Origin of the sequence: Ruegeria sp. HKCCA0370, from assembly GCF_013033705.1 — a bacterium.
Taxonomy (GTDB): Bacteria; Pseudomonadota; Alphaproteobacteria; order Rhodobacterales; family Rhodobacteraceae; genus Ruegeria.
In genome coordinates this window covers 283,995-511,663 of record NZ_WQEP01000001.1, presented here as the reverse complement: position 1 = coordinate 511,663, position 227,669 = coordinate 283,995, and the positions used below count along the sequence as shown (strand labels likewise).

227 protein-coding genes, 1 tRNA gene and 2 pseudogenes (2 of these 230 cut by a window edge) are annotated in these 227,669 nt (G+C 57.7%); 103 read left to right on the top strand and 127 right to left on the bottom strand.

Going from position 1 to position 227,669, the window contains the following annotated elements:
* Window positions 1–1,804, bottom strand: the 5' portion of a protein-coding gene (locus GOW31_RS02580) for a DUF3971 domain-containing protein (protein ID WP_371813696.1). 1,583 nt of this gene lie to the left of the window's left edge; the window shows 1,804 of its 3,387 coding nt (coding positions 1–1,804); it begins with the start codon at window positions 1,802–1,804; its stop codon lies beyond the left edge, outside the window.
* Window positions 1,805–1,872: 68 nt separating this feature from the next.
* Between GOW31_RS02580 and GOW31_RS02575 the strand changes: the two genes are divergently transcribed.
* From GOW31_RS02575 to aqpZ, 6 genes are all read left to right on the top strand, one after another.
* A complete protein-coding gene (locus tag GOW31_RS02575) occupies window positions 1,873–2,334 on the top strand; it encodes a peroxiredoxin (RefSeq protein WP_171115431.1) in 462 nt (153 codons plus the stop codon).
* A gap of 84 nt (window positions 2,335–2,418) precedes the next feature.
* Window positions 2,419–3,237 (top strand): ferritin-like domain-containing protein, encoded by an 819-nt coding sequence (locus tag GOW31_RS02570; RefSeq protein WP_371813713.1) that lies wholly within the window; start codon window positions 2,419–2,421, stop codon window positions 3,235–3,237.
* 174 nt (window positions 3,238–3,411) lie between these two features.
* Window positions 3,412–4,743, top strand: coding sequence for a M23 family metallopeptidase (locus GOW31_RS02565; protein ID WP_171167673.1), 1,332 nt, complete (start codon window positions 3,412–3,414; stop codon window positions 4,741–4,743).
* Window positions 4,733–5,233, top strand: coding sequence for a polymer-forming cytoskeletal protein (locus GOW31_RS02560; RefSeq protein ID WP_117868644.1), 501 nt, complete (start codon window positions 4,733–4,735; stop codon window positions 5,231–5,233). The genes GOW31_RS02565 and GOW31_RS02560 overlap by 11 nt, the downstream gene beginning before the upstream one ends.
* Before the next feature lie 121 nt (window positions 5,234–5,354).
* Window positions 5,355–6,164 (top strand): zinc-dependent peptidase, encoded by an 810-nt coding sequence (locus tag GOW31_RS02555; RefSeq protein ID WP_171167671.1) that lies wholly within the window; start codon window positions 5,355–5,357, stop codon window positions 6,162–6,164.
* A 113-nt stretch (window positions 6,165–6,277) separates the two neighbouring features.
* On the top strand, window positions 6,278–6,967 hold the full coding sequence (gene aqpZ, locus GOW31_RS02550) for an aquaporin Z (protein WP_171167669.1): 690 nt from the start codon (window positions 6,278–6,280) through the stop codon (window positions 6,965–6,967).
* A 62-nt stretch (window positions 6,968–7,029) separates the two neighbouring features.
* On the opposite strand, the gene GOW31_RS02545 is transcribed toward aqpZ, so the two are convergent.
* The gene (locus GOW31_RS02545; RefSeq protein ID WP_152458297.1) at window positions 7,030–7,587 is read right to left on the bottom strand and encodes a peptidylprolyl isomerase; all 558 of its coding nucleotides are present in this window, start codon (window positions 7,585–7,587) and stop codon (window positions 7,030–7,032) included.
* Window positions 7,580–8,086, bottom strand: coding sequence for a peptidylprolyl isomerase (locus GOW31_RS02540; RefSeq protein WP_152458298.1), 507 nt, complete (start codon window positions 8,084–8,086; stop codon window positions 7,580–7,582). The genes GOW31_RS02545 and GOW31_RS02540 overlap by 8 nt, the downstream gene beginning before the upstream one ends.
* 133 nt (window positions 8,087–8,219) lie before the next feature.
* Between GOW31_RS02540 and pgk the strand changes: the two genes are divergently transcribed.
* The 7 genes from pgk to GOW31_RS02505 all read left to right on the top strand — a co-directional run bounded on the left by pgk (window position 8,220) and on the right by GOW31_RS02505 (window position 14,576).
* Window positions 8,220–9,410, top strand: coding sequence for a phosphoglycerate kinase (gene pgk, locus GOW31_RS02535; RefSeq protein ID WP_171115424.1), 1,191 nt, complete (start codon window positions 8,220–8,222; stop codon window positions 9,408–9,410).
* A 101-nt stretch (window positions 9,411–9,511) separates the two neighbouring features.
* Window positions 9,512–9,826 carry a lysozyme inhibitor LprI family protein gene (locus GOW31_RS02530; protein WP_171167667.1) on the top strand — a complete coding sequence of 105 codons (315 nt, stop codon included), beginning with the start codon at window positions 9,512–9,514 and terminating at the stop codon, window positions 9,824–9,826.
* Window positions 9,827–9,966: 140 nt separating this feature from the next.
* Window positions 9,967–10,266: a septum formation initiator family protein gene (locus tag GOW31_RS02525; protein WP_171167665.1), complete on the top strand. Its 300-nt coding sequence runs from the start codon at window positions 9,967–9,969 to the stop codon at window positions 10,264–10,266.
* 171 nt (window positions 10,267–10,437) lie between these two features.
* Window positions 10,438–11,427, top strand: a complete 990-nt coding sequence (gene pdhA / locus GOW31_RS02520) for a pyruvate dehydrogenase (acetyl-transferring) E1 component subunit alpha (RefSeq protein WP_171115415.1) — start codon at window positions 10,438–10,440, stop codon at window positions 11,425–11,427.
* 15 nt (window positions 11,428–11,442) lie between these two features.
* A complete protein-coding gene (locus tag GOW31_RS02515) occupies window positions 11,443–12,816 on the top strand; it encodes a pyruvate dehydrogenase complex E1 component subunit beta (protein ID WP_171167663.1) in 1,374 nt (457 codons plus the stop codon).
* 14 nt (window positions 12,817–12,830) lie between these two features.
* The gene (locus GOW31_RS02510) at window positions 12,831–14,168 is read left to right on the top strand and encodes a pyruvate dehydrogenase complex dihydrolipoamide acetyltransferase (protein ID WP_171167661.1); all 1,338 of its coding nucleotides are present in this window, start codon (window positions 12,831–12,833) and stop codon (window positions 14,166–14,168) included.
* Between the two features lie 225 nt (window positions 14,169–14,393).
* Complete coding sequence (locus tag GOW31_RS02505; protein ID WP_171167658.1) at window positions 14,394–14,576, top strand: hypothetical protein; 183 nt, start codon at window positions 14,394–14,396, stop codon at window positions 14,574–14,576.
* Here GOW31_RS02505 and cysE read toward each other — a convergent pair.
* The gene (cysE, locus tag GOW31_RS02500) at window positions 14,570–15,379 is read right to left on the bottom strand and encodes a serine O-acetyltransferase (protein WP_171167656.1); all 810 of its coding nucleotides are present in this window, start codon (window positions 15,377–15,379) and stop codon (window positions 14,570–14,572) included. The genes GOW31_RS02505 and cysE overlap by 7 nt on opposite strands.
* Window positions 15,380–15,462: 83 nt before the next feature.
* Between cysE and GOW31_RS02495 the strand changes: the two genes are divergently transcribed.
* Window positions 15,463–15,801 carry a TraR/DksA C4-type zinc finger protein gene (locus GOW31_RS02495; protein WP_171167654.1) on the top strand — a complete coding sequence of 113 codons (339 nt, stop codon included), beginning with the start codon at window positions 15,463–15,465 and terminating at the stop codon, window positions 15,799–15,801.
* Here GOW31_RS02495 and GOW31_RS02490 read toward each other — a convergent pair.
* The 16 genes from GOW31_RS02490 to GOW31_RS02410 form a co-directional block, all read right to left on the bottom strand.
* Window positions 15,782–16,078, bottom strand: a complete 297-nt coding sequence (locus tag GOW31_RS02490; RefSeq protein WP_171167653.1) for a hypothetical protein — start codon at window positions 16,076–16,078, stop codon at window positions 15,782–15,784. The genes GOW31_RS02495 and GOW31_RS02490 overlap by 20 nt on opposite strands.
* Entirely contained in the window at window positions 16,078–20,193 is a 4,116-nt protein-coding gene (locus GOW31_RS21950) for a glycoside hydrolase/phage tail family protein (protein WP_254441624.1), read from the bottom strand. The genes GOW31_RS02490 and GOW31_RS21950 overlap by 1 nt, the downstream gene beginning before the upstream one ends.
* Complete coding sequence (locus GOW31_RS02475; protein ID WP_171167650.1) at window positions 20,193–20,639, bottom strand: NlpC/P60 family protein; 447 nt, start codon at window positions 20,637–20,639, stop codon at window positions 20,193–20,195. The genes GOW31_RS21950 and GOW31_RS02475 overlap by 1 nt, the downstream gene beginning before the upstream one ends.
* Window positions 20,636–21,523, bottom strand: coding sequence for a DUF2163 domain-containing protein (locus GOW31_RS02470; RefSeq protein WP_171167648.1), 888 nt, complete (start codon window positions 21,521–21,523; stop codon window positions 20,636–20,638). The genes GOW31_RS02475 and GOW31_RS02470 overlap by 4 nt, the downstream gene beginning before the upstream one ends.
* Window positions 21,523–22,155, bottom strand: a complete 633-nt coding sequence (locus tag GOW31_RS02465) for a DUF2460 domain-containing protein (RefSeq protein ID WP_171167646.1) — start codon at window positions 22,153–22,155, stop codon at window positions 21,523–21,525. The genes GOW31_RS02470 and GOW31_RS02465 overlap by 1 nt, the downstream gene beginning before the upstream one ends.
* 15 nt (window positions 22,156–22,170) lie before the next feature.
* Window positions 22,171–22,833: a phage tail tape measure protein gene (locus GOW31_RS02460; RefSeq protein ID WP_171167644.1), complete on the bottom strand. Its 663-nt coding sequence runs from the start codon at window positions 22,831–22,833 to the stop codon at window positions 22,171–22,173.
* On the bottom strand, window positions 22,820–23,029 hold the full coding sequence (locus tag GOW31_RS02455; RefSeq protein ID WP_152458311.1) for a rcc01693 family protein: 210 nt from the start codon (window positions 23,027–23,029) through the stop codon (window positions 22,820–22,822). Before GOW31_RS02455 ends, GOW31_RS02460 begins: the two co-directional genes overlap by 14 nt.
* Window positions 23,026–23,346 (bottom strand): gene transfer agent family protein, encoded by a 321-nt coding sequence (locus GOW31_RS02450; protein ID WP_171167642.1) that lies wholly within the window; start codon window positions 23,344–23,346, stop codon window positions 23,026–23,028. Before GOW31_RS02450 ends, GOW31_RS02455 begins: the two co-directional genes overlap by 4 nt.
* A gap of 4 nt (window positions 23,347–23,350) precedes the next feature.
* Window positions 23,351–23,764, bottom strand: coding sequence for a phage major tail protein, TP901-1 family (locus GOW31_RS02445; protein WP_170343937.1), 414 nt, complete (start codon window positions 23,762–23,764; stop codon window positions 23,351–23,353).
* Between the two features lie 20 nt (window positions 23,765–23,784).
* Window positions 23,785–24,198, bottom strand: a complete 414-nt coding sequence (locus tag GOW31_RS02440) for a DUF3168 domain-containing protein (RefSeq protein WP_152458314.1) — start codon at window positions 24,196–24,198, stop codon at window positions 23,785–23,787.
* Entirely contained in the window at window positions 24,195–24,533 is a 339-nt protein-coding gene (locus tag GOW31_RS02435) for a phage head closure protein (RefSeq protein WP_171115397.1), read from the bottom strand. The genes GOW31_RS02440 and GOW31_RS02435 overlap by 4 nt, the downstream gene beginning before the upstream one ends.
* Complete coding sequence (locus GOW31_RS02430) at window positions 24,530–25,129, bottom strand: head-tail connector protein (RefSeq protein ID WP_171115395.1); 600 nt, start codon at window positions 25,127–25,129, stop codon at window positions 24,530–24,532. Before GOW31_RS02430 ends, GOW31_RS02435 begins: the two co-directional genes overlap by 4 nt.
* Before the next feature lie 169 nt (window positions 25,130–25,298).
* Entirely contained in the window at window positions 25,299–26,477 is a 1,179-nt protein-coding gene (locus GOW31_RS02425) for a phage major capsid protein (protein ID WP_171167640.1), read from the bottom strand.
* A gap of 34 nt (window positions 26,478–26,511) precedes the next feature.
* Window positions 26,512–27,057 (bottom strand): HK97 family phage prohead protease, encoded by a 546-nt coding sequence (locus tag GOW31_RS02420; RefSeq protein WP_171167639.1) that lies wholly within the window; start codon window positions 27,055–27,057, stop codon window positions 26,512–26,514.
* A gap of 26 nt (window positions 27,058–27,083) precedes the next feature.
* Entirely contained in the window at window positions 27,084–27,302 is a 219-nt protein-coding gene (locus GOW31_RS02415; protein ID WP_152458319.1) for a hypothetical protein, read from the bottom strand.
* On the bottom strand, window positions 27,295–28,455 hold the full coding sequence (locus GOW31_RS02410; protein WP_171167636.1) for a phage portal protein: 1,161 nt from the start codon (window positions 28,453–28,455) through the stop codon (window positions 27,295–27,297). The genes GOW31_RS02415 and GOW31_RS02410 overlap by 8 nt, the downstream gene beginning before the upstream one ends.
* Window positions 28,456–28,694: 239 nt before the next feature.
* Here GOW31_RS02410 and GOW31_RS02405 point away from each other — a divergent pair, with 239 nt between their 5' ends.
* A complete protein-coding gene (locus GOW31_RS02405) occupies window positions 28,695–29,240 on the top strand; it encodes a hypothetical protein (RefSeq protein ID WP_171167634.1) in 546 nt (181 codons plus the stop codon).
* A 63-nt stretch (window positions 29,241–29,303) separates the two neighbouring features.
* On the opposite strand, the gene GOW31_RS02400 is transcribed toward GOW31_RS02405, so the two are convergent.
* Both GOW31_RS02400 and GOW31_RS02395 read right to left on the bottom strand, forming a co-directional pair.
* Window positions 29,304–30,530 (bottom strand): DNA-packaging protein, encoded by a 1,227-nt coding sequence (locus GOW31_RS02400; protein ID WP_171168641.1) that lies wholly within the window; start codon window positions 30,528–30,530, stop codon window positions 29,304–29,306.
* A gap of 596 nt (window positions 30,531–31,126) precedes the next feature.
* Window positions 31,127–31,504: a VOC family protein gene (locus GOW31_RS02395; protein ID WP_171167632.1), complete on the bottom strand. Its 378-nt coding sequence runs from the start codon at window positions 31,502–31,504 to the stop codon at window positions 31,127–31,129.
* A 39-nt stretch (window positions 31,505–31,543) separates the two neighbouring features.
* Here GOW31_RS02395 and GOW31_RS02390 point away from each other — a divergent pair, with 39 nt between their 5' ends.
* Window positions 31,544–32,080 carry a winged helix-turn-helix transcriptional regulator gene (locus GOW31_RS02390; protein WP_171167630.1) on the top strand — a complete coding sequence of 179 codons (537 nt, stop codon included), beginning with the start codon at window positions 31,544–31,546 and terminating at the stop codon, window positions 32,078–32,080.
* A gap of 326 nt (window positions 32,081–32,406) precedes the next feature.
* On the top strand, window positions 32,407–33,672 hold the full coding sequence (locus tag GOW31_RS02385; RefSeq protein ID WP_171167628.1) for a DEAD/DEAH box helicase: 1,266 nt from the start codon (window positions 32,407–32,409) through the stop codon (window positions 33,670–33,672).
* Between the two features lie 81 nt (window positions 33,673–33,753).
* Here GOW31_RS02385 and mltG read toward each other — a convergent pair whose 3' ends face one another.
* From mltG to fabD, 7 genes are all read right to left on the bottom strand, one after another.
* The gene (gene mltG, locus GOW31_RS02380; RefSeq protein WP_171167626.1) at window positions 33,754–34,911 is read right to left on the bottom strand and encodes an endolytic transglycosylase MltG; all 1,158 of its coding nucleotides are present in this window, start codon (window positions 34,909–34,911) and stop codon (window positions 33,754–33,756) included.
* The gene (gene fabF, locus GOW31_RS02375) at window positions 34,912–36,177 is read right to left on the bottom strand and encodes a beta-ketoacyl-ACP synthase II (protein ID WP_171115377.1); all 1,266 of its coding nucleotides are present in this window, start codon (window positions 36,175–36,177) and stop codon (window positions 34,912–34,914) included.
* 183 nt (window positions 36,178–36,360) lie between these two features.
* Entirely contained in the window at window positions 36,361–37,104 is a 744-nt protein-coding gene (locus tag GOW31_RS02370) for a HisA/HisF-related TIM barrel protein (protein WP_171167624.1), read from the bottom strand.
* Between the two features lie 123 nt (window positions 37,105–37,227).
* On the bottom strand, window positions 37,228–37,767 hold the full coding sequence (locus GOW31_RS02365; protein WP_171167622.1) for a GNAT family N-acetyltransferase: 540 nt from the start codon (window positions 37,765–37,767) through the stop codon (window positions 37,228–37,230).
* 138 nt (window positions 37,768–37,905) lie between these two features.
* Window positions 37,906–38,139: an acyl carrier protein gene (locus tag GOW31_RS02360; protein ID WP_008756330.1), complete on the bottom strand. Its 234-nt coding sequence runs from the start codon at window positions 38,137–38,139 to the stop codon at window positions 37,906–37,908.
* A gap of 206 nt (window positions 38,140–38,345) precedes the next feature.
* Entirely contained in the window at window positions 38,346–39,083 is a 738-nt protein-coding gene (gene fabG, locus GOW31_RS02355; RefSeq protein WP_171115373.1) for a 3-oxoacyl-[acyl-carrier-protein] reductase, read from the bottom strand.
* A gap of 42 nt (window positions 39,084–39,125) precedes the next feature.
* On the bottom strand, window positions 39,126–40,064 hold the full coding sequence (gene fabD, locus GOW31_RS02350) for an ACP S-malonyltransferase (protein ID WP_171167620.1): 939 nt from the start codon (window positions 40,062–40,064) through the stop codon (window positions 39,126–39,128).
* A 174-nt stretch (window positions 40,065–40,238) separates the two neighbouring features.
* Here fabD and GOW31_RS02345 point away from each other — a divergent pair, with 174 nt between their 5' ends.
* Window positions 40,239–41,465, top strand: coding sequence for a cytochrome b/b6 domain-containing protein (locus GOW31_RS02345; protein ID WP_171167618.1), 1,227 nt, complete (start codon window positions 40,239–40,241; stop codon window positions 41,463–41,465).
* 60 nt (window positions 41,466–41,525) lie between these two features.
* On the opposite strand, the gene GOW31_RS02340 is transcribed toward GOW31_RS02345, so the two are convergent.
* Both GOW31_RS02340 and GOW31_RS02335 read right to left on the bottom strand, forming a co-directional pair.
* Window positions 41,526–42,098 (bottom strand): YceI family protein, encoded by a 573-nt coding sequence (locus GOW31_RS02340; protein WP_171167617.1) that lies wholly within the window; start codon window positions 42,096–42,098, stop codon window positions 41,526–41,528.
* Between the two features lie 126 nt (window positions 42,099–42,224).
* A complete protein-coding gene (locus GOW31_RS02335; RefSeq protein WP_171167615.1) occupies window positions 42,225–42,743 on the bottom strand; it encodes a hypothetical protein in 519 nt (172 codons plus the stop codon).
* Window positions 42,744–43,026: 283 nt separating this feature from the next.
* On the opposite strand from GOW31_RS02335, the gene rpsF reads away from it, so the two are divergent.
* The 6 genes from rpsF (at window position 43,027) to GOW31_RS02305 (ending at window position 46,811) form a co-directional block, all read left to right on the top strand.
* The gene (rpsF, locus tag GOW31_RS02330; RefSeq protein ID WP_152458335.1) at window positions 43,027–43,380 is read left to right on the top strand and encodes a 30S ribosomal protein S6; all 354 of its coding nucleotides are present in this window, start codon (window positions 43,027–43,029) and stop codon (window positions 43,378–43,380) included.
* Between the two features lie 28 nt (window positions 43,381–43,408).
* A complete protein-coding gene (gene rpsR / locus GOW31_RS02325; protein WP_005608650.1) occupies window positions 43,409–43,636 on the top strand; it encodes a 30S ribosomal protein S18 in 228 nt (75 codons plus the stop codon).
* A gap of 12 nt (window positions 43,637–43,648) precedes the next feature.
* Complete coding sequence (rplI, locus tag GOW31_RS02320; protein ID WP_171167613.1) at window positions 43,649–44,269, top strand: 50S ribosomal protein L9; 621 nt, start codon at window positions 43,649–43,651, stop codon at window positions 44,267–44,269.
* A gap of 156 nt (window positions 44,270–44,425) precedes the next feature.
* Complete coding sequence (locus GOW31_RS02315; protein ID WP_171167611.1) at window positions 44,426–44,911, top strand: lytic transglycosylase domain-containing protein; 486 nt, start codon at window positions 44,426–44,428, stop codon at window positions 44,909–44,911.
* Window positions 44,912–45,147: 236 nt separating this feature from the next.
* Window positions 45,148–45,849: an autoinducer binding domain-containing protein gene (locus GOW31_RS02310; protein ID WP_152458337.1), complete on the top strand. Its 702-nt coding sequence runs from the start codon at window positions 45,148–45,150 to the stop codon at window positions 45,847–45,849.
* A 107-nt stretch (window positions 45,850–45,956) separates the two neighbouring features.
* Window positions 45,957–46,811, top strand: a complete 855-nt coding sequence (locus GOW31_RS02305) for an acyl-homoserine-lactone synthase (protein ID WP_171115359.1) — start codon at window positions 45,957–45,959, stop codon at window positions 46,809–46,811.
* 100 nt (window positions 46,812–46,911) lie between these two features.
* Here GOW31_RS02305 and tig read toward each other — a convergent pair whose 3' ends face one another.
* The 3 genes from tig to GOW31_RS02290 all read right to left on the bottom strand — a co-directional run bounded on the left by tig (window position 46,912) and on the right by GOW31_RS02290 (window position 51,461).
* On the bottom strand, window positions 46,912–48,243 hold the full coding sequence (tig, locus tag GOW31_RS02300) for a trigger factor (RefSeq protein WP_171168639.1): 1,332 nt from the start codon (window positions 48,241–48,243) through the stop codon (window positions 46,912–46,914).
* Between the two features lie 184 nt (window positions 48,244–48,427).
* The gene (locus GOW31_RS02295) at window positions 48,428–49,552 is read right to left on the bottom strand and encodes a porin (protein ID WP_171115355.1); all 1,125 of its coding nucleotides are present in this window, start codon (window positions 49,550–49,552) and stop codon (window positions 48,428–48,430) included.
* Window positions 49,553–49,859: 307 nt separating this feature from the next.
* Window positions 49,860–51,461 carry an NAD(P)H-hydrate dehydratase gene (locus tag GOW31_RS02290; RefSeq protein ID WP_171167609.1) on the bottom strand — a complete coding sequence of 534 codons (1,602 nt, stop codon included), beginning with the start codon at window positions 51,459–51,461 and terminating at the stop codon, window positions 49,860–49,862.
* A 171-nt stretch (window positions 51,462–51,632) separates the two neighbouring features.
* Between GOW31_RS02290 and GOW31_RS02285 the strand changes: the two genes are divergently transcribed.
* From GOW31_RS02285 to GOW31_RS02265, 5 genes are all read left to right on the top strand, one after another.
* Window positions 51,633–51,971 (top strand): P-II family nitrogen regulator, encoded by a 339-nt coding sequence (locus tag GOW31_RS02285; RefSeq protein WP_152458342.1) that lies wholly within the window; start codon window positions 51,633–51,635, stop codon window positions 51,969–51,971.
* A gap of 41 nt (window positions 51,972–52,012) precedes the next feature.
* Window positions 52,013–53,419 carry a type I glutamate--ammonia ligase gene (gene glnA / locus GOW31_RS02280; RefSeq protein ID WP_152458343.1) on the top strand — a complete coding sequence of 469 codons (1,407 nt, stop codon included), beginning with the start codon at window positions 52,013–52,015 and terminating at the stop codon, window positions 53,417–53,419.
* A 126-nt stretch (window positions 53,420–53,545) separates the two neighbouring features.
* On the top strand, window positions 53,546–54,193 hold the full coding sequence (locus GOW31_RS02275; RefSeq protein ID WP_171167607.1) for an MSMEG_1061 family FMN-dependent PPOX-type flavoprotein: 648 nt from the start codon (window positions 53,546–53,548) through the stop codon (window positions 54,191–54,193).
* A 66-nt stretch (window positions 54,194–54,259) separates the two neighbouring features.
* Window positions 54,260–55,048 carry a lytic transglycosylase domain-containing protein gene (locus GOW31_RS02270; RefSeq protein WP_171167604.1) on the top strand — a complete coding sequence of 263 codons (789 nt, stop codon included), beginning with the start codon at window positions 54,260–54,262 and terminating at the stop codon, window positions 55,046–55,048.
* A gap of 197 nt (window positions 55,049–55,245) precedes the next feature.
* The gene (locus GOW31_RS02265; protein ID WP_171167602.1) at window positions 55,246–56,157 is read left to right on the top strand and encodes a hypothetical protein; all 912 of its coding nucleotides are present in this window, start codon (window positions 55,246–55,248) and stop codon (window positions 56,155–56,157) included.
* Between the two features lie 36 nt (window positions 56,158–56,193).
* On the opposite strand, the gene GOW31_RS02260 is transcribed toward GOW31_RS02265, so the two are convergent.
* Complete coding sequence (locus GOW31_RS02260; RefSeq protein ID WP_171167600.1) at window positions 56,194–56,937, bottom strand: DUF3445 domain-containing protein; 744 nt, start codon at window positions 56,935–56,937, stop codon at window positions 56,194–56,196.
* Window positions 56,938–57,060: 123 nt separating this feature from the next.
* Between GOW31_RS02260 and dddP the strand changes: the two genes are divergently transcribed.
* Entirely contained in the window at window positions 57,061–58,404 is a 1,344-nt protein-coding gene (gene dddP, locus GOW31_RS02255; protein ID WP_171167597.1) for a dimethylsulfonioproprionate lyase DddP, read from the top strand.
* A gap of 10 nt (window positions 58,405–58,414) precedes the next feature.
* On the opposite strand, the gene GOW31_RS02250 is transcribed toward dddP, so the two are convergent.
* Window positions 58,415–58,609, bottom strand: coding sequence for a hypothetical protein (locus GOW31_RS02250; RefSeq protein WP_171115340.1), 195 nt, complete (start codon window positions 58,607–58,609; stop codon window positions 58,415–58,417).
* Window positions 58,610–58,883: 274 nt separating this feature from the next.
* On the opposite strand from GOW31_RS02250, the gene GOW31_RS02245 reads away from it, so the two are divergent.
* On the top strand, window positions 58,884–60,098 hold the full coding sequence (locus tag GOW31_RS02245) for a bifunctional alpha/beta hydrolase/OsmC family protein (RefSeq protein ID WP_171167595.1): 1,215 nt from the start codon (window positions 58,884–58,886) through the stop codon (window positions 60,096–60,098).
* 30 nt (window positions 60,099–60,128) lie between these two features.
* Here the strand turns inward: GOW31_RS02245 and GOW31_RS02240 are convergent, their stop codons facing one another.
* The 3 genes from GOW31_RS02240 to GOW31_RS02230 all read right to left on the bottom strand — a co-directional run bounded on the left by GOW31_RS02240 (window position 60,129) and on the right by GOW31_RS02230 (window position 61,535).
* Window positions 60,129–60,458 carry a hypothetical protein gene (locus GOW31_RS02240; protein ID WP_171167593.1) on the bottom strand — a complete coding sequence of 110 codons (330 nt, stop codon included), beginning with the start codon at window positions 60,456–60,458 and terminating at the stop codon, window positions 60,129–60,131.
* A 10-nt stretch (window positions 60,459–60,468) separates the two neighbouring features.
* Window positions 60,469–61,029, bottom strand: coding sequence for a hypothetical protein (locus tag GOW31_RS02235; RefSeq protein ID WP_171167591.1), 561 nt, complete (start codon window positions 61,027–61,029; stop codon window positions 60,469–60,471).
* Between the two features lie 173 nt (window positions 61,030–61,202).
* Window positions 61,203–61,535, bottom strand: a complete 333-nt coding sequence (locus tag GOW31_RS02230) for a hypothetical protein (RefSeq protein WP_171167589.1) — start codon at window positions 61,533–61,535, stop codon at window positions 61,203–61,205.
* An 88-nt stretch (window positions 61,536–61,623) separates the two neighbouring features.
* Between GOW31_RS02230 and purB the strand changes: the two genes are divergently transcribed.
* From purB to GOW31_RS02210, 4 genes are all read left to right on the top strand, one after another.
* Entirely contained in the window at window positions 61,624–62,928 is a 1,305-nt protein-coding gene (gene purB, locus GOW31_RS02225; protein ID WP_171167587.1) for an adenylosuccinate lyase, read from the top strand.
* A gap of 374 nt (window positions 62,929–63,302) precedes the next feature.
* Window positions 63,303–63,845: a tetratricopeptide repeat protein gene (locus GOW31_RS02220; RefSeq protein ID WP_171167585.1), complete on the top strand. Its 543-nt coding sequence runs from the start codon at window positions 63,303–63,305 to the stop codon at window positions 63,843–63,845.
* Window positions 63,846–63,941: 96 nt separating this feature from the next.
* Window positions 63,942–65,015: a flagellar motor switch protein FliG gene (locus GOW31_RS02215; RefSeq protein ID WP_371813712.1), complete on the top strand. Its 1,074-nt coding sequence runs from the start codon at window positions 63,942–63,944 to the stop codon at window positions 65,013–65,015.
* Window positions 65,016–65,153: 138 nt separating this feature from the next.
* Entirely contained in the window at window positions 65,154–66,077 is a 924-nt protein-coding gene (locus GOW31_RS02210) for a lysophospholipid acyltransferase family protein (RefSeq protein WP_171167581.1), read from the top strand.
* On the opposite strand, the gene GOW31_RS02205 is transcribed toward GOW31_RS02210, so the two are convergent.
* Window positions 66,078–66,779, bottom strand: a complete 702-nt coding sequence (locus GOW31_RS02205) for a thioredoxin family protein (protein ID WP_171167579.1) — start codon at window positions 66,777–66,779, stop codon at window positions 66,078–66,080. It abuts the gene before it with no gap.
* A 224-nt stretch (window positions 66,780–67,003) separates the two neighbouring features.
* Here GOW31_RS02205 and acnA point away from each other — a divergent pair, with 224 nt between their 5' ends.
* From acnA to GOW31_RS02190, 3 genes are all read left to right on the top strand, one after another.
* Window positions 67,004–69,694 (top strand): aconitate hydratase AcnA, encoded by a 2,691-nt coding sequence (gene acnA, locus GOW31_RS02200; RefSeq protein ID WP_171167577.1) that lies wholly within the window; start codon window positions 67,004–67,006, stop codon window positions 69,692–69,694.
* A gap of 119 nt (window positions 69,695–69,813) precedes the next feature.
* Window positions 69,814–71,316 (top strand): BCCT family transporter, encoded by a 1,503-nt coding sequence (locus tag GOW31_RS02195; protein WP_171167575.1) that lies wholly within the window; start codon window positions 69,814–69,816, stop codon window positions 71,314–71,316.
* Window positions 71,317–71,455: 139 nt separating this feature from the next.
* Window positions 71,456–72,157 carry an SDR family NAD(P)-dependent oxidoreductase gene (locus GOW31_RS02190; RefSeq protein WP_171167573.1) on the top strand — a complete coding sequence of 234 codons (702 nt, stop codon included), beginning with the start codon at window positions 71,456–71,458 and terminating at the stop codon, window positions 72,155–72,157.
* Window positions 72,158–72,186: 29 nt separating this feature from the next.
* On the opposite strand, the gene GOW31_RS02185 is transcribed toward GOW31_RS02190, so the two are convergent.
* The 10 genes from GOW31_RS02185 to yajC form a co-directional block, all read right to left on the bottom strand.
* Entirely contained in the window at window positions 72,187–72,726 is a 540-nt protein-coding gene (locus tag GOW31_RS02185) for a DsbE family thiol:disulfide interchange protein (RefSeq protein WP_171167570.1), read from the bottom strand.
* Window positions 72,719–72,877 (bottom strand): heme exporter protein CcmD, encoded by a 159-nt coding sequence (gene ccmD, locus GOW31_RS02180; RefSeq protein WP_171115312.1) that lies wholly within the window; start codon window positions 72,875–72,877, stop codon window positions 72,719–72,721. The genes GOW31_RS02185 and ccmD overlap by 8 nt, the downstream gene beginning before the upstream one ends.
* Window positions 72,874–73,647 (bottom strand): heme ABC transporter permease, encoded by a 774-nt coding sequence (locus GOW31_RS02175; RefSeq protein ID WP_152458361.1) that lies wholly within the window; start codon window positions 73,645–73,647, stop codon window positions 72,874–72,876. Before GOW31_RS02175 ends, ccmD begins: the two co-directional genes overlap by 4 nt.
* A gap of 61 nt (window positions 73,648–73,708) precedes the next feature.
* Window positions 73,709–74,365, bottom strand: coding sequence for a heme exporter protein CcmB (ccmB, locus tag GOW31_RS02170; protein ID WP_171167568.1), 657 nt, complete (start codon window positions 74,363–74,365; stop codon window positions 73,709–73,711).
* On the bottom strand, window positions 74,362–74,976 hold the full coding sequence (ccmA, locus tag GOW31_RS02165; RefSeq protein ID WP_152458363.1) for a heme ABC exporter ATP-binding protein CcmA: 615 nt from the start codon (window positions 74,974–74,976) through the stop codon (window positions 74,362–74,364). Before ccmA ends, ccmB begins: the two co-directional genes overlap by 4 nt.
* Window positions 74,977–75,120: 144 nt before the next feature.
* Window positions 75,121–75,474, bottom strand: a complete 354-nt coding sequence (locus GOW31_RS02160) for an Mth938-like domain-containing protein (RefSeq protein WP_152458364.1) — start codon at window positions 75,472–75,474, stop codon at window positions 75,121–75,123.
* 12 nt (window positions 75,475–75,486) lie between these two features.
* A complete protein-coding gene (locus GOW31_RS02155; RefSeq protein ID WP_171167565.1) occupies window positions 75,487–76,239 on the bottom strand; it encodes a sulfite exporter TauE/SafE family protein in 753 nt (250 codons plus the stop codon).
* On the bottom strand, window positions 76,232–77,200 hold the full coding sequence (gene secF, locus GOW31_RS02150) for a protein translocase subunit SecF (RefSeq protein ID WP_171115306.1): 969 nt from the start codon (window positions 77,198–77,200) through the stop codon (window positions 76,232–76,234). The genes GOW31_RS02155 and secF overlap by 8 nt, the downstream gene beginning before the upstream one ends.
* A gap of 1 nt (window position 77,201) precedes the next feature.
* Window positions 77,202–78,863 (bottom strand): protein translocase subunit SecD, encoded by a 1,662-nt coding sequence (gene secD, locus GOW31_RS02145; protein ID WP_171167563.1) that lies wholly within the window; start codon window positions 78,861–78,863, stop codon window positions 77,202–77,204.
* 33 nt (window positions 78,864–78,896) lie between these two features.
* Window positions 78,897–79,184, bottom strand: coding sequence for a preprotein translocase subunit YajC (yajC, locus tag GOW31_RS02140; protein WP_152458368.1), 288 nt, complete (start codon window positions 79,182–79,184; stop codon window positions 78,897–78,899).
* Between the two features lie 201 nt (window positions 79,185–79,385).
* Here yajC and GOW31_RS02135 point away from each other — a divergent pair, with 201 nt between their 5' ends.
* Window positions 79,386–81,050 carry a mechanosensitive ion channel family protein gene (locus tag GOW31_RS02135; protein ID WP_171167561.1) on the top strand — a complete coding sequence of 555 codons (1,665 nt, stop codon included), beginning with the start codon at window positions 79,386–79,388 and terminating at the stop codon, window positions 81,048–81,050.
* A 72-nt stretch (window positions 81,051–81,122) separates the two neighbouring features.
* Window positions 81,123–82,415 (top strand): serine--tRNA ligase, encoded by a 1,293-nt coding sequence (gene serS, locus GOW31_RS02130; RefSeq protein ID WP_171167558.1) that lies wholly within the window; start codon window positions 81,123–81,125, stop codon window positions 82,413–82,415.
* Window positions 82,416–82,472: 57 nt separating this feature from the next.
* Here serS and GOW31_RS02125 read toward each other — a convergent pair whose 3' ends face one another.
* Window positions 82,473–83,135: a helix-hairpin-helix domain-containing protein gene (locus GOW31_RS02125; protein ID WP_171167556.1), complete on the bottom strand. Its 663-nt coding sequence runs from the start codon at window positions 83,133–83,135 to the stop codon at window positions 82,473–82,475.
* A 93-nt stretch (window positions 83,136–83,228) separates the two neighbouring features.
* Window positions 83,229–84,212 carry a fatty acid desaturase gene (locus GOW31_RS02120; protein WP_171167554.1) on the bottom strand — a complete coding sequence of 328 codons (984 nt, stop codon included), beginning with the start codon at window positions 84,210–84,212 and terminating at the stop codon, window positions 83,229–83,231.
* Window positions 84,213–84,669: 457 nt separating this feature from the next.
* Between GOW31_RS02120 and GOW31_RS02115 the strand changes: the two genes are divergently transcribed.
* A complete protein-coding gene (locus GOW31_RS02115) occupies window positions 84,670–85,092 on the top strand; it encodes a hypothetical protein (RefSeq protein ID WP_171167552.1) in 423 nt (140 codons plus the stop codon).
* A gap of 44 nt (window positions 85,093–85,136) precedes the next feature.
* Here the strand turns inward: GOW31_RS02115 and der are convergent, their stop codons facing one another.
* Genes der through GOW31_RS02100 form a run of 3 tightly spaced genes read right to left on the bottom strand, consistent with a single transcriptional unit; the run spans window position 85,137 to window position 88,688 of the window.
* Window positions 85,137–86,600, bottom strand: a complete 1,464-nt coding sequence (gene der / locus GOW31_RS02110; protein WP_171167550.1) for a ribosome biogenesis GTPase Der — start codon at window positions 86,598–86,600, stop codon at window positions 85,137–85,139.
* Window positions 86,601–86,649: 49 nt separating this feature from the next.
* Window positions 86,650–87,972, bottom strand: coding sequence for a PQQ-like beta-propeller repeat protein (locus GOW31_RS02105; protein WP_171167548.1), 1,323 nt, complete (start codon window positions 87,970–87,972; stop codon window positions 86,650–86,652).
* A gap of 44 nt (window positions 87,973–88,016) precedes the next feature.
* Entirely contained in the window at window positions 88,017–88,688 is a 672-nt protein-coding gene (locus GOW31_RS02100) for a hypothetical protein (protein ID WP_171167546.1), read from the bottom strand.
* 225 nt (window positions 88,689–88,913) lie between these two features.
* Here GOW31_RS02100 and GOW31_RS02095 point away from each other — a divergent pair, with 225 nt between their 5' ends.
* Together GOW31_RS02095 and GOW31_RS02090 are read left to right on the top strand one after the other, a co-directional pair.
* Window positions 88,914–90,140 (top strand): efflux RND transporter periplasmic adaptor subunit, encoded by a 1,227-nt coding sequence (locus GOW31_RS02095; protein WP_171167544.1) that lies wholly within the window; start codon window positions 88,914–88,916, stop codon window positions 90,138–90,140.
* Window positions 90,137–93,925: an efflux RND transporter permease subunit gene (locus tag GOW31_RS02090; RefSeq protein ID WP_171167542.1), complete on the top strand. Its 3,789-nt coding sequence runs from the start codon at window positions 90,137–90,139 to the stop codon at window positions 93,923–93,925. The genes GOW31_RS02095 and GOW31_RS02090 overlap by 4 nt, the downstream gene beginning before the upstream one ends.
* A 44-nt stretch (window positions 93,926–93,969) precedes the next feature.
* Here the strand turns inward: GOW31_RS02090 and GOW31_RS02085 are convergent, their stop codons facing one another.
* The 3 genes from GOW31_RS02085 to GOW31_RS02075 form a co-directional block, all read right to left on the bottom strand.
* Window positions 93,970–94,368 carry a DUF2147 domain-containing protein gene (locus GOW31_RS02085; protein WP_171115282.1) on the bottom strand — a complete coding sequence of 133 codons (399 nt, stop codon included), beginning with the start codon at window positions 94,366–94,368 and terminating at the stop codon, window positions 93,970–93,972.
* A gap of 57 nt (window positions 94,369–94,425) precedes the next feature.
* Window positions 94,426–96,231 (bottom strand): ABC transporter ATP-binding protein/permease, encoded by a 1,806-nt coding sequence (locus tag GOW31_RS02080; RefSeq protein ID WP_171167540.1) that lies wholly within the window; start codon window positions 96,229–96,231, stop codon window positions 94,426–94,428.
* Between the two features lie 76 nt (window positions 96,232–96,307).
* Window positions 96,308–97,681 carry a LysM peptidoglycan-binding domain-containing protein gene (locus GOW31_RS02075; protein ID WP_171167538.1) on the bottom strand — a complete coding sequence of 458 codons (1,374 nt, stop codon included), beginning with the start codon at window positions 97,679–97,681 and terminating at the stop codon, window positions 96,308–96,310.
* 127 nt (window positions 97,682–97,808) lie between these two features.
* On the opposite strand from GOW31_RS02075, the gene GOW31_RS02070 reads away from it, so the two are divergent.
* Window positions 97,809–98,360 carry a TIGR00730 family Rossman fold protein gene (locus GOW31_RS02070; RefSeq protein WP_171167536.1) on the top strand — a complete coding sequence of 184 codons (552 nt, stop codon included), beginning with the start codon at window positions 97,809–97,811 and terminating at the stop codon, window positions 98,358–98,360.
* A gap of 43 nt (window positions 98,361–98,403) precedes the next feature.
* On the opposite strand, the gene GOW31_RS02065 is transcribed toward GOW31_RS02070, so the two are convergent.
* From GOW31_RS02065 to GOW31_RS02055, 3 genes are all read right to left on the bottom strand, one after another.
* Window positions 98,404–98,865, bottom strand: a complete 462-nt coding sequence (locus GOW31_RS02065; protein ID WP_152458383.1) for a host attachment protein — start codon at window positions 98,863–98,865, stop codon at window positions 98,404–98,406.
* A gap of 219 nt (window positions 98,866–99,084) precedes the next feature.
* Window positions 99,085–99,927, bottom strand: coding sequence for a metallophosphoesterase (locus GOW31_RS02060; RefSeq protein ID WP_371813693.1), 843 nt, complete (start codon window positions 99,925–99,927; stop codon window positions 99,085–99,087).
* Window positions 99,928–99,967: 40 nt separating this feature from the next.
* On the bottom strand, window positions 99,968–100,567 hold the full coding sequence (locus tag GOW31_RS02055) for a superoxide dismutase (protein WP_152458385.1): 600 nt from the start codon (window positions 100,565–100,567) through the stop codon (window positions 99,968–99,970).
* A 43-nt stretch (window positions 100,568–100,610) separates the two neighbouring features.
* Between GOW31_RS02055 and GOW31_RS02050 the strand changes: the two genes are divergently transcribed.
* Complete coding sequence (locus GOW31_RS02050) at window positions 100,611–101,429, top strand: FkbM family methyltransferase (protein ID WP_254441623.1); 819 nt, start codon at window positions 100,611–100,613, stop codon at window positions 101,427–101,429.
* A 102-nt stretch (window positions 101,430–101,531) separates the two neighbouring features.
* Window positions 101,532–101,924 carry a hypothetical protein gene (locus GOW31_RS02045; RefSeq protein ID WP_171167531.1) on the top strand — a complete coding sequence of 131 codons (393 nt, stop codon included), beginning with the start codon at window positions 101,532–101,534 and terminating at the stop codon, window positions 101,922–101,924.
* Between the two features lie 33 nt (window positions 101,925–101,957).
* Here the strand turns inward: GOW31_RS02045 and GOW31_RS02040 are convergent, their stop codons facing one another.
* The 4 genes from GOW31_RS02040 to GOW31_RS02025 all read right to left on the bottom strand — a co-directional run bounded on the left by GOW31_RS02040 (window position 101,958) and on the right by GOW31_RS02025 (window position 107,248).
* Window positions 101,958–102,524 (bottom strand): sarcosine oxidase subunit gamma, encoded by a 567-nt coding sequence (locus tag GOW31_RS02040; RefSeq protein WP_171167529.1) that lies wholly within the window; start codon window positions 102,522–102,524, stop codon window positions 101,958–101,960.
* Complete coding sequence (locus GOW31_RS02035; protein WP_171167527.1) at window positions 102,517–105,531, bottom strand: sarcosine oxidase subunit alpha family protein; 3,015 nt, start codon at window positions 105,529–105,531, stop codon at window positions 102,517–102,519. Before GOW31_RS02035 ends, GOW31_RS02040 begins: the two co-directional genes overlap by 8 nt.
* Window positions 105,532–105,598: 67 nt before the next feature.
* A complete protein-coding gene (locus tag GOW31_RS02030) occupies window positions 105,599–105,928 on the bottom strand; it encodes a sarcosine oxidase subunit delta (RefSeq protein WP_152458389.1) in 330 nt (109 codons plus the stop codon).
* Between the two features lie 75 nt (window positions 105,929–106,003).
* Window positions 106,004–107,248 carry a sarcosine oxidase subunit beta family protein gene (locus tag GOW31_RS02025; protein WP_152458390.1) on the bottom strand — a complete coding sequence of 415 codons (1,245 nt, stop codon included), beginning with the start codon at window positions 107,246–107,248 and terminating at the stop codon, window positions 106,004–106,006.
* Window positions 107,249–107,424: 176 nt separating this feature from the next.
* Here GOW31_RS02025 and ccmI point away from each other — a divergent pair, with 176 nt between their 5' ends.
* From ccmI to GOW31_RS02010, 3 genes are read left to right on the top strand one after another with little or no spacing between them, the layout of a single operon-like run.
* Window positions 107,425–108,645 (top strand): c-type cytochrome biogenesis protein CcmI, encoded by a 1,221-nt coding sequence (ccmI, locus tag GOW31_RS02020; protein WP_171167525.1) that lies wholly within the window; start codon window positions 107,425–107,427, stop codon window positions 108,643–108,645.
* Entirely contained in the window at window positions 108,642–109,106 is a 465-nt protein-coding gene (ruvX, locus tag GOW31_RS02015) for a Holliday junction resolvase RuvX (protein WP_152458392.1), read from the top strand. The genes ccmI and ruvX overlap by 4 nt, the downstream gene beginning before the upstream one ends.
* A gap of 17 nt (window positions 109,107–109,123) precedes the next feature.
* Window positions 109,124–109,357, top strand: a complete 234-nt coding sequence (locus GOW31_RS02010; RefSeq protein WP_171167523.1) for a DUF1289 domain-containing protein — start codon at window positions 109,124–109,126, stop codon at window positions 109,355–109,357.
* Window positions 109,358–110,010: 653 nt separating this feature from the next.
* Here GOW31_RS02010 and GOW31_RS02005 read toward each other — a convergent pair.
* Genes GOW31_RS02005 through dusA form a run of 4 tightly spaced genes read right to left on the bottom strand, consistent with a single transcriptional unit; the run spans window position 110,011 to window position 113,408 of the window.
* Window positions 110,011–110,739, bottom strand: coding sequence for an STAS/SEC14 domain-containing protein (locus GOW31_RS02005; protein WP_171167520.1), 729 nt, complete (start codon window positions 110,737–110,739; stop codon window positions 110,011–110,013).
* Between the two features lie 36 nt (window positions 110,740–110,775).
* Window positions 110,776–111,531: a hypothetical protein gene (locus GOW31_RS02000; protein ID WP_371813692.1), complete on the bottom strand. Its 756-nt coding sequence runs from the start codon at window positions 111,529–111,531 to the stop codon at window positions 110,776–110,778.
* Between the two features lie 23 nt (window positions 111,532–111,554).
* Window positions 111,555–112,379, bottom strand: a complete 825-nt coding sequence (locus tag GOW31_RS01995; RefSeq protein ID WP_171167517.1) for a sulfite exporter TauE/SafE family protein — start codon at window positions 112,377–112,379, stop codon at window positions 111,555–111,557.
* A 15-nt stretch (window positions 112,380–112,394) separates the two neighbouring features.
* Entirely contained in the window at window positions 112,395–113,408 is a 1,014-nt protein-coding gene (gene dusA, locus GOW31_RS01990; protein WP_171167514.1) for a tRNA dihydrouridine(20/20a) synthase DusA, read from the bottom strand.
* A gap of 258 nt (window positions 113,409–113,666) precedes the next feature.
* Here dusA and GOW31_RS01985 point away from each other — a divergent pair, with 258 nt between their 5' ends.
* From GOW31_RS01985 to GOW31_RS01970, 4 genes are all read left to right on the top strand, one after another.
* Window positions 113,667–114,965, top strand: a complete 1,299-nt coding sequence (locus GOW31_RS01985; protein ID WP_254441621.1) for a site-specific integrase — start codon at window positions 113,667–113,669, stop codon at window positions 114,963–114,965.
* On the top strand, window positions 114,962–115,339 hold the full coding sequence (locus GOW31_RS01980) for a carboxymuconolactone decarboxylase family protein (RefSeq protein ID WP_171167512.1): 378 nt from the start codon (window positions 114,962–114,964) through the stop codon (window positions 115,337–115,339). Before GOW31_RS01985 ends, GOW31_RS01980 begins: the two co-directional genes overlap by 4 nt.
* Window positions 115,340–115,717: 378 nt before the next feature.
* Window positions 115,718–115,924 carry a cold-shock protein gene (locus GOW31_RS01975; RefSeq protein ID WP_171115248.1) on the top strand — a complete coding sequence of 69 codons (207 nt, stop codon included), beginning with the start codon at window positions 115,718–115,720 and terminating at the stop codon, window positions 115,922–115,924.
* Window positions 115,925–115,996: 72 nt separating this feature from the next.
* The gene (locus GOW31_RS01970; protein WP_171167511.1) at window positions 115,997–117,010 is read left to right on the top strand and encodes a fatty acid desaturase; all 1,014 of its coding nucleotides are present in this window, start codon (window positions 115,997–115,999) and stop codon (window positions 117,008–117,010) included.
* Here GOW31_RS01970 and GOW31_RS01965 read toward each other — a convergent pair.
* From GOW31_RS01965 to GOW31_RS01945, 5 genes are all read right to left on the bottom strand, one after another.
* Window positions 117,002–117,250: a ParB N-terminal domain-containing protein gene (locus GOW31_RS01965; protein ID WP_171167509.1), complete on the bottom strand. Its 249-nt coding sequence runs from the start codon at window positions 117,248–117,250 to the stop codon at window positions 117,002–117,004. The two genes, GOW31_RS01970 and GOW31_RS01965, sit on opposite strands and share 9 nt — an antisense overlap.
* Window positions 117,251–117,324: 74 nt before the next feature.
* Window positions 117,325–118,014: a hypothetical protein gene (locus tag GOW31_RS01960; RefSeq protein ID WP_171115244.1), complete on the bottom strand. Its 690-nt coding sequence runs from the start codon at window positions 118,012–118,014 to the stop codon at window positions 117,325–117,327.
* Window positions 118,015–119,563: 1,549 nt separating this feature from the next.
* Entirely contained in the window at window positions 119,564–119,773 is a 210-nt protein-coding gene (locus GOW31_RS01955; protein ID WP_170329064.1) for a cold-shock protein, read from the bottom strand.
* A gap of 59 nt (window positions 119,774–119,832) precedes the next feature.
* Entirely contained in the window at window positions 119,833–121,182 is a 1,350-nt protein-coding gene (locus GOW31_RS01950; RefSeq protein WP_216598223.1) for a DEAD/DEAH box helicase, read from the bottom strand.
* 1,022 nt (window positions 121,183–122,204) lie between these two features.
* On the bottom strand, window positions 122,205–122,807 hold the full coding sequence (locus GOW31_RS01945) for a TetR/AcrR family transcriptional regulator (RefSeq protein WP_171167507.1): 603 nt from the start codon (window positions 122,805–122,807) through the stop codon (window positions 122,205–122,207).
* Window positions 122,808–122,948: 141 nt separating this feature from the next.
* Between GOW31_RS01945 and GOW31_RS01940 the strand changes: the two genes are divergently transcribed.
* From GOW31_RS01940 to GOW31_RS01910, 7 genes are all read left to right on the top strand, one after another.
* On the top strand, window positions 122,949–123,413 hold the full coding sequence (locus tag GOW31_RS01940; RefSeq protein WP_171167506.1) for a (2Fe-2S)-binding protein: 465 nt from the start codon (window positions 122,949–122,951) through the stop codon (window positions 123,411–123,413).
* A 3-nt stretch (window positions 123,414–123,416) separates the two neighbouring features.
* Window positions 123,417–125,603, top strand: a complete 2,187-nt coding sequence (locus GOW31_RS01935; protein WP_171167503.1) for a xanthine dehydrogenase family protein molybdopterin-binding subunit — start codon at window positions 123,417–123,419, stop codon at window positions 125,601–125,603.
* Window positions 125,604–125,735: 132 nt separating this feature from the next.
* The gene (locus GOW31_RS01930) at window positions 125,736–127,055 is read left to right on the top strand and encodes a glutamine synthetase family protein (protein WP_171167501.1); all 1,320 of its coding nucleotides are present in this window, start codon (window positions 125,736–125,738) and stop codon (window positions 127,053–127,055) included.
* 58 nt (window positions 127,056–127,113) lie between these two features.
* Window positions 127,114–127,794, top strand: a complete 681-nt coding sequence (locus tag GOW31_RS01925) for a type 1 glutamine amidotransferase (protein WP_171115235.1) — start codon at window positions 127,114–127,116, stop codon at window positions 127,792–127,794.
* Window positions 127,794–129,152: a glutamine synthetase family protein gene (locus tag GOW31_RS01920; protein WP_152458471.1), complete on the top strand. Its 1,359-nt coding sequence runs from the start codon at window positions 127,794–127,796 to the stop codon at window positions 129,150–129,152. Before GOW31_RS01925 ends, GOW31_RS01920 begins: the two co-directional genes overlap by 1 nt.
* 8 nt (window positions 129,153–129,160) lie before the next feature.
* Complete coding sequence (locus tag GOW31_RS01915; RefSeq protein WP_171167499.1) at window positions 129,161–130,465, top strand: FAD-binding oxidoreductase; 1,305 nt, start codon at window positions 129,161–129,163, stop codon at window positions 130,463–130,465.
* A 113-nt stretch (window positions 130,466–130,578) separates the two neighbouring features.
* On the top strand, window positions 130,579–131,793 hold the full coding sequence (locus GOW31_RS01910) for a DegT/DnrJ/EryC1/StrS aminotransferase family protein (RefSeq protein WP_171167498.1): 1,215 nt from the start codon (window positions 130,579–130,581) through the stop codon (window positions 131,791–131,793).
* A 64-nt stretch (window positions 131,794–131,857) separates the two neighbouring features.
* On the opposite strand, the gene phaR is transcribed toward GOW31_RS01910, so the two are convergent.
* The 3 genes from phaR to GOW31_RS01895 all read right to left on the bottom strand — a co-directional run bounded on the left by phaR (window position 131,858) and on the right by GOW31_RS01895 (window position 134,924).
* Window positions 131,858–132,409, bottom strand: a complete 552-nt coding sequence (phaR, locus tag GOW31_RS01905) for a polyhydroxyalkanoate synthesis repressor PhaR (protein ID WP_171115229.1) — start codon at window positions 132,407–132,409, stop codon at window positions 131,858–131,860.
* Between the two features lie 135 nt (window positions 132,410–132,544).
* A complete protein-coding gene (locus tag GOW31_RS01900; RefSeq protein WP_152458475.1) occupies window positions 132,545–132,991 on the bottom strand; it encodes a phasin family protein in 447 nt (148 codons plus the stop codon).
* 130 nt (window positions 132,992–133,121) lie between these two features.
* Complete coding sequence (locus tag GOW31_RS01895; protein ID WP_171167495.1) at window positions 133,122–134,924, bottom strand: alpha/beta hydrolase; 1,803 nt, start codon at window positions 134,922–134,924, stop codon at window positions 133,122–133,124.
* Window positions 134,925–135,035: 111 nt separating this feature from the next.
* On the opposite strand from GOW31_RS01895, the gene phaZ reads away from it, so the two are divergent.
* Together phaZ and GOW31_RS01885 are read left to right on the top strand one after the other, a co-directional pair.
* On the top strand, window positions 135,036–136,307 hold the full coding sequence (gene phaZ / locus GOW31_RS01890) for a polyhydroxyalkanoate depolymerase (RefSeq protein WP_171115225.1): 1,272 nt from the start codon (window positions 135,036–135,038) through the stop codon (window positions 136,305–136,307).
* Complete coding sequence (locus tag GOW31_RS01885) at window positions 136,307–136,900, top strand: DUF6151 family protein (RefSeq protein WP_371813691.1); 594 nt, start codon at window positions 136,307–136,309, stop codon at window positions 136,898–136,900. Before phaZ ends, GOW31_RS01885 begins: the two co-directional genes overlap by 1 nt.
* Here GOW31_RS01885 and GOW31_RS01880 read toward each other — a convergent pair.
* The 4 genes from GOW31_RS01880 to GOW31_RS01865 all read right to left on the bottom strand — a co-directional run bounded on the left by GOW31_RS01880 (window position 136,897) and on the right by GOW31_RS01865 (window position 140,097).
* Window positions 136,897–137,607 (bottom strand): alpha/beta fold hydrolase, encoded by a 711-nt coding sequence (locus GOW31_RS01880; protein WP_171167493.1) that lies wholly within the window; start codon window positions 137,605–137,607, stop codon window positions 136,897–136,899. The genes GOW31_RS01885 and GOW31_RS01880 overlap by 4 nt on opposite strands.
* Window positions 137,608–137,691: 84 nt before the next feature.
* On the bottom strand, window positions 137,692–138,306 hold the full coding sequence (locus GOW31_RS01875) for a hypothetical protein (protein ID WP_171116493.1): 615 nt from the start codon (window positions 138,304–138,306) through the stop codon (window positions 137,692–137,694).
* Between the two features lie 49 nt (window positions 138,307–138,355).
* Window positions 138,356–139,348, bottom strand: coding sequence for a carboxylesterase (locus GOW31_RS01870; protein WP_171167491.1), 993 nt, complete (start codon window positions 139,346–139,348; stop codon window positions 138,356–138,358).
* Window positions 139,348–140,097 carry an alpha/beta fold hydrolase gene (locus GOW31_RS01865; RefSeq protein WP_171168628.1) on the bottom strand — a complete coding sequence of 250 codons (750 nt, stop codon included), beginning with the start codon at window positions 140,095–140,097 and terminating at the stop codon, window positions 139,348–139,350. The genes GOW31_RS01870 and GOW31_RS01865 overlap by 1 nt, the downstream gene beginning before the upstream one ends.
* A 193-nt stretch (window positions 140,098–140,290) precedes the next feature.
* Between GOW31_RS01865 and thrS the strand changes: the two genes are divergently transcribed.
* The 5 genes from thrS (at window position 140,291) to GOW31_RS01840 (ending at window position 144,976) form a co-directional block, all read left to right on the top strand.
* Complete coding sequence (gene thrS, locus GOW31_RS01860) at window positions 140,291–142,249, top strand: threonine--tRNA ligase (RefSeq protein ID WP_171167489.1); 1,959 nt, start codon at window positions 140,291–140,293, stop codon at window positions 142,247–142,249.
* Window positions 142,250–142,470: 221 nt separating this feature from the next.
* Window positions 142,471–142,773: a DUF2282 domain-containing protein gene (locus tag GOW31_RS01855; RefSeq protein ID WP_170343841.1), complete on the top strand. Its 303-nt coding sequence runs from the start codon at window positions 142,471–142,473 to the stop codon at window positions 142,771–142,773.
* 72 nt (window positions 142,774–142,845) lie between these two features.
* Complete coding sequence (locus GOW31_RS01850) at window positions 142,846–143,703, top strand: DUF692 family multinuclear iron-containing protein (protein WP_171167487.1); 858 nt, start codon at window positions 142,846–142,848, stop codon at window positions 143,701–143,703.
* Window positions 143,700–144,461: a DNA-binding domain-containing protein gene (locus GOW31_RS01845; RefSeq protein ID WP_171167485.1), complete on the top strand. Its 762-nt coding sequence runs from the start codon at window positions 143,700–143,702 to the stop codon at window positions 144,459–144,461. The genes GOW31_RS01850 and GOW31_RS01845 overlap by 4 nt, the downstream gene beginning before the upstream one ends.
* On the top strand, window positions 144,458–144,976 hold the full coding sequence (locus tag GOW31_RS01840) for a DoxX family protein (protein ID WP_171167483.1): 519 nt from the start codon (window positions 144,458–144,460) through the stop codon (window positions 144,974–144,976). The genes GOW31_RS01845 and GOW31_RS01840 overlap by 4 nt, the downstream gene beginning before the upstream one ends.
* 1 nt (window position 144,977) lies before the next feature.
* On the opposite strand, the gene GOW31_RS01835 is transcribed toward GOW31_RS01840, so the two are convergent.
* Together GOW31_RS01835 and GOW31_RS01830 are read right to left on the bottom strand one after the other, a co-directional pair.
* Complete coding sequence (locus tag GOW31_RS01835) at window positions 144,978–145,346, bottom strand: hypothetical protein (protein WP_171167480.1); 369 nt, start codon at window positions 145,344–145,346, stop codon at window positions 144,978–144,980.
* 40 nt (window positions 145,347–145,386) lie between these two features.
* Window positions 145,387–145,704 carry an ArsC/Spx/MgsR family protein gene (locus GOW31_RS01830; RefSeq protein ID WP_171167478.1) on the bottom strand — a complete coding sequence of 106 codons (318 nt, stop codon included), beginning with the start codon at window positions 145,702–145,704 and terminating at the stop codon, window positions 145,387–145,389.
* Window positions 145,705–145,918: 214 nt separating this feature from the next.
* Between GOW31_RS01830 and GOW31_RS01825 the strand changes: the two genes are divergently transcribed.
* A complete protein-coding gene (locus GOW31_RS01825) occupies window positions 145,919–146,125 on the top strand; it encodes a cold-shock protein (protein WP_152458488.1) in 207 nt (68 codons plus the stop codon).
* Between the two features lie 363 nt (window positions 146,126–146,488).
* Here the strand turns inward: GOW31_RS01825 and thyX are convergent, their stop codons facing one another.
* Entirely contained in the window at window positions 146,489–147,397 is a 909-nt protein-coding gene (gene thyX, locus GOW31_RS01820) for an FAD-dependent thymidylate synthase (RefSeq protein WP_152458489.1), read from the bottom strand.
* Window positions 147,398–147,572: 175 nt separating this feature from the next.
* Here thyX and GOW31_RS01815 point away from each other — a divergent pair, with 175 nt between their 5' ends.
* Complete coding sequence (locus GOW31_RS01815; protein WP_171167477.1) at window positions 147,573–148,001, top strand: VOC family protein; 429 nt, start codon at window positions 147,573–147,575, stop codon at window positions 147,999–148,001.
* Window positions 147,998–148,699, top strand: coding sequence for a DUF1194 domain-containing protein (locus GOW31_RS01810; RefSeq protein WP_171167475.1), 702 nt, complete (start codon window positions 147,998–148,000; stop codon window positions 148,697–148,699). Before GOW31_RS01815 ends, GOW31_RS01810 begins: the two co-directional genes overlap by 4 nt.
* A 117-nt stretch (window positions 148,700–148,816) precedes the next feature.
* Here the strand turns inward: GOW31_RS01810 and GOW31_RS01805 are convergent, their stop codons facing one another.
* The 3 genes from GOW31_RS01805 to GOW31_RS01795 all read right to left on the bottom strand — a co-directional run bounded on the left by GOW31_RS01805 (window position 148,817) and on the right by GOW31_RS01795 (window position 150,038).
* Window positions 148,817–149,314 carry a MarR family winged helix-turn-helix transcriptional regulator gene (locus GOW31_RS01805; protein ID WP_371813689.1) on the bottom strand — a complete coding sequence of 166 codons (498 nt, stop codon included), beginning with the start codon at window positions 149,312–149,314 and terminating at the stop codon, window positions 148,817–148,819.
* Window positions 149,315–149,391: 77 nt separating this feature from the next.
* Window positions 149,392–149,616: a succinate dehydrogenase assembly factor 2 gene (locus GOW31_RS01800; RefSeq protein ID WP_170344713.1), complete on the bottom strand. Its 225-nt coding sequence runs from the start codon at window positions 149,614–149,616 to the stop codon at window positions 149,392–149,394.
* A 29-nt stretch (window positions 149,617–149,645) separates the two neighbouring features.
* Entirely contained in the window at window positions 149,646–150,038 is a 393-nt protein-coding gene (locus tag GOW31_RS01795; RefSeq protein ID WP_171115209.1) for a helix-turn-helix domain-containing protein, read from the bottom strand.
* A 92-nt stretch (window positions 150,039–150,130) separates the two neighbouring features.
* On the opposite strand from GOW31_RS01795, the gene GOW31_RS01790 reads away from it, so the two are divergent.
* Both GOW31_RS01790 and GOW31_RS01785 read left to right on the top strand, forming a co-directional pair.
* The gene (locus tag GOW31_RS01790; RefSeq protein WP_171167473.1) at window positions 150,131–151,333 is read left to right on the top strand and encodes a pyridoxal phosphate-dependent aminotransferase; all 1,203 of its coding nucleotides are present in this window, start codon (window positions 150,131–150,133) and stop codon (window positions 151,331–151,333) included.
* A gap of 2 nt (window positions 151,334–151,335) precedes the next feature.
* Entirely contained in the window at window positions 151,336–151,737 is a 402-nt protein-coding gene (locus tag GOW31_RS01785) for a hypothetical protein (protein ID WP_170343830.1), read from the top strand.
* On the opposite strand, the gene GOW31_RS01780 is transcribed toward GOW31_RS01785, so the two are convergent.
* From GOW31_RS01780 to GOW31_RS01760, 5 genes are all read right to left on the bottom strand, one after another.
* Complete coding sequence (locus GOW31_RS01780) at window positions 151,734–153,104, bottom strand: MATE family efflux transporter (RefSeq protein ID WP_171167471.1); 1,371 nt, start codon at window positions 153,102–153,104, stop codon at window positions 151,734–151,736. The genes GOW31_RS01785 and GOW31_RS01780 overlap by 4 nt on opposite strands.
* 107 nt (window positions 153,105–153,211) lie before the next feature.
* Window positions 153,212–154,135, bottom strand: a complete 924-nt coding sequence (gene ppk2, locus GOW31_RS01775; RefSeq protein ID WP_171167470.1) for a polyphosphate kinase 2 — start codon at window positions 154,133–154,135, stop codon at window positions 153,212–153,214.
* Between the two features lie 263 nt (window positions 154,136–154,398).
* Window positions 154,399–155,007, bottom strand: a complete 609-nt coding sequence (locus GOW31_RS01770) for a carboxymuconolactone decarboxylase family protein (RefSeq protein ID WP_171167468.1) — start codon at window positions 155,005–155,007, stop codon at window positions 154,399–154,401.
* A gap of 222 nt (window positions 155,008–155,229) precedes the next feature.
* On the bottom strand, window positions 155,230–156,201 hold the full coding sequence (locus GOW31_RS01765) for a LysR family transcriptional regulator (protein WP_152458498.1): 972 nt from the start codon (window positions 156,199–156,201) through the stop codon (window positions 155,230–155,232).
* 90 nt (window positions 156,202–156,291) lie between these two features.
* Window positions 156,292–158,727 carry an FAD-dependent oxidoreductase gene (locus GOW31_RS01760; protein ID WP_171167466.1) on the bottom strand — a complete coding sequence of 812 codons (2,436 nt, stop codon included), beginning with the start codon at window positions 158,725–158,727 and terminating at the stop codon, window positions 156,292–156,294.
* 181 nt (window positions 158,728–158,908) lie between these two features.
* On the opposite strand from GOW31_RS01760, the gene GOW31_RS01755 reads away from it, so the two are divergent.
* Together GOW31_RS01755 and GOW31_RS01750 are read left to right on the top strand one after the other, a co-directional pair.
* A complete protein-coding gene (locus tag GOW31_RS01755) occupies window positions 158,909–160,429 on the top strand; it encodes a trimethylamine methyltransferase family protein (RefSeq protein WP_171167464.1) in 1,521 nt (506 codons plus the stop codon).
* A 73-nt stretch (window positions 160,430–160,502) separates the two neighbouring features.
* Window positions 160,503–161,471, top strand: coding sequence for an agmatinase (locus GOW31_RS01750; protein ID WP_171167462.1), 969 nt, complete (start codon window positions 160,503–160,505; stop codon window positions 161,469–161,471).
* On the opposite strand, the gene GOW31_RS01745 is transcribed toward GOW31_RS01750, so the two are convergent.
* The 5 genes from GOW31_RS01745 to GOW31_RS01725 form a co-directional block, all read right to left on the bottom strand.
* Window positions 161,468–162,448, bottom strand: a complete 981-nt coding sequence (locus tag GOW31_RS01745; protein ID WP_171167459.1) for an arginase family protein — start codon at window positions 162,446–162,448, stop codon at window positions 161,468–161,470. The two genes, GOW31_RS01750 and GOW31_RS01745, sit on opposite strands and share 4 nt — an antisense overlap.
* A gap of 54 nt (window positions 162,449–162,502) precedes the next feature.
* Window positions 162,503–164,092 (bottom strand): proline/glycine betaine ABC transporter permease, encoded by a 1,590-nt coding sequence (locus GOW31_RS01740; RefSeq protein ID WP_171167457.1) that lies wholly within the window; start codon window positions 164,090–164,092, stop codon window positions 162,503–162,505.
* Entirely contained in the window at window positions 164,085–165,122 is a 1,038-nt protein-coding gene (locus tag GOW31_RS01735) for a glycine betaine/L-proline ABC transporter ATP-binding protein (protein ID WP_171167455.1), read from the bottom strand. Before GOW31_RS01735 ends, GOW31_RS01740 begins: the two co-directional genes overlap by 8 nt.
* 78 nt (window positions 165,123–165,200) lie before the next feature.
* Window positions 165,201–166,151, bottom strand: a complete 951-nt coding sequence (locus tag GOW31_RS01730; RefSeq protein ID WP_152458505.1) for a glycine betaine ABC transporter substrate-binding protein — start codon at window positions 166,149–166,151, stop codon at window positions 165,201–165,203.
* A gap of 206 nt (window positions 166,152–166,357) precedes the next feature.
* Window positions 166,358–166,561 (bottom strand): hypothetical protein, encoded by a 204-nt coding sequence (locus GOW31_RS01725; RefSeq protein ID WP_171167453.1) that lies wholly within the window; start codon window positions 166,559–166,561, stop codon window positions 166,358–166,360.
* Between the two features lie 193 nt (window positions 166,562–166,754).
* Here GOW31_RS01725 and GOW31_RS01720 point away from each other — a divergent pair, with 193 nt between their 5' ends.
* Genes GOW31_RS01720 through GOW31_RS01705 form a run of 4 tightly spaced genes read left to right on the top strand, consistent with a single transcriptional unit; the run spans window position 166,755 to window position 169,766 of the window.
* Complete coding sequence (locus GOW31_RS01720; RefSeq protein ID WP_171167451.1) at window positions 166,755–167,423, top strand: cupin domain-containing protein; 669 nt, start codon at window positions 166,755–166,757, stop codon at window positions 167,421–167,423.
* A 3-nt stretch (window positions 167,424–167,426) separates the two neighbouring features.
* Window positions 167,427–168,110 carry an SDR family NAD(P)-dependent oxidoreductase gene (locus tag GOW31_RS01715; protein ID WP_171167449.1) on the top strand — a complete coding sequence of 228 codons (684 nt, stop codon included), beginning with the start codon at window positions 167,427–167,429 and terminating at the stop codon, window positions 168,108–168,110.
* Window positions 168,111–168,113: 3 nt separating this feature from the next.
* Complete coding sequence (locus tag GOW31_RS01710; protein ID WP_171167447.1) at window positions 168,114–169,187, top strand: NAD(P)/FAD-dependent oxidoreductase; 1,074 nt, start codon at window positions 168,114–168,116, stop codon at window positions 169,185–169,187.
* A 12-nt stretch (window positions 169,188–169,199) separates the two neighbouring features.
* Window positions 169,200–169,766, top strand: a complete 567-nt coding sequence (locus GOW31_RS01705; RefSeq protein ID WP_171167445.1) for a TetR/AcrR family transcriptional regulator — start codon at window positions 169,200–169,202, stop codon at window positions 169,764–169,766.
* Window positions 169,767–169,878: 112 nt separating this feature from the next.
* Here the strand turns inward: GOW31_RS01705 and GOW31_RS01700 are convergent, their stop codons facing one another.
* From GOW31_RS01700 to GOW31_RS01655, 10 genes are all read right to left on the bottom strand, one after another.
* Window positions 169,879–171,033, bottom strand: coding sequence for a Gfo/Idh/MocA family protein (locus GOW31_RS01700; RefSeq protein ID WP_171167443.1), 1,155 nt, complete (start codon window positions 171,031–171,033; stop codon window positions 169,879–169,881).
* On the bottom strand, window positions 171,033–172,088 hold the full coding sequence (locus GOW31_RS01695; protein ID WP_171167441.1) for a sugar phosphate isomerase/epimerase: 1,056 nt from the start codon (window positions 172,086–172,088) through the stop codon (window positions 171,033–171,035). Before GOW31_RS01695 ends, GOW31_RS01700 begins: the two co-directional genes overlap by 1 nt.
* 27 nt (window positions 172,089–172,115) lie before the next feature.
* Window positions 172,116–173,144 carry a LacI family DNA-binding transcriptional regulator gene (locus tag GOW31_RS01690; RefSeq protein WP_367397080.1) on the bottom strand — a complete coding sequence of 343 codons (1,029 nt, stop codon included), beginning with the start codon at window positions 173,142–173,144 and terminating at the stop codon, window positions 172,116–172,118.
* A gap of 37 nt (window positions 173,145–173,181) precedes the next feature.
* Window positions 173,182–174,804 carry a dihydroxyacetone kinase subunit DhaK gene (locus tag GOW31_RS01685; protein WP_152458513.1) on the bottom strand — a complete coding sequence of 541 codons (1,623 nt, stop codon included), beginning with the start codon at window positions 174,802–174,804 and terminating at the stop codon, window positions 173,182–173,184.
* An 11-nt stretch (window positions 174,805–174,815) separates the two neighbouring features.
* Window positions 174,816–175,808 (bottom strand): ABC transporter ATP-binding protein, encoded by a 993-nt coding sequence (locus tag GOW31_RS01680; RefSeq protein WP_171167437.1) that lies wholly within the window; start codon window positions 175,806–175,808, stop codon window positions 174,816–174,818.
* Entirely contained in the window at window positions 175,801–176,898 is a 1,098-nt protein-coding gene (locus GOW31_RS01675; RefSeq protein WP_152458515.1) for an ABC transporter ATP-binding protein, read from the bottom strand. Before GOW31_RS01675 ends, GOW31_RS01680 begins: the two co-directional genes overlap by 8 nt.
* Before the next feature lie 2 nt (window positions 176,899–176,900).
* Entirely contained in the window at window positions 176,901–177,089 is a 189-nt protein-coding gene (locus GOW31_RS01670) for a hypothetical protein (protein ID WP_058274732.1), read from the bottom strand.
* On the bottom strand, window positions 177,086–178,024 hold the full coding sequence (locus GOW31_RS01665) for a carbohydrate ABC transporter permease (RefSeq protein WP_171115165.1): 939 nt from the start codon (window positions 178,022–178,024) through the stop codon (window positions 177,086–177,088). Before GOW31_RS01665 ends, GOW31_RS01670 begins: the two co-directional genes overlap by 4 nt.
* Complete coding sequence (locus tag GOW31_RS01660; protein ID WP_171115163.1) at window positions 178,021–178,968, bottom strand: carbohydrate ABC transporter permease; 948 nt, start codon at window positions 178,966–178,968, stop codon at window positions 178,021–178,023. Before GOW31_RS01660 ends, GOW31_RS01665 begins: the two co-directional genes overlap by 4 nt.
* A gap of 80 nt (window positions 178,969–179,048) precedes the next feature.
* Window positions 179,049–180,368 (bottom strand): ABC transporter substrate-binding protein, encoded by a 1,320-nt coding sequence (locus GOW31_RS01655; RefSeq protein ID WP_171167435.1) that lies wholly within the window; start codon window positions 180,366–180,368, stop codon window positions 179,049–179,051.
* 400 nt (window positions 180,369–180,768) lie between these two features.
* Here GOW31_RS01655 and GOW31_RS01650 point away from each other — a divergent pair, with 400 nt between their 5' ends.
* The gene (locus GOW31_RS01650) at window positions 180,769–181,551 is read left to right on the top strand and encodes an MOSC domain-containing protein (protein ID WP_171167434.1); all 783 of its coding nucleotides are present in this window, start codon (window positions 180,769–180,771) and stop codon (window positions 181,549–181,551) included.
* Window positions 181,552–181,746: 195 nt separating this feature from the next.
* On the opposite strand, the pseudogene GOW31_RS01645 reads toward GOW31_RS01650, so the two are convergent.
* The 3 genes and pseudogenes from GOW31_RS01645 to GOW31_RS01635 all read right to left on the bottom strand — a co-directional run bounded on the left by GOW31_RS01645 (window position 181,747) and on the right by GOW31_RS01635 (window position 184,334).
* Window positions 181,747–182,325: pseudogene (locus GOW31_RS01645) on the bottom strand (IS6 family transposase).
* A gap of 136 nt (window positions 182,326–182,461) precedes the next feature.
* Window positions 182,462–183,283 (bottom strand): phytanoyl-CoA dioxygenase family protein, encoded by an 822-nt coding sequence (locus GOW31_RS01640; RefSeq protein ID WP_254441620.1) that lies wholly within the window; start codon window positions 183,281–183,283, stop codon window positions 182,462–182,464.
* Window positions 183,276–184,334, bottom strand: coding sequence for an L-idonate 5-dehydrogenase (locus GOW31_RS01635; RefSeq protein ID WP_171167430.1), 1,059 nt, complete (start codon window positions 184,332–184,334; stop codon window positions 183,276–183,278). Before GOW31_RS01635 ends, GOW31_RS01640 begins: the two co-directional genes overlap by 8 nt.
* Before the next feature lie 69 nt (window positions 184,335–184,403).
* Here GOW31_RS01635 and GOW31_RS01630 point away from each other — a divergent pair, with 69 nt between their 5' ends.
* Window positions 184,404–185,171 (top strand): SDR family oxidoreductase, encoded by a 768-nt coding sequence (locus GOW31_RS01630; protein ID WP_171167428.1) that lies wholly within the window; start codon window positions 184,404–184,406, stop codon window positions 185,169–185,171.
* 48 nt (window positions 185,172–185,219) lie between these two features.
* Here the strand turns inward: GOW31_RS01630 and GOW31_RS01625 are convergent, their stop codons facing one another.
* Genes GOW31_RS01625 through GOW31_RS01605 form a run of 5 tightly spaced genes read right to left on the bottom strand, consistent with a single transcriptional unit; the run spans window position 185,220 to window position 190,154 of the window.
* Entirely contained in the window at window positions 185,220–185,810 is a 591-nt protein-coding gene (locus GOW31_RS01625; protein WP_171167426.1) for a LysE family translocator, read from the bottom strand.
* 16 nt (window positions 185,811–185,826) lie between these two features.
* Window positions 185,827–186,750 carry a 2-hydroxyacid dehydrogenase gene (locus tag GOW31_RS01620; RefSeq protein WP_171167424.1) on the bottom strand — a complete coding sequence of 308 codons (924 nt, stop codon included), beginning with the start codon at window positions 186,748–186,750 and terminating at the stop codon, window positions 185,827–185,829.
* Window positions 186,743–187,591, bottom strand: coding sequence for a fumarylacetoacetate hydrolase family protein (locus GOW31_RS01615; RefSeq protein WP_171167422.1), 849 nt, complete (start codon window positions 187,589–187,591; stop codon window positions 186,743–186,745). Before GOW31_RS01615 ends, GOW31_RS01620 begins: the two co-directional genes overlap by 8 nt.
* Before the next feature lie 11 nt (window positions 187,592–187,602).
* Window positions 187,603–189,399, bottom strand: coding sequence for an IlvD/Edd family dehydratase (locus GOW31_RS01610; RefSeq protein WP_171167419.1), 1,797 nt, complete (start codon window positions 189,397–189,399; stop codon window positions 187,603–187,605).
* The gene (locus tag GOW31_RS01605; RefSeq protein WP_171167417.1) at window positions 189,396–190,154 is read right to left on the bottom strand and encodes an SDR family oxidoreductase; all 759 of its coding nucleotides are present in this window, start codon (window positions 190,152–190,154) and stop codon (window positions 189,396–189,398) included. The genes GOW31_RS01610 and GOW31_RS01605 overlap by 4 nt, the downstream gene beginning before the upstream one ends.
* Window positions 190,155–190,260: 106 nt before the next feature.
* Between GOW31_RS01605 and GOW31_RS01600 the strand changes: the two genes are divergently transcribed.
* Both GOW31_RS01600 and denD read left to right on the top strand, forming a co-directional pair.
* Entirely contained in the window at window positions 190,261–191,229 is a 969-nt protein-coding gene (locus GOW31_RS01600; RefSeq protein WP_371813688.1) for an NAD(P)-dependent oxidoreductase, read from the top strand.
* The gene (gene denD / locus GOW31_RS01595; RefSeq protein WP_171167415.1) at window positions 191,226–192,194 is read left to right on the top strand and encodes a D-erythronate dehydrogenase; all 969 of its coding nucleotides are present in this window, start codon (window positions 191,226–191,228) and stop codon (window positions 192,192–192,194) included. Before GOW31_RS01600 ends, denD begins: the two co-directional genes overlap by 4 nt.
* Here denD and GOW31_RS01590 read toward each other — a convergent pair.
* A complete protein-coding gene (locus GOW31_RS01590) occupies window positions 192,191–192,841 on the bottom strand; it encodes a GntR family transcriptional regulator (protein WP_171115139.1) in 651 nt (216 codons plus the stop codon). The genes denD and GOW31_RS01590 overlap by 4 nt on opposite strands.
* Before the next feature lie 198 nt (window positions 192,842–193,039).
* Here GOW31_RS01590 and GOW31_RS01585 point away from each other — a divergent pair, with 198 nt between their 5' ends.
* From GOW31_RS01585 to GOW31_RS01540, 10 genes and pseudogenes are all read left to right on the top strand, one after another.
* On the top strand, window positions 193,040–194,053 hold the full coding sequence (locus GOW31_RS01585) for a TRAP transporter substrate-binding protein (protein ID WP_171167414.1): 1,014 nt from the start codon (window positions 193,040–193,042) through the stop codon (window positions 194,051–194,053).
* Window positions 194,054–194,132: 79 nt separating this feature from the next.
* Window positions 194,133–195,302, top strand: coding sequence for a mandelate racemase/muconate lactonizing enzyme family protein (locus GOW31_RS01580; protein ID WP_171167412.1), 1,170 nt, complete (start codon window positions 194,133–194,135; stop codon window positions 195,300–195,302).
* A 58-nt stretch (window positions 195,303–195,360) separates the two neighbouring features.
* Window positions 195,361–196,161 (top strand): TRAP transporter small permease subunit, encoded by an 801-nt coding sequence (locus GOW31_RS01575; RefSeq protein ID WP_253286096.1) that lies wholly within the window; start codon window positions 195,361–195,363, stop codon window positions 196,159–196,161.
* Window positions 196,161–197,783 (top strand): TRAP transporter large permease subunit, encoded by a 1,623-nt coding sequence (locus tag GOW31_RS01570; RefSeq protein ID WP_171167410.1) that lies wholly within the window; start codon window positions 196,161–196,163, stop codon window positions 197,781–197,783. The genes GOW31_RS01575 and GOW31_RS01570 overlap by 1 nt, the downstream gene beginning before the upstream one ends.
* Before the next feature lie 10 nt (window positions 197,784–197,793).
* A complete protein-coding gene (locus GOW31_RS01565) occupies window positions 197,794–198,744 on the top strand; it encodes a phytanoyl-CoA dioxygenase family protein (protein WP_171167407.1) in 951 nt (316 codons plus the stop codon).
* Window positions 198,745–198,768: 24 nt separating this feature from the next.
* The gene (locus GOW31_RS01560) at window positions 198,769–200,271 is read left to right on the top strand and encodes a UxaA family hydrolase (RefSeq protein WP_171167405.1); all 1,503 of its coding nucleotides are present in this window, start codon (window positions 198,769–198,771) and stop codon (window positions 200,269–200,271) included.
* Window positions 200,268–201,272: a Gfo/Idh/MocA family protein gene (locus GOW31_RS01555; RefSeq protein WP_171167404.1), complete on the top strand. Its 1,005-nt coding sequence runs from the start codon at window positions 200,268–200,270 to the stop codon at window positions 201,270–201,272. The genes GOW31_RS01560 and GOW31_RS01555 overlap by 4 nt, the downstream gene beginning before the upstream one ends.
* 101 nt (window positions 201,273–201,373) lie before the next feature.
* Window positions 201,374–202,297, top strand: a pseudogene (locus GOW31_RS01550) (NAD(P)-dependent oxidoreductase); the annotation flags it as partial.
* Window positions 202,298–202,300: 3 nt separating this feature from the next.
* On the top strand, window positions 202,301–203,182 hold the full coding sequence (locus GOW31_RS01545) for a DMT family transporter (protein ID WP_171115125.1): 882 nt from the start codon (window positions 202,301–202,303) through the stop codon (window positions 203,180–203,182).
* A complete protein-coding gene (locus tag GOW31_RS01540; protein WP_171167400.1) occupies window positions 203,179–204,042 on the top strand; it encodes a sugar kinase in 864 nt (287 codons plus the stop codon). Before GOW31_RS01545 ends, GOW31_RS01540 begins: the two co-directional genes overlap by 4 nt.
* Here GOW31_RS01540 and GOW31_RS01535 read toward each other — a convergent pair.
* Window positions 204,029–205,225, bottom strand: a complete 1,197-nt coding sequence (locus GOW31_RS01535) for a mannitol dehydrogenase family protein (protein WP_171167398.1) — start codon at window positions 205,223–205,225, stop codon at window positions 204,029–204,031. The genes GOW31_RS01540 and GOW31_RS01535 overlap by 14 nt on opposite strands.
* Window positions 205,226–206,569, bottom strand: a complete 1,344-nt coding sequence (gene uxaC, locus GOW31_RS01530; protein WP_171168622.1) for a glucuronate isomerase — start codon at window positions 206,567–206,569, stop codon at window positions 205,226–205,228. It abuts the gene before it with no gap.
* 123 nt (window positions 206,570–206,692) lie between these two features.
* Between uxaC and GOW31_RS01525 the strand changes: the two genes are divergently transcribed.
* The 7 genes from GOW31_RS01525 (at window position 206,693) to GOW31_RS01495 (ending at window position 213,458) form a co-directional block, all read left to right on the top strand.
* Entirely contained in the window at window positions 206,693–207,709 is a 1,017-nt protein-coding gene (locus GOW31_RS01525; RefSeq protein ID WP_171167396.1) for a Gfo/Idh/MocA family protein, read from the top strand.
* Window positions 207,706–208,707 carry a Gfo/Idh/MocA family protein gene (locus tag GOW31_RS01520; RefSeq protein WP_171167394.1) on the top strand — a complete coding sequence of 334 codons (1,002 nt, stop codon included), beginning with the start codon at window positions 207,706–207,708 and terminating at the stop codon, window positions 208,705–208,707. Before GOW31_RS01525 ends, GOW31_RS01520 begins: the two co-directional genes overlap by 4 nt.
* Window positions 208,704–209,756 carry a Gfo/Idh/MocA family protein gene (locus tag GOW31_RS01515; protein WP_171167392.1) on the top strand — a complete coding sequence of 351 codons (1,053 nt, stop codon included), beginning with the start codon at window positions 208,704–208,706 and terminating at the stop codon, window positions 209,754–209,756. Before GOW31_RS01520 ends, GOW31_RS01515 begins: the two co-directional genes overlap by 4 nt.
* Window positions 209,753–210,934, top strand: a complete 1,182-nt coding sequence (gene uxuA, locus GOW31_RS01510; RefSeq protein WP_171167391.1) for a mannonate dehydratase — start codon at window positions 209,753–209,755, stop codon at window positions 210,932–210,934. The genes GOW31_RS01515 and uxuA overlap by 4 nt, the downstream gene beginning before the upstream one ends.
* 227 nt (window positions 210,935–211,161) lie before the next feature.
* A complete protein-coding gene (locus GOW31_RS01505; RefSeq protein WP_171167389.1) occupies window positions 211,162–212,052 on the top strand; it encodes an NAD(P)-dependent oxidoreductase in 891 nt (296 codons plus the stop codon).
* An 11-nt stretch (window positions 212,053–212,063) separates the two neighbouring features.
* The gene (locus tag GOW31_RS01500) at window positions 212,064–212,927 is read left to right on the top strand and encodes a sugar phosphate isomerase/epimerase (RefSeq protein WP_171167386.1); all 864 of its coding nucleotides are present in this window, start codon (window positions 212,064–212,066) and stop codon (window positions 212,925–212,927) included.
* 111 nt (window positions 212,928–213,038) lie between these two features.
* Window positions 213,039–213,458: a secondary thiamine-phosphate synthase enzyme YjbQ gene (locus GOW31_RS01495; protein ID WP_171167384.1), complete on the top strand. Its 420-nt coding sequence runs from the start codon at window positions 213,039–213,041 to the stop codon at window positions 213,456–213,458.
* A 30-nt stretch (window positions 213,459–213,488) separates the two neighbouring features.
* Here GOW31_RS01495 and GOW31_RS01490 read toward each other — a convergent pair whose 3' ends face one another.
* The 8 genes from GOW31_RS01490 to GOW31_RS01455 all read right to left on the bottom strand — a co-directional run bounded on the left by GOW31_RS01490 (window position 213,489) and on the right by GOW31_RS01455 (window position 222,453).
* A complete protein-coding gene (locus GOW31_RS01490; RefSeq protein WP_171167382.1) occupies window positions 213,489–214,259 on the bottom strand; it encodes an SDR family oxidoreductase in 771 nt (256 codons plus the stop codon).
* A complete protein-coding gene (locus tag GOW31_RS01485; RefSeq protein ID WP_171167380.1) occupies window positions 214,256–215,296 on the bottom strand; it encodes a zinc-binding dehydrogenase in 1,041 nt (346 codons plus the stop codon). Before GOW31_RS01485 ends, GOW31_RS01490 begins: the two co-directional genes overlap by 4 nt.
* Window positions 215,293–216,393, bottom strand: a complete 1,101-nt coding sequence (locus GOW31_RS01480; protein ID WP_171167378.1) for a mandelate racemase/muconate lactonizing enzyme family protein — start codon at window positions 216,391–216,393, stop codon at window positions 215,293–215,295. The genes GOW31_RS01485 and GOW31_RS01480 overlap by 4 nt, the downstream gene beginning before the upstream one ends.
* Window positions 216,390–217,388 carry an ABC transporter permease gene (locus GOW31_RS01475; protein WP_171167376.1) on the bottom strand — a complete coding sequence of 333 codons (999 nt, stop codon included), beginning with the start codon at window positions 217,386–217,388 and terminating at the stop codon, window positions 216,390–216,392. The genes GOW31_RS01480 and GOW31_RS01475 overlap by 4 nt, the downstream gene beginning before the upstream one ends.
* A 3-nt stretch (window positions 217,389–217,391) precedes the next feature.
* Window positions 217,392–218,369 carry an ABC transporter permease gene (locus GOW31_RS01470; RefSeq protein ID WP_152458550.1) on the bottom strand — a complete coding sequence of 326 codons (978 nt, stop codon included), beginning with the start codon at window positions 218,367–218,369 and terminating at the stop codon, window positions 217,392–217,394.
* The gene (locus GOW31_RS01465) at window positions 218,354–219,889 is read right to left on the bottom strand and encodes a sugar ABC transporter ATP-binding protein (RefSeq protein WP_254441618.1); all 1,536 of its coding nucleotides are present in this window, start codon (window positions 219,887–219,889) and stop codon (window positions 218,354–218,356) included. The genes GOW31_RS01470 and GOW31_RS01465 overlap by 16 nt, the downstream gene beginning before the upstream one ends.
* Before the next feature lie 67 nt (window positions 219,890–219,956).
* Window positions 219,957–220,931 (bottom strand): ABC transporter substrate-binding protein, encoded by a 975-nt coding sequence (locus tag GOW31_RS01460; protein ID WP_171167374.1) that lies wholly within the window; start codon window positions 220,929–220,931, stop codon window positions 219,957–219,959.
* Between the two features lie 55 nt (window positions 220,932–220,986).
* Window positions 220,987–222,453: an aldehyde dehydrogenase family protein gene (locus tag GOW31_RS01455; protein WP_217356598.1), complete on the bottom strand. Its 1,467-nt coding sequence runs from the start codon at window positions 222,451–222,453 to the stop codon at window positions 220,987–220,989.
* 238 nt (window positions 222,454–222,691) lie between these two features.
* Between GOW31_RS01455 and GOW31_RS01450 the strand changes: the two genes are divergently transcribed.
* Window positions 222,692–223,720, top strand: a complete 1,029-nt coding sequence (locus GOW31_RS01450) for a LacI family DNA-binding transcriptional regulator (RefSeq protein WP_171167372.1) — start codon at window positions 222,692–222,694, stop codon at window positions 223,718–223,720.
* A 10-nt stretch (window positions 223,721–223,730) separates the two neighbouring features.
* A complete protein-coding gene (locus GOW31_RS01445; protein WP_171167370.1) occupies window positions 223,731–225,368 on the top strand; it encodes a GMC family oxidoreductase in 1,638 nt (545 codons plus the stop codon).
* Window positions 225,369–225,793: 425 nt separating this feature from the next.
* Here GOW31_RS01445 and GOW31_RS01440 read toward each other — a convergent pair.
* A tRNA-Ser gene (locus GOW31_RS01440) sits at window positions 225,794–225,883 on the bottom strand.
* Window positions 225,884–225,968: 85 nt separating this feature from the next.
* Between GOW31_RS01440 and GOW31_RS22225 the strand changes: the two genes are divergently transcribed.
* Window positions 225,969–227,384: an SPOR domain-containing protein gene (locus GOW31_RS22225; protein WP_371813686.1), complete on the top strand. Its 1,416-nt coding sequence runs from the start codon at window positions 225,969–225,971 to the stop codon at window positions 227,382–227,384.
* A 16-nt stretch (window positions 227,385–227,400) separates the two neighbouring features.
* Window positions 227,401–227,669 carry the start of a D-alanyl-D-alanine carboxypeptidase family protein gene (locus GOW31_RS01430; protein WP_171115085.1) on the top strand. The gene runs 898 nt beyond the window's last position, so only the first 269 of its 1,167 coding nucleotides appear in the window; the start codon lies at window positions 227,401–227,403; its stop codon lies beyond the right edge, outside the window.

Genomic DNA, 227,669 nt, shown 5'->3' with positions numbered 1-227,669 from the left:
GCAACCCCGCCTTGCTGAGCAATTCCAGCGGAGGCCTGTCCAACAACGACAACGCGGCCGTCACGCTGCCTTTGGCCTGAATGCGCGCAATCGCAGGCGCGGATTTCTTGATATCCGTGTCGGGTATGATGAAGGACGTCCCCGACGCATCAACAGCACCGCCGTCATCCGCAATCACAACACCCTGCTGTGCAGTGACCGTGAACCTGCTGTTGATCAGGCTGGCCTGACCCTGCGCCTTTTCGATCGGCGGCAGCGTTTTGACAAACCGAATCTTCGCCTTTTCAAATCCGAAATCCAGATATAGATCCGGTTTCGATCCGGGCAGCAGGCGCAGGGCAAAGTCCATATCCGACAGAACCCCTTCGTACAGGTTTTCGGTCACCCACTCTCGCGGTTTCGGGGCCAGACGTTCGGGCCAGTATCCCAGAACCTTGTCCGACGTCATTTGATCCAAGTGTGCGTCCAGCTTGACGGCCCAGCCATCCGGCCGCCCGGTCAGGACGCCAAAGGCACGCACCGTGTGACCCGGATCTTCAATGGTCATCTGACCCAGATGCAGCTGGAACGGGTTGAGGACCATCTTGAAATCCAGGCTGGCCCGCGAAAGCTGAATAGGTTGCGGGAACAGGTTTGCCGGGTTCACGTTGATACCGGACAGCCGCAACTGTGCAGACAGGCTGTCCAGCACGCCATCTTCTGCACCTTCCAGATACGCCTTTCCGTCAGCCTGAACCTCACCCCAGGCCGAGACCACCGAAACTTCGTTGAAATCCAGAATCTGACCTTTGGGATCATAGGTGAAATAGGTGCGCGCGGATTCGAAGGGAACCGGGCGTGTTTCCGGGTTTGGCTGCACCGCCCCCGCCCCCAGATTCAGCGTGGCGTACAAAGTTCCGATCGCTCCGTTTTCGTCGACACCACCCCGCAAGGCACCCGAAATCGGGGCCCGCAGAACCTGCAACCAGGCAAGGGCGGGCGTTTGGCCCGCGATGTCCTCGGCTGGCAGGTCAGTGACCGAGATCCCGAATTGTGCGGCAGGTGTACCCAGAACGCTTGTATAATTGGCCTCGATGGCACTGACATAGTCACGCCCCGCCAGAACCGAAAACCCGGTTGCCAAGCGCACTTCGTTGCCGCTTCGGTTGGCTTGAATATGCCCACCGTCCAGAATCCAGGACCGCCCCTGCCGAAGATCGCGATAATCCAGTGTGATCGCATCAAGCTCGACCGAGGTCAGCGCCGATAGCGCCGGAGACAGGAAAACCTGATCCGAGGCTTCGATAAGCTGTGCCAGGTTCGGGGCCTCCTGCACCGGTGCGCTGCCGGACCCGACCGTAAGGCTCAGCGCCCCGTCCTTGTCCCGGGTCACGGCGATCTGCGCACCCCTCAGAATTATTCTTTTGGGGCGAACGTGCCCCCGCAACAAGGGGCGCATGGCCAGACTGGCGCGCATGTCGGACACCTGCGCAATTTGCCGACCCTCAGCGTCGCTGATGGCCACATCGGTCAGACGCAGACGGGGTCGCCATCCCTCGTGAATGATAAAACTGACATCGCCAAACCGGATTTGCAGCCCGCCCAACGCCTGTTCAAGCCGCGCCTCGACCCTGTCCCGCAGCCAGACGGGGGCGTGCATTCTTTGCCCGACAACCATGAAACCGGTGAACAGCGCCAGCAACATCAGCACGAAAGTGCCGCGCATGGCCCACAGACCAGCGGCCCGGCGGCGAGACCGACGGCGCGCGGGCTTATCCGGCTGTGCTCCGTCACCGTCTTCGTGCTGCTTCAAATTGCTATCCACGCCTTCCAACCCGCACGCGTTGCCCTATGATATCAGGCAGCCTTTAAAAACCTTTAGCGGAGTTTCCAATGCCCGACGTTTCAGACATCGCCCCTGACTTCACTTTGCCGCGCGACGGCGGCGGCGAGGTGACGCTTTCGGCGTTGCGCGGTAGCACCGTGGTTCTGTTTTTCTACCCCCGCGATGATACGCCGGGCTGCACCAAGGAATCCATCGGTTTCTCGGAACAACTTCAGGCCTTTGCCGATGCGGGCGCACAAGTTTTCGGCATCTCGCGCGACAGCGTCGCCAAACATGACAAATTCGTCGCCAAGCATGGGCTGACCACACCGCTGTTGTCGGATGAGAGCTCGACCGTCTGTGAAGACTACGGCGTGTGGGTCGAAAAGAACATGTATGGGCGCAAGTCGATGGGGATTGAGCGTTCGACTTTCATCATCGATCCCGAAGGCAAAATTGCCCGCGTTTGGCGCAAGGTCAAAGTTCCCGGTCACGTAGACGAGGTGCTGGAAGCCGTGCGCGCGCTGTAACGCCCTCGACCACGGTCGCCATCCGGTTTAAGAGCCACAGGATCAACCAGGCGGAGAATAATGGTGTCCAAATCGCTGACTCAGATGGCGACCGAAGTTCTTGCAACGGCGGAAGGTCGGGAAAAGACCGCCCTGTCCAAACAGCACGCCGCCGCGTGGTTTGCGTCGCGCAAGGGCGACGCGCCCCCGATCGAGATCGGGACGGCGTCACCCCCGCTGCGACCCGCGCGCCCGGAACGGCCAGAACTCCTGTCTCCGCGCGAGGTACCAAAGCGCAAACCGGGCACCGAGGCGGGCCGCATCGCCCTTTTGCACGCCGTGGCGCATATCGAACTGAACGCCGTCGATCTGCATTGGGATATCATTGCCCGCTTTGGCCATGTGCCGATGCCGATCGGGTTTTATGACGATTGGGTAAAATGCGCCGAAGAGGAATCGCGCCATTTCGAGATGGTCTGCGATTGTCTGGAACAAATGGGCAGCGATTATGGCGCCTTGCCCGCCCATGCGGGAATGTGGCGCGCGGCCGAGGACACTGCAGACGACCTGATGGGACGGCTTGCGGTCGTGCCGATGGTTCTCGAAGCGCGTGGTCTGGATGTGACCCCCGGCATGATCGAGATTTTTCGCAAGGCCAAGTCTGAGCAGGCCATCACGGCACTTGAGGTGATCTATGCCGAAGAAGTCGGCCATGTCGCTTATGGGTCCAAGTGGTTTCACTTCCTGTGCGGCCGGGAAAACACGGACCCCAAGGATGTGTTTCACGCATTGGTACGCCGGTATTTCCACGGCGTCCTCAAACCACCCTTCAACGAGGAAAAACGGGCTGAGGCCGGGTTGCCGCCCGATTTCTACTGGCCGCTGACCGAAGACCTACCCGCGCCCGGCGATATCACCAACTGACGCCTCAACATGCTTTTCGGCAATTTCCCGCCGATCTTTGGGGGGATTTCTACGCAGTTGGCGCCAGACTGATCAACAAACTTGCCCGAACGCTGCCTGCCCTTTATGCAGTCGGCCCAAGGAGCGGCCGGCACTCACAACCGGTCCCGATCTTGGGGATGAGAGGTAGGACGCGTGCGAACACGTCTGGCAATAAAAATACACTCCGCATTTGAACGGTACTTTCCGGAACGCCGGGTTTTTCTGAAGTCTGACAAAGATACACGTTTTATCCGTCTCAGCTCGGAAACGCAGGTGGTCGCGGTGGCCGGTGTTGCCGTCATGGTCGGATGGACCGCGGTCGCAACTGCCATTCTGCTTATGGACAGCATCGGTTCGGGCAACTTCCGGGAACAGGCGAAACGCGACCAGGCAACCTATCAGGAACGATTGAATGTCCTGTCCGCAGAACGCGACGCCCGTGCGCAGGAAGCCCTCGCCGCTCAGGATCGTTTCAACGCCGCACTGGAACAGATATCCGCCATGCAGTCCGAACTGCTGGCCTCGGAAAACCGCCGTCGCGAACTTGAGACGGGGATCGAAGTCATTCAGACCACGCTGCGCACAACCATGAAACAGCGGGAAGATGCGCGGAAGGAACTGGCGGCGCTGAAGCAGGAAAACAGCAATACAGACATGTACGTAACGGCCTCCAGCGCGCCGGTACAGATGGCCTTCATGACGGACGCTCTGGCGCGTACGGCCGAGGAACGCGATCAGATCGCCGCCGACGCCCGGCAAGCACTGGACCAGCGCGATGATCTTGAGCTGGAAATCCGCCTGATGCAGGAACGCAGCGACGAGATTTTCCGGCAGCTGGAAGAGGCCATGGTGATCTCGGTCGAGCCGCTGGACAAGATGTTCCGTCAGGCGGGAATGCCAACAGACCGTATCATCGAAGAGGTCCGGCGCGGATACAGCGGTATGGGCGGTCCGCTGACCCCTTTATCCCTTAGCACGCGCGGTGAGGTGGACGAGTTGTCCGCCGAGGAAGCCCGCGCGAATACATTGCTGAAACAGATGGATCAGCTGAACCTTTACCGACTTGCGGCGGAAAAGGCCCCCTTTGCCAATCCTGTACATTCGGCCGTGCGTTTCACCAGCGGCTATGGCAGCCGGCGCGACCCCAAAACCGGTGGTCGCCGGATGCATAACGGGGTCGATTTCGCAGGGCCGCAAGGCACGGATATCTTTGCGACCGCAGACGGCGTCGTTACCCATGCAGGCTGGCAATCCGGTTTCGGACGGCTTGTGAAAATCAAGCACGCATTCGGAATTGAGACACTTTACGCTCATAACACCAAGATCAACGTGAAGGTTGGTCAAAGGGTCTCGCGCGGGGATCATATTGCTGATATGGGTAGCACCGGACGGTCGACCGGCACGCATCTGCACTATGAGGTGCGCGTGAACGGAAAACCCGTAAACCCAATGACTTACATCAAGGCTGCGAGAAATGTTTTCTAAAAGCAAAATCAACGAGCCCGCATCCAAGGCACCCGAGGCGGCCAAACCAGCCGCTCCGGCGACCCCAGCGGCCCCTGCACCGACCGAGTCGAAACCTGCCACCGCACCCAAGCCCAAGCCGCCTGCGTCGGTTCTGTCTTCGGATCTGCACATCACTGGCAATATCAAAACCTCTGGTGACATACAGGTGGAAGGCACAGTCGAAGGCGACATCCGCGCTCACCTTCTGACAATTGGTGAATCGGCAACGATCAAAGGTGAAGTCACCGCAGATGACGTCGTGATCAACGGACGTATCGTGGGTCGCGTACGTGGCCTCAAGGTGCGTCTGACATCGACCGCACGTGTCGAAGGCGACATCATCCACAAGACCATCGCCATCGAAAGCGGCGCGCATTTCGAAGGGTCTGTACAGCGACAGGACGATCCGCTGAATCCGGGCCGCAGCGCCAAAGCCGGATCGAACCCGGCAGCAGACGTCAAACAGTAATTCGACCCATCAGGTCAGATCGGAAACGCCGCTGGGAGACCAGCGGCGTTTCTTTCTTGCACCGCAGCCTATACCCGGGAAACTTGTTTTGATCCCGCCGGGATCACGTTAGGGTCGGGCCATGTTGATTTTTCTGACACTTATTGCGGTGATCGCCGCAGGTCTGGCCTTTTATTTCTGGTCCAAACGACAGGCGCGCCACGCCCTGTTGGCCGCGCCGTTGACTGACAAACAACGGCAGCTTGTCGACGCTCAGGTCCCGATTTTGCGGAAACTGCCACAAAGCCTGCGCGCAAAGCTGGAGGGCAAGATCAACCTGTTCCTGGATCAGGTTGAATTCATCGGGTGCGACGGTCTGGACGTTACCGAAGACATGCAACTGTCCATCGCCGCGCAAGCCTGCCTGCTGGTAGTGAATACCGATCTCTGGTATGACAATCTGACCACCATCCTGATCTATCCCAGCGCATTCAAATCCAGACAGAGCCGTCACAGCGGCTATGTCGTCACCGAGAAGGAAATCGTGCGCACAGGGGAAAGCTGGAACCGCGGCCCGGTGATCCTGTCCTGGGCGCATAGCCAGCGCGGGGCCATGAACGATCATGACGGCCAAAATGTTGTATTTCATGAATTTGCCCACCAGATCGACGATCTGACAGGGTCGGCCAACGGGGTGCCCGTACTCAGCGACGACCAAAGCTTTTCTGAATGGGAAGCCGCATTCCTGACAGCCTATGACGCGCATGTACGCGCCGTTGAATCCGGGCAGCCAACCGTAATCGACCCCTATGGCGCGGAAGGGCACGAGGAGTTTTTCGCCGTTTCGGTTGAAGTGTTCTTTGAGCGACCAAAGGCCCTGCGCAGGTCGGACCCGGAGGTTTACAAGCAACTCTCCAAGCTGTTTCACCTGGATCCTGCTCAATGGCACTAAGGGCTTTGCGACCCCTGGTGCGAGGGTGCCGAGAAAATTCCCCGTTCTGCACAATTTAACAAAAGTTAATTTATGAACTACACTTAAGCTCATTGCATTGTGGAGGAAATTTCATGTCATCAAAACTACTGGCCGAGTTCTTCGGCACCTTCTGGCTGGTTCTCGGAGGTTGCGGCAGTGCCGTATTGGCAGCGGGCGTTGCAGATGTCGGCATTGGGTGGCTTGGCGTTTCCTTCGCCTTCGGCCTGACGGTTCTGACAATGGCTTACACGGTTGGCCATATCTCGGGCGGGCACTTCAATCCGGCGGTCAGCCTGGGCCTTATGATCGGCGGGCGGTTTCCGGCAAAGGATCTGCTGCCCTACTGGATCGCTCAGGTCATCGGCGCCATCGCCGCCGCAGTGGTTCTGTATCTGATCGTCAGCGGTGCGCCCGACTTCGCCGGCGTCGGGGGATTTGCGTCCAACGGATATGGTGAGGCCTCACCCGGCGGATACTCTCTGATGTCCGCTCTGGTGATCGAGATCGTGATGACCGCTTTCTTCATTCTGATCATCCTGGGCGCAACCTCGGACAAGGCGCCGGCCGGTTTCGCCCCCATCGCAATTGGTCTGGCCTTGACCCTGATCCACCTGGTATCAATTCCGGTCACCAACACTTCGGTCAACCCGGCCCGGTCCACAGGCGTCGCCCTGTTTGCCGACGGCCCTGCCCTGTCACAGCTGTGGCTGTTCTGGGTGGCCCCGCTGATCGGCGGCGCGATCGGTGCGGTCATCTGGAAAGCGATGTCACAAGACGATTGAGTTTCGCTCAATCGACCATAAGAAACAGCCCGGCGCTCTTTGAAACGCCGGGCTGTTTCGGTTCATTCGGTGACAGTGACTTTTTTCATCACGTCGGGCTGTCCCGTAACCGCTCCGGTCTGGGAGTGCCCCCGTTTGATCGCATCCACCACGTCCATACCGTCGGTCACCTGACCGACCACGGTGTACTGGCCGTCCAGAAACGGGCCGGGTTCGAACATGATAAAGAACTGCGAATTGGCTGAATCCGGGTTCTGCGACCGGGCCATGCCGACCACGCCACGATCAAAGGTCAGATCAGAAAACTCAGCCGGCAGATCCGGGCGGTCTGACCCGCCACGCCCGGCATACCGCATGTCAAAGCCGTTCGCGGTGGAATTGCCGTATTGAACATCGCCGGTCTGGGCCATGAAACCTTCGATCACGCGGTGGAACACCACACCATCATACTTGCCGTCCGCAGCCAGTACCGTGATCTGTTCCACGTGCTTCGGCGCGACATCTTCGAACAGATCGATGGAGATCGTGCCATTGGCCCCTTCCCCTTCGACCTCGATCTGCAAACCGCTGGCCAGCGCCGGGCTTGCCAGCAAGGCAAAGGTGGCGGCAAGCTTATACATCTGCGGCCACCTTGACGCTGATCATGCGGTCGGGGTTCGCAGGCGGCTCGCCACGAACGATCGCGTCCACATGCTCCATGCCTTCGATGACGCGGCCATAAACGGTGTACTGACCGTTCAGGAAGTGGTTGTCCTTGAAGTTGATGAAGAACTGAGAGTTGGCCGAATCCGGGTTCTGCGACCGGGCCGCGCCCAGCGTACCGCGATCATGGGGCAACTTGGAGAACTCTGCCGGTACGTTCGGCAGCGACGAACCGCCGGTCCCCGCCATACGCAGGTTGAACCCATCTTCCATGTCGCCATGCTGCACGTCACCGGTTTGGGCCATGAAGCCGTCGATCACTCGGTGAAAGGCCACGTTGTCGTATTCTCCGCTGCGGGCCAGTTCTTTCATCCGCGCGCTGTGCAAAGGCGCCACATCCGGCAGCAGCTCGATGACGACATTGCCGTCTTTCAGCTCGATGATGATCGTGTTTTCGGGATCCTTGATCTCGGCCATGAGGCCCTCCTGTCGTTTATCTTGCGCAAATACCTATGACGCACGCGTACGAATGCCAAGTGACGCATTGACCTGAGGGCAAATTGCAGGAAAAGAACCGCCTAAATCATTTGCCAATGACAAGGATCGCACAATGGGCTGGAAAACACTGGACGATATGGACCTGAACGGCAAACGCGTACTTGTGCGTGTGGATATCAACGTGCCCGTGGTTGACGGTGTTGTGACCGACGCCACCCGCATCCAGAGAATCGTGCCGACGGTGCGCGATATTCTGGCCGCAGGCGGCAAACCGATCCTTCTGGCCCATTTCGGTCGCCCCGGAGGAGAGCGGCGCGAGAACCTGTCGCTCAAGCAACTGGTTCCGACCCTCGAAAGCGCTTTTGACGCCAAAGTCCTGTTTGCCGCCGACTGTGTCGGAACCGAGGCCGAACTGGCGGCACAGGCGTTGCAGCCCGGCCAGGTTCTGTTGCTCGAGAACACGCGTTTTCACGCGGCCGAAACCAAGAACGATGCTGATCTGGCCGCAGGTATGGCCAGGCTGGGTGACGTGTACTGCAACGACGCGTTTTCAGCGGCGCACCGGGCCCACAGCTCGACCGAGGCCATCGCGCGCCTGCTGCCCGCCTGTGCCGGTCGTTTGATGCAGGCCGAGTTGCAGGCACTGGAAAGCGCGTTGGGCGCGCCCGAACGCCCCGTAACAGCGGTTGTGGGCGGGGCCAAGGTTTCGACCAAGCTGGAACTGCTGGGCAATCTGATCGACAAGGTCGATTATCTGGTGATCGGTGGCGGCATGGCCAATACGTTCCTTGTCGCGCAAGGTGTCAGTGTCGGAAAATCGCTGGCCGAAACTGCGATGAAAGACACCGCAGCCGAAATTCTGGCCAAGGCCGAAAGCACCGGCTGTCGGATCGTTCTGCCGCGTGACGTCGTGGTGGCCGAAACGTTTGAAGCCAATGCCCCGCATCAAGTTTTGCCCGCGGATCAATGCCCCGACGATGGCATGATCCTGGACGCTGGCCCCGAAAGCGTGGCCGCGATCATTGAGATATTCGAAAAAAGCAAAACCCTGATCTGGAACGGACCGCTGGGCGCATTCGAACTGGAACCGTTCGACGCCGCCACCAATGCCGCTGCCTTGAAGGCGGCCGCGCTCAGCCGTTCGGGCCAGCTGATCTCGGTCGCCGGAGGTGGAGACACGGTTGCTGCCCTGAACGCCTCGGGTGCCGCCAAGGACTTCACCTATATCTCGACCGCGGGTGGCGCGTTTTTGGAATGGATGGAAGGCAAAACGCTGCCCGGTGTCGCAGCGCTGGATCAGTAAGCACCACTTGCCGCCTTTGATCGCCTGACATGGTCCATGGTAGTATCCCCTTTTGAACGGGGGATATTGCCGTGAAGCCAATTTACCTTCTTGTCCTAATAATGCTGCCCTGCTCTGCCGCTGCTCAATCCAGTTGCGGCGGCCAAACCCAGCTTGACGCCAATTTCTGCGCCAAGGAACAATGGGAGGCCGCAGATCGTGAACTCAACCGGCTGTGGGCTCAGATCAAGCCCGCAGCTGATGCGCGCGGCGACGGTGATGCCCTTCTGACCGAACAACGTGCCTGGTTGAAGGCCCGAGACGTAACCTGTGACAAGGAATTGTCGGGCGGCGGCAGCGCTGCGCCGATGTTCTACTGGACCTGCATGAAAGAACAGACCGTCGCGCGAAATCAGGCGCTAGAATCATGGCGCTGACGCGGATCAGGACGCGCTTAAATTACTGATGAAAAAATCGAAACAGGGGATTCACAACCCGAATCACCTGTGACATAGTGTGTCCAGATGCTCGCAAAGGGCACGTTTTTGAGGCTGGTTTTCATACGGCGGTAAACAGAGTGTCCCGTTCCCATCGGCCCGGTTTGGGCTCAATCGTCTTCTTCTCGGTGGCTTTCATGCTTGGTGTGTATTTCACCTTTGCCGCCGTACAAGGTGACTATGGCCTGTTTCGGCGGGTCGAAATTGCTGCGGAACGGGACGCCCTGTCACAGGACCTGGAAAAGCTGAATGCCCAAATCGCCGAATTGGAAAACCTGACCCGGCGCCTGTCCGACACCTATCTGGATCTTGACCTGCTCGATCAGCAGGCGCGTTCGGTTCTTGGCATGATCCGGGCGGATGAGATCGTGATCCGCTGATCCTTTTTTGGGTTGCCGGACGCCTTCGGACCATCGTCGCACCGCTTTGCCTGTCGGCTGCGCCACGCCCGCGCGGACGCTGCGTCACATTTCCCCTCGCCAGAAAGCCACAAATGCTTTATGAGATAGTTTAACGCTAAACTATCTTGCCGAAAGGGGGAGATCGCCACTATGGCTGCGCGAAAAACCACAAAGAAACCAAATGTTTCTGCGGAAGAACTCAAGACATATTACCGCGAGATGCTTTTGATCCGTCGATTCGAAGAAAAGGCGGGTCAGCTTTATGGCATGGGCCTGATCGGCGGATTCTGCCACCTGTACATCGGTCAAGAGGCGGTTGTTGTCGGGCTCGAAGCGGCAGCACAGGACGGCGACAAGCGGATCACATCGTATCGTGACCACGGCCATATGCTGGCCTGTGGCATGGACCCGGGCGGCGTGATGGCCGAACTGACCGGGCGCGAAGGCGGCCTGTCCAAGGGCAAGGGCGGCTCGATGCACATGTTCTCAAAAGAAAAGCACTTCTATGGGGGCCATGGCATCGTCGGCGCGCAGGTGCCTTTGGGTGCCGGTCTGGCTTTTGCCGACAAGTACAAGGAAAATGGCGGCGTGACCTTTACCTATTTCGGCGACGGTGCCGCAAACCAGGGTCAGGTCTATGAGACGTTCAACATGGCCGCCCTGTGGGATCTTCCCGTGGTTTTCGTGATCGAGAACAACCAATACGCCATGGGCACAGCGCAGGCGCGTTCGACCTCGTCACCCGATATCTATGTGCGCGGCGAAGCCTTCGGCATCCCCGGCGAGATCGTCAACGGAATGGATGTGCTGGCCGTCAAAGCCGCTGGTGAAAAGGCCGTTGCCCACTGCCGCGCCGGCAAGGGCCCTTACATTCTTGAGGTAAAGACCTACCGCTATCGCGGCCACTCGATGTCTGACCCGGCCAAGTACCGCACCCGCGAAGAGGTTCAGAAAGTCCGCGAACAAAGCGACCCGATCGAACATGTGCGCGAGTTGCTGCTGACCGGCAAACACGCGACCGAGGATGACCTGAAGGCGATCGACAAGGAAATCAAAGAGATCGTGAACCAAGCCGCCGAATTCTCGAAAGAAAGCCCCGAGCCCGCCGTTGAAGAGCTCTGGACCGACATTTACGCCTGAGAGGACGAATAAGACATGGCAACCGAAATTCTCATGCCCGCCCTTTCACCCACGATGGAAGAGGGCACGCTGGCCAAATGGCTGGTCAAGGAAGGCGACACCGTCTCCAGCGGTGACATCCTGGCCGAAATCGAGACCGACAAGGCGACAATGGAATTTGAAGCTGTCGACGAGGGCATCGTCGGCAAGATCCTGATCGCCGAAGGCACCGAAGGGGTCAAAGTGAACACCCCGATTGCGGTTCTGGTCGAGGAAGGCGAAGACGCCTCGGCCGTGACCGCGGCTGCACCCGCAGCCGCAGCGGTGGCCGAAGCCGCCCCGGCGGCGGTCGAGGCACCCGCTCCTGCCGCTGCGGCCCCGGCCGCTCCGGTGGTGGATCTTTCGCCCGACTGGCCCGCAGATGCCGAGATGAAATCCGAAACCGTTCGCGAAGCGCTGCGTGACGCGATGGCCGAAGAAATGCGCAACGACGAAGACGTCTATCTGATGGGCGAGGAAGTCGCCGAGTATCAGGGCGCCTACAAGATTTCCCAGGGTCTGCTGGACGAATTCGGCCCCAAGCGCGTGATCGATACACCAATCACCGAACATGGTTTCGCCGGTATCGCCGTCGGGTCGGCCTTTGGCGGGCTGAAACCGATCGTCGAGTTCATGACGTTCAACTTCGCGATGCAGGCGATCGACCAGATCATCAACTCGGCCGCCAAGACGCTGTACATGTCCGGCGGTCAGATGGGTTGTCCGATCGTCTTCCGCGGCCCCAACGGCGCCGCCGCGCGCGTGGCTGCCCAGCACAGCCAGGACTATGCCGCCTGGTACATGCAGATCCCCGGCCTGAAGGTGGTGATGCCCTATTCCGCAGCCGACGCCAAGGGCCTGCTGAAATCGGCCATCCGCGACCCCAACCCGGTGATCTTCCTGGAAAACGAAATCCTCTATGGTCGCACTTTCGACATGCCACAGGTCGATGACCTGACCGTGCCGCTGGGCAAGGCGCGCATCTGGCGCGAAGGCTCGGACGTGACCATCGTCAGCTTCGGTATCGGCATGCAATACGCGCTGGAAGCCGCCGACAGGCTGGCCGAAGACGGCATCAGCGCCGAGGTGATTGACCTGCGCACCATCCGTCCGATGGATACCGGTGCGATCATCAACTCGGTGATGAAAACCAACCGTCTGGTGACCGTGGAAGAAGGCTGGCCGCAAGGTTCGGTCGGCAGCTACATCTCATCCGTCGTGATGCAGGAAGCATTCGATTATCTCGACGCGCCGGTCATCAACTGCACCGGCAAGGATGTTCCGATGCCCTACGCCGCGAACCTCGAAAAGCTGGCCCTGATCACTACGGACGAGGTGATCGAAGCCGTGAAACAAGTGACCTACCGGTAAGGAGCGACAGACAGATGCCCACCGAAATTCTGATGCCCGCCCTTTCACCGACCATGGAGGAAGGCACGCTTGCAAAATGGCTGGTCAAGGAAGGCGACACCGTCTCCTCCGGCGATTTGCTAGCCGAGATCGAAACCGACAAGGCCACGATGGAGTTCGAAGCCGTCGATGAAGGCATCGTCGGCAAAATCCTGATCCCCGAAGGCACCGAAGGGGTCAAAGTCAATACCGCCATCGCGATTTTGCTGGAAGATGGCGAAAGCGCCGATGACATCGCCGCGGCCCCGGCTAAGACCCCGGAGGCTGCCCCCGCAGCCGACGCGGGTAACGAGGCCGCCGCCCCTGCGGCGTCCGAGGCGCCCGCCCCTGCGGCGTCCGAGGCGCCCGCCCCTGCCCCTGCGCCAGCCGCTCCGGTCAAGGCGGATGGCGGTCGTATCTTTGCTTCCCCTCTAGCCCGACGGATCGCTGCGCAGAAAGGCCTAGATCTGGCACAGATCACAGGCTCTGGCCCGCATGGCCGCATCGTCAAGGCGGATGTCGAGGGCGCGACGGCCACTGCGACGCCCCCTGCCCCGGCAGCCGCCGCGGCCGCGCCTGCGACCGCACCGGCGGCGGCCTCTGGACCGTCCGCCGATATGGTCGCGCGGATGTATGAGGGCCGCGAGTACGAAGAAATTCAGCTCGACGGTATGCGGAAAACCATCGCTGCGCGTCTGGGCGAGGCCAAACAGACCATCCCGCATTTCTACCTGCGCCGTGACATCAAGCTGGATGCGCTGCTGAAGTTCCGCAGCCAGTTGAACAAGCAGTTGGAAGGCCGTGGCGTGAAGTTGAGCGTGAACGACTTCATCATCAAGGCCGTCGCCAACGCGCTTCAGCAGGTTCCGGCCTGCAACGCCGTCTGGGCGGGTGACCGCGTGTTGCAACTCAAGCCGTCGGACGTGGCCGTAGCGGTCGCGATCGAGGGCGGGTTGTTCACCCCGGTTCTTCAGGACGCCGACATGAAATCTCTGTCGGCGCTTTCGACCGAGATGAAGGATCTCGCCGCTCGTGCCCGCGAGCGCAAGTTGGCACCGCACGAGTATCAGGGTGGCACGTTTGCCATCTCGAACCTCGGCATGTTCGGCATCGACAATTTCGACGCCATCGTGAACCCGCCTCATGCCGGTATTCTGGCGGTGGGCACCGGCGTGAAAAAGCCCGTTGTCGGGGATGATGGAGAACTGACGGTGGCGACCGTAATGTCTGTTACCATGTCCGTCGATCACCGCGTCATCGACGGCGCGCTGGGGGCAGAACTGCTCAAGGCTATTGTCGACAACCTGGAAAACCCGATGGTCATGCTGGCCTGACGACCCGAATGATGCCCGTGCCCCGGACAGCCGGAGCGCGGGCAGCCTCAAGTGTTTGCACTGAATTGAACTTGCGTGATCGGGGCACCGATTGCCCGATGTATCCAAGCGCCCCACTTCCTTCCTTTAGAAGCAGACGGAAGGCAGGTGCGCGATGCTCTCAAGAAATCTCATTCTCGGCCTACTGTTTTGGCGATACCCGCAGCCACGGCACCTGAATGTGCCATGGCAAAGCCCAACGGCTATACGGGTGAGCATTCAAAGTTCAAGCCAAACGATCCGGCCGCGATTGCCCGGCAGAAAGCCGCACAGGACAGACGGCAGGAGCTTCGCAAACAAAAAAGGGGAAGAACGGCGGCGCAAGCGGTTGGACAAACGCGCCAACCGCTCTCGCTGAACTGTTACTGATCCTTGCCCAGCATATGATCCATCGAGATCGAAGGCTGGTCGCACCCGGCTTCCCCCACGATCTTGGCGGGGATACCGGCGACCGTCTTGCAGGGCGGCACCTCTTGCAGCACCACCGAACCGGCGGCGATGCGGCTGCAATGGCCAATGGTGATATTGCCCAGCACCTTGGCCCCGGCCCCGATCAGAACACCGTCTCCGATTTTTGGATGACGGTCTTCTTCTTCCTTGCCGGTTCCGCCCAGCGTCACCGAGTGCAGCATCGACACGTTGTCGCCCACCACTGCCGTCTCGCCAATCACGATGGAATGGGCATGGTCGATCATGATGCCCTTGCCGATTTTGGCTGCCGGGTGAATGTCGATCCCGAAAATCTCGGATGAGCGCATCTGGAAGAAATAGGCCAGATCATAGCGCCCCTTGCGCCACAACCAATGGGCCACGCGATAGGCCTGCATGGCCTGGTACCCTTTGAAATACAGGATCGGCTGCAATAGCCGATGACAGGCCGGGTCACGTTCGTAAACGGCCATAAGGTCCGCCCGAGCAGCTTCGAGCAAATCCGGATCGTCGGCATATGCCTCATCCACGATTTCACGCAGAACCATCATCGACATTTCGTTCGAGCACAGCTTGGCCGCCACCCGATATGAAAGCGCCCGTTCAAGGCTGCGGTGATGCAGGATACAGGCGTGCACGAGCCCCCCCATGAGGGGCTCTTTCTCGACGGCCGCATGGGCTTCGGATGTGATACGGGTCCAGACCGGATCAACCGGTGTCACATGGCTGCGCTTTTCGAACATGGCTTTGATCCTTTGCTGCGCCTAGAATGCCATTTAGTGGCAAAAAGACCAAACGCAAACCCATGATCGGTCATGTAACGAAAATGAATGAGTCAGAGCGCACCCATTTCGAAACACGAATTCGCGAGCGATTGGCGGAATTGCAGCAGATGTCAGCGTCGGGGCAGCAGTCTCAGGCTGTTGTCGAGCTGGATCAACAGGCCGTTGGACGGCTGAGCCGCATGGATGCGCTGCAAAATCAAGCCATGGCCAAGGCACAGCAGGCCAATCGCGATATGGAAACACGCCGGCTTCTGGCCGCGTTGGAACGGCTTGAAGCGGGCGAGTTCGGGTATTGCGAAGACTGCGGCGAGCGCATTCCGGATGGGCGGCTGAATCTGGATCTGGCTGCCAGCAAATGCGTCAGCTGCGCGTCCGGCTAGCCTGAAATCTGGCAAGCTGGTGCAGAACCATCTCAAAACACTTGCAATATTGCAGATCGTCAAACCCGGGTTCATCGGCCAGGGCCCTGTTTCGCGCAACGGCCATGAGAGAACCATTGCCGTAAACCGGGTGGAGCTTGCCCGTGCGCTCCAAATGCCTGTCGGCCAATTCCGCCTCGTGGATCATCCGCACACACAAAGCCCCCCTGTCCGGCTGCGGCACGGCCAGCAAGGCGCGCGCCGCAGCACTGACATCTCCATGCAGAACCGGCCGCATCAAGCAGCTTGCCCAACCGCAAGACGCGACCAGGCTCCCGGTCCGAATACAGCAGATACCTGGGCCACTTCGACCTCATAGCCCCCGGACAGACCATCCGCCGCTTTCATAGCCGTCGAATAGGTCCACCTTGGTTCGGATGTCAGTTCTTCACGCAGAACGGTTCCACCCGCAACGACACGGACCAGGTAGGATTCGGTTTCTTCGCCCAGGGGAATCTCCAGCCCCGACCAGTCATCCGCATCCGTTCGGGCACGTCGGATCCACGTAAGCTCATCCCCGGCGGTACCAGACCGAGCCCGCATGTGCACAGGCGCATAGGGGCGCAATCCGTTGCCTGCAAACGAGGCAATCAGGTGTTGATAGGACGGGTCATCATAGCCGCGGGTCGCAGGCCCAATGCGATAATGTTTGGCAAGACGCCTTTCGTTTCGCAGCAGGCTGATCTGTTGCACCCTGTCATTCAGCAGCACGAATACCGATCCATCCGGCCAGACATCAGGCATCAAGGCGTCTGTTCCCAGTTGACCCCTGAGCCGCCCGGACAACGCGTATACATCCGGGGCCTCGAGCGCCGCGTCAGCGAACTGAAAAACCTCCCAGTTACCAGGTGTTCCGTCACCGATTGCAGCCAGATTGACGCCATTCATCACCGAGCTGCGCGGGCGGGATTCCAACTGACCTGCAAGCAGTTTGACCTTCAAGGCAGGGCCCTCATCCCAGACACCGACACTGGCGCGGCTCAGCGGTGTTTCGGTCACGCCGACCACTGCCCGCTGGGCAATGACGTCGCTCAGGCGATAGCCATCGTCACTGGACGAGGAATAGACCGTTGCCGCCCCGGGCCATGGATCTCCGGTAACGGCCAGATAGGGCGCATGAGGGGCCTCGGCCCCCGTGATCAAGGGCAGATCCAGAAAAACCGGCAGCACGGGGACCGGCGCCGCATATGGTTTGAGCGTTGCCGGGTCGTCATTCAATTCGGACGCTTTGTACACGCCCTGTTCAATCCGAACCGCTTCAACAAGTTGCAAGTCGGCGGATTCCAACCGGTCGATCCGGTACACCGGCCCGGTTTCAGCATCTGTCAAACGAACCAGATCCCCTGCCCCCAGATGCATTTGAGACGGCGGAAGCGCAAACCGAACCGTATCGCGGGAAACTCTGGCTTCGCTCAACCAGCGTTCGGCTGTTTGCCGCCCCTCGGTGCGGGTCATGGACAGGGGCATCTCATTCACCGATACGGAATGGGTGCGATCATCGGGCAAAACCGCCTCTTCCGCGACGACATCATGATCCGCGTCCGACTGAACAAAGCGCAGACGAACGCGCCCGGTCATTTCGGCCTCGGCCTCACGCCGGTGTTCAACCGTCCCTTCAAGATCGCTGCTGATCGCCAGATGATCGGGGTTCAAGGCAACTGCGCCATACCCGTCGCGCATCTGGAACTTCAACACTCCATCCCTTTCGATCGCATCAAACCCATAGCGCAGCATCAGCGGCTGCAAGGCGGAACGAGCGTTCGTCACGTCTTCGATGACATACCCGCGGACCACACCGTACAGACCAGAGACGTCTATATCCGTGACACCTGCACCGTGGCAGATTTCGGTCACCACGGAGGCCAACGTGCGAGACCCGGACCGACCGTTAAGCCAGTGCCCTCTGGGATAGTTCTCGCCATCGTCCCACTGGCTTTTCAGGTTCGGAAAGGTCGGAAACGGACGGGTATCCCATGCCCAGACATACGCGTTTGCCATGTCCACCATCGGCGCGCCGTTGATGTCCGAGATCGGATTGACCTTCGGATCGCTCCAATAGCCAAGCATCGCCGTCAGATACTGAACCTGAATGAAGTCGTCGCGCAGCCCGTTTGAATACGCGGGCAACAACGATTCCGATGACTTCGGGTCCAGGAATTTGTTCGGCTGGTTCGTGCCCTTGTCGATTGCCGCACACCCCAACTCGGTGAACCAGATCGGTTTCGATCTGGGCACCCAATCGGTCGGGTTGGGTTGACGCATACCTCCGATCCGTTCGTGATGCGGATTCGACCACCAGTTGCGCAGGTCCTTGTATCTCCAGATCCACGGCTCGTCATACCCCTGATCTTTGATCGGAGTCCTGATCTGCGCTTCCGCCTCTTCCGGAGAGGCGTAGTACCAGTCATACCCTTCACCGCCTTCGATATTGCTGCGAAGATACCCCAGGTCGTAAATCGAAGGCGCGCCGGCCTCGGCGTCCAGATGATGTTCACCGTCACGCCAATCGGACAACGGCATGTAGTTGTCGATGCCGATGAAATCGATGTTGTCGTCCGCCCAAAGAGGGTCGAGGTGAAAATACCTGTCGCTGGTGCCCTTTGGCTGGTATCCGAAATACTCGCTCCAATCCGCTGCATAGCCGATTTTCGTGTCCGGCCCCAGAATCTGACGCACCTCGGCCGCCAAGGCGCGAAGCTGCGCAACGGCCGGAAAGCCCGAAGCCCCCCTGATCTGCGTCAGGCCACGCATCTCGGACGAGATGCAGAACGACGAAACGCCGCCGGCAGCCTTGCACAGCATGGCATAGTGCAGAATGAAACGCCGCAGGCTCCATTCCTGAGGGCCGGAATATGTGATGATTTCTTTGGCCGTGACACCGCTATCCCCCAGCAGCCCGCCAAAGGTACCGCCCCCGGAGACCCAAGTTAAACCGGTATCCCCTCTATCGTCAGGCCGACCACCCGGTCTGGGCCTGACCAGACCACCCGAGCCACTGCCGGTGCCGCCCGATCCGTTCGTATCCTGGTTGATCGCAAAATCTTGCGCACGTGCTGTTCCGAAGAACGCGGCGACTTGTGCATCGGCCGATGCCGTCTGGTCCACGGAACCCGGACGTCCCGGTGCCACATCCAGGGTGATCCGCCCACGCCATGGCAGGTGATGCTGACTTGACGCATCCGACCAGGGATCAGGCAGCCCGTTCCCCGGCAATTGCTCCATCAGGATGAATGGGTAAAGCATCACCCGTTTGCCGGATTGGTTCAGATGCCGGATCGCCTCGACCACGGCCGCATCGGCCGGAGTCCCCCCATAGACCGGGCGGCCGTTCTGTCGCACCACAAGCCCGGCGTCACTTCGGGCCTGATCAGATACGATCCAGGGCATATCGCTGCTGTCGTTCTCGCGCTGTTCGATCTTTGGCCGGATCTTGCAATGTCCGCATCTCAGGTCATCGCCGAACCACGACACCACCAATGATGCAGCATCGCAATTGGGCAACTCGCTTTCCAGCGCTCGGGTCGAGGAGACAAGATCCGAGGTGCCGGACGCGGAATGTACGTTCGCAGGCCAGCTCTTGCCAGATTGTGAATAATTCACCTGAGAGCTGGCCAGAGCGTATTCTCCGGTCCCCGGTATCATGGCGACCCCGCGCACGATCTGAGGCAATGCACTGTCGTGATCGGGCATGTCCCGCTGCGTGGGGCGCACAACTTCAAATGAAAACTGCGGCACCCGGTTGCCAAAAGCGCCGAGCGGGAAGTCCTCGATCACGACATAGGCGGTTCCGCGATATGCTGGAACCGTTCCAGCGCCTTCAATCGCCTCGATCAGAGGATCCGGCAACTGATCCCACGTGCCATGGTAAACCCGCATGTTGAGGCTGGATCGATCTTGTTCCTCTCCATCCGCCCAAATCCGCGCGACATCGGCAATCTCACCTGCGCCAACCGCAATCGCCAGCGAAATCGAGTAACTGTACGTGACGGTAGTCACCTCAGGGGTCTTGGGTTTCCCCTTGCCCCCGCCGCCGCCACCCTCTGTGGTGGTCGTCTGGGTCTCCAGAAAATCCGAAGCCCAAATGACCTGACCACCCACACGCATACGGCCAAACACGGTGGTCACCGGCGCACCTTCGCCAGTTTCCGTCAACCGAAACCGATCCATGCGGCCGGTTTCGACGACCTCACTGCCGCTGCCCATAACGGACTGGTTAAAGAACTTCTGATCAAGGACCCGCCCGACCGTCGCACCGACGGCCCGACCGATAATCGCGGTTGAAAGGCCCGCAACCGTGCCCCCGATCGAACCGCCCAGCGCGGCCCCGGCTGCAGAAAGAAGAATAGTGGCCATCAATACATCTCCATCGGGAATTCGAAACAGGAAACGATACGACGGTACCAGGGCCTGCTCAGTGCGTTTTCCACCACGCCGTGTCCGGAATACGCGTGAATAAAGCGGGGCTCGGGGTGCGTGGTACTGACGATGCCCAGATGCTTGGCGACGCTTGCGTCGCGCATCCGAAACAGCAGAACATCCCCCGATGCCATCTTGCCTATTGGTTTTTCGACCAGATGCCGCCTGGCAGCCACCCACATCCGTTCCTCACCCTGCGGTTCGGACCAGTCCATGCTGTAGGCCGGAACAGATTCTGGTTCCCGCCCGATCACGGCGCGCCAAACGCCGCGCAACAGGCCCAGGCAATCCGCACCGGCACCTTTGACCGAGGCCTGATGCACATAAGGCGTTCCAAGCCAATTGCGCGCCTCTGTCACAATATCCTCTCTACGTATCGTCATCGTAAGCTGCCTCCGCTATTGGCTTTGCTTTTCTTGGGAACAGCCATGACCCAGTCTTCGCCCGGAAGATCTGGAAACCCTTGAAAATTCAGAAAGTTGTTGAACTTGAACTGGCAGGTTTCCATGCGCTTGTCGCATCCTGCCCGCAGTTTCACACTGTCACCAATCGCCAGGCTGGCCCCGAAACCGGACCAAAGCGTGACTTCCCGCCCGGTTGCCGTCTGCCTGTCGTTCTTGATCGAAGACCACAACCCCTTGGCAGATCCGGACAAAACATCCACGCGTCCCCGTTCGAACCAGCTTTCTTCAATGGTCTGACCTCCTGCAACATGCAAAAGGGTGCCGCCATCGAAACCCGAGATCACACCGTCGAACCAATACCCTGGCGTGTCGGTGTTGAACCGGCAGGCCCGATCCCCCAACACAGCCGTGCAAGGCTTTTGGTAAACGCGCCCCAAAGGGCGGTTCAGCAAGTCGGTCAGGCCACGCAATTCCGCATGGAACGCGCCGCCAGAGCGGCGCAACTCGCCGATTGAACCACGAAACTGAAGGACGCGCTGATCCAGATCTGCCCAATTGACCAGCCAGGCGCGCACTTCGGCCCCGTCAAAACGCCCCGCTTCGATATCCTCGTCGCGAATGGCCGCGTCAGACAGGGCGCCCATCGCTTCCGTGTTGTCGATGGACAGGCCCGTGGCCTGCTCGATGGCGGCGGCCGTCAGGCCGGTACTGGCCTTGAAGGTCAACCCGTCAAAACTCAGCTCCATGTCGTGGTCGGTGAAACCGTATTCCTGCCCGTCCGTGCGTTTGACCGCCCAACAGCGGCAGACCGTTGTCAACCCGCTTTGCAGATGCGCGTGCAGACCCTTAATATCCTCAGCCATCAGATGCGCACCTCGACCACTGGAACATTCGGTACGTCGCCGGCCTGAAAACTGGCAACACTGGTCTGGATTTTGTCGGTGTCAAAACGCACCGGCACATCAAACTCAAAACCCGCGGTGATATCGACCTCTTCCGGCGGCGGGTCCGCAAACGTGACCCTGCCCGTCGTCAGATCAACGTCAAAATCCACGCCCTCGCGGACCTCATCCTGATCCAGCCCCAGACGCACCGTCCCCAATACCGGTTTTACGATGGGGCGCGCATAGCTTGCTCCGCCCGAATGGTAGGTCTTGATCAACTGGAACTCGGTGCGTGTTCCGTCGCCTTTGGCGATCACCTGATCTCCGAAATTGATGTCCGCCGTGGCCTTGCCGGATTTGAAATCCGACCAGTCTTTCCAGCGAAAGCCGAACATCTGGCCCTGCCGCGCTTCGAAGAACGAAATCAGTGTCTCGATATCGTCCAGCGAACGCATCCCCAACCCCGCATCATATCGGCGACGCGAATGGGCCCAGGGGGTGTTGCGCTCTTCAAAACCATTGGCCAGCGTCACGATGTCCGTGCGCCGTTCCGGCCCCCCGACCGAGCCAAAGCTCAGGCTGGCGGGAAATCTCACCTCGTGGAAATTCATCAGCTGCTCCCTGATTTACCTGTTGCGATTGCCGCGCCCCAGCGCGCGGCTCATCTGGGCCGCAATCTGCCCCTGAGAGCGGCGGAACCCCTGCACATCAGGTGTCGAAATGTTCATCACCACATTCACGGCACGCCCGGCGCCCTGCGTCCGCACGCCCAGTTTGCCATCGGCCCCGCGCGCAAGCGGCATGATCGCCTCTGGCCCGGCTTCTCCCATCAGCCCGGTGCCGCCGCGCATGGGAAACATGGTCGGGCCGCTGACCACACCGCCATTGGCGAACGGCATCACCCGGCCCTGGCTGAAGCTACCGCCATCAGCAAAGGGCAGAATTCCCTTCACCAACCCGCCGACCGTGTTGGCCAGCATGCCGCCAAAGTGGTCCGTCACCGGCTTGATCGCAGCCGCATAAGCCGTTTGGATCAACGAGTTCCTCAGGATATCCAACGCACCGGAAAGGCTCATCCCATCCAGAACGACACCATCGAAGGCCTTGCGCAATCCACTGGACATGCCGCGCTCCAGCGTGGCGACATCCTTGCCGGTCTCTTCAAATGCGGCGCTGATGCGCTTCATCTGGCTGTCAAACGCCGCCGCCATAGTCGCAGCATCGCCGAGGGAATCGCCCAGCGCTTCGCCTCGTTCTTGCAGGTCATCAAACCCGTCACGATCTGTCATCACGCTCTCCTTGTGTCTTGTCCGGATAGGCGGCCAGCAAAGCGTCCAACCCCGCCCGGTTCATTGCGGGCGCTCCGGAACCCTGCCCCAGCATCAGCCGCAGCTCTGCCGGGGTCAGACGCCAGAATTGATCCGGTGTCAGTCGCAGCCCCAGAAATCCGGCCCGCATCAGGGCAGGCCAGTCGAACCCGCTCATGCGCCCTCCGGCACCATGAAGGCGCGCGCCAACAATTCGGCTGCGGTTCTGGCGGCAGCCATGGGGCCGCCTTCGATCTCGGCATGCATCAGGTCGGCCCGGGCAATGTTCCAGCCACCGCCCCGCAAACCGGCACCGATCAGCGCCAGAACATCTGCACTGGAATACGCACCGCCCTCAAACCGTTGCACCAGCTCAACCAGCGACCCAGCATTCAGCTCCTGCTCCAGCTCCGCCAAAGCACCAAGCGTCAGTTTGAGCACACGCTGCTCGCCATCGATGGTCAGCGCCACCTCGCCTGTCCACGGATTGGCCATCGGATCAAAGCGCCGTAAAGGTCAGAGCACCGGCACTGGCCATGCTCATCTCATAGGTCGCCTCACCGTTGTGCGAGCCCGCATATTCGATGCTGGTCACCTGGAACGGGCCTTCTACAATCCCGAAATCAGGGATGATGACCTGAAAGGCCGGAGTTTCGCCATCAAAGAACAACTGCCGCGCGCGTTCATCCGTGCCAGCATCCTTGAACACGCCCGAGCCAGAGATAGAAGCCGATTTGACCCCCGCCCCGGACAAAAGCTCGCGCCATCCCCCCTGGCTTTCCAGACTGGTGACATCCACACTTTCAGCATTGAAACTTATGCGCGTGGCCCGCAGCCCCGCGATGGTCTGGAACAGGCCGGTACCGTTCATATCCATTTTGACCAACAGGTCTTTTCCGTTCTGGGCAGCCATGTGCTCTCTCCGTTGATTGCTTAGTCATCTTCCACGCGGGCGCGGAACTTCAGGTCGATCTGGCGGATGGTGCCGCCGGTCCCGGTGCGCCGGGCCGAGGCCCGCTCGAACCACAGCCCCACCAAACGCCCGCGAACCAGGTTAAGTGGCGCGTTTTCCAGCGCGTCACACACCGCGCCCGCCAGTGTTTTGGCAGCACCGAACCCTGCCTCCTGGGACACCACCGAAACGGTGAAGCGGTGTATCGCGCCCGCGCCTGTTCGGTCCGACGCGTCGCGCACCTCTTCGGGGCCCAGCGTCACATAGGTCTGCGGCACGGTTCCCGCGGGCACGGCATCATAGATCGCGCCCCCCGATTGGCTGCTGACTGCTGCGTCCGCTGAAAGCTGTTGATACACGGCCGCCTGCAAAGCGGCGGAAACGCCATAGCTCATGCCGCCACCTCTTCATCTGCGAAACAGGTCAGGAACTTGCCGCGCGGATCATGCTCGGCCACGGCCCGGATTACGAAACAGCGATTTCCCTCGCGAAACCGCTGATCTGGCGCGGGGCGCACCGAAGATCCCATGGGCGCACCACGTACCACGATGCGGTACCCGACACGCGAAACGGACGCTCCGGCGATCTGCCGTTCGGCCCCACTGCGCGCCGTCACCTCGGCCCATAGCGTCCCCATCGCAGCCCATGTTTCGGTATAGCCCCCCGACCCATCAGCACTTCGCATTGGCGCCTCCAGCACCAGTTTACGGTTCAGATGCGGCGTATTCATTGCGATACCCCCGCCCCGAAACGCACCATGCGATAGCGCTGGATCAGGCTGGTGACACCAAAGGGCATACACCCAGCGCCCAATGAGGTTTCATCCCGGTATTCATAGTAATGCGCCGCCAGCAGCAGCACGGCTTGCCCAAGATCGGCAGGCAACCCGCCCCAATCCTGCGCCATCCCTGCGACAAACGAAATCTTCACGGAACCACCCGTTTCGATGGCAGGCAGGCTGGATCCCAATGGGCGGATCCGGGGCCGCTGACTATCATGCTCCAGGCGATAGGTCGCGGCGTCCGCAACTGTTTCGGCTCCTTGCTTGTCAGTCAGCGTCACGGCCTGCACTGAAACCACCGGGGCCACAGGCAGCACTTCGCCCGACGGGTCGCGCCACCTGTTCAAACTCCACGAGAAATCCCGTGTGATCAGAACCGTGCCAGTACGCGCCTCGATCGCCGCGATGGCGGCCCGCAGGAACCCCTTCAACACTTCGTTCTGCACATCATCCTCGGCAAAGCCCGTGCCCAGCCTCAGATGCGCCTTGAACTGATCCACCGGCAGCGCCGCATCCGCGATGGCGGTTTCTTCGATCAACATCATCCATTCACTCCGCAATCTCGGACCCCTCCGGGGCCTCTCTCATGAAAATGACGGGCACGCGCCGCCCCACGTTGCTCGGACGGAGGGGAGCAGCTAGACAACGCAGAGGATCTCACTCCGGCCCGCGCCCGCCGTCCGAGGGGCCAGGGCCCCCCGGATTCAGCCCGCGTTAGGCGGTGCCGAATTTCACCAGCTTGATCGCAGCAAAGTCGCTGACATCGCCGCCGACGCGCTTGGTCGCGTAGAACAGGACATGTGGCTTGGCGCTGAACGGGTCGCGCAGCACGCGCAGATCAGGACGCTCGGCAATGGTGTAACCAGCCTGGAAGTCACCAAAGGCTATCGAGAAACTGTCGGTTGCCACATCCGGCATGTCCTCGGCGATCAGAACCGGATACCCCATCAGACGCGCCGGCTCACCTGCGGCCAAACCATCGGACCACAGGAAGCGGCCATCGCTGTCCTTCAGCTTGCGGATCACACCCGCAGTCTTCGAATTCATTATGAAGGTCCCGTTGACCCGGTACTGCGCGCCCAGCGCATAGACCACATCGACAATCGCATCCGCATCAATACCCGCATCAATACCGGTCGCGACATAGCCAACGCTGCCCCAGGACCAGCCATCATTCGGCACCGCTCGGTGGATCATCAACCCCTTAGGCTTGTCGACGCCATCGCCGTTGATGAATGCCGCCGCCTCGGCGCGTGCAAACTTGTCGGCAACACGCCCGGCCAGCCAGCCCTCGACGTCGAAGGCGCTGTCATCCAACAGACGCTGCGACGCTTTGGGCAGCGCGCTCAGCTCGTGCAGCGGGATCGAGATGCGATCGATCGACGGTGTTCCGGTTTCCGCTGTGGCCGAGTTTTCGTCAGCCCAGCCCGCACCTACATCGGTGTGATCGATCAGCACGTCGAACGAATTTGCCTCGACATTCACGACCGATGCAATCGAACGGATCGAGGCGGTCGAGTTCAAAACCGACTTGATCGTCTCGGCAGTCTGCGGATCAACCAGATAGCCACCATCGCTGTTGACCGCTGTTGACAGGGACTTGGCCTCCACCTCGAGGCCACGCAGCCCGTCATCTTCGCCGGACCGCACATAGGCGTCAAATGCCTTCTGATGCGGGGCTCCGTCTTCGATCGAGGCGGCAAGATGCGGGCGTGCCGCGATTGTTGATTTACGATCCAGCATGATCAGTCGCTCTTCTGTCTGTTGCAGTTTAGTATTAACTTCGGCTTTCAGTCCCTTGAATTCATTCACGAAGCCAGCCATCGCCTGCTTCACCTCCTGAACCAGGGGCGCACCCTCTCCGGTCAAGGCCGGGGTTTCGGTCTTGCTCATCAGCATGTCCTGTTCTGAGTGGTTTTGAGGCGCGCTAGTTCCGCGCCAGCTCCTGCCGGGCATCGTTGAATACGTCGGCAATACAGCGCAGGGCTTCCTCGGCGTCAGGTGTCTTTCCCTTCGCCGCCACCCGCGCACTGGGCAGCATCGGGAAGGTCACCAATGACACCTCCCACAGCTCCAGTTCGGTCAGGACCCGCTGGCCCCTGTCATTCTTCACGGCCCGTTTGGTGCGGTAGCCGATCGACAGACCATCCATCGCACCTGCCCGGATCAATTCTGCCGCCTCGCGGCCCTTCTGCGTGCTCTCCAGCAGACGCCCCTTGACCCACAGGCCCTTGTCGTCCTCGCGTACTTCGTCCCACACGCCGATGGGCTGCGCCGGATCATGCTGCCACAGCATCTTGACGCGCTGCCCCGCCCTGGCCAACCTGTCAAGCGAACCGCGATAGGCGCCACGCTGCACCACGTCACTGCCCTGATCGACCTGCCCAAACAGGCTGGCATAGCCCTCGATTACCGCATCATCCGTAACCGACAAACCGTCGCCGAACCGTGCGAACTTATGTTCCAAATCCATGAACTTCTCCACGTAACCCATTGAACTCATGGCGCTACCACCAAGAGAGATTGAAACGCCTGTGCCAGAATCACCGCCGCCACGCCATAAACCGTCAGCCACAGCCGGCGCTCCAGCCGCTCCATCATCTCTTCGATCTGATCCAGGCGCCGACACAGATGTGCATGCTGGATCTCGGCCACCCGCTCATGCGCGGCCAGACGCAGACCTGGCGCGCACTCGAACGAGGGATACCCCTCACCCATCCGCACGCTCCGGCAGGCCCAGCAAGGCGCGCTTCTCGGCGTTGGTCAGGAAGTTGGCCCCATTGACCCGCGCCCATTGCGCATCCCGTTCTGCGGACAGCGCAGGCACCTGATCCAGGTCAGGCTTCAACACCAGCTCCTCGCCGGTAAAGCCCGCCAGCCAGTCCGACACCGCCGCCGCCACCCGCGTCACCAGGGGCAGAACGGTCAGACGATAGAACGCCCGGTTGGCCTCCTGATAGTTCGAATAGGTCGCGTCGCCCTGGATCCCCAGCAGCATCGGCGGGACCCCAAAGGCCAGCGCGATCTCGCGGGCGGCGGCTTCCTTGGTCTTCTGAAACTCCATGTCCGAGGGCGAAAAGCCCATCGGCTTCCAGTCCAATCCCCCCTCCAGAACCATCGGCCGGCCCGCATTGCGTGCCCCGCGATAGTTCTGTTCGATCTCATCCGACAGACGCCGGAACTGATCCTCGGCCATCACCCCGTGACCATCGCCCTTCCACACCAGCGCCCCCGAAGGCCGCGCCGCATTGTCCAGCAGCGATTTCGACCACCGCGACGCGCTGTTATGCACATCAATCGCCATCGCCGCTGCCTGCATCGGCGAGAACCCATAGTGGTCATCCTGCGGATGGAACGACTTGATATGACAGATGTTTTCCGCTGCGAAGCGATGCTTTTTACCACCCACCGCATAGTCATATGCCTTGGGCCAGCCATCCGCGCCCGGCACCACGCTCATCCGGTCGGAACGCAATACATGCAGTTCGACCGGCAGGCCTTCCTCTGCCTGAACCGCCTCGACATAGGCATTGCCCGACAGCAGCAACTGCCCGAACAGAGCCTCCATCAACTCCGCTTGCCCCTGCGCCGCATTCGGACGACGCATCAGGGACAAGATCGGATGGGTATCAAACCGCTGCACCTGATCCTGCAACACCAACGGCAAAGCCGCCGCCGCCTCGGCAATCAGCTTGACGGAACGAAACCCCACCGGGTTCCCCGAAAACCCCGTGCGCGTCAGCGACACCGCGTCCCTGGGGCTCCACGCTACGCGCCCGCCCGTCTGCCACGCCACCACCGGCCCAGCCGCGCTTGCTTTTGCCTCGGGCGCCGCTTCAGCCGATCCACGACGCAAGAAATCGAATACCATCTGTGCTCCTTTCTGCCGCCGCTCTGCCCGGCTTTTTGAAAGGAGTTATGACGGAAAGACGTTTAAGCCTCGGGAATGGGGCGTACGGGGGGTGGGCAACGGTTGGAAACAGCTAAATCCACACTTGGTAACGCGTAGCCCAATCAAAACTTAACGACTGGTTCTAAAATTTCGGTTGTGATCATTCTATCTCGCTTCGCGCTCCTTTATAGAAGAAGAAACACAAAGTCGGGAAACCTATGAGAAACATAGTATTTTCAAGCCTATTGGTATTCACTCCCCTTGAAATTTCACTAGCGCAAGACGACCAATCATCGCTTGCTCAAGAAATAGAGAAATCTTCCGAGACCCGACGGATCGAGGGAGGAAACAAGATTGGCAGTCGTGAATACTTCCCTGAAATACGTTTTCGAAACTATATTGATGTGCGCGGCTGCAATCTGACTGCCGTGGCTGAAGAAACGACAGCTCAAGGCATACGAACTCTCGGCATCACTTTTGATCTCGCGAGAACTGACCTACCCGACCCCAATGATCCCAACAGCTCGGATTGGGGTGTTGTCAGCCTGGCGGAGCATATTCAGTTCGGGGAGATAGCGTTTAGATTTATCGAACCGTATAGTCCTACTCCGTATGGAACAGGCGACCTTTACGGTTCCATGGAGTTTTCTCCCGAAAAATCTTACTCGTTCGGGATGAACGAATTGCAAGACGCTGAACAGCCTCATCGGCTGTTAAGTCTGCTTCACCAATATCAAGCCCAGTATTGCGCCTTATCGGGATAGAACGATCATAACTGTTGACTTCGCTTCATTGGTACGGCGCGCTGAGAAGTTAGTGAATGAACTTCACAACACCCGCACCCTCGGCCGCCGATACGCCCCCGCAGGCCCCACCACCAACTCATGCAGCGCCCAGACCAGCGCATCAACCCGGTCGGGCGAGCCCTGCCCCTCAAACCCGCGCGCGGTCATCTGGCACATCTGCTCTTCCAGCGCGTCCAGTCCGACCGCGTGCGAAACCCGCCCCTGCTCGTACAACGCCGCCACAGGCTCGGCCCGTGCGACCTTGCCGCGCGACGCCCGCACCGCGCGATAAGGCACCAGAGGGTCCACCTGCCGCACAACCTCTTCCACCAGTTGCCCGCCCTGATTGACCTCGGCCACCAGCCGTTCGGCCCCGAACTCATCCATCGCGTCAATCGCCGCCTGTGCCCAGCCTGCCGGACCAACGCCCTGCACCGTCCGGTCAGCCAGCACAAAGGCCCGCCACTCCTCGGGCGGCCCCTGCACTTGCGCGCCGACCACCACGATCCCGCAGGCATCTGCACCCGACCCCGCCGTTACCGCCGGATCCAGCGCCACGACAACCCGATCCAGCTCGGGCACCGCCTTGACCCGCGCCGCCTCCAGCATCGAGCCGGTCCACAGCGCCCCCTCGGCATCCGACAGCAGCACCCCGTCCAACTCCTGCCGCCCCAACCGCGTACCGGCATAGCGCGCGCGCACCTCTTCCAGAAAAGATCCCGCCAGATTGGCCCGGTTCGCCTCGGTCGGTGCATGGGTCTGCACCGTGGAGGGCGACGCCAGCAAATCCTTCAAAACCTTCACGTTACGCGGCGTGGTCGTCACACAGACCCGAGGGCGCTCGCCCAGCCGCAACGCAAATTGCAGCATGTCCCAGGTCTCACCCGCTTTCTTCCACTTGGCCAGCTCATCCACCCAGGCCGCATCGAATTGCGGGCCGCGCAGCCCCTCGGGGTCATGCGCAGAAAAGGCCTGCGCCTCGGCCCCGTTGGGCCAGACCAGCTTGCGCTCGGATGCCTTCCACTGCGGCCGACGATCCGGGGGCGAGCATTGCAATATCCCGCTGTCGCCAAAGATCATCACATCGCGCACCTGATCGAATGTCTCACCCACCAAGGCCACCCGACAGGCCTCACCACGATCCAACGGCAAAGCCCCCTCGACCATCTGTCGCACCCACTCGGCCCCGGCGCGCGTCTTGCCCGCACCGCGCCCGCCCATGATCACCCAGGACCGCCAGTCGCCCTCGGGCGGCAACTGATGCGGCAGCGCCCAGAATTCGAACAGGAAAGGGAGGGCACACAGCCCTCCCTCCCCGATCTCACTCAGAAATCTGTTCTGCACCGCAACAGGCGCGGAGGCGAGCCAGCCTGCACCCGACTTCAAACCGAGCTCGGTCAAGGTCGAGCGCGTACCCTCCTTGGGCAATTCCGGCTTGTCTGTGATGTTGTTCGACAAAGCTTGTCTCCACTTTCTGACAACTTCGGATCAGCCCCTCTAACTGCCCGAGTTGCTTGGCTGAACCAGCAAGATCTGCATCCTCCCCGGCTCCGATCTGTTTGCGCAGGTCTTCCGCCGCTTGCCGCAGATCGCGAATGGACCTCTCAAGCGACTGCAACAATTCAGCCGTCTGGGAAATCCGCTCTTCCGGGGTAATCAAAGTCATGTTTGCCTGTGACCTCATGCGTGAGTTTTCTCCGCACGAGAGAAGCAAAAAACGGCCACCGGGTCGCCCCGGGGCCGTTGCCCACTTCTTCTAGCATGACACAAGCTATACGGTATTAAGTGCGCAAAGTCAATGAGTTGCGCAACGTCGACGCAACACGTAGCGGTCGCTGTGTTGAGTATTCCTTTACCTGATGCTCTCAGCTCTGGCCTGTCAAATCCTGCGCCAGCATCAGCGCATTCCTATCCGGATCATAAAACGTTGCCGTGCTGACCATACCCTCAATCGTGTCCGTTTCACCGTCAAATTCCACTCCTGCAAGTTCCAACTTTCCGCGCGCCTCCGCGATATCCGCGACTTCGAAAACAGGCACGCAATTCCCCGGAGAGGCTTCGGCCTGTTCGCCCAGCCCCAAAGTGACTCGGTCGACATTGGTTCGCAATTCGCTCCATCCCGCTTCATCAATGTGGTGGATAAGCTCAAATCCCATCTTGGCGGCATACCATTCCGCACTGGCGTGTCGATCCCGAACGGACATCGCAAGTGTGATGGTGTTTTTCAATGAAACGAGCGACATAAGGCTTTTCCTTTTTGAAAATTATATTTACTATACTTTATGGACATCAATACACTTGTCAAGCTGACATCGCGGGCTTGGTCCCTGAAAATTCTTGCCCTGCTGCACGCCAAAGTTCCGGGCCGGCAAGCCCCGCTTTTGGCAGCGACCGACGCTAGCCGAACGGCCTTTGCAGCCAGCCTTTCTCATCTTATTGAACTTGGAATGATCGAAAGAAATCCCGGCCATGGGCACCCTTTACGTCCAGAATTTCGACTTACGCCATTCGGAACCCAGGCCGCCACGGTCGCCAGCAAGATAATTAATACCGCCCGCTCTGAGGATGAAATCAAACTTCTACGAAAATCATGGACTGTGCCAGTTCTGGCGTTGACAGGTACCCCTCATCGTTTCTCGGCCATCAAATCTGGTCTTACGATCATTACAGATCGGGCGCTGTCCTCATCCCTTCACCAATTGGAAGCACAAAACTGGATCCGACGCGACATTCACACTGCCGAGAGGATGCCATTTCCAACCTATCAGGCCGTGAATACTGGAATGGCGATCAACAGGGCCGTTGGTTTTACGCTGTAATTCAATGGCAGTCTGGTGCCGCGAACAGTGCCTTATTCGACTCAGTAGACCACCAGAAGGCTTGCCAGCGCTTGACATTTCATGGCGGAACCCTCATGTGCCCCACATCACAGCGCTGATGCGTGAGTTCAAGCGGACCTCGTCCGCCCCACAGCGCCAACTCATCATTCCAGTTCCCCATCACGCAGGGTTCTTGACGCGGCGGCCGGATGGCGCAGGATACGCCTGCTCGTCCCGAGGTCTCGCACAACCCCTGTCGGTCGCCAACGCGCGACCCTTCATGACCTGTCCCTGGGCCAACGCTCCGGGCTGCAAAGGATAGTTATTTGTTCGACTTTGATATGCTGGGCCTTGCCCCAGCACTGAACGAGGCACTCAAACGCGCCAATTTCACTCAACCCACCCCGATCCAGAACCAGGCGATTCCGCTTGCTCTGAATGGTCACGACATTCTGGGACTGGCGCAAACCGGCACCGGAAAGACCTTGGCTTTTGGCCTGCCTCTGATCGATCACCTTCTGGCCCAACCCGGCAAGCCCGACCCGAAAACCGCCAAAGCACTGATCCTGGCGCCCACCCGCGAACTTGTGAATCAAATCGCCGACAGCCTCCGCACCTTGACGAAAGGCACCAAGCTGCGTGTGGCCACCGTTGTCGGTGGCCAATCGATCAACAAGCAGATAATGTTCCTTTCCCGTGGCACCGATATTCTGGTCGCCACACCGGGCCGCCTGATAGATCTGATGGAGCGGGGCGCGGTAAACCTCGGAGCGGTGCGCCATCTGGTGCTGGACGAAGCAGACCAGATGCTTGACCTGGGCTTTATCCATGCGCTGCGAAAAATCGCTCCGGCACTGGGCACCCCACGCCAAACCATGTTGTTTTCGGCCACCATGCCGAAGCAGATGGAAGAGCTCAGCCGCGCTTACCTGACCAACCCGCAACGGGTGCAGGTCTCGCCTCCGGGCAAAGCCGCAGACAAGATTACGCAATCTCTGCACTTCGTCTCCAAACCCGGGAAACCAGCCAAGCTGCGTGAAATCCTGTCGAAGGACATGGATGCCCTGACACTGGTCTTTACCCGCACCAAACATGGCGCGGAACGGCTGATGAAAGGGCTTGTGGCCGATGGCTACAACGCCGCATCCATCCACGGCAACAAAAGCCAGGGTCAGCGTGATCGCGCGATCAAGGCGTTCCGCGCGGGTGACATCAACATTCTGGTGGCCACCGACGTTGCCGCCCGGGGCATCGACATCCCGGGCGTCGCCTACGTGATCAACTTCGACCTGCCCGAGGTACCTGACAACTACGTCCACCGTATCGGGCGCACTGCCCGCGCAGGGCGCGAGGGCGAAGCCATCGCCTTCTGTTCCGCGGAAGAAGTTGATCTGCTGCGCCAGATTCAAAAGCTAATGAAGATCGAGATTCCAGTTGCCAGTGGCGCGATGCCCGAAGCTGTGCAACCTGAAAAACCGGCGCGCCGCCCGAACAACCCTCGCCGGGGGTTCAAACCCAAACCCGCCGACGCGGGGTCAAAACCCGCAGCAAACAAACGGCGTCGTCCACGCGGCAGACGTCCGGCGGCCTAAGATCGGAACACAAAAAAACCAACGCCGGTTCAATGACCGGCGTTGGCGCAACACGATGGACGAAACCATTTTTCGTTCAGATCAATTTCCCGAATTCTGCTCTGCCTCAATCTCGCGCCATTTGGCGACATTGCGATTGTGCTCCTGCAAGGTTTCGGCAAATGCATGGCCGCCCGTGCCATCGGCAACGAAGAACACGAAATTCGTGTCATCCGGCGCAACAGCAGCTTCAAGGCTGGCCAAGCCCGGATTGGCAATCGGCGTCGGCGGCAAACCGTCTATCTGATAGGTGTTCCATGGGGTTGGTCGGTTCAGCTCGCTGCGGCGCAGCCCGCGCCCTAACGTGCCTTGCCCTTTGGTGACGCCATAGATGACGGTCGGGTCCGTCTGCAACCGCATCCCCTGTTTCAGCCGGTTCACAAAAACACTGGCCACTTGCCCGCGCTCTTCCGGAACTCCGGTTTCCTTTTCGATGATCGACGCAAGGATCAGCATTTCTTCGGGATATTGCAGCGGCAACCCGTCCTGACGGCTTTCCCAAACGGCATTGATCCGCAATTGTTGCTTGTCCTGCATCGCCTGCAAAATGTCGGTACGGTCCTGGCCCGCCACAACATCGTAACTGTCAGGCGCCAGCATCCCTTCGGCCGGGATCTCGGTCACCTCACCTGTCAAAGCGTCGAACGCCTTCAACGCCTGGACCACCTGCCACGAGGTCACACCTTCGGCCAGCGACACGCGGTAACGGGTGTCCGCCTCGTTGCGTTTCTCGGTATAGGCCTCAGGCACCTCGTCTTCCAAGGGATCGAACGACGCGATTTCGACGAAATCCAGGGTCGCAGGGTTCAACTCACGCACACGGGTCTGAGCACGCGTCACACCGATACGATACTCAATCTCGGATCCACAGGTGCTGGCACCACTGCTGGTAATTTCGTCGATGATCTGCTCCATCGACGCGCCTTCCCGCACCAGGAAGCTGCCGGCTTTCAACTGCTGTGCCCGATCCGTGTAATCGGCGGCCATCCGAAAGATCGTGGCACTGCGGATGGCGCCCTGCTCTTCCAGTTCCTGACTGACACGTGTCATGTTCGATCCGCTTCTGACCTGAAGGCAGATCGCGGTTTCAAGCGGGCCTTCGGCCTTGTACTGGGTCTGCCCCCAAAGGATCAGTCCACCCATCAGGAACAGGCCGACCACCAGAATGGTCAGCGCGTTCGAAGCAATGGCCCGCCACATTTAGTTGGCCTTTCCGAAGATCACGCTGGCATTGGTGCCGCCAAACCCGAACGAGTTCGACAGGGCCACGTTGATCTCGCGCTCACGCTTGGCGTTCGGGGCCAGATCAATCGGTGTCTCCACCGCGGGGTTGTCCAGGTTGATCGTCGGAGGTGCGACCTGATCGCGGATCGCCAGAATCGAGAAGATTGCCTCGATCGCCCCCGCTGCACCCAAAAGGTGCCCGGTTGCCGATTTGGTCGACGTCATGGTGGCGTTCGCGGCGTGGTCTCCCAGCAGACGTTCGACCGCACCCAGTTCGATCGTATCCGCCATGGTCGAGGTGCCATGGGCGTTGATGTAATCCAGGTCCTTCGGCTCCAGCCCCGCGCTGCGCAACGCGGCTTTCATCGAACGTTCTGCCCCGTCACCATCCTCGGACGGTGCCGTGATGTGATATGCGTCGCCCGACATGCCATAGCCCAGCACCTCGGCGTAGATCTTCGCACCGCGGGCCTTCGCGTGTTCATACTCTTCCAGGATGACGATGCCCGCACCTTCGCCCATGACGAATCCGTCGCGGTCAACGTCATAGGGTCGGCTAGCCGCCTTTGGGTTGTCTGCATATTTGGTCGACAACGCCTTGCATGCGTTGAACCCGGCGATGCCGATTTCGCAGATGCAACCTTCGCCGCCACCTGCAACCATGACGTCTGCATCCCCTGCGCGAATGATACGGCTGGCGTCACCGATTGCATGGGCACCGGTGGAACACGCCGTCACGACCGAATGGTTCGGCCCCTTGAAGCCATGCCGGATCGACACCTGACCTGATGCCAGGTTGATCAGAGCGCCCGGAATAAAGAACGGTGAAACCCGGCGCGGGCCCTTGTCGCGGATCAGATTGGCTGTATTCGCGATCGAACCCAACCCCCCGATGCCAGAACCGATCAGAACACCTGTTCGCAGGCGGTCCTCTTCATCTTCCGGCAACCAGTTCGCATCCTTGCAGGCCATTTCTGCGGCTGCGATGGAATACAGGATAAAGTCCTCAATCTTGCGCTGCTCTTTCGGCGGCATCCAGTCATCGGGATTGAAGGTCCCGTCGGTTCCATCCCCGCGGGGCACCTCACAGGCGTAGGTCGTGGCGACACCACTGCCTTCCGCATCAAAATGCGTGATGGGACCAGCGCCGGACTCTCCGTCCAGCAGCCGCGACCAGGTTTCCTCGACCCCGCTGGCCAAAGGAGTGACCAATCCAAGACCGGTTACAACGACTCTGCGCATGAAGTGCCTCTTGCCTGCTTCCTGTTATGAGAACCGCTCTTACCCCGGCCCGGGGTGCGGGGGCAAGAGCAACGGCGATTTCAGGCGGGCTTCCCGCCGCCGGGCAACCGAAGCAGTACCTCTGTGGGTTACGGAAATCGGTGCCCGCCCTTTCACGGATCTAGTTGAAAGGGCGAAGCGTATTTATTGGAACTGTGCCACCGGCTCATGCGCCGATTTTGCCATTTCCAGTGCATCCGTCAGGTCAAGTGTCTTTCGAAACAGTGCACGTCCCACGATTGCACCCGAGATATTGGGAATATAGGCCAGCCGCGAGATGTCATCCGCGGTACGTACAACCCCGCTCGCTATCACAGGGGTGCGCGAATGGCTGGCAAGTCCCGAGATCAGGCCAAGCTGAGCCTCGACGTCCTCCATATCGCTGTCGATATCCGTCACCACGATAGCAGCAAATGGCGCTCCTTCGAATGCGTCGATAAACGCTTCGGGCGTGAATACGCTTTGGCTGCGCCAGCCATCCGTCATTACATAACCTTGCCAGACATCGACCGACAGCACGATTTGATCCGGGTAGAGCGTGGCCAATTCCTTGACCAGTTTCGGCTCGCGCGCTGCCAGCGTCCCGATCACGACGCGACCGACGCCCTTGTCGATCCAGCGTTCGACCTGTTCGCGGGTCCGCATACCCCCCGCCAACTGAATCGGGATTTCGGCCGCGCGGATAATCTCTTCAATCAATTCGACGTTGGTATCCTTGCCTTCGATCGCGTCGAAATCAGTCAGATGCATCCATTCGGCACCCGCTTCCGCCCAGCTTCGCGCTGTTTCGACTGGGTTTACATGCCAAATCATAGCGTTGTCCAAACGACCTTTGTCCAACGTGACACACCGGCCGTTCTGCAATTCCATAGTGGGGTATATCCTCATGAGCTCGGTCCTCCGCTCAATCGCTCTGAAAATCCCCGGAAGCATACACCTTGAACGCCCTCCCAATATCACCGGGATCGGCACAGTTTGGCCATTTTGCGGCATAGTGTCGAAGTGGCGGATTTACGCGAGCGCCGGTGGCCCGTTGCGCCGAAGCAAATGCACCGGGGTTTCATTATACACCCCTTCCCGCATCAATACATAGCCCAGCTTTTTGGCAAGTTTCTGCGACGAGGCGTTGGACGCATTCACCATCGCAACCAAAGGCCCGGGAATCACCCGGTCAAACCAGTCATGCGCTGCCTTGGCCGCCTCATACCCCAGGCCCTGCCCCTGCGCCTCGGGCGCCAGAACCCAGCCCGCCTCGGGAAAGCCGTCGAAATCATCGCCCATCTGACGGTTTCCGTAAAAGAAACCGGCCTGTCCGATCAGCTTTCGATTCGATTGTTGCAGCACACCCCATTGTCCAAACCCGGCCATGTGCCAATGCCCGGCATTGCGCAAAAAGGAATCCCATGCCTCTCCGCGCGATCGGGGTGAGCCGCCAATATGCTGAACGACGCACGGATCCCCCCAGATCTCGGCGAACCGGTCAAAGTCCTCCGGGCGCATGGCACACAGCGTCAAACGCGCGGTATTTATCATGGGAGTGGATCTTATCATGCCCTGTCCACTTTGAATTTTGCCTCAATGGAAACAGTGCGCATCCGAAAATGCACGCGCAAGCATGAATTTTGAGCGGGCACAAAAAAACGGCGCCTCCGTTGCTCGGAAGCGCCGCTTTTGATCAGAAGGAAACGCTTAGGACGCTTCGCTGATGAATTTGACCGCGTCGCCGAAGGTCTGGATGGTCTCGGCTGCGTCATCGGGGATTTCGATGCCGAACTCTTCTTCGAAGGCCATGACCAGTTCAACGGTGTCCAGGCTGTCTGCGCCCAGATCATCGATGAAAGACGCGTTTTCCGCGACTTTATCTTCTTCAACACCCAGGTGCTCAACAACGATCTTCTTAACGCGATCTGCGACGTCGCTCATGTCTATTCCTCATTCCTTTACAGGGCGGTCTGCCCAATTCTGCCCTTGCCCGCACGGGTTGGCTTTGATTTGCCCGTTTCGGGCGGTTTGGGTCCCGGCGAACCGGGAAGTCGAAGGCCGACCTGAACAACCGACCCCGCATAGATGCGCCGCCTATAGCATAGTCGACGCAAGAGGCAAACGCTTTCGCGCTGCCCCTGTGGCGATCACAACATGGCCATACCACCGTTCACATGCAAGGTGCTTCCGGTAACATAACCCGCTTCGGGGCTGGCAAGATACAGAACAGCCGCTGCAATTTCTTCGGGTTCACCCATGCGGCCCGCCGGAACCTTGAGCAACAGACCCTTTTTCTGCTCCTCGGTCAGCTTCTCGGTCATTGCAGTCGTTATAAAACCCGGTGCCACGGCATTAACGGTAATTCCGCGCGTTGCCACTTCGTGAGCCAAAGCCTTGGAAAACCCTATTATCCCGGCTTTTGACGCAGCATAGTTGGCCTGCCCCGGGTTGCCAATTGCGGCCACCACGGACGAGACATTCACGATCCGGCCCCAGCGTGACTTCATCATGCCGCGGATCACACCTTTGCATAGTTTCATCGTCGAGGTCATGTTCACGTCTATCACGCTCTGCCATTCCTCGTCGGACATGCGCATGAACAGGTTGTCGCGCGTGATACCCGCATTGTTCACCAGGATATCCACCGATCCCATCGCCTCGACCGCTTGCTTTGGCAACGCTTCTACGGCTTCCGGATCGCTCAGATTGCAAGGCAGCACATGCGCGCGTTCGCCCAGTTCGTCTGCCAGAGCCTGCAATGGTTCGACTCGTGTACCGGACAATCCGACCGCTGCGCCAGCACCGTGCAACGCACGTGCAATGTCGCCTCCGATACCGCCCGAAGCACCGGTGATCAGCGCATTTTTACCTGTCAAATCAAACATTCGGTTTTCCTCTTGGTGCGTCGGCCACGACGCTTTTTGAGCTTACGATTCGGCCTGAATGGCCTTTTGAACATCTTCCGGTGTGCCCACAGCCTTGCCTGCAATGGCACGATCGATCTTGCGGATCATGCCGGACAAGGCTTTGCCAGCACCGATTTCCCACGTTTCAGTCACGCCCTGCGCGGCCATGAACTGAACGCTTTCACGCCAGCGAACCGACCCCGTCACCTGTTCCACCAGCAACTGACGTATCAGATCCGGATCACTGACGGCTTCGGCGCGCACATTGGCCACCAAAGGCACGGAAGGCGCCTTAATCTCGACGGCAGCAAGCGCTTCCGCCATGACATCTGCCGCAGGCTGCATCAGCGCACAGTGAAATGGAGCACTTACAGGCAACATAACAGCACGTTTTGCGCCTTTTTCTTTGGCAATCTCGGCGGCACGCTCGACAGCGGCCTTGGAACCGGACACAACGACCTGGGTTGGATCATTGTCATTGGCAGCCTGACAGACCTGCCCCTGCGCGGCTTCCTCTGCAACGGCGCGCACCACCTCCAGGTCCAATCCAAGAATGGCCGCCATTGCGCCCTCGCCCACCGGTACGGCACTTTGCATCGCAAGACCGCGGGTGCGCAGCAAGCGCGCGGTGTCCGCAACCGACAAAGCCCCCGCAGCCGCAAGGGCCGAGTATTCACCTAAGGAATGACCCGCCACGAAAGCCGCCTGACCAACCGAAACGCCTTCGGCTTCCAGCGCACGCATTGCCGCCATGGATGTCGCCATAAGAGCAGGCTGGGCGTTCTGAGTCAGCGTCAAGTCGGCGATGTCGCCTTCCCAGATCACGCTGCTCAGCTTCTCTCCCAGTGCCTCGTCCACCTCATCGAAGACGGCCTGCGCCGCCGGATAGGCATCGGCCAGTGCTTTGCCCATGCCGATGGTCTGGGCGCCCTGCCCCGGAAAAACGAACGCGAGTGTCATTGCAACCTCATGGATGATGTCAGGTTGCGGCGGGGTGTAAACTGACTGATCGTCTGGCACAAGCATTGCCTGTGTTCTGCATTCTGGCACCTTGGGTGTGCACAAGCGCTTACTTGTGCCGACTTCCGATAACCTTAACTTGGGCGCAGCACAGAATCTCGGAGCGTTGCACCCATGGCCTCGACCAATTCCTTCTCAAGTTACGGAAGTGTCGCAAAGACGTTTCACTGGCTCACCGCGTTGCTGATCTTCACGGCCCTGCCGCTCGGCTGGATCGCGGACAACCTGGCCCACGCCGTATTGCATGCCTCCACAGCCCCAAGCGAGGCCGAAATCGCACGCGCGGCGCGCATGTTCTCATTGCACAAAACCGTAGGCGTCACCGTGTTCTTCGTTGCTTTGGCTCGGACAATGTGGGCCTTCACGCAAACCAAGCCCGGCCTGCTGAATGCCGACAACAAGCCCGAGGCTTTTGCCGCCGAAACTGTCCACTGGCTTCTCTATGGGTCACTGGTGCTTGTGCCACTGACCGGTTGGGTGCACCACGCCGCAACCGAAGGGTTTGCTCCAATCCTCTGGCCCTTCGGCCAAAACCTGCCTTTTGTACCGAAATCAACCATTGTGGCCGAGGTGACAGGCGTTCTGCATTGGCTGTTCATGTGGACGCTCGTCGGCGCGCTGGTCCTGCATGTTGCCGGAGCGTTGAAGCATCACGTCATAGACAAAGACAGCACGTTGCGCAGGATGTTGCCGGGTGGGTCAGATGCACCGGAGCCTCCACACCAGCATCATTCCCTTGTGCCCGCCGTCGCCGCAGTGGCCGTTTGGGCGCTTGTCCTCACCGGCGGCTGGGTCTCTGGCGAATTTGCGCGTGAGGCCGACGATGATGACGCCGACGTCCAACTGGCCGAGGTGCAATCAGACTGGCAGGTTCAGAACGGCACCTTGTCCATTACGATCTCGCAATTGGGCAGCCCGGTCACCGGCTCGTTTTCCGACTGGACAGCCGCAATTGCTTTTGACGACCCGGCCGAGCCTGGCCCGGCCGGGTCCGTCGAGGTCACGATCGCAATAGGTTCTCTCAGCCTCGGAACCGTAACCGAACAGGCCATGGGTGCGGATTTCTTCAACAACGCCCAGTTTCCGACGGCCCAGTTCGCGGCTGACCTTTTCAAAACCGAAAGCGGATATGAGGCACGCGGACCACTGACAATCCGCGACAAGACGATCGATATCATACTACCGTTTTCACTGGACCTTCAGGACGACACCGCGACCATGACAGGCTCGGTTGATCTGAACAGGTTAGATTTCGGCATCGGCGCATCGCAGCCCACCGAGGATTCGCTTGGCTTCACCGTCACAGTCGCTGTGGAACTTACTGCGTCCCGCAGTCAGTGATGCCAAAAAATACCGCCGGCGACAGGATCACCGGCGGTTTTCGTGTTCGCTGTCTTGCGCTTATTCGGCTTTTTGCGCTTCGACCGAGATCTGCACCTGCACTTCGTCACTGACAAACGGTGCGAACTGGCCCAGATCAAATTCACTGCGGACAAGGGTCGTGGTGGCGTCGAAACCGGCCCATGGCTTGTTCGCCATTGGATGGGTATCAACCTTGTTCAGTTTGGCATCCAGAACAACGGAATTGGTCACGCCGTTCATGGTGAGGTCGCCGGTGATCTTGGCAGTGTTTTCACCGGTCACTTCGATACCCGTCGAGGTAAAGGTGATCAGGTCGCCCTCGGTCGCACCAAAGAAATCCTCGGTCATGAAGTGATCTTCACGCGGCTTCCAACCGGTGAACATCTCCAATACCGGCATCGACACGCTCACGCTGGAAGCGGCGGGATTTTCCTGATCAAACATGATCTCGCCCTCAAAGCCCGAGAACATGCCGGTTGTGGTTGAAAAGCCCAGGTGGTCATAGCTGAAGACAACCTGGCTGTGGCTCGGGTCCAGCACGTATTTCTCGGCGCTGGCGAATGCCGTGGTCGCCGATACGGCCAGTGCAGCAGCAAGAAGGGTGGATTTCATAACAATCTCCGCGTTTTTTGTGAATGCAAACCGTCAGGGTTGCTCACAAACAAAATGTGCCGCCTGTCGGCGGCACACAACCTTTTTCGAGTCACAACATCTGTTCCTTTTTGAACAGAATAAAGTTCAGCCGAAAATTGTTACGCTCTTGCTCAGTTGCCCTTTCAACGCTCGGCTGACATCCGCCGATTCAAGGGGCAGCTTCATCAAAAGGCTCCCATCTACATCAAACAAGTGGACTTCGTTTTCTTCAAAACGTGCACCACCCAGCGATTCATAGCTGCGGCGCAGCACCGTCTGAGGGCGTCCGTCTTCGTTCTTTTGCAGAACACGGACTTCGCGGCGGATCGGGTCGAAATAGGCATCCGGGCGCTGATCAAGAACTTCGATCGTCAGCAAACTGACACCGACGATCAGAAACAGCATGGATGCCACCATCTTGATCGGCCAGACATCTGCACCCACGATCGAACCTGGCATCAGCCACATCGAAAACGCCGAAAAGATCAAGAACGCTCCGACCAACCGCGCCAGGATCAAACGGGCCTTCCAGTTTGGCGCGAAGGCAATCATTACCGGCACCGAATGCTCAAAGCGCGAGCCCGCCGCCTCTTCCCGGTATGTGTTTGTATTGGTCGCGGTCATAACACTTCACCTTTTATCAGGTTACTGTCGAATTTCTGTTTGGTCCGGGTAACGTCCGGTATGCAAAACAACTTTGAGCCGAAAAGCGTCAGCATTTGGGCGGCCCAAAGGAAATTGGGCGGCGTCTCAAAGGCATATGTGGCGGGGCTTGCTCCTGCGGTTCAAACGTGTATACGGGGCCATCCTTCGCAATCAGATGAATCGCGCAGCCTCTCGTGGCAGGGTCGCGAAGGACCGGATGGCCCCGCCTATGAAATGCGCCTTGACATAAACAGGAGTGCACATGCCACTGTATGAGCATGTAATGATCGCGCGTCAGGATCTGTCCAACGCGCAGGCGGAAAGCCTCGTCGAACATTTCGGCACCGTTCTGGCTGACAACGGCGGCAAGCTGGTTGATAGCGAGTACTGGGGCGTCAAGACGATGGCCTACAAGATCAACAAGAACCGCAAGGGCCACTACGCCTTCCTGAAAACCGACGCGCCCTCGGGTGCGGTTCAGGAAATGGAACGCCTGATGCGCCTGCATGATGACGTCATGCGCGTGCTGACCATCAAGGTTGACGGTCACGAAGACGGCCCGTCGGTTCAGATGCAGAAGCGTGACGAACGTGGCGACCGCCGCGAGCGTCGTTGATCACCGCCTGAGGAAAGGACACTAAACCATGGCCGCAAAACCATTTTTCCGCCGTCGTAAGGTCTGCCCGTTCTCGGGTGAGAACGCGCCGAAAATCGACTACAAGGACACCCGTCTGCTGCAGCGCTACATCTCTGAGCGCGGCAAGATTGTTCCTTCGCGCATCACCGCCGTTTCGGCGAAAAAGCAGCGTGAACTGGCTCGTGCTATCAAGCGCGCCCGCTTCCTCGCCCTGCTGCCCTACGCCGTGAAGTAAGGAGAGACTGAGATGCAAGTTATCCTTCTGGAACGCGTTGCGAAACTGGGTCAGATGGGCGACGTCGTTGACGTCAAGCCCGGCTACGCCCGCAACTTCCTGCTGCCCCAAGGCAAAGCCCTGAGCGCATCCGAGTCGAACATCGCCTCGTTCGAAGCTCAGAAAGCGCAGCTGGAAGCCCGCAACCTGGAAACCAAGAAAGAAGCTGAAGCTCTGGCTGAAAAGCTGGACGGACAGCAGTTCATCGTGATTCGCTCGGCATCGGATGCTGGCGCTCTGTACGGCTCGGTCACCCCGCGTGACGCCGCAGAGGCTGCAACCGAAGCTGGTTTCACCGTCGACAAAAAGCAGGTTGTTCTGGTCAATCCGATCAAGGAACTGGGCCTGCACTCGGTTGCAGTCAAGCTGCACCCCGAAGTCGAAGTTGAAATCAAGATGAACGTGGCGCGTTCGGAAGAAGAAGCCGAACTTCAGGCCTCGGGCAAATCGATCCAGGAACTGGCCGCCGAAGAAGAAGCAGCCGCTGAATTCGAGATCGCCGAACTGTTCGACGACATCGGCTCGGCCGCATCCGAGGACGAAGAGCTGGCTGCGGAAGCCGCTCCTGCCGAGGAAGACGAAGCCAAAGCCTGATCCGGCAAGGTTTCAAGCAAAACAAAGGCCGTGCTTCAGCGCGGCCTTTTTTCTTGTCTCCGAGCCAAACCAGCAAATTTTAGCCCAACTCCATCCATAATCTTGCAGCCAAATACTCAGGCCATATCATTGCAACTCGAAACCCTGGAGAAACGTATGCCCCTGTTCACCCGTCGCAATCTCATGGCACTCTTACTGACAGCCCCGTTGGTTGCCTGCGGTGCAGGAGAAGTATCCAAGGCGGAGACACAACAATTCAATCCTCCGCTCTATCCAAACGAAACGCCGGAACTTCGCGCGTCGATCAACAAATGGGCGGACCACTACGAGCTTCCGCGAGAGCTTGTTCACAAGCTTGCTATTCGTGAAAGCACGCATCGCCCCTGGGCGGTCAACCGACCCTATTATGGGTTGTTGCAAATCCTTCCGGCCACCGCACGATCCATGGGATACACCGGAAACGCCAAAGGCTTGTTGGACGCGGACACCAACCTTGAGTTCGCCGGGAAATACCTTCGTGGCGCCTGGCTTTTGTCTGATGGCAACCAGGATCGGGCCATATTTCTTTATGCCAAGGGCTTTTACCCCGAAGCCAAAGCGCGCGGATTGTTGGTGGAAACTGGGCTGAAACCCGCCAACTGACGGTGATTAGCGTCAGAAAGCCGCGTGAAATTAGCACTTTTTGCCGAATAGTGACAAAAATGTTCTATTGAATGTCTCATTATTTGGAATTGCGCAGACAATTAGTACCTCGCCTTGTCATGTTTAGGAAAGTATGGTGTTCTGGCTCGGTGAGGTAAACGGGTTCCACTCTGTGTTATATGCATGCTCGACGACACCATCGGGCTGTAAGATGGGCCGCAGCTGGTAGGCACCACATGGAAATTGTCGATCTGAGCACTCTGCCGGATTCAGAAGTTCGATACACCGAATTTCTAAGGCAAATCTGTGAGAAGCATGATATGGATCATGCTGCTTATGCTGGCATGAACCCTGCTGCCGGCACGGTTGCCGGCTTTGTTACCTATGACGACGCCTGGAATGAACACTACCAAAACCAGGGTCTGATCATGATTGATCCGACCATCCATATGGCCCGCCGCAGCATCGCGCCAGTGGATTGGAGCCGACTTGAGCGCAGCCCCGACTTCCAACGTGTATTCCGGGATGCCCATGATTTTGGATTGCCAAACCAAGGCGTTACAATTCCCGTGCGCGGTCCCTACGGAGATATCGGCCTGCTGAGCGCAACGCGCAATTGCAGCAAAGAGGAATGGCGCAAGCTATACACGCATGTCATCAGTGACTTGCAATCGATGGCAGTGCACATCCATGACAATGTGGTTTCCTCAGACGAATTGACCAGCGCGCTGTATCATCCAACACTTTCCAGACGTGAGACAGAGATCTTGCAGTGGGTTGCGGCAGGGAAATCGCAACAGGACATCGGCGATATTTTGTCCATTTCACACCGAACCGTAGAAGTGCACTTGCGTTCCAGTCGAGAAAAGCTTAGTGCGCTGACCACCCCTCAGGCCGTTGGCCGGGCGATTGCAATTGGGCTTATTACCCCAAGTTAAACAAAAAAAACGCAAAATTTCGCCAAAATACGGGAAACCCCCAATAGAAAAATCCCCTGTGTCCGGTAACGTCTAAGTTACCGAACAACCACTCGAAGGGGGAAGAAATGATCATCGTGGTAGATGGCCTGAACAGACATATGTTCAGCGAAGTTCTTGATGAAATGTTCGAGTTGAGAGCAAGAGTTTTTGGCGAACGCCTGGGATGGGACGTCAACATTGAAGATGGCAAAGAGATCGACGAGTTCGATCACCTGGACCCGGCATATGTAATCGGACTCGACGATGAGGGGAATGTCGTCGCAGCCGTGCGTGCCCTCCAGACCACCGGACCACACATGTTGTCGGATGTCTTCTCGGCTATCCTTTGCGGCGAAGCACCACTTCGCAGTGCGACCATGTGGGAATCTACCCGCTTCTGCGTCGACACGCAACGGCTCACGCGTGGCAAAGAAAAGAACTCGGTCTCCTACGCGACTTGCGAGTTGATGATCGGATCTTTGGAATATGCGAAAAATGCAGGTATTCAGGACATCATCACCGTGATTGATCCGGTTATGGATAGGGTGTTGAAGCGTTCGAATTGCGCGCCTTACGACTATGTCGGTAAGACAGTTCCAATGGGTAAGGTTCACGCATTGGCCGCTCTGCTGGACTGCACCGAAGAACGCATCGCCGGCCTGCGTGAATTTGCGGGCATTCACGACGACGTCTTTATGGACGAAGAAGAAGCGTTAGCTCTGTTCGCCGCTAAGAAAGCCGCAGCACAGAACCCCGCGAACCAGGATCACAAACCACTCACCGATCTCGAGAAATATTTTGTGGAACAGATGAGCGCCGCAAAAACAGAAGCTGAACGGCAGGATGTCCTCAAGCTGATCGAAGCGCTCACGGATACGTTCACGCCAGAGCAAAGAACCGCTCTTTTGGAAACCCCCCGTGCTTTTGCTCATGAGGCCTGACCCCCTCACCTCATAGATACAAAAGCCACCCATGCGGAGCCGTCTGATTGCAGGCGGCTCCGTTTTTTGTCCCTTCTTCTGACGAAGGGAAGGAAGAGGATTACTCCTCTTCCAAAGCGTCAACGGCTTTCTTAAGGTCATCTTTGCTGACTTCCTTGTCAGTGACCTGAGCCAGCTCCAAAACGTAATCCACAACCTTGTCTTCAAAGATCGGCGCGCGCAGCTGCTGTTGCATCTGTGCGTTCTGTTGAACGAACTCGAAGAACTGACGTTCCTGACCCGGGTACTGACGTGCCTGGTTCATGATCGCCTGCGTCATCTCGGCGTCGGTAACTTCAACCTCGGCCTTCTGGCCCAGTTCAGCCAGCAACAGGCCCAGACGCACGCGGCGCTCGGCCAGCTTGGTGTGCTCGTCCGTGGGCTCGATCGGGTCATGGTCGTGGCCCTCGACTTCTGGGTTTTCTTCGTGCCACAGTTGATGCGCAATCTGCTTGGCTTCGGCTTCAACCAGCGACGGCGGTAGATCGAATGACACCTTCTCGTCCAGTGCATCCAGCAAAGCGCGCTTGATCACGGCGCGCGATGCACCTGTATATTCAGCTTCCAGGCGCTCTGCGATCTGGCTTTTCAGGGCTTCAAGATCTTCGGCACCGAATTTTTTAGCCAGTTCGTCGTTGACTTCCGCAGCAACCGGTTCTTTGACTTCCTTGATGGTGCAGGTGAAAACTGCGTCTTTGCCCGCCAGATGCTCGGCGCCGTACTCTTCAGGGAACGTGACGTTGACGTCTTTTACTTCTTCGGCTTTCACGCCAACCAGTTGCTCTTCGAAGCCGGGGATGAAGCTGTTCGAGCCCAGAACCAGCGGGTAATCCTCTGCCGAACCACCTTCGAATTCTTCGCCGTCAACCTTACCGACGAAATCGAACACGATCTGGTCGCCGTCCTTGGCTTTTGACCCCTTGCGGCGCGCTTTGAAATCCTGAGCGGTTTCCGCCAGATTGTTAAGAGCTTCCTCGACGGCTGCTTCATCAGCCTTGACGATCAGCTTTTCCAACTCGACCGATTTCAGATCAACTTCCGGGATCGCTGGCAGCGCCTCGTAAGACATGGCGACTTCTACGTCATCGCCTTCTTTCCAGTCCTCATTGGTCATCTTGACCTCGGGCTGAAGCGCGGGGCGATCACCGCTGTCTTCAAAATGCTTGTTCATGGCGCCGTCGATGGTTTCCTGCATCGCCTCGCCCAACAGGCGCTGGCCGAACTGCTTTTTCAGCAGCGCCATCGGCACCTTGCCTTTGCGGAAACCTTTCATTTCGATTTCCGGCTGCGCTTCGGTCAGCTTTTCATTGACCTTCTCGTCCAGCTCGGCTGCTGACACAACGATGTTGTAGCCACGTTTCAGACCTTCGTTCAGCGTCTCGGTAACCTGCATTATGGTAGTCCCCATAGGATTCGGGGCGCGCAAAAAGGGCGCGCCGGGCAAATTTGAAGCCTTCTATTTGCCCTGCCGCCCGCGTGCAAGGGGCAAAGGCTGAATCCAGTGGTATTTGATCGCCAAAACCGCAAAAAAGAACGCCCCGGAAACCGGGGCGTTCGCGCTTGTTCCAGCCAGACAATCAGAACTTCCAGCGTGCGCCCAGAACCCATGCTTCGTTGTTGTCAAAGGATGTGCCGTCATCGAAATCGTGGTTGCGGTATTTCAGATAAACATCCGTGTTGATCGGCTCGACTTTCTGCACGACCGCGATACCCCATGCTTTGGTGTCAGAACCGTTGCTCTGGAAATCCGAGCCATCATAATAGTCGATACCGACGCCGGTCTTGCCCCAGGACACCCAGTTGCCTTCGTACGAGATCTTACCATACCAATAGTTCGGATCCGTGGCACCGGCCAGATCATCGTCGCGCGTACCGCCCGCAATCGTAAAGCCCAGGCCGCTGGGAAGCAGGACAGAAGCAGAACCGATCGTATCTTTGCGATCCCCCGAATTGTTATCCCGGTCTCTTACCGAATAGGCAACGGCTGCAGCGAATTCCACACCACCGGCAAAGGTGTTTTCATAAAACAGGCCGACATCGTAGTAATCGTCATCGTCGCTGCTGGACAAAATGTTCTGACCATATGCGAATCCGGCGGAAAAACCGTTGAACGACGGCGTATCATACCGCACACGACCACGCCGCGCGCCGTCAAAGTTGCTGGAACTGTCACCAACCGTAATACCGCTCAGCATACCGGTCGTGTCCCGATAGAAGAACCCTGCATTTTCATCGTTGGTAAACGAATACAGCGCGGTTCCGACATATGACAGATCAACCTCTGCGGCGCCATCAGCGACCATGCTGCCCTGACCTGCCGAAAACTTGCCGTAGCCACCTTTCAGCGAAAAATCCACATGGCGAATGTCTTCGCGATTCCAACCATCTGCGTTGGTTCCGAATTGATCGGCAGACGCCGAACCCGGCAGGCCAAGGCCTGATTCAAACCAAAATTGGAATTCGTTGCTTCCATATGGCTGCACAAGACGCAGGCCAACACGGCTGTTCGACAGATCGTTGTCGAGAACACGGGTCTCGGTATCCTGTCCGTCATCCACCGAGATCAAGGCGGGGTGCAGTTGTCCATACAGCAGCACATATCCGCCACTATTGTTTTCGTATTTCATTTCCGCCACAGCCGGGATGGCGGTCGTCGCAGTCAGAACAGCGGCTACTGATATCGGTTTGATGTTAAGGGTCATTTCACTCACCATGAAAGGTTCGGGGTTCAGGTACTGTCCAATTGTTTACGAACTGCGCGCGTTCCAGTGGCCCGCATTCACTCCCTCGCAAGAATTGCAAATTCGCAACATGGCATATCGAAAAATTGGTTATTTTTCATTTATTTCATACAGTTACGAATCCATTCGAAGATCCAAAGCACAGTGTGCAAATAAATTGTGACGTCCAGCCATGCATCTGGCAAACATTCGGTCTGCACTGATGTGAACCTTGACGGCGAATTTCCGCCGACTCACCGGAAATTGAGCCGTTCCACGCCCAACAAACTCAAATATTCAACTTTCTGAAAACCTCCGGCACCTGTTCCGGCAAATCTTCCGCGATCAAACCCGGCCCGAACTGGCGCGCACACTCCACATGCAGCCACGCCGCAGTTTCCGCCGCCTGCATTGGTGCCAAACCTCGCGCCAACAAACCTGCGATGAACCCGGCCAGCACATCGCCAGACCCGGCCGTCGCCAACCATGGGGCCGCTCTTTCGTATACGGCCGAGTTGACCACGCACCGTCCATTCGGCGCAGCGATCACCGTGTCCGGGCCCTTGAACAGAACCACGCACCCAGCCCGCTTTGTGGCAGCACGCGTCGCATCCACCTTGGAAAACGCCGGGCCGTTGGCCGGTTGCGCGTTCATTTGCGCGGCAATGTCAGGGAACAACCTTGCAAATTCCCCGCCATGCGGTGTCAGTACGCATTTGTCGTGCAATCGCGCGATCAGGGCGCCGGGATCCTCGGCAAAAGCTGACAAAGCATCCGCATCCAACACGGTCGCCCGCCGTGCAGCGAGGACAATCGGCACCAGCGCCCGCGCCCGCTCGAATCCCAGCGCAGGCCCAAGGCAGAGTGCATTCAGGCGCGTATCCTCAAGTATTTCAGGCAATCCATCAGCCCCATCAACCCGCTGCAACATGAGAGCCGTGATCTGGCTGGCCACCTCCATCTGCGCAGACGGCGGCACGCCCAGCGTCACCAGCCCCGCTCCAACCCGCAAAGCCCCCCGCGCCGCCAAACGCGCGGCCCCTGTTTTGCCCGCCCCCCCAGACAGGATCAAAGCATGACCATGTGAGTATTTGTGGCCAACCGAAACTTTCGAAAGCTTCACCCCGTCAGCCTCGGTCGTGTGAACGATCTGACCGTCTTCCAGTGTTTCAAGCCCGATCGACTTGGTTCGGACCGTCCCGCAGGTCACCGGACCATCGCACAGAACATGCCCAAGCTTCTTGCTGTGAAACGTCACCGTCATATCCGCAACAATCGCCTGACCAAGAATGCGACCACTGTCGGCGCACAAGCCGCTTGGCGCGTCAATTGAAACGACCTTTACGCCTCGATCTCGCAGCAGGTCTATGACCGGCGCATTGGCCAACATGGAAAACGCCCCTGCAAATGGCCGGGTGAGACCCGTGCCAAAAACCCCGTCGACAACCAGATCAATGCTCTTTGGAAACCCAAGAAAATCATCCGCCAACGGGGCGGAGTCGACAGCGAAGACGCGAACCTCGTTCTTTGCCCCCCATTTCTCATAATTCACCCGCGCATCCGGAGGCAGCTTTTCCGGGTCTCCACAAAGGAACACCTCAACCTCCCACCCCTGCTTCTGCAAAAGCCGCGCCACGACAAACCCGTCACCCCCATTGTTGCCCGGTCCGCACAGCACCACTGCGCGCAGCGGATCCTCTTCATCTGGCCCTAAATATCCCGGGGAGCGCGAGGGGCTGGCCCCTCGCCTGTCCAACACGGGCCATTCTTCGAAAATCGCGTCAACAACACCCCGCCCGGCCCGCTCCATCAGCTCCAGACCGGTCACGTCACCAGACTTGATGGCGGCCTGCTCAATGGCCCGCATCTGTGCCGCTGTCAGCAATTCCATCCTTTCACCCCTTGCTCGATTCAATTTTGATTACTTTTTGTGCAAGTCGCTCAAAAAATAGCACGCAGCCGTTTTTCCAAGCACCCCGACCCGCACGATATCGCAATCACATTGCCGCCCGATCTTAGACGTGATCACTGCCCCTGAGACAACCATTCAAGGTGAGCCGGGATGAAAAAGATCGAAGCGATCATCAAGCCGTTCAAACTGGACGAAGTGAAAGAGGCATTGCAGGATGTGGGCGTCCAGGGCCTCAGCGTCATCGAGGTCAAGGGTTTCGGTCGCCAGAAAGGCCATACCGAACTGTATCGCGGCGCCGAGTATGTCGTCGATTTTCTGCCCAAGGTTAAGGTCGAGGTCGTATTGGACGACGACCAGGTCGACGCCGCGATCGAAGCCATCGTATCGGCCGCCAAAACCGACAAGATCGGAGACGGCAAGATTTTCGTCTCGCCCGTCGACCAAGCCATTCGCATCCGGACCGGCGAGACCGGCTCGGAAGCACTCTAACTCACAACATTACTGACACATCTATCAGAAGGACCAAGGGAATGAGCGCAGACGCAGTTCTCAACACAATCCGCGAAGAAGACGTCGCATATGTCGACATCCGCTTCACCGACGTGCGCGGCAAACTGCAGCACGTCACGGTGGACGTCGATCTGGTCGACGAAGACTTCCTGGAAGAAGGCTTCATGTTTGACGGCTCGTCCATTGCAGGCTGGAAATCGATCGAAAACTCGGACATGAAACTGATCGCCGACACGACTTCGGCTTACATCGACCCGTTCTATGCGGAGAAGACACTGTGTCTGCACTGCTCGATCGTTGAGCCCGACACCGGTGAAGCCTATGGCCGCGACCCGCGTGGAACCGCGCAGAAAGCCGAAGCCTACCTGAAGTCCAGCGGTATCGGTGACGTTGCCTATATGGGTCCCGAAGCTGAATTCTTCCTGTTCGATGACGTTCGTTTTTCCAACAGCATCAATAAAGTATCTTTCGAAGTTGATGCAACGGATGCGTCGTGGAACACCGACACCGAATACGAGATGGGCAACATGGGCCACCGTCCGGGCGTCAAGGGCGGCTACTTCCCGGTCAACCCCATCGACGAAGCGCAGGACCTGCGTTCGGAAATGCTGTCGACCATGAAACGTCTGGGCATGAAGGTCGACAAGCACCACCACGAAGTGGCCTCGTGCCAGCACGAGCTGGGTCTTGTCTTTGACAGCCTGACCAAGCAGGCCGATGAGCTGCAAAAATACAAATACGTCATCCACAACGTGGCACACGCCTACGGCAAATCGGCTACTTTCATGCCCAAGCCTGTCGCAGGTGACAACGGCACCGGCATGCACGTGAACATGTCGATCTGGAAAGATGGCAAGCCGCTGTTCGCTGGCGACAAATATGCCGACCTGTCGGACGAAGCGCTGTACTTCATCGGCGGCATCCTGAAACACGCCAAGACCCTGAACGCTTTCACCAACCCGTCGACCAACAGCTACAAGCGCTTGATCCCCGGGTTTGAAGCCCCCGTTCTGCGAGCCTATTCGGCACGTAACCGTTCGGGTTGTGTGCGTATCCCATGGACTGAAAGCCCCAAAGCCAAACGTGTCGAGGCGCGGTTCCCCGATCCGTCATCCAACCCCTATCTGGCGTTTGCCGCCCTGCTTATGGCTGGCCTGGACGGTATCAAGAACAAGATCAACCCCGGCGAGGCGATGGACAAGAACCTGTACGACTTGCCCGCCGAGGAACTGGCCGACATCCCGACCGTCTGCGGCAGCCTGCGTGAGGCTCTGGAAGCTCTGGCATCCGATCACGACTTCCTACTTCAGGGCGATGTGTTCACCAAAGACCAGATCGACGGTTACATCGCACTTAAGATGGAAGAGGTGGAAACCTACGAGCACACGCCGCACCCGGTGGAGTACGGCATGTACTACAGCTGCTAAGCTGAGTACGGAAACGATTTGGCAGGGCGCCCCTTCGGGCGCCCTTGTCATTTCTGCCCACACGGTTTGACGCGCCGCCTTTGATCCAACAAACTGGTGAGAACACTCCCGGCCGGAGACGACAGCATGCCTTGCGATACCTCACCTTTCTCGAAATTCACAAACCTTGTGACATCCGAACAGGAGCTGAGGAGGATCTCTGGCCATCCGCTGCCACAGATCACTGCCAAGGAGGTGTCCTCCCTCGATCAGATGTGTCGCGATTTCATAGCGACCTCGCCCTTTTGCCTTATAGCTTCGGCCAACACGGATGGGCATCTTGATGTTTCACCCCGTGGTGACCCGCCCGGCTTTGTTCAGGTGCTGTCCGATACCCTGATCACGATCCCGGATCGGCCGGGAAACAAACGCGTGGATACGTTTCACAATGTTCTCAAGGATCCGCGCGTCAGCGTCCTGTTCTTTGTTCCGGGTAAGATGGAAACGCTCCGCATTCGTGGCACGGCCCGCATCTGTGCTGACCCCCGTTTGCTTGAAACCATGGCCATTGACGGGCACCCACCCAAACTGGCGCTGCTCATCCATGTCGAGACAGCATTTGCACACTGTCCCAAATGTGTAATCCGCGCACATCTGTGGCAACCCGAAGACTGGCCGGATTCGACCCATCTGCCAAATATGAATGCGATGATGGTGAAACACGCCCGCATCAATGCCACGCCTGAGGAATGGTTCGAAACGCTCAGGAAAAAGGGCGAGTTGGACCTTTATTAACCGCTTTGCCCAAGGCGCAGCTCACGCTAGGCTAACCGCAGATTTCAATTCCATCGGATTACGCCCATGTTTCGCCTTGCCACCATTCTTGCCCTTTCCCTGACGTCCCCGGTTCTGGCCGCACCCTGTGGCAACACCAGCGCTGGATTTGAGGCGTGGAAGGCCGATTTTGCCAAACAGGCACGCAAGGCGGGAGTGAAAAAGAAAGGTCTGCAAGCGCTGTCCCAGACACAATATGCCACGCGCACCATCGCTGCGGACCGCAATCAAAAAAGCTTCAAATACTCGCTGGACAAATTCATGCGTGTCCGAGGGGCCGATACTATTGTCGCACAGGGGCGCAAACGCAAAGCCGCCAACCCGAACTATTATGCCGCCTTTGAGCGGCAATATGGTGTTCCTGCGGGCGTTCTGATCGCCATTCACGGCATGGAAACCGGCTTTGGCATTTTCATGGGCGACAGTCAGGTTGTTTCCGCAATCACAACACTGGCCTATGATTGTCGCCGGTCAGAGTTCTTTATTCCCCACGCAATTGGGGCACTGAAACTGGTCGACATGGGCAGTATCACAATGGCGACAAAAGGGGCAAAACATGGCGAACTGGGCCACACGCAATTCCTGCCCGGCAACGCCCTGACCTATGGTGTCGATGCTACGGGCGACCGGCGCGTGGACTTCTACAACATGACGGATGCACTGGCCTCAACCGCCAATTTTCTTCGCAAGAAGGGGTGGAAACCGGGGCGCGGTTATCAACCCGGAGAACCAAATTTTCGCGTCTTGCAGCAGTGGAATGCTGCCTCGGTCTATCAGCAATCCATCGCAATAATGGCTGCCCGAATCGACAATTAGCCCCGCCGCACCGGCACCACGCGCCGCACCTGATTTCGCCACATTTCCGCCACAGTGACAAACAAAAGCCTTTAGTTGCTTGGTTTCCAAAGCGTAACCAATCGCTAGGAAATTTCACTTTTTTGCATTTTTCGCCAAATTCTCTCCAAGATGGGGTGCTAGTATTTGAATAACAGAACGCAGAAAAGGACGGGGCAGTGGCTCGGAAGCACAGCTACCATGGCGGCCTGCAATTTGATGGCGACGCAACCGGCGCAATAGAGCGCTTTGGATCCATCGTTGCCACGACGCTGGAAGACTACGGTCATCTGGTCGAGCGCAAGGCCCTGCTCAGCGCGACCGAGGCCAGCATCGTCTCGAGCCAGTATCTTGTGCGGATGACTCTGGATACAGGCGCCTCCGGGCAGCAGGACCGCTACGAGCGCATGGATCGCGCCGCAGGGTTGAAAACCATTACAAAGCCCCGCGTGTCGCATCCCCAAAACAGGTTGGTGCTGACAATTACGCCAGTCTCGCCACTTTTGGACGACGCCGAGATTTCGGAACTGATGCTGGTGGTCACTCTGTATCGCATGGTCGATATCTGTTCGACCCGACGGGTTGAATGGTTGTCGCCGCACACGGTTCTTACAGTCGAGCACTTCATGAGCGCCTTTGACACCCTGACACCAAGCCGAACAACGCGGGATCGAAAGCAGATCTTTCAATCACTGACCGGACAGTTCGCCGGGATGCAGCAGTCTGAACAGGATGACACGATCACTGCCCTACACTCTCCTGCCGCGCGTCCGATTCAACTGACCGACGAACAATTGCTCAGCATCGCGTTCCGAAGCGACGAGGCAGACCTGCCCGCCCAGATGGACGCGCGCGGGGCCATCGCGGATGATGATGACAAGCCAAGCGACATCCTGCGCCTCAGCAGTTGGTGCATGACCGGAGTTTTGGCCAGCATTTCAGCGCCAATTGCCGTATCGATGGCCGCAGTCAACCTGATCCGGGGCGAGGATTTCCGCCTGAACACACAGGTGCTTGTGCTCACATTCGCCATTGTCGCGCTGAACGCCAGCAACGCGTTGGCTGATGTTGCGGGTGCCTTGGGCATGTAAAAGAATTATCGAAGACCCTCCTAGGAGGCCCCGCCATCAGGCGGGGTTTTCCGTTTTTGGGATCGCGTTTGCGGCCAGAACGTATGTGTGGATGGAAAACACGACCGCGTTGGTTTTCGGCAAACGCAACAACGTCTGCCGCTCGCTTCGCAGATAAGACGCCTGACGCCGGTCCCGTATTTCGCGCGGCTCACTGGCACTGCGAGGTTGGAACAACTCCGGGTCTTCGTACCACAGGGCGTTGAAGCGCCACAGCGGGCGACCGGGTTGAATACCGTCAAACAGCCTCTGTACCCGTTTCGCGACATTGGCGTCATAGCTTTCCACGGGCACGTGGATATCAATCAGCGGCCGCATGAATTTCTCGGACAAGCGCCAACTGGCAGGAAAACACAGAATGGCACCCGTCAGAACATGCTCATTTCCCCGTTTCTGAAGAATGCAGAAGTCCTCCTGCACCAGCCTGCACAGCGTATCAAGCGGTCGGTCGTGGTCGATCGCGACGGATATGCCATCCGGCCTTGCGGCCTCTGCCCCGGCCGTGGGATATGTCTGCATCAGCACCAGATCCAGCAACTCCACCGCGGCAGGTTTGGCCCCAGGATCAAGCGCAAGAACATCGTCGCGCCGCTCAGACAGAATTTCTTCGCGGCGCCGCATCTGGTCGGCAAAAGCCTCATCCTGATGCAGCCAGTTTTCCATGGTTGCCGGTTGAATACCCGGCAAAGCGCGTGGGTTTTCGACATCATACGGGATCTTGTTTTGCATAATACGAGTCATGCCGGGGGCTTAGCATGCGCAGCTTTTCTTGTCGGTCGAAAACGACAACCTCGCCGTCGCATTTTTCTCAGACGATTGGTTGTGGCGGATGAATTGTAATTGGAACAAGCAACGAGGCCAGCCATGAACCAGCACTACCGAGACGCGCGCAAGATTGACCCCAGCCGTGGCACGACATTGGGCGATGGTACGCCAAACGAAAATGACCGGATCGAGATTGGTCCGACGCAGCTTGCGTTTGACGAGTGGGCCGCTGCGGGGCTGGAACTTCCCAATCTGGCACGGATGCGGGAACACCGCTGGAAGAGGCTGACACAGGCCATCGTGGATCGCGGCTATGGCGGCTTGCTGATTTTTGACCCGCTGAATATCCGCTATGCCACCGACAGCACGAATATGCAGCTGTGGAACACCCACAATCCGTTTCGGGCGGTTTTGCTGTGTGCGGATGGCTATATGGTGATCTGGGATTACAAGAACTCCCCCTTCCTCAGCACCTTCAACCCACTTGTGCGCGAGCAGCGCTCGGGCGCTGACCTGTTTTACTTCGACCGGGGCGACAAGGTTGACGTTGCCGCGGATGTGTTCTCGAACGAAGTACGCGTACTGATCGAAGAACACGGCAGCGGCAATATGCGCCTGGCGGTCGACAAGATCATGCTGCACGGATTGCGCGCGCTCGAGGCGCAGGGGTTCGACATCATGGAAGGCGAAGAACTGACCGAGAAGACCCGCGCCATCAAAGGGCCTGACGAAATCCTGGCCATGCGCTGCGCCAGCCATGCCTGCGAAACTGCGGTTGCCGAAATGGAACGGTTTGCCCGTGCCAATGTCGGCGACGGCAAGACCTCGGAAGATGATATCTGGGCTGTCCTTCACGCCGAAAACATCAGGCGTGGCGGTGAATGGATCGAAACCCGTCTGCTGGCTTCGGGCCAGCGGACCAACCCGTGGTTTCAGGAATGCGGCCCGCGGATCACCCAGCAGAACGAGATCATCTCGTTCGACACCGACCTGATTGGTTCTTACGGGATTTGCATCGATATTTCCCGCAGTTGGTGGATCGGCGATCAGAAGCCACGCGAGGACACGATCTATGCCATGCGACACGCCCATGAACACATCATGACCAATATGGAGATGCTCAAGCCCGGCGTGATGATCCCGGAACTGACCGCAAATTCCCACAGGCTGGACGAGAAGTTCCAGGCGCAGAAATATGGCTGTCTGATGCACGGCGTCGGGCTTTGCGATGAATGGCCGCTGGTTGCTTATCCGGACAAGGCGGTTGAAGGGGCCTACGATTATCCGCTGGAACCCGGAATGGTCTTGTGTGTCGAAGCCTGCGTGGGCGAAGTGGGTGGCGATTTCAGCATCAAGCTGGAGGATCAGGTTCTCATAACCGAAGACGGATATGAGAACCTGACGAAATACCCCTTCGATGCCCGGTTGATGGGGCTCGAGTGAGGCCGGCGCCTCATTCTGACCAATGTGACCGGCGCACGTTGCCGTGCCAGTCTTCGACAGTTGGACTTACCTGAGCGTGCGGCCCGCTGAAAACTGCGGGCCGGGATTGCCCGACGGCAAAACCCACGAGGCCAGCCAGAACAATCGCCATGACTGTACTGGGAAGTATCTTTGGAAGGTGTGCGGCAGCGTCTGCATGTGCCATCTGCGTCTCCTTTATCAATTGCTGTAGGCCGTAGATGGGCCTGATTGCGACATAAGTGAAACGAATGTTTGTTCGGTTTTGCATCACATACATTGATGGAGCGCCAAACACCCCCAATTAGCGGCCACGCCTGTCACCGCCCGTGGCATCTTTCGGATTGCAAGACGCTCGCTTGGTTCTCACCTTCCCGTGACGCGTTTGACATAAGGGTTGTGACCCGGCGGGCTTGACCACAGTATTGGGGATGTTTCCCCGAACCGTTCAAGGAGCCGACATGCCCACGGAACGCATCACTTTTGCCGGACATGACGGCAGCCAATTGGCCGCGCGGCTGGATTTGCCGGATGGTCCGGTCCTTGCGACGGCCCTGTTTGCCCATTGCTTCACCTGTTCCAAGGACATACCTGCGGCCCGGCGCATTTCGGCCCGCCTGGCGGCCATGGGAATTGCAGTGCTTCGGTTCGACTTTACCGGCCTGGGTCATTCCGAAGGAGAATTCGCCAACACGACTTTCACGTCGAATGTCGAGGACCTGATCTCGGCCGCGCAATATCTGGCCGGACGAAACATGGCCCCTGCGCTTCTGATCGGTCACTCGCTTGGCGGCGCAGCGGTTTTGCGGGCGCGTGCCGGAATTCCGACGGTCAAGGCCGTGGTCACCTTGGGCGCACCGGCGGATCCCGGCCACGTGTCCCATCATTTCGAGGAAGCCCTGCCCCAGATCGAACAGGAGGGCAGCGCCGAGGTCACCTTGGGCGGGCGCCCGTTTCGAATTGGCAAAGCGTTTGTGGATGACATTGCGGGATCGGCCCTGTCTGCCTCGATCGCTGATCTCAAGGCCGCTTTGCTGATCCTGCACGCCCCTCGGGACGAAACGGTCAGTATCGACAACGCAAGCACCATCTTTCTGGCTGCAAAGCATCCAAAAAGCTTCGTCACCCTCGACGATGCCGATCACTTGATCACACGGACCTCTGATGCTGAATATGCCGCGGATGTCATCTCGGCTTGGGTCTCGCGCTATCTGAAACTTTGCCCCCCCGCGCCACCCCCGGGTGCGCCGGAAGGTGTCGTTCGCGTGACAGAGGCGGATCCGAATGGCTTCATGCAGGATATTCAGGCAGGCCCGCACCATCATGCGGTTGCAGATGAGCCTGCCTCTTACGGCGGCACGGATAAGGGCATGTCGCCTTATGGCTTTGTCTCATCCGGCCTCGGCGCCTGCACGTCCATGACGATAAGGATGTACGCGCGCCGCAAAAAATGGCCGCTGACCAGTGTCAGCGTCGATGTCTGCCATGACAAAGTTCATGCTCAGGATGCCGGTTTGGCAAATGAGGGTAAAGTGGATCAGTTCCGCCGCAAAATCCGCCTGAACGGCCCGCTTGATCAGGAACAAAAACAGCGCCTGCTGGAAATCGCAGACAAATGCCCGGTTCACCGGACACTTGAAGGCTCGGCGCATATCACAACCGAACTTCTTACCTGAGAAAAGGCCGCCGGACAGGCGGCCTTTTGATTATCTGCGGCGTGGTGCCGGGCGATGGATCGGTGGCCGCGCGGCAGGTGGCCGGGCCACCGGGGGCCGCGGCCGCGCAGGAGGTTTGGCAACCGGTGGATTCGGACGCTCGGGACGCACGGGCCGATCAGGTCGATCTGGGCGGTCCGGGCGGTCGATATCAACATTCACATCGACATCGCGATAGTAATCGTTCCACAGCATCGAGTCATAGAACGGGTCATACCCGTATCCGACGCCGACCGTTACGCCGTCACAGGCCGACAACGTCAAAGTCGCGGCCCCCAGCCCCAATGCGAGGGAAATCCGTTTGATCAGTCCAATGCGCATCTTGCCCCCCTCACAGAAGCGACCGGAACGACGCGAAAACGGCGTTCAAATCTTCGGCGAAATCCGGGTCTGCCCCGTCCCGCAGGATGGCAACAGCTATGGCGACACGGTTGCGCGGCAAATCAATGACAGTGGCCGTGAAGTTCACCCCCTTGCCATCGCGGCGCCCCGTCCCCCGAAAGACACGGGCGGGCAACCCGCCGATGCGGGTGTCGCTGGTGCTGGTAAGGATCGGGGCTTTGACCAGAAACTTGTCGATGTCCTGCAAGTAGCGGACCCCATCCTGAATGGTTGCAACCCCTGAAGGTGAAACAAACCCCATCCAGACGTTGTCGTCCGTTACGGGGCGCAGCCCCATGACCCGAGCCACCGCACGCGGATCATCCAACCCGGTGTCTTCGATCTCACGCGGGCCGCCAGTGCGCAGCACCCAAAAATCGGGCACGTCGAACCGAAACAGGGCGCGACCATCCTCGGTATATGTCACCGGAGTGTCGGCCAGTGCTGTTCCTGCCCCACCCAGCCAGACAGCGGCGCAAGCGGCAAGAATTGGAGATGATAAAAAACGCATATCTCAACAACCTGATGATTTCTTCGCCCTCAGCTTGACCGCTCAAGGCGCGACTTGTCCAGCACTGCGTTGCGAAGACCCAGGAAAACCACGTTCAGGTATTTGCTTCCCCACAAATGTCGCCTGAGTCTTGCAAACATCACGCTCCAATCTTTCAGACAAATACATGAATTCTATTTCGCATAGACCCCGACGGTCTGGCCGCCCGCATTATCAACGAAACGGATCGCGTCCCCGTTTTGCCAGACGTCATAGCAGGCCCACAAATCGGAAGGTGGCCATATCGAGCAGTATTGATCCCCTCTCACCGCCCAGCGCCCGACACTGGGCCCGCCCGAAAAATACTGCGTGGTCATGCTGGCTTCGAAAACCTGCCAAACACCCGAGCCGTATTCCAGCTTCTTGCCCGCCAAGGCTGACAGGATTTCCTCTCCGGGCAGTTTCTGGAAGTCTCCGGCCGTCAAAACACCCGGCCAAAGGGCGAAAATCAGGGCAAACCGTCTCATACCTGCTCTCACATCTTGTTCCCTTGCGCACAGGCGGCTAAACCCCGCGCCAACGCCTCATCCCAATCACATAAAGGTGCTGCCGCCAATGATTCCCCGTTATTCCCGTCCTGACATGGTTGCCATCTGGTCGCCCGAAACCAAGTTTCGCATCTGGTTCGAAATCGAGGCGCATGCCTGCGATGCCATGGCCGATCTGGGCGTGATCCCGCGCGAGAATGCAGAAGCCGTCTGGAAAGCCAAGGACGTGGAATTCGACGTCGCCCGCATCGACGAGATCGAAGCCGTCACCAAGCATGACGTCATCGCATTCCTGACCCATCTCGCCGAACACGTCGGTAGTGAAGAGGCCCGGTTCGTGCACCAGGGCATGACCAGTTCAGACGTGTTGGACACCTGCTTCAACGTCCAGCTGACGCGCGCGGCCGACCTTTTGATCGCCGATCTCGAAGGGCTTTTGGCAGCGCTCAAGCGCCGTGCGTTTGAACACAAGGACACCGTTCGCATCGGCCGCAGCCACGGCATCCACGCAGAGCCCACGACAATGGGCCTGACCTTTGCCCGGTTCTATGCCGAGATGGACCGCAACCTGTCCCGTATGCGCGACGCCCGTGCGGAAATCGCAACCGGGGCCATCAGCGGCGCCGTCGGAACATTTGCCAATATCGATCCCGCCGTCGAGGAACATGTCTGTGACAAACTGGGCCTTGTGCCCGAACCGATCAGCACCCAAGTGATCCCGCGTGATCGCCATGCGGCCTTCTTTGCGACGCTTGGCGTCATCGCCAGCAGCATCGAAAACATCGCCATCGAAATCCGCCACATGCAGCGGACCGAGGTTTTGGAGGGCGCAGAATTCTTCTCGATGGGCCAGAAAGGCTCGTCCGCCATGCCGCACAAGAAAAACCCGGTACTGACCGAGAACCTGACCGGGCTGGCCCGCATGGTACGCGCGGCAGTGATCCCGGCAATGGAGAATGTCGCGCTCTGGCATGAACGCGACATCTCGCATTCCTCGGTCGAGCGCATGATCGGTCCGGATGCCACGATTACACTGGATTTTGCGCTGGCCCGTCTGACAGGCGTGATCGACAAGATGCTGATCTTCCCCGAAAACATGCTGGAAAACATGAACAAATTTCCCGGTCTTGTCATGAGCCAGCGTGTTCTTCTGGCTCTGACCCAGGCAGGGGTCAGCCGTGAGGACGCCTATGCCATGGTCCAGCGCAACGCGCTGAAGGTTTGGGAACACCGCACCGATTTCAAACAGGAACTGCTGGCGGACGCCGATGTAACTGCCGCGCTCAGCCCCGAAGAAATCGAAGAGAAATTCGACCTCGGCTATCACACCAAACACGTGGATACGATCTTCGCCCGGGTATTCGGCGAATAACGTAGGTCTCGACGCCGCCTTCCCACGGCCCGGTCTGCATTTCACAGGCCGGGCCTTGTTTTTTGCCAGACCGCCCGAAATCGGTTATTCTGTGGATGATTTTTTGGGGAGAGGCACCATGATCCGTACCGTTCTTTGCTCGCTTGCACTTGTTTGTGTGGCATCTGCCAGCCTTGCATGCAGCGGGCATTCCAAACAGACGCAATCCTGCGCACCCGGCACAACCTGGGACACTGAAACGCAAAGCTGCGCGAAATCCGTCAACAGCTGACGAATTTCTGTCCGACTTGTGAATAAAAGCAACCGTTCCACTGTTAGCTTTTTTGTAGATCGCACTATGATTTTGTGAGCAGCCCCGAGAACGGAGTAAGAATATGCGCCTTTTGTTAGCTTCAGCCCTCGCTTTGCAGGCCTTCGCCTTTGCCCCGGTGGTCCACGCCGCAGGCGGCGACAGCAGCAGCCCGCCGAAACCGACGAACACGACCAAGAAATGTTTGTTCGGTCGGGTCTATGACGAAGCCAGAGGCCGGTGCGTCAAACCCAACAAAACCAACCTGTCGGAAGATCAGCTTTACGACGCCGTCCGCGAACTGGCCTATGACGGGCAATACGGGCACGCGCAGGATATCCTGCGGATCATGGATCAGGACGACGACCGTGTGCTGACCTATTGGGGCTTTACCTACCGCAAGATGGGCGAGCTGGAGCTGGCGAACGTCTTTTACCAGAATGCCATCAATGCCAATCCCGACAATCTTCTGGCGCGCAGCTATATGGCGCAAGGCTTTGTAACCGAAGGCAAAACCGATCTGGCAATCGAGCAATGGCGCGAGATCAAGGCCCGCGGCGGCGAAGGGACCTGGGCCGAGACGTCTCTGCGCGAGGCCATCCGGACAGGGTTGACCTACAGCTACTGAGCTTCAGGGTTATTTAACCCAACTCCCGTTAATCTGCCCGTGGTTCGGAAAATTTGGCACTACGGGCAGATGCAGGACACAAACGCTTTGATACAAATGGCAAATGGGGGGTCTGCCCCACTTGCCGCGGGGGATGAACACGCGCCGCAAGTTGTTCCGCGCACATTGACCGGTCGGCAAAAAGCGGCCGTTGTCGTCCGCCTTCTGTTGAACGAGGGCGCCGATATTCCACTTGAGGAACTGCCTGACGACCTGCAAGAGACATTGACCCATCAACTTGGTCAAATGGGCCTTGTGGATCGCGTCACTCTAGGCGTGGTGGCCCAGGAATTCAGCGACGCTCTGGACAATGTCGGGCTTGCTTTTCCACATGGGCTTGCAGGTGCACTGGATGCGATGAACGGAAAGATCGCACCATCGACGGCCGCGCGCCTGCGCAAGCTTGCCGGGGTGCGCCAAATCGGCGATCCATGGCAACGCTTGCGTGACGTACCCGTTGAGGATCTTGCCAAAATGGCCCAGTCGGAAAGCACCGAGGTGGCGGCCGTCATGCTTTCAAAGATGGATACCGCACAGGCCGCGCAGATGCTGGCCCATATGCCGGGCCCGGTTGCGCGGCGCATTACCTATGCCATCTCGAAAACAACAAATGTCACCCCCGAAGCGGTTGAACGTATTGGCTGGTCGCTGGCCGCGCAACTGGATCAGCGGCCTGCTCAGGCTTTCGACAATGGTCCCGACGCACGCGTGGGCGCGATCCTGAACCAGTCGGCGGCCGCAACACGCGACGACTTGTTGAACGCATTGGACGAGGACGACGCCGAATTTGCGGATCTGGTACGCCAGTCGATCTTTACCTTTGCCCATATCCCAAGCCGTATCGCGGCCCGCGATGTTCCCGCCATCCTGCGTGAAGTGGAACAGCCGGTTCTTGTCACCGCATTGGCAGGTGCCGCCGCGGATGATGACAAGGCATCCGTTGAATTCATTCTGTCAAACATTTCGTCCCGCATGGCCGATAATCTGCGCGAGGAAATGGCCGAACGTGGGCGCGTCAAACAATCGGAAGCCGAAGATGCCATGACACAGGTCGTGGCCGCCATTCGCGTTCTGGTCGATGCCGGTTCCATTGTTCTGATCGAAAAAGATGACGAGGAAGATGCAGCCTGACCCCGCGAACCCACGGGTATTGCGCGATCCGGCCACCTGCTGCGGGTTCCGGTTTTCCGCCCGTCTGGGCGCTTGAGCTTGCAGGCATCGGGCTGTATGTCTTTCTCAGCAATTCGCAACACGCGGTGAGACACCTCCATGCCCGTTGAAAAGTCGGAGCTCAGCCGGTTTGAGCTTGGGAAATACTATGTCGCCAACCTGTTTCTGCAGGGGGTCATCCGCGTTATGCGCATGCTTCCGTATGAGCGGCGTATTGCAACGATGGGGGCCATCGTGCGGTGGCTGGCACCTGTTGTCGGGTTTCGCAAACGTGTTCGTCGGAATCTGAAGCTTACTTGCCCGGACTTGCCTGAAGCCGAAGTCAGGCAGATCTGCCGCGATGTGCCGGACAATGCCGGTCGTGCGATCATGGAACATTTTTCTCCGGAAGACTTTATCGAACGGCAGAGCAAGGCCAAGATTTCTGGGCCAGGTATCGCTGCATTAGACGCGGCTGTTGCCGAGGGGCGTCCGGTCATGATGATTACGGCGCATTTCGGTCACTACCTAGCAGCGCGCATCGCCTTGCAGACATACAGCGGTCAGCCCATCGGCTGCCTGTATCGGCGGATGGCCAACCCGTATTTCAACGACGCTTATGTCGAAGCCTTCTACAAGACAGGCGCCCCGATGTTCGAACAGGGGCGGCGCGGAATGGTCGAGATGGTACGCTCGTTGAAAAAAGGCGGGATTATTGCCATCGTTTCCGATCTTCATGCAATGGGCGGTGAGGAACTGATGTTCTTCGGCAAACCCGCCGTGACATCCGTGCTGAACGCCGAGTTGGCCATCAAATACAATGCCGAGCTGATTCCGTGTTACGCGGTGCGTCAGCCCAACGGTATCGATTTTGAGATCGTTCTGCACGAACCGGTTCCGCACACGGACCCTAAAACCATGACCCAGTTCACCAATGACGATCTGGAAAAGATGGTGCGGCAGCATATGGGGCAATGGTTCTGGATTCACCGTCGCTGGAAACATTGGAACGGGTTGGGCATCAAACCGGAAGAAATGCCCTGATCACTTGACCCGGGTGGCGGCAACAATCGGCCCTTCCCCGGCCCTTTGAACCAGAACGACTGCCGGCAGGTCCAAACCAAGCTGAACCGTGAATGATTGCGGTGCAGTTCCATCCCATTGCCCCGCAATCTGCCAGGCCTCAACGACATTGGCATAGTCCAGCTCGTGCCCGGCCAGCTCTCCACGACGGATCGAAGCGTGACGCAGGGGAGAATACTGAACCACATGCAAGTCATAGGTATCGCCTTTCGGCAACTCGACGGGCGTCACATCCACTGTCACTTCATCGGCTGAGCGCACGGCCGTCACAAGCGCTTCGGGCGCTGCTTTCAGATGCGCTTCGATCAATCGATCAAGTTCACGGGATTGCGCCCCGACGATGTCGTGCTGCCCGTTGATCACCATCTGCGGGGTATAGATCATGGAACGCCCCCCCTCGCGGGCATAAGCCCGCTGCCGAAGCGTATGATCGGGGTTCGCATATTCGTCCTTCCACCCGATATAGTCCCAGTAGTCGACATGCAAAGCGAGCCCTATGACGTCGTCGCGCTTGGCCAAATCATGCATGATCCGATCCGCCGGCGGGCAGGATGAACACCCCTGAGACGTGAACAGCTCGACCACAACCGGGTCTTCCTCGGCCGCGACCTGTACCGCCACAAGGCAGGAAAACACGGTGGTCAAGGCAATGGATCTGAACATGTGAACTCTCGGGTTGAGCGGTTGGATCTCAGGGATAGCTGCTTTGACACTCAACAGCCAATCAAGGTTTCTTGAGGCTTTGATACATTCCCTCCGCGAAAAAGTGTACAATAGTATACAAAATTGCCTCTCATTGCGTGTTCAGCCTTGAACACGGGGGCATGGTGATGCAGATAACACTCAGCAAATCCTAATATCCAAGTCATTTGAGAGGGAGGCCACAGATGCCCATCAAAGTCGGACAGGATACCGCCAAAACGCGCCGCAGTCTGAGCGTGAATGGTAAATCCATTTCCTATTATTCGATCCCTGCCGCACAAGAGGCCGGTCTGGGCGATTTCTCGAAACTGCCAGCCGCACTCAAGGTGGTGCTGGAAAACATGTTGCGGTTCGAGGATGACGGGTTCTCGGTCTCGGTCGATGACATCAAAGCTTTTGCCGAATGGGGGGCCAACGGTGGCAAAAACCCCCGTGAAATCGCCTATCGCCCTGCCCGGGTACTGATGCAGGATTTCACCGGCGTTCCTGCCGTTGTGGATCTGGCCGCGATGCGTGATGGCATCAAGGCGCTGGGCGGCGACGCGCAAAAAATCAACCCGCTGAACCCGGTCGATCTGGTCATCGACCATTCGGTCATGATCGACGAGTTCGGCAACCCGCGTGCGTTCCAGATGAATGTGGACCGTGAATATGAACGCAACATGGAACGGTACCAGTTCCTGAAATGGGGTCAGGGTGCATTCAACAACTTCCGCGTCGTCCCCCCCGGCACCGGTATCTGCCACCAGGTGAACCTTGAATATCTGGCCCAGACCGTCTGGACCGACACCGACCAGAACGGTGAAGAAGTCGGCTATCCCGACACGCTGGTCGGCACCGACAGTCACACCACCATGGTCAACGGCATGGCCGTGCTGGGCTGGGGTGTCGGCGGGATCGAGGCCGAGGCCGCGATGCTGGGTCAACCGATCTCGATGCTGATCCCCGAGGTCGTGGGCTTTGAGCTGACCGGTGATCTGGTCGAAGGCACCACCGGCACCGACCTGGTTCTGAAGGTCGTGGAAATGCTGCGCGAAAAAGGCGTTGTTGGCAAGTTCGTCGAATTCTACGGCGAAGGCCTGGATCGTCTGCCGCTGGCCGACCGTGCGACTATCGCCAACATGGCCCCGGAATACGGCGCGACATGCGGCTTTTTCCCGATTGACGGCGAAACGCTGCGCTACATGCGCAACACCGGCCGCGACGAGGATCGCATCGCGCTGGTTGAAGCCTACGCCAAGGAAAATGGTTTCTGGCGCGATGAAAACTATGCGCCGATCTACACCGACACCCTGACCCTGGATATGGGCACGATTGTTCCGGCAATCTCGGGGCCCAAACGCCCACAGGATTATGTTGCGCTGACTGACGCCAAGGCCGCATTCGCCAAGGAAATGGCCGAGACCTTCAAGCGCCCGATGGGCAAACAGGTCGAGGTCAAAGGCGAAAACTATGGCATGGAATCGGGCAAGGTCGTGATCGCCTCGATCACGTCCTGCACCAACACGTCGAACCCTTACGTGATGATCGGAGCGGGCCTCGTGGCGCGCAAGGCAGCCGCGCTGGGGCTGGATCGCAAACCTTGGGTCAAAACCTCACTGGCACCGGGGTCGCAGGTTGTGTCCGCTTACCTCGAGGCCGCAGGCCTTCAAGAGGATCTGGACAAGATCGGCTTCAACCTCGTCGGATACGGCTGCACCACATGTATCGGCAACTCGGGGCCGATTCAGAAAGAAATCTCGGAGGCCATTGCGGAAGGCGATCTGGTCGCCACATCGGTCTTGTCCGGCAACCGCAACTTCGAAGGCCGCATCTCGCCTGACGTGCGCGCAAACTATCTGGCTTCGCCGCCTCTGGTCGTCGTGTACGCCCTGGCAGGCACCATGGACATTGACCTGACATCCGAACCGATCGGTCAGGACAAGGACGGCAACGACGTCTATATGAAAGACCTCTGGCCGACGCAGCAGGAGGTCGCGGAACTGGTCGAACAGACCGTCACGCGCGAAGCGTTCCAATCGAAATACGCCGACGTCTTCAAAGGGGACGAGAAATGGCAGTCGGTCGAAACCACCGATGCGGAAACCTATGACTGGCCGCCGACATCGACCTATATCCAGAACCCGCCCTATTTCCAGGGCATGGGCCCCGAACCGGGCACGATTTCCAACATCGAAGGCGCCAAGGTTCTGGCCATTCTGGGTGACATGGTCACGACCGACCACATCTCGCCCGCGGGGTCATTCGCGACGACCTCGCCCGCAGGCCAGTACCTGATCGAACGTCAGGTTCAGCCGCGTGAATTCAATTCATATGGTTCACGTCGCGGCAACCACGAGGTGATGATGCGCGGCACTTTCGCCAACATCCGCATCAAGAACGAAATGCTGGACGGCGTAGAAGGCGGTTACACCAAAGGCCCGGACGGTGAACAGACGTCAATTTATGACGCCTCGATGGCCTATCAGGCGAACGGCACCCCGCTTGTGGTATTCGGTGGCGAGCAATATGGCGCAGGCTCAAGCCGCGACTGGGCGGCCAAGGGCACGGCGCTGCTGGGCGTCAAGGCCGTAATCGCCGAGAGCTTTGAGCGTATCCACCGTTCGAACCTTGTTGGCATGGGAGTCATTCCATTCGAGTTCACAGGTGGCGACACCCGTAAAACCCTGGGGCTGAAAGGGGATGAAACCGTTTCGATTCACGGGCTGGATACGATCGAGCCGCTACAGGAAGTCCCCTGCACGATCGTTTATGGCGATGGAACCGAAAAGACCATCACCCTGAAATGCCGCATCGATACCGCGCCCGAGATTGAATACATCGAAAACGGAGGCGTGTTGCATTACGTCCTGCGCAATCTTGCGAAGGCATCATAACCGATACCAAAGCGTGCAATTCAAACCCCCGGCCACCCGCCGGGGGTTTTTTGTATTCTGGTCATTTATTCGAAAACCTGAAACTGTTGGGCAAGGTCATCAACGGAAAACCATTCGCCATGAAGAAACCCAACGCCCTGCTGGTATGTTCGCTCAGCGTAATTGCCGTGGTCGGGATATGGGGTGTCGTGGACATTCAAAGCCTGGTGACCTGGGCAAGCGGCATCGTCCAGCAGACCTTCCACAGCCGCGGCTGGTTCGTGATGCTCGCCGCTTCGGGCATGTTGATCGGATGCCTGTTTCTGGCATTTTCACCCTATGGAAACATTCGCCTCGGCCGGGATGACGAGGAGCCAGAGTTTTCCACCGCCACATGGATTTCAATGTTGTTCTCCGCCGGTATGGGCGTCGGCCTGCTGTTTTGGGCTGTGGCGGAACCGCTGACCCATTTCAACTTCATCTCCGGCATGGCACCGGATTTCATCGCGGCGCAGCAGGCGATGCTGGCGACAAATTTCCATTGGGGGCTGCATGCCTGGGCGATTTATGGCTCCACCGCGCTGACAATTGCCTATTTCAGCTTCCGGCGCGGTACCGGGATGATGGTTAGTGCGCCGATCAAAAACCTGTTTCCCGGTGAACGCTGGGCTGAACGCGTCGGGTGGCTTTCGGACTTCATGGCGATCATCGCCATTGCCATTGGTGTCGGTGGCTCCATGGCCATGGGCGTGTTTCAGGTGGCAGACGGCATCGCAGTGCTGGGCGGTCGGGAAACGGTCGGCGCCCTTTTGATTGGTGTCGTGTTTCTGGCAATGGTTGCTGCGTATATCCCGGCACTCATGATCGATCTGGGCCAGGGCATGGCGCGCCTGTCCAATGCCGCCATGCTGATCGCAATCGGCCTTGTTGCCTACACGGTGGTCCTTGGCCCCACCGAATACCTTCTGAATACCATCGTTCAGGGGTTCGGCGACTATGTCACCAATGTCATTCCCAGGGGATTTCAGACCTTTACGTTCTTCGGCGATGACGTCACCAGATGGTTCAGCGACTGGACCCTTACCTACATGGTCTGGTGGATTGCCTGGGGCCCGTTCGTGGGCGTCTTTGTCGCCCGCATCTCTCGCGGTCGCACGATACGGGAATTCGTGATCGGCGTCCTGTTCGCCCCCACGCTGTTTTCAATCCTCTGGTTCGGTGCCTTTGGTGGCATTGGCCTGTTCGAGGCACTCAATGGTGCGGGCGAACTGCTGGCCTATACGCAGACAAATATCGAACGCGTGACCTTCGCCCTGCTCGACCGACTTCCACATTCCGTGATCACCACGCTTGCAACGGTACTGGCCGCCTTTCTGTTCATCGTGACCAGCGTCGTAAGCGCAGCCTTTGTTCTGGGCACCTTCTCGACGGGCGGGGACGAGAATCCCCCGCCGCGTGTGCGTCTGATCTGGGGGGGATTGCTGGGACTGCTGAGCGTTGCAATGATCCTTTCGGGATCCGTGGACTCGGTGAAGATCCTCATCTCGCTTGGCGCATTGCCCTTTGTCTTCATTTCGGTCCTGCTGATGGTTTGCTTGTTCCGCGGGCTCAGAGAGGAGGGCCAACGCAATGCTGATCGGTGATCTCACGGACACATTGATGAACCTTGTCACCTTCGCTTTCATCGCGGCAATGCTCTGGATATTGCTGCGCAAGTGACAGCAATCCGGCAGCGCAAAAAACAACGTTGAATCCTGGGCGCTTTGCCGGTCATCTGAGTTCATGGAAAAAGTTGCACTGATAACCGGTGGCGCCCGTGGAATTGGGCGGGCAATAGTCGAAGACCTGCGCGGTGATCACCATGTCGCCTTCACCTGGTTGGCCAGCCACCCCGATTCAGAATTGCTGAAAGGTGACGTTCTGGCGGTTCAGTCTGACCTTACAAAAGACAACCAACCCAACTGGGTGGTCGAAAAGGTCATTGATCACTTCGGGCGACTGGACGTGATCGTGAACAACGCTGGTCTTGTTCGCTCCACTCCGAAACAAGAGTTTCAGGCCGCGGACCATCGCGCCATTCTTGACCTCAACGTGCTGGCCCCCGCCGCGTTGCTTGCTGCGGCGTTGCCGCATCTGAAACGCGGCGCTTCGATCGTCAGCATCTCATCGATGAACGCAACATTGCCACCGCGCGACGCCGCGACCTATGGGGCAAGCAAGGCCGCGCTGAACCTCTGGACGCGCGCCATGGCGAAAGAGCTTGGCCCGGACGGAATCCGCGTCAACGCGGTTGCGCCGGGTGCCATCAACATCCCCGAAGACCCCCGTCCTGACGATCTGACATCGCTATTCGTCAAGGAAACGGCGCTGGGCCGGATCGGAACTCCGGAAGACATTGCCAGGGTCGTTCGGTTTCTGGCCTCGGACGCGGCGGGATTCGTAACCGGAGAGGTTCTGGGCGTGACCGGAGGCTATCGCTTGTAAGATAGCTTAAACCTCGTTTTTCAAATTGCTCAACCGCCCGCAGCCTTTTCCAACGCCGGACGCAGAGTGTTTTCAATCACACGCTGCGTAATCGGGCCGGCAAAGCGCAGAATGATCGTGCCGTCGCCATCAACCACATAGGTTTCGGGAACGCCGTAAAGGCCCCAATCCAATGCCATGCGACCCTTCTCATCACGTCCAATCGCGGCGTAGGGATCGCCAAGCTCGGTCAAAAAGGCTTGGGCGTTGTCCAGCTGGTCTTTGTAGTTGATGCCATAGACCGGGAAGCCTTCGGCGGCCAGGGCCTCCAGATTGGGATGCTCGGCGCGGCATGGTGCGCACCAGCTGGCCCAGTAGTTGACCAGCTTGACCTCTCCATCCCGCAGCGAGGCGTCATCAAACAGCTTCTTTTCCGGGAACTCGCTCAGAACCACGGGCGGAGCCGGTTGGCCTTCGCGGGCAGAGGGCAACGCGTTGGGGTCTTCACGGAACATACCGATCCCGGCCAACACGGCGAACGCGCCAAAAATCAAAGGCGGCGCGATCATCAGGGGCGATATCTTAGCCATTTCGCGAAATCCTTTGTTCGATCTTTTCCATTTCAGTGCGTACCTTACGCCCTCGCATCACGCTGAACACGATCAATGCCACCAGCAGCACGATGGACACGGCATAAGACGACAAAACCGCGTCAGCATATTTTCCAAGATCGGGGATCATCCGCCTACCCTTTCCCGCGCCTGCAACGCCTTGATGCGCCGCGCGCGGATTTCAGTTCCGGTGCGGTACAGCACCAAAGCGATGAACAGTAGCACAAATCCGATGATGCACAGCAACAGCGGATAGAAGTAGATATTGCTGACTTTTTCTTCCGTATCGGCCCCGGTCACGGCTGCCGCGCGCATGACCGATGCACCTTGATGCAGGCCCTGGTTCCAGAAGTTGACCGCATATCGGCTGAGCAGCGCAAACACGGATCCGACCAGACACAGAACCGAGGTCAGGTCCGCCGCAGTGTCCGGATCCTCGATGGCTTCCCACAATGCGACATAGCCAAGATAGAACAGGAACAGGATCAGGAACGACGTCAGGCGCGGATCCCACGCCCACCAGGTGCCCCACATGGGCTGTCCCCAGATCGCCCCGGTCAGCAACGCAATCAGGGTCATCACGATCCCGATCGGCGCAGCCGCCCGTGCCGCCAGCGCGCTGACATGATGACGCCGCACCAGCCAGACCAGAGAAGTTGCCAGCATCATCAGCCAGCAATTGATCGCCATCAGGGCCGCCGGGACGTGCAGATAGATGATCTTGACCGTCGACCCTTGTTTGTAGTCGTCCGGCGTGAAGAAGAACCCCCAGACCAGCCCGACGACGATGCAGAAGATCGAGACGATCCAGAAAAACGGCAGGACACGTTCACTGGTCGCAAGAAACTTGCGCGGGTTGGCGTATTCCCAGAGGGCATTGGCTTTGGCTGCTATCGACATGGGCCCTATCTAGTCCGAGTTGGGGGTTTTCTCAATTGACATCAGTCAAAGTTGGGACGGTTCACCGCAGATTGATACGCAACACAGCCGCGCTGGCGAAGGGCAACAACGCGATGGTGGCCGCCGTGATCCCCGCCAGCATCAACAACGGCGTCTGCACGTCCATCCCCGTTGCCCCACGCCGGGCGACCTCGGCCCCGAAAATCAGGGTGGGGACGTAAAGCGGCAGCACCAAGAGCGATAACAGCAACCCGCCGCGCTTGAGACCGACGGTCAAGGCAGCGCCGAATGTTCCGATCACGCTCATGGCCGGGGTGCCGATCAGCAGCGAGATGACAAGCCAGAAAAACCCCTGCGCAGGCAGGTTCAGCAGGACCCCCAGAAAAGGTGCGGCCAGAACCAAAGGCAGGCCTGTGGTCAGCCAGTGGGCCATCGCCTTGATGGTCACGACTGATTCCAGTGGCAGCGGCGCCGTGGCCAGCAGGTCCAGCGATCCGTCCTCCCAGTCCAGCGCCAGAAGACGGTCAAGAGACAGCAGGCAAGCCAGCAACGCCCCCAGCCAGAGCACACCGGGTGAAATGGTGGACAGCAGTGACGATTGTGGCCCCACTGCAAACGGCACCATCACGGTCACGATCAGGAAAAAGGCCAATCCCAAACCGAACCCGCCGCCCGCACGGAAGGCCAGTTTCAAGTCGCGCAGCAGAAGGGCGATCACAGGAAGCCTCCGTCGAAATCGTCAATGGGTTTGGGTTTGGCCTTGTTCGGGCCGACGTCCAGAACCTCACCATCGAGGCCAAGGTCGATATGGGTCGCGATCAGGGCTGACCCACCCTGCCCCAGATGCGCGCGGACTGCATCGGCGAACATCTGCACCGCATTTCTGTCCAGAGAAACGGTCGGCTCGTCCAGCATCCAGATCGGCCGCCCGGTGACCAGCATGCGTGCCAGCCCCAGCCGCCGTTTCTGACCTGCCGACAGGTTCCCTGCATGGCGATCCGCCAGCTCGTTCAACTGGAACGCGTCCAGCGCCGTCTGGATGCCGTTGGTGCCAAAGACAGAAGCCCAGAACGTAAGGTTCTCGGATACAGTCAGCGTCGGTTTCAGCCCGTCCGAATGGGACGCATATGCAATCTGGTCTTCCGCGCCCTGGATCTGACCTTTCAGCGGCGGCTGCAACCCGGCCAATGTGCGAAGAAGGGTCGTTTTACCGATCCCGTTCGGCCCACGCAGAATCAGCGCTTTGCCAGGAGGCAGCTGAAAGCTGAGATGCTCCAGGACGGGAATGCCACCACGGGTGATCGACAGGTCGGTTACAATCAGAGTCATGAGACCCGCTTATCGGAATGTCATCAGAGGCAAAAGGTGGGATTTGCCGCAGTTCGGTTGTGGGAGCTCTGAGCAGAGAGGTCCGAGTGAGGGGCCAGCCCCTCACACACCCCGGGATATTTTCAGCCAGATGAAGTGATCCCGTCAGACCGGGATCAGAGCAAGCGCTATTCGGCGACCTTCAGAGAGCAAGACATTGTAGGTGCGGCACGCAGCCGGAGAATTCATGATTTCGACGCCGACACCGGCACTCTCCAGCTGGGTGCGCAAAGACTGGGGAATGTGGGCCATGTCTTTGCCCGTACCGACAAGCAGAACGTCAATTCCATCGGCCAGCTCCAGAAGTGGCTGCGCATCTTCATAACCGCCCCAGGTGGCAGGTCCTGCGGGGCCCGTCAGAACGGCGCCTTCGAACACATCACCGCCAATGCGAAAAAAACCGGGGCCATAGCCATCAACCGGTTTGGCATCTGAAAACGTAACTTGGTTCAGGCGCATTTCTTCCCTCCTTCAATCCAGGATCGGCAAGCCGGAAACGACTGCTATCAGAATGACCGAATAAGCCGCAGCGCGATAGATCCGTTCGAGCTTTGGATCGAACAGAGCCTTGCCGATCAGTGTCGTGCTCAGATAGGGCAAGCCCAGCAGCAGGACAATCCAAAGGATCGACAGATCCGCAGCGCCTCCGATCAGGATGCTGAAGACGATGGCCACGTCCAGCAAAGCCAGAAAGATGATCGTGTTGGCACGAATCTTGCGTACGTCTGAAGAGCTGGCCAGATAGAATACGATAACGACCGGGCCGGTCAGTCCGGTCATGCCGCCGATCACGCCTGCGCTGCCTCCGATGGCCAGCCGTCCGGGTACACCCAGCCGCCCTTGCCAGCGCCAGCCAGTGACGATCGCCAACAGGGTCACGCCGGTGATACCGCAGGCGATCCAGCGCAGAACGACCGTGTCGGCCTGTGCCATGACCCAAAGGCCAAGCGGCACGGTTAATGCCGCTGCAACGCCCAAAGTGCTGATTTCGGTCTTGTCGCATTCACGCCATGCCTGCGGCGCCAGCGCAAAGGTCGATACGATCCCGGTGGCTGCCATCAGAAAGACGACATCGGCAATCGGCAGAAATTGAGTGGCCACCGGAACAAAGATCATCGCGGTGCCAAAACCAGTGAAGCCGCGGACAAGTCCCGCGGCTCCGATGGTAAGAACCAACCAACCCAGCCCCGGCAGGGACAAGGCCTGTTGCAACTCCTCAGGCATCAATATTGGCAAACTGGTTGCCCGCCGTGTTCGACGGCTTGGACCAGTCGCGCTTGACCCCCAGCCACAACAGGATGGTCGAGGCGACGAAGACCGATGAATAGGTGCCCACGATCACGCCCCAGATCATCGCGAATACAAAGCCGCGGATCACATCGCCACCCAGAACATAAAGTGAGATCAACGCCAGCAACGTGGTGACCGAGGTCATCACCGTCCGGCTGAGCGTCTCGTTGATCGAAATGTTCAGCACCTCTTTGAGGTCTTTCTTTTTGTACTTCCGCAGATTCTCTCGCACCCGGTCGAAAACGACCACGGTATCGTTCAGCGAATAACCGACGATGGTCAGAAGGGCCGCGATAATGGCCAGGTCAAACCGGATTTGCAGTTCCGAGAAGATGCCGATGGTCAGGATCACATCGTGAACCAGTGCCGCCACGGCCCCCAGCGCGAACTGCCATTCGAACCGTAGCCAGATATAGACAAGCACCGCGCCAATCGCCAAAGCCACCGCGATGACGGCGGTCTGGATCAACTCGCCCGAGACCTTGGGGCCCACGGATTCTACGGAGACGAACTGAATATCAGGTATTACCTGCTGCAACGCGTCCTCTACGGCGGTGATGGTCGCTGCTTCGACAGCCTCGGCATCTTCCTGCGCCTGGATGCGGATCATCGCAACGTTTTCGTCATCCGCAAAGGTTGGATCGAAAATCTCGGTGATGGTCACATCGCCCAGTTCCAGCGGGGCGATGGCATCTCGGTATGTGCCCACATCGATCTCGACCGCGCTTTGCGTCCGGATCGTCGTGCCACCCCGGAAATCAATACCGAAATTCAGCCCTTGCAGCATGAACGAGGTGAAGGCAATCACCATCATCAGGCCGGAAATGCCCAACCAGACCTTCCAGCGGTTGAAGAAATCGAACGAGGTGTTCTGGGGTACGAGTTTCAGTCTCATGTCAAACCTCGATCGTTTTCGGACGGCGGCGTTCGAACCACATCACGACCATCAGGCGCGTCACGAAGATCGCGGTGAAGACCGAAGTCAGAATGCCGAGGCCCAGAGTGATTGCAAAGCCGCGCACCGGGCCACTGCCCATGGCAAACAGGATCACGGCGGTGATGAATGTGGTCACGTTCGCATCCAGAATGGCAGACAGCGCCTTTTCATAGCCCAGTTCGATTGCGCGCGCCGGACCTTTGGCGGATTTCAATTCCTCGCGGATACGTTCAAAGATCAGCACGTTGGCGTCCACCGCCATACCGACAGTCAATACGATCCCCGCGATACCCGGCAGGGTCAAGGTTGCTCCGATCATGGACAGCAGACCGAACAACAGGCCCACATTGATGATCAGCGCGATGTTGGCGAAGATCCCGAACAGACCATAGCTGAGCGCCATGAAAACCAACACCGCGACAAAGGCCACGATGGTGGCGACTTTGCCCGCGTCGATACTGTCCTGCCCTAACTCGGGTCCGATGGTACGTTCTTCGAGGAATTCCAAACCGGCAGGCAGTGCGCCCGCTCGCAGCAGGACGGCCAGGTTGGTGCTTTCCTCAACCGTAAAGTTCCCGGTGATGATGCCCGAGCCGCCCGGAATATGACTTTGGATCACGGGGGCTGAAATCACTTCATCGTCCAGAACGATGGCAAAGGGGGCTCCGATATTGTCGCGGGTGTAATCCCCAAATTTGCGCGCACCAGACGTGTTGAACCGGAAGTTGACCGCAGGGCGGCCGTTTTGGTCGAATGCGGGCTGCGCATCGACCAGTTCCTCTCCGGTAACGACTGGAGCGGACTCAATTGTGTAGTAAACACCGCTTTCGTCAATCGACGGCACGATTTCTTCGCCGATGCCTGCAACGGCATCCGGATCGGTGCCGCGTCCGGCAACCGGGTTAAAGGTCAGTTGCGCCGTCGTGCCGATGATCTCTTTCAACTCACCCGCGCTGCCGATGCCAGGCACCTGAATCAGGATACGATCGGCACCCTGACGTTGAATGGTCGGCTCTCGGGTGCCCACTTCGTCGATCCGGCGGCGGATGATTTCCAACGATTGACGCACTGTGCGGTCGTCTGAGGCCAGTTTTTCTGCCTCGGACAACTGAACGACAATCGTGTCGCCTTCGGCACGTGCCTCGATATCCGTTGCCCCGACACCGGTCAGGGTCTGCACTTGACGGGCAAGACCGCGCACGACCTCCAGTGCCCGCGCCATGCCCTCAGGCTGGCTGATGCGCACGCGAATCTCATCTGGGGCCGATTCCTGACGGCGGACCGTCCCAACGGTCGAACGCTCATCGCGCAGGGCGTCACGGATATCTGGCCACATCGCCTCCATCCGGGATTCGTAGACGTCCTGCACCTGAACTTCGGCCAACAGATGTGCACCGCCGCGCAGGTCAAGGCCCAGATTGACCAGTGACGAGGGCAGCCAGTTCGGCCATTGCCCCGCCTCGGCCTGCAACTCGGGCGTGTCCACGCCCAGCTCGATCGCAGCTTTGGCGTCGTTTGATTGCTCGACCCGTGTATAAAACGCATTTGGCAGGGCCATGATCAGGCCAGTCACGCAGACCAGCCAGATCAGAACCCGCTTCCAGGTATCAATGTGCAGCATTACCCTGCCTTTTCAAGGATTTGTAAGGTGATGTTATTTCGCAGGTTCGGTTTTGTTCAGAACCTGAGCGATGGTCGATTTAACCACACGCACTTTAACACCTTCGGCGATCTCGACTTCGATCTCGTTTTCGCCTTCCTTGACCTTCGACACTTTGCCGATCAGCCCGCCTTGGGTGACAACCTGATCCCCCCGACGCACGGCATCGACCATGGCCTGATGTTCCTTCATTTTCTTCTGCTGCGGACGGATCAGCAGGAAATACATGATCGCAAAGATCAGGATAAGCGGGAGAAACTGGGCGATTGCGCCACCTTCCATGGGATATTCCTTTGTTCAGATCTTGCGGCACCGTTCCGCAAATTTTGCCGGAACCTATGCTTTGAAATGCGCGTTTGCAAGCAAAGGTGGTCATGTGATCGGCCGCAACCTGACAAAGGTGCCACATGAACCGGTCAATCGTTGCAGATATGTCCTATGCAGATATCTCAATTTGGCTATAGTCGAACATCAGGGGGGGCAATGAGAGCTAGATACAAACCATTCCAATCGTTGACGCTTTTGCTGTCTCTGCTGAGCTTGATCTTGTGTCTGGCCGCATCGGTGAAGGCCCAGGAATTGCCTGCCGAAGCCACCGAACCCGAGGCGGAAGAAACCGAAAGTTTCAAGGCACCCGTCATCGTGGACGGCGACATGTTGTTCTTCCTGCGCGGCTCCAGCGCCCTGCCCGCGCCGGAACGTGCCGAAAGCGTGCAGAACAAGATCATTGAGGTGGCCGAGGCCTCGGAAAGCCCCACGGTCGACATCACCTTTGAAGAAACCGACCTGGGTATACGCATTCGCGCCGACGGTGAAATCGTATCGATCGTTACAGTTGCAGACGCCGAACTGGACCAGATGGAGCTGGACGTCCTCGGCTTCTTGCATGGTCAGGCCATCGAAGAGGCCATCCTTGCCTACCGCTCCAACCGTACAGATCAAGCCCGGGTATCCGGAGCGATTGAAGCCGCGGGATGGACCTTAGGTTTTGTCGTCTTCGTGCTGGTTATCCTTTGGCTTCACCGGCGGATCAGGCGGCGCACTCTGAAACTGGTAAAGCGTTATTTGAAGGATGTCGAAACGGCGACGGCCAAAAGCGTTCAGGCCGAAGCAATCGCCGCCCTGATCCGATACGGGCTGAATTTTGCCCTGTTGGTCATCTTCTTTCTCGGCTTCTACTACTACCTGTCCTTCGTTCTACTGGCCTTTGCGGAAACACGCTATTTCGCGCAACTGCTGCTTACCTATCTGACAGAACCGGTACTGCTGATATTCAAGGGAATACTCAGCTATATCCCAAACCTGATTATGCTCAGCCTGATCGCATGGGTCACGTTGTACATAATCAAGGGCATGCGCGTGTTCTTCGACGCGGTCGAAGCCGGTTCGTTCGAAATGGGCGACTTTGAAAAACACTGGGTCAATCCGACGTTCAACATCGCTCGGGTTGTCGTGATTCTGATCGCGCTCGTCTTTGCCGTTCCCTACATTCCCGGTTCGGATTCGGCCGCCTTCCAGGGTCTGACCATTCTGGTCGGCGCCATGCTGTCGCTGGGTGCCAACTCGGTCGTGTCCAACATGCTGGCGGGGCTTTTCGTGATCTATCGCCGTTCCACGTCAATTGGCGACCGTATTCAGATCGGAGAGCATATCGGCGACGTGGTTCAGATCAAACTGATGGAGACGCATCTGAAATCCATCAAGAACGAGCTGATTTCGATCCCGAACGCACAGTTGATGAATTCGGACGTCGTGAATTTCTCGAAGAAAACCGATGGCAGTGGGTTGCTGCTGCACACGACGGTTGGCATCGGATATGAAGAACCGCCCGAAAAGGTCGAAGCGATGCTGATCGAGGCGGCCAACCGCACCAAGGGGATCAAGGCCAAACCTGAACCTTTCGTGTTGTGGACGGCGCTGGCCGACTACGCCATCAATTATCAGATCAACGGTTACACCACCCGCGGCAGCATCATTCCCAAAATCCGCTCGGACCTGCATCGCAATATTGTCGCCGTTTTCAATGAGAACAAAGTGCAGATCATGACGCCATCTTACATGGCTGATCCGCCAGAACCAAAAATCCCGGCCGAAGACTGGGACGGACATCTGGCACATGAAACCCACGACGAGGCCGATAAGTCGTAACCGGCGCTACACCCTGCCCCACAGATGGTGCATAAGCGGTTTCAGTGATTCACGCATTCAAGGATCTGAGACATGCACGACATCCGCGCCATTCGCGAAAACCCTGCCGCTTTCGACGCCGCTTTAGCGCGCCGTGGGGACGCGCCGGTGTCGTCAGATTTGCTCAGGCTGGACGAAAGCCGCCGCGCCAAGATTCTGGCGGCCGAAACAGCGCAAGCCGAACAGAACAAAGCGTCCAAGGAAGTTGGGGCTGCCAAAGCTCGAGGCGACGAAGCCGAATTCGAACGCCTGCGCGCGCTGGTCGCCGAGAAAAAGGCCGAAATCGCGCAAATGCAGACCGAGGCCAAGGATCTGGATGCCCTGCTGACGGATCAGTTGATCCGGATCGCTAATCTGCCCGCCGAGGATGTGCCGGATGGCGTGGATGAAAACGACAATGTCGAGATCAGCCGCTGGGGCACACCGCGTGAACTGGATTTTGCGCCCAAGGAACACTTCGAGATCGAAGCCGTTCAGCAAGGCATGGATTTCGAAACCGCGGCCAAACTCTCGGGTTCGCGATTTGTGCTGCTGTCCGGTGGCGTCGCCCGCATTCATCGCGCTTTGGCGCAGTTCATGCTGGATACGCATATCACCGAAAACGGGCTGACCGAGGTGAATGGCCCGGTTCTGGTTCTGTCCGAAATGATGCAGGGCACCGGCCAATTGCCGAAATTTGGCGAAGACAGCTATCAGACCCGCGAAGGCTGGTGGCTTATCCCGACCTCCGAAGTGTCGCTGACCAATATCGTAAACGATAGTTTGATCGAGGAAAGCTATCTGCCCCGACGCTACACCACGCATTCCCTGTGCTTCCGGTCCGAGGCCGGATCCGCGGGCAAAGACACCCGCGGGATGTTGCGGCAGCACCAGTTCGAAAAGGTCGAGATGGTGTCGATCACGCATCCGGACAAATCGGATGAAGAACAAAAGCGCATGCTGCGCTGCGCCGAGGGCATTCTGGAAAAGCTGGGCATTCCTTACCGCACTGTCATCCTGTGTACCGGTGACATGGGCTTTGGCGCCCGCCGTACCTATGATATCGAGGCCTGGTTACCCGGTCAGGACACCTATCGCGAGATCAGCTCGGTTTCGACATGCGGTGATTTTCAGGCCCGCCGCATGAACGCAAGGTTTCGCCCCGAAGGTGGCGGCAAGCCAGAATACGTCCATACGCTGAACGGTTCGGGTTTGGCCGTTGGGCGTTGCCTGATTGCCGTGCTGGAAAATGGCCAGAACGCGGACGGCACCGTGACCCTGCCCGAAGTCCTGAGTCCCTATCTGGGCGGCAAACTGACCCTGCAACTGAACGGCACACTGGCCTGAAAAACGAAACCGGCGCCACCGGGCGCCGGTTCACAATGCAAGACGGGGCGAAGAAATTTATTTCTTCGCCTTTTTCTTGTCCTTCTTGCTATCTTTCTTCTTGTCACTTTTTTTCTTGCCCTTCTCGGCGTCCTTTTTGCCCTTCTTGGCGTCTTTTTTGCCCTTCTTGGCGTCTTTTTTCTTTTCGTCCTTTTTCGATTTTTTGTCCTTCTTGGACTTTGCTTTCACCTTATCCTTGGCCTTGGAAAACGCTGCTTCCATTTCTTTGCGTTTCTTGGCGGCTTTTTCAGCTTTCGCCTTGGCCTTGGCCTTTTTCTTGGCTGCGGCTTCGGCTTTTTCGGCCGCCGCTTGTTCTTCTGCCGCTTTGCGTGCAGCTTCTTCCGCCCGTTTTTCTGCCGCTACAGCGGCCACGGTCTTGCGCGGGGCGGCTTTTCGTGTCGCCGGCTTTCGGGCGGCTGGTTTTGCGGCTGCTGGCTTCCGTGCCGCTGGCTTTCGTGCCGGCGCCTTGCGCGCGCCAGGCTTCCCGGCAGTGGGTGTTGCGGCTATTGCGGCTTTTGCGGCTTCGATCAATACGGCGGCTCGGCTCTCACCGACCCGAGGAACCTTGACAAGATCTGCGGGTGACGCCTTCGCTATCGCTTCTGCGGTCTTAAAGCCATTGGCTGCAAGGGCTTTTTCCAGCGCCTCTCCCACACCTTTTACGTCGGTCACTGCAGTCATCTAAGGGTCCTTTCTCTATCGCCCTGCCTCATCGCGTATACATTGGAAATGCATGTACGCCAGTTCAACACTTGCCTTCTCAGAGCCAATGGATCAGCTATGCGCCAACCCAGCGGTTCGGTCATTTTTCGGGAATGGCACGAGGCGTTTCGCATCCTCATCCCAAAGCTTGAGGTTCAAAGCCGCCACTGCCTCGGGGAACTTGATCCGACGAGGCGTGAATTCAGGCGGCAGGTTATAGTGGCAGGCCCGCAACCGGTACGATGGGATACGTGCGTTGTAATGATGGATGTCATGTAGCGTGATGCAGGCGACGGCAGTATCGAACCACCATCCGAAATCCAGTGCAGAAGATCCATGCAACGCTGCAGTCTGCGGGTTCAGATCAGGACGGCGATCCCAATAGGTATCTTCAAAATTGTGTTGCAGATACACGAGAAACACACCCAGCATTCCGCCCAGAAAAGAAAACACCAGCCAGACCAGAATACCGGTCATGCCCGCCACCAGGTACAACAGGCCCAAAAATACGATGATCGAGGCATTGTGCAGCAAGACGCCTTTGACACCGAAACGAACAGTGTTCTTGGGCCAGCGATAGCGAATGAAATATGTGAACAGCGCACCGACCGGCACCAGAATGAAAGGGTTTCGATACAGCCTGTAAAACAAACGTGTTTTCCAGTCCGCGTTTTTCCATTCCCGCAATGTCATCGTGTGAATTTCGCCGGTCTCACGATGCTCAAGGTTTCCGATCCCCGCGTGGTGCAGATTGTGGTTCTGCTTCATCACCTCGAACGGTGCAAAGGTGAATGGCGAAAGACCATGCCCTGCCCATTCGTTCTGCATTCGCGTTTCAAACAGCGAATGGTGCCCGCAATCATGTTGCAGCACATAAAGGCGTACCGCCGAAAAGGCGAAGACGATCCCGGCCGGGATCATGATGTACCAGCGATCCACGAATACGATCGCCAGAGACAGCGATGCGAAATACACCGCAAACGTGCCGAAATAGCTCAGTGCAGCCAATCTGTTGTCCTGAACTGCGTAGTGTCTTGTGTATTCCCTCAGATCCATCCAGTCCGCTCCCCACGATGGCCCTGTTTTAATCTGTTAAAAACCCAGGCGCGGCTTGACCGCGTGCAAGCAATGCATGTGCTGACAGATGCACACACGCGAATGCTAGCGCGCAGAACAGGGGCTGTCACGCCCTCAGAGCGAAAACGCTGAAAATTGGCGCAGTTACGCGCTGGCGTCAGGATCACCGGCACTGAAAAACGCGAGCCTCTCAAAAGAAGGAAGCGCCCGAGAAATACTGCCCTGAAGTGTCTCGAAAAGCTTCAACCGCATTCGCGTGCCCCTCTGAGTTGACGCGTGGAGGCTACCGATCAGAAAAACAAACAGTTTTTTCAGGCCTGTTGATGGACTTTATCGAGAAATTTTTTGCCATTTGCACCATTCATCTGCGTCTCGCTTGCGGGGTGCTCTTATAACGGTTTCAGCACCTCATCTTCTGCCGCCATCTTGACTGGCAATGCAGTCCTGCACGAGTTGCGCGGTCGCGGGCTGCACCTCAATTCAGGATCGCAGTTTGGTCTATGGGGAACGCAGCGGCGTGAACATCGCCTTGCGCTCTGATCCTGCCAAGGCACTGCCTGTCGAGGTCAACTCAGGTTTACAGCGCCGCATAACAACGCTGGTTCCGCCCATATCGCGCAATCAAAACAAACGACCCAATGATGAGGCGGTCAGTTTGGTTTCGAGATTTGATCTGAACTATGACAATGCCGACGCTTCCAAAGGTCTTTTCGGAGGTCGAACGCGAATTGCAACGATCTTCGCGCCAGGTTCAGCCGCGACCGAACTGGCGACGGCCATTGAACAGGGCAATGGGACGTCGGAGGGTATCGCCAATGCCGCAGAAGCGAACCGCGCATTCGTCCTTGGGAACGATTGAGTCAGTCTGCCTGTGTCATCAAAGCCCTGAGTCCGGTGCGCAGCTTACCCGCGCCCCTTCAGATGCTTGGCCAATGCGCCCGCGTTTTTCTTGCGTCGACCCTTGTAGGGGTTCTTGTCCCCCTGACCGCGCAGCGTCAGGCGGATCGGTGTTCCGGGCATGTCGAAATCCTGCCGTAAACCGTTCACCAAATAACGGGTATAGCTTTCAGGCATTTTGTCGGGATGCGAACACATCACCACAAACCCCGGAGGTCGGGTCTTGGCCTGCGTCATGTAGCGCAGTTTGATCCGGCGTCCCTGTGGGGCTGGCGGCGGGTGTTGTTCCAGCATCGCGGTCAGCCAGCGATTCAAGGCGGCAGTCGGCACCCGGCGGTTCCAGACGTCATGGGCGCGCAGGATCGCGGCGCGCAAACGCTCCAGTCCCCGGCCCGTCTTGGCGGAAACCGTGATCAGCGGCGCGCCGCGAAGTTGCGGCAGCAGACGGTCAAACGACTCCTTCAACTCGCGCAGCTTTTCCTGCTTGTTGTCTTCTATGTCCCACTTGTTGACGGCGACGACAACGGCCCGGCCTTCGCGCTCGGCCAAATCGGCAATCCGCAGATCCTGCTGTTCAAACGGGATCGCGGCGTCCAGCAACACAACGACGACCTCGGCAAATTTTACCGCGCGCAGGCCGTCGGACACGGAAAGCTTTTCCAGCTTTTCCTGTACTTTTGCTTTCTTGCGCATCCCTGCGGTGTCAAAGATCCGCATCGGCGTGCTTTGGCCGTCCGGGTCAGCCCAGTCGATTCGCAAACTGATTGCGTCACGCGTGATCCCGGCTTCTGGCCCGGTCAACAGACGGTCTTCGCCGATGATCTTGTTGATCAAGGTGGATTTGCCAGCGTTCGGACGCCCCACCACCGCAACCTGCAAGGGTTTGGCTGCAGTGATCAGCGGCGTCTCACCCTCACCGTCTTCGTCCAGTTCAATGTCGGTTTGCGGGGCTTCCTCGACCTGTTTTTCCTCTGCCGCATCCGCCAGAGGCATCAGCTGCGCATAGAGGTCCGTCATCCCTTCACCGTGTTCGCCCGACAAGCGGACCGGTTCACCCAGACCAAGGTTGTAAGCTTCCAGAACACCCGCATCCGCAGCATTGCCTTCGGCCTTGTTGGCCGCAAGGATCACGTGCTTGGACCGTTTGCGCAGGATCTCTGCGAACATTTCATCCGTAGGTGTCACACCCACGCGCGCGTCGATCATGAACAGGCAAACATCAGCCATGTCCACGGCACGTTCCGTCAGACGGCGCATCCGCCCCTGAAGGCTGTCATCCGTCGCGTCCTCAAGACCCGCCGTATCAATCACTGTAAAGCGCAGATCGCCCAGACGCCCTTCGCCTTCGCGCAGGTCACGCGTCACGCCGGGCTGGTCGTCGACAAGGGCCAGACGTTTGCCCACAAGGCGGTTGAACAGGGTGGATTTGCCCACATTCGGGCGCCCCACGATGGCGAGGGTCAGCGACATGATACTCAACTTTCAAGACTCAAGAAGCGCCCTTTAGCGCATCTTGCCGTCAACGGAAAGCGTGTAGATCCCCCTTGGAGGAAACGACATACAGCGTTTGCCCGGCGACAACCGGAGCCGTAGTTGCACCTCCGGGAACTTCGACCTGGTGAACCAGTGCCCCGTTAACCGGATTGAAGAAGCGCAGATAACCATCATTGGATGCAATCACAATACGGCCTCCGGCCAGGATCGGACCGTAATGTGCAAAGATCGGTCCACGGCGGCCTCGCTTGTCCTTGACAAAGCTTGGCAGATCCTGCGCCCAGATGACCGAGCCATCGGCCGCATTCAAGCGCACCAGCTGACTGCGGTCACTGATCAGGAAGATGCTGTTGCCTGCGGGCCAGACAGTATCAACCGCTCCTTCATCGGCGGTCCAGCGGCGTTCACCGGTGGCAGCGTCAAAGGCAACGGTCCGGCCAGAATGGTTGCCGATATAGATTGTGTTTCCGACAACCATCGGACTGCCGGTCACGTCAACGATCTGCGCAGCGGCCCGTCCCCGCCGCCCGCCTGCGACGGACGCATTCCAGCGACGGATGCCCCCACGGCGGAAGGTGGCCGCAACATCGCCGGACCCGAATGCAAACACAGCCAGGTCCGAGGCAATCACCGGTGCCGGTGCGCCCAGAACGTTGCCGACGCTGGGCGTGCCTTCGATTTGCCAGGCGATACGCCCATCCTTGGTGTTGATGGTCCACCCGGTTTCGTCCCCCGCAACTAGGTACAACAACCCGTCATTGACCATCGGAGAGCCGCTTCCGGTTGCGTCCAATCGCTTCTGCCACCGCACGGCGCCCGTTTTTGCATCCAATGCGGTCAGTCGCCCGAACCCGGAGGACACATAGAGGACGCCGTTCGAATACGCCATGCCGCCACCGGTGGCGTCTGCATCACCGTCGCTTGGCGGAACCAGATCGGTATCCCAGGCCAACTGGCCCTGCGGCGTGACCGCTGACACCGTCGCCCCCGCATCCAGCGTATAGATCAACCCGCCCGCAACCACCGGTTCGGCGGTGATACGTTGCTTGCGCGAGTCGCCCTGCCCGATCGACACAGACCAGACCCGCTGTGGCGTGCCACGCAGTGCTGCGTTCGAGGTTCGGTAAGCAGCCGTACCAGGGCTTTGCGGCCAGCTGGCATTCGCTTTTTGAGCTGGCAGGCTGATGGGCTGAGAGCCGCTTTTTTCCACTGTTTCCAGATCAGACGCCGGACGGATGTCTTCACGTTCTCCGGGCAAAATCGCTTCGGGAGGTTCACAGGCGGTCAATGCGGTCAAAGCCAGTGCCGCAACCGGCAATCCCGCGCGGGAAATTAGTCTTGTTACCATGGTGTTCCGAACTCGCCTGTCATTAAGTCTTTTGTCCCGCTTGGTCAGCCCTGTTGCGCCACCAATGGCTCGGGTTCGCCGCCCAACGCAACTATCAGCTGGGCCGCACGCTGTTGCAGATCAATACCGACCTCGGCGTCCTGACGCAGCGCCTGCAAGCGGTCCAGTGCCGCATCGACATTGCCCTCGGACACGTCGATCAGGGCCAGTTGCTCTTCGGCCAGCAGTCGAAGGGGCGCACCCGGCGCTGCCAGCGCTTCGAACTGCTGTCGACGGTCGGCGGCGGGCAAGGTGTCGTTTTGCAACAAAAGCGCCTTGAAGCTTGCGATCGCACGATAGATCTCTGGCAAATCCCCCTGCACGGCAACCGCGTTCAGACTGTTGACCGCCTCTTCGCGCGATCCCGCTTCAAGCTGAGACGCAGACAGCAGCATGTTCAGAACAGCATTCCCGCCCGGCGACTGCGCCTCGATTTCCCGCAAACCGGCTGCCCGTGCATCAGAATCGTTTTCCGACAGGGCCGCAAGAATCGAGTCACCCAGATCCTGCGCCTGGGCCGTATCGCGGGATTTGCGGTATTCATTGAATGCCGCCCCGCCAACAATCAGCGCGACCGCCGCCACACCAACCCAGCCCCAACGGCGCAGCAGCAGATACATCCGGTCACGGCGTACCTCTTCCGTGACCTCATCAATGAAACTGTCGGTGTCGCTCATTCCTGCCCCCTGGGCTGTGTGTCTTGTATAAGTGCGCCATGTCATACCCCGGCACCAACGCCAAGCCAAGGGTCCGATTTTGCGCATTTTCACCGCTTGGCTTCTCTCTTGCGAAAAAAACTAAACCGAACTATTCAGTTTAGTGTAGAAATTACACAGCCGACGCCCCATTTCATACCAAGACGGCCCGCTTTCGTTGGCACCGAATTCTAGGAGAAACACTGAATGCGTTTGATTTCTTTCATCAACGCCCTTCTGGTTATTATTGCGTTGTATTTTCTTGTTTTTGAGCGCGACTCTTTGTTTGCTTTCGCCGGGCGTGGCGAAGCGGAAGAAGCGGCGCAGACCGAAGCCGCCGAATCCGACGAGACCGATATTGATGCCGTTGGCGTAGTCGCCCTGCGTTCGCAGGCGCGCGAAATTGACAGTGCGGTTCTGCTGCGCGGACAAACCAAGGCGAACCGGCAGGTCGAGGTTCTGTCTGAAACCACATCCACGGTCATCTCGGAACCCAAGCGCAAAGGTGCCTTTGTCGAGGCCGGGGATGTTCTGTGTGAACTCGACCCCGGCACGCGCCCAGCGCAACTGGCCGAGGCGCTGGCCGGAAAACTCGAAGCCGAAAGCCGCATTCCCGAGGCTGAAGCCCGCTTGCAAGAGGCGCATGCCCGTGTGGCCGAGGCCGAAATCAATCTGACGGCTTCGCGCAAACTGGCGGAAACCGGGTTTGCTTCGGAAACCCGCCGGATTTCCAGCGAGGCTGCGATGAGCGCCGCCAAAGCAGGTGTAAAATCCGCCGAAGCCGAGCTGGAGGCGACCCGGGCCGGAATCGAAGCCGCCGCAGCGGCTGTCGAAGCCGCGCAGCGAGAGGTTGGCCGCCTGACCATCAAAGCCCCATTCAAGGGTCTGCTGGAAAGCGACACCGCCGAATTGGGCAGCCTGATGCAGCCCGGGTCCCTGTGTGCGACTGTAATTCAGCTCGATCCGATCAAACTGGTCGGGTATGTTCCGGAAACCGAGGTCAACCGTGTTCAGGTGGGGTCCGAGGCGTCGGCAACACTGGTCACCGGTCGGCAGCTTGGCGGCCGTGTCACCTTTCTTAGCCGCTCGGCGGATGAGACAACACGCACCTTCGAAGTTGAAATCACGGTTCCGAACCCGGATCTGACCATTCGCGACGGTCAGACCGCGACCATTCGCATCGCGGCAGAGGGCACCAAGGCGCACCTGCTGCCTCAATCCGCACTGACCCTGAGCAACGAAGGTCAATTGGGTGTCCGTACGGTCGGTACCGGCAATGTCGTCGATTTCATGCCCGTCCGCATTCTGCGTGACACGACAGAGGGCGTGTGGATCGACGGCCTTCCCGAAACGACGGATATTATTGTTGTCGGTCAGGAATTCGTGACACGCGGTGTAACTGTTGCGCCGACCTATCGGGAAGCATCCCAATGACCGGCGTTGTCGCATGGGCTGCTGATCGGGCCCGAATGGTATTGGCATTTATCGCCATCTCGCTCGTTATAGGCGGGTTTGCCTATGTCTCGCTTCCAAAAGAAGGCGAGCCAGATATCGAAATCCCCGCCCTGTTTGTATCAGTGCAGTTTCCCGGGATTTCCGCGGAGGATTCTGAAAACCTGCTGATCAAGCCGATGGAGACCGAACTGGCGGATCTCGACGGGCTCAAGGAAATGACCTCGACCGCTGCCGAAAACTATGCAGGGGTCGCGCTCGAATTTGACTTCGGTTGGGATAAAACCGCGATCATGGCGGATGTGCGTGACGCGATGAACACAGCTCAGGCGGACTTCCCCGAAGGCGCAGAACAGTATTCCCTGACCGAGATCAACTTTTCCGAATTCCCAATCGTCATCGTGAACCTGACCGGTTCCGTTCCCGAACGTACGATGGCCCGTGTCGCCAAGGATCTGCAGGACGATCTTGAGGCTCTGGATTCCGTTCTCGAAGCCGGCATCGCAGGCAATCGCGACGAGATGCTCGAGGTCGTGATCGACCCGCTTCGGCTCGAGGCGTACAACGTGACGGCGGACGAGCTGATCAACGTGGTGCGAAACAACAACCAGTTGATCGCGGCCGGTGAGGTTGAAACCGCACAGGGCACATTCTCGGTCAAGATTCCGTCGTCTTTCAAAACAGCACAGGATGTTTATGGCCTGCCGATCAAGGTCAATGGTGACCGGGTCGTTACATTGGGTGAGTTGGCGCAGATCAATTACACTTTTGAAGACCGTGAAGGCACGGCCCGTTTCAACGGTGAATCGACCGTTGCGCTGCAGGTGGTCAAACGCAAGGGATATAACCTGATCGACACTGTCGCGCAGGTGAAGGAAACCATTGCGCATGCAAAGACCAAGTGGCCGCCCGAGCTTCAGGCGGCGGTTGACCTGGGCACATCGAACGACCAGAGCCGCATCGTCGGCTCGATGGTCAGCCAGCTTGAAGGCTCGGTTCTGACCGCGATTGCGCTGGTGATGATCGTGGTTCTTGCCTCGCTGGGTACGCGGGCCGCCCTGCTGGTCGGTTTTGCGATCCCGACCTCGTTCCTGCTGTGTTTCGCGTTTCTGGCGGTCATGGGGGTCAGCATCTCGAACATCGTGATGTTCGGCCTCATCCTGGCGGTGGGGATGCTGGTGGATGGCGCCATCGTCGTGGTGGAATACGCCGACAAACGCATCAAGGAAGGCGTGGGCCCGATGCACGCCTATGTCGAGGCCGCCCAGCGCATGTTCTGGCCCATCGTGTCCTCGACCGCGACGACGCTGTGTGCGTTCCTGCCCATGTTGTTCTGGCCCGGTATTCCCGGTGAATTCATGGGAATGCTGCCGGTCACGCTGATCTTCGTTCTGTCGGCGTCGCTGATCGTGGCGCTGATCTATCTGCCGGTCATGGGCGGTGTGTCCGGTAGGCTGAGCCGCCTCTTCGACCGGTCCTCGACCTGGTTGCGGGCCCGCACGCCATGGTGGGTACGGGTGTTGATGGTGCCGCCGTCGCTGTACATGATCTTTCTGGGCGCGATGCAGGTTCTGAACCCAAACTACCTGCTGCCCGGTGGCTCGATCGCTGGCGCACTGTTGTTCCTGTTCGGGGCGTTTGCCGGGTCCGTAACCCTGAGCGCGGCGAAAATTGAACGCGGCGAAGAGGACCATGTTCACACTGCAGACGAACACACTCCGTTTGGCCATGTGATCCGGTTCCTGGTCGGCAACCCGATCATGCCTATTGTCTCTCTGTTGGTCGTTTTCTCTGCGGTGTATTTCGTGACATTCGTCTGGTTCCCCCAGGAATCCCGTGGCGTTGAATTCTTCGTGGAAAGCGAACCTGAACAGGCCACCGCATATGTGCGTGCCCGCGGGAACCTGTCCTTGGCGGAAAAAGACGCGATGGTTCTTCAGGCCGAAGAGATCATCGGATCTCATCCCGCGGTCATAAATGTCTTTGCCTTTGCCGGCGAAGGTGGCCTGAACCAGAATAACGGTGGCGCTCAGGCGCCGGCCGATACAGTGGGCCGGGTTCAGTTCGAAATCATCCCGTGGGAAGATCGTCCCAACATCTCGGAATCCGCTCTGTGGGGCCTGTTCGAGCGGCACTTCGTGGCGCCCGAATATGACGGCGACTTCGTGATTGATGAACTGAATGCCCAACTTGCAACGATCCCCGGTATCATCGTCGAGATTCTGCCCTTGGAGCAAGGCCCTGCTTCAGCCAAACCTGTGCATCTGCGCATCAAGGGTGACGGGTGGGAAGACCTGACCTCGGCAGCGATCACCGCCCGCGAGGTTTTCGACACCACGCCGGGCCTGATCAAGACCGAAGACACCCTGCCCCTGCCCGGCATCGACTGGCAGATTGACGTGGATGTCGCCAAGGCCGGTCGGTTCGGAGCCGACGTGGCAACCGTCGGCGCCATGGTCCAGTTGGTCACGCGCGGCATATTGCTGGGCGAGATGCGCCCGGACAGCAATGACGAAGAGATCGAAATTCGCGTTCGCCTGCCCGAAGAAGACCGCGTTTTGTCGACACTGGATACACTCAAGGTTCGTACCCCGGACGGTTTGGTGCCGTTGTCGAACTTCGTAACGCGCAAACCCGTGGCCAAGCTGGCCGAAATCAACCGCGTCGACCAGCAGCGATACTACGACGTCAAAGCGGATGTCGAACCGGGGCTGAGCAAGGTCGTGACCGAAGGCCCCGATGGAAAACAGGTGCGGCTGGCCGTCATGCGTGAAGTGACGGAAGGCTACACACCGAACGGCACCGTTCTGAATGGTACGGGTGGAAAGTCATATGAACTGGTGCAACTGACCGGCGCAGAAAGTGTCGACCAGCTGCGCAGCGCAATCGAAGACGGGGACGCTCAGTTTGCGCTGATCAACCCGAACGAGCGTATTGCGGTGCTGACGGAGTGGCTGGAAACCGGCCCGTTTGCCAACGCGATCAGCTGGGAATGGACCGGTGATCAGGAAGAACAGGAAGAATCCGGCGCCTTCCTGGTGAACGCGTTCATGGGCGCCCTGGGGCTGATGTTCGTGATCCTGCTGGCGCAGTTCAACTCGTTCTACAATTCGGTGCTCGTGCTGCTGGCAGTGGTTCTGTCCACCACCGGGGTTCTGATCGGCATGATCGTGATGGAACAGCCCTTCTCGATCATCATGACCGGGACCGGCATCGTGGCCCTGGCCGGTATCGTGGTGAACAACAATATCGTTCTGATCGACACCTATCAGGAATACAGCAGCTATATGCCGAGGATCGAGGCGATCATCCGCACTGCGGAGTCCCGTATCCGCCCTGTGCTGCTGACCACGCTGACAACGATGGCCGGTCTGACGCCGATGATGTTCGGCCTATCGCTGGACTTCATCAATGGCGGCTATTCCATCGACAGCCCCACCGCACTGTGGTGGAAACAGCTGGCCACGGCGGTGGTGTTTGGCCTGGGCATTGCAACTGTCCTGACGCTGATCGTGACGCCATCGCTTCTGGCCTTGCGGGTCTGGGTGACAACCTATGCGATTTGGCTCAGCCGAGTTCTGGCCCGTGTAACGGCAGGCCGGTCCAGCCAGATCGCGCAGGACATGGCGATAGGGCGCTCTGCCCGGCAGATGCAGGCCACTGAAATTGTGTGGGAGGACGACTCGCGTTTTGAAGGATCAGAACAGGACAGTCGATCAGATCAGTCTGGTCGCCCCTCTGGCCCGCCGCTGAAAGCTGCTGAATAAAGGAAGAGGACCGGTTTTCCCGGTCCTTTTTCATTTGGCCATCATCACAACCGGGACCACGTCTGATGCGCGCAAATCGCATGTTCGCATCCTTTGACCAGCAGCTTGTCCCCCTGCAACGTCATCTGTGGCACCGCATCCACGTTGATCAGCGGGACCCAGAATTCGCCGCCGCCGTATTTTCCACCGCCTTCACCGACCACGTCCCAGAACAGTTTTTTGCCGATATTCGGTGTTTGGACTTCCTTGCCTGAAGCGTCATAGGCCGAAAGGATCCGACCGCAGAACTTATCTCCACACGCCGTGATTTTGATGTGCGAAATCAGGTTCTTGCGATCAGGTTCAGTCTTCCAGACACCCACGATGGGATCGGCCGCCACAATGACGGGCAGACAAATCGCGATCACAATAGACGATAGTCGTGATTTCAGTCGCTTCATCATGACAGGCACCCTCCTGGTTTGGTGTATTCTACCCTGTTTCGCTCCAAGTTTGGAACTTCAGGCCGCCTCCCCGTCCGATTGCTGCCGGTTCCACAATTGGGCATACCGCCCCGACCGCGCCAGCAACTCGTCATGCGTGCCCTGTTCGATAACCTCGCCCGCTTCCAGAACCACGATCCGGTCCGCTTCGGCAATGGTGCTGAGGCGATGGGCAATGGTGATAACCGTACGACCCTCTCCTGCGCGCGCCAGCGCATCCTTGATGTCCTGCTCGGTATCGGTGTCCAGGGCCGAGGTCGCCTCGTCCAGCAACAGGATCGGCGGGTTCTTGAGCAAAGTCCGCGCGATGCCGACTCTTTGTTTTTCACCACCTGACAGTTTGAGCCCCCGTTCACCGACCATAGTGTCGTAGCCTTCGGGCAGCGAGGTGATGAAATCGTGAATTTGCGCAGCTCGGGCGGCGGCCTCGACCTCCTCCGGGGTGGCGTCGTCACGGCCATAGGCAATGTTGTACCGGATGCTGTCGTTGAACAGTACTGTGTCCTGCGGCACAACGCCGATGGCCGCGTGCAGGCTGGACTGCGTCACATCCCGCACATCCTGCCCGTCGATCTTCAAGGCTCCTTTGGTCACATCGTAGAACCGGAACAGCAGCCGCCCGATGGTTGATTTGCCAGACCCGGTTGCCCCCACGATGGCCACGGTCTGCCCGGCAGGAACGGTCAACGAAACACCTTTGAGGATCTCCCTCTCAGGGTCATAGCCGAAATGCACGTCGTCCAGCGTGACTTCGCCGCCATTCACCTTGAGGTTGGGCGCACAGGGTTTGTCGGTGACTTCGGCGGGCTGTTCAAGCAGATCGAACATCTGACCCATATCGACCAACGACTGCCGGATTTCCCGATAGACCGTCCCCAGAAAGTTCAGCGGTACGGTGATCTGGATCATGTAAGCGTTGACCATGACGAAATCGCCCACTGTCAGGTTCCCGCTCTGAACCCCGAAGGCAGCCAAAACCATCACACCGATCAAACCACAGGTGATCAGGAATGACTGGCCAAAATTCAGAAATGCCAGCGAATAAGCCGTTTTCAGCGCCGCCCCAGCGTAGGCTTTCATCGACACATCATATCGTTCAGCTTCGCGGGCTTCGGCATTGAAATACTTGACGGTTTCGAAATTCAGCAGACTGTCGATGGCGCGCTGATTGGCTTCGGTGTCCTGATCGTTCATCTCGCGCCGAAGCTTCACCCGCCATTCGGTCACGGCAAATGTAAACCAGATATACAGACCGATTGTGACGGCGACGACCACCAGATACCAGACATCGAACAGCCACATCAGGATGATCGCCACCAGCAGCAGTTCCAGGATCAGCGGCCCGATCGAGAACAGCAGAAAGCGCAACAGGAACTCGACGCCCTTGACACCCCGTTCGATGATGCGGCTCAGCCCTCCGGTACGGCGGGACACGTGGTAACGCATCGAGAGGTTGTGAATATGCTGAAAGGTCTCGAGCGCCAACGCCCGCAAAGCCCTTTGCCCCACGGGCGCAAAGGCCGCGTCCCGCAGTTGTTGGAAACCCACGGTCAGCATCCGGGCCACGCCATAGGCAACCGTCAGCCCGACCGCGCCCAGCGCCACCGGCGGCACGCCCTCACCTGCCAGGGCGTCAACGGCACCTTTGTAAAGGATTGGCGTATAGACCGCGATCAGCTTGGCCAGAACCAGCATGACCATGGCAATCACCACGCGGCGCTTTACCCATGGCTCATCCTGTGGCCAAAGATAGGGTGCCACTTTGCGGATCGTGCGCCAGCCCGAGCTTCGTTCGTCGCGCGGCACCGTATCGTCCGGGGTCATAGTAGGTGTTCGTCTCATCACGTACCTTAACTGCGGTCAGAGATTGACCCCGGCCCGCTTGGGCCAAAGGCGATGCTTATTCAGGTATGGTGAAGACCTGCCCCGGATAGATCAGATCCGGATCGCGGATCAGGTCGCGATTGGCCTCGAACAACCGTACATACAGGACCCCGTCGCCAAACCGGTCGCGCGAGATGGCCCACAGCGTGTCGCCCCGTTGAACAGTAACCGAACGGATGGCAGGTGCTTCGCCCTGCGCGTTGGCCTGGCTGGCCGCGACGGCGGCATCCAGTACTTCAACCGGCTCTCGCTTGAACGGCGTTTCGACCCGGCTCAGCACTGTCCCGTCCGTATTCACCGCGTCCACGCGCAGCGTGTAGACACCCGGATCAATCCCCTCCAGATCGCTGCGCCAGGATCCATCCTCTTTCGGGTCGAGATCGGCGATCAGACGATTGTTCAGGTACAGTCGAACGGCTGCACCGTCCTGCACACGTCCTGTCAACTGAACATTGCCGGTATCAGAATATCCGATTGTATCCAGTGCGATCTGATCGGGGGGCGTATCACGCACCACAGGCGGCTGCACCAGTTCAACCCCTTCTTCGCCGGACCGCAGCACCGCAATCTGCTGATCCGGTTCGGGTGTCTGTGTCGGCAAGTCGGCGGTTTGCGTTTCCTCGGCCTCCGGCACCGTGGTTTCGGTTCCGGTCACGTCAGTTTCTGGCGCTTGAACTTCGGTCGCCGTTTCGGGCTCAACATCTTCATCGGCTGTCGCGATCGTGGCGTCTTCGGCATCGGCCGGCCCGTCCGGATCGGATGCCGGCGATTCTTCAGTTACAGGCGCTTCTTCGACCGGCTTTGGCAAAGCCGCAATCAGATAGTCGTCGGACTGTGTGATCCGTTCGCCATCCTTGCTTTGCAGGACCAACCCCTGAGCCGCGTCGCTGAACGGGATCGAAACGAATTCGGCAAACTGGCCGCTGCCGTCCACGGTAAAGCTGTGCAGGGGTTCGCCGTTCAGCAGCACCTCGATCCGGCTGCCGGGTTCGGCATCGCCGGACAACAGCGCCGTGCCATCTGGCTCAACAAATATCTGATCCAGCGCCGGAGGGGCCGCTGGCTGGGGCGCGGTATCATCCGTCTTGGCAACGGCAGTATCTGCGTCAGAGGCGTCGGCCGTTTCACTTGTGTCCTCGGCCGGCTCGGTCGTGGGCCCTTCATCCGCAGGAGCCGCCTGTTCAGCCACTTCCGGTTTCGAAACCTGCGCATCCTGCCCTACAGGTTCCGGGGCTACGGCAGAGGCGGTTTCCTGCGGAGTGCTCGGCTCGGGCGTTTTGGTGAAGACGCCGGACAGATACAATCCACCCGCGCCCAATATCGCAACAAGACCCGCAATCACCCCCCAGATGAAATTGCCCGAGCTTCCGTTTCCCGATTTGGCGTCCATTATTTTCCTTTCACTCCGACGGGCAAAAGCTTTGCGTTGAAAAGCTTTCCGACGGACAGTTGAGCCAATCTATCAATCCCGCTATCACGGGTCAAAACCCCTGACACAACCCCGGAGCCCCTCTTTGATGTCTCAGAAATCAGTCTGTGTGTACTGCGGGTCACGCAATGGAGCCGAGAAGGCTTATTCTGAAACTGCACGGCAGTTCGGCAGCCTGCTGGCGCAGGAAGGCTGGCGGCTGGTCTACGGAGCCGGAGATGTCGGTTTGATGGGTGAAGTGGCCCGCGCCGCGCAGAATGCCGGTGGTGAAACTTTCGGCGTCATTCCGGTGCATCTGGTCAAGCGCGAGGTCGGAAAAACGGATCTGACCCATTTCGTGATCACCGAGACAATGCACGAGCGCAAGAAGGTCATGATCATGAACGCCGACGCCGTCGTGGTTTTGCCAGGCGGTCCGGGGTCGCTGGACGAGCTGTTCGAAGCGCTGACATGGCGCCAGCTTGGCCTGCATGACAAGCCAATCGTCGTGGTCAATGTGAACGGCTATTGGGACGCGTTGCACACATTGTTGGATCAGGTGATCGGGCAAGGCTTTGCCGACACGTCTTTGGCGGATTTCATCACCTGGGTCGAAGACGCCGATACTGCCATGATCGCCCTGCGGGACAAGCTGACCTGAGGATGGGAAACCGTGCGGGCGGTTGAACCGCCCGCCGTATTGATCAGGCCAGTCTGGCTTTGGGTTGCAGACTGTGGCGCACCACCTGTTCGACCTTGTGCAAAGGATGATTGGTCAGGGTCTTGTTGACCTCGGCCACGACCTTTCCCAGCACCTCGCTGTGCAACCGACGCCGCAACAGGCCCAGAACATGAGGGCTGGCCACCAGAACCAGCCTGTCATAGGCGCCTTTCAGCCCCTTGCGATTCAACAGGTTCGCCAGATCCTGCACGAAAAGAGATTTTGCGTGCGCCTTCCACGTGGGTTCTTCAATTGCCGATTTCTGTTTTGGTCCGCCGTCGTTGCGACGACCTGCGCGGTCCGTCGGTTTTCCGGTCGGGCCGTCTTGTTCTTCGACAGCGACGACGACAAGGTTGGGATCGTCGGCGTCGGTGATATTCTCCATCACCAGCGCTTTCTCTCCATCTGCAACAATAACCCAAGTTCCCTGTGTAAGTGCGACCATTGCGATCTCCTGATTAGGTTGTGTTCTGGGTATCCCTCGACCTGCCGGACATGCGGGGTTGTTCACGCACGAACAGTGCGCAGCCCGATCATTGTTTGACGTGATATGCAGTTTTCTCCCTCTACCCTACAGAGATGTGTTCTGGAAAACAGCAAACAAGATACCGTCATGCGGAAAGGGCGCGTATCGGCGGGTTTTCACCGGCTGGTCATCAACCCTTTAGGCGGACATCTCGACAACCGTGATTTCGGGCGTCACGCCCAGACGAACCGGCAGGATCGAACAGCCGATACCGCCCGAAACGACCAGATCGCGCCCATTTTCGCGTACATGGCCATAGGCATAGCGATTGCCGAATTTCGATGGCACCACAGGCGACCAGCCGAACAGGCGCACCTGGCCACCATGTGTGTGCCCTGAAAGCGTCAAGGCCACCCGCCCGGGCACAGTGGGAAACACATCGGGCTCATGCGCCATCATCACAACCGGAGCGTCATCGGTGATCTGCGCCAGAGTACCTTCCAGATCGTCCAATCCTTGCGGCTTGCCGTTGCGCCAGATCGCCAGCTGATCCTCGAGCCCGGCCAGCCAGATGCCCTGAGTTTCGAGTTTGATCGCGGCATTGGACAACACCGAAATGCCGTTCTGTTCCAGAATTTCGGCATAGCGATTGGGCCCGGACCCGCGCCGCTGTGCCGACCTGTCATCCCACCAGTCGTGATTGCCCAGAACGGCAAAGACACCATTCTTCGCCTCAAGCCCAGCAAGCACAGGGGCCAGGTCCTGCATCTTGACCGTGTCCGAGACACCTTTGTGGCTTGCAAAGAAATCACCCAACAGCAGGATCACGTCCGGAGCCAGCGCATTGGTTCTGCGGACCACCTGCTTTACGCGGTTCAGGCCGACATAGGGCTCGCCCACATGCATATCGGACAGTACGGCGATTCTGAGCGGCGGCGCTGTCCAGTCGTCCCGCTGAATGCGCCATTTGCGCACGCGCAACCGAACCGCGGGTTCAATGATGAACCCGTAGGCGGCCGTGACAAGGCCTGCCAGCGTCACCGCCAGCAGGCCCTTTATAAACCGACGTCGGTTCAATACGTTACATCCGCGATGCGACGTTTTCCCAGTTCACCAGATTGTCGAGGAAGTTCGACAGGTAGGCCGGGCGCTTGTTGCGGAAATCGATGTAGTAGGAGTGCTCCCAAACATCGCAACCCAGCAGCGCGGTTTGACCAAAGCACAGTGGGTTCACGCCATTCTCGGTCTTGGTGACGGCCAGCGAGCCATCGGCGTTCTTGACCAGCCAGGCCCAACCCGAACCGAACTGACCCGCACCGGCGGCACTGAACTGCGACTTGAATTCATCTACTGAACCGAAGTTCTCGACCAGAGCCTTTTCCAGCTCGCCCGGCATGGCGCTGTCGCCCGGCCCCATCATTTCCCAGAACTGGTTGTGGTTCCACAACTGGCTGATATTGTTGAAGATACCGTTTTGTGCCACGGCGTTTGCGTCGTAAGTACCAACGATGATCTCTTCCAGCGACTTGCCGTCCCATTCGGTGCCGGCGATCAGCTTGTTGCCGTTGTCGACATAGGCCTTGTGGTGCAGATCGTGGTGATATTCCAACGTTTCCGCGGACATACCCTTGGCTGCCAGCGCGTCATGTGCATAAGGAAGATCAGGAAGTTCAAAAGCCATGTCGGCCCCCTGTTTAAATGTAAGTTGCGGTTCCCAAGGTTAAATGCTTTGGCAACCGCCGCAGGTCAAGGGGCGTGGCAAGAAAACCCGGAGGCAGGCGATGCTGACACAGGCGCGCAAGATGTTCTATCGCGCCCGCGGATATTATGCGGGCAATCTGAACGGCGAGCCGTTTCGTCTGGACCCGTACCATTCGAAATTCTGGCGCAAAGCCACTGCGGGCGCTTGGGAACCTGAAACATTTGCAGTTCTTGACCGGTTCCTGTCCCCTCAAAGCGACTATCTGGACATCGGCGCGTGGATTGGCCCGACGGTGCTGTACGGTGCGCGAAGGGCACGGCATGTCTGGTGTTTTGAGCCTGACCCGACCGCGTTTCGGCATCTGGCATGGAATCTTGATCTGAACGACGTTCAGAACGTTTCGGCATTCGGGGTCGCCCTGTCAGATCGATTTGGTGTGGCACGCATGGCCTCTGTGCGCGGTGAACCCGGGGATTCTACCAGTTCGCTTCTGCACGACGGGGCGCATGGGTCTGACGCGCTGACGATCGCCTGGGACCAATTCGAAAAAACAAACGACCTGTCTCGGGTTTCGCTGGTCAAAATGGACATCGAGGGCGCGGAATTCATTGTTGCCCCCACTTTGTCCGCGTGGCTGAAGGAACGCTGCCCCGCCCTTCTTCTGTCCCTTCACGCACCTCTGCTTCCGGAAGACCAGAGGCACGAACGTGTCAGTGCGCTGATGGATGAACTGGGTTATTACGCAAAGCTGTCGGATGACAAGGCGCAGCCTCTAAAGGTTTCGGACTTGCTGACCGAAGACGGCCTGAGCCGTTTTCACACCGTTCTCTTGCATGGGTAGAACGTCTGGCGTTTTTTTCTTCGTTCACGTGAGGTCCCGCTTGCGGCATTGAGGTGTATCAGTTTGAGTGCACTTACAAAGAATCATACCCAAGTGGATAAAATGAAAAGACTTTTACCGATCGCAGTCGCCGCATTTCTTGCACAAACCGCTGCGGCAGAAACGGTTACCTATCATTGCAAGATGACCAAACAGGACGCCCATGGCTGGATTGCGCCAGAGTATGCGTTCCGGATCGACCCCGCCGCATCTTCGGCGATGGCCGCAACGTCGTATCAGGATTGGGCCAAGGCAAAATTCAAAGACCGCGGCGCCAAGGGATATCGTATTATCTGGAACCTCGATCAAAAAATGGTTGCCGGCGGCAATGTCCGCGTTCGATATCAGGCGAACCTGAAAACAACCGACAATACGGTCGCCGTCCGCATGGCATTCGTTCAGGGAAATTTCGCGAACAAACCTTTCGGAGTCGGGACCTGTTCGACAGTCAAGTAAGAAAAAGCCCCGGATGAACCGGGGCTTTTTTGTTCAGTAGACCCCGACTTCACTGCCGGGCTGTGCTGCCACCTTGAGCAGTTTGAACACGTAATCCGCAGCGGAACGGAAGCAGACCACGCGGAAGGTCTGTTCATCATCCATCCAGAAAGCACCGGCCACCTGCGCCAGACGCGTGCGGCGGATCTGGCCGGGCAGGAATGCATCCGCCGACAGATCGACAGGTGCGACCTTGCCCAGTACCTCTCTTGCGCTGGCACCAGAGACGCTGAAGACGGCGCGGGCATCCGAGACATTGACCGCCAAAGCATGGGTCCCACTCAGGGCACCGACCATGTCGGCCAGTTTGGCTTCGACCTCGGCATAAGGCACCAGAACCAGCAACTCGTCTGTCGACATCCAAGCCACGCCGGTATCGCCAGTCACAAGCACCTGGCGCTGACCCGGCACTTTCTGACCGGTTGCATCCTTGACGGCCTTGGCCAGCACCTTGTCGGACAGGTCGCCGCGCAGGGTTATCATGCCTTGCAGGCCGCATTCCTGGACCTTGGCGATGCCGTCATAGCTGGCGTGGTTCAATGCGCTGATGGGTTCAGACATTCTGCTTCTCCCCGTCCTTGTCATAAAAGATCGGGTCCACGATCTTGGCTTTGTAGGTTTTGCCGTCCGTGCCCGGGAACTCGACGATCTCGCCCATGCGGTCGGGGCCGTGCTTGATCAGCCCCATGGCGATGCCTTTGCCCAGATTGGCCGAGTAATATGTCGACGTCACACGGCCGATCATGTTGCGCTGACCGTTGGCATTGACGCCCTCGCCCACCGCGTAAGCACCATCCGGCAGAACCGATCCGTCCACAGTCTCGAGACCGACCAGCTTCCAGCGCTCGGGATCCGCCATGTGGCTGCGGGAATGAGCGCGTTTGCCCAGATAATCCTCTTTCTTCTTGGACAGCGCCCAGTGCAGCCCCAGATCCTGCGGGATCACGGTGCCGTCGGTCTCGTCCCCGATCATGATAAAGCCCTTCTCGGCCCGCAGGATGTGCAGACATTCGGTTCCATACGGCATCACGCCGAACTCTTTGCCTGCCTCCATCAAGGCATCCCAGAACGCCTGACCCTGGCTGGCGGGAACAGCGATTTCATAAGACAGCTCGCCCGAGAACGAAATGCGGTAGGCCCGGCAATCGAAGCCTCCGATCTTGCCATCGCGCCATTCCATGAAGGGCAGCGCCTCTTTGCTGACATCCATGCCGCCCAGCTTTTCAAGCACCTTGCGGGCGTTTGGGCCGACTACGGCGACCTGCGCGTATTGCTCGGTCACGTTGGCGACATAGACTTTCCAGTCCCACCATTCGGTCTGAAGCCATTCTTCCATGTGACCATGGATACGCTCGGCCCCGCCGGTGGTGGTGTGGCACAGCCATGTGTCCTCGTCGATGCGGGCGACAACGCCGTCGTCGATCAGGAAGCCGTTTTCCGAACACATCAGGCCATAGCGGCATTTTCCGACCTTCAGCGTGGACATCATGTTGGTGTACATCATGTCCAGGAACTTGCCGGCATCCGGGCCTTTGACGATCAGTTTGCCCAGCGTCGAGGCATCCAGCAGGCCAAGGTTCTCGCGGGTGTTCTTGACCTCTCGATTGACCGCGTCATGCACGGATTCACCGGGGCGGACATAGGCATAGGCCCGGCGCCAGTGACCGACCGGCTCCCAGTCGGCGCCGTTCTTGTCGTGCCAGTTGTGCATCGGTGTCCTACGGATCGGCTGAAAGACCTCACCCCGGGCCTCACCGCCGATCGCACCCATCGAGATAGGTGTATAGGGCGGGCGGAAGGTGGTTGTGCCAACCTTGGGAATCTCGGATTCCAGCGCATCAGCAAGGATCGCCAATCCGTTGATGTTGCTCAATTTACCCTGATCTGTCGCCATGCCCAGCGTTGTATAGCGCTTGGTGTGTTCGACGCTTTCATACCCTTCGCGCGCAGCCAGTTGGACGTCAGAAACCTTGACGTCGTTCTGGAAGTCCAGCCAGGATTTCATGCGCAATTGGACTTCTGCATTTGCCGGCATCAGCCAGACTGCTTCCATCGGCGCTTCGGCGGTTGTTTCCCCTGCGGGCGCCTTGGTGTTCTTGGGCTTGAAGCCAGCCGCCTTGGCGGCCGCCTTACCGGCCGCATGGGCGTCTGTCAGAACATCTTGCAACGCCAGAGGACCGTTGGACGCGCCAGCAGCAACAACGAACCCTTTGCCGTCGGCCCCAAGCGGCGGACGCTGAGGATCCGGCCGGAAATGCGCGTTCGCCTCATCCCAGATCAGCTTGCCCCCGCAATGGGACCACATGTGCACGACCGGAGACCAGCCGCCGGACATGGCGACTGCATCCGCCTCAACCTCTTCACGCGCGCCACCAACGCCTTCCTGGTTGCAGATGGCGACTTTCTTGACGCGCTTGCCGCCCTTGACCTTGGCAATGGCCTTGCCCGGATCAACGCGGATACCCAACTGGCGAGCTTCCTCTGCCAAAGGTCCGGCCGTTGCGCGTGCGTCAACAATGCGCAAAACATCCACACCTGCCTGTTTCAGGATAATCGCGGTGCGGTAAGCGTCATCATTGTTGGTGGCGACGATGACCCGATCGCCCGGAGTAACCCCCCAGTTCACAACATAGTCGCGCATGGCCGATGCCAGCATCACACCTGGAACATCGTTGCCAGCAAAGGACAATGGTCTTTCAATTGCACCCGTTGCAGTTACAATTTGCTTGGCGCGAATACGCCACAAACGGTGGCGCGGGCCCTGCACGCCCGGCGTGTGGTCCGTCAGGCGCTCGTATCCCAACACATAACCATGGTCGTAAACACCCGCTCCCATGCAGCGCGTGCGCATGATGACGTTGTCCATTGTTTCGAGTTCGGAAACCAATTGTTCCACGAACTTATCCACAGGCTCTCCATCCACGGTGCCGCCGTCAACCGGAGCGCGACCGCCCCAATGCGCGGTCTGCTCGATCAGCAGGACCTTGGCACCGGATTGTGCCGCCGCCTTGGCCGCCTGCAAACCAGCCACACCGCCGCCGATCACCAGAACATCGGTAAAGGCGTAGAAGTGCTCATAAGTGTCGGCATCCCGGTTGTCTTTGTCAGGCGCCTTGCCCAACCCCGCCGACTGCCGGATGAACGGTTCGTAGACGTGTTTCCAGAAAGGTTTGGGGTGGATGAACGTCTTGTAGTAGAAGCCGGCCGGCAGAAACCGGGCAAAGGCCGTGTTCACCGCACCGATGTCATATTCAAGACTTGGCCAATGGTTCTGTGAAATCGCGGTCAAGCCGTTGAACACCTCGGTCGTCGTGGCACGCTGGTTCGGCTCGAACCGGTTGCCCTGCCCCAGGCCGACAAGCGCGTTTGGCTCTTCCGCGCCGCTGGCGACAACGCCGCGGGGACGGTGGTATTTGAACGACCGGCCAACCATCATCTGGTCATTGGCCAGCAGAGCCGAGGCAAGCGTATCCCCCTCATATGCCTGCATCGAGGTTCCGTTGAATGTGAATGTGACCTTTTTCGACCGGTCAATCAGCCGGCCTTGTTTTGCGAGACGGGTGCTCATTGTGCGGGCCTTTCGCATGTGGAGGCGTCAAAGCCTCCGGCGGGAGTATTTTTGAAAAGATGAAGCATCAAGAGAACTCTCTCCACGTCCAGCCGGGTCGTTTGGCAGTGATGGCATCCTTGATGTCTTGCGGCGGCTCGGTGACCTGCGCAGAATAGGTGCCGAACACTTCGAGTGTCTGCGTGCAGCGCGCGGCGTGGAACCACTTGCCGCAGCCATTGGCGTGCCGCCAGCGCTCGAAATGAACACCTTTCGGGTTTTCACGCATGAACAGATAGTCGTGGAATTCATCATCGGACGAGCCCGGACCGAAACGCTTCAGATGCGCTTCGCCGCCGGCGGCCAGTTCGGTTTCTTCGGCGTCTACGCCGCAATAAGGGCAATTCAGGATTAGCATGTTGTCATCCTTTTGGCGGTCAGTCGGCGCGGGGGCCGACCTGAATTCTGTTTTCTGGCACCTTCGGGAATCCCCCTAGTGCGCCACCCCGGCGGCGACGCTTTCGTCGATGAAGCGGCCTTCCTTGAAGCGGTCCATCGAGAAGGCTTCGGTCAGCGGTGAATGGCCTGTCGCCATCAGCTGCGCCATCCCCCAGCCGGAACCCGGAATCGCCTTGAAACCACCTGTGCCCCAGCCTCCATTAATAAAGCAGCCCTGCAACGGTGTTTTCGACAGGATGGGCGAGCGGTCACCTGTCATGTCCACGATCCCGCCCCACTGGCGCAGCATCTTCAGGCGCGAAATCATCGGGAAGGTTTCGACCAGCGCCCGCACTGTTTCCTCGATATGATGGAAAGACCCGCGCTGAGTGAAGTTGTTGAACCCGTCGGTGCCCCCGCCGATCACCATTTCGCCCTTGTCGGATTGCGACATGTAGCCGTGCACGGTGTTGGCCATCACGACAACATCCATGCAGGGTTTGATGGGCTCGGACACCAGCGCCTGCAAAGCAACGGCTTCCAGCGGCAGGCGGAAGCCCGCCATCTCGGCCAACTGACCCGAATGGCCCGCGACGACGATGCCCAGCTTGTCACAATCGATGGCACCCTTGGTGGTATCGACCCCGACAACGCGACCGTTTTCCGAGCGCACACCGGTGACTTCGCATTGCTGGATGATATCCATCCCCATCGCCGAACAGGCACGCGCATAGCCCCACGCCACCGCATCATGGCGCGCAGTGCCCCCGCGTTCCTGCCAAAGGCCGCCCAGAACCGGATACCGGGGGCCGTCCAGATTGATGATTGGCACCAGTTGCTTGACGCGCTCGGGGCCGATCCATTCCGTCTTAACCCCTTGCAGCGCGTTGGCATGGGCCGTGCGCTGGTAGCCGCGGATCTCGTGCTGGGTCTGCGCCAGCATGATGACACCGCGCGGGCTGAACATGATGTTGTAGTTCAGTTCCTGGCTCAGGTCCTCGTAAAGGCTGCGCGCTTTCTCGTAGATCGCAGCAGATGGGTCTTGCAGATAGTTCGAACGGATAATCGTCGTGTTGCGACCAGTATTGCCGCCGCCCAGCCAGCCTTTTTCGATAACCGCGACATTCTGGATGCCATAGTTCTTGCCAAGGTAATACGCGGTCGCCAGACCATGACCGCCAGCACCAACGATGATGACGTCATAGCGCTTCTTGGGTTCGGGTGAGCGCCAGGCGCGCTCCCATCCGGTGTGATAGCGCAGAGCTTCCCGCGCCACAGCAAAGGCTGAATAGTGTTTCATGTGCGAATCCATCCGGTTCGGTGATTGGGCGCAGATATGCCGTGTGACGGCATTCTAACCCTGCCGTGCAACGCCGCAATATCGCACTATTGCGACATGTCGCTCATTCGCGGCCATTTGTCCCTTTTGTCGGACGCCTCACAGGTCTAAGTCAGGGCAGCATCCTCGGAGGGACCATGACGTTCTGGGTTCTGATTTTTCTTGTCGCGCTGCTGATCGCAGCTTTTCTCTGCTTTACCCTGCTGCGCAAACGCCGTGGGGATGAACCCGCGGCGGCATACGACCTGCGGGTTTATCGCGAACAGTTGGCCGGTGTGGACCGGGATCTGGCGCGCGGGGTCATTGGCGAGGCCGACGCTGAACGGGTGCGTACGGAAATTTCCCGTCGCATTCTGGCCGCAGATGATCAAATGAAGAAAGAGGGTGCCGGCGCCGGGCCATCTCGTGCGGTCTCGGTGTTGTCGATCCTGGCAATTTCGTTGCTTCTGATCGGCGGAGCATTGGCGATGTATCATCGCACCGGGGCCGTGGGTTTGCCTGACATGCCGCTGACCGCACGGCTTGAACTGGCCAAGGAAGTGCGCGCCAACCGGCCATCCCAAAGCGCCGCGGAAGAACTGGCGACCCCGCCTCGACCTGCGCAGCTGGAAGAAAGCTATGCCAACCTGCTGAAGCAGTTGCGCGAAACCGTTGCAAGCCGGCCGGATGATTTGCAGGGTCAGATGTTGCTGGCGCAGCACGAGACGAATGCGGGCAACTTCAAGGATGGGTACACCGCGCAGCAAAAGGTGATCGAGCTGTCCGGCGACAGCGCCACGGCTGATACCTATGCAGACCTGGCTGAAATGATGATTCTGGCAGCAGGGGGGTATGTCTCACCCGAAGCGGAACAGGCGCTGATCGAAGCGCTGAACCGTGACCCCCGTCACGGCCCGGCGCGCTATTATTGGGGGCAGATGCTGGCACAGATCGGGCGGCCGGACCTTGCCTATCGCATGTGGGTCGAAACGTTGCAGGATTCCCCCGCGGGTGCGCCCTGGGCCGAAGCAATTCGGGCTCAGATCGACGAACTCGCCTTTCGGGCCGGCGTTTTCAATGCACCGGATCTGAGCACAGCACCCGGCCCCAGCCAGGAAGACATGGCCGCCGCCGCAGAGCTGAGCCCCGAAGAACGGCAGCAGATGATTCAGGGTATGGTGGACCAGCTGTCTGATCGGCTGGCGACAGAAGGCGGATCCCCCGAGGAATGGGCCCGCCTGATCGCGGCCTTGGGCGTTCTTGGCCAGGGCCAGCGCGCCATCGATATCCGCGATGAGGCCATGGAAGTCTTTGCCGGCAATTCAGAGGCGTTGCAGATCATCGATGCGGCGGCCCTTCAAGCCGGGATCGCTCAATGATCCATGACGCTTTCGAAGAATTTGCAGCCGCGCTGCAACCGATGAGTGCCCTGATGGGGCTGGATCTTGGAGAAAAGACAATCGGCGTCGCCGTGTCCGACCGCATGCGCGGTGTCGCCAGCCCGCTGGAAACGGTACGGCGCAAGAAATTCACGCTCGATTCCGCGCGCCTGATCGAAATTGTGACCGATCGCGAGATCGGGGGCATCTTGCTGGGCCTGCCCAAGAACATGGATGGCAGCGAAGGGCCAAGATGCCAGTCAACGCGGGCATTTGCGCGCAATTTGTCCCGCCTGACCGAATTGCCCATCGGATTTTGGGACGAGCGGCTCAGCACGGTTGCGGCAGAAAAAGCACTACTTGAGGCGGATACGACACGAAAACGTCGCGGACAGGTTATTGATCACGTTGCGGCCAGCTATATCTTGCAAGGGGCGCTGGACAGGCTGCGCTTTTTGTAACGGGTCGGAGACCAGTGATGACGAATATGGTTTGGAAAAGGAATGAGGTCGAAAGCCCTTGTGTCCAGATCTGTGTCGTTCACCCGACTGAACGTATCTGTACCGGCTGCTATCGCACGATTGACGAAATCACCCGCTGGTCCAAGATGGACAGCAGCGAACGCGCCGAAATCATGGAAGAACTGCCAACCAGAAAGCCGCGCCTCAGCAAACGTCGTGGCGGGCGTGCAGCGCGCATAAACGGTTCCTGAAGTCAGCCAGTCTGCTTTGGGGACGTATCCCTGTGGTCATTGGATTCATCGCGGGCCGACCTGTTTGTGTCTTGCCCGCGCAGCTCTGACTCGAACAGAGCTGCGATTTCGGATCTGCTTGTTTTTGCAGTCCCGTATTTTTTCGCTGCACGTCGGACATGCTTCGTGCTGGTCTTGTCCGCCTTGAATGCTGGCGTTTTGCGTACCGCAAATCTTTCCATCAATAACCTGAGTGTCATCGCAAACTTCCGGCTTCCAATAACTGTGCCGCCGCGGGCCGAGTTCGAGCTCCTTAAAGGGGCCAGCTCATGAACGCATCTGTTCAACGTGAGTGGAGGCCCGCAGCGACACGGCGTAGGTAAGGACATTTCCGGTCAAATTTAGGGGGAAAACACAGGGTTTTTGGTCCGTGTTGACCTTAAGGTCAGAAATTCCACGGAAAAACCCACCAGTTCCCTTACGTCACAATTCTTGACCGGCACGGGATCAAGACCGGTTTCAAGACATGTGGCGCGTGTCGTTCCGCGAAAAAAGCCAATCAGATTTGGTCAATTCGCGATCAAAGGTGCTTTGTTCTGACCAGAGAACAAAGCACGCAAGCCGCCTGTTGGCAGCAAGATCACAAGATGCAGGTTGGCGCGCAGAGCAGGGCCTTACCCGGCAGCCAGCCAGGCTTTGGCGTTTTCGATTTCCTCGGACGGAAAGAACTGAGTCCGTGTGCCCAATACATGACTGGCGACACGTTGTGCCATGTGCTGCCAGCTTTTATCCCCGACGATCGCCGCGCGATCCAGTTGTCCGATGTGGCGACTGGCCAGACGAAAATGCGCTGCAAGAGCGGACAACCCCTGCCAGCCGTCAAATTCCCGCAGGTCGATCAGCAACCGAAACCCGGACCGGTCATGCAACAAAGCGTCCAGGTCGCGTTCGGCCTGCTTGTACTCCTCTGGGTCCAGTACTCCCAAAAGGCTGATCTGCACACATGGGCCCTCAAGATCTGTCACGTGAACGGATCCCAGCGACTCGCGCATCCAGCGCCGGGCGGCTTCAAGCTCGGCCAGTTCAAAGACCTGAACGGGGCATGGCAGGATCGGGGCGGCCAATCGGATGCTGGTTTGCACCCAGCCCTGATCGGCAACAACCGCGATCCGGTCAAACCCCCGCCAGTGGCTGAGCCCCAGCTTGGTGTCGGACCAAGCCGCGCCCAAATCATACCCCTTGAACTCTGGCTGCACGATGGCCAAAAGCCGAACGGAATCGTGTTCGGTCAGCGCTGCTTCGATTGCAGGAACCAGGACATCGGCATAGTCGGCGCTGGTGACTTGCCCCGACAACTCCACTTCTATCAACGCACCATCAGAATTCGTATGGACCGTAATCATCGGTCAAAACCTCCAAAGCCAAACAATGACAGGAGGTTAAGTGGATTCGATCCATTCCGCCACACCCCCGGAGCATTCCGGGCGGAAATAGGCGATCATCCGTCCATCCGGCCCAGCGCTTGCCGTTTCCGCCCAAGGGGCAACCCCGTGCAGGCAGTGGCGGTGCAGCACGTAAGCCTCGCCTGGCTTGGCCGGCAGTTCGATTCGCGGGCAGGTTTCGAAAACCTCGCGACGGGCGGATCGGTAGATATCCGTAACATCGACTTCATGCAGACGCTCTTGTGGCGTCCCCGCAAGGGCGCGCCTGAACGCCGCGCCCAGGATATGATGGCTGCCTTCCCACAACACCATGGGCGACGCATTCGGGCTGGCCTCGGTCAGCGGTATGCCCAAAATCCAGGCGTGCGGTTCATCTACCCGGCGGCGACGATCCGGCCCCATCGGGCGCAAACCGTCCACATGGGCCGCGTCCCGATTTCTGCGATACCGCGCGGCGGCCTCGTTTTCCCCCCGACGTGGGCGTGGATACCCAGAATGCATGACCGAGACTTGGCCTTTGTGAAGCGGCAACTGCCCGTAACGCCCTGCAATGAATGACATGGCGGTTCCGGCCAAAGGACCCGATTGGCCAACCCTGCCCTGCGCGTCATTGGGCAACGCGTCAACACCGATGAACCACGTTCCGTCACAATCCAGCCAGTCAGCATGGGCCGGGTCCGTTACCGCGGCCCGTGCGGCAGGCAGCGCATGGCCTACCCAGGCCGCAAGCACTGGATCATACGGGAATTTCACCCAGCCCCTGGCGCCAAAATCCTTCACAAACCCACCGCTTTGCGCAGCATATTTAGCGCCACCAGCGTAAGGAACACAGCGAAAACGCGCTTCAAAGGTTTCGGATCCATCGCATGGGCAAGCTTCACCCCCCAGGGCGCGGTGATCATCGTCATTGCCACGACGATTCCGAAGGCCACCAGATTGACCGCCCCAATGGTCAGCAGAGGCCGGTGTTCCGGTGCGATATCCAGAAACAAAAACCCGATGACCGAGGGCACGGCGATGATCACACCAAACCCGGCGGCGGTTGCGACGGCGCGGTGGATCGGCGTGTTGTAGAGGCTCATCAGCGGCACACCAAAACTGCCGCCGCCGATTCCCATCAGAACAGAAAGAAACCCGACCGCGGGGGATAGGATGGCCCGCTTTACCCCACCGGGCATAACATCACCCAGCCGCCATTCCGAACGACCCAGCCCCAGATAGGCCCCGATCACCATTCCCAATATGCCGAACAGCGCCTGCAAAGCTTCGGTCCGCAGGGCCGAGGCAACAAGAACTCCGATGATCGCACCGACGACGATCCCCGGCCCCCAACTTCGCAGGATATCCCAATCCACCGCACCCTTTTTGTTGTGCGCAAGAACGGATCGGACCGATGTCACGATGATCGTGGCCAGCGACGTGGCCAGACACAGTTGCATCAACTGCGGGCCGCCATAGCCAAGAGTTTGAAACGCATAGAAAAAGGCGGGCACCAAGACGATTCCACCGCCGACCCCCAGCAATCCGGCAAGCACGCCGGCCAGCGCTCCGATCGCAAGCAAAAGGCCCAGCATCTGGGCCAGCAACATCGTCTCGGGCATCGTTCCCCCTGCTGCTTAAACTTCTGCCATGGGCGCCACATGATCCAGCGCCCGCAGCATCACTTCGGGTCCGGCCCCATCCCGCACAGCCCCTTCAGACAAGGCGCGCCGCCATGCGCGGGCTCCGGGACGACCTGCGAAAAGGCCCAACATATGACGCGTGATCTGGTGCAAACGCCCGCCATTGGCAAGGTGCCGTTCCACATAAGGCACCATATGTTGAACGATCGCGAACGGATCACGCGTCGTTCCGGTACCAAAGATGCGTCGGTCAGCATCCGACAGGACATCGCCCGGCTGATGGTACGCAGCCCGGCCGATCATCACCCCATCCAGACCTGCTTCCAGTTGTGCGGCTGCCTCGTCCAGCGTGTTGATGCCGCCATTGATCGATATGTGAAGATCCGAAAACTCAACCTTCATCCGATGCACAAGGTCATAGTCCAAAGGCGGGATATCCCGGTTTTCCTTGGGGCTCAGCCCTTGCAGCCATGCCTTGCGGGCATGGATTGTCACCCTTTGACAACCTGCCGCGCTGATGTGCTCAAGAAACGCGGGCAATACATCTTCGGGCTCCTGGTCATCGACTCCTATGCGGCATTTCACGGTGACATCCACATTCACCGCCTCGCGCATGGCAGTCACGCAGTCGGCAACGCGGGCCGGGTCTTTCATCAAGACCGCGCCGAAAGTGCCGGATTGCACCCGATCCGACGGGCAGCCGCAGTTCAGATTGATCTCATCATACCCGGCCTCAGCCCCCAGTCTCGCGGCCTGCGCCAATTCTTCCGGGTCAGAGCCGCCGAGTTGCAAAGCAACCGGGTGTTCCTCGGGAGAGTAGTCCAACAGATGCAACGCCCCGCCCCGCACGAGCGCCGGCGCCGTCACCATTTCGGTATACAGCAATGTTTCCGCGCTGAGCAGCCGATGGAAATAGCGGCAGTGTCGGTCTGTCCAGTCCATCATGGGCGCCACGCTTAAACGCGCTGCTTTTTGTGCGTTATTTTTCAAAGCGTTAACTCCATTCATCTCTAAACTTCGCGAAGCACGATTTCCCCTGATTTCACCGTATTTCCGGGGGTTTTCGGAGGTTCTCGATTCGAGCGTGCTACGGTGTAGCACATCCAAAGCATACAAACAGCGGCCCAAATGCAGCTGATTTCTGGCCCGGGCGCCGCCGGTTCCATCTTCTGTGTTTCCCTCGGAATTCGGCTATCAAACCCCGGAATCTTTTTCGTGTGACCGAACCGAATTCCCTATCATCGAAAGCAAGATGGGACGAATTCCATGACCACTATCAACAAAAGCACGACGGATGTGCTCGCAGCGATTACTGCCCAGAACCTCTTCCACCGCTCCCCTTCTCAAGCAACCGCTGTGACTGCTGCCGGGGTTGCAGAAAGCACCATGCCGGTTTCTTCGGCCGAGCAGAAAGAAAAGAAACCTCGCAAGGAGATCCTAGGGAAAAAATTCGAGGAACAGAACATCACTCGGTTTGAAGGCAAGAATGGAAAGTGCTCTTACCGGGTACAAATCCGAAAGCGTGTGGATGGCAAACAGCACAGCCTCACGAAAACCTTCAAGCACCTGCCAAACGCAAAAAAGTGGCAAAACAACCAACTCCGAGAAATCGAAGCAAACGGGTTTCCAATTCAAATCGTAACGGAGACAACAATCTCAGATGTCATCGAGGACCGTTTGAAGCGAGGGAAAACCCTCGGCCGATCGGCTCTTCAAGTTCTGACCTTTATCAAAGCCGACGAGTTCGGAAAGACAAAGGTCTCAACGCTGACGCAGCAACAGTTATATGACTATGCAGACCTGTTGTCGGCTGGTGAAAGAATGCCACAGACAGTCGCGAACTACATGACTCACCTGGCGAGAACGCTCTCCTGGTCCAAGGACCGGGGTGCTTTGATCCCCATCGAAGTGGTCAACCTCGCCATGCGAACTCTTTGGGAGGATGAAGTCCTGGCTCGATCGGAAGAGCGAGATCGCCGACCGGAACTCTGTGAGCTAAACAAAATTCTGACTGCAATCTCGGAAAAAACCCGGCAGAAGATCCCGGTCGCAATCCTGGTCGTCTTTGCGATTTATTCCGCGCGTCGTCTGAGTGAAATCTGCAATCTGAGGTGGGATGATCTGCGCGAAAATAGTGGCAGAATCCTCGTGCGCGATATGAAACACCCCAGGCAAAAGAAGGGAAACAACGTTTGGTGTACGCTACCGTGCCAAGCGTTGGAGATCATTTTGGCGATGCCCAGGACGTCAGAGTTCATCTTCCCTTACAATCCGCGCTCGGTTGGGACAGCGTACCGTCGCCACCGGGACAAGGTCGGAGTCGTCGACCTGCGCTTCCATGACCTTCGGCACGAAGCAATCAGTCGGCTTTTCGAGATGGGTAAGTCTGCCTCGTTCGTCAGAAAGATCTCAGGTCACAAGAATGGTGGATGCCTTTACCGCTACGAACACGTCGAAGAAGAAGGTGACAAATTCGCCAACTGGGACTGGCATCAGCTGATCCTGGAGAAATGCAAGGCACTTCAGGGCTCAATTCCTGCCGATTTTGTTGTGGTTCGCACGTGATCCATGCTGAAACGTTAGGCATTGATCCCGGTCTTATTAAACAGCTTTTGGAAGACATCGAGGCTTCGGATGTTTCAGAGAAGATGAAACCGATGCTGCGTTATGTCGAGAAGCTCAACACCTTGCCAAACAAACTCGTTCAGGCCGATGTCGATGCCGTTCTTGAACAGGGGTGGGTTGAGGAAGCGCTGTTCGAAGCAATTGAGGTAACCGGGCTTTTTAACATGATGAACCGCATCGTCGAAGGCGGCGGCGTCACCTTTGACTATGGTGGGCGTACTCAGGGTCACACCTTGCAGAAAGCTGGCCCAGACGCGGCTAAGGACTCCTACTTGGTTTTCTTAGAGATGATAAAGCAGCAAGCCTCTGCGTAGAGTCAGGTGGTGCCTGACGACAAAACTCATACTTTCCTGTCACAGACAATTACCACCGTTTTGCGCCGCGTCCATTCTTCGAAAACGGACTTAGGCACAAGTGCAGCGTATTGGCGCTTCGTCCCGCTCCAGTCACGTATTCGAAAGACAGCGAACAGCGACACCTTACCTAAGTTTTGCTAGGCAGGCAGGATCTCTCTGTTGTCCTCCACCGCATCAATGCTTGTATTGTGGGTACTCGAAGTCCATATACATAAAGCTTACGTTTTTCTTTTTCGACCTGCTGTCTCCTCAATTCGGCGTTCAGTCTTTCGATTTAGACCGACCACGCCGGGTCGCCGCATTGATGCGGGCGACACGCAATTGGAGACTTCCACCATGGCAAATGGCACAGTAAAATGGTTCAACTCGACCAAAGGTTTTGGCTTTATCGAGCCTGAAGACGGCAAGCGCGATGTGTTCGTGCATGTATCCGCTCTTGAACGTTCCGGCATCAGCGAATTGAAGGACGGCCAAAAGGTTACTTTTGACGTCGAAGCTGGTCGTGACGGACGCGACAGCGCTTCCAACCTGGCACTCGCATAGCCTGCTACGGGCATCCTTTTGGGGTGCCCGGTTGCTCAGAGGGTTCCCAAGAGCCGTTGGAGAACAAGTCAGTTGCAACAGCAGGAATTGACCCGGGCGCTCGTTCAATACCGCGCACCCGATACGAAGCGTAGTGTTTTTGAACTGACAATTACTGTTATCCCTTTTTTCGCGCTATGGGGCGCAGCGTGGTTTGCGCTTTCCCTTGGTGTCTGGGTCGCTATTCCACTGGCAACCCTTAACGCTGCATTTCTGGTGCGTCTCTTCATCATCATGCATGATTGTGGTCACGGATCATTTTTTAAAAACCGTACCGTTTGCAATTGGACAGGCCGGGTCTTGGGTGTTCTCGCCCTCACACCTTTTGACATCTGGCGGCAAAGCCACGCGACTCACCACGCCTCAACCGGCAACCTTGATCGGCGCGGGATGGGCGATATCCCTACGTTAACTGTAGAGGAATATCTGAAGCGAAAGTGGGTCGGGCGTGCCGCTTACAGGTTAATCCGGAACCCCTTCTTCCTGTTCTGTATCGTACCGGTCTACACGTTCTTTCTTCAAAATCGTTTGCCTTTTGGGTTCATGCGGTCAGGCTGGCTGTATTGGGCAAGTGCTATGGGAACAAACGCCGCGATTGCGGTGGTCCTGGCTCTGATATTTTGGACCGGGGGCCTGGATGTATTGGTTTATGTTTTCCTGCCAACCATGATCGTCGCCGCCTCGATTGGTATTTGGCTTTTCTACATTCAGCACCAGTTTGAACATACATCCTGGGAGCGGGAAGAAGGGTGGAATCTTCAGAACGCCGCATTCTATGGAAGTTCTCACTATGCCCTGCCCGGCATCCTGCGCTGGTTCTCTGCCAATATTGGTGTGCACCATGTTCACCACCTTGCCAGTCGCATACCGTTCTATCGGCTAAACGAGGTTTTGCGCGACCATTCTGCGTTAGAAAACTGCCAGCGTATTACTCTATATGAGAGCTTTCATTGTGCACGATTGCATCTTTGGGATGAAAAAAGTCAACGTCTGCTGACATTTTCCGAGGCTTTGTCGAACGCCAATTCCAAAAGGTATCTAGTGTAGCCTGGCGCGTACCAGATAGGCTTCGACCGTTTCGCCGCCCAAGGCGCGAATGGCCTCTAATCGGTGAAGGCCTTCAATCAGCACGAACCTCTTATTGTCCGAGCGTATCTGGATCGGGGTCTTCTGGCCGTTCTTCAGGATATCTTCGGCCAGCGTCAGAACTTTTTGTTGATCAAGCGTTTTCGCCCGTTTCACAGGAACATAGATCAGGTCGAGCGGATATGGTCTTTTCTCCAACATTAGCTACGTGAGCAACCTTTCGTGCATTTGTTCCGGTTCAGAGCTCGCTTCAAAAGCGGGGGCTGGAACGTACGTCATAGAACCGAACGAACAGCGTCGCGCAGTTCCTGATGCATAATCCAAGTTGCTGGCTCATCGTCACTTTCGATGTGAGAAAATGCCAGGACCTGAGCGGCGCCATCATTCTGCACCGATCCGGCTTCGGGTAGGTCCAGTTCCAGATATTCTGCGATCAATAGTCCGATTTTCTTGAAAACCTTGATGGAGGCCTCGCGCGATTTGTAACCAGCTGCCTGAGACAAGTGACCAATAGTCAGACCTTCCTTGCCTGCGATTGTGAGTGCTTTGAGCAATGTGACCTGCGCGGGGGTGAGCCTGATCTGGCGCAATGCCTCGGCATATTCTCTTTCACTGGGAACTAGGGTGCCGGAGTTTCCTTCCAAACGGCGTTGACCGCTACGCTTCCTGTCTCGTTCTTCGAGAATTTCTTTTAAGGCTTCAATGGCCAATACTGGTGTTTCTCCAACTGCATCGGCAATCATTGCCTGCGTTTTAGCCGGCGGCTTGGGAAATGCCCGTGCAACACTATTGCCGCTCAGAACGCCAGCCTTAATCAAGTACTTTCCAAATTCTTCCTCAATCACTCCTGATACGTCAGCGTTCCGCGACTTACGAACACTGCGGTCCTGAAACGCTCTTTGTTCCAAACCATGAGCTGACATCTTTGAACCGGGAAGGGTTACTTGAGGGGCATTTTTACGCATCAGAGAAACACCACTACAATTATCGCTGCAACGCACACTGCTGACGCAATAGATATCTTAATCCCATAGGACCGGCGACGCGCCTTTTCGGCTTTGAGACTTTTACCCAGGTTTTCGTCAATCGAGTTATGGTTCACGGCGTAGTCCTTCCGGATTTGTCAGGCGGCTTTGGTTTCCACCAACTTATTGTCGCGCCACATTTTCGGTGCACTTGTCGTTCTGTCTCGTGAACGGCCGATTACACTCCCAACCATCACCTCTTCGATTCAAATGCGCGTTTGAAGGGACAAGGATCGCAACGCACCTGTCCCGGTTTGCGCGAAAACCACGCTCGCATTTCCATCCGGAATAAGTTTCAGGTGCAAGATATGCATGCTGTGGAACAGCCACAGGCTCACAGCCGCTCTCCGCTGCCCTGTAACCTCTGAGGCATACCCAACCATCCGAGCTTCCTCTGTCGCTCAGACGACCGTTTTCTGGGACCTCTATTGCAACACAATCCTGGTTCTCCTTTCGAAATCCCCAGTTGCAGTGTATTTCCTGCACGCCAAACCGAGTTTCGACGTACCCATTTTGGGGCGAAATCACTTCTTCACACTCTTCTCCGGCACGCTGGAACAACCGATTGCACGCCCACTGATCTCCGGTTGATGCAAGATAGGCATTTTCAGGAACTCTTATTTCCTCACAGAGTTCTCCGACAATCTGAAAACCGTGATTGCATTCCCAGCCGCTGCCATAGGCGCTACCCGTCAAAAATGCGTTTTCTGGTAAGTCTGTTCTTTGGCAGGATCCGTTCTCGTTTTCGAAACCTTCGTCACAAACAGACCCATCGGCATTGCCCGCGACCTGGGCAGGAAGCTGCGTTCCTGAGAGAAACACCAAAAGTGTCGGGATCACACAAAGAATGCAGCGCGTAAACACGATGAAAGACTGATCGAAACGGAGCGTAAGACCTGATCTATCGAGCATCAAGCACGCTGTTTATGAGCCATGTGCTGTTCATTCGGCGCCTTCTTTCATGGGTCACGCGATGACTGGAGCATGTCATGTGACGGTTGCGAATGCTTGCGAGGAACGAGCTCATAGCGAAAACCCCAGCGAAACCCGTTCCTATGCTGGGGCACATGCTACAGTTAGTCTGAAGGCCATTGGATTTGCGAAGCCGGCAGCATCGCGGCATCGAGTAATTTTTACCAATACACTCTTGTGGTTCTTAGCCAGCATAGAGTCAAGGCCGCACCGTCGTCACGAAGCCTTTGCTGCGGAGATATCTCATTCTAGAGACTGGTGTTTGACCAGGAGGCTTAGAGAATAATTGAGAGACAAAATTCAGCGTGACATCACCTTTGAAACGTGGCCGTTGACGAACTAACAGGGACCGAGCTCTGCTAAGGGCTGGCAGAAGCTCGAAGCTATTAATACGCCACCAATAGGTGACCGCTTACATATTGTGTCTCAATCCCAATCCGAACCGATCAACCAGTCTTTGGCTGTGCTTCCAGACAGCGGCAATAGCAACCGCTATCTGGCATCGTTTGTGAATTGCCTACTGCAATTGCAGGTTTTCGGCGGAGGTCTTGCCGCGCATCCGGTCTTCTTTCAGATCGAAGCCGACCTTTGCGCCTTCTTTCAGGCTATCGAGGCCAGAGCGCTGAACGGCACTGATGTGTACGAACGCGTCGCCGCTGCCGTTATCCAACTCGATGAAGCCGTAGCCTTTGGTTTCGTTGAACCATTTTACTGTTCCGGTAGTCATGAGATTATCCTTTCAATGACATTTGCGCCTACCAGGATTGGCCAGGCTGCTTGCTGCGCTCATGCAGCAGGTTGGGTGAACTCACCAATATTGGAGAGCATTCGCATAAGACCGTCTTGCGCCTGAGCCGGATCGATCTTGTGTTGTTTGTATCCGTTCTGCTTGCGTGCTACGTGGTCTACCGCTCGCAGTTTGGCTGAAAATTCCGCTTTGGTAGTACGGGGCTGCAGCTTCTCATCGCGGCCTTGCTCTGCAGGCACGTCTTGCGCTTCTGAGCCGCTTGGCAGCCTGTTGCCGATCAGCTTTTCGATATCCCGCAGGAGGGACATCTCTTCGCGATCACACAGTGAAATTGCGGTGCCGGTTCTGCCTGCGCGAGCGGTCCTGCCGATGCGATGCACGTAGGATTCCGGCACATTCGGAAGCTCATAATTCACCACATGAGACACATCGTCGATGTCGATGCCCCGTGCCGCAATATCGGTGGCCACAAGGACGGTAGTTGCGCCTGATCGGAAACCTGCCATGGCACGTTCGCGCTGAGGCTGGCTTTTGTTCCCGTGAATGGATGCGGAGTTGATCCCGGCGGCAAACAAATACTTGCAGACGTTGTCGGCACCGCGTTTGGTGCGTGTAAACACGACCGCACGATGCACGTCCTTGTCCGACAGAATATCTGCCAGAACACGGCGTTTGTCCTGCTTGGCCACATGCCGGACGCTCTGCGCGATCCGTTCAATCGGCGTTGAAACAGCCGCCACCTGAACCTCTGCCGGATCGTTCAGGAAGTCATCGGCAAGCTTTCTGATCTGCCCCGGCATTGTTGCCGAAAGCAGTGCCGTCAGGCGTTTCTCGGGCAGTTTTGCCATGATCTTGCGAATGCTGGGCAGAAAGCCCAGATCCAGCATCTGATCAGCCTCATCCACCACAATGGCTTTGGTCGCGGACAGATCGATGACGCCTGTGTCAAGGTGGTCGAGCAAGCGTCCTGGTGTTGCCACCACGATGTCTATGCCGGCACTGAGGGCCTTGATCTGCCCTCCTGGACGCACGCCTCCGACGACCAAGGTCGTGGAAATGCGGCTGAACTGGCTGTAAGCGCGGATGTTGTCCACGATCTGCGCCGCAAGCTCGCGCGTGGGCGTCAGGATCAATGCGTTGCAGTGTTTTGGAGCGGGTTTCGATATTTCACATTCAATCCGATGCAACAGGGGCAATACAAATGAGGCGGTTTTTCCTGTGCCGGTCTGGGCAATGCCGATCACGTCGCGCTTAGATTGCAGCAGCGGAATGACCTTGGCCTGAATGGGCGTAGGGGTCGAATATCCTTGAGCCTTGATGGCCTTCAGGATGGGCTCGGCAAGGCCGAGGGTGTCAAATGTCGTCAAAAGCGTTTGGTCTCGTGCCATAAACGCGGTTCACCGCTATCGGCACTTGGTCTCTCTAATCTACTGGGAAGCTCGTATGAAATAGCCGCCGTCGTTTCGTTGCTCTCAAGGAGCTATTCAAGACAACGATCTGGGGATCACGGGCGAGAATACTTTGCCGCTGATTTGGTCATCCACACGCGGCGTTGCGCTTCCCCTACAGGGCAAAGGTTAAGAAAGCAACAACTCATTTGAGAGCAAATATTTGCCCAAGGTTGGGTTTGCCCGCGTCTTGCGCGTCCATGAACCATGCGGCGAAAGCGCGGTTTTGGGTAGGTTTATCATGTGCGGTTTGAATGTCCGCAAAGCGGGTGCAACTGCAGCATCAAGATCAAGATAGCGGGTTGGATGTCGGCTCTGGGCCGGAATTCCCCTGACGTATCCCCGTGCCATGAGAGACCGAAGTCAGATGTAGTCACGAGGACGCTGGAAAACCCTTGTTCTCTTCTCGAATTCCGATTGAACGTTGAAGAAGTAAAATCAGGCGCGACTTGCGGTATCAGGTTTTTTCTCCTGGACTTCTTCATGAACCCCGAAGAAACACTCGCCCCCGCAGTGAGGCGAAAGACGCCGGCCCTCGGCTGTGCAGCCAGAGCGTTTCAACAAGGTACTTCATTCTCAGAGTTCCCACCAAAGAAGAGGCCCGGCGTTCTCCTCTACGTTCGCTTGCCGAAAAACCGAGAATGCTGCATCATCAATCGAGTGAAGCACGGCTTCAACATCAGGTAGGGCCTGTCGCTACATATGTGCTACGCGCCAAAGTCACCCCCAATAAACACATATAAAACAATACGCTACGCTCAGTCGCACAAATCCATCATGGGTGCCACGCTTAAACGCGCAGCTTGTGTTGCCTTGCCTGTCACAGCAACGCCTCCGTCCTGCTATGCTTCGAAGTCCGATGGCCTGTCAGCGGCCTTGCCCATCCGAATCAAGTCGAAAAGCCCTAACACATTCCTCTGACGACGTCCCGACGGCGACCATTATCAGTGAGTTGCTTCCGATCAGACGCCATATCGACTCATCACCATCTGGACACTGCTTTCGATCGTTTCCGTCATCTCGGCTTCGCTGAGCACCCCACCCGTAAACAGCAGCGGCCAGAAGGCGCGCGCCTTGATCAGGCCAATGAATTCGCGCCCGGCCCGTTCCGGATCATCGATCCGAAGCTGCCCATCCTCGGCCGCATCTTTGAGCATGGCAATGAACGTCGCCGTCTTGTCCAGCTTGCCCTGCGCTTCCGCCGCAAGCGTCGGGTTGCGCAAGGTTTCGCTGATCACCATCCGGGCCATTGCGATAACATCGGGCCGCATCAGAATGCGCCCTTCGGCCCAGGCCAGTTCAGTCAGTTGCGTACGAATATCGCGACCTTTTTCATATCGAATCTCCAGCACTTCAGCAAAGCGGCTGGACAATTCGACCACGATGGAGCGGAACAGGTTTTCTTTACTTTCAAAGTACTTGTACAACGTACGCTTGGACACTTCGGCCTTTGCTGAAATGCGATCCATACTGGCCGCGGCAAAGCCCTTTTCCTGGAACTCGGCCACGGCAGCTTCGATGATCTGTGCGCGCTTGGACGCATTCTGTGCGCTGCATTCGTTCATGTCAGAGCTATAGACCTATTGACGTGCCCCGGTCAAACACTAGGTAAACGCAGGAGTTTACAAGGGCGAAATAATATGCCATGAGTAAACCCGAGAGTTTACCAGTTGCGGAAACCAGCACCAACAGGAGACCCCCTCATCATGGCTCTTAAATTGAACCTGAACGGCACGACCCACGAGGTTGATGCCGAACCCGGAACGCCTCTTCTCTGGGTGATCCGAGACGAACTGAAACTGACCGGCACAAAATTTGGCTGCGGCGTGGCATCCTGCGGGGCCTGCACAGTGCACGTGAATGGTGAGCCCGTCCGTTCCTGTCAGACATTCATTGAAGACGTCGAAGACGCCGAAGTCACGACCATCGAAGCTGTCGGTGACGACAAGATCGGTGCTGCCGTACAACAGGCCTGGGTTGAACTGGATGTCGTCCAGTGCGGCTATTGCCAGTCGGGTCAGGTGATGTCGGCTGTCGGGCTGCTGTCCGAGAACCCGAAACCGTCGGCTCAGGAGATTGACGAATACATGTCCGGCAATGCCTGCCGCTGCGCCACCTATCAACGCATCCGCGCCGGCATCCAGCGCGCGTCTGAAATTCTGGAGGCCTGATCCATGACCATCAACACCTCTCGCCGTGGGTTTCTGAAAAGCGCCGCCGCTGCCGGTGCCATCCTGCTGGTCGGTACCCGTCCGGACGGAGCACTGGCCGCGGCGTCGTCCGAGACCGCCCAGTTCAACCCGTTCGTGAAAATCGATGCGGATGGCACCGTGACCGCCATCGTCAAACACTTTGAAAAAGGTCAGGGGCCTGCAACCGGGCTGCCGACGCTGATTGCCGAAGAAATCGGCCTGACCATGGACCAGATCGAATACGAGTTCGCCCCCTCGGATCCGAATGTCTACAACAACCTGCTGTTCGGCCCATTCCAGGGCACCGGCGGTTCGACCGCGATGGCGAATTCGTGGCTGCAATACCGTCAGGCCGGTGCTGCAGCGCGCGAAATGCTGATCAACGCCGCCGCGCAAAGCTGGGGCGTGGATGCATCCGGCATCACCATCGAAGACGGCATCGTCAAGGCAGGCGACAAGTCGGCTCCGATCGCTGAATTCGTGTCCGCTGCGTCGCAACTGGACGCTCCGGCAGAGCCACGCCTGAAGGACCCGTCCGAATTCCGTCTGATCGGAAATGAAACGGTGCGCCGCAAGGATACGGCAATCAAAAGCAACGGCCAGGCGATGTTTGCCATGGACGTTCACCTACCCAACCAGATGATCGCCATGATCAAACGCCCCGAAGCGAAGGGCGGCATCGCGCTGGGCTTTGATGACAGCGCATCGAAAGAGGTCAAAGGCTATATCAGCGCCGCGGTTCTGCCCAATCAGGCGGGCGTCGCGGTGTATGCCGAGAACACCTGGGCCGCGATTCAGGCACGCGATGCGCTTGAGGTCGAGTGGGACATGTCCGGCGCGGAAACCCGCAACTCGGACCAGATCAAGGCCGAGATCATGGCCGCGCTGGAGGCTGAGCCCACGTATAACGTCAACAAGGCGGATTTTGCCGCTGTGGCAGCCGCCATCGACGGCGCGGACAAGGTCGTCGAAAATACGTTCTACTTCCCACTGCTGGCCCATGCCCCGATGGAACCGTTGAACTGCACCATCGAGCAGACCGCAGACGGAGACATCGTTCTGCATGACGGGGCACAAATGCCGACGGGACCTCATATGGCCTACCAGCAGATCTTTGGCCTGCCCGCCGAGAAGATCCACATCAAAACCATGCTAGCAGGCGGGTCGTTCGGGCGCCGCGCCACCCCGGATGCGGATTATCAGGTCGAGGCCGCCCTGGCCTTTGTCATCACTGACCGCTCGCGCCCGGTGAAACTGGTCTGGACGCGCGAAGACGACATTCGCAGCGGGTATTACCGACCCGCCTTTGGCCACAAGGTTCGTGTGGGTCTGGACGCCGAAGGCAACATCGTCGGGTGGCAGCACCAGATTGCCGGCCAATCCGTGATCAAGGGCACCCCGTTCGAGGCTGTTCTGGTTCATGACGGCATCGACCACAGCTCGGTCGAAGGCGTTTCGGACAGCCCCTACAACATCCCCGGCATGGCGGTGGGTCTGACCGACACGCCAAAGGCGACGACGGTTCTGTGGTGGCGCTCGGTCGGGCACACCCACACCGCCTATACGATGGAAACCATGATGGATCTGGTGGCCGAGGTCGCCGGTCGTGATCCGGTGGAGTTCCGACTGGCCCATCTGTCCGACAGCAGCAACCCGGACCAGCAGCGCAAGGCAGCTGTTTTGAAGCTGGCGGCCGAAAAGGCGAACTGGGGCAATGCGCCAGAAGGCCGGTCGCAGGGGATTGCCGTTCACAAGTCCTTTGGGTCTTACGCGGCTGAAGTGGTCGAAATCTCGGGCGATCCGGAAAGTGGCATCAGGATTGAAAAGGTCACCTGTGCCGTGGATTGCGGTATCGCCGTGAACCCCGATATCGTGCGGGCCCAGATGGAAGGCGGCATCGGCTATGGCATTGGCCATGTGATGCGTGACCAGATCACCCTGACAAGCGGGGCCGTTGATCAATACAACTTCCCGGATTACGAACCGCTGCGCATCGGGGATATTGCTGCAATCGACGTGCACATCGTGCCATCGGCCGAAGCGCCGACCGGCGTCGGAGAACCCGGCACGCCACCGTCGGCACCGGCTTTGGCCAATGCGATCAAGGCCCTGTCAGGTTTGCATGTGGCGCAATTGCCCATGGAAGAACATGGCGTAAGCTTTGCCTGAAAACAGCTCTCCGCGCCGGTCAATACCGGCGCGGGCGTTCCTTGAATACCCAAGTCAGAATTTGATCAAATTTGGTGACAAAGCACATCCATTGAAGTAAATCACTGGGGAGTTTCACCGACGGAGCCCCCAATGGATCTGAGAGCCCTGCACAATTTTCGCGTTGCCGCATGTGACCTGAACGGTCAGATGCGGGGCAAACGCGTGCCCCCCGGCTATGCCGACAAACTGGGAAAAGGCGCCGTGCGAATGCCGTTTTCGGCACTGAACGTAGACCTGTGGGGCGCTGATATCGAAGGAAGCCCGCTGGTCTTTGAAACCGGCGACGCTGATGGGGTGCTGCGCCCGACCGAACGCGGCCCGGTCCCCGTGCCCTGGCTGGATACGGAAACAGCGCTGGTGCCGATGTGTCTGTATGATGATGACGGCGTACCCTTCCCGGGCGACCCGCGGCATGCCCTGTCCGCCACACTCGACCGCTATGCGCAACGCGGCTGGTCCGTTGTTGCCGCGACGGAGTTGGAGTTCACACTCGTTGACGCTTCTGGCGCGCAGCCGCAACCGCCGGTGAATCCGATCACAGGGCGGCGCCTTGCGGATGAGGCCGTTCTGTCGGTTGCCGAAATGGACGCGTTCGAGGCGTTCTTTACCGACCTGTACGATGGCTGCGCCGCAATGGGCATCCCCGCGCAGACGGCCATTTCCGAAAGCGGCATCGGTCAGTTCGAAATCAACCTGAACCATCAGGACGCCATGCGCTGCGCTGATGATACGTGGCTTTTCAAGGCATTGACGCGTGGATTGGCGCGCAGGCACGGATTTGCGGCCACCTTCATGTCCAAGCCTTATGCCGATGACGCGGGCAACGGAATGCATGTGCATTTCTCGGTGTTGGACCAGAATGGGCACAATGTGTTCGACAACAACGGGCCGGAAGGCACCGAGATATTGCGGTCTGCCGTAGCGGGCTGTGTCGCGGCCATGCCGGGCAGTACGCTGATATTTGCACCCCACGGCAACTCCTACACACGGCTCGTACCGGGTGCACATGCGCCCACGGGCGCCTGCTGGGCCTATGAAAACCGAACCGCTGCCATTCGTATCCCGGGCGGGGCGCCCGCCGCACGGCGCATCGAACACCGCGTCGCCGGCGGGGACATAAACCCGTATCTGATGCTGACCGCAGTTCTGGGCGCGGCACTTGTCGGCATCGAGGACGGCTTGACCCCACCTGCCCCGATCATGGGGAACGCCTATGACATCGCGGACCTGCGTCAACTGATGCCGGATTGGTCGAGCGCGATTGACAGGTTCGCCACGGATCCCCTGGTGGCCCGGCTGTTCCCCGCTGACCTGATCCGCTATCTGACCATGACCAAGCGACAAGAGATCACCCGATTTGCGAACATCCCGCCCGAGGATCACTGGCTGTGCTATCTCGAGACGGTTTGAACCCCTTGCCGCGTCAACCAGTCTCGGTTAGGGTTAATTTGATCAAATTTGGTGACATATGAAAATCGGTATTCTACAAACCGGCCACACCCCCGAAGTGCTACAGGAAGAATTCGGGGATTATGACGAACTTTTCCCCGCGTTGCTGCGTGACAACGGGTTCGAGTTCGTGACCTTCGCCGTCGTGGACGGCACTTTCCCCGATGGTGCGGATGATGCGGATGGATGGATCATTACCGGATCGCGCCACGGGGTTTACGAGGACCTTCCCTGGATCGCCCCGCTGGAAGCGTTGGTGCGCGAGATCCGGGAAAGTGGAAAACCCCTGATCGGCGTTTGCTTTGGCCACCAGATCATTGCTCAGGCACTGGGTGGCAAGGTCGAGAAATTCTCGAAAGGATGGGCCGTAGGTCGTACGGAATACGAATATGACGGCAGCAGATTATGGCTGAATGCCTGGCATCAGGATCAGGTTGTCGAATTGCCGAAGGAAGCGCGGGTTCTGGGCCGGAATACCTTCTGCGAAAACGCGATGCTGGCTTATGGGGACACAATCTGGACAGTTCAGGCCCACCCGGAATTCACCAACGGATTCGTGGCAGGCCTGATGCGGACACGGGGCAAGGGCGTGGTGCCCGAAGACCTGATGCGCGAAGCCGCAAATCGCGAGACGGCCCCGGACGACAACGCCAAAATCGCGCGCCACATGGCCGAGTTTCTAAAGAAAGAGAGAGCCTGATGGCTGATTGGACCGACAAACTTCCGGAAGCCGCAAAGGCATATTTCCATGGGCAACGACTGGACGAAGTTGAATGCATCATTTCGGACCTGCCGGGGATTGCGCGCGGCAAGGCGGTGCCTGCATCAAAATTCGCAAAGCAATCCTATTTCCACCTGCCCGACAGCATCTTTTACCAGACCATCACAGGGGGCTGGGGCGAAGCGGCCGGCGATGACGGGTTCATCGAAAAGGATATGATCCTGAAGCCCGATTTCTCGACCACTTCCGCTGCGCCGTGGACGGGGGATTGGACATTGCAGGTGATCCACGACGCCTACGACCGGGATGACAATCCGATCCCCTACAGCCCGCGTAACGTGCTCAAGCGTGTTGTGCAGCTTTATCATGATAAGGGATGGAAGCCGGTTGTTGCACCAGAGATGGAGTTCTTTCTGGTTGCCCCCAACGTGGACCCGGCGCAGGGCATCAAACCCATGATGGGGCGTTCCGGCCGCCCGGCCGCGGCGCGGCAGGCCTATTCCATGACGGCCGTGGACGAGTTTGGCCCGGTGATCGACGACATCTATGATTTCGCCGAGCATCAGGGGTTTGAGATCGACGGCATCACGCAGGAAGGCGGCGCCGGGCAGTTGGAAATCAACCTGCGCCATGGCAATCCGGTAAAACTCGCCGATGAAGTCTTCTATTTCAAACGCCTGATCCGCGAGGCCGCGCTGCGCCACAATTGTTTTGCCACCTTCATGGCCAAACCGATCGAGGAAGAGCCGGGTTCGGCCATGCATATCCATCACTCGATCATCGATATGGAAACCGGTCAGAACATCTTCTCTGGTCCTCAAGGGGGTGAGACGGACGCGTTTTATCACTTCATCGCCGGTTTGCAGAACCACCTGCCCGCCGGTCTGGCAGTCATGGCGCCCTATGTGAATTCCTACCGGCGCTATGTGAAAGATCACGCGGCACCGATCAACCTGGAATGGGCCCGTGACAACCGCACCACCGGTATTCGCGTGCCCCTGTCCGGCCCGGAATCGCGACGCGTCGAGAACCGCATCGCCGGGATGGACTGCAACCCGTATCTGGGCATCGCGCTGTCGCTGGCCTGCGGCTATCTTGGCCTGGTCGAGCAGGAACGCCCACGTCGTCAGTTCTATGGCGACGCTTATGAAGGCGAGGGCGATATCCCGCAGGTCATGGGCGAAGCGCTGGACCTGTTCGACGAGGCCACTGCCCTGCACGAGGTTCTGGGCCCTGAATTCGCCCGCGTTTACGGCATCGTCAAACGGGCCGAGTACGAAGAGTTCCTACAGGTCATCTCTCCTTGGGAACGTGAACACCTGCTGATCAACGTCTGAGACCTTCCGTGAACCTGCTCTATTCCAATGACCGCAAAGGTGAGTACCCAGACAGCTGGTATGCCGCGACGGCACATCCGATGGATCGCTTTCCCGCGTTGTCAGAAGACACCAAGGCGGATGTATGCGTTGTCGGTGGCGGTTATACGGGGCTGTCCGCGGCCCTTCATCTGGCCGAAGCCGGGTTCAACGTCGTGCTGCTTGAAGCGCACCGCGTCGGCTTTGGCGCGTCGGGCCGAAACGGCGGCCAGTTGGGCAGCGCACAGCGGATGGATCAGGAAGACCTCGAGCGTCTTGTAGGCGATGCCGACGCCGCCAAGCTGTGGGAACTGGCTGAAGACGCCAAGGATCTGGTCAAATCCCTGATTGCAAAACACAAGATCGCCTGTGACCTGAAACCCGGTGTCGCCGTTCTGGGCCTGAGCAAATCCGAGCAGAAAGAACTGCATGACCATGCCGGCCATCTTTCCGAGCGGTACGGATACGACCAGATCGAGCTGTTGGATGAAAACGCGGGTCATTCGCTGTGCCCGTCGCCCGCCTATCACGGGGGGTATCTGGATATGGGCGCGGCGCATCTGCACCCTCTGAACTTGGCGTTGGGACTGGCGCAAGCCGCGGCCAAAGCGGGCGTTCGCATCCATGAAAGCACCGAAGTGACCGGGATCGACGAGGGCCAGACGGCGGTGATCCGAACTGCACACAGCAACGTTCGGGCCGAGCACGTCATTCTGGCCTGCAACGGGTATCTGGGCGACCTCAATCGTTCCGTCGCCGCCAGGGTCATGCCCATCAACAATTTCATTGCGGCCACCGAACCCCTTGGAGAGGACACCGCCCGGGTTTTGGCCCGGGATGTGGCGGTTGCGGATACGAAATTCGTGGTGAACTATTTTCGCCTCAGTGCTGATGGTCGCCTCTTGTTCGGAGGCGGTGAAAGCTATGGCTACCGCTTTCCATCGGATGTCGCCGCCAAGGTCCGCAAACCCATGATCGAGATTTTCCCGCATTTGCGGGATGTGAAGATCGACTATGCGTGGGGTGGAACGCTGGCCATCACCATGCGGCGGATGCCGTATTTAGCCCGTGTCGCACCCAATATTCTTTCGGCTTCGGGATATTCCGGTCACGGTGTCGGCACCGCGACCTATGCCGGACAACTCATGGCGATGGCGATTCAGGGTCAGGCCGAAGGGTTTGACACGATGGCACGCGTGCCCGCGCTGTCTTTTCCAGGCGGCCCTGCCCTGCGCAGCCCGCTTTTGGTGCTGGCCATGACATGGTTCGCACTGCGCGACCGGCTTGGGGTCTGATCCACGTAAATTGCGACAGATTGGTGAATTTTCGCCTGCCCGGCGATTGAGGGCTTGGATTGCCTTCCGATTATCTTTATCTTTCCCAAAGATAGAATTCGGGAATTCCAAATATGACGCTGCCCCCCAACGTTCACGACGCCGAACCCATCCCTGCCGCCGCCAAGGACGCGATCGAGGCCCTGATGCAGTCAGGTGACCTGTTCCGCTATACTGCACCGCAGGATGCCCCGGTGGCCCTGCTGGAAGCCGAGTTCGCGGAACTGTTGGGCACGAAATACGCTTTGGCGGTGTCGTCCTGTTCGGCCGCGTTGTTTCTGTCGCTCAAAGCACTGGGCCTGCCCCGCGATGCGCGTGTTCTGATCCCCGGCTTCACCTTCGCGGCCGTGCCGTCGTCGGTCGTCCATGCCGACTGCATTCCGGTTCTGTGCGAAGTGGGTGAAAACTATCGCATCGACATGGCCGATTTCGAGGCCAAGCTGGACAACGTTCAGGCAGTCATCATCAGCCACATGCGCGGGCATACATCCGACATGGATGCGATCATGGCCTTGTGCGACGCACGAAACATTCCGGTGATCGAGGATGCCGCGCATTCGCTGGGCACCACATGGCATGGCCGCAATATCGGTACGATCGGAAAGGTCGGATGTTTCTCGTTCCAGTCCTACAAGATGATCAATGCCGGCGAAGGTGGCATCCTGATCACGAATGATGCAGATCTTGTCGCGCGGGCCGTCATCATGTCAGGCGCGTATGAGCACAATTGGAAGAAGCACAAAGGTCCTCAGGGTGACAACTCACCCGAACTGCAAGAGGCCTTCGCCCGCTGGCAAAACAAGCTGCCGCTGTACAATCTTCGTCTGAGCAACCTCAGCGCGGCGGTGATCCGTCCGCAACTTCCGGAACTGGCGCGCCGCGTCCGCGATGGCCTGGCGAACCACGATTACGTGGCCGGTCGCCTGAACACCTCGTCTCATATCGAGGTTCCCGCCCCCCTGCCCCCCGAGCAGCGTGCGCCGGATTCGATCCAGTTCAATCTTGTCGGAATGCAGGAACATGAGATCCGCGCCTTTGCTGCAGCGTCCGAGGCACGCGGCGTCAAGGTTCAGGTTTTTGGTCTGAGCGAAGACAACGCCCGCGCCTTCTGGAACTGGCAATTCCTGCCAGATACTTTCGACCTGCCCAAGACGCGCGACATGCTGATGAAGGCCTGTGACGTGCGCCTGCCCGTCCGCCTGACCCGCGAAGAGCTGGACGTGATTGCAGACATCCTGCTGGCATCGGTTGGCGAAGTGACCGGCCCGATGCCGGTTTATGGCACGTAGGACGAAGGCATTTTGAACAAGAAAGGCCCGCACAATGCGGACCTGTTTCTTGGTTCGGAACGGATCAGTTCAGCTTGGACAGTTTTTGCTGCAACTCGGCCAGCTGTTTCTTGATGTCGTCCAGATCCTCTTTTGGTTCGGACTTTTCCTCTTCCTTTTCCGGGCTGGACCATCCGCTGGACAGCCCACTGGTCATCGCCTTCAGGAAAGCCTGTTGCTGCGCCTGCAATGCGTCAAAACCCGGCATCTGAGACATCGGATTCATCGCGCTCATGTTCTCCATCATCTTGTTTTGGCTTTCGCGCAGCATCTCGAACGAGCTTTGCAGAAACTGGGGCATCATTCCCCCGCCCGGCAGCATGTAACTACGCACCAGATCATTCAGCACATTCACCGGCAGCACGTTTTCACCCCGGCTTTCATGTTCGGCAATGATTTGCAGAAGATACTGGCGTGTCAGGTCATCACCTGTTTTCAGATCAATGATCTGCACTTCGCGCCCGTCGCGGATGAACCCCGCGATATCTTCGAGCGTCACGTAATCGCTGGTCTCGGTATTATACAGCCGACGGCTGGCATAGCGCTTAATAAGCAGCGGTTTTTCTTGGTCCGACACCGGGTTCCCTCCCCAAGGATGATGCGTTGCAGCACAGGTTATGCGAGTGCAGCACAAAAAGAAAGGGCAGGTCAATGGACCTGCCCAACGCGATTGCACCTAATGGGAGGGTTGGGTGCGCTTCGCGGACGTTTCTTACTTTGCAGCTGCAGCTTTCTTGGCTGCGGTAGTGACCTCGTTGGTCGCCTTTTTGACGGCAGCGGTTGCTTCTTCCGCGGCGTCTTTGCCGGCAGCCATCAGCAGCTCGACGGTTTCGGTCTGAACTTTTTTCGCGATTTCAGCGAAAGCGGCCAGGTTTTCAGCTGCAACTTCAGCCGACGCGCTTGCGAAGTCGGTTGCGGCTTTTGCGTAGTCAGCAGGCTCTGCCTTGGCTTTCGACATCTCGCTCAGCTTGGCCAGGGTGTCCTTGGTCCATTTGTTCGAGATCTCGGCCGATTTCTCAGCAGCGTCCAGGGCAACGCCCGACAGCTTCTCGTTCAGCGAAGCGGTCGATTTGAATGCGCCTTCCATTGCGGTGGTATCCACCGGAAATGCACCCATCATGTCTTTCATGATCGCGGTAAAGTCTTGGGTCTTTGCCATTGTCCTAATCCTTTTAGCCGGTCCGGGCCCACCCCGGGTTTCATCAGCTTGAGGACAATATGATTGCTGCACCGCAGCATTGCAAGTTTTTTCTTGCTGCGACGCAGAATTTTTAAGTTTCAAAATGAAATCAGGCGTTTGGTTTCGCCACAACATAAGTCCCGGGTGCGGATGCAAGGCTCGGGTGCTTCGAATCACCCGGCTCACGGGCCGGAACCTGCTTGCCGGACCGCTTCTTCAACCACGCGTCCCACATTGGCCACCAGGACCCCTCGTGAAAATCAGCTTCTTTCAGCCAGGTGCTGGCGTCCGACTTCATATCCGGGTTGGTGTAGTGGCCATATTTCTTCTTGCTGGGCGGGTTCACGATACCCGCAATATGACCCGATTCTGAAACCACGAAGGTTTTGGACCGCGAGCCCATTTTCTGCACGCCGCGGTAACAGTCTTTCCATGCCGCGATGTGATCGGTTTCACAGGTTATGGCCATCAGCGGCACATCCACGTCTTCGAGTTTCAGCTTGTGCCCCATCAACTCAATACCGTCGGTGGCGAACTCGTTGCGCTGGCAGAGACCTCGCAGATATTCCACGGCCATTTTTGCTGGCAGGTTTGCACCATCGCCGTTCCAGTAGAGCAGATCAAAGGCCGGAGGTACTTCCCCCATCATATAGCTGCGAATGGCCGGACCATAAATCAGGTCGCGTGATCGCAGGAACGACATGGTGCGCGCCATGATCCACGACCGCAGAACGCCCTCCTTTTTTACTTCTTCTTCGATCCCGTCGATGAAGTCGTTTTGCAGGAATGGCGTAAACTCACCCTGATCGGAGAAATCCGTCAGTGCCGTGAACAGCGTTGCGGATTTGACCGACTTGTCGCCACGCTGTTTCAGCAAAGACAAGGTCAGGCTCAGCGTCGTGCCTGCGATGCAATAGCCCACAGCGTTGACCTGTTTGACCTTGCAGATCTTCTTGGCCGTTTCGATTGCGGTCAGGAAACCGTCCTGAATATAGTCTTCCATGCCGGTTTCGGCATAGCTTTCATCCGGGTTCACCCAGCTTACGACAAACAGGGTATAGCCCTGTTCGGTGATCCATTTGATCATGCTGTTCTGGGCTTTTAGATCCAGAATATAGAACTTGTTGATCCAGGGCGGGAAAAGAACGATGGGCGTCTCATAAACCGTTTCAGTCACCGGCTTGTATTGGATCAGCTCCATCATCCGGTTGCGATATATGACCTCGCCCGGCGTTGTCGCCAGGTTTCCACCAACCTCGAACGCGCTTTCATCCGCCAGTTTGACGACCAACTCGCCATCATTGGCTTCGAGGTCTGAAACAAGGTTCTCCAACCCTTTTATCAGCGACTGACCTTCGGTCTCGACCGCCTTTTGTAGAGCATCCGGGTTAGTCGCCAGAAAATTCGTGGGCGCCATCATGTCGATGATCTGCTGCGAGAAATACTGTAGGCGTCGTTTGTCCTTGGCATCCAGATCATCGACCGACGAGACAGCCTGCGCAATCGCTTCCGCGTTCGTCAGGTATTGCTGCCGGATCAGTCGGAAATAAGGGTTTGTCTCCCAAAGGGGATTGGAGAACCGTTTGTCACCGGGCTTGGTTTCCTCGGTTTCCACCTCACCCGTAGTCAGCGCTTTCTGCGCTTCGGCAAAGTTGAGAACCGACTTGCCCCAGAATTCTATCTGTTGCTCCAACAGTTTGGCGGGATTTTGCCATGCATCGGCCCAATACGCCGTTGCTGCTCGTGCGAAAAGCTCTTGATTCGGGCCGTCCAGCGCTGGGGTGTGCGACTTTTTTGACGCCATAATTTCAATCAGGCGCTTCGAGAGCTGCTCGACCTTTTCCATATTTTCTTTAATTCGTTCAATATGTTCTTCGGACACGTCCGGCATTTGGTCTTCACTTGTTGTCATTTTAACAATTCCACCCTAACCTCGCTGCCATGCAGAATAACGTCGTGGGTGCTGGGGGGCAAAGCGACGAATGGTCCGAACTCTCAGGATGACACTCAGGAGGCCCCATTTATGCGCTATATGATGACCTACGACCTTATGGAGTCCATGCGTAACACCAACCAGTGGCTTGGTGCAACCGCAAGCGCGATGGCGTCCTACCCGCTGTTTTCCATGACACCCAACCCGGCGTTCAGCTGGATGGCTGCCTGGGGCGAAGTTACCGAACGAACCTTCCAGCGAATGATCGTCAAACCTGACTGGGGCATTCGTACTTTCACCTGCGAGGATGGAAAGGACCATCTGGTCGAGATCACGACAGTTCTGGAACGCCCCTTTGGCGATCTGGTTCACTTCCGTGTCAACGGCCGGGAAGAACAACCGCGCAAGGTCCTGCTGGTTGCGCCCATGTCCGGCCACTACGCCACGCTGCTGCGCTCGACCGTCAAAAGCCTGCTGGTCAATTGCGAAGTTTACATCACCGATTGGCATAATGCGCGCGATATTCCTGTGTCTGCCGGCAAGTTCGATGTCGAAGACTACACGCTCTACCTTGTAGATTTCATGAAGGAACTGGGGCCGGACACGCATGTCGTCGCGGTTTGTCAGCCCGCCCCGCTGACACTGGCGGCCACCGCCTATCTGGCCGAGGTCGAACCCAAGGCTCAACCCAGCACTCTGACACTGATTGGCGGGCCGGTGGACCCGGACGCGACCCCGACCGACGTCACCGACTTTGGACGCCGTGTGACGATGGGTCAGCTGGAAGAAACCATGATTCAACGGGTCGGATTCAAGTACAAAGGTGTCGGGCGTATGGTCTATCCCGGCCTGCTGCAACTGGCCTCGTTCATGTCGATGAACGCCGATCGCCACTCCAAAGCGTTTTCCGATCAGATTCAGCGTGTTATCCGCAACGAAGCCTCGGACTTGGATGCCCATAACCGTTTCTATGACGAATATCTTGCGGTGATGGACATGACGGCCGAGTTCTATCTGTCGACGGTCGAACGCGTGTTCAAAAACCGCGAGATCGCACGCAACGAATTTGTTGTCGCCGGCCACAAGGTGGATATCGGCAAAATCACCGATGTTGCCGTGAAATCGGTCGAAGGTGCGAATGACGATATCTCGGCGCCCGGTCAATGTATTGCTGCCCTGGACCTGTGCACCGGCTTGCCAGACAGCAAAAAGGCCAGCCACGTAGAACCCGGCGCGGGCCATTACGGCATTTTCGCGGGCCGCAGCTGGCGCGACAACATTCGCCCGCTTGTGATTGATTTCATGAACGAAAACAGCCGCAAGAAACGTCGCCGCGCAGCGAACACCAACAAGGTCGCCTGATGAACATGGGCGGGCCGGCACATAGTGGCCTCGCCTTTTCCTGCACCTGCGGCCAGTTGAAGGGTCAAATCTCGGACCAGGGTGTTCGGCTTGGAACCCATGTCGAGTGTTTCTGTCATGACTGCCGCGCGGCGCAGCTGTATTTCGGGCAGCCCGACCCGGCGCCCGGCCCGGTCGACATCTTCCAGATGGCACCGGATGAAATCGAAATCACCGCCGGAGGCCAATTCCTTTCCGCCATGAAGCTCAGCCCAAATGGTATGCTGCGATGGTATGCCAGCTGCTGCAACGCCCCGCTGGCGACGACGCCACAGACTGCACGTTTGCCCTTTGCAGGGTTTATCGTCGGCAGGATTACTGGTGATGTTTCCGCATTGGGGCCGGTCACAACCCGTGGGTTTGTCCCTAGACCCGATGGAAAACAAAAACACGAAAAGGTCAGGTTTGCGGCGTTTGGCCTTTTGCGCCGCGCCCTGCAATCGCGCCTGTCAGGACGGTGGAAGAAAACGCCGTTCTCCGACCCCGAGACCGGCGAACCTGCGGTCGTACCGAATGTCATTTCGAAAGACGAGCGGGCGGCGCTTTACCCCTAGACAAACTTTTGCGGAGTATTCAGCCAGGTTTCCAAGGCTTTGTTCACGGCATCGGGCGCTTCCAGCGGCAGCAGATGCCCGGCATTTTCGACGATCTCAAACGCGGCCTCTGGTATCAGGTCAGACATGAAAGAGTGCCGTTTGACCGGGGTAAGCGTGTCATGGGCACCGCACATGATCAAAGTGGGGACTTTGATCCGGCGCAACGATCCCTGTTGGTCGGGTCGGCGCTGCAAGGCACGCATTTGGCGCACAAAAGTTTCGGCGCCCAGATCATTCGCCATTGTCAAAAGATCATTCAGAATGGGGATTCGCCTGGGCCCCGGCGCCAAAGTATCGGTGCCGACCAGTTGGCGCATGACTTCTTCCAGCCGCCCACCCAGGGCCCCGATGATCAGATCCTCGCGGCTGGCCGCGATCTGAGGTGTGTCCGCCTGTGCGTCCGTCGACATCAGGCACAAGCGCGTCACCCGTTCCGGTGCCCGCCGGATCAGTTCCAGCCCCACCACACCACCCATGCTCTGCCCGGCCAATGCAAACCGATGTGGAAGCTGATCCAACAGCCCCGAGGCGATCTCTTCAATTCGCTCGCCTCCGGAAACAGGTGCAACAGTGACGGGCCGTGACCGTGACAACACCTCGATCTGAGGTCGAAACAGCCGGGCATCACACATCAACCCAGGCAACAACACCAGCGGTTCGTTCACGCGGGGGCTCCATCTGCTCGGTTTTCCGAGTCCTTCCAGTTGTTGTCAGGATGAGAGTTTTGCCGCAGCCGGGCAAGGAAAACTTCACGGGTAGGCGATGGCGCGAAATGCCGGAAAATCGGCGTAACGGGCTTGCCGCGTCGCAAGGTCTTCACCGGGTTCAGCGCCGGGCCTCAACAGACACCCACGCGGAGCAATATAGCTGTCGATCCGGCGATGCGGCCTGGGCCGCCACACAAGATTGAACGCACAGAGCTTGGGGAAGAACCAGATTTCGGAATACTCCAGATGATCGTGCATCCACCACGCCAGATCTCGCCAGTCCCTGCCCTGCGCATATTGATCCGCGAACCACGGGATAACGATAGATGCCCCGGCAATCCGCGCATCCCCTTCCCCGCGATCCCAGATATGGCATTCCAGCGGGTGATCGTTTCGGGCGCAGTTCAGCTTGTTTTCATTGCCAAACCGGTTCAAGGACGATGAACGATAACCCGACCTGACCGCGACCCGGCCAAATGTCTCTTCCAATGGGTCAAGAAGGGTTTCGCAAAACGCGCGGCCTGTTTCGATCGCCAGATCCGGGTTATCCGGAATATTCTGCTTTTGGTGGAAGTTGCCGATTTCCGAATACAGAAAATCGCGCATGAAGAAATGCCGGGACAAGCGGACACGACCCAGGGTCTCAAGGCTCCACATGCTGCCCGGCTTACGCATCTTGCATCCTTTTTATCCCATCAATCAGGGTTTATTCCACCCCCAAGCCCTTCAACCACTCCAGAATGCCAGCAACGGCGGCATCGGTTTGACCCGGCGACATCAACCGCCCCGCGATAACATGTGAAGACGGATCGTCACCCGGCCCCATCGTCACCAGCTCGACCGTTGCCGGAGTGCCCCAGGCCTCGGCAACGTTGTGCGTCCGGTCCGGCCGCACAACCTGATCATCATCCGAAAACCAGAACAAGGCGGGTATCAGGGCCTCAGAGAAATCCAGCGCATAGACCGTATCCACCAGCACGGACATCGGCACGACGGCTTCCCACGGGTAGACCGACGTCCAGTACCTGTTCTTCTCTGGGTCCGGCCCTGACACATCGCGTTCTTGCCCCATCAAAACAGGCAACCAGCTTCTTGCCCATGGCAATGAAGGCACCCACGCCGCGACGGTATTCACACCAAAGTTCGGCGAGACAAAAACCATGCCGACCACATCCTGGCTGAGGTCGGCATCCAACGCAGCGGCCGCCGCCAGCGTTCCTCCGGTCGAGGTGGAAATGACGATCACCTTTTCCCCGACCGCGCGCGCCGCTGCCAGCCCTTCTGCGGTATCCTGCATCCAGCCCGAGGCCGTACCCTCGGCCATCGCCGGCCCATCCCGACCGTGACCTTGCAACCGCGTGTAGACCAGATTGGCGCCCAAAGCGTCAGCCACCAGATCAGGAACAGGGCGGATTTCCTCGGAACTTGCTGAAAAACCGTGGATGTAAAGAACAGAATACGGCGTGCGCTGTTCCTTGAACCCGTCCTGCCAGATCACGCGCTTTTCGACACCCGGAACGATGTCATCATAGGCAGACTCGGTGCTTTCAAAATAAACCTGAACACCTTCACCAAATTTCCGAGGGTCAAAGGTCGGGTGCAGGTTCACTTCCTCGCGCGGGCCGAACCAGAAGACCAGGCCGCTAAGAACAACCAGCGCCAGAAGAGCGCGCCCCAGAAACCAACCAAAGCGCCGCATCAGGCTTCTCCCAACACGTCAAGAACCGCGGTCTCGATCAAACCCAGGCACTTCTCGTCCGAGAAGCGATGATCGGCCCCCTTGACCAACAGCAGCCGCATGTCAGGGCCCGCAGCATGTTCCAGCAGCCGCACGGCTGTTTCGGTCGAAACGGCCGTGTCTGCGGTGCCTTGCAGGAAACGAACCGGGAACGGCAGATCCAGAGCGCCCCGCAAAACCAAATTCTGGCGTCCGTCTTCGATCATGCGCTTGGTGATGACATAGGGTTCCATATAGTCGGACGGCAGCTCGACATGGCCGACAGTGTCCATCGCAGCTTTTTGTTCGTCGCTGAACGAAGCCCAATACCCGTCCTCGGTGAAATCCGGCGCGGCGGCGATTGTCACCATGCCTGCAATTCGCTCGGGCATGACTTTGGCCAGCAGCAATGCCTGCCATCCCCCCATTGATGAGCCAACCACGATCAAAGGTCCGTCCGTCAATGCCTTTACCGCAGCCAATGTGTCCTGATGCCAGTCACCGATACAGCCCTCGGTGAACGCGCCCGAGCTTTCGCCGTGGCCGGAATAATCGAACCGCAAGAACGATTGCCCCCGCGCCTGTGCCCAGGCTTCCAGATGCACGGCCTTGGTGCCTTCCATGTCCGATTTGAGCCCGCCCAGAAAAACGATGGTCGGTCCTGCCCCTTCGGTCTTGTGATAAGCCAGTCGCCGCCCCTGCGGCGTCTCCAGAAAATCCGTCGCTGCCATGAAATCCTCTTTCTCTTTAGGCAACATCATGCACGGCAGCACGATGGTCGCAATTCCGGAATTCGATTTCCCGTTGCGTCAGCTACGCACCTTGCGACACTTGACAGTAATTGTTGCACCTGCCACATGGGCCGAACACACATAACCCGCAACCGGGCGTTCAGTGGGCGCCAAACCGACGAGGAGAGCCGATATGGCCCTGGATTCTCAATCCGTCTCTCTCACCTTTCCCGATGGCAATGCACGCACCTACGCCGCAGGCGTCACGCCCGCGCAGGTGGCTGCCGACATCTCAACCTCGCTGGCCAAAAAGGCCATCTCGGCCACCGTTGACGGCCAGCACTGGGACCTGCAATGGCCCATCGAATCCGACGCGCAGATCGCCATCCACACCATGAAGGATGAGGCCCAGGCCAATGAGCTGATCCGCCACGATCTGGCCCATATCATGGCGCGCGCGGTTCAGGAGATCTGGCCCGCCACCAAGGTCACCATCGGCCCCGTCATCGAAAACGGCTGGTATTATGACTTCGACCGCGAAGAGCCGTTCACGCCGGAAGATCTCGGCCTCATCGAGAAAAAGATGAAAGAGATCATCAACAAGCGTGATCCCGTCACCACCGAGGTCTGGGACCGCGAGCGCGCGATCGAGTTCTACAAGGCCAACAACGAGCCCTACAAGGTCGAGCTGATCGAGGCTATTCCCGGCGACGAGCCGCTGCGCATGTACTGGCATGGGCACTGGCAGGATCTGTGCCGAGGTCCGCACCTGCAACATACCGGGCAGGTTCCGGGGGATGCGTTCAAGCTGATGTCCATCGCCGGCGCCTATTGGCGAGGCGACAGCGACCGTGCGATGTTGCAGCGTATCTATGGTGTGGCCTTCACCGGAAAGGAAAAGCTGAAAGCGCACCTGCATATGCTGGAAGAGGCCGCCAAGCGCGACCACCGCAAGCTGGGCCGCGAAATGGACCTGTTCCACATGCAGGAAGAGGCCCCCGGCCAGATTTTCTGGCACCCCAACGGCTGGACGATCTACACCCAGTTGCAGGACTACATGCGCCGTCAGCAGCGCAACGGCGGCTATGTCGAGGTCAACACGCCGCAGGTTGTAGACCGCAAACTGTGGGAAGCATCGGGCCATTGGGACAAGTATCAGGAAAACATGTTCATCGTCGAAGTGGACGAGGAACATGCCCGCGAAAAGGCGATCAACGCGCTCAAGCCGATGAACTGTCCCTGCCATGTGCAGATTTTCAATCAGGGCCTGAAATCCTATCGCGACCTGCCGCTGCGCATGGCCGAGTTCGGGTCTTGCAACCGCTATGAGCCGTCAGGTGCGCTGCACGGTATCATGCGTGTGCGTGGCTTTACCCAGGATGATGGGCACATCTTCTGCACTGAAGACCAGATCGAGTCTGAAACCGCAGAGTTCATCCGGTTCCTGTCCCGGATCTACAAGGATCTCGGATTCGAGAACTTCTCGGTCAAATTCTCGGATCGCCCCGAGAAACGGTCGGGGTCGGATGAAGTCTGGGACAAGGCCGAAGCCGCGTTGCTCAGCGCGACACGTGCTGCCGGGATCGAGCCGGAGCTCAACCCCGGTGAAGGCGCCTTTTATGGTCCCAAGCTGGAATTTGTTCTTACGGATGCGATCGGTCGCGATTGGCAATGCGGCACGCATCAGGTTGACTTCGTGCTGCCCGAACGCCTTGATGCCACCTATATCGGCGCTGACGGCGGCAAGCACCGCCCCGTCATGCTGCATCGCGCGACGCTGGGCTCGTTCGAGCGTTTCATCGGTATCCTGATCGAAGAACACGCCGGCAAGCTGCCCTTCTGGCTTGCGCCGCGTCAGGTCGTGGTTGCGTCCATCACCTCCGATGCGGATGGCTATGTCGCCGAAGTGGTCGAAACGCTGCGCGGCGCCGGTGTGCGGGCCGAAGCCGACATTCGCAACGAAAAGATCAACTACAAGGTTCGTGAACACTCGGTCGGCAAAGTTCCGGTCATTCTGGCCGTCGGCCATCGCGAAGTTGAAGACCGCACCGTCAGTGTCCGGCGTCTGGGCGAAAAACAGACGCAGGTCCAACCGCTTGACGTTGTAACAAACGAGCTGTCGCAGGCAGCCACCCCGCCGGATTTGCTGTAACAATCGGCAGCATATTGCTGGGAATCTGGCCCCCGAATTGGGGCCAGATTGAAACAATTCACTCTTTCTTCTTCAAAAACAATGCATTACGCTGCAAGAGGGCACGCCGCCCTTTGACGTGCTTGTGAGACACGGGCTCGTGAATTCAACTCTGTCTACCAAGCTACTACCTTTGTCATTGTCACAAGCAGACATACCCAGTCATCAAGAGGATTACCGAGATGTCGAACACAGCCAAGTCCCTGGTTATCGCAACCGCAGTCGCAGCCGCCGTATCGGGCGCCGCAACCACTGCATCCGCTCAGGCAAAGGAAAAATGCTATGGCGTATCGCTGGCCGGTCAGAACGACTGCGCCGCGGGCCCCGGCACCACCTGCGCGGGCACCTCGACCGTTGATTATCAGGGCAACGCATGGACCCTGGTTGATGCAGGCACCTGCGCGGATATCGAACTGCCCGCACAGGCAGACGGCACCCCGCGCAAAGGCTCACTGGAAGCTCAGGATCGCGACCTGCCGGCATAAGAACGGCCTGACGAATTCAGGGGGCGGGCACCATCGCCCGCCCCTTCCCTTTCGTGATCAAGGAACTGGCCCATGTTGGATGATGCCCACAGGTCGAACCGCCTGCCCGCAGCTCCGGGCGTAGGTTACAAGCCGCAACACTTCGCTCAGATACTTGAACACGCGCAACCCGTTGCATGGCTGGAAATTCATGCGGAGAACTACATGGGCGATGGCGGGCGGCCTCTGGCGCAGCTGCGCCATCTTTCCGAACAATTCCCGATCTCGGTCCATGGCGTTGGCCTGTCCATCGGCGGCGAAGGCGCGCTGGACTCTGATCACCTGGCCCGGCTGAAACATCTGGTAGGCTGGCTGAATCCCGCCAGCTTTTCCGAACACCTGGCCTGGTCCACCCATGACACCCATTTCTACAACGACCTGCTGCCCCTGCCCTATACCGACGCAACACTGACACGCGTTTGCGATCATATCGATCAGGTTCAGGACACCGTCGGACGGCAGATGCTGTTGGAAAACCCCTCAAGCTATTTGGCTTTTGAAGAAAGCACCTGGTCCGAGCCCGACTTTCTGCGCGAAATTGCACGTCGTACCGGATGTGGCTTGTTGCTGGATGTCAACAACGTCTTTGTCTCTGCCACCAATCTGGACTTTTCTCCTCAGGGTTACATCGATGCCTATCCACTTGAAAAAGTGGGGGAAATTCACCTTGGCGGTCATGACGAGGATGAAGACGATCACGGCCACCCGCTGCTGATCGACAGCCACGGGCGTGAAGTCGTCGATCCGGTCTGGGCGCTGTTGGATTACGTGCTGGAACGTACGGGGCCGAAACCCGTCCTGATCGAGTGGGACACCGACGTACCGGACTGGTCCATTTTGCGAGAAGAGGCCGTTCGCGCGAAGACCGCCCTTGAACGGACCCCGGCATGAGCGTTTCGCAATCCGAATTTCGCGCGGCCATGATGGATGCGTCAGCCCCTGTCCCCGAAGGTTTGCTGGACGCCCAGGCGCAGCCAGCCGGTCGTCGTTTCAGCGTCTATCGCAACAATGTCGCCGTGTCCTTGACCGAGGCGATGCATCAGGCGTTTCCAGTCATCACCAAGTTGCTGGGGCCACAGAACATGGACGGGCTGGCCGGGATATTTCTGCGCCAGCACCCGCCATCATCACCGCTGATGATGTTCTACGGTGAAGCCTTTCCCGAATTTCTGGCCGAAATGCAGCAGCTTTCCCATCTTGGTTACCTGCCGGATGTGGCGCGGCTGGAACTTGCGTTGCGCAAGTCGTACCACGCCGCCGACAGCCAACCCGCCCCGGCAGACGCGCTGGCCGTAGACCCCGAACAGGTCATGCGAGCCCGGCTGCGTTTTGCCCCGGCCATGCGGGTGGTACGCTCGGACTGGCCCATGCACGCGATCTGGCGTTTCAACACCGAAACCGACGCGCCGAAACCCGATGCGCGCGCCGAGGATGTTTTGATCACGCGCCCGGAATTCGACCCGGTTGCCCAGTTGCTGCCCGCCGGCGGCGCCGATTGGATCGCCCATATGCAAGGCGGCGACATGATCGGCGAAGCATTTGAAAAAACCGCTGCGGCGCAGCCGGAATTTGACCTTGGAACCACTCTGGCACTGCTTTTGCAGGGCGGTGCAATAACTTCTGTGACTATCGAAAGGCTGGAGACATGACTGCCCTGATCTCACTTCACAACAACGTTCTGGGAAAGGTGGACCTGGCGTCCAACTGGCTTACACCCACTCTGGCGCGACTGGTCTTTGTCGCGGTTCTTCTGGTCTATTACTGGAACTCGGCGATGCTGAAGATCGACGGCTCGATCTTTTCACCTTCGGCCGGTGCCTTCGGTCAGATTTTCCCCAAAGCCGCCGAAGCCGTCCTTTACGACGTATCCCAAATGACGTTCTTTCAACGGGTCGTCATTTTCTTTGGCACGGTTGCAGAATTCGTCCTTCCCGCGCTGCTGCTGGTCGGTCTGTTCACCCGTCTGGCGGCCTTGGGTATGATCGGTTTCATCTGGGTGCAGACTCTGGTCGACGTCACCGGCCATGGCGTGAAACTGGGCAGCCTGTTCGACGCGGCGCCATCCATTATGGATCAGCGCACGATGTGGACATTCATGATGCTGGTGATCGTGATCAACGGTGCAGGCCCCATCTCACTTGATCGGATCCTGCGTCTGAAATGACCTAGAAATGCGCTTTGGGCTGGTCTGGCTTACCTGCTGCCAGCCCTAGCACCCCGGCAACCCCGGCAAACGCGATCGGGAACATGGTGAACACACCAAATCCGAAGGCGTAGTACATCGCCGCCGCTGAAATCAGCAGCAGGATCCCTGCAACAAGGGCGCGCGCGGGCGCCATCGCCCCCCCGGCAATGGCCAACAAAGGCGCAACGATCGACACAGCCTGAATCAGGTCAGGGTTGTCCACCTGCCTCAGAACGCCGTCTATCTCGCCGACGTGATCGATGACGACCACCTTCGCATACCCGAAAAACCCGACGATCATCCCGATCAGCCCGGCAATAACGCCCAAGATCATGGCGGCATTACGCATTTAACGTCCTCACTGTTGCTTGCAGGCACATAAGCATTCCTTAAGAAATACCAAGCTGCGTGCGTGTTTCCGCAGTCCAGCCAAGAAACAGCTCTCCGCCTTGCTCGATCAACGGGCGCTTCATCAGGGTGGGATGCTGTTTCAAAAGCTCCAAAGGTGCTTTCGCGCGCTGGTTGTCATCCAATCCGCGCCATGTCGCTGACCTGGTGTTGAGCAAAGCGTCGCCGAAGTCAGCAAGAGCCTGCGACAGCACAGCATCCGGCACGCCGTCGCTGCGGACATCCACGAACTCTGCGTCTGGCAATGTTTTCAATGCTTTGCGACAGGTGTCACAGGTTTTCAATCCATAAAGGCGCATGTTTTTACTGCTCCTGCATTTGATTGCATTTTAGGCAAACTTGCCAGTTTCCGGCGGTTATTCTTGATTTTTTACTTCACCGTGCAATGTTGAAAAAGGCGAAACACACGAAACGGACTGTTCAGAAAGTGCCAAACAGTCTTTTTTGTGGTGACGCTGACCACAGCCCCCACCAATTTGTGGGACAATGCGCAAGTAGAAGGAGACACGGGACATGCCAACCGGCACCGTGAAATGGTTCAATACCACTAAAGGTTATGGTTTTATTGCCCCTGATGAAGGGGGCAAAGATGTGTTTGTACATATCTCGGCCGTAGAACGGTCCGGCCTCACCGGACTCGCAGACAATCAAAAAGTCTCGTACGAGTTGCAGGACGGACGCGACGGCCGACAAATGGCTGCGGAATTGAAGCCGTTGTAACGACATCCCCGCTGATCGCGGGATGGATCCATTAAGGATGGCGGCCAATTTCCGGCCGTCAACCACCCCCTACCGGGCCTGTTCCATTACCCGCGCGCGGATTGTTCATTTGTGCGGCGTCGATGGTGTATATCCGTTGCAGTGGTGTCGGATACCCCGGGTTCCTGCGAACAGATCCCAGCCCCGCCCGCAAACCGGATTTCCCAGGCTTCATTGTGTGCTCGGGGCGACGCTGGCACGTTGCGACGCCCTTCGTTCCGGTTTCAGGTCATCGTGCATGCGTCGCAAAAGCCCACACACTGCTTAGGCGATGGGCCACTTGGCATGACAATCCAAAGAAATTAGCGCCCGGCAATTCGAATACTATTTGCGAATGATCTCTTCGAATTCGCGCCACTCCCGAGCCGTCATGCCCGAGCTTTCCTGCGTGACGTCCTCACCCGCCAGCATGCGGCGCAGGCTTTCAACCATCTGAGCCGACAGGTTGACGGCCCCAAGACGGTAGTCCTCGAATGCTTTATAGGCAAAGGGCACCCAGTCGGCGACGATCTTGCACATCGTATCAGCGTAGACGCGGATCTCATATTGAGCATGAGGGTCAGCGCGCAGTCGCAGAAAATGGAACAGGTTGTGCAGGTCGACCTTCCAATACCACTGCGTATAGATGTTTGCGGGCAGGTTCATCCGCGCCAATTCTCGTGCCAGCCCCTGCTGCCCGTCCTGGCTGATCATCGACTCGTAATTGTCATAGCACCGGGCGCTGTCGGCCTTGAGGATGTCCAGAACACGCGCGGCCTCTTCACCTTCCAGAGCAGAGCCACGGCCCTGATTGTTCACCTCTGATTGGGCGGCCACATGTTCGGGTGCGGGAATATAGAATTCACGATCCAGAATTGAATATCGCGCCGAATACTCATTTACATTGGCCGTACGGTGCCGAATCCACTGCCGCGCCACGAAGACCGGCAGCTTCACATGCAGTTTGACCTCGCACATTTCGAAAGGGGTCGAATGCCAGTGCCGCATAAGGTACCGGATCAGACCTTCGTCATTCTGAACCGATTTGGTTCCTTTGCCGTAAGACACACGCGCGGCCTGACAGATGGCCGCATCATCGCCCATATAATCAATCACGCGGACAAAGCCGTGATCCAGAACCTGATGCGCGGTGTACAGGTGATCTTCCATTCCCGCTGAAACGACGCGACGAGTGGGATGCGATTGGGCACGTTGCGCTTCGATCTCGGCCTGTTGGTCAGCGGACAGCGGCATCAAGTTTTCCTTTCTGGCAATGAGTCGCCCCCTACTATATCTCGCCAACCGCAACATCGAAACCGCGATATATGCCGCAACCCACGCAAAATTCAGTTCGCCAGACCCAGCGGTCTCGACACGCTAGGTCGGCGCGCTAAGCTCTTTGAAAACTGAGTCGAAAAGGATGACCAAAATGGCGCTGACATATCTTCACACCATGGTCCGCGTGAAGGATCTGGAAAAATCCATGGCGTTTTACAAGCTTCTGGGCCTGAAGGAAACACGCCGCTATGACAGCGAAGCCGGGCGGTTTTCACTGATTTTCATGGCGCCTCCGGGGCAGGAGGATGCGCCGATCGAGCTGACCTACAACTGGGACGGAGATGACCGCCTTCCCAGCGACAGCCGCCATTTCGGTCACCTCGCATACGGCGTCGACAATATCTACGAGGTTTGCCAGCACCTTCAGGACAATGGCGTCACGATCAATCGCCCTCCGCGTGACGGTCGCATGGCCTTTGTACGCTCACCCGACAATATCTCGATCGAGCTTTTGCAGAACGGCGATGCGTTGGAGCCGAAGGAACCCTGGGCCAGCATGGAAAGCGTTGGCCACTGGTGATCCGGTGGGTCATAACGCTTGGGTTGGCCGCGCTGGCCAGCCCGATCAAGGCCGAGACGTGTCGTCTGGCCCTTGCATTGGCCATGGACATTTCAGTGTCGGTCGATGAGGCCGAGGACTTGCTGCAACGGCAGGGTTTGGCGGCTGCGCTGATCGCACCCGAAGTGCAGGAGGCCTTTTTCTCCTCTCCCATGCCGGTTGCTTTGGCTGTTTACGAATGGAGCGGTCGTTCCACCCAGCACGTCATTTTGAATTGGTTGCTGATAGAAGATGTTGCTGACCTGCTGTTCGCCTCCGGTCAGATAAGTGGTTCCGTGCGATCAGATACCGGATCAGCGACCGCCATGGGCTATGCCCTGGCTTTCGGGTCAACCTTGATGAACAAAGCACCCGACTGCTTGTTTCAAACGATTGACCTGTCCGGAGATGGTTCAAACAACGATGGCTATGGGCCGCAAATAGCCTATCGTCACTTCGCTTTCCAGAACGTGGTGGTCAATGGCCTCGTGATCAACGCGGCGGATTTTGAAGGCGAACTATTTCTGATCCCGTTTTTTGAAAACAACGTCCTGCATGGTCCCGGTGCCTTTTTGGAAGTCGCTCAGGGGTTCGAAGATTTCGAACGGGCCATGCGGAAAAAGCTGAAACGGGAATTGAGCGGTTTGCAGATTGGTGCGCTTGATGAAAACCCGCAGTAAATCCGCGCCTGAGCGCTGATTTTGCGGGCCTGTTCTCTGAACCGGCATTTGAACAAGGCCGCCAGGCCTGTGCATCAGTGCAGGACGGTTTTGGTTCTGCGCGACACACAACCCCGGTCAGTAGATGTATCGGATCTGGTCGGTCCAATATCGCTCCACCCGGCGCAGTGACGTGGTGATGTCTTCGATGCCTTCCAACTCCAACACGCCCCTGCTTTGCAATCCTTCGGCGTGACGCGCAAACAGGTCGGACACGAAATTGCGGATTTCCCTGCCTCGTGGTGTCAGACGTACGCGGACAGAGCGGCGGTCAATCTCGCATCTCTGGTGGTGCATATACCCCATCTCAACCAGCTTCTTGAGGTTGTAGCTGACATTGCTGCCCTGATAGTAGCCGCGGCTTTTCAGCTCGCCCGCCGTCACTTCGTGATCGCCGATATTGAACAGCAGCAGCGCCTGAACCGCGTTGATTTCCAGCACGCCGACGCGCTCGAATTCATCCTTGATGACATCCAGCAGCAACCGATGCAGCCGCTCCACCAGGGCCAGTGCCTCAAGATAGCTGGTCATGAACCCCTTGGCTTCAAGCCCGGAGACCTGCATTTCCATACTCATCCGACCCTCCGATTCAGTCGTGCTGTTTGAGACACGATGACCTGAAAGTCCGAAAAATCGGTTAAGCCGGTATTTTCTTATTTCTGAAAGGTCTGCGCGATGTTTGAAATCAGACTGGCAAACTGCGCCGGCGGCTGCACCTGACCTGTGACCCATTGATAAAGGTCCTGATCGTTTTCGTGCAGCAGCGCGTCAAAGACATCCAGCCCGGCGGCATCCATATCTGCCAGGTTGCGATCGGCATAAGCGGACAGGATAATGTCCATCTCTTTGATCCCGCGCCGCATGGATCGCATTTTCATTCGCTTGATGCGTACGTCCCGGGGTTCACTCAATTCTTCTGCTCCAGCATCAGACGCATTTTCTTTTCCAGACGCGCCGCACGTTCAGCGCAAACCCGCATCTCTCCTCGGATGGCGCGCAGTTCGGCCACCGCGGTCGACAGTTCCATTCCACCTTCGCCCTCTTCCACCGGGGCATCCATGCCATCGCCCTCACCGGTCAGCAGCCACATGATCGAGACATTGACCAGCCCCGCCATCATCGACAACCGGTTCGCACGCGGCTCGGACAGATCGTTTTCCCAATCGACAATCGTCGTCTTCTTGACCCCAAGGCGGCGCGCCAGCTCTGCCTGGGTCATTCCGGCCGCTTCGCGCGCGCCCGCCAAACGGTCCCCGAATGTCGCAGACTCAGGTCCATACCAGTCTTTTTCATCATTCATCGGGGTCTCCAATTCACATTGTCCATTCGGCTTGATCGTCATTCCGGCGCACCCTATGACAGTCGGGTTGAACATACAAACCGAGGCCATCCATGAGTTTCCTGTCTGCGACACTGTCACGCGTTAAACCATCGCCCACGATCGCCATGACAGCCAAGGCCGCCGAGTTGAAAGCCGCCGGGCGCGACGTGATCGGCCTGAGCGCGGGTGAGCCGGATTTCGACACCCCGCAAAACATCAAGGACGCCGCCGTTGCAGCGATTGCAGCCGGAAAAACCAAGTACACCGCACCGGACGGCATTCCGGAACTGAAGCAGGCGGTTTGCGCCAAGATGAAGCGCGATCACGGGCTTGACTACACGCCCGCGCAGATCTCGGTTGGAACGGGCGGAAAGCAGACGCTGTACAACGCCTTGATGGCAACAATGAATGACGGTGACGAGGTGATCATCCCCGCGCCATATTGGGTAAGCTACCCCGACATGGTTTTGCTGGCAGGTGGAACGCCGGTTGTTGTTGAAACGACGCTGGCCAACAGCTTCAAGCTGACGGCAGAACAACTGGAAGCCGCCATCACCCCAAGGACAAAGTGGTTCATCTTCAACTCGCCCTCGAACCCGACAGGCGCAGGGTACAGCCGGGATGAGCTCAAGGCCCTAACCGATGTTCTGATGCGCCATCCGCATGTCTGGATCATGTCGGACGACATGTATGAACACCTGGCCTATGACGGGTTTGAATTCTGCACGCCTGCCGAGGTGGAGCCCGGCCTGTATGACAGGACGCTCACCTGCAACGGTGTTTCGAAAGCCTACGCCATGACCGGCTGGCGCATCGGTTATGCGGCCGGTCCGGTCGAACTCATCTCGGCGATGCGCAAGATCCAGTCGCAATCCACCTCGAACCCCTGCTCGATCAGCCAGTGGGCGGCGGTGGAAGCGCTGAACGGAACACAGGATTTTCTGGCCCCGAACAATGAAACGTTCAAACGCCGCCGTGATCTGGTGGTGCGCATGTTGGACGAGATTGACGGCATAACCTGCCCGACACCCGAGGGCGCGTTTTATGTCTACCCCTCGATCGCCGGGCTGATTGGCAAAACGACACCCGCGGGAACCGTCATCGAAAACGATGAAGCCTTTGCCACGGCCCTGCTGGAAGAGGCGGATGTCGCCGTCGTGTTTGGCGCGGCCTTCGGCCTGTCACCCAACTTCCGGGTCAGCTATGCGACGTCCGATGCAGCCCTGACCGAAGCTTGCGCTCGTATACAGCGCTTTTGTGCATCTCTGAGGTAAACATGTCTGCCGACCTGCCCGAATATTATTTTCGCATCCGTGAAAACGGGGCCGCGGTGTTTCGGATCGATACGGAAAACCGCCAGCGCCGGATCGAGATGGACCAGATCGCCGTCATCAACATCCGCAACGGTGAGGTCAAGCCGCACGGCCAACGGGTTTTGTCCGAACGGGATCAGGCAGAGATCGCCCAATGGATGGACGAGCGCCGGGCCGTACTGGCCCAGCGCGACATCGACGACATTCACCGCGCTGTCGACTATCTGAATCTGACAACGCAATGGGCGCAGTCCAAGGCAAGCGACGAACAGCTTGAGGATGTAACCGACAGGTTGCTGATGGCGATGCACGATCTGCGCACGGTTCTGGTTCGGAAAAAGGCCGACCGGTTGAGCAAAGACTAGGCAGGTTCCGCCGGCGCCTGCATCTGCCGCACCGAATGCATCCAGAACCGGGCCATCAGCAGCACCGCCGCGAAGGCCAGGCCAAGCACCAGTCCCAGCCAGACACCGATGCCGTCCATCTGACGGACGAAGCCGAAATAGTAGGACGCCGGAATTCCCACCACCCAATAGCTGAGCGCCGCCATAACCATCGGTATCTTGGCATCCTGCAAACCACGCAGCAGTCCCAGCGCAATCACCTGCGCCCCGTCGACCAGTTGGAACAGGGCAGCCATGGCCAGCAATCCTGTCCCGATTGCCAGAATTTGTCCGCGCTGCGGATCATCGGCCTCCATGAACAGGGAAATCAGCGGCTCGGCATATGTCAGGAACAGGATGACGGTCACGACGGACATGACCAGTGACATGCCCGTCACGGCAATCGCACCTTTCTCCAGATGCGCCTTGTCCCGGCGGCCCAACGCGTTGCCGGCCCGGATGGTGGCCGCATTTGACAGCCCTAGATGTACCATGAATGTGGCCGACGCCAGATTCAGGGCGATCCCGTGCGCGGCCAGCGGGACCTGACCCAGCCAGCCCATCATCACGGCGGATGTTGCAAACAGCGACACCTCGGCCAGGGTGGTCAGGCCAATGGGCACGCCCAGTTTCCACACGCTGATGAACATTTCCCAATCCGGACGCCAGAAGCGCTGGAACAGGCTGTGTTCCGGCAAGGTCCGGACCACATAGACGACAACCGCGACCAGTGAAACGACCTGCGTCGCGATCGAAGCGATCGCAGCGCCCATCACGCCCAGTTCCGGCGCCCCCCAGTTGCCAAAGATCAGCGCATAGTTGGTAAACCCGTTCACGACCGCCGCCGTAACCGTGATCCACAGCACGATCTGAGTTCGCTCCAGAGCCGCCAGGTAGGATTTCAACACCATCACGATGAGCGCCGGAAACAACCCCCAACCGGCAACACGCAAATATTCCGACGCGGTTTCAGCGATATGCGGCTCTTGTTTCATGGCGATCAGGATCGGATTGGACCACCACAACAACGGCATGACCACCGCAGCGTACAGAAGTGACAACCACAGCCCCATGCGCGTCGAGCGGCGAATGCTGGTTTCGTCCCCTTCTGCCGCGGCGGTGGCAACCATCGGCATGACGGCCCAGCCAAAGCCTGCACCAAACAAAAACAGAACGAAATAATAGCTGCTGGCCAGGGTAACCGCTGCCAGCGCCTCGACCCCGTACCAGCCCAGCATGACGGTGTCGGTCAGGCCGATGGCAAACTGCGCCAGATGGCCACCGATCAACGGCAGGCCAAGCACGGCAATTGCCCGAAAGTGGGCCGGATATGTCATCACTTTTGTCATCGCACCAGCCATATGCGCGGGCTTGGCGCGAGACAAGAGATGATCGCTAAAATGTCAACATGATACTTCGGTGCCCGCTTGCGCAGTCCAGGCGGGCACCGGCGTGATTAACGAGCGTCCGGATGCAGTGCTGTACCCAGAATATGCTCGGAGCGGTGAATTACGTGATGCGCCTGCCCCACGATCAACGGATCGGGTTCACCCACAATGCCGTGATCCTTGCCCGGGTAGTCCAGAGTCGACAGGAAATGGCGCATACAATTCAGCCGCGCGCGTTTCTTGTCATTCGACTTGATGATCGTCCACGGCGCGTCCGCGGTATCGGTGTAAAAGAACATGGCCTCTTTAGCTTCGGTATAATCGTCCCACTTGCTGAGGCTGGCTTTGTCAATCGGTGACAATTTCCACTGTTTCAGAGGGTCCGTCTCGCGACTTTTGAAACGACGCTGCTGTTCTTCCTGCGTGACCGAGAACCAGTATTTGTAAAGCTGGATGCCCGAACGCACCAGCATCCGCTCCAACTCCGGCGTCTGCCGCATGAACTCCAGATATTCATTGGGAGAGCAGAAGCCCATCACCCGCTCGACACCGGCGCGGTTGTACCAGGACCGGTCGTAGAACACCATTTCGCCAACTGTTGGCAGTTCCTGAATATAGCGCTGGTAATACCACTGCCCCTTTTCTTCCCAAGTGGGTTTATTCAAGGCCACGACTCGGGCCTGACGTGGATTGAGGTGCTCCATAAACCGCTTTATCGTACCGCCCTTGCCGGCAGCATCGCGCCCTTCGAACAGCAGAACGAAACGCTGCCCGGTTTCCTGCGCCCACAACTGAACCTTCAGCAACTCTGCCTGAAGCTTGGCCTTCTGTTCTTCGTACACCGACCGCGCCATCTTGCGGCCATAGGGGTACTTGCCGCTTTCAAACGCCTGCCGGATCTTTTCAGGGCTGGGCTCTGCGACGTCTGCAACCGGCGTCGGCCTGGTCTTGACCTGAGTTGAATTTGTTTCGACCCGAGCAATGGCTTCCATGAAATCTTTCCTTTTCTGTTGTCCCGGAAAGGAGCTAGCAGAAAGGCCACGGATGCGCTTTGATTGGGGTCAAATTGATGCCTCAAAAACCCATATATTCCGCACTGGATACAAGGTTCCGATACAAACGCCGTTTTTCAAGCTGTGCCCGAGCGGCCCTTGCCTGAATCCTCAAGAGGATCTTCTAATCGACCTCGGCCAACATGGCCGAGGCTGGCGCCCGTTTGGCGCACCGGATCTGCCGATACCCCTTGCTTCAGGCTTTATCGATGCCCCCAATCGTCAGGGTTGTCAGAGTTGTTGGGCGACAGACCCAATTCGTCGCCTTCCGTCGAACATCCCAGCCCCAGAACCATGCGGTTCGCATAAGAGAAGTAGGAACAGACCTGATTGATCTCGAGGATTTCTCCATCATCCCACCCTGCCGTGCGCAGCGCGATCACATCCGCTTCGACCAGATCGCCCGGATCCTCGGTCAGCTTGCGCGCATAGGCCATGGCCGCCACCTGCGCTGCATCCAATGGCGCGGCGGCCGGATCGCGGGCTTCGATCGCGGCCCGGATCGCGTTTCCCCGTTCTTCGTTGGCCAGCAACCGCTGCAACCCTGCGAAATGGTGTTCGACGCAATATCCGCATCGGTTCAGAGAGCTGACCCACACGCCCAGCACCTCGAGAAACCATTTCGGTATCTTGTTGCCCGAGTGATGCAGCACCGCCTTGTAGATCGCCATGTGCCCTTCCATCGAATGCGGACGCAACGAATGCGCCATCATGATATTGTCCACATTGTTGCCCGGGCCCGTGACGCGGTCATAGAGTTTCTTCAGCCTGCCTGTGGCCTGCTCGAATGGGATGGTTCTGATCCAGCTCATTTGGCTTCCTGTTGACGTGATTGCCTGTCCTTCAGAGACTAGAAGCGCTTTGAGCCCGAGGCGAGACGAATTCGACACCCCGTTAGAAAGAACCCGGACCAGCACAAACCGCAATTCGAACGTCGGCCCGGTTTCCCCAAGCACCAACACGGCATGTCCAATTTAAGCCCTGCGAGCATCCGCCCTAAACCATCAGCCGTTCGGCACCCCGGTCAGATTGGGCTAGACGCCCTCTATCTCCATGGTGCGGAACTCATTCTTCAGCCAATTGTGCCGGGCACACATCGGTCTTGTGAAATGCTGACGTATCAATTTGCTCATGGCCTTCTGGATCAGCACCGACGTCGTTGCTGGGTATACTTCAGTTGTAAACAGCGACACTGTGCGAACGAAGTTGCTACCGGGAAATGGCATAGCCTTTACGCTGTTGTGAAACCTCTGCGTTCGGTGGAAACACGCGGCGGTCGTGATTGCCCACCCGCTGCCCTGCGCAACCAAGCCGATGATGGATTGATTACACTCCAGCTCAAACCGGTTGGGCAGGCTGTATTTGCTCCGGGCCAACTGCGTTTCAATCTGCTTGCCGATCACATAGTCACGCGAATACCTCAACAATGGCAGGTCGGCATCCGGGTTGAACAGCTCGTCCGGGGACCCTTCGAACTTGTTGGGAACCACGACGATGAAGGGATCTCTCATCAACGGGTATTCGATCAGCCCCTCGGTACGGCCCAGCGGTCGTGTGGCGACGCCCACGTCAAGCTTGTGTTCCTGAAGTTTGGCAAGAATTTCGTGGCTCGGGCGCGTGAAATGGCGGAAATTGCACCGCGGCAGAGCCTGCGCCAGAAAACGAACAAGGTCGGGCGCGATCTGGTTGTCGAAATCATCGATCAAAGCCAGCCGCAGATCCGTCGCATGCTGCCAGTTTCCCGTTCGTATCTCGGCCTCACCGCGTTTCAGCACAGTCAGACCCTCACGCACATAGCGGGCAAACACCTCGCCCGCCGGCGTCAGGCCCATCGGGCGGCGCCCATGGTCGACCAATTCAATACCCAACGCGCGTTCGAGGCTGCGCAGGTGGTTCGAAACCGTGCTGATCGACAAGTCTGTTTCTGATGCGACTTGCTGAATCGATCCGGATTTGGCGATCAACTGAAACACTTCCAGCCATCGAAGACTCAGAGATTTGGACACGGCAACCGACCATTGTTTCGATTTGTTCGAAACTAGCGAAGCAAAGTTTTGCCCATGCGGCAATGAAGAAGTTGATCGAAACGGTCGATTCTAGGCTTTCATCCGCACAAAATCCGGGTCGTACGGGCTTGGGCTGATAACCGTCGCACCAATCCGTTTCCCGCAGCTGTCCAGTTCCATTTCGCGGCCAAGCTGCGCCAGGGACGGATGAATGAAAGCGTGCGCCAGATTTAGCTCCGTGCGATACCCCCATTCGCCCGACGTGATGGTGCCAACGACAGTATCATCCTGCATCAGTGATGCGCCGGGATGCGCGGGGCCAAGGGATGAATCGATGCGCAAGGGGACCAGCTTGCGTCGTGGTCCATCCGATTTCCGTTTCAACAAGGCATCACGCCCCACGAAGGCGCCCTTGTCCAGTCGGACGAACCGATCCAAGCCGGTTTCAAAAGGATCAAATTCGGTGATCAGATCGGCTTTCCAGTGCAAAAAGCTCTTCTCCATGCGCATGGATTCAACGGCCCTGGCACCGAACAGTTTCAGCCCATGCGTTTCGCCGGCCTCGCGCAAGGCAAGATAGGCCGCATAGAGCGAGGCGTTGGGAACATGGATTTCATAGGCCAACTCGCCCGAGAAACTGAGGTTCATAACCGTCGCCGGAGCAATACCGACAAAGCACTCGCGCACGCTGAGCCACGGGAACGCATCTGCCGACCAATCTCCTCTGGCGCAGGCTGACAAGACAGAACGCGACTTCGGGCCAGCCAGAACCAGAATGGTCTGATCATTTGTCAGGCTGCGCAACTGAACGTCCTCATCGATGCGCAGATGCAAGCGCAACCAATCCATGTCGTGAAACTCGCTCGCCGCGGCGGAACCATACCAAACGCGGGCCGGCCCCCTGTCGCAGGCGGGCAGATTGGCAATCGTCGCTTCTGCCTTGATCATACCGTGGTCGTTCAACAGGTATCCCAACCCGACACGCCCGTCACGCCGAGAGACCAATCCACAAAACAACCGGTCCAGAAATGCGTGCCTGTCGGATCCTGTGATCTCGATGCGGTTGAACCCGTTGACCTCTGCAAGCCCGACGCCGGTTCGAATGCTTTCGACTTCGGCAGCTACCAAGTCGAAGGTTTCGTCAAAATCGAAACCAAGCGTCGGCGAAAATCCGGGATCGGGTTTGATATAGTCCACCCTCTCCCACCCGTTGACCACAGTGAACTCGGCCCCTTCGGATGCCAGAACAGGCGTCAGAGGGGTCGTCTTGGCGGGTCGGCCCGCAGGGCGATGTTCATGCGGAAAGTGGAACCTGAATTCGTTCTGGTAATCTTCAATCGCCTTTAGTGCCGTGAGTTCCACATTTGCATGTCCGGCGAACCTTCGGGGATCGAGGCACCACGTGTCATAGCATGCCTCGCCATGCACGATCTGCTGTGCCAGCAACCATCCGTGACCGCCACCTTCACCCAGCCCGGCCCGCAGGCCAATGATACAAAACGCGTTGCGTTTTCCCGGGATCGGACCGACCAGAGGCGCCCCGTCAATTGTGTAGGTGATTGGCCCGTTGACCACGGTGTGAATACCAACCTCCATCAAGGCAGGCATGCGCGCGAAGGCCCCTTCCAGCACATCGGTCACACGGTCCAGATCATCCGGGCACAAAGCGTTCACGAAGTTCGGATCGATCCCGTCCATACCCCAGGTCTTACATCCCTGCTCGTAGAACCCGAGTAGCAGCCCGTTCTTTTCCTGTCGGCAATAATAGTCGCTGATCGGGCAGCGCAGCAGCGGCATCCGATGCCCGGCATCCCGGATAGCCTCGATTTCTTCGGTCAGGAAATACTGATGTTCCATGGACGACACGGGATGATGAACACCCATCATGGCGCCGACTTCGTTGACCCTGTAACCACAGGCGTTGACGACGACATCACAGTCGATATCCCCGTGCTCGGTATGCACGGTCCAGGTGTCATCGTTGTGCTGTGTCAGCGCGGTCACCGGCGTATTTCGATACACCTCGGCGCCCGCCTTGCGTGCCCGGCGCGCAAGGGCCTGGCACAATTGCGCCGGATCGATGTCGCCGTCCAGCGGATCCCAAAGCCCACCGATGAGATTATCGGTCGAAATCAACGGGTGTCTCCGAGCACATTCATCCGCGTCTATCACCTCGAAATGCACGTCCATCCCCCGCGCCATGGACGCAAAGTGACGATAGCCCTGCATCTGCCCTTCGGTGTTGGCCAGACGGATCCCACCGTCTGCGTGGTGATAGTTGATAGGGTAATCCGGATCGTCGGCCAGTTCCTTGTACAGACGGATCGAATGAGATTTCAGGCCGACCATCGTCTGGTTCATGCCGAAATTGGTGACCTGCGCCGCCGAATGCCATGTCGTGCCCGAGGTCAGTTCATTCCGTTCGACCAAAACCACATCGGTCCACCCTTCCCGGGTCAGGTGGTAGAGCGTCGAACATCCGGCGATCCCGCCCCCTATCACAACGGCTCTGGTACGCGACTTCATGGCATTGCTCCTTCAACTTCGGCACCAGTCTTGCTGAATAACGGGATGGGCAGACAACAGGGCAGATGCGGGTGCCGGAAAATCGAAACCGCGATTTCGGATTCTGAAAACGGCACTTCTTCTTTGATACCGGGACAACTTGGGTCCTACGGTGCAGGAAAACGCAAGGTGACGAAAACACATGCCATCCGACATCATCAAACGAAGCGGACGCAAAGCACGGCATGCACAGCGTGCAGCCAAGCCCGTCATTGATCCTTGCCCGCCCGGTCAGAAAGGCGGGGCATTCAAGTCCTTGAGCCTATCGGAAATCGAGAAAATCTATGACACGGCGCTGCGTTTGCTGGAAGAGCTGGGGATGGGAGACGTGCCGGACAGGCTGGCCTTCGACCTCAGGGCGGCGGGTGCCCAGGATCGGGAACAGAACCGCCTGGTTTTTCCCCGTTCAATGGTTAAACAGGCCATCGCCTCGGCCGCGAAGAGCTTTACCTTTCATGGCCGGGATGAAAAACGATCCATCGAGGTGGGTGGCGACCGCGTGTATTTTGGCACCGGCGGTGCTGCGGTTCAGACCCTTGATATCAACAGTGGGCTTTATCGCCCCTCCACCCTGGCCGATCTACATGATTTCACCCGGCTACAGGACACGCTGGCCAATGTCAGTTGGTTCACCCGATGCTGCGTGGCAACCGATGTCCCGGATGTGTTCGATCTGGACGTCAACACCGTTTACGCTTTGATACGCAACACAACCAAGCCAATGGCAACGTCTTTCACGTTGGCGGAACATGTCGGCCCGATCGTCGAGATGCTGGACATCGTCGCCGGAGGGGTCGGGGAATTCGCCAAACGCCCCTTCCTGAAAGCGCATATAAGTCCGATCATTTCGCCAATGCGATACGGCGAGGATGCCGTGGACGTGGTTTATGAATGCATCGCCAATAACATTCCGATGTCCTGCATCACGGCCGCGCAGGCGGGCGCAACCGCCCCGGCAACTCTGGCCGGATTTCTGGCGCAATCACTGGCCGAAACGCTGGCCAGTCTCGTGATGGTCAATGCGATCAAACCCGGCTTTCCGATGGTCTTTTCCAACTGGCCCTTCATCGTGGATCTCAGGACCGGCTCTTTCGCAGGGGGCAGCGGCGAGACCGCAATCCTGAATGCAGCGTCGGCGCAAATCACGAACTGGCTGGGTTTGCCGTCGGGTGTGGCCGCCTCGATGGCCGATGCCAAGGCCATCGACGCCCAGCATGGGGCAGAAAAAGGCATCACGTCGCTGGCGGCAGCGCTGGCAGGAGGCAATCTGATCTATGAAAGCTCGGGCATGACGGCATCTCTGCTCGGGGTCAGCTTCGAGGCCTTCGTTCTCGACAACGAAATGCACTCGCACACGTATCGTGTCTTGCGCGGGATCGAGGTCACCGAAGCGAATCTTGGCTTTGACGCCATATGCCATTCGGTTCTGGGAGATGGGCATTTTCTGGGCAGCGAGCAAACCTATGAAGCCATGGAACGAGACTATTTCTATCCGAAACTCGCCGATCGTCAGGAACCCCGCACCTGGCAAACCGATGGCGCGATGGATGCGTGGTCATCCGCACGGCGCGCCGCTCAAGAGGTGTTGCGCACGCATTACCCCGAATATCTCACCCCGGAACAAGACGCCGAAATCCGCCGGCGTTTTCATATCCTGTCTTGAAGAGCGGCGGGCATTTCCAGCCCGGTCCTGAACCGTTAGGGTCACTGAGGAAACTTGCAGAGGATGGGGCATCATGGCCGATTCATTTTTTCAACCGGTGTCCGCCATGGAACTGGCCCGATTTGCCGGCATTCCCGCATTCATGCGCCTGCCCATGCTGGATCTGGCGCACGAACGGATTTCGGAAGTCGAACTGGGTATCGTCGGTATCCCTTGGGACGGCGGAACCACCAATCGCCCCGGCGCCCGGCATGGTCCGCGGCAATTAAGAGATTATTCCACCATGATCAGGGCGATGAACCCGGTTACGGGTGTGGCACCGTTTTCAATGGTGAACTGCGCAGATCTAGGAGACGTCGCCCCCAATCCCGTCGACATAGAAGACACGCTGGATCGGGTCACGCGTTTCTACACGGATCTTCAAGCCCGCAACATCACACCATTGACCGCCGGAGGGGATCACCTGACCACCCTGCCCGTCCTGCGAGCCCTGGCCGCTTCGGGTCCGGTTGGCCTGATCCAGTTCGACAGTCACACGGACTTGTTCGACACTTATTTCGGAGGTCACAAATTCACCCACGGCACCCCGTTCCGCCGAGCGGTCGAGGAAGGGTTGGTGGACCCGAAGCGTTTTGTACAAGTCGGGATTCGCGGCACGGCCTACAACACTGAAGATATCGAATGGGGCGAGGCGCAGGGCATCCGCATCATCCGTATCGAAGAACTGTTCGACAGGGGCATGGTCGACGTTATGAACGAGGTACGCGATATCGTTGGCATGCAGCCGACCTATTGCACCTATGACATCGACTTTGTCGATCCAACTTACGCCCCCGGCACAGGAACACCTGAAATCGGCGGGCCCAACAGCTTTCAGGCCCAGCAGGTCATTCGCAGGATGTCCGGTCTGAACCTTGTTGGCGCCGATCTTGTCGAAGTGTCACCGCCATTCGACCCCCAAGGTGGAACGGCGTGGCTTGGCATCTCGCTGATGTTCGAGTTGCTGTGTGTTCTGGCACAGGCGATCGACGCGCGGCGCTAGGCCCGCGCGACGTTCTCGGCGATCATCGAAATCATCTCGAACATCACGGCCGCCGCCGTCAGCGCGGTGATGTTGTTGGGGCTGTCCTTGGTGGGCATCATGCAGACCACATCGCCGCCGATGATGTTCAATCCGCGCGCCGCGCGCAGGATGCCGACCGCCTCATCTATGTCAAACCCCTTCTCACCCGGTTCCAGATTGGACACGGCCGGCGCGACGGTTGGGTCCAGACAGTCCAGATCGAAGGTGATGTAAACCGGGCGGTCACCCAAAACCTCTTTGGTCTGCGCGACCACATCGGCCAACCCGCGCTGTCGGAACTCTCGCACTGTGACGATATTGTACCCGTAGTCATAAGACGGTTGCAGCCAGTCCAGGCTGCGTGGATGGCCCCGCAGACCGATCTGCATCGACCGGGTTGGATCCACCTGCCCCTGATCGGCCAGATAGGCCCCCCAGTGAGCCGCTGATTTCTTGGCACCAAGAAAGTGATCAACCTTGGTGAAGACATCCGTATGCGCGTCCAGATGCAGAAAGCTGACCGGCTGCCCGCCAGCAAGTTTGCCGCCACCCAGGGCCTGCACAATGCCACCGGTGATGGAATGGTCGCCTCCGATGGAAACGGGGCGCGCTCCGGCCGTGTCTATGGTCTTGTAGAATTCAGTGATGCGTTCGATGCAATCTTCATTGTCGTTGGCCTTTGGAAAAGGCACATCACCAACATCGGCGATCCGCGCGCTCTGCCAGGGATCAATTTCAAAAACCGAATGCACCCTGCGTTGTACGGCCGAGACATGCCGCAACGCGCGAGGCCCCAAGTGCTGGTCCCGTTCGGTCGTGCCGTTGCCCGTCGAATGCGGCACGCCCGCCAGCGCGATATCCTGCCCTTCGGGCCCGACATTGGGACACCGGAACAATGTAGGCACGCCCCACCAATACAGGTTGTCCATCATCGATTGTTCATACGGATCTGTCATGGCTTCCCCGGATCAAAGAAAAGCGCCCCCGATCGGAACCGGGGGCGTTTGCGTTCAGAGTTTTTCGTCTTCTCGCCGGAACGCGCCCTGCACGATCCGGTCCATGACCATGGCAAGGAACAGGATCGCAAAGCCACCCAGCAGACCCGGCCCCTTGGCGGCGTATTGCAGCGCCTCAAGGATTTCCTTGCCCAGGCCGCCCCCGCCGATCAGCGAGATGATCACGACCATGGACAGGCACATCAGGATTGTCTGGTTTACACCCGTCATGATCGATGGCAGCGCCAGAGGGATTTCCACATCCTTCAACAATTGCCATTTCGACGCACCAAAGGCGACCGCAGCCTCCTTGATGCTTTCCGGAACCCCTTGCATGCCCAGCGCCGTCAGGCGGATCACCGGCGGCATGCCAAAGATGATGGTGGCCAGAATTCCCGGCGGGTTGCCGGTGCCGAAAAAGGCGATGATCGGGATAAGGTAGACGAAGGCAGGAAGCGTCTGCATCAGGTCCAGAACCGGTTCCGCCGCGCGATAGGCGCGCTGCGATTTGCCGAACCAGATACCCAGCGGAATGCCGAAAACCACGCACAGCAACACCGCCGCACCGACCAGAGCAACCGTTTCCATCGCCACGTCCCAATACCCCAGCAACGCGATATAGGCCAGGGAAGACGCGGTGAAGATGGCAACCCTTGGTCCCGCCGCACGCCAGGCCGTCACACAGATGACCAGCATGACCACCGGCCAGGGCGACCCAATCAGTGCAATCGTCAGCGCATCAAGCACCGATCGCACGCCCGCCACGATCCCGTCAAAGATGTCGCCGCCCGCCGCTGCAGCCGCATCAATCCTGGCCTCCATCCAGTTTGCCAGGCTCGAGAACAGCGTGCCGTTGCCTTCGCCAAGAAACATCGCAGACACTTGCTGTTCCGGGAACGCGTCAAGCAATGGAAGGGATGCGTTCACTGTGAACTTGTACACAATCAATGGTCCGATTGCCGCAACAAGGATCGCGCCCATGACGATGTTACGGGTCGAACGCCCACTTTCAGTGCTTTCCGGATCGATACGCCAGTTCGAATACTGTTTCTCGTAGACGCGGTCGGCGTAGAACCCTTGAACCAACTTGAACACCAGCAACATCAACAACCCGGTAATCAGGATTCCTGCCGCCTCGGACTGGGCGGCGGCAGCCCTTTCCAGACTTGTGGCCGCTGCTTTTTGTATGTTCTCGGCCAGTTTGGTGAAACGGTCGATATCGGCCTGTTCCGTGGCATCCGCTGCGCGCGCCAACAGTTCGGCCGCACGTTCCTGCTGACGCGCAGCGCGCTCGGCGAAATCCGCGCCGGGATTGCCCCACGCGCCCCTGCCGATCTGGACCCACGCGATGATCTCAAGGATCAGAAAGGTCCAGAACATGCCCCAAATGGCGCGTGACGCAGACCAGAATGGCCCCAGCACCGCGGCCCACTTGTTGAACGTGTTGGGAATCGCGCTGGTCGCATCATGAATCTTGTGGAACGCATTGACATAGTAGTCACCGTTCGGACCCGCGAACTCTTTGATGGAAAGGTCCAGGGCCTCGCGATCGACCTCGATATCAGAGGCGGCCGTTACTTTCATCTCTGTTGCAGCATCAGTCATTTTTGCCCCCCTGGATACCGCGCAACAGGCGCGGCTTGGTCACGACACCCACATCGATACCCGCATCCGTGATGACGACCGGCAGATCAGAATTCACGGCCAGGTCGATCAATTGATCCAGATCCGCGCCCTCGTCGGCTCGGGGCGCACCGTCAAGTGGCCCTGAGTAACTGCCCACCGGCTCCATGATGGAATGCGCCTTGACCAGTTTGAGCTTTGAGATGCCCTGAACGAATTCGCGCACGTAATCGTCGGACGGGTTCATGACGATGTCTTCGGGGGTTCCGATCTGTACGATGACGCCATCTTTCATGATCGCAATCCGGTGGCCGATCCGAATGGCTTCGTCCAGATCGTGGGTGATGAACAGCGTGGTCTTTTTGAGCTGCGCCACAAGTGCTTTGAACTGGTCCTGCAATTGCAGGCGGATCAGCGGATCAAGGGCAGAGAACGGTTCATCCATCAACAGGATTTCCGGGTCCGAGGCCAGCGCCCGCGCGATCCCCACGCGTTGCTGCATCCCGCCCGAAAGCTCTTTGGGCAGGCGGTCCTCGTAACCTGTCAGGTTCACCAGGCTCAGCGCGTGATCCGAGACGGCCCAGCGCTTTGACTTGGACACCTTTCGGATCTCCAACGGATAGGCCACATTATCGCGCACGGAACGATGCGGCATCAGCGCCATGTGCTGAAAGACCATCCCGATTTGCTGGGCGCGAATGCGGCGCAACTCGGATTCCGACAGTTTCGAAACGTCGTGACCCAGAATCTCGATCCGACCCGCCGTGGGTTCGATCAATCGATTCACATGTCGCACCAATGTGGACTTGCCCGAGCCGGACAGCCCCATGATACAGAAAATCTCACCCCTCGGCACTTCGAACGTGGCGCCCTGAACGCCTACAACACAGTTGAACCGCTCCAGAACCTCCGGCTTGCCTATGCCTTCGTTTCTGACCGCTTCCATTGCCTCTTCCGCACGCGAGCCGAAGATCTTCCAAACGTTTTCTAATTTTACGACAGGTTCGTCCATTTATCCCCCACAGGGCGATGCCCTGCCCGACAGAAAAAGGCCGCCGCGGTTTTGCGCGACGGCCCGAAGAGTGGTGATTTAGTTGGTCAGCCAGCCGATGACGGTGTCTTCATTCGCAGCCACCCATTCCTTGGCGAAATCCGCAGCTTCGATGTTGTCGACGGCCAGTGCCTTGCCCATCGCGCTAAGATCGTCGCCTGTCATCTGGTAGTTGCTGAACAGGGCGGCCACTTCGGGATAGCTCTCTTCCAGTTCCTTGGCGTAGTGCAAGTGAAGCGTTGCTCCGTTCCAGGCCGAGGACGCCTCGGACTTGGACAACCAATCCGGATCATCCGTGGGCTGAACGATTGTCCAGGTGGCCGGATCATGAGGCGGTTCTTCCAGAACCGTCAGATCCTGTGTCACGAAGATATAGTGGGGGCTGTAGCAGAACCCTATCCACGGGTCGCCCGCTTTGGTCGCATTTGCCAGATTGGCATAGGCAATGGTTTCTTCGTATTCCGTCAGCTCGAAGATCTGGTCATAGCCATAGGACTTGGCCCGGATCTTCTCGACAACGGTCGACGCCCAACCCGGCGCACCGATCCATACCTCGGGTGTTCCGTTGCCATCAGTATCAAAGATCGCAACCTTGTCGGGGTCGCTCAGGTCATCGATCGATTTGATGTCATATTGTTCCGCGATATAGGTCGGCACGCACATGCCCTGTTCGGCCTGAACCGGGTTTTGGTTCATGACGACGGTGCCGTTTTCCTTGACATAGGTATCGTGCAGGTTCTGCTGATTGGGCATCCACACTTCCGGATGGACATGCATCGAACCGCTGTCCATCGCCTCGAAGACAATCGGGTTGGTGCCATTTTGCAATTCCACGTCCAGGCCGAGGTTTTCTTCGATCACGACCTCAAGAATATGTGCCGTGGCGTTCACCGAGGCCCAGTTGGGCACACCGATCACGATATCCGCGGCCATGGCCGGCCCGGCAATCGCGAAAGACGCGCTTCCAAGTAGCGTTGCAATTTTTTTCATCTGATATCTCCGTGTTGGGTAGCTTCCGCGCTTGTTTTTCTCACCCTCTCGGGCAGCGGTGCGCTCAGGTTTTTAGTGTGGAAAGGTAGTGCCTTTCGGTTTTTTGGGGCCAGCAAAATCAAATGCTGACATAGCCCCGAAAGTGAAGCATGCGGATGCGTTGCCCATCAAGGGTTACGTCTTTCTACCTCATGAATGCGATATTATCATAAGTTTGTTTCGGCTTCTTGCAATTCAATGCGGTACTTCCGAAACCCCCGAAACCGAAGATACCCGCTGTTTTCATGAGCACTGAATTGCCTCGTGCGAAAACCACAGCCAGTTTCAAAACGGCTTTTGATGCTTTCTTTTTGCAGGAAGCAATTGATATCAAGCAGATATTGCTGCAACTGATAATGCGTGTCGCGCACGCCCCACCCTCAAAACGAGGCGTGAAACCTCTCCGTGGCGGTTCCACTACCTAATCGTACGACCAAGCCCCCATGACAAGAAACCGTTCAACACTCTGTGAAACGTGTCGAGTATTCTAGTTTTGCAGCTGGCGCTTACCTACCTACTAGTAGATAATATCATGCGTCGTAACCAAGGAAGAGACCTGACCCCATGGAAATCAATTCGGACTTCTCTGACCGCGTTGTCGTTCACTCAGACCAGCTGGAATGGCAGGCCTCTCCTATGAAGGGTGTGGATCGCAGGATGTTGGACCGGATCGGAGGCGAGGTCGCACGGGCCACCACTATCGTGCGTTATGCGCCGGGCAGTCATTTCTCTGCCCACACCCATACCGGCGGCGAGGAATTCATTGTCCTTGACGGTGTATTTCAGGATGAACACGGCGACTATCCGGTGGGGACCTATGTGCGCAATCCGCCAACCTCGCAACACACACCGGGGTCGGAACCGGGATGCACGATCTTCGTCAAGCTCTGGCAGTTCGACATGAACGACCGAACCCAGTTTCGCAAAAACATGGTGGATGAGCTGCGCGCGCCCGCGAACGGCATCGCCACCGCAGTCCTGCATGAGGATGCGCGCGAGATAGTGACCTACTCCCATCTGGACGCGGGCGCGACGCTGCGCTCGGACGCCCCTGGCGGGATCGAGGTTCTGATCATCGACGGGTCGGTCACCGAAGGCGGGGAACAACTGGTCAAAAACGATTGGCTGCGCCTGCCTGAAGGCCACAGCCTGACGGCCGTTGCGGGGGCGAACGGGGCCAAGATCTGGATGAAGACAGGCCACCTGCCTTACGCCCAACCGCCGGGGGTGTAACCGATGGCTGAACCAAAACCCTTGGCGCTTGTCGCCGGAGCGGGGGCTGGGCTTGGCCAGGCATTGGTGTCACGTTTCCAAACCGAAGGCATGGTGACCGTGGGTCTGGGCCGAACCCAACCCGACAACCCAATCGGTTCCTTTCATCAGGTCGATCTGTCCGACCCCGGCGAAACGGCACCGGTCATAGCCGATTTGATTGCCACTTACGGGCCGCCCAAGATCGTGGTGCACAACACCGCAGAACTGGTGATCTCACCCTTCCTGAAAACAACGCTGAACGATTACCAGCGCAGCTGGACGTCGATGGTGCAAACGCTGATCGTGCTGGCGCAATCGGTGATGCAGCCGATGGTCCGTGGCGGTGGCGGAACCTTGATCGTGTCGGGTGCAACCGCCTCTCTGCGCGGTGGTGCACAGTTTTCAGCATTTGCTTCGGCCAAGTTCGCCCTGCGCGGGCTGACACAATCGCTTGCACGAGAGTTTCAACCGGTAGGCGTGCATATCACGCATGTCACTCTGGACGGCATAATCGACACGGCCCGGTCACGCGACCGGCACAGTCTGGACCCAGCCAAAATGATGAAGCCCGAAGATATTGCCGAGGTATATTGGCAACTGGCGCAACAACCCAGGTCGACTTGGACCCAAGAGCTGGACCTGCGTCCTTCAACTGAGGGGTTCTGATCCATGCGCACCGATACGCTCATCATCGGCGGTGGGCTTTCAGGGCTCAGCCTGGCGACACAGCTTGTGGATCAGGGTCAGGAAGTTCTGGTTGTTGAGGCGCGCAGCCGTCTGGGCGGACGCATTCTGACCGAGGTTCAGGGGAACGCCCATCTGGACATGGGTCCGGCTTGGTTCTGGCCCGGCCAGCCACGTATCGCAGCGCTGACAGACCGGCTGGGCCTGCACCAGTTTGATCAATTCAGTTCCGGCGCGCTGAGTTTCGAAGATGAACAGGGCCGTGTTGAGCGGGGCCGCGGGCTTTCATCCATGGAAGGGTCTTATCGTCTGGTCGGGGGGCTCTCTGCTTTGACAGATGCGCTGTCGGCACGGTTGCCGGATGGGGCAATTCACCTGTCCACGCAGATCACCGCCTTGGCCCGCACCGAAGGCGGGGTTCGGGTCACTACGCAATCTGGGCAGCATATTTGGGCAAGCCGTGTGGTACTTGCCATGCCCCCACGTATCGCGGCCGAGTTGATATATGAGCCCGCCCTGCCCGATGGCACGTTGTCAGCCATGCGGCACATCGCGACCTGGATGGCCGGGCAGGCCAAAGCGGTTGCGGTCTATGACACTCCGTTCTGGCGCGAAGACGGACTGTCAGGGGATGCTATGAGCCGGCACGGTCCCATGGTGGAAATCCACGACGCGTCGCCTGCCAGCGGTGGTCCCTTCGCGCTGTTCGGTTTCATCGGCATCCCCGCGCAAGCTCGCCGGGATGAAGGGGATTTGCGGCAGCAGGTTCTGGCTCAGCTGGGGCGATTGTTCGGGCGCAAGGCGACCAGCCCCGGCGCGCTTTTGCTAAAAGACTGGGCGTTTGATCGCTTCACAGCGACCAACCTGGACCTTCAGCCCGTATATGCCCATCCGCAGTACGGCATGCCGAAGGCCATGACACGGATCTGGGAAGACCGGATCATTTTCAGTGGCACCGAAACAGCCGCGCAATTTGGGGGATATCTGGAAGGTGCATTGGAAGCAGCAGAAAACACCGCGGCATTGTTGAGCGCAAATAGCTTTGTTGAGCGCAAATAGGATGAACGTGGCATGGAAATAGATACAAAAACCGCTTTGCTGAATTCTGCCGAATTTGCCGTACGTAGCAAAGGCTTCGACGGCTTCAGCTATGCCGACCTTGCCAATGATGTGGGCATCCGCAAGGCATCGATCCACTATCACTTCCCGACCAAAGCCGCGCTTTCTGCCGCTTTGATGACGCGCTACCATACCGAGTTTATGGGACGCTGCGACGAGATCGAGGAAACTTGCGAAACGGCGGGCGCGCGCATGCGTGCACTGATCGCGCTGTATCGCGCGGCTTTGAACGACGGAAAAACCCTGTGTTTATGTGTGTCGCTGATCATCAGCCGGGAGAGCTTGTCGAATGAGGTCACCGACAAAATCCGCGAGTTCCGGCGCATGATGACCCGGTGGATCGAGAATGTCTTTGCGCTTGGCAAAACCGATCATTCGATCACTGGCGTTGAAGATCCGAAAGCAGAAGCACGCGCGGCATTGGCCTTGCTGGAAGGCGCTCATCTGACGGCGCGGGCCGAGAATAGCGCCCAAACCTTTGATGACGCCGTGGAAGTGCTAGCAGCACGTTGTTTGTGACACGGCCTAAGTTAGCTTATACAAAATGGCCGCGTCGATTGTTGAGGCGCCTGCCCGCCTCAACCCGGTTTTTCATACGAGGCCGGCAATTCAACCCGCAAAGCAGAAAGCCTCACTCCAGCTTGACCCAGGCCGAATTTCTGGCAGAGCTTTGCACGCATGCGGCCACAAACCTGACGCCTTCAAGCCCATCCTGGACCGTTGGATAGACGACGGATGCGTCAGGTAAACTTCCGTTTCTGAACGCCAGAATGGCTTCGGCTGCTTCGCCATAGATATTGGCGAACCCTTCCAGGTAACCTTCGGGGTGTCCCGGAGGCACTCTGCTGAGCCGATTGGCCGCATCCCCTGCCGCAGCCCCATTTCGGGTGATCAGACGCTTTGGCTCTCCGTAAGGAGTAAACCAAAGATAGTTCGGGTCTTCCTGAGCCCACTCGATGCCGCCCTTTTCGCCGTACACACGCAATCGCAGAGCGTTTTCGTTACCGGGCGCAACCTGCGAAGACCACAGCATGCCACGGGCTCCGCCTTGGAACCTCAGCAACACATGCGCGTTATCGTCGACCTGACGACCCGGCACAAAAGCCTGCAAATCCGCCGCAAGGCTTTCTGCCCTCATTCCAGTTACAAAGCAGGCAATATTATACGCATGAGTTCCAATATCACCGGTTGATCCTCCGGCACCGGAGCGTTCCGGATCAGTCCTCCATTCGGCCTGCTTGAAATCCTGCGGCTCGGTCAGCCAGTCTTGCGGATACTCAACCTGAACCACGCGGATTTTGCCGATATCCCCGTTGGCAACCATCTCACGCGCTTGCCGAACCATTGGATAGCCCGTGTAGTTGTGGGTAAGGATGAACAGCGCGTTTGAGTTTTCAGCGGTTTTGACCAGTTTCTTCGCATCACCAAGGGTCGACGTAAGCGGCTTATCGCAAATCACGTGAATGCCGCGTTTCAGAAACTCACGCGCGGCAGCATAGTGAACGTGATTTGGCGTGACGATCGAAACCGCTTCGATCCCGGATTTCAAACGCGCTTCTCGCATCGCCATCTGCTTGAAGTCATCGTAAACCCGCTCGAGGCCCAGCGCCTCGCCGCTTTCCCGGGATTTTTCGGGCGTCGAGGACAACGCGCCTGCTACCAGCTCGAACTTGTCATCCAGTCGCGCGGCTATGCGGTGGACACCACCGATGAAAGCATCGTTTCCACCGCCGACCATACCAAGGCGAATGCGCCCCGTTCTTTCTTCGTTGCGTCCTGTTACCATCAGCCTATCCCCAGCATTTTCCGATTGGCCGCTTCGTCGGTGCCGCCGTCGGCAAAATCGTCAAAGGCCTTCTCGGTCACGCGAATAATGTGATCGGAAACGAACTGAGCACCTTCACGCGCGCCATCCTCGGGATGTTTCAGGCAGCATTCCCATTCGACCACGGCCCAGCCATCAAAGTCGTTTGCCGCCATCTTGGAAAAGACAGCCCCGAAATCCACCTGTCCATCACCGAGTGACCTGAACCGCCCTGCGCGATCGACCCAGCTTTGATAGCCGGAATAGACACCTTGCCTTCCGGTCGGATTGAACTCGGCATCCTTTACGTGAAACATCCGGATGCGGTCTTTGTAGATGTCGATATTGTCAAGGTAATCGAGGCATTGCAGGACATAATGCGACGGGTCGTACAGCATGCACGCCCGCGCATGGTTGCCTGTTCGTTCAAGGAACATTTCGTATGTCACCCCGTCATGAAGATCCTCGCCGGGGTGGATTTCATAGCAAACATCAACGCCACAGTCTTCGGCGTGGTCCAAAATCGGCACCCAACGACGGGCGAGCTCATCAAATGCGGTTTCAATCAGACCAGCAGGACGTTGAGGCCAGGGATACACGTAAGGCCAGGCCAGCGCGCCAGAGAATGTTGCATGAGCCGAGATTCCCAAATTCCGAGAGGCTGAAAGCGCTTTCTTGACCTGATCAACGGCCCATTCCTGCCGGGCTTTGGGATCTCCCCTGACGCTTTCGGCCGCAAAACCATCAAACGCCGTATCATAGGCCGGGTGAACAGCGACAAGTTGGCCTTGCAGGTGCGTCGATAATTCTGTGACTTCAACGCCGTTCTCTTGGGCTTTGCCCTTGAAGTCATCGCAATAGTCTTTGCTTGTCGCGGCCGTTTCAAGGTCGAACAACCGCCCGTCCCAACTGGGCACTTGAACGCCCCTGTATCCGCAATCCGCCGCCCATTTGGTTATGGCGTCCCATGAATTGAACGGCGCTTCGTCACCGGCAAATTGTGCAAGAAATAATGCAGGCCCTTTGATCGTCTTCATTCAGTTTCCTCCCCGAAACCAATGCCTCTATGGCGGTAAATTTTCCTTCAGATAGATGTCGATGCGGATGCGTTCCTGTGATTTGTTGAAAGGCACTTTGTCCGATGTTGCACGCAACAGACGCACGGCGGACCGCACCAGATGCCCGGAGTCCTGCGAGATCAGCGCGTCAAAGGTGCCACGGCGAAGCGCATCACGACTAAGCGGCGTGAGTTCATGCGCGATAATGACCAGATCCTTGCTGATCCTGCTCTCTGACAGAAATTGAACCAAACCCGCGTTGCCCGCGGCGGAAGAGTATATTCCGACCAGGTCAGGGTAGGTCTCAAATATCCCAGGCATCATCTTGTAGATCAGATCCGGGTCATCCCTGCCCTCGACAGACGCCACGACTTCGAGATGAGGGAATTCTTCAGCGACAACAAGATCGAATCCCTGGCGCCGCTCCAGATGATCACGTGCCAAACGTGAGCCCGTCAGAACCAAAACCTTACCCGGACGATGCACAAAGCGCCCCATCAGCTGAGCTGCGGTTCGCCCGGCCGAAACGTTATCGATCCCGACAAAATGATCTCTGTCCGAGCTTGGCAAGTCCGACACCAATGCAACCACTGGAATGCCTTTATCCCTGACCCTCTTCACAGCGTCGCGGACCGAAGGCGTTTCCGGCCCGAATACGGCCACCCCGTCGACGCTCAGGTGGTCGACCCCATCCAGAATGTTGACTATGTCCTGAGGCTCGAACGGAGCGACCTTTTTTATCGTGACCCGCGTTCTTTCTATGAACTGATCGCGCGATTGTTCAGCTATCTGATCGCATATCGCCTCGACAAATTCATTGCCGGCATCCGGCAGAATAAAGACGAAATTATAGACACGGTTCCGCGCGAGGTTGGCGGCAGCGGTGTCGCGCACATACCCAAGCTCATCAATCGCCTTTTGTACTTTCTGCACGGTCACCGCCCGCACACCGGGACGCCTGTTCAAGACCCGGTCAACAGTCGCCAGACTGACACCCGCAACGCGCGCGATGTCGTTTACGGTTGGCTTTTTCACCAATTCTAGTTTTTGCTTTTGGTCTTCCACGTGTCTTTCAGCCCTCAATCTCCCGTGCCAAGCCTTCGAACAACAATGCAACAGCTTCTGCACCCGGGTCGTTATGTCCGATCAGGTTTTCTTCGGGAACATAGGCTGCACGGCCTGCTTTGGCACGATGAATATTTGCGGTTTTGTCAGCACCTTCGCGCGCGGCTTTCGCGGCTTGCACCAGCCCTGAAGGCAGCGCCTCAAGCGCAGGTGCCAGAGCATCAATCATTGTCCTGTCGCCAACTTTGGCCCCACCTACCTGGCTGACCCGGTTCAGACCTTCGACCAAAGACTTTGATATGGAAGCGCCACTGGCACAGGCATCTCCGGCGGCATTGAAAAAGATCGCCAGGATCACACCGGAAGATCCCCCCATGGTCTGGCTCAGCTCATTGCCCAGCGCGGGAAACAATTGCGTCAGATCCGCAAGAGGCATTCGATCCAGGCTTCCCTGCAAAGATCTGGCTGCTGTCGCCAAGGTACTGCCTGTATCTCCATCTCCGGATTTCGCGTCCAATTCGTTCAGGTCTTTCTCGGCTTGGATCAGCAGTTCTGCCAAGCGATTTATTGTTTCCTTGGTCGCCGGATTGTTCGACGGGATGGGGTCAATCGGGGTCAAACCATCAGGCAAAGGGGCAATTCGAACCGGCTTTATCGTTTTGACCCCTGGCCATGCCACCAACTCGACCGGTTCTTCCAGCGCCAACAAGTCACTCGGATCAACCGGCAGAATCGAAACAGAAAATCCATGCATGTCCAGCGAAGTCATCAGCGGTGCCGGACCGATAATATGTCCCGCGATACCGGTTTCGGACAAGGCGTGCGTCAAAACAGACATCTCAAGCGGTGTTGTAGACCCCAAGTTGTTTACCAGCGCCACGCAGTCACCCGCCCCCACTCGCTGCTGCAACTTTTCCACGACGGTGGACATTGCGGTCACGGCATTTGCGAACTCCACCTGCTCAACACCCGGCTCGCCGTGAATACCCAGCCCGAGCTCTGCTTTGCCGGGGGCAATCCTGTCTTCTTTCGGGGAACCCGGAACGGTGCAGGTGTCCAAACTCATCCCGATACTGACTACTTTCTCGACTACGTTCTTAGCGGCCTTGGTTACAGTTTCCAGATCAGCCCCGCGTTCTGCCAATGCTCCGGCAATCTTGTGCACGAACAGGGTCCCTGCCACGCCACGCGGTTGCGGCAGGTCAGGAAGCGCGATGTCATCATCGACCACCACCATTTCCACCTTGCGCCCCAATGCACGGGCGCGCTCGGCCGCCAGTCCAAAATTCAGCCGGTCGCCAGTATAATTCTTGACGATCAGCAAACACCCCGCCTCACCGGTCACGGCCAGAATGCCCGCCAGGACAGCTTCTACCGATGGGGAAGCGAAAACCTCTCCGCATACGGCCGCAGTTAACATTCCCGCGCCCACAAACCCGGCATGGGCAGGTTCGTGGCCGGAACCTCCGCCCGAAACCAGGGCGACTTTCGATTTGTCCCAATCCGATCTGTAGACAACCTTGATATGAGGGTACCCATCCAATCTGGTCAGTGCCCCACCTGAGGATGCAAGAAGACCATCTATCGCCTCGGTCACGAGGGTTTCTTTTGTGTTGAGGAACTGGGCCATGCTTTTGCTCCTTAATTCACGCGCGCGCCGGACGCGTCAAAATACAACGGGTTTTGTGGGCTAATTTTGATAGTCTTACCTGCGGGGTAATCTTGATGGACATCGATCAGCGTCACGACCGGATGGCCATTCAAGTCCAGATGAAGTCGGGTTTGGTCACCCAGGTGTTCGGCACGTATCACGCGCGCGTCACTGCCTTCGCCTTCAATGATGTTTTCCGGGCGAAGACCAATCTGCGGGCCCTTGTGATCTCCTCCGAACAACTCCGACGGAAGGATATTTATCCGCGGCAGACCCAATCGACTGGCAACATAAACACTGCACGGGTTTTCATAGATGTCCCTTGGCGTGCCGTACTGAACCAGCCTGCCCTCTTCCAGAACTCCGATATGCGTTGCCATTGTCATGGCCTCAACCTGATCATGGGTCACATACAAAAGCGTGGACCCAAGGTCGGCCTGAATTCTCTTGAGCTCAACGCGCAGATCCGCTCTCAGCTTGGCATCCAGTGAACTGAGCGGCTCGTCCATCAAGAAAATTTGGGGATCCCGCACCAATGCGCGACCAATCGAAACACGTTGCATCTCTCCGCCGGACAATTCCGTGGCCTTGTTGTCCAGCTTGTGCGGGATTTGCAGGATTTCCGCGACTTCGTTCACCTTCTGCGTGATCTGATCCTCAGGAGTTTTCAGGATCGGCGAACGCAGTGGAAACGACAGATTCTCGCGTACCGTCATATGCGGGTACAGCGAATATTGCTGAAAAACCATCGCCACATCGCGTTGGGCAGGCGTTTCCAGGCCAACATCTCGGCCGGCGATGCGTACCGATCCCGAATCCATCTTCTCGAGTCCGGAAATCAATCGAAGCGTTGTCGTTTTTCCCGCACCTGTCGGACCCAAAAGCACGACGAAGGCACCATCGGGAATTGTCATCGAGATACCATCGACGGCTTGAACAGTTCCGAATGACTTCGAGATGTTCTGCAAAATGACTTCAGCCATTGCTCAGCACCTCTTCGTTCAGGGCGGATTTCAGCGCCCGGCCCGTGGAGCGCTCAAAAAGAGTCACCGTTGTCGAACGGAAATCCAATCCCACGGTTTCACCCGGCGCAACCTTTTCACCTGCGCCGATGCGGGCCTTCAACTCACCGTTCGGGCTTTGCAATGTCACGATCTGGGTTGTCCCCAAGTATTCAGCTGCCAGAACTTTGGCCCGATAGTCACTGTCGTCGGACAAAAAAACATGTTCCGGCCGGACACCGAAGACCAGTTCCCCTTCCGCCCCCTCCATCAGCTTCGGGACCGCTTCGTCATGGCCGTTCAGCCTGACCCTTTCAGAGCCGGGTGCCACTTTTCCCTGAAACGGCAAGAAGTTCATTGACGGAGATCCTATGAAATCCGCCACAAACATGGTCGCAGGTTTGTCGTAGATTTCTTGCGGCGTTCCGAATTGTTCGATCACTGCGTTATTCATGACAACAATCTTGTCGCCCATCTGCATGGCTTCTAGCTGATCGTGTGTGACGTAAACCGTTGTCGCTCCCATTCGATCGTGAAGCGCGCGCAACTCTTCGGCCATATGCTCGCGAAATTCGGCATCCAAAGCGCCAAGAGGTTCGTCCATCATGAACGCCTTGGGCTCGCGAACGATCGCCCGCCCAAGTGCAACGCGCTGCCTGTCGCCACCCGAAAGCCCTCCCACCGGGCTTTCCAGAATGTCAGTTATCCCCAGAATTCCGGCAACTTCTTCGACTTTGGCTTTGACGGCTGCACGTGACATGCCTTGTGAAATCAGTGGATAGCTGATGTTCTTGCGAACATTCATGTGCGGATACAGCGCGAACATCTGGAAAACGAACGCTATGTCACGTTCTGAAGGCGGCTTTTGGCTGATTTCCTCACCATCCAAATAGATTTCGCCGGAAGTCGGAAGTTCCAGCCCCGCAATCATCCTGAGCGTTGTCGTCTTTCCACATCCCGACGGCCCAAGCAGCATGAAAAACTCACCGTCCTCAATTGTAAAAGAGCTCTCGCGCACAGCAGTGAAATCGCCGAACATCTTCTTTACGTTTTTGACTATGATTTGGGCCATTTCTACTCCGGAAAATGGCTGACGATGATGAACATGACGGTTCCGATCAGCGTGACGATGAAGGAATAGGTGAACGCCCAAAGGACAAAGGGCTGCATCAGCATGAAGACACCCAGTGCGATCAGGATGGTGGCGACCATCTCCCACGGGCCGCGGCGGAGCCGCATCAATCCGGTAAGAAACTCGCTCATTTGCGTACGGCTCCGAATGTGATCCCGCGCAGCAGGTGTTTGCGCATCAGGATGGTGAAAATCATAACGGGGATCAGGAAGATCGTCGCACCAGCCGCAACCGCTGGCCAATCCAGACCGCCGATACCGATGATGGTGGGGATAAACGGGGGCGCTGTCTGCGCGTTGGCCGAAGTCAGCAGCACGGCGAAAGCATATTCATTCCATGCGAAGATCAGGCAGAAGATCGCAGTTGACGCAATGCCTGTGGCGGCTTGCGGCAGCACCACTTTGTAAAAGGCCTGAAACCTCGTGTAGCCATCTATAAGGGCGGCTTCCTCGTACTCTCTTGGAATTTCGTCGATGAAACCCTTCAGCAACCAAACCGCTAGGGAGATATTCACGCCCGTATACAGGAGGATCATTCCCAGATGCGTGTCGCTCAGCCCAAGGTTTCTGAACATCAGGAAGATCGGGATGGCGACAGCGACCGGAGGCATCATCCTTGTACTAAGAATGAAGAACAGAAGGTCGTCTTTGAGCGGTACCTTGAACCTGCTGAACGCATAGGCGGCCAGCGTGCCGAGGAAAATACTCAAGAACGTGGATCCAAATCCGATGATGACCGAATTCATGAAACGCTCGCCGAATTTGGAGGGCCCAACGATCACCATGTCGTATTGGCGGACGATCTCATCGGCCCAGTTCTGTGGCGGGTTGGCTTCCAGAAACTCCTGCGTCTGCCTCGTGCGCGTGGTGAAAAGATTGACGTAACCTTCGAGCGTTGGGTCAAAGACCACTTTGGGCGGGTAGCTGATCGCGTCGGCAGGGGATTTGAACCCGGTCAGCAAAATCCACACCAGCGGGATCATCGTGATCAGCGCATAAGTGATGACCAGGATTCCTGCGATCCATTTGGACCGGTTCGAAGGTTCAGTGACGGAAAAGCCGCTCATCTCTGCTTCACCTTGTTCAGGGCTTTGACGTAAATCGACGCAAGGCCGAACACGGTGACGAACAGGATGATTGCATAAGCCGATGCATACCCTGTACGCCACTTCTCAAACGCCTCTCGCTTGAGATTGATCGAAGTGAGTTCCGTAACGGACCCCGGCCCACCGCCGGTCAACTGCACCACCAGATCAAACATTTTGAAGTTCTCGATCCCTCGAAACAGCACCGCCAGCATCAGGAATGGCAGCACCATCGGGATCGTAATCGTAAAGAACTGCCGCAGCTTGCTGGCCCTGTCGATCTCGGCCGCCTCGTAGATGTAATCGGGAATACTGCGCAGCCCGGCCAGGCAGATCAGCATCACAAACGGCGTCCACATCCATGTGTCGACGATGACGATGGCCCAGGGCGCCAACGTCACCGAACCCAGCATCTCAAAACTTGACGGGTCTTTGCCGGTGAACCACGAAACGATATAGTTGAACAGTCCGATCTGAGGCTGATAGAGAAACTTCCAAAAGTTCCCGACGACAGCAGGGGACAGCATCATTGGCAAGACAATAATCGTGGTCCACAGGTCGTTTCCCTTAAACTTCTTGTTGATTAGCCACGCCAAGGTGAACCCGATCAGAACCTGAAAAAAGATCGTCCAGAACAAAAAATGCGCCGTCGCCTGCATATTCAACCAGGTGTCGGAATCCGTCAGGATACGCTCGTAATTCCTAAATCCGACATCCTTGACCTCGCGCCCTATCCGATTGGCTTTGTAGTTGGTAAAGCTAAGCTGGATTGTCCAAATCAACGGAAAAATGTTGATTGCAAGCAGCAGGAAGATCGTCGGGGAAATGAATATCCAAGCAATTGCTCGATCGGATAACCCTCTGATTTTGCGCGCAACTCGCGTGGGCGTTGCCTGCGCAACGCGATCTATGGTCCGGTCAGACATTTCTTTGCCAGTTCTTGTCGGTTTGGGACACACGGGTCATGGTGGAGCGGGCTTGAACCCGCTCCTGCCCTGCTTCCGGATTAAAGCTTGCCTTCGTCTTCGAAGACTTCGGTCCAATCCTCGATCAAAAGATCAAGCGCTTCCTGGGCGGTGCCTTGATCGGCGACAACGTAGTCATGGATACGTTTCTGCATGGCCAACAACAATTCCGCATAAGCAGGCTCCTGCCAGAAGTCCTGCACACCTGCCATGGCTTCCAGAAAGTCACCGGCAAAGGGTTGGCTGTCCACGAAGCCGGGGTCTTCCAGCACGGAATTATGTGCTGAATAACCGCCCAGTTCCCACCATTTGGCCTGAACTTCGGGTTGCGCGAACCACTTGATGTACTCAAGCGCGGCATCCTGTTTGTCAGAATAGCTGACGACAGAAATCCCTTGCCCGCCCAACGTTGAACCTGCCTGATTTTGCGGCGGGTTCACGAAGAAGTCGATCTTGTCGCCACCGGTATTGGGATCGGCATAGAGGCCCGGGAAGAATGCAAACCAATTCATGGCCATGGCGACCTGACCTGACTTAAAGGCGTCCAAGCTTTCACCCATGTAAGAGTTTGTGTACCCCGGAGGTGTCGCTGTTTTGTAGAACTCTTTGTAGAATTCCAGCGCTTCGACGGCTTCGGGTGAATTCACGGCGCCTTCCATGTCATACGAGCCCGGCGTATTTTCATACTTGAACCCCCAAGGGTAAAGCGCACTCGTCACACCCATTGTTATCCCTTCCGAACCGCGCTCGGTAAAGATCGCAGCGCCGTACACGGTTTTTCCGTCGATCTCGCGACCTTGGAAAAATTGCGCAATCTGCAACAGCTCTTTCTGGGATTCCGGTTCACGCAAATCTTGACCGGTTGCTTCTTTGTAGGCGGCTTGGATATCGGGATCTTCGAACCAGTCCTTGCGATAGAACCAACCGTTCGCATCACCCATTGCAGGCAGCGCATAGTAATTTGGCGTGCCCTTTGGCCAAGTCGAATAAGCGTACACAGTTGCCGGCGCGAAATCATCCATACTGATGCCCTCAGCATCAAAGAAGTCATTCAGCTTTACATAGTGACCGTTCTCAGCTCCGCCGCCAATCCATTGGCTGTCCCCGATCAGCAGGTCACAAAGCTTCCCTCCGGAATTCAGCTCGTTCAGCATGCGGTCCGCAAAGTTCGGCCAGGGCACAAACTCGAAGTTCATTGTGTGGCCAGACTCGGCCTCGAATTCTTTGGATAGCTCAACCAGCGCGTTGGCCGGGTCCCATGCCGCCCAACACAGTGTCAGGTCTTCAGCATTTGCCTTGGTAGAAAGAGTAGTAGCGGCAAGGACTATTGCGCTGGCCGAGGCCAGTTTTGTGTAAGTCATCCATTCCTCCCTTTTTAACGCCGTCAATCGAGGATGTGCGAATCGCGGCATACTTCCAAGGCTATTTGAGGTACGCACCTCAAGTCTAGATAATTTTGAGGTTCGTACCTCAAAATGCCCCATGTAACTTAAATTTACGCTACTAATTCATTGTTTTTGAACAATTTACGCTGCACCATTTCCTTCCGCATACTTTCCAACAATCCACAGGAAAAACCGATAGTCTCAAAACAGTTCTTTGAAACTGACCTGCTGGCAGCTTTGGATAGCCAGTTCTCAAAGGCCTTGCATTGCTGGATTTTCGGCTTTCCGCCCCCCGCCCGAACGCGCGGATATCGATGGACCAGAAGACGCAAGACGAGCCAAATTCGGCTGTTCACAACGGATCGGAAACCAACGCATGAGCGAACTCACCATTGTCAGAATGAAGCGTTACCCTATCAAGGGTCTGAGTCCGGAGCCGCTGAAAACAGTCAACCTGAGCGCGGGTGAGGGTGTACCTGGTGACCGCCTTTTCGGCTTTGCTCGCTACAATTCCGGCTTTGACCCGACTGACCCAAAGCCACTTCCTAAAGACCGCTTTGTTGTTTTGCTGAAAGAAGCTGGGCTTGCGGGTCTCAGGACACGTTTCGACGCAACAACTCAGCAGTTGGAAATTGATGTGGACGGCCGCACCCACTGCTTCCGCATGAGCGAGCCCCAAGGAAAAACCGATGCCGCCAGACTCCTCTACGATACGCTGGAACTACAGGATCCTGAACCGCCTAGATTCGTGTCTTCGCACCCGCATCGTTTCACGGATGTTTCAGTCGTTTCACCGAAGATGATGAATGCGATATCGGTTCTCAACTTAAGCTCTGTTGATGCGTTAAGCAGAAAGTTGCGCACAGACATTCACCCGGACAGATTTCGGGCGAATATCGAAATTGACGTATTGCCACCGTTTTCCGAGCTGAGCTCTGTCGGTTCCACCTTTGTGTTTGGCGATGTCAGGCTGCGGATACTCTCGCGGACGAAAAGATGCGCCGCTACCGAGGTGAATCCTGAGACGGCCCTTCGAGACTTGAACATACCGTTCTTACTTCGAACCCATCTGGGCCATATGGATATGGGGGTTTACGTAGAAGTGCTGGATGGCGGCACCCTCTTTGCTGGCCAAAAAGGAAAATGCCCGCAGGAATAAGTGGCCCAATTGATCAGACACTTAAACGTCTCCGGAATTCTTTTGGCATTCATCGGACGTGATCAGACCAACCTGTGCTCGGAATCACGCAATGCAACTCGCGAAAATTGCAGCATGAATCCAGATCGTCGAATTGAAATGATGCGAAACGGATACAAATGGCGGTGCTGTACGACAAATTGGAAGCAGTCTCTGCTAAGCCAGTACAGCTGCCCTTTTTGCCGCACCAAGTTCGCGCGGCCCGGCAAGAGCGAAGGTGCGTGTTCGCTTGAAGGTATCTCTGCTGGCTAACGATCTTTTATGGTTGAAGTGGTTGTGGACGGAGGAGTGGACTACAGCGAACTTCTGCAAACTTCGCATGCGCCTGAAACGTAGCATGGCGCGTTCGCGTCGTTGAAACGGCAGGTGCGAATTCTCGACACGGTTTTTAGGCATCTGCCAGCTTGCTGGTTTTCTGTAGCACCCAAATCTCTGATTGCCGCCACAGATTATCAGGCTGGCCGTTGATCTTAAAAAAAACCTCATCCACATGCCACTTCCATTTTGAGTACGCCCGCTGCTGCTGGACCCGTTTTCTAAGGATTTCCGAGGCGAACATTGGGCCGAACCGGGTCCACCAGTATCGAACTGCCTCCTGGCTCACATCTATCCTACGCTCATTCATCAGGTCTTCGACATTGTAAAAGGCACAGGAAACCGAAGGTACAATATCACGGCCCGACGAATGATCCTGGGATTGGTCTTGAATTCCTTGAATGGGCTTGAGTTGGTCATAGGTGGAGGCTTCGAAAGCCCCTACCCGTTTCAACCCGAGTTCTTCTGACAAGACCCTTTTAGATGTCCACCTGTTCTCGCAATTCAGGTCTGCTTTGGGGTTGGTGTAATAATGGTTCAGAGCTTGCGAAGGAAATCACTGCACTCCGGCGAAAAGTATTTGTTTCTTGCGGTCTGCATCCCTTTGACACAAATCGAAATCGCACTCATGCAAAAAGCCCCGAGGGGAAGGCGCAACTAAGAAATGCCCAAAATCATCTCGCCCTGCGACTAGCGCAACCAAAGTTTTCACGCCGTTTTTCTGTTTCATTGAGGGTTTTATGAAACGCAACGCCGCGCCAATGCGTCTGTCGTCAGTGTAATTGGGTCCCGATGCGTGAAAGAGATGCCCGTGATGCATGGATGCCTGCCCCGCACGCAATTCCGCAGCCACTGCATCTTGTTCGTTCACATCGACTGCGATTTCCTGCCCGCGTGATAACAGATTGTTTTTGCTGAAGGTGTCTACGTGAGGCACGATACGGTTTTTATGGCTGCCTGGAACAAACTTCATACACCCGCTTTGCTCAGACGCTTCTGAAATCGCAACCCAACAAGTAACCTCTTCTGCATCATCCAATCCCCAATAGGTCAAGTCCTGGTGCCACGAGACGATTTTCGATGATCGCGCCTCTTTTACGAAAAGTGCACCGCTCCAAACCATGAGGTCCGGCCCCAACACCGTTGAAGCAGCCTCAATCAGCTTCGAATGGCGGAGAAGTGCATCGAATGATGGTATCAGCCTGTCCGGATACGAGTATAGAAGCTTGAGTTTCTCTGGGTCATCTCTGAGGATGCGCTCTGCCTTCTCAAAATCATCGCGCAGCGTTTGAACCTCGGAAACTGTCAGGATATCCAGCGGAGCCACGAATCCATCTCTTTCATAAGTCTTCGCTATATCAGGCATTCGTTTAACCATTGTCATTATCCGGAAATGTTAACTGCACCTTCATTGATCGGCTTCGATCAGACGCAACCTCGAAAGCAGTGACAGCCTCCCCAACTTCGAAGGAATGCGTCACCAGCTGGTCGACGTTTAGTAGTCCGCTTCGCATCATTTCGACAGCGACCGCGAACTCGGAATGGAAACGGAAAGATCCGCGAAGTGCAATCTCTTTTGCAGTTAACGCCTGCATCGGCACTGTCATGTCTCCGCCCAGGCCAAGCTGAACCAAAGTTCCACGCGGGCGCAAGCATGCGACGCCAGAAGCCAGGGCCGATTGAGCCCCGGAACATTCCAGTTGGACGTCAATCTGGCCCTTGTCCTTTTCAAACCGTTCCAACATTTGCGGATCAGTGTAGGTGTTGATGACATCGTCTGCCCCGCATTCACGCGCTATGGCTAGGGTCTGGTCCGAGATATCTGTCGCGACTATTCTGGCCACCCCAGAACGACGTGCCACCAAGATCGTAAGGCAGCCGATCGGGCCGCATCCGGTGATAAGCACCGTTTTACCCACCAGGCTTCCAGCTTGTTTAACCGCGTGCAAACAAACCGCCAGCGGTTCTGCCATAGCGGCCTGTGCAGGGCTCAACCCGTCTGCCGGAACACATTGACTGGCTTTCGCCACGAGTTTGCTCCGAAAAGCGCCTTGGATATGCGGGAACGGCATTGCGCTGCCATAGAACTTCATATCAAGACAGTGGTTTTGCTGCCCGTTCAGACAATAGTAGCAGGCTTGGCAGGGGCGGGATGGAGAAACTGCAACCAATTGACCTAGGTTCAGCCCCTGCACACTTGACCCGAATTCTACGATTTCGCCGGCGACTTCGTGTCCAAGCACCATCGGTTGAAGCAACTTGATCGCGCCGAAGCCACCGTGGTTGTAATAATGCAGGTCAGAGCCGCAAATCCCCCCCACGCGCAATGCAATTAAAACTTCGTCTTGTCCCAGGTCGCGTACATCCCGGTTTTCCAACCTCAGATCTTTCGCAGCATGGATAACAACAGCAACACTGGCCGAAGACATTGCGCAGACTCCCTATACACATCGCCAAAAGATACGGATAGTCGGTGCCGACAACCAAGGGATTTTTGCATGACGCTTGAAATGTTCAGCCTAAGTGGAACTCGGGCGCTGATAACAGGCTCCAGTCAGGGAATTGGATTTGCACTGGCACGAGGTTTGGCTGCTGCCGGTGCGCAGGTCGTTTTGAACGGGCGCGACACCACAAAACTGGCGGCAGCAGCCTCCGAACTAAGTGAAACAGGCGCCTCGGTACGGGAACTTGCGTTCGATGCGACCGATCATGAAGGCGTCCGATCTGCTGTGGACGACTTTGAAGAAAAGGTTGGCCCGATAGACATCCTGATAAACAACGCCGGAATGCAACATAGGGCGGAGTTACAGGATTTCCCCGCTGATGCCTTCGAACGCTTGCTACAAACAAATGTAGCGTCCGTCTTTCATGTCGGTCAGGCAGTGGCACGACACATGATTGAAAGAAAATCAGGTAAGATCATTAACATTGCGTCGGTTCAATCCGCATTGGCAAGACCGGGTATTGCGCCTTACACGGCGACAAAAGGTGCCGTGACCAACCTTACAAAAGGAATGGCAACTGATTGGGCTAAGTATGGTCTAAACTGCAATGCCATTGCGCCTGGATATTTCGATACACCTTTGAACGCCGCATTGGTTGCTGACCCAGCGTTTAGTGCATGGCTCGAGAAACGTACCCCGGCCGGTCGCTGGGGCAATGTAGAAGAACTTGTCGGTGCCGCCATATTCCTTGCGTCCCCTGCATCCAGTTTCGTCAATGGACATACTCTCTATGTCGATGGTGGAATAACGGCGTCACTTTGATTTGTGGCTTTCAATCCTCTGCTGAATGCGACTGACCGAAGATATCGTTTACAGCGCCGACGCCAAAGCAATCACCACAACAACAATCAAGGAAGCCGCCATCGCAAAGTTGATCCTTCGATGCGATCTTTGGCTTATATCAAGGCTGCCCAGTTTTGCGCCAGCACCCAGCCAGATCATGTGCACTGGCACCCAGATCATATTGAATACAAGGATTTTTATGACGACCTCCCAAACGGGCGCATCGGGCAAAAAGGCAAACCCTGAAAACAATGCTGTGCTGACCACGTAAGCCTTGGGATTAATGAACTGAAGTGTCAGCCCATTCGCAAAACCAAGTGGCGAAACCGCTGGAGAAAACCCGACCTTTGAGCCAGCGCTGGCAATTCGCCAGGCCAGAAATACCAAATACCCGACTGAGGCGAATAGCAGCAAAGTTCTGAGCGCCGGTATAGCCAAAGCTACCGCAGCGACTCCAGAGACAACCAACATCATGTTGATGAACCCGCCCAGCATCAAACCAGCCACGAAGGCGAGACCAGTTCGAAAACCAAATGCTGATCCAATACCCGCAGTTGTTAGAACACCTGGGCCCGGCGTAATCAGCAGAAAGAAAACCGCGACAGCAAACTCAAACACTCTTCAGATTGGCCTTTTACAGATCTCTGCATTCTGGCACAGCTGTGATCACCGATCCGTCCTTAAGGTGTTGCAGAAGATTGTCGACGGTTAGGTCACCCATAGCTGCACGCGTCTCAATAGTCGCGCTACCAGCGTGAGGGAGCAGAACGACATTGGACATCTCGCGCAACGCTTTTGGAACACGCGGTTCGTCCTCGAAAACATCAAGCCCCGCCCACCCAAGCTCGCCGTTTTGCAATGCGTTGATAAGGGCAGTTTCGTCGACGACCGAACCTCGACTAACGTTTATCAGAGTGCCGCCCGCCCCCAACGCGCGAAGCACCTCAGCGTTGACCAGCCTATTGGTCGACGGACCGCCGGGCGTGATGCATATGAGGACGTCAACATGTTCTGCCATTTCAACCAAATTGTCGAAATAGCGGTACGGGACATCCTTTTGATTGCGGGTATGATAAGAGATTTCGGGGGCCCACGGCTCTAACTTATCAACGATCGCCTGACCAATGCGACCAAGACCAAGAATGCCTATCTTTTGATTGTCTGCTGATCGGGTCAAAGGGGCATTGCCTTCAACCTCCCACCGTCCGGACCGAACGTAATTGTCGTCACGTACAAGCTCTCGGTAACATGACAGCAATAGCAGAACGGCGGTGGTTGCGACTTCTTTGTTCAAAACATCGGGTGTGTGCGTCACACAAATCCCGCGCTCAGCCGCGGCATTTGCATCTACGGCGTCGTAACCGACTCCATAGACGCTGATCATCTTCAGATTGCTGAGTGATGTCATCAGGTCATGCGGAACACCGTCGTGCCCGTTCGTTACGATATGCGTAATACTATCCGCGTTGAAATCGTCCAATTGATGAATGTCGAACGCCGCGGACAGGCGTTCTCGCATCCGTTCAGTGATCCCGCCGATTTGCAATAAGTCAGTCATCTTGGCCGACCGTTTGCCGCTGAACACCAAGCCCATCGATGCGAAGCTCCATTACGTCGCCTTTTTTCAGGTAAACTGGTTCCGGTTTGATCCCCATTCCGACGCCGGGCGGTGTTCCAGTTGAAATGACGTCACCGGGGTGCAGTGTGAAAAGTTGGCTTAGATGTTCAATGATCTCGGCAACAGAAAAGATCATCGTAGAAGTATTCCCGGTTTGCATGCGCTGACCGTTTACATCCAGTGACATACCAAGGCTTTGAGGATCCGGCACCTCATCCCGGGTCACTAGCCAAGGACCTGTGGGGCCAAATGTGTCGCAAGACTTGCCTTTGGTCCATTGACCGGTCAATTGAGTTTGAAAGTGCCTTTCAGACACATCGTTCACGATGCAATAGCCCGCAACGTGTTCGAGCGCGTCGGCCTTGGACACGTATTTGGCCGTTTTGCCGATGACGACGCCCAGTTCGCATTCCCAGTCGGTGTGAGTAGATCCGCGCGGCATGACAACATCATCATAGGCACCAATGACGGCTGAGTTTGCCTTGAAAAAAAGAATCGGATGCTCTGGGATATCTGCGCCGGTTTCTGCGGCATGGTCCGAGTAATTCAAACCGATGCAAAGAAATTTTCCGATGCCACCGACACACGGTGCGATACGAGGATCCCCCTCGACAATTGGCAGGTTATTTGGATCCAATGAGCGCAGATTATCAAGCGTTCCGTCATCCAGAACATCGCCCGTAACATCATTGATGTGGGCGGACAAATCCCGCAATTGACCCTGGGACTCGACCAAAGCAGGCTTTTCCGAGCCCTCGGCTCCGTAACGAACAAGTTTCATTTCTGTTCCTTTTAGTGATTGTCGCGTGGCATGAAGCCTCGCGCGATATCGCGGTAGTTTTCGGCACCCTTGAGCGTCATACCGCGATCCAACCGATCTACTTTTTCGCGGAATATTTCCTGCCATGGGGATTGATTGGGCGGCATTGTATACCCACCCTTTGCCTCCAGATCGCGGGCGCGTTCATGCAGCTCTTCAAGCGAAACCAGCATATCTGCAGTGCCTTTGCTTAGATCGATGCGCAGTCGATCGCCAGTTCGCACCAAGGCCAACCCACCGCCCTCTGCAGCTTCTGGTGAAGCATTCAGGATAGACGGGCTTCCTGAGGTGCCGGATTGCCGGCCATCACCGATGCAAGGAAGGGCTTCGATGCCTTGTTTCAACAAATATGCAGGCGGACGCATGTTCACGACTTCTGCGGCACCCGGGTACCCTTTTGGTCCTGCTCCGCGCATAATCAGAATACAGCTTGCATCGATTTTTTCGGCGGGATCATCGATCCGATGGTGAAAATCCTCGGGCCCGTCAAACACAACCGCCCTGCCCTCAAATGCATTAGGATCATCCGGGTTCGACAAGTAGGTCTCTCGAAATGCCTGCGAGATCACAGATGTCTTCATTATCGCACTCTCGAACAAGTTGCCCGAGAGATTGATGAACCCCGCTTGTGGCTTAACCGGGCTACTGACAGGCTTGATCACGTCGCCATTCTGAGACCGGCGCGTCGAGCAATTTTTGCCTATCGTCTTACCGTTCACCGTTATCGCATCGGGATGCGGCAGCAATCCAGCATCAAGAAGCTCTCCGACAACGGCGGGAACACCCCCAGCCTGTTGGTAATCTTCGCCCAGATATTTACCCGCAGGCTGCATGTTAACCAACAGAGGAACGTCGTGGCCAAGCTTCTGCCAATCATCGTTGTTCAATGGAACACCAAGATGCCGGGCGATTGCATTCAGGTGGATCGGCGCATTTGTCGATCCGCCGATCGCCGAGTTTATGACAATCGCATTCTCAAAAGCCTGACGTGTCATCACATCACTGGGGCGTAAATCCTCCCAGACCATGTCCACAATGCGTTTACCCGTTTCATAACTGATTTGACCGCGCTCTCTGTACGGGGCTGGTATGGCTGCTGATCCTGGCAATTGCATACCCAAGGCTTCAGCAAGCGAATTCATGGTCGTTGCTGTTCCCATCGTATTGCAATACCCCACCGAAGGTGCCGCGGCGGCTGCGATCTCCATGAACTCATCGGTGTCGATTTCATCAGCCGCAAGGTCTTCGCGCGCTTTCCAAATAACCGTTCCTGATCCTGCGCGCTCACCTTTCCACCAGCCGTTGAGCATTGGGCCGACCGACAGGGCAATCGCAGGGATGTTGACGGTCGCAGCGGCCATAAGAAGTGCGGGCGTGGTCTTGTCGCAACCAATGTTAAGAACAACGCCATCAATCGGATACCCGAATAGACTCTCAACCAGGGACAGATAAGCCAGATTGCGGTCGAGAGAGGCCGTTGGCCGTTTACCGGTCTCTTGTATCGGGTGGACCGGTATTTCGATGCACGTTCCCCCGGCGGCGATGATTCCGTCGCGAACGCGTTTGGACAACTCGATATGATGCCGGTTGCAGGGGCTCAAATCACTCCCGGTCTGAGCAATCCCAATGATCGGCTTGCCGGATTGCAGTTCAGCGCGGGTCAATCCGTAATTCAGGTATCTCTCAAGATACAATGCCGTCATCTCAAGGTTCTCAGAATTCATGAACCACTTGCGAGATCGCAGATCATTTTTTGATATTTTAGTCATTGGCCTGACCATCCCCCATCAATTATGTGCGTGTGTCCCGTGGTGAATGCACTTTCATCGCTCGCTAAATAGACGACCAATGCAGCAATCTCTTCTGCCTTCGCTACACGCCCCATGGGCTGACGCGCCACAAATTGTGCAAGGGCTTCTTCTCTGCTGCCCAGTTGCTCGCCCAACGCATCTACGCGGTCACGCCAACTGGGACTGTCGACTGTTCCCGGACAAATGCAATTGCACCGAATTCCTTGTGTTATGAAGTCCACGGCTACCGATTTCGTCAGCCCAACAACAGCAGCCTTAGTCGTTCCATATACAAAACGATTTGGCGCACCGATTATCGAACCCAGTGCAGAAGACATGTTGATAATCGAGCCTCCTCCGCGCTCTAGCATCCCCGGCAATACAGCCTTTGTCGTGCGCACCATTGAGCGCACATTCAGGTCCATGGCGAAGTCCCATTCTTCGTCGGTTGCATCCAGAATAGTTCCGTGATGCACGAACCCGGCGCAGTTGAACAAAACATCCGGCTTCGCTCGCGCGACCCCATGATGAATACTGTCATTATTTGTCACATCCATCTCGAAAATTTCGAGATTTTCGAGATTCCGATCGCGAATCAAATTTAGTTTTTCAGGGTTAACATCCGTCGCATATACTTTCGCACCCTCTCTTGCCATCGCAATTGCGCTTGCAAGTCCGATCCCTTGTGCAGCGGCTGTAACCAGAACGTTTTTTCCCTTAAGTCTCTCTGACATATATATTTTCCGACCCTAAAAGTGGCGACTGGACAAGTGTTGCTTCGTCCCACAGATCAACCGAGAAGCAAAGAAACCTTGGTGGATTTGCAACGACTTCTGGCATGTGGGCCCAGAGCCGTTAGCGTATGACAGAGATTTTGGTTTGGCCATAACCATGCGTGGTGCACCTTCGGAAGGACAGAGGATTATGAGCAAGCAGTTCAAAGTAGCTCTATTGGGAACCGGCCTGATGGGCGCTCCTATGGCGAGGAATATTTTGCGCGCCGAATTTCCGCTAACTGTATGGAACCGCAGCTTGGATAAGGCAAAACCGTTGACGGCGGAAGGCGCGACATTGGCGGAAACTGCCCCGCTGGCGGTTTCGGGTGCAGACGTAATTGTAACGATGCTGTCGGACGGATACGCGACCGGCGCGCTACTTTCTGACGAGGCTTTCCGCAAACAACTCAAACCCGGAATGATCTGGATTGATATGTCCAGCGCCAAACCCGAACACGCCCGTGAACAATCCGCGCAATTGTCTTCGATGGGGTTGCAGCATCTCGATGCCCCGGTTTCCGGCGGCACCAAAGGTGCCGAAGCTGCCACGCTTGCGATCATGGTCGGTGGTGATCAGGACGTTATGGAGAGCGTCCGACCAGTTCTGTCAGCAATGGGCCGCCCTGTGCATGTAGGCCCAAGTGGTTCTGGCCAATTGTGCAAATTGGCCAATCAGACGATTGTCGCTGTGACTATATCGGCTGTCGCCGAAGCGACTTTACTGGCTCAGCGAGGCGGGGCTCACCCTGCCGCGTTGAGGGCCGCACTGAAGGGGGGATTTGCTGATAGCATTATCTTGCAACAACATGGCGAACGCATGTCTGACGGAAATTTTGTACCCGGAGGTTTGTCCAAGTTTCAGTTAAAGGATTTGGACAACACGCTGGAGGAAGCGCGAAGCCTTGGCGTTGAGCTACCTAGCACCCAATCTGTGCGCGACCGTTTCGAATATCTGATTGACGAAATGGATGGGGCCGAACTGGATCATTCGGCTTTGTATCTAGAACTCAAAAAACGGAACGGAATGCTGTGACGCGGATCCTGATTATAGGCGGCGGAGGAATGCTGGGCCAGAAACTGGCCCATCGCGTGTCGACCCAAGAAACCTTTGGAGCCGATGCCCAAGTTTCACTGTTCGATCTCTCGTTCCCGCCCGACAGTGCGGCAGGTAATCAAATTGTGGGGAACTTGACTGCGTCAGGCATAGCTAAGTCTTTTGCTACGCAGCGGCCAGACGTCATTTTTCATCTTGCAGCTATCGTTTCAGGCCAAGCTGAAACAGACTTTGCGTTGGGTTGGGATGTAAACCTTATGGCAACGTGGGCACTGCTGAACGCACTTAAGGATGAACACGAGGCATCAGGAAGGGAGTACACACCTCGCCTGGTTTTTGCCTCGTCCATAGCAGTTTTCGGGTCACCATTCCCTGAAAAGATAAGCGATGAATTCCTCTCGGCACCTTTGACAAGTTACGGAGCGCAGAAAGCGGCGGCTGAATTGATGATCACGGATTTCAGCAGGAAAGGATACATCGACGGTATTTCCTTGCGCTTACCCACATTGTGTGTGCGCCCGTGCAAGGCCAACGCTGCCGCTTCGTCCTTCTTTTCAGGTATAATCCGCGAGCCATTGAATGGGGATGAGGCTGTCTTGCCAGTTGCCGAAACTGTTCGACACTGGCACGCTAGCCCCCGCGCCGCTGCGACTTTTTTGACCCACGCCGCAACATTGGACACGCAGCTTTTGAATGACCGACGCGCCTTGAACATGCCAGGTGTCAGTTGCACCGTCGCCGAACAAATCGAAGCTCTGCGCAATGTCGCCGGTCAAGACGCAGTTGGCCTAATCAGGCGAAAACCAGACAAGGCAATTGAAGGAATTGTCAAGAATTGGCCGCGCGACTTTCAAACAGATCGCGCTCTGAAGCTGGGGTTTGAGGCGGAATCAAGTTTTGATGAAATCATTCAGGTCTATTTGGAAGACAATTTTCGGCCTTAGTCGCCCATCGTCTTTCCGGTTAGATGGCGTTTCAGATGATTGTGGATTTTCTCCCGTGTTAACTGCTCATCCCCTGATAATGCCGCTTCAAGTATATCTGCATGATGCCTTATGTTCTGAGAAATGAACTCAAAGTTCCGGTCTGCCACCATCAACTGTTGTCTGAATTGCGCGTAAATCCGGCTATGCAATTGTTTTAAGGTTTCCGAGCCACAGGCAGAAATAAGCGTCTGGTGAAACTCCTTTTCCGAGGCAAACCAGATCTCGACAAGGTCGCTTGGGTCGTCCGTGGCGTGAATGCGTTTTTCGATATGGCTGAGTTTGTGATGTGCAGCCGTCAATCTTGCTTCCCAATCCACCCCGCCATTTCGGATCGACATTGCGGTACCTTCGGCCTCCAACAGAACACGGACATGTGTCAATTCGATAAGCTTCTGCGGTGAACGCATTGGTACGCGAAAACCTTTTTGTTCCTGAAAGTCCACCAGACCAACAGCGGCCAAACGAAAAAGGACTTCACGAACCGCACTTGCGGAACAGCCATACACTTTACGTAGTTCTTCGGCCCGCACCTTGGCTCCATGTTCGAATCCATTAGAGATCAGGCGCATCTTAAGGTCTTGATAAATATCTATTTCTTCGTTCATCCCGGCATGCACCTTAAAGTTTTGTCCAAGTAGCGTCCTAACCTTATTTTCGAATTATCGCAAGAATCTCGAAATTTTTAGAAATTTCAATTTTTTCTTGTTGCATTCGATTCGTCGGCTTAACGTTTACCTGCGTGACAGCAAAGGAGGCGGCAAGATCTTCCACACCGCGCAACGCACAACGTCTGGGAGGACAATATGAAAGTAGTCAAGACAGCGGCCGTGGCGGCCGTAGCCACGACAATGGCAGCCGGTTTCGCGATGGCCGAAACAACGAAGCTTAGAATTCAAACCCATTTTTCGCCCGAAACTCTGTCTGGCCAGATGGCTGCAAAATTCGTTGAAGACATTCAGGAAATGTCGAACGGCGAAATCGAAGTTGAAATGTTCTATTCCTCTTCGGTGGTCAAATCGGTTGAAACCTTCGATGCCGCAGCTACGGGAATTCTGGATTGCGACATGACGGGCGGCGGCTATCAGACCGGGAAAAACCCGGCCTTCCAGTTTGCGGGTGACCTGCTCGGCGGATATCAGAACCCATACCAGCAAATGGCTTGGCTTCTTCATGGCGGCGGAAGAGAAGCTGTAAACGATCTATACAACGGCTACGACATGGAGTTCATCGGATGGTGGATTCCCGGGCCGGAGTCGCTTTCTTCGACTAAGCCGATTGCAAAAGTTGAAGACTTCAAGGATTGGAAATTCCGCTCGCCTCCAGGCCTTGCAACCAAAGTGTTTGCGGAACTTGGTGCTTCTCCGATCGTGATGGACTTCAACGAAATCTTTACGGCCTTGGAAACCGGCATCATTGATGGTGCGGATGCTGCGAACCTGACTAACAACGTGGGCCTCGGTCTGTACGAGATCGCCGGTCATACAAACTATCCCGGTTTCCACTCGATGCCCGCAGATCATCTGGCCTGTCGCAAAGACGTCTGGGAAGCGATGCCTGCGCACCACAAGAAGATCATGGAAGTCGCAATGGATAGCCTGGCATTGCACAATGCGACAATCAATGAAGTGCAGAACGCTCAGACTGCAAAAGACCTGAAGGCAAAAGGTGTTCAGTTGTACGAATGGTCGCCTGAAGACCTGGCAGCGTATCGCGCGGCCGTTCAGGTTGGTTGGACTGAATTCGCAACGACTCCTGAGGCACAGGCGCTTTTGGAAAGCCACATCAACTTCCTGCGTGACCTGGGCGCAATGCAGTAATCAGGCTTCGACCGAATTAGGACACTCGGAAAGGCCGCATCAGCGGCCTCTCCGCATCTGCGCCAGGATTCAGAACTTCATGAAAATTAACAGAATTATAAGTCATGTACTGCAGTACGACATGCCGGAAGTTCTGGGCTATTCGCAACAGTATTATGACAGGCGCACAACCCATCTGGTCGAGATTCAGACAGATGAAGGGGTAACCGGTTGGGGCGAGTGCTTTGGTCCCGGAAACGTAGCCATAGCCAACAAGTCCATCGTCGAAAAGGTCATCCAACCAATGGTCCTCGGCTTGGACCCTTTGGACAAAGACGTGATCTGGCACAAGGTGTACAACCTTTTGCGAGACCATGGCCAAGGCGGAATGCCAATACAGGCTTTGTCCGGGGTGGACATCGCACTTTGGGACATTACCGGAAAAATCTCTGGCCTCCCCCTCCATAAACTTGTCGGGGGCGCGCATCGCAAAAGCGTTCCTTGCTACGGCTACGGCATGATGCTCCGGGATGAACCGATTTCTCATCTGGCCAGCCGTTTTGAGGATGAAGCCGCAAAGATCAAGGCAATGGGATTTACCGCCACCAAAATGAAAACGGGCTTTGGCCCGAAGCCTGATGTGAAGCTGTGCGAAGCAGTTCGACGCGGAGTTGGTGACGACTTTCCTTTTATGGTCGATGCGAACCATGCCTATACGACTTCGGACGCGTTTTTTGTCGGTCGGGCGCTGGAAGAGCTGGACGCATATTGGTTCGAAGAACCGGTCGCGCCAGAAGACATTGACGGGTACCGCGAACTGCGCAGTTCGCTTAAAGTCAACATCTCGGGCGGAGAGGCGGTATTCAATCGCTGGGCCTGGCGCAGTCTTCTTGAAAATCGCGGCATTGATATAGCGCAGCCAGAAGTATGCGCTTTGGGCGGTGTTTCAGAGTATCTCAGGGTACTGGCTCTATGCCACGCACATTTCACTCCGGTCGTAAATCACGTCTGGGGCAGCGCCATCGCCGTCGCAACCAATCTGCACCTACTGGCGGCCATGCCATCAATTCCGGGCGGTTTGCATCCATGGGAGCCGATGCTGGAGTTCGACACAACGGACAACAAGTTTCGGGACGATCTGCTGACCGTACCGCTGGAAATTCAAAATCAGGTCAAGGCCAATAATGGTCGTGTCATGATCCCGACTGGCCCCGGACTGGGTGTCGAGCCGGATCGAGACTTTATCGATCACTACAGGATCGAAGGATAGGGACGAGGGTTACGCGATGCACAAGAATTCAGGCGGACCAATTGAATGGCTCATACCGTTGGCCTTCGTCGCGACTGCCAGTTGGCTTGTTTGGCATCTTCCAGCATTCCTGTTGGATTGGCTGCCTTACACCTCTGAATCCCTCAAAAGTCAGGTAACGGAAATATATCTACGCAGCGACGTCACGCCAGAATTGCCGGGTGTGTTCGGGGGGTTTGTCGACATCATCGACGTGGCTGCGCTCGTCCTTCTGCCATTTCTTGCAGTGATTGGTACAAAGACCGTGCGCCCGGCGACGATGGAGTTCGAAGGCTCGACGGTTATGGATCGTTTCGCCCTGTTCATCGGCCGAGTTACGATGATGATGATAGCAATCATGACTGTCGTCATGCTCTACGAAGTCTTCATGCGCTATATCCTTGAAAAGCCGACCGAGTGGGCCAACGAAATGACGCTCTGGTTCGCCAGCTTTGTGTTTTTGATGTCTGGCTACTACGCCATGCAGCAACGCAGTCACATACGAATATTCCTGCTTTACGACGCAGTTCCACGTTGGCTTCAGCGCGTTTTTGACACGGTTTCAACAATACTGATCGTCCTGTTTGCCTTCTTTCTGGTCTACGGCAGTTACAAACAGGTGTTCGTCAACAAGCTCTATAAATGGGAGCTTTACGGCTCCGCCTTCAATCCTCCGATCCCGGCGACGTTGCAGCCGATGGTACTGATCGTGATTACGCTCGTCGCAATGCAGGCAATTTTGAACTTGGTCGCGGATTGGAACAAAGAACCGGAAATCCACACAGATGAACCGGACGAAGACGAAATTGAAATGATCAAACGGGCGGTGGGACAAGACTGATGGATATTGGAACAATCTCACTCATCCTGATGGTCGCCCTGATCATTCTCCTGGCGATCGGGATGCCCCTGGGTCTGGCCTCGGCTTCGCTTGCGGTTCTGGTTCTTGTCCTGAAGTTCGAACCGACACTTCTTTTGAACCCGTTTTCATTCGGCGACGGGATTCTCACCGGGCGGCCAGGCACTGGGCCGCTCTATATCCTGGCGCAAAAGATATACGGGCTCTTAACGGACTACGTGCTTATTTCCGTGCCTTTGTTCATCTTCATGGCGTCGCTGCTAGAGCGGTCCGGGATCGCGCGCGACATGTATTCGTCGCTGAATGTCTGGCTGTCCAGAACGCGTGGCGGTATCGCGATCGTGACCTCGATTATGGCAGTGATCATGGCGGCCATGTCCGGCATCATCGGCGGTGAGGTTGTCCTGCTGGGCCTGATCGCCCTGCCCCAGATGCTGCGCCTCGGCTATGATCAGAACCTCGCGATCGGCGTCATCTGCGCCTCGGGGTCGCTGGGGACCATGATCCCACCCTCGATCGTTCTGATCATCTATGGGCTGATCACCGAAACCTCGATCAAGTCGCTGTTCACCGCATCTTTCATTCCCGGCTTCATGCTGGCCTCGATGATCATCCTGTACATCATCATTCGCACGCGGCTGAATCCTCACCACGCGCCGCTGCCGGAACCGGACCCGAGCGACCCCGAACCGGCTGAAAAGCGCAAACTGTTTGCGGCCTTCATGAGCATCGTCGTCGCTGGGTTCTCTACTGTTCTTTTTATCCGGGCTGCGTTTTTTGAGCTTTCCGGCTCGAACGCTGCCAGCCAGGGCGAGCCCGCACGGCTGGGTACGGCTGACTACCTGCCTTGGTTTGCCGGCATCACCATCGTCGCCCTACTGCTGATCTTCTTTGTCTTTGGGAGACAGCGCGCAAAAATCGGCTGGGAAATGGGCAAAGGCCTCGTCGCGCCGCTGGTCGTCATCGGCGTCGTACTCGGCTCGATCTATGGCGGGATCACCGGCATCACCGAGGCTGCAGGCATGGGCGCCTTCGCCGTTCTGATCATCGCCATCCTGCGGGGCGAAGGATCGTTCGAGCTGGTTTGGGACAGCTTGATGCGGACGCTCAAATCCACAGGCACCATCATATGGGTCACCATCGGGGCCGCCGCGCTGGCGGGTGCCTACACCATTGCCGGCGGGCCCCAATACGTTGCCGATCTGATCGTCGGGCAAGACCTGCCGACCATGCTGGTCATTCTGGTAATGATGCTGATCCTGCTGTTCATGGGCGCGTTCATGGATTGGGTCGGCATCGTGCTGCTAATCATTCCGGTCTTTCTGCCGATCGTCCTGCGCCTTCCTATCGAGGAAATCGGTCTCATTGGCGAGTTGCAACCGAGTCATGTCGCGATCTGGTTTGGTGTCGTGTTTTGTATGAACATGCAGGTCAGCTTCCTGTCCCCCCCGTTCGGCCCGGCTGCGTTCTATCTGAAATCTGTGGCTCCGCCGCATATCAGCCTGACGGATATCTTCCGCGGCTTCCTGCCATTCATCGGGATCCAGTTGCTGGCGCTTTCCGTTCTTCTGATCTGGCCGGGCATCATCGCGCTGCTTTTGTGAGGTTGTACACATGCTGACACAAGATCAGATTGGCAAGTTCCAGACCGATGGATACCTCGTGGTCGAGGATGTAATTCCCGGCGATGTCCTGGATCGGGTGCAGTCCGAATACTCGAATGTCCTGAACCGGCTATATGACGGTTGGTACGATAAAGGGCTGGTCAAGGACGAGCCGTCCGGAATGTCCTTCTGGGACAAACTCCTGTCCGCCTATCAGGCCGGTTGCGACTATTTCCAGCCGCTGGACATCTCATTGCCCGGCGACCGGATCATTGCGGACACACCTTTCCATATTGGGCCCGCCGTGTTCGACTTGCTGACGGCCCAACCCATGCTGGACATCGTCGAGCAGTTGATCGGGCCAGAGTTGGTCAGCAATCCGATCCAGCATGTTCGGCTGAAGCCCCCTGCCCTCAAGCTGTCCAAGGACGAGGTGCGGGCGCATATCACCGCAACGGACTGGCATCAGGACCGGGCAGTTGCGTTGGAGGATGCGGACCAGACCGACATGGTCACGGTCTGGATTGCCGTCAACGATGCAACGGTCGAAAACGGCTGCCTGCAAGTGCTGCCTAAGGCAAAGGACCAATCCATCCTGCCGCATTGCGCGCGGACGCAGACGGGCATTGCCAACGGGTTCATTGACGAAGACCGAGCCGTGCCCTTGCCCGTCAAGGCGGGCGGGGTTATCCTGTTTCATCCTCTGACGCCACATGCGTCGTTGGTCAACGAAACGGACCGGTTCCGCTGGTCGTTCGACATCCGCTTCAGTGCGGCAGGCCAACCCACCGGTCGAGACCATTTCCCCAGCTTCATCGCGAGGTCCAGATCGCGCCCCGAAACCGAGCTGCGGGATTGGCGTGTCTGCAAGTCAAATTGGGAGGCGGCGCGGGCAAGGCTGTCCGGGCAACCGCACATAGATATTCACCGGTGGACATCGGACTCGCCCTTTTGCGCTTAGATTCGGCTGCCAGGAAAGCTGATTATGACTTTTGTACGTTTAGATCGAACGGATAGCGTGGTGGTTGCAACTCGGCCCCTGGAGGTCGGCAGTTTGGTCGAGGATATCACGACCAATGCGCGCATCCCATCGGGCCACAAGGTCGCCACGGGGACCCTTGCACCCGGCGATCCGGTCAGAAAATACGCCCAGATCATCGGTTACGCGACCCAAATGATCCACCCCGGCGATCATGTGCACACCCACAATGTCGAGTTCCGCAACACCAGCGTGGACTACGAGTATGCGACGGATCACAGGCCTATGAGACCCGCCGCTTCGGTCGATACGTTCATGGGCTACCACCGGGACAACGGTCGGGTCGGTACGCGCAATTACATCGCGGTTCTGACCACCGTGAACTGTTCGGCGACGGCGGCTCGCATGATCGCCAATCACTTCACGCCGGACAAGCTGGCCGAGTATCCAAATGTCGACGGCGTGGTGGCTTTTGTCCACGGAACAGGCTGCGGAATGGTCGATTCAGGCGACGGTTTCGAAGCTCTTCAACGGGTCATGTGGGGGTTTGCCAAACATCCCAATCACGCTGCCGTTCTGATGGTCGGTCTGGGCTGCGAGATGAACCAGATCGACTGGCTGTTGGATACATATGGGTTGAAGCAGAGCCCCACTTTCCAGACGATGAACATCCAGAACATCGCCGGACTGCGCCGGACCGTGGAAATGGGCATTACCAAGATTAATCAGATGCTTCCCATTGCCAATGAGGCGCGGCGCAGCGAAGCCCCTGCGTCCGAATTGATGGTTGCGCTACAATGCGGTGGATCGGACGCCTGGTCCGGAGTAACCGCGAACCCAGCGCTCGGACGCGCCTGCGATCTGTTGGTCGCCCAAGGCGGCACGGGTGTCTTGGCGGAGACGCCGGAGATTTACGGAGCCGAACACCTTTTGACCCGCCGTGCCCTTGATCGCGCAACCGGGGAAAGGCTGATCGGACTGATCGATTGGTGGCAGGACTACACCGCCCGCAATCACGGTTCGATGGACAACAACCCAAGCCCCGGCAACAAACAAGGGGGGCTGACGACCATCCTTGAGAAATCGCTGGGGGCGGCGGCGAAGGGCGGAACCAGCCCTTTGACCGGTGTGTTCAAGTACGCCGAACCCATCACCGCCAAGGGCTTCACCTTTATGGACAGCCCCGGATATGACCCAGCCTCGGTGACAGGGCAGATCGCGGCCGGGTGCAACCTTGTGTGCTTCACCACGGGGCGCGGCTCTGCATTTGGATCGAAACCGGCGCCCACGCTCAAAATCGCCACCAATTCGGAATTGGCAGCGCGCATGCCTGAAGACATGGACGTTGATGCGGGCGACATCCTGACCAAAGGCGTCAGCGTCGAAGAAAAAGGACAGGAAATATACCGACGACTGCTCCAAGTCGCCTCGGGCGCGCGAACCAAGTCCGAGGCGCAGGGTTTGGGTGATTACGAGTTCGTTCCCTGGCAGATCGGAGCGGTGATGTGAAACGGATCCTTGTAGCCGGCGGCGGGTTGATAGGTATCCGCCACGTGCGCGCCGTGATCGAGCATCCCGGCTGCACGTTGGTCGGGTTGGCCGATCCAGACGGCTCGATCCAGATCGACGCGCCGCGTTTTGCCAGTATGGACGAGGTGCGGGACCCAGTGGATGGCGTCATCATTGCAACGCCGACCCGCCTGCATGCCGAACATGGCATTCTGGCCGCATCCCGCGGTTGGCACATGCTGATCGAAAAGCCGGTTGCCGCGTCGGTCGATGATGCCCTGCGCCTGAAGACGGCCGTTCGTCAAGCCGAAGTCCGCAGCCTGGTGGGGCACCACCGGCGGTATCACAGCACCTTGCAGCACCTGAAAAAAGTGATCGAGAAAGGTGCGATCGGACAAGTCATCAACGTCGCGTTGTTGTGGGCCATGCGCAAGCCCGAAAGCTATTTTGAACAGAACTGGCGGACTTCGGATGGCAGCCCGGTCATGATAAACCTGGTGCATGATATCGATGTTCTGCGCTTTGTGATCGGAGAAATCTCGGATGTCGTCGCCCTGCCCGGTGCGTCGATCCGCGGATCGGATCGGATAGAAAGCGGCGCGGTCGCGATTGCGTTCGAAAACGGCGCGACGGGCGCCATCAGCTTTGCTGACACCGCGCCCAGTCCTTGGGGGTTTGAAGCCGGAACCGGCGAAAATCCGAACATCGGCACGACCCACCAGGACATGATGTGGATCACGGGAACCAGCGGCGCTGTCAGTTTTCCCTCTATGACCCTGTGGCGCGGAAATGATTGGAGCACTGCGGCCCAAAAAAACCAACTTACACGACGGGAACAGCAACGCGCACCGCTGGAGGCGCAACTGGATCACTTTCTTGACGTGATCGATGGCGCCCCACCTTTGATCGACGTCGAGGATGCAGCCCGAACGCTCGAAGTCACATCACGCATCGAACAGGAGCTGAAGGCGCGAACGGCCCGAGCGCGGGCGCCGGCCTGATGTACATGCGGTCCGGCAATATACCTGCCACTCAAGAACCAGCGATTGTCCTCCGGGCGAATTAGCATCCAAACCGCGAAACCGCACACACCAGACACAAGAATGAAAACCAGACACATTCACGGAAAGGGAAACCAATGAGCAAACCATCAATCGGGTTTATCGGCCTGGGTCTCATGGGCGGAGCCATGGTGAGCCGGCTGTTGGACCAGGGATACTCGGTCACCGTGTTGGGAAACCGAGACCGCACACATCTGGACGCCGCCATTGACCGGGGCGCCCGCGAGGCGCAAAACGCCCGGGAACTGGCTCAGGTCTGCGACATCGTGATGCTGTGCATGGGAACCTCTGAACAGGTCGAGGGCCGTATGCGCGGCGCTGATGGAGTGATCGCGGGATTGAAACCCGGGGCGATCGTCATCGACTTTGGCACCTCACTTCCGGGCAGCACGCGCGCGCTGGCCAAGGAGGTTGCCGCAGCCGGCGGAAGCTATCTTGATGCTCCGCTTGGCCGGACGCCCTCGCACGCGCTGGAAGGCAAGCTCAACATCATGACTTCCGGCGACAAGGCGGCCTTTGACAAGGCCGAGCCGACACTAAAGGACCTGGGCGAGAACGTCTTTTACCTTGGCCCGGTCGGATCGGGACATACCATCAAACTGATCAACAACTTCTTCGGAATGACCGTTGCGAACGCGATGGCCGAAGCCTTTGCCATGGCTGATATCACCGGCGTTGACCGCAAGCAGCTGTATGACGTAATGGCCGCAGGGCCGCTGCATTCCGGAATGATGGATTTCGTCAAGGCCTACGGTGTCGAGAATGATCCAAACCAGCTGGCCTTTGCCATCAAGAACGCTGCAAAAGACCTTGGGTACTATGATCGAATGGCGCGCGAGGCAGGCGTTTCAAGCGTGATGTCGCAGGGTGCGCTTTCGGCGCTGAAGGACGCGCGCGACCACGGTCAGGCGGATGACATGGTCAGCCAGATGGTTGACTACTACGTCAAGCGTTTCAACACCTAATCGATGGGCGTAACCGCCAACCCCACTGCGGACCTGCCGCGCCTTGGCATCGTGCTGATGCTGATGGCGTGGCTGATCTTTTCGCTGGTGGACCTTGGGGCCAAGTGGTTGGCGTTGGCCGGCGTGCCGGCATTTCAGTTGGCGTTCATGCGCTATGCGGGGCACTTCGTGATCTCGGTGGTTGTGATCGCCAAAGGTGGGATTGAGGCCGGCCGGTTCAAAACGGACCATCCATGGCAAGTCATAAGCCGGGCCTTGTTGCTGATCTCGGCGACCGTTTTTAATTTCTATGCCCTGCGGTTTTTGCCTCTGACCGTCGTATCGGCAATCATGTTTTCCAGCCCTGTCATCGTGTGTTTTCTGTCCGTCTTTGTATTGAAAGAAAGCGTGGGCCCATGGCGTTGGGCGGCCATCATCCTGGGCTTTTTGGGGGTGTTGGTTGTCGTGCGGCCGTTTGGTTCGGCCTTTCATCCAACTATGCTGCTGATCGTCTACAACGCCACCGCGTTGGCCTTGTACTCGATCATGACGCGCAGGCTGTCCGGGGTTGTTGCGGTGGACACCATGCAATTCTACCTCGGGCTTACCGGGACCGTGGTTCTGTTGCCCTTCGCCCTCTGGTTCTGGGTCCAGCCGGAAAACACCTGGAGCCTGATTGTCCTGATCGGCCTTGGCGTCTTTGGCTGGGGCGGGCATCAACTGCTGACGAACGCGCATCGGTTCGGAACGGCCAACCAGTTGATGCCATTCACCTATTCGTTCCTAGTCTATGTTGCGATTTGGGGCTATCTGTTCTTTAACACGGTACCGGATGCATTCACGTTGGCAGGAGCTGCGCTGATCATGGTCGCCGGGCTAATCATCTGGAAAAGAGAAAAGAAATGACGCGAATTGCCTGCATCGGCGAAGCAATGATCGAATTGTCCATGCTGGAAACCGGCGCACAGGTAGGCGTCGCGGGGGATACGCTGAACACAGCCATCTACATGCGCCGCGCAGCGCCTGACCTGCAGGTGGGGTATGTGACATGTCTGGGTGACGACCCGTTTTCGGGGCGCATCGCGGACTTCATCGCCAGCCATCGCATCGGGACATCCGGCATCCGCATCATTCCGAACGCCTCTCCTGGATTATATGCAATCACGACATCCGCGGACGGTGAACGCAGCTTTACCTATTGGCGCAGTGAGGCGGCCGCCCGCCAGCTTTTTGCCGATCACGATTTCAGCTCGTTGAACGGTTATGACGTGCTGTACTTGTCGGGTATTTCTGTGGCCATTCTTCCGCAAACGGTTCGGCTTGCGCTTCTGGACTGGCTCGAAGGCTCTTCCGTCCGGTTGGTCTATGACAGCAACTTTCGTCCGCGTCTTTGGGATAGCGTTGAACACGCCCGGCAGATCAACCAGCGGCTTTGGCGGCGTGCTGACATTGCCCTGCCATCCATCGACGACGAGATGGCACTGTTCGGGGAAAGCGCGGATCAGGTGGCAGCACGCTTTGCCGTCCATCACGGCATCGGTGCGTTGAAACGCGGTGAGAACGGACCTCTGTCCATCGGTCAGCACATTGAACAAACCTATGAACCTGCCAAGAGCGTACTGGATACCACAGCAGCGGGCGACAGTTTCAACGGTGGGTACCTCGCGGCCTTGCTGACCGGGAAATCACAGGCCGTGGCCCTGATGGCTGGACACAATCTGGCATCCACCGTTGTTCAGTTCCGCGGCGCGATCATTCCCGGATAAGTGGCGCGAGGTCTTCGGCGCCGACAAGACGCAAAAGCGGCACTAGCGGATCTGGCTGCTTGGCAGCCAAAGCGATTTCCGACGCGCAAGGATCGTTCAGCGCCCTGCCCTTGGCGGTCTCGGACGTGCAATAGGAAATCCAGGCCCGCACCCCCGTGATCACCGCCTGAGACCCGGTTTCACGGAGTGTGGGAATAAACCGATAGGGCAGCTTTTGGCTGCCATCCATCGCTATTTGGTCCAAACGGTGCGCCAGCTCGGGGTTTTCAAACCGGCGCAACAGAGCCTCGGCATAGTCCATGACCTGCGCTTGCAGCGCAGCGGGCAGCGTTGCGCCCGCATCCTTCATCAACCCGGAAACCAGCGGGCGCAAAACCGGGTCTCGAACCGCTTCGTGAACGTAGGTCAGGCCCCGCTCCAAACCTGCATAAGCCAACAGTGAATGGGCACCGTTCAACATGCGCAGCTTTCGCATCTCGTGCGGTGCCACATCATCGACCAGTTGCACGCCCGGCCAATCCGGGTGCGGACCGGCGAAATTGTCTTCGATCACCCACTCCGAGAACGCTTCGGTCGGAACGGCCATCGGATCGCCGCTGATTGCGCGAACGGCGTCCGTAGTGGCTGGGGTGATCCGGTCGACCATCGCGTTGGGAAAACGAACGGCATCCCAATTGACGTCCAGACCGGCTGCATTCGCAAAATCGGAAACGGCCATCTCGAGCGTTTTTCCGTTTTCCATGCGGTTGTCGCAACTCAGCACCGTCACTGGCTTGCGCCGTTCCGCAAGGCCAAAAGCCAGAAACCCGATCAGCGTCGCAGGCCCTTGCCCCGCCAGATCGGCGGCAATCGCCGAATCTTGAAGGTTCAGCTTGCCCGCGGCATCCAAATGATAACCTTTCTCGGTCACGGTCGCCGAGATAATCTCGGCATCCGCCATCGCGTCAAAAACCGCTGCACGATCCTTGGGCGCGACCAGAACATCCCGCAGGGCCTTGATGCGCCGGACGCCCTGCCCCTGTACGCACAGGTCGTACTCGAAACCCTGACGGGTCAATCCATCCCGAACCGAGGATGAACGCAGGCTGACGCCGACAACGTCCCATCCGCCCGCTTGATCGGTGTAGTCCAGCAAATGCGCCCGGGCAAAATTTCCGAGGCCGAAATGAAGAATTGTACCCATCTAACTCTGCAATCCATAAACCTGTTTCGCCAGATCAACCGCCAGCAACCGCGCCAGATGCTCGGCACTGTCCCGATCGAAATAGCCGCGCACAACCTGCCCGGCCAGATGAATCGCTACGCCCCGCCGCCAAAGGTCGTGTCGTGCAGGAATGGACAGAAAGGCTCGCGTGTCGTCATTGAATCCGGCCAGGTTGAAATATCCGGCCGTTTCAACAACCTGATCGAAATACCGCGCAATCCCGGCTGGGCTGTCATGGAACCACCAAGGCGGCCCGATCCGAAGGCACGGCCAATGTCCCGCCATCGGGGCCAGTTCACGGGCATAGGTGCTTTCGTCCAGTGTAAACAGAATGATGCGCAGTTCCGCCGTGTTTCCGACCCGGTTCAACAGTGCCTCAAGGCCCGTGACCCAGTCCATCGCTATTGGAATGTCGGCCCCCTTATCCCGTCCGAAGTCCCGCATTACAGCGGGGTTCGTGTTGCGCTTGCTCCCAGCATGTATCTGCATGGTAAGACCATCATCGACAGACATCTGTGCCATTTCGATCAGCATATGCCCATAGAACTGGCGAGCATCCTGTTCGGTACCTTCCCTCCGTCTCAGCCGCTGGTACATCGCATCCGGATCTTCCAGCCACTCGGTCTGCACGCGTTCGATACCGTGGTCGGTGGCTGTACAGCCCAGCTGGATGAAATAAGCCCGCCGCATCCGAAGCGCATCGAGATAGCCATCATAGCTGCCCAGATCGCAACCTGTCAGTTCACCCAACTTGTTCAGGTTCTGTACGAACTCCGGATCCGCCCCATCCAAAACCCCGTCTGGGCGGAACGTCGGAACAACCCGCCCGCCCCAACCGCTTGCACGGATCTCCTGATGCTCCACGAGGCCGTCGAGAGCGGAATCCGTGGTGGCCAGAACCTCGATCCCGAACCTGTCGAACAAAGCCCTCGGGCGAAATTCGGGTTGCGCGAGCTTTTCTGAGATCTTGTCATAGATCAGGTCTGCCGTGCGCGAAGACAACTCGTCAGACACGCCCAGCGTTTCATGCAGCACGTAGTTCATCCAGATCCGGGATGGCGTTCCCAGAAACAGATGCCAGTGCTCGGCAAAGGCGCGGAACACGGCGCGAGGATCCTTCTTTCGCCCCTCTTCCCCAACACCGAGTTCTGACAAGGGAACGCCCTGCGAATAGAGCATACGGAACACGTAATGGTCGGGAACCACCAACAGCTCTGCCGGGTTGGGAAACGGCGCATCGGTTGCAAACCAACCCGGATCGCAGTGGCCATGCGGAGACACGATCGGCAGGTCTTTGATGCCCAGATACAGGTCTTCTGCCATCCCATTCAAATTACCAGTCAATTCTGCCTCCGATACTGCCGCCCGCAATTGTTAACACAGTTTTTAATGGTTGCATCTTTCCCGTTCGAACCCGCAGACTGACCGAGTGATCCGGGGGATTGAATGAATATTGCGCTGATTGGTTTGGGGATGGTTTCTGGCACGCATGTCGCCGCCATTCGGGCGTCGGAACAAGGCCTCAGTCTTGCCGGCGTCCTCGGGCGCAACCCTGAAAAAACAGCTGAGTACGCGCGGCGAAACGATACCCGCGCATTCGGCTCGGTCGAGGAAATCGCAGACGATCCAAACCTCGACTTTGCGATCATCGCAACCCCACCCGATCAGCGCACAGAGTTGGTGCGGGTTCTTTCGACCGCTTCGAAACCGATCCTGATGGAAAAACCCATCGAAAGAACGCTGGACGCCGCGACAGCCATTGTCGAGCAGTGCGAGATGTCTGGCGTGCCGCTGGGCATCGTCTTTCAGCACCGCGCCCGCGCCGCCTCGCAGGCGCTGAAATCAGCCATCGAACAGGACGAGTTGGGCGCGATCGCCACGGTCGAGATCCGTGTCCCCTGGTGGCGCGATCAAAGCTACTATGACGAGCCTGGTCGCGGCACTTATGCACGCGACGGTGGCGGCGTCATGATCTCGCAGGCAATCCACACGCTTGACTTAGCGATGTGGATGCTTGGGCCGATCTCGGACATTCAGGCCGTGATGAGAAAAACTCCACTACACGATCTCGAGGCCGAGGATTGGGCAGGTGCCGTCTTTGAAATGGACAGCGGCGCGGTGGGCACGTTGATGGCAACCACCGCCGAATTCCCCGGGGCCGCTGAATCAATCACCATCCAGGGCACGCGCGCCAAGGCGCATCTGGAGTCAGGTGTCCTGACCCTGACCACTTTCGACGGTCAGAAATCCACCATTGGCGAAACCGCCGCCACAGGCGGAGGGGCCGATCCCATGGCGTTCACGCATGCGTGGCATCAGACGGTCATCGAGGATTTTGCCAAGGCCGTTTCCAGTGGAACGCTGCCCATGGCCACCGGACACAGTGCCCTTTTGACACACGCCGTCATAGACGCGATGCAGATCGCCAATCGAACCGGCCAGAAAACACGAGTCATCTCATGAGCCTGACCTGCGTCGCCCTTGGCCTGGACCACCGCCATATCTATGGCATGACGGAAAACATGCGCAAAATCGGCGTGGACTGCGTTGGCTATTGGACACAAGGCGATCCGGAAACGCTGGTGGGCTACGTCAAAAGGTTTCCCGATATTCCGCGGCTGGCCCGACTGGAAGACGCCCTGACCTGCGGGGCGGATCTCGCGCTGATTTCGGCAATACCGGCAGATAGGGCCGCGTTGACGATCCGCGCCATGCAAAACGGCATGGATGTCATGAGCGACAAGCCTGGCTGCACGACGTTCGAACAACTCGAGCAAATCAAGCAAACGGTCGCGGACACCGGTCGCATCTGGTCGGTGAACTTCTCCGAACGGTTCGAAACGCCCGTCAGCACCCGGGCGACCGAGCTGGTCGAGGCCGGTGCCATCGGGCGCGTGATCCAGACGGTCGGGCTTGGCCCACACCGATTGAACCGAGCGACCCGGCCAGAATGGTTTTTTCAGCGTGACCGCTATGGCGGCATTCTGACCGACATCGCCTCCCATCAGATTGATCAGTTCATGCATTATACAGGTTCGAAAACCGCAGAAATCACGAACGCCTATGTGGCGAACTATACAAACCCTCAAGATCCCGGACTGCAGGATTTCGGCGAGGTCAATCTGCGCAGCGAGAATGGTACCGGGTACATCCGGGTTGACTGGTTTACGCCGGATGCCCTGCCAAACTGGGGAGATGGTCGCCTGACGATCCTGGGCACCGAAGGCTATATCGAGTTGCGGAAATACGTTGATGTGGGTGGAGCCTCGGGAACAGACCATCTGATCCTAGTCAATGGTGAAACCTGCCAAAAGATCGACGCATCTGACGCCGGCCTTCCGTACTTTGCGCGCCTGGCCGATGACATTCGCAACCGGACCGAAACTGCGATGTCGCAGACCCACTGCTTTACGGTCATGGAACTGGCACTGTACGCGCAGGAAATGGCGGAACGCAGATGATCAACGTTGCGATCCTTGGCGCAGGTATCGGTGCGCAACATCTGAACGCACTGGAACGGCTTGACCGTACTTTCCGGGTAACCGCCGTGGTCGACCAGAATAAGGACCGGATCGAACAGATCCGGCAGAACTCGGATTTTCGAGCACTGACCAATATTCAGGACGCGCTGGATGATCCGGCGATTGATGTCATCGACATTTGCCTGCCGCCCCACCTGCATGTACCGACTACCCTTGCAGCACTGGCCGCACGAAAACACGTTGTCTGCGAAAAGCCTCTTGCGACCTCGATGCAGGATGTGGATCGGATCACAGCAGCCGCACGCAACGCGGGCAAGCATGTGTTTCCAGTCTTTCAATACCGGTGGGGTCCGTCGCTGTCTCAATTGCGCCACTTACAACGCACAGGCCTGACCGGAGCGGTCCAAACTGCCGCGCTTGAAACCCATTGGTCCCGAGGGGCGGACTATTACGCGGTGCCGTGGCGGGGAACATGGGCCGGTGAACGCGGCGGCGCGGTTCTGGGCCATGCAATCCACAACCATGATCTGCTGACTCATATTGCGGGTGATATCGCCTGGGTGTCTGCGATGACCACAACGCGGGTCAACCCGATCGAGACGGAAGACTGCGCCGCAATCTGCTTTGGCATGACTTCCGGAGCCTTGTGCACCAGCAATATCACCTTGGGCGCCGCCACGAACGAAAGCCGCCTGCGGTTCGTCTTTGAAAAGGTGACTGCCACCTCAGGCACCGAACCTTACGCTCCGGGTCAAACGCCCTGGACATTCGTCGCGCGGGACCCTGTGGATCAATCCGCTATCGACGAGGCCCTTGCAGCCGCCGCTGCCGAACCAACGGGGTTCGAAGGGTTCTTTACTGAAATCGGCAAGGCGCTGCAGTCCGAGACAAATTCGGCCGTTACGTTGAAGGATGGCGCTGCGTCCATCGGCCTTGTGACGGCGATTTATCACGCGGCGCGTACCGGGCAGCGCGTTGCTCTTCCTATCAGGCCCGATCACCCGCTGTATGAAGGATGGCTGCCATGAAACAATGTTGGCGTTGGTTCGGACCCAATGATCCGATCGCCCTGGCCGATCTCCATCAGGTCGGGGTTCAGGGCATCGTCACCGCGCTGCATCACATCCCTCCGGCACAGCCCTGGGATGAACAGAGCATCGCCGACCGGCAGGCCGTTCTGGCCGCGGCCGGGTACAGTTGGGACGTTGTCGAAAGCCTGCCCGTCTCAGAGGCGATCAAGACGCAGTCGGCGGACATGGCCGAGCATCTGAAGGCGTACAAATCCAGCCTCCGGGCCCTGTCCGCCCGTGGCGTCAAAGCCGTTTGCTACAACTTCATGCCGATCCTGGATTGGACGCGCACCGCCCTTCGCGCCCCGCAGCCGCATGGCGGAACGGCCATGCTGTTCGACCTGACCGACTTTGCTGTATTTGACATACATATTCTCGAACGTCCGGGCGCGTCCGAAGACTATTCCAGCGCCGTCCAGCAAACGGCCAAGGATCGCTTCTTGCACATGTCGGATGAATCCAAAGCCCATTTGCAGCACAATGTCACTGCGGGATTGCCCGGCGCCAACGATCAGTGGAGCGTGCAGGACGTGCGCGCTTTGTTGCAGACATATGCGCATATCGACCGTGACCGGTTGCGCGCAAACCTTGTCGACTTCCTGTCCGAGGTCGCCCCATTCGCCCAAGAACTGGGGCTGCGCTTGTGCTGCCATCCTGATGACCCGCCATTCTCGTTGCTTGGCCTGCCGCGGATCATGTCCAGCTCCGATGACTACAGCGCCGTTTTGGGTGCCGTTGATATACCGTCGAATGGCGCAACGTTGTGTACCGGGTCTCTGGGTGTTTCCCCGGAATTCGATGGGCCGGATTTCGTGCGCCGGCATGGCGGCCGGATTCACTTTGTTCACTTGAGAAATACCCGACGCATCGCGGGGTCGGACAGACAGAAGCCGGATTTCTATGAGGCTCCGCATCTGGAGGGCGACACCGACATGGTCGGCACCATTCGCGAGCTGATGAACGAACAACGCCGCCGCAAATCCCAAGGACGCAGCGACTGGCAAATTCCGATGCGGCCTGACCACGGACAAGAACTGCTGAGCGATCTGGGCGGACACAGCACTCCGGGCTATCCGCTGATCGGGCGTATGCGCGGGCTGGCGGAACTGCGCGGCATTATGGCCGCGTTCTCATAACGCATCCGGTCAGGCGGTTTCTTCCCGCCCGGAACACTTCTTTGCTTGCCTGAACGCCGCATTCTTCGTTTACTTACGGCACGTAAACGGGCAGCGGGGTGTCTTCCGGACTCGCCCGACGTCTGTTCAAGACGCGTGAAACTCCCGCGAAAACCGATGCGATTGGGCATCATTTTTCGAAACGTCTGCCGTACGGAAATGGCGGAAAAAAAACGGGAGGACTCCAAATGAAAACTGCAGGCGTAATCGGTCTTGGCGACATGGGCAGCGGCCTTGCCAAGAACCTGATCAAGAATGGCTTTGAAACCTCCGGTTTCGACCTGAGCGAGACACGCATGACGGCATTTGCTGACATGGGCGGCCTGCCCAAGAACAGCGTTGGACAGGTTGGTCGTCACGCCGACAGCGTATTTGTCATGGTGATGAACGGAGATCAGGCACGCGATGTCATTCTGGGTGAAGACGGGCTGGTTGCGAATATGGCCAAAGGCGGAACGGTCATCCTGTCGGCGACCATTACCCCGGCCGAAGCCCGCGCTATCGGGCAAGACATGGAGGGCTCGGGCATTCATCTGATCGACACGCCGGTCTCGGGTGGGTTTCCCGGCGCGCAAAACGGCACATTGACGATGATGGCTGCCGCCGCAGCGGATGTGCTGGACCGAAACGCCGAAGTCATGCAGGCAGTGTCAGCAACCATTCATCGGGTCGGAGAAAACGCCGGCGACGGCCAAACCGTGAAAGCCTGCCTGCAATCCCTTATCGGATCGATCTTTTCCGCGACGTTCGAGGCTGCGGCCCTGGCGGCCAAAGCCGGTGTCAGCGGTCAAGCATTGCTTGACGTGTTCTCATCCTCCAGCGCGGGGTGCGGTGTGGTGAATACCGCCCTTGAAAACATCATTGATCGCAAGTTCGAAGCTACCGGCAGCCACATCGCAACCATGCACAAGGACCTGACGATCTCTCTGGCACTGGCCGGTACGTTGGGCGTTCCGATGCATACAGCCTCGTCCGCAATGCAGATCTTTCACGCCGGAAAAACCAAATACCCGAACGGCGACAATTGGGTGTGTACCCGCGTCATCGAAGAGATCGTTGGCGCAGAATTGCATCGCTGAGGGGGCTGAACATGAAACTAGGTGTGATTTGCGACGGCATTTCCCGCGATTTGCGGCATGCCGTTGACGTGATGGACGAATTCGGTCTGGACTATGCAGAGCTTCAGTTCGTTGGCGATACGGAGGTCGGGGACCATTCCCCGCAGCAAATTGCCGAGATCGACGCGCTCTTGCGCGACCGGGGCAAGCCTGTGTCCTGTCTGTCGCGCCATATCTTTGCCGGGATGACAGCAGCAAACAGGCCCGGTGACAGCCTGCACACTCGGCACATGGACGCCTTGAAGCGCGTAATCGACATGGCGCATGTTGTTGGGTCTCCGCTGGTTCGGATCATGACCCAACGAAAAGAGCAGATACTCTGGGGAAAAAACGGCGCCGAGAAGTGGAACGTCGCGCATGGGGTATGGGACTCGATGCCTCCGTTAATCGCGCCAGCGGTTGAGCTGGCAAGGGCCGAGGGCGTGACGCTAGTCGTAGAAACCGGAAACGGCACCCTGGTCAACTCCAACTATACAGCCCGCAAGCTGATTGACGAGTTGGACGCAAAAGATGCTTTGAAGGTGCTGTGGGACCCCGGAAACAACTGCTGGTGCCATGAACTGGCATATCCGGACGGTTATGAAGAGTTGCGCGGTGGTTATCTGGGTCACATTCACATCAAGGACGTAAAGGTCGACACACCACGGGCAACGCTGGAAGTGCGCCGCATGGGGGAAGGTCAGCTTGCGCCTCTGTTCCAACCCATCGCGGGCGCGCTCAGGTCCGACGGCTATGATGGCGTCATTTCCTTCGAGAGTGTTTATCACCCCGGCAACGGAAATTTCGAAGATGGTTTTCGCCTGTGTGTGGGCAGGTTCAAAAGCCTGTTTGCATGACTCACAGTCAATATGCGTTGCAAATCAGGATTTTGAACCCCGCAGCTGAACGCGAAATGGGGTGTGTGAGACTGGGCGCGTTCGCGCGGGATCAAAGGAAGGGCTTGCCGGATGAAACAAGAGTTTTTTGACCTGTCCATTGAAACGCCCGGCAAATCCCTCACCGACATCAGCGGAATTGTTCAGCGTGCGGTGTCCGAACATGAGTTTGTCTCGGGCCTGCTGACCCTTTGGTGCGTCCACACAGGTGCCGCGCTGTTGGTGCAAGCCAATGCCGATCCCGAGGTGGTCAAGGATATCGAGACGTTCTTCGAGAAACTCGTACCCAAGTCACCAGGCAAGTATCACCACCGCCCGACCGAAGACGACAACGCCCCGTCGCATCTGCGGGCGCTGTTGACACAAACTCAGGTGTCCATCCCGGTCGAACAGGGGCAGCTCCCGCTGGGCCGCGTACAAAGCCTGTACCTGTTCGAACATCGCGAGGCACCTAAAACCCGCCGATTGAAGGTGCACTACATCGGGGATTGATGCCTTGGGTCCCATGGAGGGTTGACGGTGCTACCGCCCCATCCAGCCCCCGTCGACAACAAGGATTTCACCGTTGACGTAGTCCGACGCTGCAGAAGCCAAAAAGACTACAGGTCCGGCGAAATCACCAGGCGTACCCCAACGGCCTTGGGGTGTTCGTTCCAGAATCGACTTTGATCGGACCGGATCGTCCTGCAGGGCTTGAGTATTGTCGGTCGCGATGTAGCCGGGGGCGATCGCATTCACGTTCACGCCCTGCCCAGCCCATTCGTTGGCCAAAGCTTTGGTAAGCTGTCCAATCCCGCCTTTCGAGGCCGCGTAGCCCGGCACAGTGATGCCACCCTGAAATGTCAGCAGCGATGCAGTGAAGATGATCTTTCCCGAGCCGCGCGCCAGCATGTCTTTGCCGATCTCTCGGGACAGAACGAACTGCGAGGACAGGTTCACCTCGATCACTTCGTCCCACCAGCCGTCCGGGTGTTCGGCGGCGGGTTTGCGTTTGATCGTGCCGGCATTGTTGACAAGGATATCAATAGCTTGCCCGTCTGCCCTCAACTGATCAATAAACGCATGCAGCGCAGCGCGATCCGAGAAGTCGCACTGGTAAGCCCGGAAACTGCGTCCCATCGCCGTCACGGCTTTTTCGACCTGTGACCCGGACAGCTCGAGCGAGGCCGACACTCCGATGATATCACCTCCGGCCGATGCCAATGCCTCGGCCATGCCGCGCCCGATGCCGCGCTTGCACCCGGTCACAAGGGCCGTTTTTCCCGTCAGGTCGAAACTTTGCAAAACACTCATGAACGCGGTCCTACTTCGATCAGGCTTTTCATTGCGGTTGGGCTGCGATCCAGTGCTTCGAACGCTGCCTGAATGTCTGCCAGAGGGCTTACGTCGGTAATCACAACATCCGCGTCCACTCCGCCCGAGGCAACAACTGCGATGGCTTTCTCGTAATCCTCCGGCTCATAGACCCGAGCACCGATCAGTTGCAGCTCTCGCCAGAAGAATTGGAACAGGTCGATCTGGGGCTTTTGGGCATGGATCGCGACCATCACGATCCGGGCCCGCGTCGCGGCAACGGCGGTCATCGCATCAACACCGGGCTGCGTTCCCGATACCTCGAAAACCACATCCGCCCCTTTGTCGCCCGTGCGCGCGTTGATCGTCGTCACCAGATCGGTTTCGATTGGGTTGATCGTGTCAAAACCAAGCTTTTCGGCAATCGCCAGACGGTTCGGATTCACTTCGGAGATCACGACATTGCCACCCGCGTCCCGCGCGACCATGGCAACCAGTATGCCGATCGGGCCGCCGCCGATGACGACAACGTCCTCGCCAGGTTGCAGGCCGGATAGCCGCACATCGTGGCAGGCAACGGCGACCGGCTCGATCAGCGCCGCGTGATCCATGCGCAATTCATCCGGCAGAACGTGCAACGTATGGGCCGGAACGGTCCAGATCTCTTGCATGGCGCCGTCAGTGTCGAGGCCCAGGAACTTGAGATTCTGACAAATATGCTGATGCCCCCGTTTGCAGGCTGGGCATTCTCCGCAGTGATCAAGCGGTCGGACAACGACCTTCTGGCCGGGCGTTATCGTATCGACGCCCTTGCCCACCGCTTCGACGACACCGGACATCTCGTGCCCGATTACCCGGTTCAGACCGACACGGGCATCCATGTTACCGTGGTAGACGTGCATATCCGTCCCGCAAATCCCGCAATAGGCAACGCGAATGGCGACCTCGCCGGGGCCCGGAGCTGTCGCCGCGGCCTGTTCTACGGCAAAGCTCTTATTGCCCCGGTAATACGCCGCAGAGATCGTCTGGGTCGTCATGTATGCATCTCCTTGTGTTCCTCATTCAGTTTGTCCCAGTCGAACTCCACTCCGGTTCCCGGCGTATCCGGGGCCACGGCCAGGCAGTTTTCCACAACCAGCGGACGGGTCGTGTACTGGTCTATCGGGAATGAGTGTACTTCCAGCCACCCCGCGTTGGGTTGCGCCGAAACGAGGCTGACGTGCAATTCCTGCATGCCATGGCTGCAAACCGGAATGCCATGCTGAGCGCTCAGCGCGGCCACGCGCAACCAGCCGGTGATCCCGCCGCAATTTGAGGCATCGGGCTGGATGAAACTCAGCTTCGCGTCATCAAAGGCGTACTCGAATTCGTGAATGGTGTGCAGGTTTTCACCCATGGCAAGGGGAACGCCCGTGGCTTCGGCAATTCGGCCATAGCCTTTGTAGTCGTCTGGAATAGTCGGTTCCTCGAACCACAGGATATCGCAGTCGGCGAACCCTCGGGCGGCCCCGATGGCCTGTTCGACGCTCATGGAGTAATTCGCATCGACCATGAAGAACCGGTCCGGTCCCAGCATCTCGCGCACCGCCCGGGCGCGCGCCAGATCATCGGCTAGATCCGGTTGGCCGACCTTGATCTTGACCGCGTTGAACCCACGCGCAAGGTAGCCTTCGGTCTGGCGCAGCAGTTTCTCTAACGAGAAATTCAGGTCGATCCCGCCAGCATAGGCCTTGCACTGTTTGGACGCTCCGCCGGCCATTTGCCACAGCGGTGCATTCTGCGTTCTGCCGCGAATGTCCCAAAGTGCAATATCCACGGCCGAAATAGCGAACGAGGCGATCCCGCCCCGTGCAACGTAGTGCACATGCCATTGCATGGCATCGTACAGGCTTTCGATCTGTTCGGCGTCTTGTCCAACCAGGAATGGCGCAAGGTCATGCTGGATCATCGCCAGAATGGCATGACCGCCTTTGCCGCCCGTATAGGTGTACCCAACCCCATCAACCCCATCCGACGTTTGAATGGTAACGGTGATCAATTGAAAGAACGTGTGATCCCCATGTTTGGCGTCAACCAGGACTTCGGCGAGCGGGACGTTGAACAGCCGCGCTGAAACACTTTCTATGCGATTCACGAACCCAAGACCTTCTGCTGCCTGGCAATAACCCGAGACTGTAAAAGGATGACCGCAAAAAGAAAGCCTCCACGTATGACCATCTGCCAATAGGCACTGAAACTGATGGTCCCCTGACCGTTTTCAAAGTTCAGAACGTTGAGGACCAGACCCAGCAGCAGCGCGCCGGCCACCGTCGCGGGGATCGACCCCATTCCACCCGTCAAGAGAGTGCCGCCCACAACGACGGATGCGATGGCCGACAATTCCCATCCGACGCCCTCAAGGGGTTGTCCGGCTCCAAAGCCCGAGGCCAGAAAGACGCCAGCCAGCCCAGCACAGCCACCCGATAGAAGGTAAACGAAAGCCTTGGCCCGGTTGACTTTCAGGCCCATGAGGTTCGAGGCATCCTCGCTGCCCCCGATCGCCAACACGGTCCGCCCGATGGTTGTTCTTTCCAGCACCAGCCAAAGTGCCAGCGTCAGTCCGGCCACGATGACGATTGCCCATGGAAACAGACCGAACGCCTGCCCCATGCCAAGCTTAGTAAAGTTCGACCCCCAATCGACTGAAATTGTCTGGGCGCCCGAAATCACCAATGCGCCGCCTTTTGCGGCAAGCATCGTCGCCAGAGTGGCGATGAAGGGCGGAATCCGAAGGATGATAATGCAAAAGGCGTTGATCGCTCCGAAGCCCACCCCGGCAAGTACGGCCCCCGGCAGCGCAACCTGAATCCCGTATGGGCTGAGATAGGCCGCAACAACCGAGGTAAAGGCCGCCACGGATCCGACCGACAGATCAATCCCGCCGGTCATGATCACAAAACACATGCCAAGCGCAATCGCGATGAACATCGCGTTGTAATTCAGGAAAGACGAGAAATTGTAGGCGCTGCCAAAGTTGTCATAGCGCATCAGCCCGAACAGGATCAAAGCCAGAAGTGCGATCCACACTGTCACCGAGGCCGAATTACGCCGAAGGTACTTTCGCAGGTCAAAAGCCGTTTCATCCAACATCGATTAAGCCCTCCGAAACTGCTGGACCCAAACGGCCAGGATAATGATGACGGCCTTGGCTATTAGCGCAACTTCGTCCTCTACCCCGTTGGCCAGCAACGTATATTTGACCAACTGGATGATCACGGCTCCCAGAATGGCGCCAAAGATCGGCGCCCGCCCGCCTTGTAACAGCGCCCCGCCCACAACCGCGGCCGCGATAGCATCAAGCTCCATCAGATTGCCGTTGCGCGCAGCGTCCGAGGCCGAGTTGATCGCAACCACGATAAGACCCGCCAGGCCCGCAAGCACCGCGCAGATGACATAGGCCCCGATCTTGACCCGCCGGACGGGACCACCCGACAGATAAGCCGCGCGTTCATTGCCGCCTATTGCCAGCAGGTAACGGCCCCATGTGGTTCTGGTGATCACCCAGAACAGCACACAGGCAATGGCCAGCGCCAGCCAGCCTTGAAACGGCAAGCCAAGCACTTTTCCGGTTCCAAGATAACTGAATGAAGGGTTTGAAAATGTCTGTAGGTTCCCGTTCGTCAAAACCTGGGCAATACCGCGACCAGAGATGAAGAGAATGAGCGTTGCCACAATGGGCTGAACGTTCAATATGGCAACCATCACTCCGTTGAACACCCCGCATAACCCTGCGATGAACAGCGGCAGGATAATGGCCAAAGTGACGCCGAGCATTGGATTAGCGGCTCCCAGATCCGACAGAAATATCAGCGGGGCCAGCGCCCCCGCCAGAGCCATGACCGCGCCAACCGACAGATCAATCCCACCCGTGGCGATGACCAGCGTCATACCCATGGCCACGATGGCGATCGTGGCAACCTGGCTGATATTTACGAACAAAGTTTGCAGTTGCAGGAAATTGGGGGTGAAAAACGCGTTGAACACCAGCAGGGCGACCAACGCGGCGATGCCGCCGTGAAAGCGGAAGGGCATCGATGCAACCCGTTGCGGCAACTTCATTGCGCGGTCCATGAACCAGTTCCTTCTTCATGATGCGCAAGCGCGCGCACCAGTATGTTCTCGGTAATCCCGGGGTTTGTCAGTTCCTTGACCGAACGCCCCTCGTGCATGACAACGATGCGGTCGGCGCCTTCCACCAGTTCTTCGAACTCCGAACTGATGAGGACAACGCCGAACCCCTTTTCGACATAAGACCGAATGAACGACTGGATCTCTCGCTTGGCGCCGACATCCACGCCTCGGGTCGGCTCGTCCAGTATCAAGATGTCGGGCTGCGTCGCCAGCCAGCGGGCAAGCAACACCTTTTGCTGGTTGCCGCCGGACAACTCGCGAATGGGCTGGTCCATATGCGCTGCCTTGATGCCCAGATCGTCGATGAACGCCTGAACGATCTCGCGCTCGCGGGCAAAGTCGATCTGACCACGGCTGGCCAGTTTCGGCAGCAGGGCCAGCGTCATGTTCTCGCGCACGGACATGTCTGGAATGATCCCTTCGGCCTTGCGATCTTCGGTCAGAAAGCCAACCCCGTTTGCGATTGCGTCACCCGGACCGGACGGTTGCCCTACCGCACCGTGCAGCTCGACTACGCCGCTGCGTGCCCCGTCCACACCGAACAAAGCGCGCGCGGCCTCGGTCCGACCCGAGCCCAGAAGCCCGCCCAGCCCAACGATCTCCCCACGGTGGAGCGTGAGGTCAAAATGCGTCAGCCGCGGGCCTGTCGAAACAGAGTCGGCCCGCAAGACGATATCGCCTTTCTTGGCCTTTGCGCCGGCGAAATCCGTCAGACCGTCTGCCGCAATCTCGTCCTTGTTGCGGCCCAGCATGTCCGCGATCATTTCCAGTTTGGTCGTGTCCCGGACGTTGCGCGTGCTGACGGTACGCCCGTCTCGCATCGTTGTGACCCGATCGCAGATCTGGAACAGCTCATCGAGGAAATGCGAGACATACAGGACGGAAACGCCCTGTTTCTTTAACTCGCGTACCACACCGAACAGAACTTCGACTTCGCTGGCATCCAGTGACGACGTAGGTTCGTCCATGATGACCAGTTTCGCGTCCAGCGAAACGGCCCGCGCAATCGCAACCAACTGCTGGATCGCTGTCGAGAAATTTTCCAGCGGCTCGGTCACGTCGATATTTATGCCAAAGCGCGCAAGAACCTCGCGTGCGCGCCTGTTGCCCTCGCGCCAGTCGACCAGAAAGCCGAGACGTTTGGGCTCGTACCCCATGATGATGTTCTCGGTCACTGACCGCAGAGGCACAAGGTTGAGCTCTTGATAGATCGTAGCAATTCCGGATTCCTGCGCTTCGCGCGGGGTGGAAATGCGGCTTGGCAAACCGGCCAGATGGACGTCACCGACATCCCGGTCGTACACTCCGGTCAGAACCTTGATCATCGTCGATTTACCCGCACCGTTCTGGCCGATCAGCGCATGAACCTCGCCAGGTGCGATCTCAAGGCTGGCCTGGCTGAGTGCCGGTACACCGGCAAAGGACTTTTCAATTCCCGACATCGAGACGAGCGCATTCATGAGATGTCTTCCTCCGATTGCTTGCAGGCGGCGCCGACCACAGGCCAGCACCACCCACCAGGGAGAATCAATAGGCTTCGTCGATGTGATCGGCCGCATTGTCCTTGGTAAAGATGCGATCTTCGACCTTCACCCATTCCGGGATCGTCTCGCCAGCCGCGTATTTCTTCATGACTTCACAGGCCAATGGGCCAAAGAAGGGCGAGCTTTCCACCGTTACCCCCATCTTGCCATCGATAATGGCCTGAAGCGCGTCGCGTGTCCCGTCGATCGAAACGATGGTCACGTCCTCGCCGGGCTTGCGCCCAGCCAGTTCCAAGGCCTGAATCGCGCCGATCGCCATCTCGTCATTATGGGCGTAAACCACGTTCACGTCGGGATGCGCCTGAAGCAGGGTTTCCATCACTTGTCGACCCAGGTCGCGTGCAAAATCACCGGTCTGAGAGGCCACGATCTCAAAACGGTCATCCGCTGCAATCGCGTCGTCGAAACCCTTTTTGCGGTCATTTGCAGGTGAAGACCCTGTCGTGCCTTCCAACTGTACAATGATGCCTTTGTCGCCGTCGAAATTCTCCATCAGCCATTGCGCGGCACGGTTGCCCTGATCAATGAAGTCGGACCCAAGGAATGCCACGAAATGCTCGCCCGGCTTGGCAACGGCCGGATCAACCGAGCGGTCCACCAGAAAGGTCGGGATTCCCGCAGCACGGGCCTTCATTACGGCAGGGATCAGCGGCTTTTCTTCCCGCGGGGGCAGGAACAGAACGTCGATACCTTGCGCGATCATGCTGTCCACATCCGCAACCTGCTTGGCAGCAGATCCAGCCGCATCCGTCGCGATCAGATCCCAGCCGCAGGCCTCGGCCGTGTCATGGAACGATTTCGTCTCGGCAATGCGCCACGGATTGTTCGACTCCATCTGCGCAAAGCCGACCTTGTAGCGATCCTTCTGCTCAAGCGGTGGTAGATCCTGTGCCATCGCCGTAGTGCCCAAGAGCGCACCCGCGACAACAGTCGAGATCAAAAGAGTTCTGCGTTTCATGGTTATTCCTCCTCCATTGGTGCGGTCGCCTCCGTTTTGACCGCGAGTTTTCAGGTCATGCCCAATTCATGTAAGTCGTCTGTTTCCTCAGATAGCCATCGAAGCCATAAGCGCCGTCTTCGCCCCCAACACCGGACAGCCCCCAACCGGTGTGAAATCCCTGTACGGCTTCGCCATTCGATCGGTTCAGGTACAATTCGCCGAACTTCAAACTGCTCGGGGCCTCCATCAATCGGCGGTGCGATGCCGTAAAGAGATAGGCGGACAGCCCGAATGACGTGTCATTCGCAAAACTTATCGCCTGATCAAAATCCTCGATTCGCATGGCTGTCGCGACGGGACCAAAGACCTCCTCTTGCATCGCGGCATTGCCGTTGTCGGAGACTTCAAGAACGGTCGGGGACATCCAGTGCCCCTTGCGATGCGCACCGTCCGTCAAGGGCCCACCTTCGAGATGGAGCGTGGCACCTTCGGCGATGCTGCGTTGGATGATATTGGCGACCTTGGTCACCTCGACTTTACTGACTTTGGGACCCAGATCGCAGTCTTCCATGGGATCCCCGATCGACAAAGCGCGGGCTGCGGACACGAATTTTTCAAGGAACTGATCCGCAATGTCGTGATGCAGATACATCCGCTCGTTGCAGGTGCAAATCTGGCCGCAATTGGCAAACCGGGCGCCAATGGCGGCCGAGACTGCGGCATCAATATCCGCATCCTCCATCACTATGAACGGAGCCTTACCGCCAAGCTCGAGCCGGACAACCTTGATCCGGTCGGCCGCCGCGCGAAATATCTCTTTCCCGGCGCGTGTGCTGCCGGTCATCGTGATCAGTGACGTATCGGGGTGTTCGACCAGCCGCTGCCCCACCACCAGCCCCTTCCCCGTCAGAACATTCAGAACACCGGGCGGAAACCCGACCTTGTCGGCAAGCTCGGCGACCGCAAGACCGGACAACGGCGTGATTTCATGCCCCAACAGAACAACGGTGTTGCCCGCGACCAGCGCGGGTCCGACTTTCCTGGCGGCCAATGCCAAGGGATAGTTCCAGGCTGTCAACGCAACGACAACCCCATAAGGATGACGCCGGATCTGGATTTCCTCGGACTTGTTGTCCGATGCCACTATGTCACCCGAAATCCTCCGGGCCTCTTCAGCTGCATGGCAAAGAAAAGTGACGGCGGCATCTACTTCACCTCGGGCTTGCGAGATCGGCTTGCCCTGCTCGGCCGTGATCAGAGCTGCCAGACGACCGGCGTCGGCCCGGATAGCCTCGGCGAGCTTCAGAACCAATCGCGCCCGCTCGATCGCCGGGCGCGAACACCACGCGCCAAAAGCGCGGCGAGCCGCCTCGACCGCTGCATCCGCATGAGCGGCAGTGCCATCTGGAACTTGCGCAACGATCTCTTCATTTGCAGGGTTCTCGACATCAACCGTGCCCGCGTCAAAGTCGGCAAAGCGACCATCGACAAACATCGAATGGCGAATGACTTGACCCAACTCCCCCACTACAGATCGCAATTTCGCCTCCCGCGCTTACTCGGCCAAACCACAGTGGCGACCGCACCGTCGATCAAAACAATAATAATATTACTTCGTCAACACTAATATTAATTATTGGTTACTAATATTAGTTGCGCACCTTCGGCATAGTCGATAAAAAGGATGCGAACAAAAAGGTTGAGCGATGAACAATCAAGCGAACAAAGCCGGGCAGCACAGGGGTGTGGGACGAGTCGCGGGCCGGCAGCGCGTAACGATGCACGACATTGCACGCGTCGCCGGATGCTCGCAGACGACAGTATCGCTGGTCCTCAACAAAAACGATTCCGTCAAAATCTCCGAGGACACCAAGCAACGAGTCCTGGATGCCGCCAACACGCTTGGATACGCCATGCCCTCTCAATTCAGGAAACCCCAGGACAGCGCGCGCCGGCCAGCGGCGTTGGACGGAACCATCGCTTTTGTCGTGGATGATCTGGCGTCGAGCCCCGAAATGGTAAACGCGTTCAACGGCGTGAAACAGGCCGTTCGGGACACCGGAAATCTTGTATTGCTGGCAGAAACCCAAAACGACCCCGAGGTCGAGCCCAGAACGCTTAGATATTTCCTCGACCAACAGGTTGCGGGCATCATTTACGCAACTGTTTTCACCCGGCGGGTGGTTGTTCCGGAAATCCTCAGGCAGACCGCTACCCCGGTTCTGCTGCTGAACTGTTTTTGTGACGACCTCTCTTTTCCTGCGGTGATCCCCGGCGAAGTCGCTGCTGGACATACGGCGACCAACGCCCTGATCAAGGCTGGGCACAAGCGAATCGCCACCATCACCGGCGAGCCGTTCATGGAATGCGCCGCAGGACGAACGACCGGGTATAGAAACGCCTTGGCTTCCGCCGACATTCCATTTGACGAAGACTTGGTCATCGAAGGCAACTGGCTGCCCAGCGCAGGCTATGCTGCCACGCGGGAATTGATGGACCTGCACTCTCCGCCAAGCGCCATTTTCTGCCAAAATGACCGCATGGCGATCGGCTGCTATGAAGCGCTCAAGGAACTTGGCCTGTCCATCCCCGAGGACATCTCGGTCATCGGATTTGACGATGACGAAACCGCGCGACACCTGTCGCCGCCCCTGACCTCGATGATCCTTCCTACTCGGGCGATGGGACGCTGGGTCGTCGAACAACTGTTCCACGGACCAACCGATGGTCAGCGGCACCCTCTCGTGAAGCTTGAATGCGAACTGGTCGAGCGCGACTCGATCAGCGAACCCAAACGCCGGACCTGAAGGCGAAATCATGACGGAAACCTTCGATCACATCGTCATCGGCGGCGGCTCTGCCGGCGCCGCAGCCGCAGCGCGACTGGTCAACCAGGGCAAGTGCAGGGTTCTGGTGTTAGAGGCCGGTCATTCGCATCGCCATCCGTTGCTGGACATGCCGCCGGGCATCTTCAAGATGATCAACGGGTCAAAGTTCATGACCTATCACAAAACTGAACCGCAAGACCATCTGGACGGTCGTGTGCATGACATTCCGCAGGCCAATGTGTTGGGCGGCGGGTCTTCCGTTAATGCGCAGGTCTATATGCGTGGTCGCCCTTCTGATTATGACGCGTGGGACGACCTGCTACGACAGACCAATGACGGGGTCGGCTGGGGATGGGACGATGTACTGCCCTATTTCCGCAGGATGGAAGACAATAACAGGCTTCACAATGACCTGCATGGCAGCGATGGTCCGGTGCAGGTTTCGGATCCAGGGCATATCGATGACATGTCCCGTTGGTTCGTCCAGTCGGTTCAGGCCCTTGGCGAACCATTCAACACGGACTTCAACGGCGCAACGCAGCGTGGTGTCGGGTTCTATCAGTTCACCAATCGCGCTGGAAAGCGCAGCTCGTCGGCCTATGCTTTCCTCGCCCCTCTAGAGATGAACCCGAACTTGACCATCCGGCTTGGCGCAACGGTCAGCAAAGTCATCATTGAGAACGACAGGGCGGTCGGGGTGCAGTACCGGGACAAACGCGGAGCAAACACCGTCCGGTGCGATGGTGAGGTTGTCCTTGCTGCGGGCGCTCTGGTCACGCCGAAAATCCTAATGCTGTCAGGTATCGGACCGGATGCACAACTTGCAGAACACGGTATTCCCGTCATCTGCCCATTGCCCGGGGTCGGACAGAACCTAATCGACCACCCCGAAGTTCCCATCACCGCCTTTGCCAATGGTCCTTACGGATATTTCAAACAAGGTGAGGGCTGGCGGATGCTGCGCAACGGCATCCAGTTCAAACTGTTCGGCAGCGGCCCGGTGACTTCCGCCGGGGTCGAAGCCGGCGCTTTTGTCAATCCGTCGAACCCCGACGGAGAACCGACCATTCAGGCCTTTTGCGTGCCCATCGTCTATCTAGATCGCGACGCGCTGGACGAGGTGCAGGATGACTTTGGCCTGACCGTTACGACCGTGGTGGTCAAACCGAAATCACGCGGAGAGGTTCGGCTTCGCTCGGCCGATCCTCACGCCCTGCCGGTGGTCTCGCCCAACCTTCTGAAGCATGAAGACGACATGCAGGAGATGATCCGGGGGCAGCGGTTCTTTCGCCGGGCATTCACGTCCGGCCCGCTTGCGCGAAGGATCCGCGAAATCGTCATTCCAACAGCGGATGACGATCAGACGCTGCGAGCACATTGCAAGCGGTTCGTGAAAACCAACTATCACCCGGCGGGCACCGCGAAAATGGGCCGGGACGGCGACGGAATGGCCGTGCTGGACGCCAGAATGCGCGTGCGCGGGATCGAGAGCTTGCGGGTGTGCGACATGTCCGCCGTGCCGGACATCAACGCCGGCAACACAAACGCACCTGCCATGATGCTGGGTGAACGATGCGCCGACCTGATCCTTGGCATCGGTTCGGCCCGCGAGATACGCAATTCCTGACCTGAGCTGCGACGTCACCATTGGTTGATCCAACTTCTGGCGCAATGAAATGGCCCCCGCCCTGCCCGTTGCACCGAAAACAGAATACCCTCCTGCCACAAGCCGTCAGGACGTTCCCCGCCAAAGGTGCAGGAGCGTGTGGCATACGCCCTACAGAAAGTTGTCCCACCTGGGCGTGAAACAATCGATCAACTCTCCGGCAGTAAGGCAAACACACCCATGGCTTGCACCGGACGGAATGATCAGGCTGTCAACAAGTCCCACCCAAAGCGACCCTGCCAAAACGCGACAATGAGCCCGGGGCCTGTCTCGTGCGCCGAGGGTACGGTCTGCTTCGCCTCTGATGGATAGCGCATGCGTCAAATCGCTGGAATTGCGTCTCAATTCCGGATCAGAAAACACAACTGAAGTGAAACGGGTATGAGTGGCGGGGAGACAGGGATTCGAACCCTGGGGACGCTCTCACGCCCAACGGTTTTCAAGACCGCCGCATTCGACCACTCTGCCACCTCCCCGTCGAAAGCAGGGTCTAAGGCGAAGTTCGCGCAGAGGCAAGTCGAAATCGGGAAATCTTGCCGAAGCCCATGCAGCGGTCTTTCCATGACACTTCAGCCACGTTATGATCCGTACGAAAGACCGCAACAGGCTGGCACACAGAACCAGCCGATCGGCAGTGGGGTTCGGAAAACGAAACCCCTTCAGGCAAGGGAAAAGCAGATGAAGCGAGCGATCGAGACACGCCCGGGGCCTAAACGGCTGGCGTATCTGGCGTTGACTTTGACGATACTGGCCGGATGCGAAGAAGTTTTGTCAACTTCTGAATCGAGTGAAAAACCGGAAGACAATTCGGGAAAAACAGAACTCCTGCCCGAGGTGACTTCCGGCTCTCAGCGTGATGTCGAGGCCCCTGAGGTTTTTCAGACAACCGAAGCGGGGCTTTGGGATGGCCGGCCTTCTCTTGGCGGGATATGGGTTGCGCACCCGGATGCGTCCCAACCTGAACGTGTCGTGATCAAAAACACGTCCAACAACAAATCGGTGACCGGCGCCCTTTTCCGGCGCGAGCGCAACCTGCCCGGGCCTGCGCTTCAGGTCTCGTCCGCTGCCGCGAAAGAACTGGGAATGCTTGCGGGCGCGCCGACAAAAGTCAGCGTCGTCGCACTGCGCCGTGAAAAGATCGAAGAACCATCGTCGGAGGATACTCCAGAGGCAGAAGAATCGGCCGCTGAAACCACGGCCGCGGTTGCTGATGGAGCTTCCGACACGCAAGCGTCCGCAGAGCCGGAAAAACCGGTCAAACGGAAGTGGTGGCAGAAAAAGGAACCAGCCGCCGCCGCGGCTGGTACGGCTGCGGTTGCAGCCGGTGCGGCCAGTTCATCCGATGAAACGGCTGATGACGTCGAGCCCGCAAGCGAAGATGCCGAGACGACCACATCAACCGTCGATCAGGCCGATGCACCTGCCGAAAAACCTGCAAAGCGGAAATGGTGGCAGAAGAAAGCCCCCGCCGCTGCGGCTGCGGGAACGGCCGTGGCCGCGGCAGACACAGCAACCGAAAGCGCAGAGGTAGCCGCCGAAGCCGCTGCGGCCGTGGCATCGCCCTCTTTGTCGGATGCAACGGTCACGCCCCCTGCCGAAAAACCTGCCAAGCGGAAATGGTGGCAAAAGAAAGACCCCGCCGAGATCACCGAAACACCGCTGGACCCGGTAGAGGGGGCCGCAGCAGCAATTGATGCGTCAGACGCCACGCCTGTTGCAGCAGCCACAACGTCGGCGACATCTTTGAGCAAACCGTATGTTCAGATTGGAACTTTCAGCGTTGAGGCAAACGCCAAGTCAGCAGCCCAAAAGGTGCGTCGCAACGGATTGCCCACAGTTGTTCGGGAACTGAAAACAGCGAATAGTACAGTCTGGCGCGTGCTGGTCGGCCCCGCCACAACCCGGGCCGAGCGCAAAGCCTTTCAAAAGGACGTGAAAGACCTTGGCTTCAAAGATGCGTTCACGGTAACCGACTAATTCAGGGAGGCGTAACATGCTGTCCTCAATACGAACATCTGTTCTGGCTCTTGGGCTTGCCGTTCTGGCGATACCAGCCCAGGCTTTTGATACATCCGCCCGCGCGGCTTACGTGATCGACCAAACCACCGGTACCGTTCTGCTGTCGAAAGAAGCCGACCAACCGTTGCCGCCTGCGTCGATGTCCAAGCTCATGACGCTTTATGTTGCGTTCGAAGCATTGCGGGACGGACGCTTGACGCTGGACGAAACTCTGCCTGTTTCGGAACACGCGATGAGCTATGG

Coding starts and splice junctions, on each gene's coding strand:
- GOW31_RS02435 (WP_171115397.1), bottom strand. CDS start 24,533: ATGAATACGCCGCATCTGAACCGTAAACTGGTGCTGGAGGCGCCAATG.
- GOW31_RS01485 (WP_171167380.1), bottom strand. CDS start 215,296: ATGACGACCCAGACGATCTCTGCGGCGTATTACCGGGGCAATAAGAGC.
- GOW31_RS01680 (WP_171167437.1), bottom strand. CDS start 175,808: ATGGCTGAAGTCATTTTGCAGAACATCTCGAAGTCATTCGGAACTGTT.
- GOW31_RS01800 (WP_170344713.1), bottom strand. CDS start 149,616: ATGAAAATGCGATCCATGCGGCGCGGGATCAAAGAGATGGACATTATC.
- GOW31_RS01500 (WP_171167386.1), top strand. CDS start 212,064: ATGAAACTAGGTGTGATTTGCGACGGCATTTCCCGCGATTTGCGGCAT.
- GOW31_RS02445 (WP_170343937.1), bottom strand. CDS start 23,764: ATGGCTGCCCAGAACGGAAAAGACCTGTTGGTCAAAATGGATATGAAC.
- GOW31_RS01900 (WP_152458475.1), bottom strand. CDS start 132,991: ATGGCAAAGACCCAAGACTTTACCGCGATCATGAAAGACATGATGGGT.
- GOW31_RS01605 (WP_171167417.1), bottom strand. CDS start 190,154: ATGTCAGAGAGACTTAAGGGAAAAAACGTTCTGGTTACAGCCGCTGCA.
- GOW31_RS01785 (WP_170343830.1), top strand. CDS start 151,336: ATGTCTGCCGACCTGCCCGAATATTATTTTCGCATCCGTGAAAACGGG.
- GOW31_RS02080 (WP_171167540.1), bottom strand. CDS start 96,231: ATGACCCCGGACGATACGGTGCCGCGCGACGAACGAAGCTCGGGCTGG.
- GOW31_RS02025 (WP_152458390.1), bottom strand. CDS start 107,248: ATGAAACACTATTCAGCCTTTGCTGTGGCGCGGGAAGCTCTGCGCTAT.
- GOW31_RS02570 (WP_371813713.1), top strand. CDS start 2,419: ATGGCGACCGAAGTTCTTGCAACGGCGGAAGGTCGGGAAAAGACCGCC.
- GOW31_RS01930 (WP_171167501.1), top strand. CDS start 125,736: ATGGATCTGAGAGCCCTGCACAATTTTCGCGTTGCCGCATGTGACCTG.
- GOW31_RS01450 (WP_171167372.1), top strand. CDS start 222,692: ATGCACGACATTGCACGCGTCGCCGGATGCTCGCAGACGACAGTATCG.
- rplI (WP_171167613.1), top strand. CDS start 43,649: ATGCAAGTTATCCTTCTGGAACGCGTTGCGAAACTGGGTCAGATGGGC.
- GOW31_RS02360 (WP_008756330.1), bottom strand. CDS start 38,139: ATGAGCGACGTCGCAGATCGCGTTAAGAAGATCGTTGTTGAGCACCTG.
- GOW31_RS02250 (WP_171115340.1), bottom strand. CDS start 58,609: ATGGCACATGCAGACGCTGCCGCACACCTTCCAAAGATACTTCCCAGT.
- GOW31_RS01615 (WP_171167422.1), bottom strand. CDS start 187,591: ATGAAACTTGTTCGTTACGGAGCCGAGGGCTCGGAAAAGCCTGCTTTG.
- GOW31_RS01760 (WP_171167466.1), bottom strand. CDS start 158,727: ATGAAGTCGCGTACCAGAGCCGTTGTGATAGGGGGCGGGATCGCCGGA.
- GOW31_RS02285 (WP_152458342.1), top strand. CDS start 51,633: ATGAAAAAGATCGAAGCGATCATCAAGCCGTTCAAACTGGACGAAGTG.
- GOW31_RS01855 (WP_170343841.1), top strand. CDS start 142,471: ATGTCGAACACAGCCAAGTCCCTGGTTATCGCAACCGCAGTCGCAGCC.
- GOW31_RS01590 (WP_171115139.1), bottom strand. CDS start 192,841: ATGAACGAAGAAATAGATATTTATCAAGACCTTAAGATGCGCCTGATC.
- GOW31_RS02105 (WP_171167548.1), bottom strand. CDS start 87,972: ATGGTAACAAGACTAATTTCCCGCGCGGGATTGCCGGTTGCGGCACTG.
- GOW31_RS02575 (WP_171115431.1), top strand. CDS start 1,873: ATGCCCGACGTTTCAGACATCGCCCCTGACTTCACTTTGCCGCGCGAC.
- GOW31_RS02040 (WP_171167529.1), bottom strand. CDS start 102,524: ATGTCTGAACCCATCAGCGCATTGAACCACGCCAGCTATGACGGCATC.
- GOW31_RS01465 (WP_254441618.1), bottom strand. CDS start 219,889: ATGAATGCGCTCGTCTCGATGTCGGGAATTGAAAAGTCCTTTGCCGGT.
- GOW31_RS02070 (WP_171167536.1), top strand. CDS start 97,809: ATGTCTCAGAAATCAGTCTGTGTGTACTGCGGGTCACGCAATGGAGCC.
- GOW31_RS01960 (WP_171115244.1), bottom strand. CDS start 118,014: ATGCGTAAAAATGCCCCTCAAGTAACCCTTCCCGGTTCAAAGATGTCA.
- pgk (WP_171115424.1), top strand. CDS start 8,220: ATGGGCTGGAAAACACTGGACGATATGGACCTGAACGGCAAACGCGTA.
- GOW31_RS02340 (WP_171167617.1), bottom strand. CDS start 42,098: ATGAAATCCACCCTTCTTGCTGCTGCACTGGCCGTATCGGCGACCACG.
- GOW31_RS02560 (WP_117868644.1), top strand. CDS start 4,733: ATGTTTTCTAAAAGCAAAATCAACGAGCCCGCATCCAAGGCACCCGAG.
- GOW31_RS01735 (WP_171167455.1), bottom strand. CDS start 165,122: ATGGACGAACCTGTCGTAAAATTAGAAAACGTTTGGAAGATCTTCGGC.
- GOW31_RS01460 (WP_171167374.1), bottom strand. CDS start 220,931: ATGAAACGCAGAACTCTTTTGATCTCGACTGTTGTCGCGGGTGCGCTC.
- GOW31_RS02510 (WP_171167661.1), top strand. CDS start 12,831: ATGCCCACCGAAATTCTGATGCCCGCCCTTTCACCGACCATGGAGGAA.
- GOW31_RS01925 (WP_171115235.1), top strand. CDS start 127,114: ATGAAAATCGGTATTCTACAAACCGGCCACACCCCCGAAGTGCTACAG.
- GOW31_RS01720 (WP_171167451.1), top strand. CDS start 166,755: ATGGAAATCAATTCGGACTTCTCTGACCGCGTTGTCGTTCACTCAGAC.
- GOW31_RS01655 (WP_171167435.1), bottom strand. CDS start 180,368: ATGACTTACACAAAACTGGCCTCGGCCAGCGCAATAGTCCTTGCCGCT.
- GOW31_RS02395 (WP_171167632.1), bottom strand. CDS start 31,504: ATGTCGCTCGTTTCATTGAAAAACACCATCACACTTGCGATGTCCGTT.
- GOW31_RS01995 (WP_171167517.1), bottom strand. CDS start 112,379: ATGCCCGAGACGATGTTGCTGGCCCAGATGCTGGGCCTTTTGCTTGCG.
- GOW31_RS02275 (WP_171167607.1), top strand. CDS start 53,546: ATGCCTTGCGATACCTCACCTTTCTCGAAATTCACAAACCTTGTGACA.
- GOW31_RS02240 (WP_171167593.1), bottom strand. CDS start 60,458: ATGCGCATTGGACTGATCAAACGGATTTCCCTCGCATTGGGGCTGGGG.
- GOW31_RS01750 (WP_171167462.1), top strand. CDS start 160,503: ATGGCCGATTCATTTTTTCAACCGGTGTCCGCCATGGAACTGGCCCGA.
- GOW31_RS02205 (WP_171167579.1), bottom strand. CDS start 66,779: ATGTTCAGATCCATTGCCTTGACCACCGTGTTTTCCTGCCTTGTGGCG.
- GOW31_RS02220 (WP_171167585.1), top strand. CDS start 63,303: ATGCGCCTTTTGTTAGCTTCAGCCCTCGCTTTGCAGGCCTTCGCCTTT.
- ccmA (WP_152458363.1), bottom strand. CDS start 74,976: ATGACTCTGATTGTAACCGACCTGTCGATCACCCGTGGTGGCATTCCC.
- ccmD (WP_171115312.1), bottom strand. CDS start 72,877: ATGATCCCCGATCTTGGAAAATATGCTGACGCGGTTTTGTCGTCTTAT.
- fabD (WP_171167620.1), bottom strand. CDS start 40,064: ATGACACTCGCGTTCGTTTTTCCGGGGCAGGGCGCCCAGACCATCGGC.
- GOW31_RS01580 (WP_171167412.1), top strand. CDS start 194,133: ATGAAAATTAACAGAATTATAAGTCATGTACTGCAGTACGACATGCCG.
- GOW31_RS01885 (WP_371813691.1), top strand. CDS start 136,307: ATGAACATGGGCGGGCCGGCACATAGTGGCCTCGCCTTTTCCTGCACC.
- GOW31_RS01525 (WP_171167396.1), top strand. CDS start 206,693: ATGAATATTGCGCTGATTGGTTTGGGGATGGTTTCTGGCACGCATGTC.
- ppk2 (WP_171167470.1), bottom strand. CDS start 154,135: ATGGAAGCCATTGCTCGGGTCGAAACAAATTCAACTCAGGTCAAGACC.
- GOW31_RS01840 (WP_171167483.1), top strand. CDS start 144,458: ATGACTGCCCTGATCTCACTTCACAACAACGTTCTGGGAAAGGTGGAC.
- ruvX (WP_152458392.1), top strand. CDS start 108,642: ATGATCCATGACGCTTTCGAAGAATTTGCAGCCGCGCTGCAACCGATG.
- GOW31_RS01895 (WP_171167495.1), bottom strand. CDS start 134,924: ATGACAACAAGTGAAGACCAAATGCCGGACGTGTCCGAAGAACATATT.
- GOW31_RS01565 (WP_171167407.1), top strand. CDS start 197,794: ATGCTGACACAAGATCAGATTGGCAAGTTCCAGACCGATGGATACCTC.
- GOW31_RS01620 (WP_171167424.1), bottom strand. CDS start 186,750: ATGACTGACTTATTGCAAATCGGCGGGATCACTGAACGGATGCGAGAA.
- GOW31_RS01910 (WP_171167498.1), top strand. CDS start 130,579: ATGACGCTGCCCCCCAACGTTCACGACGCCGAACCCATCCCTGCCGCC.
- GOW31_RS02425 (WP_171167640.1), bottom strand. CDS start 26,477: ATGAGCAAGACCGAAACCCCGGCCTTGACCGGAGAGGGTGCGCCCCTG.
- GOW31_RS02175 (WP_152458361.1), bottom strand. CDS start 73,647: ATGTCGATAGCAGCCAAAGCCAATGCCCTCTGGGAATACGCCAACCCG.
- GOW31_RS02405 (WP_171167634.1), top strand. CDS start 28,695: ATGAGAAACATAGTATTTTCAAGCCTATTGGTATTCACTCCCCTTGAA.
- GOW31_RS01630 (WP_171167428.1), top strand. CDS start 184,404: ATGACGCTTGAAATGTTCAGCCTAAGTGGAACTCGGGCGCTGATAACA.
- purB (WP_171167587.1), top strand. CDS start 61,624: ATGATTCCCCGTTATTCCCGTCCTGACATGGTTGCCATCTGGTCGCCC.
- GOW31_RS02045 (WP_171167531.1), top strand. CDS start 101,532: ATGAAAAGACTTTTACCGATCGCAGTCGCCGCATTTCTTGCACAAACC.
- GOW31_RS01700 (WP_171167443.1), bottom strand. CDS start 171,033: ATGGTAACAGGACGCAACGAAGAAAGAACGGGGCGCATTCGCCTTGGT.
- GOW31_RS02125 (WP_171167556.1), bottom strand. CDS start 83,135: ATGACTGCAGTGACCGACGTAAAAGGTGTGGGAGAGGCGCTGGAAAAA.
- GOW31_RS01660 (WP_171115163.1), bottom strand. CDS start 178,968: ATGTCTGACCGGACCATAGATCGCGTTGCGCAGGCAACGCCCACGCGA.
- ccmI (WP_171167525.1), top strand. CDS start 107,425: ATGACGTTCTGGGTTCTGATTTTTCTTGTCGCGCTGCTGATCGCAGCT.
- GOW31_RS02335 (WP_171167615.1), bottom strand. CDS start 42,743: ATGACCGCGACCAATACAAACACATACCGGGAAGAGGCGGCGGGCTCG.
- GOW31_RS01520 (WP_171167394.1), top strand. CDS start 207,706: ATGAGCCTGACCTGCGTCGCCCTTGGCCTGGACCACCGCCATATCTAT.
- GOW31_RS01650 (WP_171167434.1), top strand. CDS start 180,769: ATGAGCGAACTCACCATTGTCAGAATGAAGCGTTACCCTATCAAGGGT.
- GOW31_RS01535 (WP_171167398.1), bottom strand. CDS start 205,225: ATGGGTACAATTCTTCATTTCGGCCTCGGAAATTTTGCCCGGGCGCAT.
- GOW31_RS01695 (WP_171167441.1), bottom strand. CDS start 172,088: ATGAAGACGATCAAAGGGCCTGCATTATTTCTTGCACAATTTGCCGGT.
- tig (WP_171168639.1), bottom strand. CDS start 48,243: ATGCAGGTTACCGAGACGCTGAACGAAGGTCTGAAACGTGGCTACAAC.
- GOW31_RS02440 (WP_152458314.1), bottom strand. CDS start 24,198: ATGAGCTATGGCGTTTCCGCCGCTTTGCAGGCGGCCGTGTATCAACAG.
- GOW31_RS02460 (WP_171167644.1), bottom strand. CDS start 22,833: ATGACAGATCGTGACGGGTTTGATGACCTGCAAGAACGAGGCGAAGCG.
- glnA (WP_152458343.1), top strand. CDS start 52,013: ATGAGCGCAGACGCAGTTCTCAACACAATCCGCGAAGAAGACGTCGCA.
- yajC (WP_152458368.1), bottom strand. CDS start 79,184: ATGGAAGGTGGCGCAATCGCCCAGTTTCTCCCGCTTATCCTGATCTTT.
- GOW31_RS01875 (WP_171116493.1), bottom strand. CDS start 138,306: ATGTGGAGCCTTGAGACCCTGGGTCGTGTCCGCTTGTCCCGGCATTTC.
- GOW31_RS01830 (WP_171167478.1), bottom strand. CDS start 145,704: ATGCGCCTTTATGGATTGAAAACCTGTGACACCTGTCGCAAAGCATTG.
- GOW31_RS02120 (WP_171167554.1), bottom strand. CDS start 84,212: ATGGATCTGAGGGAATACACAAGACACTACGCAGTTCAGGACAACAGA.
- GOW31_RS02050 (WP_254441623.1), top strand. CDS start 100,611: ATGCTTTGGCAACCGCCGCAGGTCAAGGGGCGTGGCAAGAAAACCCGG.
- GOW31_RS01745 (WP_171167459.1), bottom strand. CDS start 162,448: ATGACAGATCCGTATGAACAATCGATGATGGACAACCTGTATTGGTGG.
- GOW31_RS01790 (WP_171167473.1), top strand. CDS start 150,131: ATGAGTTTCCTGTCTGCGACACTGTCACGCGTTAAACCATCGCCCACG.
- GOW31_RS01675 (WP_152458515.1), bottom strand. CDS start 176,898: ATGGCCCAAATCATAGTCAAAAACGTAAAGAAGATGTTCGGCGATTTC.
- GOW31_RS01445 (WP_171167370.1), top strand. CDS start 223,731: ATGACGGAAACCTTCGATCACATCGTCATCGGCGGCGGCTCTGCCGGC.
- GOW31_RS22225 (WP_371813686.1), top strand. CDS start 225,969: ATGACACTTCAGCCACGTTATGATCCGTACGAAAGACCGCAACAGGCT.
- GOW31_RS02075 (WP_171167538.1), bottom strand. CDS start 97,681: ATGGACGCCAAATCGGGAAACGGAAGCTCGGGCAATTTCATCTGGGGG.
- phaZ (WP_171115225.1), top strand. CDS start 135,036: ATGCGCTATATGATGACCTACGACCTTATGGAGTCCATGCGTAACACC.
- GOW31_RS02245 (WP_171167595.1), top strand. CDS start 58,884: ATGCCCACGGAACGCATCACTTTTGCCGGACATGACGGCAGCCAATTG.
- GOW31_RS01545 (WP_171115125.1), top strand. CDS start 202,301: ATGGGCGTAACCGCCAACCCCACTGCGGACCTGCCGCGCCTTGGCATC.
- GOW31_RS02505 (WP_171167658.1), top strand. CDS start 14,394: ATGGCAAAGCCCAACGGCTATACGGGTGAGCATTCAAAGTTCAAGCCA.
- GOW31_RS01865 (WP_171168628.1), bottom strand. CDS start 140,097: ATGGCAGCGACGGATTTTCTGGAGACGCCGCAGGGGCGGCGACTGGCT.
- cysE (WP_171167656.1), bottom strand. CDS start 15,379: ATGTTCGAAAAGCGCAGCCATGTGACACCGGTTGATCCGGTCTGGACC.
- GOW31_RS02190 (WP_171167573.1), top strand. CDS start 71,456: ATGGAAAAAGTTGCACTGATAACCGGTGGCGCCCGTGGAATTGGGCGG.
- GOW31_RS02515 (WP_171167663.1), top strand. CDS start 11,443: ATGGCAACCGAAATTCTCATGCCCGCCCTTTCACCCACGATGGAAGAG.
- GOW31_RS01935 (WP_171167503.1), top strand. CDS start 123,417: ATGACCATCAACACCTCTCGCCGTGGGTTTCTGAAAAGCGCCGCCGCT.
- GOW31_RS02455 (WP_152458311.1), bottom strand. CDS start 23,029: ATGAGCGGGTTCGACTGGCCTGCCCTGATGCGGGCCGGATTTCTGGGG.
- acnA (WP_171167577.1), top strand. CDS start 67,004: ATGCCCATCAAAGTCGGACAGGATACCGCCAAAACGCGCCGCAGTCTG.
- GOW31_RS01870 (WP_171167491.1), bottom strand. CDS start 139,348: ATGCGGCGCTTTGGTTGGTTTCTGGGGCGCGCTCTTCTGGCGCTGGTT.
- GOW31_RS01815 (WP_171167477.1), top strand. CDS start 147,573: ATGGCGCTGACATATCTTCACACCATGGTCCGCGTGAAGGATCTGGAA.
- GOW31_RS01705 (WP_171167445.1), top strand. CDS start 169,200: ATGGAAATAGATACAAAAACCGCTTTGCTGAATTCTGCCGAATTTGCC.
- GOW31_RS01845 (WP_171167485.1), top strand. CDS start 143,700: ATGAGCGTTTCGCAATCCGAATTTCGCGCGGCCATGATGGATGCGTCA.
- GOW31_RS01490 (WP_171167382.1), bottom strand. CDS start 214,259: ATGAGTGTTTTGCAAAGTTTCGACCTGACGGGAAAAACGGCCCTTGTG.
- GOW31_RS01955 (WP_170329064.1), bottom strand. CDS start 119,773: ATGACTACCGGAACAGTAAAATGGTTCAACGAAACCAAAGGCTACGGC.
- GOW31_RS02270 (WP_171167604.1), top strand. CDS start 54,260: ATGTTTCGCCTTGCCACCATTCTTGCCCTTTCCCTGACGTCCCCGGTT.
- GOW31_RS02010 (WP_171167523.1), top strand. CDS start 109,124: ATGACGAATATGGTTTGGAAAAGGAATGAGGTCGAAAGCCCTTGTGTC.
- GOW31_RS02295 (WP_171115355.1), bottom strand. CDS start 49,552: ATGACCCTTAACATCAAACCGATATCAGTAGCCGCTGTTCTGACTGCG.
- GOW31_RS01770 (WP_171167468.1), bottom strand. CDS start 155,007: ATGAGCTGGATCAGAACCATCCCATTCGAGCAGGCCACAGGCAGGCTG.
- secF (WP_171115306.1), bottom strand. CDS start 77,200: ATGAGACTGAAACTCGTACCCCAGAACACCTCGTTCGATTTCTTCAAC.
- GOW31_RS02315 (WP_171167611.1), top strand. CDS start 44,426: ATGCCCCTGTTCACCCGTCGCAATCTCATGGCACTCTTACTGACAGCC.
- GOW31_RS01495 (WP_171167384.1), top strand. CDS start 213,039: ATGAAACAAGAGTTTTTTGACCTGTCCATTGAAACGCCCGGCAAATCC.
- dusA (WP_171167514.1), bottom strand. CDS start 113,408: ATGAATGGAGTTAACGCTTTGAAAAATAACGCACAAAAAGCAGCGCGT.
- GOW31_RS01470 (WP_152458550.1), bottom strand. CDS start 218,369: ATGGACCGCGCAATGAAGTTGCCGCAACGGGTTGCATCGATGCCCTTC.
- GOW31_RS02160 (WP_152458364.1), bottom strand. CDS start 75,474: ATGCGCCTGAACCAAGTTACGTTTTCAGATGCCAAACCGGTTGATGGC.
- GOW31_RS02390 (WP_171167630.1), top strand. CDS start 31,544: ATGGACATCAATACACTTGTCAAGCTGACATCGCGGGCTTGGTCCCTG.
- GOW31_RS01685 (WP_152458513.1), bottom strand. CDS start 174,804: ATGGCCCAGTTCCTCAACACAAAAGAAACCCTCGTGACCGAGGCGATA.
- GOW31_RS02085 (WP_171115282.1), bottom strand. CDS start 94,368: ATGATGAAGCGACTGAAATCACGACTATCGTCTATTGTGATCGCGATT.
- GOW31_RS01945 (WP_171167507.1), bottom strand. CDS start 122,807: ATGAACGAATGCAGCGCACAGAATGCGTCCAAGCGCGCACAGATCATC.
- GOW31_RS02095 (WP_171167544.1), top strand. CDS start 88,914: ATGCGTTTGATTTCTTTCATCAACGCCCTTCTGGTTATTATTGCGTTG.
- GOW31_RS02310 (WP_152458337.1), top strand. CDS start 45,148: ATGGAAATTGTCGATCTGAGCACTCTGCCGGATTCAGAAGTTCGATAC.
- aqpZ (WP_171167669.1), top strand. CDS start 6,278: ATGTCATCAAAACTACTGGCCGAGTTCTTCGGCACCTTCTGGCTGGTT.
- GOW31_RS01640 (WP_254441620.1), bottom strand. CDS start 183,283: ATGGTTAAACGAATGCCTGATATAGCGAAGACTTATGAAAGAGATGGA.
- GOW31_RS01475 (WP_171167376.1), bottom strand. CDS start 217,388: ATGTTGGATGAAACGGCTTTTGACCTGCGAAAGTACCTTCGGCGTAAT.
- GOW31_RS02030 (WP_152458389.1), bottom strand. CDS start 105,928: ATGCTAATCCTGAATTGCCCTTATTGCGGCGTAGACGCCGAAGAAACC.
- GOW31_RS01825 (WP_152458488.1), top strand. CDS start 145,919: ATGCCAACCGGCACCGTGAAATGGTTCAATACCACTAAAGGTTATGGT.
- GOW31_RS01780 (WP_171167471.1), bottom strand. CDS start 153,104: ATGACAAAAGTGATGACATATCCGGCCCACTTTCGGGCAATTGCCGTG.
- GOW31_RS02235 (WP_171167591.1), bottom strand. CDS start 61,029: ATGCGTTTTTTATCATCTCCAATTCTTGCCGCTTGCGCCGCTGTCTGG.
- GOW31_RS02115 (WP_171167552.1), top strand. CDS start 84,670: ATGCAGTCCTGCACGAGTTGCGCGGTCGCGGGCTGCACCTCAATTCAG.
- GOW31_RS01795 (WP_171115209.1), bottom strand. CDS start 150,038: ATGAATGATGAAAAAGACTGGTATGGACCTGAGTCTGCGACATTCGGG.
- GOW31_RS01965 (WP_171167509.1), bottom strand. CDS start 117,250: ATGTTGGAGAAAAGACCATATCCGCTCGACCTGATCTATGTTCCTGTG.
- GOW31_RS02495 (WP_171167654.1), top strand. CDS start 15,463: ATGAATGAGTCAGAGCGCACCCATTTCGAAACACGAATTCGCGAGCGA.
- GOW31_RS01715 (WP_171167449.1), top strand. CDS start 167,427: ATGGCTGAACCAAAACCCTTGGCGCTTGTCGCCGGAGCGGGGGCTGGG.
- thyX (WP_152458489.1), bottom strand. CDS start 147,397: ATGCCGCTGTCCGCTGACCAACAGGCCGAGATCGAAGCGCAACGTGCC.
- GOW31_RS02465 (WP_171167646.1), bottom strand. CDS start 22,155: ATGAATTTCCACGAGGTGAGATTTCCCGCCAGCCTGAGCTTTGGCTCG.
- GOW31_RS02545 (WP_152458297.1), bottom strand. CDS start 7,587: ATGTATAAGCTTGCCGCCACCTTTGCCTTGCTGGCAAGCCCGGCGCTG.
- GOW31_RS01560 (WP_171167405.1), top strand. CDS start 198,769: ATGACTTTTGTACGTTTAGATCGAACGGATAGCGTGGTGGTTGCAACT.
- GOW31_RS01755 (WP_171167464.1), top strand. CDS start 158,909: ATGCCATCCGACATCATCAAACGAAGCGGACGCAAAGCACGGCATGCA.
- GOW31_RS01665 (WP_171115165.1), bottom strand. CDS start 178,024: ATGAGCGGCTTTTCCGTCACTGAACCTTCGAACCGGTCCAAATGGATC.
- GOW31_RS02345 (WP_171167618.1), top strand. CDS start 40,239: ATGGCCTCGACCAATTCCTTCTCAAGTTACGGAAGTGTCGCAAAGACG.
- GOW31_RS02135 (WP_171167561.1), top strand. CDS start 79,386: ATGAGAGCTAGATACAAACCATTCCAATCGTTGACGCTTTTGCTGTCT.
- GOW31_RS01950 (WP_216598223.1), bottom strand. CDS start 121,182: ATGGCACGAGACCAAACGCTTTTGACGACATTTGACACCCTCGGCCTT.
- GOW31_RS02470 (WP_171167648.1), bottom strand. CDS start 21,523: ATGGCTGAGGATATTAAGGGTCTGCACGCGCATCTGCAAAGCGGGTTG.
- GOW31_RS02100 (WP_171167546.1), bottom strand. CDS start 88,688: ATGAGCGACACCGACAGTTTCATTGATGAGGTCACGGAAGAGGTACGC.
- GOW31_RS02195 (WP_171167575.1), top strand. CDS start 69,814: ATGAAGAAACCCAACGCCCTGCTGGTATGTTCGCTCAGCGTAATTGCC.
- GOW31_RS02215 (WP_371813712.1), top strand. CDS start 63,942: ATGGCAAATGGGGGGTCTGCCCCACTTGCCGCGGGGGATGAACACGCG.
- GOW31_RS01710 (WP_171167447.1), top strand. CDS start 168,114: ATGCGCACCGATACGCTCATCATCGGCGGTGGGCTTTCAGGGCTCAGC.
- GOW31_RS02155 (WP_171167565.1), bottom strand. CDS start 76,239: ATGCCTGAGGAGTTGCAACAGGCCTTGTCCCTGCCGGGGCTGGGTTGG.
- GOW31_RS21950 (WP_254441624.1), bottom strand. CDS start 20,193: ATGGCCACTATTCTTCTTTCTGCAGCCGGGGCCGCGCTGGGCGGTTCG.
- uxaC (WP_171168622.1), bottom strand. CDS start 206,569: ATGGCAGAAGACCTGTATCTGGGCATCAAAGACCTGCCGATCGTGTCT.
- mltG (WP_171167626.1), bottom strand. CDS start 34,911: ATGTGGCGGGCCATTGCTTCGAACGCGCTGACCATTCTGGTGGTCGGC.
- GOW31_RS02055 (WP_152458385.1), bottom strand. CDS start 100,567: ATGGCTTTTGAACTTCCTGATCTTCCTTATGCACATGACGCGCTGGCA.
- GOW31_RS02260 (WP_171167600.1), bottom strand. CDS start 56,937: ATGACTCGTATTATGCAAAACAAGATCCCGTATGATGTCGAAAACCCA.
- uxuA (WP_171167391.1), top strand. CDS start 209,753: ATGAAACAATGTTGGCGTTGGTTCGGACCCAATGATCCGATCGCCCTG.
- GOW31_RS02490 (WP_171167653.1), bottom strand. CDS start 16,078: ATGCGGCCGGTTCTGCATGGAGATGTCAGTGCTGCGGCGCGCGCCTTG.
- GOW31_RS02005 (WP_171167520.1), bottom strand. CDS start 110,739: ATGATTACGGTCCATACGAATTCTGATGGTGCGTTGATAGAAGTGGAG.
- GOW31_RS01610 (WP_171167419.1), bottom strand. CDS start 189,399: ATGACTAAAATATCAAAAAATGATCTGCGATCTCGCAAGTGGTTCATG.
- GOW31_RS02475 (WP_171167650.1), bottom strand. CDS start 20,639: ATGACGATACGTAGAGAGGATATTGTGACAGAGGCGCGCAATTGGCTT.
- GOW31_RS02230 (WP_171167589.1), bottom strand. CDS start 61,535: ATGAGACGGTTTGCCCTGATTTTCGCCCTTTGGCCGGGTGTTTTGACG.
- GOW31_RS02185 (WP_171167570.1), bottom strand. CDS start 72,726: ATGGCTAAGATATCGCCCCTGATGATCGCGCCGCCTTTGATTTTTGGC.
- fabF (WP_171115377.1), bottom strand. CDS start 36,177: ATGCGCAGAGTCGTTGTAACCGGTCTTGGATTGGTCACTCCTTTGGCC.
- GOW31_RS01985 (WP_254441621.1), top strand. CDS start 113,667: ATGACCACTATCAACAAAAGCACGACGGATGTGCTCGCAGCGATTACT.
- thrS (WP_171167489.1), top strand. CDS start 140,291: ATGGCCCTGGATTCTCAATCCGTCTCTCTCACCTTTCCCGATGGCAAT.
- GOW31_RS01740 (WP_171167457.1), bottom strand. CDS start 164,092: ATGACTGATGCTGCAACAGAGATGAAAGTAACGGCCGCCTCTGATATC.
- GOW31_RS01585 (WP_171167414.1), top strand. CDS start 193,040: ATGAAAGTAGTCAAGACAGCGGCCGTGGCGGCCGTAGCCACGACAATG.
- rpsR (WP_005608650.1), top strand. CDS start 43,409: ATGGCCGCAAAACCATTTTTCCGCCGTCGTAAGGTCTGCCCGTTCTCG.
- GOW31_RS01805 (WP_371813689.1), bottom strand. CDS start 149,314: ATGAGTATGGAAATGCAGGTCTCCGGGCTTGAAGCCAAGGGGTTCATG.
- GOW31_RS02210 (WP_171167581.1), top strand. CDS start 65,154: ATGCCCGTTGAAAAGTCGGAGCTCAGCCGGTTTGAGCTTGGGAAATAC.
- GOW31_RS01540 (WP_171167400.1), top strand. CDS start 203,179: ATGACGCGAATTGCCTGCATCGGCGAAGCAATGATCGAATTGTCCATG.
- GOW31_RS01975 (WP_171115248.1), top strand. CDS start 115,718: ATGGCAAATGGCACAGTAAAATGGTTCAACTCGACCAAAGGTTTTGGC.
- GOW31_RS01850 (WP_171167487.1), top strand. CDS start 142,846: ATGTTGGATGATGCCCACAGGTCGAACCGCCTGCCCGCAGCTCCGGGC.
- serS (WP_171167558.1), top strand. CDS start 81,123: ATGCACGACATCCGCGCCATTCGCGAAAACCCTGCCGCTTTCGACGCC.
- GOW31_RS02305 (WP_171115359.1), top strand. CDS start 45,957: ATGATCATCGTGGTAGATGGCCTGAACAGACATATGTTCAGCGAAGTT.
- GOW31_RS01730 (WP_152458505.1), bottom strand. CDS start 166,151: ATGAAAAAAATTGCAACGCTACTTGGAAGCGCGTCTTTCGCGATTGCC.
- GOW31_RS01515 (WP_171167392.1), top strand. CDS start 208,704: ATGATCAACGTTGCGATCCTTGGCGCAGGTATCGGTGCGCAACATCTG.
- fabG (WP_171115373.1), bottom strand. CDS start 39,083: ATGTTTGATTTGACAGGTAAAAATGCGCTGATCACCGGTGCTTCGGGC.
- rpsF (WP_152458335.1), top strand. CDS start 43,027: ATGCCACTGTATGAGCATGTAATGATCGCGCGTCAGGATCTGTCCAAC.
- GOW31_RS01670 (WP_058274732.1), bottom strand. CDS start 177,089: ATGAGCGAGTTTCTTACCGGATTGATGCGGCTCCGCCGCGGCCCGTGG.
- GOW31_RS02430 (WP_171115395.1), bottom strand. CDS start 25,129: ATGATGTTGATCGAAGAAACCGCCATCGCGGATGCGGCGCTGCCGGTG.
- GOW31_RS02065 (WP_152458383.1), bottom strand. CDS start 98,865: ATGGTCGCACTTACACAGGGAACTTGGGTTATTGTTGCAGATGGAGAG.
- GOW31_RS02370 (WP_171167624.1), bottom strand. CDS start 37,104: ATGAGGATATACCCCACTATGGAATTGCAGAACGGCCGGTGTGTCACG.
- GOW31_RS01920 (WP_152458471.1), top strand. CDS start 127,794: ATGGCTGATTGGACCGACAAACTTCCGGAAGCCGCAAAGGCATATTTC.
- secD (WP_171167563.1), bottom strand. CDS start 78,863: ATGCTGCACATTGATACCTGGAAGCGGGTTCTGATCTGGCTGGTCTGC.
- GOW31_RS01505 (WP_171167389.1), top strand. CDS start 211,162: ATGAAAACTGCAGGCGTAATCGGTCTTGGCGACATGGGCAGCGGCCTT.
- GOW31_RS02415 (WP_152458319.1), bottom strand. CDS start 27,302: ATGGGTGAGGGGTATCCCTCGTTCGAGTGCGCGCCAGGTCTGCGTCTG.
- GOW31_RS02530 (WP_171167667.1), top strand. CDS start 9,512: ATGCTGCCCTGCTCTGCCGCTGCTCAATCCAGTTGCGGCGGCCAAACC.
- GOW31_RS02410 (WP_171167636.1), bottom strand. CDS start 28,455: ATGGTATTCGATTTCTTGCGTCGTGGATCGGCTGAAGCGGCGCCCGAG.
- der (WP_171167550.1), bottom strand. CDS start 86,600: ATGTCGCTGACCCTCGCCATCGTGGGGCGCCCGAATGTGGGCAAATCC.
- GOW31_RS01570 (WP_171167410.1), top strand. CDS start 196,161: ATGGATATTGGAACAATCTCACTCATCCTGATGGTCGCCCTGATCATT.
- GOW31_RS02090 (WP_171167542.1), top strand. CDS start 90,137: ATGACCGGCGTTGTCGCATGGGCTGCTGATCGGGCCCGAATGGTATTG.
- GOW31_RS01635 (WP_171167430.1), bottom strand. CDS start 184,334: ATGTCTTCGGCCAGTGTTGCTGTTGTTATCCATGCTGCGAAAGATCTG.
- GOW31_RS02365 (WP_171167622.1), bottom strand. CDS start 37,767: ATGATAAGATCCACTCCCATGATAAATACCGCGCGTTTGACGCTGTGT.
- GOW31_RS02555 (WP_171167671.1), top strand. CDS start 5,355: ATGTTGATTTTTCTGACACTTATTGCGGTGATCGCCGCAGGTCTGGCC.
- GOW31_RS02290 (WP_171167609.1), bottom strand. CDS start 51,461: ATGGAATTGCTGACAGCGGCACAGATGCGGGCCATTGAGCAGGCCGCC.
- GOW31_RS02420 (WP_171167639.1), bottom strand. CDS start 27,057: ATGGATTTGGAACATAAGTTCGCACGGTTCGGCGACGGTTTGTCGGTT.
- GOW31_RS02035 (WP_171167527.1), bottom strand. CDS start 105,531: ATGAGCACCCGTCTCGCAAAACAAGGCCGGCTGATTGACCGGTCGAAA.
- GOW31_RS01940 (WP_171167506.1), top strand. CDS start 122,949: ATGGCTCTTAAATTGAACCTGAACGGCACGACCCACGAGGTTGATGCC.
- GOW31_RS02540 (WP_152458298.1), bottom strand. CDS start 8,086: ATGGCCGAGATCAAGGATCCCGAAAACACGATCATCATCGAGCTGAAA.
- GOW31_RS02450 (WP_171167642.1), bottom strand. CDS start 23,346: ATGGCCAATCCGTGGACAGGCGAGGTGGCGCTGACCATCGATGGCGAG.
- dddP (WP_171167597.1), top strand. CDS start 57,061: ATGAACCAGCACTACCGAGACGCGCGCAAGATTGACCCCAGCCGTGGC.
- GOW31_RS01835 (WP_171167480.1), bottom strand. CDS start 145,346: ATGCGTAATGCCGCCATGATCTTGGGCGTTATTGCCGGGCTGATCGGG.
- pdhA (WP_171115415.1), top strand. CDS start 10,438: ATGGCTGCGCGAAAAACCACAAAGAAACCAAATGTTTCTGCGGAAGAA.